A 228,241-nucleotide genomic window follows, 5' to 3' on the forward strand; every position below is an offset into this window, starting at 1 on the left:
ATTGGTTTTCGAATAATCAAACAGCAAGCCGTCGGCGCGGGCAGAAAACGCCTTGGCGCGATCGTCGTCAAACAGGGTAAAGATCGGCCGATTATCCACCATACGGTGGTGATCACGAAGCGCCTGCCAATTATTCATACCAACTCCCTTTGGAAAATATCATTCAGCCCAATGCACGGAAAGGTTAGGCCAGACCGCGCGGATCGGGGCATCGACCGGTGACAATTTCTCCGCCCGCTCCAACGCTGCCCGTTTTTCCGCCCCTGTTATCAGAAGGTGCGTGGAAAACGCTTCTTTCAGCGGTTTTGCCGTCAATGTGATGCGCGGCTCGTCCGCTGCCTGCGCCCGCATTGGCAACAGCAAGGGCGCCTTGTCTGAAAGCGCCTCTTCCAGCCTGTCGGCGCCCGGGAACAACGATGCCGTATGCATATCGTTGCCCATACCCAGCAAAAGTACCGAAATCGGCAGATGTGGCGCGAGCCCCTCGGATAGACCGCCAAGAGCCTCTTCCGGAGTCCCCTCATCCGAATAAAGCGGAACGTATTTCGCGCCTGCCGCCTTGCCCGTCAGCAACCGCTGCTTGATCAGGCGGGTATTGGAGCGCGCATTATCTTCGGGCACCCAGCGTTCATCGTTGAGGAAAACGGTTACATTCTCCCAATCAAGATCCACGCCGGACAGCGTATCAAAAATCGGGCCGGGCGTCGTACCCCCCGGAACGCAAAGCGTCGCCTTGCCCTCACGGCGCAGAAAATCCGCCAGTTCGCTGGCGATCTTGTTCGCCAGATTCAGAAACAGAAATTCCCGATCGGGATATTCGTTGAAGTTCATTCCTTGATCTCCCTCCACCGGCGACCGTCGCGATGCATCAGCATAAGCGCGTCATCCGGCCCCGAGGTTCCGGGTTGGTAAACATGCGGGCGCTCGCCCCGGGCTTCCCATCCTTCGATGACAGGATCGGCCCATGCCCAGGCTGCCTCGACCTCATCGCCCCGCATGAACAACGTCTGGTTCCCACGGATCACATCCATGATCAGCCGTTCATAGGCATCGGGAATATCCGTTCCCTCTTCACCAAGCGCCTGCGCGAACGACATGTCCAGCGGCACCTGCACCAGACGCATCCCGCCCGGCCCCGGTTCCTTGATCATCACCTTCAGGTTGATCCCCTCATTCGGCTGCAGGCGGATCACCAAAACGTTTTCACGGCTTCCATCCGGATCATCAAAGATGGAATGCGGCGGGCGGCGGAACGTGATCGCGATTTCGGATGTCCGCGCGCGCAGCCGTTTGCCGGTCCGCAGATAGAACGGCGTGCCCTTCCAGCGCCAGTTCGCAATCCCGACCTTCATCGCTATATAGCTTTCCGTGCGGCTGTTCGGATTTTCCGAATCCTCGATATATCCGGGCTTTCCGCCCTGCGATGCATATTGACCGCGCACGATGTCTTCGGGGCGTACCTTTTCCAGCGCCCGGATGACCTTCAGCTTTTCATCGCGAACCGCATCGGGATCGAAATGATAGGGCGGCTCCATTGCGATCAGACACAGCAATTGCATCATATGGTTCTGGACCATATCGCGCATGGCCCCCGAAGTATCATAATAGGCACCACGACCATCCACGCCGACCGTTTCCGCCACGGTGATCTGCACGTGATCGATATATTCGGTTTTCCAGAGCGGTTCGAACAGGATGTTGGCAAAACGGATCGCCATCAGGTTCTGAACGGTTTCCTTGCCCAGATAGTGGTCGATCCGGTAGATCTGCTGTTCCGGGAAGTGGCGTGCCAGAACCTCGTTCAGCGATCGCGCTGTTTTCAGATCCTTGCCGAAGGGCTTTTCGACCACGATCCGGCTATCGGCATTCGCGATGTTGAACTCGCACAGACGTTGCGCAAGATCGCCGAACAGCGATGGCGCGACCGAGAAGTAATGGGCATGGATGACGCCTTCACGCATCATCTCACCCAGCTCCACCCAGCCTGCTTCCCCTTTGGCATCCACGGCAACATAGCGGATATGGGTCAGAAAGGCGGCAAGCGTTGTAGCGTCCCGCTTTGAAGCGGGCAGGAATTCTTCGACCGATGCACGGACAAGATCGCGGAATCCGGCCTCATCCAGTTCGGAGCGCGCCGCGCCGATGATCTGGCTATCCTCGGGGATCTGGCCTGCAAGATATCTGCGGTACAGGCTCGGCAAAATCTTGCGTCGGGCCAGATCGCCGGTCCCGCCAAAAATGACAAGATCAAACGGATCAACGGGAATAGTCCGTGACACCATGCCAAAGTCTCCTGCAATCGCACCAAGTCCAGAGACAGAGTGTTAGCGTTACCGATCCTGCAAGTCTAGCGCGGCACCCGGAGAATTTCGATCCTCGCAGGTATTCAACCGTCCAGCTCGCTATCCCAATAGAGAAAGTCCATCCATGTCTGATGTAGCTCCCCTACCGGAAACGGCAAGCGGCGCGCGGAGGCATCAAGCTGATAACCCGTTGGGCGGAAAGGCTCTCTCATCAGACGCATATTCGCTTGGGCCGGCGTACGATTGGCCTTGCGCAGATTGTCGGCGCTACAGGAAGCCACGATGTTCGTCCACTCCGATCGCCCCCCTTTGCTGCGGGGAACCACGTGGTCGAATGTCAGATCTTTTGCCGGAAGACGTACGCCGCAATACTGGCAGCGAAATTCATCCCGCAAGAAAACGTGATACCGCGTAAACGCGACATTGCGGCGCTTGCGATAATTCTTGAGCGCGATGACGGCGGGAATTTCAAATTCCGATGTAGCCGAGCGAACCGTGACATCATCGTAGGTCTTGACCTGGATAACACGATCCTGATGCACCGCCACGAATGCATCCTGCCAATTCCATACGGACAGCGGCGCCCAGCTCAATGGTTGCATGTCCGCATTCAGCACAAGTGTACGAAGGTTTCCGATCGGCTGGTTCATCTAACCCCCTCCGAAAAACAACAAAAGCGCGTGAAGACCACGCGCTTTTCCAGAAATTCCATGTTTGACAATGCCCTACGCTGTAACGCAGGTTGCTTTCCAGCACTGTTTCGCTGCCTGGATATGGCTTTCATACGCAACACCTCCGGATAAAGCGACGGAGTAACGTCACCCCGTCACCTTCATCCACTATATATGGCGTCCGAACTCTGACAAGCCCCATGCTGCAAGGATCGAACGCCACAATACCTAGTGTCACCTCGTGACAGCCGTATGACTTCAGGTCAGCCGATCGCGAAGAAACGACAGTGCAACCGCCTGCCCATCCGGAGCGATGCCATGGGGGGTACCCTTCATCACATGCCCGAACGTCTCAAAGCCTGCCGCCACCAGTGCATTTCCGGCAACCGCCATCTCCTCGAACGGCACCACGGGATCTGCATCACCGTGGATCAGCAGAACGGGCGGGCGTGTGACCGTATCTGCCTCCAGCTGTTCAGGCGAAAGAAGCTTACCCGAAAAGCCGACAATCCCTGCCAGAACATCGCTTCGCCGGGGGCCGACATGAAGCGCCATCATCGTCCCTTGGGAAAAGCCCACCAGCGCCACCCGATCCGCGCTCACCCCCTCCTCGGTCATACGTGCATCCAGAAAGGCATCCAGTGCCACGGTTGCACGTGCCAATCCCCCCTGCATCTCCTCTTCGGAAGATCCGTCGATACGCGGGATGGGAAACCATTGCCGTCCGAATGCACTTGCCGCGCATGGCTCGGGCGCGTCCGGGGCGATAAATACCGTACCCGGAAGATGCTTTGCCAAAGGCGTTGCCAGATCCAGCAGGTCCGCCCCGTCTGCACCATATCCGTGCAGGAACACGACCATGCTTTGCGCGCTGCCACGGGCCGCCCCTTTCCGTCCGTACTTCAAGGCTCTGGTCATGTTTCCTCCAATTTCATGGATCAGGGGCGTCCGGTCATGGCACGCCACAACAGCCCGCCACGTTTGCGCGCTTCGGATATCTGCAATGTCCCGGCTTCGACACGTTCAGGGTATTGCTGCGCCTGCTGCAAGATGCCTTTTGCCTGCCACGCGGTCCATAGGGCGGGTGCAACCCTGCGGGAAACACCCCCGCCGTCACGCAACCGCATCAACCCGCGGGATGCAAGGTCCGTCATCTTTTCGGCGGGCAATGGCTGACGTCCACGAGCGCGCAATTCAGGCACGGCCCGCAGCAATGCCGCCAATCCGCCTGCCCAAGCCGTGGCCCGAACCCGAGGTTCGTCCTTGGCGTCCGCCCCCAAGGCCAGCGCCGACAGCCACATCAGGTGGCCCGACGTGCGATCCAGATAGGCATCGAACTCGGCAACCGAAGCGAATGGATCGCGGTAGATATCCCACCGCCGCGCCTCGGCCATATCCGCCAGCAACTCCTTGGGAAGGTTTTGCGCCGTGACCAGATCAGCCAACGGAGAGGCAACCTCATGGGCGCGGATATCGCCCTCGCCAATGTCCATCGCCACATCCTGCCACCATTGAAGGCGCATTTCCGCAATCATGGATTCGGCGCTTACCCAAGGGGCGCGGGAAACCTCGATGTTGAACGCATAAAGCGGCAGCAGACGGGCGCGTGCCCAGACCGGGGCCGCCATGACCGTGGCGAAACGGTCCACGTCGCCCCGAGCTACCAGTTCAGCGCAGGCATCCAGAGTCACTTCAGCGCCTGCAGTCGGGCAAGATCGAACGAGGGGGCCAGCGTCCATTCCACACCTGTCGGCGTATCCTTTACCACCACGCCGGCGGCGGCAAAACCGTCACGCAAGGCATCGGCACGGGCAAAATCCCGATTGGCACGCGCTGCACTGCGGGATTCCAACAGCTCGGCAATCAGTTCCGAAACATCGGCCGACGGTCCCGCCGTTTCCGCCCATGCGCCCATATCCGGCTCCAGCAGACCCATCAGCCGTGCCGATGCCGCCAGTGCCGCAGGATCGGACCCTGCCAACCGGTGCAGTTCGGCCAAGGCACCAGCCGTGTTCAGATTTTCTGCCAAGACGGCCACAAACCGTTCGTCCGGTACCGACGCTTCGACCCCGTCGATCAGGCCGCGCCACTTGCGCAAGGTCGCTTCCGCCTGTTCGGCCTTTGCAACAGTCCAGTCCATCGGTTTTCCGTAATGCGTTTGCAGCATCACAAAGCGGATCACCTCCCCCGGCACCCCCTGATCCAGCAGATCGCGTACGGTAAAGAAATTGCCCAAGGATTTGGACATTTTCCGCCCTTCGACCAGCAGCATTTCATTATGCAGCCAGTTCCTTGCAAAATCCGACTCCGGATGGGCACAGCAGCTTTGGGCAATCTCATTTTCATGGTGCGGGAATTGCAGATCGATCCCCCCCGCATGAATATCGAAGCTGGCACCAAGCAGATCATGCGCCATGGCCGAACATTCTATATGCCACCCCGGCCGCCCGCGCCCCCAGGGGCTGTCCCAACCCGGTTGATCGGGTGTGGAGGGTTTCCATAATACGAAATCCATTGGATCCCGCTTGAACGGCGCCACCTCTACCCGTGCCCCGGCGATCATGTCATCGACTGACCGGCCAGAGAATTTACCGTAGGCAGGATAGCTGCGCACGTCGAACAGGGCATGGCCCTCTGCCTCATAGGCGTGGCCTTTGGAAACCAGCACCTCGATCAGGCTGATCATCTGGGCGATGTAGTCGGTTGCCCGGGGCTCGGCTGTCGGACGCAGAGCACCGACCGCATCCATATCATCGTGATACCAACCGATGGTTTCGCGGGTGATATCGCCAATCGCCCGCCCCGTCTTGGCGGCACGCTCGTTTATGCGGTCATCCACATCGGTAAAATTGCGCACATAGGTTACGTGATCCACGCCATACACATGGCGCAGCAACCGGAACAGCGTGTCGAATACGATAACGGGTCGCGCGTTCCCCAGATGGGCGCGGTCATAGACGGTGGCACCACAGACATACATCCGGACGCTTGCAGCATCAATCGGGGTGAACCGTTCGCTCTGGCGGGTTTTGGTGTTGAACAGCGTGATCGGTGTCATGTGATGGCCTCCATTACGCATCGGTTATCAAAGGGCGTAAGGGATGAAAATATAAAAGGGCGCAGGTTTCCCTGCGCCCTCCCAATATCCGGATCTGTCAGCAGATCAGAATTTGTAGGCAGCTTTGAACTGGATCGTAGTCGGGTTGTAATCAACACCGGTGTCGTCGAAATCGTCAAAGCCGTAGGTCGAAACCTCACCACCCAGGATGACGTTCGGTGTGACAGCGTAGTCTACGCCCAGACCGACCACATAGCCGGAGTCGGAGTAGCTTTCGTTGTTCACGTCGATGTCAGCCGATGCGATACCAGCCGATGCGTATACCAGCGTACGGCCCAGGTCGTAGCCGACTTGACCACGGATGGAGCCGACTTGGTCCATCTTGATCGCGTCGTTCTCGCCAGCCATGTCAGCCGAGTTGTACTCGCCGACTACGCCCAGAACCGTGTTGCCCAGATCCCAACGGTATCCGGCATGCACACCACCGATAGCGCCGTCGCCGTCAACCGAACCACCGTCGCCGTAGCCGACTTGCGCACCGAGGTATGCGCCTTCCCAGTCGCCCGTTACCGGAGCGATGACAACAGGTGCCGGTGCCGCAACGATGGGCTCAGGCGCGGGAACAACCGGGCCACCAGCGAATGCGGCAGGCGCAGCAACAATAGCGGCAGCGCCAAGGGCGAGAACTGCAACACGTTTCATATTCAATCTCCATTCTTTCCAGCCGGCGGCATTGCCTCACAGCTCTGCATTGGAATTGGTTATTTTCTCGCCGATTGCCAGTGCCAGTTTTTTCACGAATTCTTGAATGTCCGTGTCAGACGGAATTTTTCTCTTCCAGCATAAGCCATTCTTCTTCGGCGGATTTTAGGGTTTCCTGCCGCTCTGCCAGCATGTCCGACGCCTTGCGGAACTTGACCGGTTCGGCGGTGAAAAGTGCCGGATCGGCCAGCAGGGTCTGCAGCTTGGAAATCTCTGCCTCCAGCTTGGAAATCAAGGTCGGAAGATCTTCCAGGCGCTTGCGCTCGGTAAAGGATAATCCCCCCGCCGATGCCTTTTCAGCCCCCTTGGTCTTGACGGGCGAAGGGGTGGAAACGGGGGTGGCGACAGGGGGGGTAATGTCTGTTTTCTGGCTTTGGTAATCGGTCCAGCCACCAGCATAGGCGGTAGCCTTTCCATCACGTTCCAACGCAATCGTGGTGGTCGCAACCCGATCGATGAAGTCCCGATCGTGGCTTACCAGCAACACCGTTCCATCATAATCGCCCAAAACATCCTGCATAAGGTCAAGAGTCTCGACATCCAGGTCATTCGTCGGTTCGTCCAGAACCAGCAAATTCGATTCGCGCGCCATGATTCTGGCCAGAAGCAGCCGCGCTTTTTCGCCACCGGACAATGACCGGACCGGCGCACGGACCTGTGAGTCGTCGAACAGGAAATCTTTCAGGTATCCTACGACATGGCGCGGGGTACCGCGGACCATGACCTGATCGGCCTGCCCCGATACCCCCAACAACGGATCTCCCGTCAGGTTTTCCCACAGGGTCGCATTGCCATCCAGCTGGGCGCGGGTCTGATCGAACACAGCCATCGACAGGTTCGACCCCAGCTGCACCGTGCCTTCATCCGGCGCCAATTCCCCCGTCAGCATTTTCAGCAGGGTGGTTTTCCCCGCGCCGTTCGGCCCGACAAAGGCCACCCGGTCGCCACGCTGGATGCGCAGATCGAAGGGCGTCAGGATCACCTTGTCACCAAACGCCTTGGCAATGCCCTTGGCCTCGATCACCCGCTTTCCCGACACGGGGCCGGATTCCAGCTCCATCGCAGCGGTGCCCTGACGGCGGATCTGGCTGGACCGTTCATCCTTCATTGCCGACAAGGCCCGCAAACGACCCTGGTTGCGCTTTCTGCGAGCAGATATGCCCTCGACGGCCCAACGCGCCTCGGCCTTGATCTTGCGATCCAGCTTGTGGCGGGCTTCGTCTTCCTCGGCCCAGACCGTCTCGCGCCAGTCCTCGAACCCGTCAAATCCGGATTCACGCCGACGGACCGCGCCGCGATCCACCCAAAGCGTTGCACGCGTCAGGGCCTTCAAAAAGGCCCGGTCGTGGCTGATCAGGACATATCCAGCGCGGGTGGATTTCAAACGATCCTCCAGCCATTGGATCGCTTCGATATCAAGGTGGTTGGTCGGCTCATCCAGCAGCATCAGTTCCGGTTCGGCTGCCAGCAGTTTGGCCAATGCCGCCCGCCGTTTTTCCCCGCCCGATGCAGCATCGACACGGGTTTCGGGAACGAATTTCAGCCCTTCCGCAACCATGTAGATGCGATATTCCTCTCCCTCCGGCAGGCCATCGACCGCATAATCGCCAAGGGTCTCATAGCCCGACAGATCGGGATCCTGCTCCATGTATCCCGTCGTCACGCCCGGCGCCAGAACACGCTCTCCGCGATCAGGCTCAATCAGGCCGGCCATGATCTTCATCAGGGTGGATTTCCCCGAACCATTCCGGCCAACCAGCGCGACACGATCGCCGGGCTGGACGATCAGGGACAGATCATCGAAAATCGGATCGCCCCCGAAGGTCAGCGAGATATCGTTCACTTGCAAAAGAGGGGCGCGCGCCATGTCTCAGACCTCCGGCTTCATGATTTCGATTTCCGATCCGTCACGAACGGCTGTGTAGAAGCACGAACGGCGGTTGGTGTGGCAGGCCGGTCCGGTCTGTTCTACCAGCGCCAGAAGGCAGTCGCGGTCGCAATCGACGCGCATCTCGACCAGCCGCTGGACATTACCCGAGCTTTCACCCTTGGCCCAGAATGACTGGCGCGATCGCGACCAATAGGTCATGCGCCCCGTCTCCATCGTGCGGGTCAGGGATTCCGCATTCATCCATGCCATCATCAGCACCTCACCGGAGCTGTGGTCCTGTGCGATTACAGGAATGAGGCCGTTTGCATCATAGGTCATCGTACTTGGATCGAAGCGCATATCTTTTCCTTGGCAGGGGTGCCGCCTATCTAGGGGGAACAGCCGCGAAAGGGAACGATGTCCGATCTTTATTCACCCGAACTTCTGACATTGGTCACAGCCATTCCACATCTGGGGCGGCTGGAGCATCCGATGGGCAGCGCAACCGTACGTTCCCCGGCCTGCGGTTCCGTCGTCAGCGTTGATGTCATCCTGCAGGACGGATCGGTCACAGCCTTCGCCCAGGAGGTGCGCGCCTGTCTGCTTGGGCAGGCCTCGGCCGCATTGCTGGGCAAGATTATCATGGGGCGCACCCTGTCCGAGATCGAGACCCTGACCGAGGACGTGGCCGGAATGCTCCGGGGCAATAGCCCGCCACCTGCCCCCTTTGATGGCTATTCGATATTGGAACCGGCACGTGCGGTATCTGCCCGCCACGCATCAGTACTGCTTCCCCTGCGCGCCACAGTTGCGGCCATGAAAAATGCCGCCACCCCGATGGGCAGCGGCCAGTAGGCGCGGCAGGCAGACCGCGCGGGCAGTTCAGTAAACGATGTTCAGCCCTGCAAAAAGCGAGCCGAAAATAACAGCAACCCCGAGCGCATCGGAAATCAGGGTGGCGCGTGAATGGGTCAGGACGGTGCGAGCTTGTTCAAACATCTGGGCAACTCCTTTTCGTGTTGCCATATTGTTCTCACATGTTCCGGAACACGTAAAGAACTTTTTAAGAACATTTAGCCAACTCTTAACAAACTCATTGCTTCATCGCGACGCAAAAGCCACAGCAGCATGCGCGCAGATTGCCCTCGGGGAGATGTCAGATTCGGATCGAGCGAGAGCAATGTCCGCGCATCCTTCTGCGCGGTTTCCATCAGCCCTACCTGACGTTCCAGATCTGCCACGCGAAACCGGGGCAGGCCCGATTGCGCCGTACCGATCAGATCCCCGGCCCCGCGAATAGCCATATCCTCTTCGGCAATCCGAAAGCCGTCCTCGCTCTCCCGTAGAATTTGCAGCCTGCGGCGAGCGGTTTGCGACAGCGGAGCCTGATACAGCAATAGGCATGTGGATTGTGCTGATCCCCGCCCGACCCTGCCGCGCAGCTGGTGCAATTGTGCCAGACCGAAATGCTCTGCCCGTTCGATCACCATGATGGAGGCATTGGGAACATTGACCCCGACCTCGATCACCGTTGTGGCAACCAGAACCCGGGTTTCCCCGCTGGCAAAGCGGGCCATGGCGGCATCTTTTTCCGCCGGGGGCATACGCGCATGCACAAGGCCGACGACATCCCCCATACGTGCCCGAAGGTGGGCAAAACGGGCCTCGGCCGAGGCATAATCCACGGCCTCGCTTTCCTCTACCAGCGGGCAGACCCAATAGGCCTGCCTGCCCTCCGCCACCCGTGCAGCCAACGTCTCGACCACCGTATCCAGCTTGGAGGTGGCCATCAGGGCAGTCGTGATCGGTTTGCGGCCCGGCGGCTTTTCATCAAGCACCGACACATCCATATCGCCGTAACTGGCCAGTGCCAGACTGCGCGGGATGGGCGTTGCTGTCATGACCAGCACATCGGCCACACCCTTTGCAGCCAGTTGCATGCGCTGCGCCACGCCGAACCTGTGCTGCTCGTCAATCACCGCCAGACGGAGATCGTGAAACACCACATCCCCTTGAAAAACAGCATGGGTGCCGATCAGGATATGGATTTCTCCGGCGGCCAGCGCAGCCATCTTGGCCGCCCGATCCGTGCCACGATCCCGGCCTGTCAGAACGGCAATACGCACACCCGCCGAGGCCGCAAGCGGGGCAAGGCTTTCCCCGTGTTGCCGCGCCAGAATTTCGGTCGGGGCCATCAACACACCCTGCCCGCCCGCCTCTACCGCGATCAGCAACGCGAGAAAGGCCACCAGCGTCTTGCCCGCGCCGACATCGCCTTGCAACAGCCGGTTCATCCGATGGGGGCTGGCCATATCGGCTGCAATTTCCGTCAGGGCACGGACCTGCGCGGTCGTGCGGGAATATGGCAGGTCGCGCAACACCGCATCCGACATCACGCCGGTGCCAAGGCTGCTGCGCCCCGCCACCTTGCGTTGCGCACCGCGGGCCAAGGCCAGTGTCATCTGATGCGCGAACAGTTCGTCATAGGCCAATCGCTGCCGCTGCGGCGCGGTCAGCGCGATATCTGCAGGCCTTGAGGGGCGATGCAGTGTCTGTAATGCGTCCTGCCAGTCGGGCCACCCTTCGCGGGATTTCAGTTCGGGATCGATCCATTCCGCCAAAGGTGGCATCAGCGCCATGGCGGCACGGATTGCCTTGGCCAACCCCTTCTGCGTCACGCCTGCCACCAGTGGATAGACCGGCTCACAGCGCGGGATCGTTCCTGCGTCTTCCGGGGGCAGAACATAATCCGGGTGAACCATCTGGACCTGCCCGTCAAAGGATTCGACCTTGCCGGAAAGAACCCGTTTCTCTCCGGGTGGCAAAAGCCGCATCAGGTAATCGCCGCGCGCATGAAACCACACCGCCTGAAAATCCACCTTGCCGTCATGAAGGTTGACACGGTAACGCCCGCCCTTTGCCCTCGGGGGCAGATGGCTGCCCACCGTGGCCTCTACGGTCACCACGGTAGGGGGAATGACGTCCTGCACCGATGGATGAGGGGTCCGGTCAATCGCGGAATGCGGCAGAAGCAGTAGCAGATCCGCCGGGCGGGCCACACCAAGCGCAGCCATGGATTCTGCGGTCTTCGGGCCCACACCTTCAAGCGTGGTCAGCTCCGCGAACAGCGGGAACAACGCCTCCGGGCGGCTCATGCGTCACCGATCAGTGCGATCCAGGCGTCTTCGTCAATCATTTCCACCCCGAGCGCCTCGGCCTGTTTGGCTTTTGATCCGGCACCGGGGCCGGCCACGACCAGATCCGTCTTGGCGGATACAGAGCCTACCACCTTGGCCCCCAGTGCCTCGGCCCGTGCCTTGGCTTCGGCACGGCTCATTTTCTCCAGCGTTCCGGTGAAGACCACGGATTTTCCGGCAACCGGACTGTCCTTCTGCACCGGCGCATGCACATCCTGTACCTGCAGATGGGCAACAAGTGCATCGATCGCCGCTCGTTCGGCTTTGTTCTGGAACGTGGACACTAGTGATTTTGCCATGACAGCACCCACGCCATCAATGGCGATCAGATCCTGCCATTCCGCACCTTCGTCCGGAATGGCCTTGGTCATCACCGCCTCGAAGGTATCCCATGTACCGTAGTGCCGCGCCAAAAGCTGTGCCGACGTTTCCCCCACATGACGGATGCCCAGTGCAAAGATCAGACGGTTCAGCGGGATCTGCCGCTTGGCCTCGATCCCCGCGAACAGCTTTTCGGCAGACTTCGCCCCCCAGCCTTCGCGGTTCTTCACCTGCCGCGGCCCTTGCCCATAGGTGGCCTGCAGATCAAAAATATCGGCGGGGTTCTTGATCCACCCGTCCCGGTAGAACGCTTCGACCTGCTTCGCCCCCAATCCGTCGATATCGAATGCGTTGCGGGAGACGAAATGCTTCAACCGCTCCACTGCCTGGGCAGGGCAAACCAGCCCCCCCGAGCAGCGTCGAACGGCATCCCCCTCCAACCGCAAGGCCTCCGAACCGCATTCAGGGCAATGTGTCGGAAAGACATAGGCAGCGCTGTCATCAGGTCGCTTTCCGATATCAACATCGGCGATCTTGGGGATCACATCGCCCGCGCGGTAGACCTGAACCCAGTCTCCCACACGGATATCCTTGCCATCGCGGATCGTTTCGCCCTTTGAATCGCGGCCCGCAATGTAATCCTCGTTATGCAAGGTGGCATTCTGCACAACCACGCCGCCCACGGTAACAGGCTGCAATCTGGCCACAGGCGAAAGAGCGCCCGTTCGGCCGACCTGAATGTCAATTTCCAACAGGCGCGTCCAGGCGAGTTCTGCCGGAAACTTATGCGCAATAGCCCATCGAGGCGTTGCCGAGCGGAACCCCAGCCGCCGCTGCATGGCCAGATCATCGACCTTGTAGACCACACCATCGATATCATAGCCGAGGGTGGCACGGCCCTGCTCGATTTCGGCATAATGCCCAAGCAGCGCCTGAATATCCTCAAACCGGCGGGTAAGCGGGTTGACCTGGAATCCCATTTCGCGGAATCGTTCCACTACGCCAAACTGGGTGTCGGCCAGCGGTTCGGACACCTCACCCCAGGCATAGGCAAAGAACCGCAACGGTCTGCTGGCGGTGATTGCCGGATCAAGCTGGCGAAGGCTGCCTGCGGCCGCATTTCGGGGGTTCGCAAAGGTTTTTCCGCCCCGCTCTGCCTGCCGCCGGTTCAGATCGGCGAAATCGGCGTGGGACATATAGACCTCGCCGCGCACCTCCAGCACCTGCGGCGCATTCGCGATCTGATGCGGTATGTCAGAGATCGTGCGTGCATTGGCCAGCACATTCTCACCCACCTCGCCGTCGCCCCGCGTGGCCGCCTGCATCAGCACCCCATCCTCATAACGCAACGAAAGCGAAAGGCCGTCGATCTTCGGCTCTGCGGTAAAGGCGATCCGGTCCGAATGCCCAAGATATTTGCCGACCCGCGCAGCAAATTCCACAATGCCCTCGGCATCAAAGGCGTTTTCGAGGCTCATCATGCGTTGGACATGGCGTATCTTGCCAAACGCATCGGATGGCGCGGCACCGACCCGGTCCGACGGACTGTCGGCCAGCTTCAGTTCCGGAAACGCCTGCTCGATCGCCAGATTCCGGGCCTTGAGCGCGTCATATTCGGCATCGGAAAGGTCCGGTGCATCTTCGCGATGATAGGCGACATTGGCCTTCTCAAGCTGTGCAGCCAAAGACGCAAGCTCCGCTTGCGCCTCTTCCATGGTCAGTTGCTCAACCGGTTTCACGGGCACCCTCCGAACAGATCGTGATCTGTGGTTTAGGAATCCGATGCCCGACAGTCCAGCCCCTTACGCGCCCACAGCCGCCTTCTGCCCGGTTTCAACCGGATCGCGCAGAACGTAGCCACGTCCCCAGACCGTTTCGATATGGTTCTGCCCGCCCGTCGCCTCGACCAGCTTCTTGCGGAGCTTGCAGATGAAAACATCGATGATCTTCAACTCGGGCTCATCCATGCCGCCGTAAAGATGGTTCAGGAACATCTCCTTGGTCAGCGTAGTGCCTTTGCGCAGGCTCAGGAGTTCAAGGATCTGATATTCCTTGCCGGTCACATTCACGGCCCGCCCATCGACATCGACGGTTTTTGCGTCCAGGTTCACGCAGACCGATCCCGTCTGGATGATGGATTGCGAATGGCCCTTGGAGCGGCGGATGATTGCATGGATACGCGCAATCAGCTCATCCCGCTGGAACGGCTTGGTCATGTAATCATCGGCACCAAAGCCGAAGCCCTTGATCTTGCTGTCCGTATCGTCGGAACCGGACAGGATCAGGATTGGCGTATTCACCCGCGCCTGACGCAATTGCCGCAGCACGTCATGCCCGCTCATATCCGGAAGATTGAGATCAAGCAGGATAAGGTCGTAATCATAGACCTTGGCCAAGTCGATTCCATCCTCGCCCATATCTGTGCAATAAACATTCAGATTGGCGTGGGTGAGCATCAACTCAATGCTACGCGATGTAGCGGGATCGTCTTCGACCAACAATATACGCATGAATGATTTCCGGGGCCCAGTTATATCTATACCTAACCATTGAGGTCAAATGGTTAACGGCATCTTACTATTGGGCGGATAAAATATGAACATCATGGATGTCGATATTTCTGTAACATGGTAACTTTCAGGCCGGCATCGCCGTGCAGTTCAACCGCTTTTTGCCAAAGGTCGAATTCTTCGGGCGAAAGCGCATATCGCTCCAATGCCTCATCCCGTTGCAACAAGCCGAACATAACTGCCTTTACTACAACGGATTTCCGGCTGACGACCCATCTTGTTGTTTCAGGCGGCGGCAGATTTGCCTGTGTCAGGATGGAGCCATCTGGTAAAATGACCTGACGCGGACCATTCGTTTTTTTCAGATACATGCTCTCACCCTTTATCTGGCTACAGATTTGGGGCCATAGGTTTAATCAAGAATGAAACCGGGGGGTTGAGAATACTTAGGATTTTTCCTATTTATACAGCCTTCCATACATACCGGTTTATGCCATGCTCGATCATCCGATGAACTCTCTGGGTTTCGCAAAACCCCCCTCCGCTACGCGTGTTGTCGTGGCGATGTCCGGCGGTGTTGACAGTTCGGTTGTTGCGGCGCAGCTCAAGGAAGAAGGATATGACGTCATCGGCGTTACCCTTCAGCTTTACGATCACGGGGCGGCACTGGCGAAAAAAGGGGCGTGCTGCGCCGGTCGTGATATCCATGATGCCCGCCGCGTGGCAGAGGCCATGGGCTTTCCGCACTATGTTCTGGATTATGAAAACACCTTCCGCGAAGCCGTGATCGACGAATTTGCCGACGCCTATCTGGCGGGTGCGACGCCTGTGCCCTGCATCCGCTGCAATGAACGGGTCAAGTTCAAGGATTTGTTGCAGACCGCCCGTGATCTTGATGCCGACTGCATGGCAACGGGCCATTACATCCAGCGGAAAATGGGGGCAGCCGGGGCCGAACTCCATTCAGCGACGGATGCGAACCGCGATCAAAGCTACTTCCTGTTTTCCACAACGGCGGAACAGCTGGATTACCTGCGCTTCCCATTGGGTCATCTGGCTTCAAAAGCGGAAACACGGGCGCTTGCGGCACGCTATGGTCTGTCGGTAGCCGATAAGCCCGACAGCCAGGATATCTGTTTCGTACCCAATGGCGATTATGCCGCTGTCATTGAAAAGCTGCGCCCGGGTGCTGCCGATCCCGGTGATATCGTCGATCGGGACGGCAATGTTCTGGGACAGCATCGCGGCGTGATCCATTATACGATCGGGCAACGTCGAGGTCTCGGAATCGGTGGCCTCGGGGATCCGCTCTATGTCATCAAACTGGAGCCTGAGACCCGCCGTGTCGTCGTCGGCCCCAAGGAAGCTCTTTCCACCCGCATGATCCCCGTTCGTGAAATCAACTGGCTTGGGGATGAGCCCTTTACCGCGCGCGCCGAGTGGCATGTGAATGTGCGGGTACGGTCAACCCGCGCCCCCCGCGCCGCAATTCTGCGGCCGATTTCGGATACAGAGGCCGAGGTCGAACTGCTGTCACCCGAAGATGGCGTATCCGCCGGTCAGGCATGTGTATTCTACGATCCCGAAGGCACCCGCATTTTTGGCGGTGGCTGGATCTGGCGCGGTCGTTAACCGATCGCCTCAAGCACGGAACGGGCGGCCCGCATTGCGGGCGGCTCCCCGCCCTCACCCAGCCGCCGCATGGTCAGATCCATGGCAGCACGTTGCTGGGCTGTATTGGCCCCATCCTTCAACAGGTTCAGAACAGCCGGCGCAATATTATCGGCCTGACATGCCGGACCAAGAAATTCCGGCACAACCCGCGTATCCGAAACCAGATTGACCAGCGTGACCGTGTCGATCAGGGCCATCCGCCGCATGATCGTCATCGAAACCGGGTTCATTTTGTAGGCGACGACCATAGGCACACGGTGCGCCGCCAGCTCCAATGACACGGTTCCCGAGGCTGCGATGGCAACGTCCGCAGCCCGAAATGCAATCCGCTTGGCCGAAGGATCTTCGATGATACGGGGCGGCAATGCCCAATCCGCCGTCAGCTCATGAACCAGCTTCGACACGCTTGGAACAGTCGGCAGCAGGACACCGGCCGCAGGATGCACCTCACGCACTCGCGCCAGAACATCTCCGATGATCGGCGCCAGCCGTGTAACCTCTCCACGGCGGGAACCGGGCAAGGCCAGGATCATCGGATTCAACCCCGAGTTCTGCCGGAATGCGCGTGCTTCCGCGTCCGGGGCCCGCGGTTCCGACACCACAGGATGGCCGACAAAATCGCAGGTCATTCCCGCAGCCGTCATATAGGGCGGTTCGAACGGCAGAAGGGCAAGCACATGGTCGATCACCTCGGCCATCTTGGCAGCCCGCCCCGGCCTCCATGCCCATACCGAAGGTGCTACATAATGGATGGTGCGCTGATCCGGCCGCGCCTGTTTGACCAACCTCGCAACCCGCAGATTGAAATCCGGGGAATCGATCGTCAGCAGTGCCGTAGGTTCCGTTGCAACAACGGCATCCGCACATTCGGCAATACGGCGTTTGAGCTTGAAGTATTTGGGCAGAACCTCGGCAATGCCCATCACCGACAGTTCCGACATCGGGAACATGCTAGTGAACCCTTGGGCCTCCATCAGCGGGCCACCGACACCGGCAAAGCGGATATCGGGGCGCAACTCCCGAAGGGCCACCATGAGCGCTGCCCCCAAACGATCGCCCGAGGGCTCTCCGGCGATCAGAAACAGCTTCATATGCCCCGCGCCCATAAGGTGATGCCACAGCGTTCCGCTTCGGCGACGACGTCATCGCGGTCCAACAGCAGAACGCCACCGGCCTCCCACGCGATACAGTCGATTTTTGCCGCCTCGGCACGACGAAGGGTGTCCAGCCCTAGGGTCGGCAGATCTATCCGTTTGTCCTGCTGCGGCTTGGGGGCCTTATAGAAGACGCCGCCCGTACCTGTCCGCGTAGCGCAAACCCAGTCCAGCATGGCATCCGTCCCGGGCAGCGCCTCCATCGCAAGGCAAAGCCCCCGCGATACAACGGCGCCCTGACCGACATCGACAGATCCCAGTGCCGCAACAATGGAGGCGGCACGCGTCGCATCCGCACGATGCTGTTCGGTCACGTCACCACAGATGATCCCCTCGACGGGAACCAGATCCGGTGCAATTTCCTGCGCCCCGATCACGTCGAAACCTGTCTCTTCGAACAATGCGATAACCGCGCGAAGCAGCCCATCATCCCCCCCCTGCATGGCCGCAAGAATTCGCGGCACCTGTGCAGCAGTTTCAGGATCAAACAACGACGGGTCAAGATCGGGGCGCTTTACAGCCCCCGCAAATATGATCCGGGAGACGTTACGTGATGAAAGATCGCGCAAAAGTGGCACCAGACGTTCCAGGCGGAACTCTATATCAGGCACCACATCTTCGGGAATGAAGCCGGACATGGAGGCGACCACCGCATCCGGCACGGCAGCGCGAAGCACGGCCGGAAGCCGGCCACGCCCCGCAATAATTGCTGTACCACTCATTTCGGCGTCAGGAACGACCGGTCGGTCGCCGCAAGAATGAAATCGGTCATTTCGGTCACATGCTTGCTTTCGGTTTCATCGTGCAGCCTGCGGGCGCGATCAAGGAACGTCCCCTCACCCTGTGCCAGCATCTGGTAGCCGGCGCGCAATGCGGTGATCTCCGAACGCTCCACTCCGCGGCGTTTCAACCCGACAAGGTTCAGACCGTCCAGTTCCCCACGCGGCCCCTGAACCAAACCGTGCGGCAGAACATCATTAGTCACCATAGTCACGGCGCCAATGATCGCACCATGTCCGATCCGCACCCATTGATGAATGCCCGAAAGCCCACCGATGATAACGTCGTCGCCGATCACGCAATGCCCGGCAACCGCGGCCTGGTTCGCCAGGATTACACGATGTCCCACATGGGCGTCATGGCCCACATGGCTACCCGTCATAAACAGACAGTCATCGCCTACCGTGGTGATGCCACCACCACCTTCGGTCCCGACATTCATGGTGGCACCTTCACGGATTCTATTCCGTTTCCCGATGCTTAGACGAGTTTTCTCACCCCGGAACTTAAGATCCTGCGGCACCTCGCCGATAACTGCAAAGGGAAAGACAACGGTTTCATCGCCGATATCGGTCCAGCCGGTAATGACAGCATGGCTTTTGACCACTACGCGGTCACCCAAGGTAACCTCGGGGCCGATGATGGCGAATGCGCCAATTTCGCAGCCTTCGCCAATCCTTGCACCGGGTTCAATGACGGCAGTCGGATGAATGGTCATCGCCTATCCCTTCGGAAAATCCATCATCGCTGTGAATTCGGCTTCGGCTGCCAACTCACCCTCGACTTCGGCGCGTGCAGAAAATTTCCAGACCTTGCCACCGCCACGTTTGGTTGTGACAGTCATGACCATCTGGTCCCCTGGGCCGACCTTGCGCCGGAACTTGCAGGATTCAACGCCCATGAAATAGACCAGCATATTCTTGTCGGCGAGGTCCATCGACACGCCCACCATGACGGCAGCCGTCTGGGCCATTGCCTCGATGATCTGTACACCCGGAAAAATGGGCATGTCGGGAAAGTGGCCGGTAAACTGCGGCTCGTTGAATGTAACATTCTTGATCCCCACGGCGGATTTCATCGGAACGATGTCCCGAACCTTATCAACCAGCAGGAATGGATAACGATGGGGAAGGATCCGCTTGATCAGCTGGATGTCTGCCACGGTCGGAATGGCGGTCTCGGTCATGGGTTCTCCTTCACTGCATCCACGCCTGACTACCAAGTCGTTAACGCAGCGGCAATAGATCAGGGCGTTGTAGGTGTATCGGCAATCTCGGCGTCAAAGATATCGGCCCCGTCACCAAGCTGTTCATCCAGCGCAGCAATTGCACGATCGGTAACGTCGATCAGATCAAAGGACAGGAAAACACTTCCCCGATCAAGAATTGCAAGCGCGCCTTCGGATTGCATCAGCTCGGCAAGTATCGGAATGGACGCCTGAAAAAACGCCTTACGGTCCTGATCCCGCTGCCGTGTGATCAGAACGGATTTGGCATCCTGACCGCGGCGGGCCTGTTCGACGCGTTTATCAAAGGCAGCAGCCTCCAGATGAAAAGCATCACTTGGCATCGTTCGGCGCTTGTCGGTCAGGGCACGCTCTTCCGCCGCAAGATCGGCTTCCAATACGCGGTTTTCTGCCACCAAGGCCTGCGAAGCATCTTCGAACCGACGCTCCGCAGTTTTTCCAGCCATGCTTTCTTCGAACATACGATCGGGCATGACCGTTAGGATGGCGCTTTCCAACCGCGATTGTTCGTCGGGCGCGTCTTGCGCAGTTGCCACAGAGGACAACATGATCAGTGCAAGAAACGCCGCCCGCAACATCGTCAGAACTGGGTGCTGACAGTCAGATCGAAGTTACGCTCTTCATCGTAATCTTCTTTCTTCAGCGCTTTGGTAAAGTTCAGGCGCAACGGACCGATCGGCGTTGTCCAGAAGATGGAGAAGCCGACAGCCGCCCGCAGGCTGAAATCGTCATCTACAAGATCCCCGTCGGTGCCGACATTGTCGTCCAGCCCCCAGATGGTACCGGCATCCATGAACAAACCACCGGTGATGCCGTATTCAGCAGGCAAACCAAGCGGGAATTCGGATTCCAGACGGGCAACGGCATAGTAGTTACCGCCAAGCGCATCTTCGTTGGTCGCCGACAGGTCGCGTGGACCGATGCCGTTCGAATCAAACCCACGGATCGAGTTTCCGAAATAGCGGTTGGAAACGGTTGAAACCTGATCGTTCAGCATCGTCAGCGCGCCGCCTTCGAATACCGCGCGAAGAGTCACATCCTCATTGCGGACCCGACGTTCGGCAACGGCCTGAACGCTTGTCTTGACGTAGTCTACATCCCCGCCAAGCCCGGCAAAATCCTGTCCGAAGCGCAGCAGGATGCCCCCGTTCGGATTGATGCCGTTCGTCCGGGTGTCATAGCTGTAGGAATATCCTACGGAGCTGGTGATCTGGTCCCCCAGATCTTCTTCACGTTGCAGGATCTCGGACGAGCCGTTGCCGTCAATTTCGCCGTCATCATCGTAAGATACGTCATCAACATCCGAAATACCGTCTTGCGAGAGGGTATAGCGAAGCTCCAGACGGCTGTAATCACCAACCGGAAAGGTCAACGACGGGCTGATCCCGATGCTTTTCGTATCAAAATCTTCGTCGTCATCGTCAGTTTCGGTATAGTTTGCCGAAAATGCGAAACGGACGTCACGCCCCAGGAAGGCAGGCTCGGCGAAGGTGAACGTGGAGTCCACGCTGTCGCTGCCGGTTCCGATATTGATGCCAAGGTATTGGCCGCGCCCAAGGAAGTTCGATTCCGAGAAGCCGATATTGAAGCCGACGCCCGAGCTTGCGCCATAGGCGACACCGAAGGACAGGGACCCGGTAGGCTCTTCTTCCACATCGACGTTGACGACGACCTGATCCGGGCTGCTGCCCTGCTGGCTTTCGACCTGCGCATCGCTGAAGAAACCAAGGGCGCGGATACGCTCTGCCGATTGACGGATCTCCCGCGTGTTCAGCGGATCGCCCTCGACGGTGCGGAACTGACGGCGAATAACACGATCCTGCGTGGTCGTATTGCCCTCGATATCAATCCGCTCAACGAACAGGCGCGGACCACGTACCAGTGTGAATGCCACGTCCAGCGTACCTGCCGCTTCGTTACGGGTAATACGCGGTTCAACCCTAACGAAGTTCAGGCCCTGTTTCACACCGACGTTTTCCATCCGCGTGGTAACGTTTTCAATCGCAGTCGGCGAATAGAAGCTGCCACGTTTGATGACCAGCTGCTTCTGGAATTCGGCAAGATCGATCCCGGGCACTTCGGAGGCCAGGGTGACGTTATTCATCCGGTAGCGCTGGCCTTCCTGAATGTTGAAGGTCAGGAAATAGGCATCACGCTCACGCGTCAATGCGGCCGAGGGCTCGGGGATCTGTACATCGGCAAAACCGCGCGACAGGTAGAAATCACGCAGCATCTGCCGGTCAACCTGAACACGCTCCGGAATGAACGTATCGGCTGAAATAAGGCGGCGCAGAATGCCGGCCTGACGTGTTTCCAGAACCTGACGCAAACGACGGTCCGAGAATGTCCGGTTTCCGGAGAACGCAATACGCTCCACCTCGGCAATCGCACCCTCGGTGACCGTGAATACGAGATCGACACGGTTCTGCGAACGGCGGATGATCTGCGGCGTCACCGTCGCAGCGTTACGGCCGGTTTGCGAATAGGCTTTAGTAATCGCGGCCGCATCGGCCTCGGCCTGCGCAGGATTGTACGCGCGGCGGGTCTGCGATTTCACCATGCCGGCCATAGCCTCGTCGGTGATGATCGAATTCCCCTCAAAGGCGATCTGGCTGACGATCGGATATTCTTCGACCTTGATGACCAGCGTGCTGCCTTGGGGGGTGATTTCGACGGTCTGGAACAGCCCCGAATTCACGATGCGCTGATAGGCGGCGTTCAACTCTCCGGCAGAAAGGCCCTGCCCGCGCGTGATACCGGCAAATGCCAGAACCGTAGGATCATCCACACGATCGTTGCCCTGAACGACAACATTCGAAAAGCTGTAACTTTGGGCAAGTGCGGGGATAACCGCCCCCCCCACTGCCGACACGCCCAGAAAGACTGACACGACAGTCGGACGAAGCCCAACTTTGCCTGCGCATGCCTTGATGCGTCCCATCCACTGCCCCGTTCTTTAAATCTTGGTTACGTCTTGACTAGCGACAAGCGTGGGTGATGTCAAAAGGCTGTGCGGCAGATTATGGGCAGAAAATATCGTTGGTCAAAGCAAATACCATAAGGCCAAGGATCAGAACCATTCCGCCGGTCATCATCACATTCATGACACGAGGGCTTGGCGGACGCCGAAGCACCGCCTCGATGGCGTAAAACACCAGATGTCCGCCATCCAGAACCGGAATCGGAAACAGGTTCATCAGCCCCACCGCCACTGACAAAACAGCGATGAACCCGATGAAGGATTGCGCCCCTGCCGAGGCGGCGGCCCCGGACGTTTCGGCAATCCCTAATGGTCCCTGGAGATTGCAGGTCGAAATGGCGCCCGTCAGCATGTGCCACATACCCGACAGGCTGGTGGTTATGATGTCACCGACCCGCGTTGCCGCGTATCCTGTCGCCTCCACGATCCCCGGGTGGCGCAGTTCCGGCGTGAATGCCAACCCGCCCGAAATGCCGATCAGCCACCGTGTTTCAAATCCACCGGACGCCAGGGGAATATCCTGCCGGCGCGGTTGCAGGGTCTGCTCAAAGCTCTGCCCGTCCCGCAGGATTGTCAGCCGAACCTCGGCCCCGTCCGTTTCGCCCACGGCATCCCGCAAGGCATTGAACGACTGCACCTGCCGGCCATTCACGGCCGTGATCATATCGCCCGGCTCCAGTCCCGCACTGGCCGCTGCAGATTGCGGCGCAATCCCGTCGGCTACTGGCGGAAACGGAAACGGCCCTGTCAGCGTGACCTGCTGGCCATCCCGCTTCACCACATAGTCGGTTGAGGCCGCAGGCGGCAGGTCAGCAGCAATTCTTGCGACTTCGGCCAGTGTCGCGACAGGCTGGCCGTTGATCGACAATATACGATCCCCCGCCAACAGAGGGTCAACGCCCTCGACCGCCTGCGGGGGCACCCCCACAACCGGATCATCAATGGCCACGCCCTGCACCATGCCCATGACGGCAAGGATCAGCATCGCCGAAATGAAATTGAACACAGGTCCCGCAGCCACCGTGGCCGTTCGCGCCCACAGCGGCGCACCAACCAGCGTGGCCCGACGCTCGGTATCGGACAGGTTCGCGACCGAAGCATCGGAGGTTGCCGATGCCGGATCCGCATCCCCCTTGAATTTCACGTATCCACCCAACGGCAGCGCGGCCAGCTGCCAGCGCGTTCCACGCTTGTCCGTGCGCGAATAGACAACCGGGCCAAAGCCGAGCGAGAACACATCCGCCCCGATGCCGCACCAGCGACCGACGATATAGTGGCCGTATTCATGGATGGTGACGATGATCGCCAATGCGGCAATGAACGCCACAAGCGTGTGGATCAAACCTCCGAATTGCGGCAGCAGGCCAAGCAGATCCACGTCATTTTTCCTTTACGATAGCCGTTGCAATGCGCCGCGCCTCGGAATCCGCCGCCATCACATCATCCAGCCGTGCTGCTGGCCGAGCATAGGCGGGCTCTGCCGACACGCGGACAAGAGTTTCCTCGACAATAGCCGCCATCTGCGGAAAGGCGATACGACCCGCGATGAAGTGATCCAGCGCGATTTCCTTGGCCGCATTAAACACGGCCCCATACAATCCGCGCTGCGACATTACATCACGCGCCAGACGCAAGGCCGGAAACTTAACGGCATCAGGGGATTGGAACGAAAGGTTCGCGATCTGCCCAAGGTCGAGCCGCGCCACGGGAACATGCCCGCGATCCGGCCAGTGCAGCGCATACCCGATGGCGTGCCGCATATCCGGCATTCCCATATGCGCCAGAACACCGCCGTCGGTGAAACCGACCAATGCATGAACGATCGACTGCGGATGGACAAGCGTATCGATCCTTGATGGGTCAATATCGAAAAATTCCCGTGTTTCAATCAGTTCAAGTGCTTTATTGAACATGGATGCACTGTCGATAGAGATGCGCTGTCCCATGCTCCAGCTGGGGTGCGCTACCGCTTCGGCAAGGGTGGCCTTGGCAATACGTTCCACACTCCAGTCCCGGAACGGCCCGCCCGAGGCTGTGATGATGACTTTTTCAACCGCCTTGATATCTTCGCCCGTCAGGGCCTGAAAAACGGCCGAATGCTCACTGTCAACAGGAAGGATGGTTGCGCCAGATTCCTGTGCGGTTGCCATCAGCAGCGCCCCGGCTGTTACCAGGCTTTCCTTGTTCGCCAAGGCCAATGTCCGCCCGTGACGCAATGCACGCAGTCCCGGTACCAATCCGGCCGCACCGATGATGGCCGACATGACCCAGTCAGCCGGACGATCCGCCGCTTCGGCAATCGCCGATGCCCCGGCCTGCACTTCGATTCCCGTGCCCTGCAATGCGTCCCGAAGCGAGGGAAGACAATCTTCATGTGCCGTCACGGCAACTTCGGCCTGCAACTCCACCGCCATTTCGGCAAGACGCGTGATATTGCGCCCCCCGGTCAGGGCAACCGTACGAAATGCCCGCGCGCCGCCCTGCTGCCGGATCAGATCGAACGTACTTTCACCGATAGAGCCGGTGGCTCCGAAAATAGAAATGCTGCGCATGGATTAAAGCCCGCTCGGGATTGGAAGGGGGAACAGCAGGCCAAGAAGCAAGATGGCCACAACGGCACCGATCAGGGCATCAAACCGGTCCAGAACACCACCGTGCCCCGGAATCAGCCCGGAGCTGTCCTTTACCTCGGCGCGGCGTTTGATCCAGCTTTCGGCAATATCCCCCAGCTGTCCCGCCAGCGAAATGACCGGAGACAGGATGATAAGCTGCCAAGGCGCATCCTGCAGGATGACAAAGGCCGTACCGACGACGACTGCACCGATCCAGCCGGCAACCGTACCGGACCAGGTCTTGTTCGGGCTGACCCGCGGCCAGAACTTCGGTCCACCGAAGGTTCGTCCTGCAAAATATCCTGTCACATCGGATACAACGACCAAAGAGATCAGCCAGACAATCACCGGTGTCCCGGCCAGGGCCCGTAGATCGATCAGCGTATACCCCGCCAGCATGATCGCCAGCGCGTAGACGAATGCGACCTTGCGATGCTTTACCAGGCCAAAGGCTGCGAATGATGGAAGGAAAAGAAGCGGTACCTGCAAGAACGGAGCTGCCATAAGGACCGCATAGAGTGATCCTGCCGCCAGTCCCCCAAGGGCAACCGGAACCCAATCGGCATCCGGCCGCTGCATCCGGCCAAGTTCCCACATCATCAGCCCCGTCAGGATCAGCACCAGCAAGGTGAAGGTAATACCGCCAAGCCATATCTCAACGGCGCCAATGGCCAGCATGATAAGCGCAGAGGCCATACGTTTGGGCAGATCGCCCCAACGCCCCTGCTTGCGGACCCGCTTCATGCTTGCTTCACGCCGCCGAAACGCCTGTCACGATTGCCAAAGCGTGCAACCAGTTGCGCCAATTCATCCGGGCTGAAATCCGGCCATAGCGTGGGTGTGAATTCATATTCGGCATAGGCCGACTGCCAGGGCAGGAAATTCGAGGTGCGAGTTTCACCCGAGGTGCGGATTACCAGATCCGGATCCGGCAGATCCCGGGTATCAAGGACGCTGGCAATCATCCGGTCGGTAATGCCTGCCGGATCCAGACGCCCCGCAGCAACCTCGGCCGCAAGCGTGCGAACCGCCCGTGTCACCTCATCACGGCCGCCATAATTGATGGCAACTGTCAGATTGAGACGGCTCAGATGTTTCGTACGCTCTTCAATACCTTGCATCAATTTCTGAAGACGGGAGCTGAGCATTGTCCGGTCCCCGATGAAGCGCATACGCACCCCTTCGGCAGCAAGGCGATCAGCCTCACGCTCGATATAACGGGCAAAAATGCCCATCAGACCCAGCACTTCTTCGGTGGACCGTTTCCAGTTCTCGGTAGAGAATGCATAGATCGTCAGATACTCGATTCCCAGATCAGGTGCGCAGCGCACGATCTGCTTGACCCGTTCGGCCCCCTTGCGGTGGCCGACAAGCCGGGGCCAGCTGCGGTTGGTCGCCCACCGGCCGTTGCCATCCATGATAATGGCGACATGCCGGGCACCGCCGGTGTCTTGCGTCCGAGCCATCTCGTTGCGCTCCCCAATCATGCAGGCGTTAAACCTGCATGATCTCCTGCTGCTTGCTTTCCAGCGCCTTGTCTACGGCGGCAATAGCGGCATCTGTCAGGGTCTGGACTTCTTCCGACCACATCTTCTGATCGTCTTCGGCCATACCGGCGGCCTTGGCCTTCTTGATCTGGTCCATTCCGTCGCGGCGTACGTTACGGATCGCAACACGCGCACTCTCGGAATATTGCGCCGCGACCTTGGTCAGCTCGCGACGACGCTCTTCGTTCAGTTCTGGGATCGGCAAGCGGATCAGCGGGCCATCGACAACGGGATTGATGCCGATCCCGGATTCACGGATGGCCTTCTCGACCTTACCGATCATGCCCTTGTCCCAGATATTGATGACGACCATCCGCGGCTCGGGTACGTTCACGGTGCCCAGCTGGTTGATCGGAGTCATCTGGCCATAGGCATCAACCTGAATGGGATCGAGGATCGCACCCGATGCACGTCCGGTCCGCAACGAGCTGAATTCCGCCCGCAATGCCGCAATCGCGCCGTCCATACGGCGTTCGATCGCATCAAGATCGATCTCTAACTCATCAGACATCGTTAATTCCTTCTAGCTTTAGCGCCATTTCGCGCTTCATATCAGGCACAGCCCCGGTGGTATAGCCTTAGCCGTGCACGCGGGTATATGTCCCTTCGCCGCGCAGAATGCCGCAGAAGCCGCCCGGCTCATCCAGAGAGAACACGATGATCGGCAGGTGATTGTCACGGGCCAGCGCGATGGCCGAGGCATCCATGACGCCCAGATGCTGCTGTAGCACCTCGTCATAGCTCACATTGTCATAGCGGCGCGCGTCGGCGTGCTTGCTCGGATCCTTGTCATAGACACCATCGACCTTCGTCCCTTTAAAGATCGCCTGACAGGCCATTTCATTCGCCCGCAATGTGGCAGCAGTATCGGTCGTGAAATACGGATTTCCCGTACCTGCCGCAAAGATCACGACCCGCTTCTTCTCGAGGTGGCGCACAGCGCGGCGGCGGATGTAGGGCTCACAGACCTGATCCATCGGAATGGCGCTGATCACGCGCGTGTGGATCGAAAGGGCCTCCAGCTCGGCCTGCATGGCCAGCGCGTTCATGACGGTTGCCAGCATTCCCATGTAATCGGCAGTCGTCCGCTCCATCCCCTGGGCAGAGCCCTGAAGGCCGCGAAAGATGTTGCCGCCCCCGATGACCATGCAGATCTCGACACCAAGATCATGTACGGATTTCACCTCACGTGCGATGCGGGCAACGGTTGGCGGGTTAAGGCCGAACCCCTGATCTCCCATCAACGCCTCGCCCGAGATCTTGAGCATGACGCGTTTATACGAAATCGGTGTGATGGTGAGGTCTGACATGAGGCGCTTTCTTGGGAACGGGTTTTCCTTGCGCCGAAAATGTCGGAAAATGACGGAGGTTTCAACCGGAGCCTTGAGGGGTGCAGCAAGGAATGACGCAAGAAATGGCCTTTGGCATAGATCCCGACCGCCCCGTGCTGATCGCCGGGCCTACTGCCAGCGGAAAATCGGAGCTGGCTGCGCGGATCGTTGCCGATGGCGGTGGGGTGATCGTCAATGCCGATGCGCTGCAGGTGTATGGAAACTGGCGCCTGCTGACGGCCCGTCCCTCGGTCGAAGATGAGGCGGCACTGCCCCATGCGCTCTATGGTCATGTCGGACGGGAGGATGACTATTCCGTTGGCCACTGGCTGCGAGAGGTGGCGGCCCTGCTGGACAAAGGTATCAGGCCCGTCATCGTTGGCGGAACCGGGCTTTATTTCAGCGCCCTGACCGAGGGGCTGGCAGAGATCCCCGCCACACCGGCCGACATCCGTACCGAAGGGAATGCACTGACGCTGGAAGAGTTGCTGGCAACCCTTGATGCGCCAACGGCGGCCAGGATCGATCGTCAGAACCGCGCCCGCGTCCAGCGCGCATGGGAAGTGCTGCGCGCCACAGGTGAGGGGCTGAGCCTGTGGCAGGCCCGAACGGGCCCGCCCGTTCTGCCGCTGGCACGGACCACGCCGCTGGTATTGCGCCCCGACCCTGCGTGGCTGGGGCACCGCATCGACACGCGCTTTGATCTGATGATGGAAAGCGGCGCCTTGGATGAGGCGCGTGCCGAACTGCCCCACTGGCAGCCGGACCGTCCATCATCACGCGCGATCGGCGCCCCCGAACTCATTGCGCATCTTGAAGGGCGACTTTCCCTGCCCGAGGCAATTGCGCAGGCCAAGACGGCGAGCCGCCAATATGCCAAACGCCAAAGAACATGGTTTCGCAGCCGCATGGCCGACTGGACCGAATACCCGCTGGGATGATGCGTACCAGTCGCCGCACTGTAATCACGGGATCACGGCAAACCTGAATTTTATGCTGCGGGAATAGGTTTCACCCGGATCCAGCCGCGGTGACGGAAAATCGGGGCGGTTGGGCGCGTCCGGATAATCCTGTGCCTCCAGACAGATCGCATCCCATGGGTGCAGGGGCGCGCCGTTACGCGCAATGAAACCATTCATCGTATTGGCCGTATAGACCTGAATCCCCGGCTGGTCGGTCAATACCTCCATTACCCGGCCGCTGGCTGGATCCCACAACCGGGCGGCCGGCTCGGCACCATCATCCAACGGGTAGTAATGGTCGAAACCGCCCTGTGCGCGTAGTTGCGGATGATCCTGTTCAAGCCGACCACCAATCCGCGCGGCCTGCGTTAGATCAAAGGGTGTTCCTGCCACCGGTTCGGGTGCCAGCGGGATTTGAGACGTGTCCGTCGGCAGATACCGTGTGGCGCGTACAGCCAGCATCTGATCCCGGACATCACCCCCCAAAGCAAAGAACCCGTGATGCGTCAGGTTCAAAACCGTCGGGGCATCAGTGGTTGCGCAATAAGACAGTTTGATCTGCGGTCCGGGCCCCAAGGTATATGTCAAAGCAACCTGCAATGTGCCAGGGAATCCGCCCGACCCCGCGCTATCCTGCAAATGAAATGTCACCGATGGATGCGGGCCTGCGTTGCATTCACCAATCTGCCAGACACGCTGGTCAAAACCGTGATAGCCGCCGTGAAGCGTTGCACCCCCCTCATTCCCATCCAGCCGGTGCGTCTGACCATCCAGGGCAAAGCGGGATCCGGCGATGCGGTTTGCATATCGCCCCACTGTGGCACCGAAAAAGCTCCGTTTGGCCAGATAGGGCTGCAGGCTATCATGCCCCAGAACAACCTCCTCCATTCGCCCTGCCCGATCCGGCACCTGCAGGGACTGGATCGCGGCCCCAAAGGTGATGATAGCAACCCGTATGCCGTCAGCGGCAAGGGTCACACGCTCGATCACCTGACCATCAGGCATATGGCCAAAAACATCACGCTGAAGGGTGTCCATAACCTATCCCAGCCGGAAAAACGGATCGAGGCGGCCATTCACGGCAATATCCAGCGTAAACGCATATCCCGCATCAGGATCGGACGCCCTGCCGCTGTCCGATACACCGTCATGGGCGCTTGTCACGAAAAGACGATCCGCATTGGGTCCATAGAAGGCCGGACAGGTCACCTGTCGTGCAGGCACCTCATAGCGTGCGATCTTCTGCCCTTCGGGAGACAGCACATCGACCGATCCGCCGCCCCAGCGGGCGGTATGTATCCGACCTTCGGCATCGCATATGGCACCGTCGATGCGTCCTGCATCCTGACGCGCATCATTCAGCATCTGTGGATCACCCACGGGCAGGCCCGTCGCCGGATCAAGCGCGACGCGCATCAATTTCTGGACATGGCTATCGATGAAATATCCCATTGCACCATCGGGTGAAAAGCAGATCGCATTGGGAATGCCGACATTGCTGTAAAGGCTGGTCAATGTTTCACCGGCAAGGTGGAAGAACCCGCCTACACCCGGTTCGTTATGCCTCCCGATCCGGCTGGTCCAGAGCGCACCCGACGGGTGCATACGGCTGTCGTTGGAGCGGGTGATGACATCGCGCCCGAAGGCCAGCGCATGGGTCAACCGCGCCCCGGGCCCTTTGCGCAGGTAAAACGCGTCCTCTGCTACGATCAGCTGCGTTTCCTTGTCGATCACGGCAAGCGCGCTTGCCATCACAGGCAGCACCTGCACCGAGATCGCATCCTCCCCCGGTACCCATTCATAGATACGGCGACCCTTGATATCGAACCACCACACGCGGTTGTTCAGCGGGTCATAGCCACACCCCTCCCCAAGCTCGCACGGTTCGCCCAGTTTCTGGCCCGCAAAGGGGTGGGTGATTTCCATATCGTTCGAAAGAGTGTTCATGGATCATGCTCCTGTCGCAAGTGTCCCGCGATCGCGTGTATGCGCCGGTGTGGCCCGCCATTCGGAAATGGTCGCAAGGCCATCGTTCAGCTTTGCAGCCAGAGTGCCCGTTGCCAGAACCGCATCCAATATGCGCGCATGGGCAGGAATTTTGCCGCCGGAAGGCCCGAACATACCTTTGGTGATCGGCGCGGTAATGGCAATTGCCGCATGGATGACCCGGCAAAAGGATTGAAAGACGCTGTTGTACGTTCCTGCGATGCCTGTGGCATCCGCATCCGCCCGATCAAGTGCCCCGTCCTTCATCATGGGAAATACCTTACGCATTGCACCTTTCCGCGCGGTATCGGCCGCCAATGCAGTAGCCCAAGGCTCTATGTCGATGCGCAGCCGCCCCGATTCCACCGCCACTGCAGGGTCCGGATGACACTCCCGCAGCCATGAAAGAACGTCGCGATCAGAGGAATTCCAATGATCAATCTGCCGCCCCAGATTTCGGGCCAGATCAAAGGTGATGCTGCTGCCTGTGTCGGGCTGGTTCACGATGAATTCCGGTATCTGTAGGTGATATGGTATGTCTGATGAAGAGATCAGTCAACTTGGCCCTAAGGGACTATGATCCCCCCAAAGCATGGGCCGGTAATTGGGCGGCGGTTTCTGGACAGACGGAATTCATCGGCTAAGATGATGGTTATGAAACGCATTCATCCCTACGTCCGTACCTATGCCGAAGACCACCGTTCGGGCTGTTTGTCCCGAAGGGAGTTTCTGTCGCGCGCTACGGCCCTTGGGGTAACTGCTCCGGTAGCCTATGGCCTGATTGGCCTGCCAAGCCCGGCAAAGGCGCAGGCATCGCCAATAACGGGCGGCACCCTGCGAATGCAGATGACGACGATGCCGCTCAGCGATCCGCGTATGGCCGATTGGCCCGAAATCGGAAACGTACTGCGCGGGTGGTTGGAACCGTTGGTCAGATATGAGGCTGACGGCAGCTTCTCCGGGGTTCTTCTGGACAGCTGGAGCCTTGATGACGACGCGCGCGGAATGACGCTGACCCTGCGACCGAACATCAGGTGGAGTAATGGCGATGCCCTGACGGCGGCACATCTTGTCGAGAACCTGCGGCGATGGGCAGACAGCTCCCTGCCCGCAAACGTGATGGCCGGAATAATGGGTGCCGTGCAAAAGGACGGCAGACTGGATGCCGAGGCAGTCGAGGTTGTCGATGATCTGACCGTCCGGCTGCGGCTGTCCTATCCTGATGCGACGCTGATTGCGCATTTCTCGGATTATCCGGCGCTGATCGTTCACCCCGACTACGATGGCGGTGATCCCGCCGTGACCCCTGTCGGAACCGGCCCCTACTATCTGGTGGAGAATCTGGTCGGCACCCGTCAGGTTCTGGAACGGAACACTGATCATGAGTGGTGGGGGGCAGAGATCTTCGGCGGGCCGTGGCTGGACCGCATCGAATACATAGACATCGGAACCGATCCCGCCCGCGCCGTCGACGCCGCCGAAAAAGGAGAGGTTGATGCAGTGGATCAGAGCATCGGCGATTATATCACGGTCTTTGATCATCTGGGTTGGCAAAGATCCGAGGTAAATAGTGCAGCCACCCTCGTCGTGCGGTTCCAGCAGGCCAGCGATGCCTTTGCGGATGTGCGCGTACGGCAGGCATTTCAGATGGCCGTGGACAATGCGGTAGTACTGGAAATTGCAGGCTACAATCGCGGCATAATCGGGGAAAACCACCACGTTTGCCCGATCCAGCCGGATTATACCGCAATCGACCCGCCGGTGGCCAATGCCGAAAAGGCGCTCGCGTTGCTGGCTGAGGCCGGGATCGACAGTCCTGATGTAACACTCGTGTCGCTGGATGACGCCTGGCAGGCGCTGTGCTGTGACGCGGTGGCCGCGCAACTGAACGATGCGGGCATTCCCGTCGCCCGCCGCACTGTACCGGGGCTGGAATATTGGGAAAACTGGCGCAGCTTTCCGTTCTCGGGAACGAACTGGAACATGCGGCCCCTAGGCGTGCAGATCCTGCAATTGGCCTATCACAGCAAAAGCGCCTGGAATGAAAGCGGTTTCGCAAATGCGGCGTTTGATGCCGGCGTGGAAAAAGCGATCGGCACCGTTCTGGCAGAAGACCGCGCCCGGATCATGGCGGATCTAGAAAAAATCCTGCGGGATGAAGGTGTCATCATCCAGCCCTATTGGCGGCAGCTGACCCGTCATGTCCATCCGCATGTGCATGGCGCCGGGATCAACCCGACGCTTGTGCACAGGCATCATGAATGGTGGATGGAGGCCAAAGCCCCCACCCCTTAATCACCGGTATTCTTGGCCTTGTGCTTACGCAGACGCGAGGGGGTGCGGAACTTGTTCGCATTCTTGAACGGGTTCTTGTCGCCCTGACCGCGCAAGGTCACACGGATCGGCGTTCCTGGCATGTCGAAATGATCGCGCAGGCCATTCACCAGATAACGTTTGTAGCTGTCGGGAACCATATCCTGATGGCTGCACATGACGATGAATCCCGGCGGGCGGGTCTTGACCTGCGTCATATAGCGCATCTTGATCCGGCGACCGCCCGGTGCGGGTGGCGGGTGCGCCTCGGTCATCGCGCCAAGCCATGTGTTCAGGCGGGCCGTCGGAACGCGGATATTCCAGATATCATGGGCACGGCGGATTGCGTCATGAAGACGATCCAGACCACGCCCTGTCTTGGCAGAAACCGTTACAAGCGGTGCGCCACGCAATTGCGGCAGCAGGCGTTCGAACATTTCCTTCAGCTCGGCAAGCTTGTCCTGCTTGTCGTCCTCAAGGTCCCATTTGTTGATTGCCACGACCACGGCACGGCCTTCGGTTTCTGCAAAATCGGCGATACGCAGATCCTGCTGCTCGAAAGGGATTTCCACATCCAGCAGAACCACCACGACCTCGGCAAATCGAACGGCACGCAGACCGTCGGCCACCGAAAGCTTTTCGACCTTGTCCGAAATCTTTGCCTTCTTGCGCATACCCGCCGTATCGAAAATACGGATAGGCGTATCATTCCATTCGGCACGAACAGAGATAGCATCCCGCGTGATCCCCGCCTCTGGCCCTGTCAGCAGCCGGTCATGTCCAAGGATCTTGTTGATCAGTGTGGATTTACCGGCATTCGGACGACCGATGACGGCAATCTGTAGCGGGTGGCGGTCCGTCGGCTTGTGCGCTTCGGGATCAGCCTCATCATCCGCTTCTTCCTCGGGAATATCGACATCCACCAGCGGGGCATCGGCTGCGGCACGTTCGGCAAAACCGTCTGCAATCGGGCGCAGGGTATGGTAGAGATCATCGATCCCTTCGCCATGTTCGGCCGACATGCGAATCGGCTCCCCCAGACCAAGGCTCCATGCCTCGATCGCACCGGCGTCCCCTGCCTTGCCTTCGGCCTTGTTCACGCCCAGAATCACATGGGCATTCTTGCGGCGAAGAATGTCGGCAAACATTTCATCCAGAGGCGTGACACCGACCCGTCCGTCAATGACGAACAGGCAGACATCTGCCATCTCTACGGCGCGTTCGGTCAGCCGACGCATACGGCCCTGAAGGCTGTCGTCGGTAGCATCCTCCAGACCGGCGGTATCGATCACGGTAAACCGCAGATCGATAAGCTTTGCATCACCCTCGCGCAAGTCGCGGGTAACGCCGGGTTGGTCATCGACCAGCGCCAAACGCTTGCCGACAAGGCGATTGAACAGGGTCGATTTACCCACATTGGGGCGTCCGACGATGGCAAGGGTGAAACTCATTCCGCAATCCTTCCGAAGAACGGGGGTTTACACCCTTGTGGCGTCAGCGGAAAGCGTGAATCTTTCCATCGGTGGAAACAACATAAATTGCGCCCCCTGAAACCGCCGGCTGGGCAGCCGCCCCTTCAGGAATTGCAACCGTCCCGAGCAGCGAACCATCGGTCGGCGAGAAGAAGCGTAGCAGACCATCCCCCGAGGCGACAACAATCCGGTTTCCGGTAATCACCGGTCCGTAATGCGCGACGATCTCGTTCTGTTTCTTCACCTTTTCCGCGGTATAGTAAGGCATATCCACAGACCAGATACGTTCACCGGTCCGCGCATCCAGACGGACCAGATGCGCCTCATCCGAAATCAGGAAGACGGAATTGCCGCCCACCGCCACCGGGCCATACGCCCCTTCCTGCGCTGTCCATTTGCGATCACCGGTATCGCGGTCCATGGCAACGGTGCGGCCTGCTTGGTTGCCCACATAGATGGTGCTGCCCGAAACTACCGGATCCGATGTGATGTCTGGCAGCATCGCATAGGCACGGCCCCGACGCTGGCCAGCAACCGCGCTGGACCAGTTACGCGCCCCGCTGATGCGGCTGACAGAAACGACATCGCCCGAGGAGAATGGGAAAATCACACTGCTGGACGTCACCGCCGGTGAGGCTGTTCCCAGCATTCCCGCAATCTCGGTCGTTCCCATGACTGTCCATTCGACCCGGCCATTGGAGGCATCCACAGACCAGCTGGTGCCGTCACGGCCAACGACGTAAATCTTGCCACCATCAAACGATGGCGCGCCAATGGCCGCCGCGCCAAGATCCTGACGCCACAGGATTGCTCCGCTTGCGGCATCCAGCGCGATCAGCTCACCATAACCCGTTGTGGCAAAGACGCGGCCGGACCCAAAGGCAAGACCGCCGCCGGAAATCTTGGAACGCTCACGTACAGGGCGCAGGGGCGTCGACCATAGTTTCTGACCTGCGGTGGACACTGCGGCAACGCGCCCTTCGGCATCCATCGCATAAACGCGCCCGTCGGCAACGATGGGTGCGGCGGCGATGCGCTGACGGCGGCTGTTCCCCTCACCGAATTCCACGCTCCACGCACGGACGGGTTGCGCTGAAAGAAGGCCGTTCCCCGCAAGGTGCTGGGCATTACCCCCCCGATGTGTCCATGCCGTGCTGGTTTGCGCCGGCAGCGAAATGGGCACCGAGCGGTTCGCGGCAACCGCGATACGATCGGTCGGATTCGGATTGCTTGCAGTAGGAACGCTTGCATCCAACGGAGAGCGCACGTCGAAACGTTGGCCCGGAAGCAGTTCCTCGTGCTGGCACCCCATGAGGGCCAGCGTTGCCAACGTTACCAGACCTGTCGCAGCCTTCATCCCTAGCCCCTTCGCTTATTCTGCCGAAATCGTACCGCCAAGCGCGGTGACGATCTGACCTGCCCGCTGCCGCAACCCCTGGGTCGCTTCACGATCTGTGGTCAGGGCCGTTAGTTTGGTGATTGCTGCCGGAATATCCCCGGCCTCGATATCAAGATAGGCCAGTTGTTCGCGGGCCAGCGCGCGATACGGTTGGCCCGGTTGTGAAATCGGTTCCAGCAGGGCGCGCCGATCATCGATGGAAAGATCGGTTCCGGCCACGACTGCCTTACGCAATACGGCCAGATCGTGGAACACTGCCGAAATCCCGTCCTGCGCGATTACACGGTCCAGGGCGGCCATTGTTGCGGCCTTATCCTCGCTCGGGTCGGATGCGGCCATAAGGTCCAGAACAGCGCGGCGATCACCCTCTGCGCTGGCGGCGTCCAGAACCGCGCGGCGCTCCTCGGGATTCGCGGCATCAAGCGATGCCAGAAGCGTATCGCCAAAGCTTTGCGCTTCGGTTTCCGAAGCCCGCTGCTGCCATTCGGTCCATGCAACGCCCCCGGCCACGACCAGAACCAGAAGCCCTGCAATCCAGCCATAGCGTTTCAATGCGCCGAACAGACGTTCACGCCGCAGTTCGTCGGCGACCTCATCGATGAAGGTGTCGGAGTTGCTCACTAAACCGGCTCCACTGCTTTGAATTTTGTCTTACACGGGTTCGACGCGGATTGCCAAGGGCGGTCAGCCCTCGATCTCCGCTTCCTCGGCGGACTGATGCGCCCACATACGGGCATATCGTCCGTTTAGCGCCAACAAATCTTCGTGTCGGCCCTCCTCGATCACGCGCCCCGCCTCAAGCACCAAGATGCGGTCGGCATCCGCGATCGTGGACAGCCGGTGGGCAATGGTCACGACCGTCCTGCCCTTCGACATAAGGCGCAAGCTGTCCTGGATGTCCCGCTCTGTCTGGGTGTCCAGCGCCGATGTCGCCTCGTCCAACAGCAAAAGTGGCGGATTTTTCAGGATCGTCCGTGCAATCCCCACACGCTGTTTCTCTCCGCCGGACAGTTTCAGCCCACGCTCCCCCACGGTTGTTTCATAGCCATCGGGCAGCGAGATGATGAAATCGTGAATGCGCGCGGCTTGGGCGGCGGCGAAGACCTCATCCTCGGTTGCATCAGGACGACCGTAGGCGATGTTGTAGCGGATGGTGTCGTTGAACAGGACCGTATCCTGCGGCACCACGCCGATCCGGTGATGCAGGCTTTCCATCGTGATATCGCGCAAATCCTGCCCATCAATCCGCACCGCGCCACCCGTTACATCATAAAAACGGAACAGAAGACGGCCGATTGTTGATTTACCGGCCCCGGACGGGCCGACAAGGGCGATCGTTTGTCCCGGCAGGGCCGTAAACGACAACCCCTGCAGGATAGGACGTTGCGCGTCGTAGCTGAAGGAGACATCATCGAACACGATTTCGCCGCCCGTAACCTTCAGATCGGGCGCATTCGGCCGGTCCGTGATTTCAGCAGACTGACCGAGGATTCCGAACATCTGCCCCATATCGACCAAGGCCTGCCGGATCTCGCGGTAAACCGTTCCCAGAAAACCCAAGGGCAGCGTGATCTGGATCATGTAGGCATTGACCATGACAAAATCGCCAACCGTCAATGTGCCGGCAGCCACCCCGCGTGCAGCCATGGCCATGACCGCGACAAGCCCTGTCGTGATGATGGCGGCCTGCCCCATGTTCAGGATCGCAAGGCTTTGCCCCGTCCGCACCGCAGCACTTTCGTAGCCCGCCATCGCTGCATCATATCGTGCAGCCTCTACCTTTTCCGCGCCGAAGTATTTGACCGTCTCGAAATTCAGAAGACTATCGACCGCCTTCTGGTTCGCGTCATTGTCGCGATCATTCATTTCCTGCCGGATACGGACGCGCACCTCGGTGACCTTCAGCGTAAAGGTCACATAGGCGGCAACGGTTGCCACCACCACCAGCATATAGAAGATGCCGAAAACCGCCCAGAAGATGATCGCGACCAGAGTCAGCTCCAGAATGAGCGGGCCAACGGAAAAGACTAGGAACCGCAGCAGGAACTCAACGCCTTTCACACCCCGCTCCATCACCCTTGAAAGGCTGCCGGTGCGCCGCATGATGTGGTAACGCAAGGAAAGGTGGTGGATATGCGAGAAGGTTTCCAACGCCAGCTTGCGCAGGGCACGCTGACCGACGCGTACGAAGATCAGATCCCGCACCTCACTGAACGCCAACCCGCCAAAACGGGCGACCCCATAGGCCACAACCAGCCCCACCGCCCCCAGCATCAGCGTGGAGGCAAGATCGGGTGCTTCCCCCCCGAGCGCATCAACCGCCGCCTTGTAGAAGATCGGCGTTGTAACCGCGATCACCTTGGCCAGGATCAGGAACACCATCGCAATCACGACACGCCGCTTGACCCAGCCCTCGCCTTGCGGCCAAAGGTAGGGGGCCACGCGTGCGATGGTTTGCCAGCCAGTGCTCGAAGTCTCGGGTGTCATAGGCTTCTCCTTCGGCACGGGTTTTAAGCGGGGGTGGTATGAATGACCAGACGCCCCGCACATGAAAGGACCTGACCATGACTGCCCCTATTTCCGTTTGCGTATTCTGCGGTGCCCGCAACGGTGGACGTCCATCCTATACCGACGCTGCGCGCGCCACCGGGCAGATGATTGCGGCAAACGGGTGGCGGCTGGTGTATGGCGCGGGGGATGTGGGGCTGATGGGCGAAGTCGCCCGCGGTGCCGAGGGGGGAGTATCGCTTGGCGTCATTCCCGAGCATCTGCTGCCCCGTGAAAAGGGCAAACGTGATCTGACGCAATTCATCATCACCGACAACATGCACGCCCGGAAAAAGGTGATGTACATGAATTCGGATGTCATCGTCGTTCTGCCGGGGGGCGCCGGATCGCTGGATGAATTCTTCGAGGTTCTGACGTGGCGTCAGATCGGTCTTCACTCCAAACCGATATTCCTGCTCAACATCGACGGCTACTGGAACCCGCTGATCGCGCTGCTGGACCATGTGGTTGCGGAAGAGTTTGCCGATCCGTCGGTTCTGGAGTTCGTAAGTGTTGTTCCTGATGTAGCATCATTGGAAACCGCGCTGGCAAACGGGTTGTGACGAGCCGCGGCAAGACACACCGCTGGGATCAGGAAATCTTTGCAATGTATTGTTCATAAGCAATATTAACAAAAAAGCCCGCCTGATTAGGGCGGGCTTTTTCACATCAGGTTGTGGCGATCACATACGTGCCGCAACAGCTTCCCAGTTCACAAGCTTGTCGAGGAAGTTCGCAAGGTATGCGGGACGTTTGTTGCGGAAATCGATGTAGTAGCTGTGCTCCCACACGTCGCAGCCCAGAAGTGCCGTTTCGTTGAAGCAAAGCGGGTTTACACCGTTTTCCGTTTTCGTGATCTTCAGCGTGCCCGAGGCATCCTTGACCAGCCAGGTCCAGCCGGAACCGAATTGCGCTGCCCCTGCGGCTGCAAATTCTTCCTTGAATTTCTCGACCGAACCAAAGCTGTCAACCAGCGCCTTTTCCAGTTCGGCAGGCATGGTTTTACCGGTCGGCCCCATGATCTCCCAGAACAGGTTGTGGTTCCAATGCTGCGAAGCATTGTTGAAGATACCCGACTGCGCCACGGCGCCAGCCTTGTAGGTCCCTTTGACGATATTCTCGAGGTCTTTGTCTTCCCACTCGGTTCCGGCAATCAACTTGTTGCCGTTATCGACATAGGCCTTGTGGTGAATGTCATGGTGAAACTCCAGCGTTTCCTTCGACATACCCAGATCCGCAAGCGCATCGTGGGCATAGGGAAGTTCGGGAAGGGTAAAAGCCATGATGGACACTCCTGTTTTCAGTTGACGTCAATAAGAGGCCGCAAACCCCGAACGTCAAGGGGTCTGCCTACCCTAACCTTCCGCAAAACCGTACATCTTCCCGTAAATCGAGTGGGTTACGGCAAGGCAAACAAAAACGCCGCCCCAGATGGGACGGCGTTATGTTCGTCAGGTTGACCGAAATCAGCCTTTGAGAGTTTTTGCAACTTCTGCTGCAAAATCTTCTTTTTCTTTCTCGATGCCTTCGCCAACAGCCATGCGGACAAAGCCGACAACTTCAACGCCTGCATCTTTTGCAGCCTGACCGACAGTCACATCGGGGTTCAGAACGAATTTCTGACCCAGCAGCGTTACTTCTTCGAAGTATTTTGCCATACGGCCAACAATCATCTTTTCGATGACCGCGTCCGGTTTACCCGATTCGCGTGCCTGCTCTGTCAGAACGTTCTTTTCACGCTCTACCAGAACCGGGTCCAGATCCGCTTCGGAAAGCGATGCCGGGTTGGTCGCAGCGATATGCATGGCGATCTGCTTGGCAATACCGTTGTCGGTGCCTTTGACAGCAACCAGAACGCCGATCTTGCCCATGCCATCGGCAGCAGCGGTGTGAACATAGGATGCAACGCTGTCACCTTCGATGGTGGCCATGCGACGCAGGGTCATGTTCTCACCGATAACGGCGATGGCTTCGTTCACGACGGTGTCGACTGTCTTGCCGTTCAACGACGCTGCTTTCAGCGCCTCGACGTCGGAAACGGTCAGCGCGGTATCAGTAATACCTGCAACCAGTTTCTGGAAGTCAGCGTTCTTCGCAACGAAGTCGGTTTCGGAATTCACCTCGACCGCAACGCCTTTTCCGCCGGAAACAGTAACGCCGACAAGACCTTCAGCCGCAACACGGCCGGATTTCTTTGCAGCCTTTGCCAGACCTTTGGTGCGCAGCCAGTCTACCGCTGCTTCCATGTCACCATCGGTTTCGATCAACGCTTTCTTTGCGTCCATCATGCCTGCGCCTGTCGTCTCGCGCAGTTCTTTCACCATCTGAGCGGTGATTGCCATAGCGGCTCTCCTCGGTATTCGTAAGAACATCCCGGCGGTTTTAGAACCGCCGGGTAACGATCGAATGACTGGCTTACGCCTCTTCGACTGCTTCTTCTTCCGGAGCGGCTTCCAGCTCACCCAGATCTATACCAGCAGCGCCCATCTGGGCCGACATGCCGTCCAGCGCCGCGCGGGCAACCAGATCACAGTACAGGCCGATTGCGCGTGCCGCGTCGTCGTTGCCCGGGATCACATAGTCGACGCCCTTGGGCGAGCAGTTGGTGTCCACGATCGCGACAACCGGAATACCCAGTTTCTGTGCTTCGAGGATGGCCAGATCTTCCTTGTTCACGTCGATGATGAACAGCAGGTCCGGAACGCCGCCCATGTCGCGGATACCGCCGAGCGATGCCTGCAGCTTGGACTGCTCACGCTCCATGTTCAGACGCTCTTTTTTCGTCAGACCCTCTGCGCCGTTCGCCATCAGCTCATCCAGCTGCTTCAGACGCTGGATGGAGTTGGAAACGGTTTTCCAGTTGGTCAGCGTGCCGCCCAGCCAACGGTGGTTCATGTAGTGCTGTGCGCAGCGCTCGGCAGCATCCGCGATCGGCTTCTGGGCCTGACGCTTGGTGCCGACGAACAGAACACGGCCGCCTTTGGCGACGGTGTCACGAACAACCTGAAGTGCCTTGTCCAGCATCGGGACAGTCTGCGTCAGGTCGATGATGTGGATACCGTTGCGGTCGCCGTAGATGAACTCACCCATCTTGGGGTTCCAGCGAGCGGTTTGGTGACCGTAGTGAACGCCAGCTTCAAGCAGCTGACGCATCGAGAAATCGGGGAGCGCCATGTCCATATCCTTTTCCGGTTTACGCCTCGGCAAAGCTTTGAGGGATCTCTCCCAACCGGCGGACTTTTCGGGATGTCTCCCCGATCGGCCCAAGCTTCGCCTGTGAAGTGCAGCGCCTATACCCTGCGTTCCGGATGTTCGCAACCCCTTGCGCGCCACGCGCACGTAGGGAACAAGCAGAATCATGACACCAGATATTCTTTGTATAGGTTCCGTCCTTTGGGACATTATCGGCCGTTCCCCCGCAGCGATGCGCGCGGGGTCGGATGTGCCGGGGCGCATTACCCGCATTCCGGGCGGCGTTGCGCTGAATATTGCGGCAACGCTGCGCCGGTTCGGGTTGACGCCCGCCCTGCTGACCGCCATCGGACGTGACCCGGAGGGGGACGAACTGGTCGCAGATTGTGCCCGCCTCGGAATGATCACCGATTACATATACCGCTCGGACGATCTGCCGACGGACAGGTACATGGCGGTCGAGGGGGCGAACGGGCTGATTGCCGCCATCGCCGATGCCCATTCGCTGGAGGCGGCGGGTGACAAGATCCTGCGCCCGCTGCATGCGGCCTTGCAGGGCTGGAACGGCCCCATCGCACTGGACGGGAACCTGACCGAGGCGCTTCTTGCAGAAATTGCGGCATCGCCCCTATTTGCAGAGGCGGACCTGCGCGTTGCCCCTGCCAGCCCCGGCAAGGCCGAACGTCTGCTTCCCCTTCTGACCCATCCGAATGCCACCCTCTATGTGAACCTGGAAGAGGCGGGAACGCTGTCCAAAACGTCCCCTGCCACGGCGGCTGAGGCTGTGGCCGACCTGCTGGCACGGGGCGCGCAGCATGTATTGGTGACGGATGGTGGCCGCGCCTGCGCCGAAGGCCGCGCGGGTTGCGACATCATCAGCGACACCCCTCCCGCCGTCATGGTGACACGTGTCACCGGCGCGGGGGACACCTTCATGGCTGCCCACCTGGTGGCTGAACGTGCGGGCGCCACCCGTCAAAACGCTCTGCGCGCCGCAATGCGCGCCGCCGCCGACCATGTATCCGGAGATATCGCATGACCCTACCCCTCACCGTTCTGCCCGAAGTTGCCGAGGCCTTGGCCAATGGCACGCCCGTTGTCGCGCTGGAAAGCACCATCATTACCCATGGGATGCCCTTTCCGCAAAACGTGGAAATGGCCAGATCGGTGGAGGACGTGATCCGGGAAGGCGGCGCTGTTCCGGCCACGATCGCGATCATGAACGGGCAGATCCATATCGGCCTTTCGTCGGAGGAGCTGGACCGTCTGGGGCAGACGCCTGACGCGATGAAACTGTCGCGCGCTGATCTGGCCGTAGGTCTGACATCAGGACGCACCGGGGCCACGACCGTTGCTGCGACCATGATCTGTGCCCGGCTTGCCGGTATCGACGTATTTGCCACCGGCGGTATCGGCGGTGTGCATCGCGGCGCGGAAACCACCTTCGATATCTCGGCCGACCTGCCAGAACTGGGGCAGACGGCGGTTACGGTTGTTGCCGCAGGTGCCAAGGCCATTCTTGACCTGCCCAAGACGCTGGAAGTGCTGGAGACGATGGGCGTGCCCGTCATTGCCTATGGTCAGGACGCATTCCCCGCCTTCTGGTCGCGTGATTCTGGCATGCGCGCCCCGTTGCGGATGGATACGCCTGCCGAGATTGCGGCAGCCCACCTGATGCGTGCCAAGCTGGGCGTGCCGGGCGGACAACTGGTGGCAAACCCGATTGCGGAAGAAGATGAAATTCCGGCGGCAGTCATCAATCCGGCCATCGAGGCGGCTTTGGCCGATGCGGAACGTCAGGGCATCGCCGCCAAGGAGGTTACGCCCTTCCTTCTGGACCACATCTTCCGGTCAACAGAAGGCAAATCACTGGCATCAAACATCCAGCTGGTTCTGAACAATGCCCGCCTTGCTACCAAGATCGCTACAGAAATCACGAATCAACGATGATCCGATTCGTCGCGCGGGGCACCGCGCGGCGTTCCCCCGCCGAGTGTGATGGCCATTCTCTGTAGGCCCTTGTCCCACTACGTTAAAATAGATACGCCCCCGCCTGCCGGCACAAAAAAAACGCCGGCACGATGGCCGGCGTCAAGTTATGAGGCAGGTTTCATACAGGCAAGAAACCTATCGAGCAGTAAGGCCTTTATATCCCTCGCCCCACGCTTGGCCAAGTTAAAAGTTTCAAATAGGTTTAAGAGCACCTATGGTTGTCAGATTGTGCCAGACAAAAGGACGTGCGGACGCGGGATGAATGGCAAACTCAGCAGTATTTTGAAGGTTACAGCGGGGGTTTTGCCCTTGTTGCTGCTTGGCACCGCAGCTGTGGCTGAAAAGTCACATGGTATTGCGATGTACGGGGAACCTGCCCTGCCCGCTGACTTTGACCATCTGCCCTATGCAAACCCTGATGCACCGCATGGCGGCACCTTTGTCATGGGGGAAACCGGCGGTTTCGACTCTTTGAACCCCTATATCCTGAAAGGCCGCGCGCCGTTCTATCTGGGGGCATGGACGGTCGAGACACTGATGACCCGTTCCATTGACGAGCCGTTCACTCTTTACGGTCTGCTCGCCGAGAGCATCAATACCGACCCCGAGCGGAGTTATGTCGAGTTTACCCTCCGCCCCGAGGCACGTTTTTCCGACGGCAGCCCCGTCACGGTCGATGATGTCCTGTGGTCCTTTGAGACGTTGGGTACCAAGGGCCAGCCTCGTTATGCCGGGGCATGGAGCAAGATAAAGGATGCCGAGCAGACCGGCCCCCATAGTGTCCGCTTCACCTTCACCGAACCTGATCGCGAAATGCCGCTGATCCTCGGCATGCGGCCCATTTTGAAAAAGGCGCAATGGGACACGCAGGATTTCACGCAATCCTCGCTTGTTCCTCCAATAGGTTCAGGGCCGTATGTGGTTGAGTCCATAACACCGGACCGTTCCATCACCTATGCCAAGAACCCGGATTGGTGGGGCAAGGATCTGCCCGTCAATCAGGGGTTCTACAATTTCGACACGCTTCGCACCGAATTCTACGGGGATTCCGGTGTCATGTTTGAGGCCTTCAAGGCAGGATCGCTTTCGACATGGCGCGAAACCAATCCAGCGCGCTGGCTTACGAACTTCAGCTTTCCGGCAGTTCAGGACGGACGTGTCACGCTGGAAGAGATAGAGCATAAACGCCCGTCAGGAATGCAGGGATTTGTTTTCAACACCCGCAAACCGATCTTCGATAACGCGCGCGTCCGTGAAGCGTTGATCCGTGCATTCGATTTCGACGTTATCAACCGCACGATGACAAACGGAACCGAACCGCGGATCAACAGCTATTTTTCCAATTCAGAACTGGGCATGAAAGTTGGCGAACCAGCCGGCGAGGGTGAGGCCCGATTGCTGGCCCCCTATCATGACACCCTCATGTCAGATGTGCTGGAGGGATATTCCCTGCCGGACGGGCCACGCCGCGCAGATCTGCATGTCGCGATGGACCTGCTGGCCGATGCGGGCTGGACCGTTGAAAACGGCGTTCTGACACAGCACGGCAAGCCGTTCGAGTTCGAGATATTGCTGTCACAGGGCACTGATCCCGGCGGCACCCTTTCAGCCGATCAGGTTTCTTCGGTCGCCGCGATCTACGTCCAGCAATTGCAGCGCCTGGGGATCAAGGCCCATGTCACATCCGTTGACAGCGCGCAGTACAAGCAGCGTGTGAACGAGTTCGATTTCGACATGACCGTGCTGACTCGCAGCTTTTCGCTGTCACCGGGAAATGAGCAGACATTGTACTGGGGCTCGATCGGTGCGAACCAGCCCGGATCGCGCAACTTGATGGGCATGACCTCTCCGGCTGCGGACGCGATGATCACGGCGATGGTCCGATCCGAAACGCCCGAAGAATTTCGGGACGCAACCCGTGCGTTGGACCGTGTGCTGATGTCCGGGCGCTTTGTCATACCGTTCTGGTATGCGAATGTATCGCGGATCGCCTATTCATCGGCATTTGCGCACCCCGATCATATCCCGCTTTACGGGGATTGGCCCGGCTTCCAGCCAGACGTGTGGTGGCAGAAGCCCTAGGGCGCGGAACCTGCCCCCTTGCCGCACGTTATTCTGCCAAACCAGAGGATGGAGGCAGAGATGCGCTGGAAAACTGTTAAAGACAATTGGGAAGCCTTTGCGGAATCTCTGTTGGATACATGGCCGGATCTGACCGAAGAGGATCTGATCGATATCGACGGCAGCCGGACGGAGCTGGAAGCTCGCTTGGTAACGGTCACCGGTGAGACACAGGATGACGTTGCCTCGCAGGTGTCGGAATGGCTCGAGGGTGCGGTCCCCGCAGATGTGCATATGGACGAGCAGCACGACAACGCCTCTATAAACGATAGCCGGCTCTACATGTCCCCGGGTGAAGATGCCTCGGATGATGATGCCAAATACGGCGATGACAGCACGGCTGAAAATCCGGTTAGCGGCGGCTGACATTAAAAAACGCGCCACGCTCTGGTCATTTCAGAATGTGGCGGGCATAGATAACGGGCTGGATGTACAGGCATCTGGCTTGTTTCCCTAAATTCAGGACACGCGATATGCCCGTGGCCAGCATCCCGCTTGATATATTCTCCGATCCCGTGTGCCCGTGGTGCTATATCGGCAAAACCAACCTTTATCGCGCGATGGAATCCCGCCCGGACCATCCGTTCCACATCGAATGGCATCCCTATCAGCTGCATCCGAACCTGCCCGCACATGGCATGAACCGTGCGGAATGGTTCGAGGCACGGTTTGGCGATCAGGAAAAGGCGGTTGAAATCGCGGCTGCGGCCCAGAAGGCTGCTGATGAGGCCGGCCTTGATGTGGATATGGGCGCGGCGCAGCGCATGCCGAACACGATCGAGGCCCATCGTCTGATCCATTGGGCTGGCTTGCAAGGTGTTCAGACCCCGGTCGTGGATGCCCTGTTCCGCGCCTATTTCCGTGATGGTCAGGACATCGGAGATCACGCAGTACTGATCCGGATTGCGGGTGCTGCCGGAATGGACCCCGATGCGGCTGCACGTCTGCTTGCCACCGACGCCGATCGGGATGATCTGATCGCCCGTGATCGTGATGCGCGATCCAAAGGTGTGCAGGCTGTACCTACCTTCCTGATTGACCGGCAATACGTTCTGGCCGGCGCGCAATCGGTGGAAATGTGGCAGAAAATTATCGATGACATAACAACCGAACTGGGGGAAGCCGAGTGAAGCCAACGAAACCGCTTGGATCGTTTGAGTTTGTGGCCCTGATGGCCACACTGATGTCGGCGGTTGCATTCAGCATTGATTCAATGCTGCCCGCCTTTCCGGTGATCATGCGACAAATGACGCCGGATGCCCCGAACCATGTGCAGTTGATTGTCACGCTGTTCATGCTGGGAATGGGCGCAGGTACCCTGTTCGTCGGCCCGCTGTCCGACACGTTGGGCCGCAAGACCGTGATGATCGGCTGTTCGGCAATCTACAGCATCGGGGCCTTGATGGCATGGCGCGCTGACAGTCTGGAACTGTTGTTGCTTGGCCGCTTCATTCAGGGGATCGGCGCTGCAGGGCCGCGGGTCGTGGCCATCGCCATGGTACGCGATCTGTATTCCGGGCGAGATATGGCGCGTGTCGTCAGCTTCATCATGATGTTCTTCACCATCGTTCCGGCCATTGCCCCGATGATCGGGAATGAGATGATCCAACTGTTCGGCTGGCGGGCGTTGTTCCTGATCTTCGTCACCTTCTCCACCATCTCGGCGACATGGCTGTTTTTCCGGCAACCCGAGACGCTGGCCGTCGAAAACCGGCGTGCGCTGCGCCCTGCGGTCCTTCTGGCCGGCATCAAGGAAATCGTGACGAACCGGATCGTAATGCTGACCATCATCGCCCAGGGGTTCGCCTTCGGTTGCATGTTCTCTACCATCTCCACGATCCAGCCGATCTTTGAGGTTCGCTTTAACGCGGCGGACACCTTCCCCTACTGGTTCTTTTCCGTGGCAATGACAGCGGGCGCTGCCAGCTTTCTGAATGCGCGCATTGTGGGGCGTGTCGGCATGCGGGCGGTCGTGGTATCAGTGGTATCGCTCCAGTTCACGATCTCGCTGATCATGGCCGTCACCAACGGTTTCAATATCATGCCCGAGGCCTTGGCCTTTCCGGCGCAGATCATCTGGACGATGTCGATCTTTGCGATGCTGGGCCTGTGCATGGGCAACCTCAATGCCTTGGCGTTGGAACCTCTGGGCCACCTGGCAGGCTTGGGGGCGTCGGTGGCCGGCTGTATTGCAACCGTGATGGCGGTTCTGCTGTCCCTGCCCATCGGTCAATCCTTCAACGGAACGAACATTCCCCTGACAATCGGAACCACGCTCTATACAGGTGCGGTTCTCCTGATCATGGCGACCCTTCCGAAGCGCAACTAGCGCTTCGGTTTCACCACTTTTTCAGCCAAGCCCCGCGCAATGGCAAAGGCCCCGCGAATGCGGTCGGCCTCGGATTTCCAATCGTCGGCAATGACGATCTTGTTGCCGACGACCTTGGCCTCATTCTGCGCCTTGACGAAATCTACCAAGCCGGCCGGATCGGCGAATTTGTCGTTATGGAACTGGATGGATGCTCCTTTCGGTCCGGCATCGAGACGCGAAATCCCCGCACGCTTGCACATCGCCTTGATCCGCACCACCAGCATCAGGGTATTCACCTCCCGTGGAAGCGGGCCGAACCGGTCAATCATCTCTGCGGCAAATCCTTCCATCTCTACCTTGGTCGCAAGGCCCGAAAGGCGCCGGTACAGCCCCAGCCGGATATCCAGATCCGGAATATAGTCCTCGGGGATAAGAACCGGCACGCCCAAATTGATCTGTGGCGCCCATTGGTCGTCAGCCTCGGTCAATCCGCCGATCTGGCCTGACCGGAGCTTCTGGATCGTCTCCTCCAGCATGTTCTGATACAGCTCGTACCCCACTTCCTTGATGTGGCCCGATTGTTCATCTCCCAGGAGGTTACCGGCCCCCCGCAGATCCAGATCATGCGACGCAAGGTTGAAACCAGCCCCCAGTGTATCAAGGCTGGCAAGCAGGCGAAGCCGGCGATTTGCCTGCGGTGTCAACGGGCTGCGTGGTTTGGTTGTCAGATAGCAATAGGCCCGCGTTTTCGACCGTCCCACGCGACCACGGATCTGGTACAGCTGGCTGAGGCCGAACATATCCGCGCGATGCACGATCATGGTGTTGGCAGTCGGGATATCCAAACCGGATTCCACGATCGTGGTGGCCAGCAGGACATCGAATTTGCCATCATAGAACGAATTCATCCGTTCATCGAGATCCCCTGCCGCAAGCTGTCCGTGCGCCACAAGGAAACTGACCTCGGGGACATGATCCCTGAGAAATGCCTCGATCTCTGGCAAGTCCGACACGCGGGGGACGACAAAGAAACTTTGGCCGCCGCGATACCGCTCTCGCAACAAGGCTTCCCGCAGGGTGACCGCATCGAATTCGCTGACATAGGTCCGGATGGCCAGACGGTCCACCGGAGGGGTGGCGATGATCGACAGATCCCGCACGCCCGTCAGCGACAATTGCAACGTTCGCGGAATGGGCGTGGCCGTCAGCGTCAACACATGCACCTCGGAGCGCATCTCCTTCAGCCGTTCCTTATGCGACACGCCGAAGTGCTGCTCTTCATCGATAATCATAAGTGCCAGGGATTTCAGCTTGATCCCTTTTGCCAGAAGCGCGTGGGTGCCGATGCAGATATCGACCGTTCCATCCGCCAGCCCCGCCCGCGTTGCTGCAGCCTCCTTTGCCGAAACAAAACGCGACAACTGTCGGACAACCATGGGGAATCCACGGAACCGTTCGGCAAAGCTACGAAAATGCTGCCGTGCCAACAAGGTGGTCGGGCAGATCATGGCCACCTGCATTCCGGTCAGCGCCGCAATGAAGGCCGCCCGCATGGCAACCTCGGTCTTGCCGAAGCCGACATCGCCAACGACCAGCCGGTCCATAGGCTTGCCGGATTCCAGATCGGCCACCACATCGGCAATCGCCGCCAATTGATCATCGGTTTCCTGATACGGGAAACGGGCGCAAAAGGCCTCCCACATCTGGTGCGGGGCTTCGAGGATAGGGGCGTGGCGCAGATGCCGCTCGGCTGCGATCCGCATCAGCCGCTCCGCGATCTCGCGGATACGCTCTTTGAGCTTTGCCTTTTTCGCCTGCCATGCCCCGCCGCCAAGGCGGTCCAGCAAACCATCCTCATGGCCATAGCGGCTCAGAAGCTCGATGTTTTCCACCGGCAGATACAGCTTGGTTTCTTCGGCATAGACAAGGTGCAGGTAATCATGCGGTGGCCCGGCACGGTTCGCCGGCGGCTGCGGCACACGCAGCGTTTCCAGCCCCATGTATCGCCCGACTCCATGCTCCACATGCACCACAAGATCCCCCGGAGACAGGGTTTCAAGATCACGGACAAAATTGTCGGCTTTCCGGCGTTTCTTGGGAGAGGAAACGAGCCGATCCCCCAGCACATCCTGTTCCGATATCACGGCAAGACCGGCGGCGGTAAAGCCTGCCTCCAGGGCCCAGACAATCAGAAACAAGCCGCCTTTGCCCGAGGGGATATCGCGAAAGTCCGACACGGGCGTGGCCGTCAGCCCCTGATCCTCCAGCAACCCGCCCAGACGTTCGCGCGCGCCCTCGGACCAACTGGCGATGATGACATGCGCGTCCTTGCGCAGTGCTTTCACATGGTCTGCCAGCGTATTGAACAAGCTTATGTTTTCCTGCTGGCGCTCGGGCGCGAAACTGCGCCCGATCCGCCCTCCGGCATCCAGAACACCCGGCCCCGGAGCCTGCGCCAAAGGTGACAGCTGAATGACCCTGTGCGTGGCAAGGGCATCAGCCCAACCTTTGTCATCCAGATACATGCTTTGCGGGGAAACGGGTTTATACACCGTATCGATACGGGTTTTGCCCGCCATCGCCTCACGTCGTGCGTCGTATTGATCGGCAATCCCTTCCCAGCGGGAAAGACGGGCAGCCGTAACCTGATCATCCAGCATGACCGAGGCCTTGGGCAGGTAATCGAACAGCGTCTCCAGACGATCATGGAAGAACGGCAGCCAATGCTCCATTCCCTGATGCTTGCGCCCCGCACTTACGGCTTCATAAAGCGGATCACTTGCCCCGCCGACACCGAATTCCACGCGATAGTTCTGCCGGAAGCGTGTGATCGCCGTTTCATCCAGCATCACCTCGGATACGGGGGCGAGATCCAGCGTTGTCAGCCTGTCGGTCGACCGTTGGGTTTCAGGATCAAAATACCGCAAACCGTCAAGAGTATCGCCAAACAGATCCAGCCGGACGGGGTTCGATTCCGGTGGATAGATGTCGATGATGCCGCCGCGGATCGCGAAATCTCCCGGTTCCGCCACGGTCGTAACGGGGGTATAGCCCATACGTGCCAGATAGTTCCGCAGACGCGCCTCATCGACGCGATCGCCAACTTGTGCGGAAAAGCTTGCGCCTGCTACCGTTTCCCTGCTGGGAATGCGCTGCATGGCGGAATGGAGCGTCGTCAGTAGAACGAAGGCCCCCGTAACGCCGCTGGACAGCGCCGCAAGCGTTGCCATCCGTCGCGCCGCAATATTCGGGTTGGGGGAAATCCTGTCATAAGGCAGACAATCCCAGGCAGGAAATTCCAGCATGGGAACGGATGGCGCAAGCACGGCCAAGGCCTCACGCATTGCGGCCAGTCGCTTGTCGTCCCGCGCGATATGGATCACGGGTGCGCCCCGCTCCAGTTCCCGCGCAAGAAGGCGCGCATCATAGCCTTCGGGGGCCCCGCCCAGAATTATGGTCTTGCTCACGCCCTCATACTCCCAAGGCCAGGCTCAGGTTGCGCCATGCACCCCAAAGTAATGCGATGAACAGGGTCACCCCCGCAATTCCCTGCACCGTGATGCGGTGCCAGATCAACCGCTGCACCAATTCGGCCGCATTGGGAGCCGTCTGTGCAAAACGGTTCGCCAAGGACAGCCGCAGCGCGGCGATCATCACCCATGGTACGGCAAAAAACAGCCCCGCCTGCGCCATCTCCAGCCCGGCGAGGGCCAGCGCCACCAGCATCGTCAGCCCGAAGGCGATCAAAGCCACGTGAACCAGCCGGCGCGTGGGCGTGACCCGCAGGATGCTGCGGACCGTCAGGCGGGCAAGAACCATCGTATCTTCTGCTGCCTCGGTATCACCGGCATGCGCGGCCAGAACACGGGAAAACGGCACCCCCATGACGTGCCGCACCGCCGCCAGCCAAAAGCCGATAAGGGCAAACCAATACCAGAGCACGGAAAAAGACCGGAAGCTGACCGGCGAAATTAGAAGTTCATACCACTGCACGTCGGCGTGTTCCCTGTCCGTTTGTGCTTTACCTACCCTTGAGACAGCGGCATTTCCATGCCAAGCACAGAAAAAATCGTCTATGACCTGCGTCCATACGCCGGCCTTCGCTAAGAAGAGGACAATATGTATCCCATCCAGGCCACCTATCCAGCCACCCGCTTTCGCCGCAACCGGCGCACCGATGCCCTGCGCCGTCTGACGCAGGAAAATGTCCTGACGGTCAATGACCTGATCTGGCCCGTTTTCATCAAGGATGGCACAGGCGATGAAACGCCGATCGCCTCGATGCCCGGTGTCGCCCGCCAGACGATCGACGGGCTGGTACGCCGCGCGGCCGAAGCCGCCGAGCTGGGCATTCCGGCCGTCTGCCTGTTTCCCTACACCGACCCCGCACAGCGGAGCGAGGAATGCGACGAGGCGTGGAACCCCGAAAACCTGACCAACCGCGCGATCCGTGCGATCAAGGCCGAAGTCCCGGATATGACGGTCATGACCGATGTTGCGCTGGATCCCTATACCAGCCACGGGCAGGACGGGCTGATGAAGGACGGCATGATCCTGAACGATGAAACCGTCGAAGCTTTGGTACGCATGGCCGTGACGCAGGCCGAGGCCGGTGCGGATGTACTGGGGCCATCGGATATGATGGACGGGCGGATCGGACGGATGCGCTCCGCGTTGGAGGCTGCGGGATTCCACTCCACCGCGATCATGTCCTATTCGGCAAAATATGCCTCGGTGTTCTACGGTCCGTTCCGCGATGCCGTGGGTGCGGCGGGCCGCCTGAAAGGGGACAAGAAGACCTACCAGATGAACGCCGGCAACTCCGACGAGGCCTTGCGCCTTGTGGCACGCGATCTGACCGAGGGGGCCGACAGCGTGATGATCAAGCCGGGGATGCCCTATCTCGATATCTGCCGCCGGGTCAAAGACGAATTCGGCGTGCCCACCTTTGCGTATCAGGTATCGGGTGAATATGCGATGCTTCAGGGCGCCATGCAGGCCGGCTGGCTGGATCCGGTGGCGGGCATGCTGGAAAGCCTTCTCGGCTTCAAGCGCGCCGGTTGCGACGGAATCCTGACCTATTTCGCGTTGGATGTAGCGCGCCACCTGAAGCGGTGACAGAATAAACCCGATGGGTTACACCTAGGGCAAAAGGATATGAGGCAGAATATGGTTAGTCGTCGGGTATTTATCGCAGGTTTGAGCGCAACGACCGGGCTTGCGGCCTGCTCCAACGGCGTCGGCAGCAATGGTGGCCCGACGATCGACGCACGCGTGAATGTGGCGCGTGACTACCTGTTCCAATCCTTTCCGGGAACACGTGATCTGGCAGCCCGCTCGGCCGGGGTATTGTACATGCCGTTGGTGACCGAGGCCGGTCTGGGTGTCGGCGCCTCCTACGGACGCGGTGCCCTGCGAATCAACGGGGCGACGGTGGATTACTATTCCTCTGCCAAAGGCTCTATCGGGTTTCAGATCGGCGCCCAGCAATACGCGCACGCCCTGTTTTTCATGACACCGACAGCATTGGCGGATTTCCGCAGCTCTCGGGGTTGGGTGGCAGGGGCCGATCTGCGCTATGCCACACCCGATCAGGGTGGCAGCATCGGCAAGGACACGACAGAGATCGATCCGGTTGTGGCCCTTGTGTACGGCCAGTCCGGACTGATCGCAGGTGCTACCATCGCCGGCACGAAATATACGCGCATCATTCCATAAACCTGCGGCCGCGCAGGCTTCACTTCTACGCCAGCGGATTGCCCTGATGCGGGGGATGGATTACCAAGCGGCTTCCTCCCCCAAGGCCGGACTTGCCGATGTTCCTCGTATTTCGCTGGCTTTTGCGCATCCTCATCGGATTATTCGTGGTGGGCGCATTAGTCGTTGGTGTGGGTTACTGGTTCCTTTCACGGTCCCTGCCCGATTATTCCGAAGATTTTTCGCTGCCGGGTCTGACCGCGCCGGTTGAGATCGTGCGCAACAGCAATGACGTGCCGCATATCTTCGGCAAGACCGACGCAGACGTTTTCCATGCCCTGGGGTTTGCCCATGCGCAGGACCGGCTATGGCAGATGACGTTGCTGCGCCGGACTGCGCAGGGCCGGTTGTCCGAATTGTTCGGCCAGCGCACGTTTGCCACCGATGCGATGATGCGGCGGCTGGATCTTTATGGTCTGGCACGCAGCTCGGTTGAGGCGCAGGACCCTGCCACGCGTGCAGCCCTGCAGGCCTATGCCGACGGGGTAAATGACTGGATCCGGCAGATCAACGAGGGGGCGCGAGGACGTGGCGCACCGCAGTTCTTTCTGTTTTCCAGTGATATTGCCGCATGGCAGCCCGCCGACAGTATCGCGATCCTGAAGCTGCTGGCCCTGCAAATGTCCGACAAGATGGCGAACGAGGTTCTTAGGGCCCGCATGTCGCTGATCCTGCCGCCAGAACGCCTTCGGGATATTCTGCCCGATGATCCAAATCAGGCGGTGGTGGCCCTGCCGCAATATTCGGAACTCGTGCCCGGTGTCTCGCCGGATTATCAGCCCATCCGTGTGGCAGGAGATCCGCTGGCGCCCTTCCCCGAGGTCGGGATGGCAGGGGCATCCAACGCATGGGCGGCAGCTCCGTCAAAATCGGCGGCAGGCGGCGCATTGTTGGCAAATGACCCGCACCTGCCGTTTTCTGCCCCTACGATCTGGTATCTGGCCCGGCTGGAGCTGGGCAGCGGCGGCGTGATCGGTGCAACCATACCAGGGATGCCGCTGATCCTGTCCGGACGTGCGCAGGCCTTCGGCTGGGGCCTGACCACGGCCTATGTCGATGATCAGGATCTGCACGTCGAAGAGGTGAATGCCGACAACCCCGAGGAATACCGCACCCCCGACGGATGGAAGCCATTCCGCACCGAAAGGTCCATCATCCGCATTAAGGATGCAGCCCCCATCACAGTCACCCTTCGCTGGACAGACAATGGCCCCGTATTGCCCCCCAGCCAGTATGATGTGGGCACGATCACCCCGCCCGGCCACGTGATGTCACTTAGCTGGACCGCATTGGATCCGGCCGATACCTCCATGTCCGCCGCCATGAACCTTATGCATGCGAATAGCATCGATGCCGCGATCGAAGCGGGAAAGGACTTTGTAGCCCCCGCACAGAACCTGATGCTGGCGGATGCGAACGGTATCGCGATGCAGACGGTCGGGGCCATACCGGCCCGCGATCCGGCCATGCAGGGTCAGGGTCGGCTGCCCACACCCGGCTGGGAGTCTCGCAACCGCTGGCACGGCATCGCGCCCTATGAACAGAACCCCGCCGAACGCGATCCACAAAGCGGCATTCTGGGCAATACGAACAACAAGACGGTGGATCGCCCGTTTCCGGAGCATGTCAGCTTCGACTGGGGTGATACCGAACGGATCCAGCGCTGGCTAACCCTGATGCAGGCGCGGGAGGTTCATACGCGCGACAGCTTTATCGAAACGCAGCTTGATACCGTCAGCACCACCATGCGGCAGATCCTACCCCTGATCGGGGCCGATCTGTGGTTCACCGGCGAAACCGCCCCCTCGGGAACACCCGAACGGCTGCGTCAGCGCGCCCTGACCATGACGGCCCAGTGGAACGGCGAAATGAACGAACATATGCCGGAACCCCTGATTGCAGAGGCATGGCTTTCTGCTTTGCAGGATCGGCTGATCCGCGATGATCTGGGACCGATGGCGGATCAGTTCGGCCATGTGGACGAGGTGTTCCTGAACCGCGTGTTCCGCAACGAGGATGGTGCCGCCGCGTGGTGCGATATCAAACAATCGGCTGCGGTGGAAACCTGCGCGGATATTGCACAGCTCTCGCTGGATGACGCGCTCGTCTGGCTGACGGAACGGTACGGGGATAACATCGACAGCTGGCGTTGGGGCGATGCCCATCAGGCAACCCATGATGACCCGGTGCTGGGCAACCTGCCAATCCTGCGGTATCTGGTGAATATCCGCCAGTCCACCTCGGGCGGGGATGATACGCTGAACCGGGGCGTTACCAAGGGATACGGCGTAGACCCGTTCCAGAACGTGCATGGTGCCGGATATCGCGGCGTGTATGATTTTGCGGACCCCGACAGTTCGGTATTCATCACCGCCACAGGGCAGTCAGGCCATCCGCTGTCACGTTTCTATGACGATTTCGGCGGGCTGTGGCGACGGGGAGAATATGTGCCGATGTCACTCGATGCCGATCTGGCACGGGCGGCGGCGGTGGGAATTACCCACCTCACCCCTTCCGGAGATACTCGGTAACCGTGCACTTCGGAGCCTCGGCGCGCAGCGGCAGGCTGTGGGCCGGGGTCCATTCCTCCGCGGCGAACTCTGGAAAGAATGTGTCGGCGTCGGGAATGGTCATACCGACGCTGGTCAGCAGCATCCGTTCGGCCAATGGCAATAAGGCTGCATATATTCCTGCCCCCCCCATACCATACAGCCGCAGATGCCCTGCGGCATATGCCAAATCGAGTGCGGCCTCCGGTGTGGGCGCGCATGAAACCTCTGCTATCGGGTGTGAGGTCACGACGATATTCAGACGCCGGGGCAGCGGTTTTTTCGGCAGGCTTTCCCAGGTTTTGCGCCCCATGATCACGGCCCCGCCCGCCGTTTCCCGCGCAAAGAATGCCAGATCCTCTGGCGCGTCCCACGGGATTGTATTGTCACGGCCGATTGCGCCGTTGTTCGCTATGCCGGCAATCAGGGTCAGCATCAGACGGCCACCTCAGCCTGGATCGGAGGGTGAGGGTCATAGCCTTCGACCGTGAAATCCTCGATACGATAGGCATCGATGCTCTCGGCTTTCCGGAGGCGCATCACAGGTAACGCGCGTGGTTCCCGGGCTGCCTGAAGCTTTGCCTGCTCCAGATGGTTCGAATAAAGATGCACGTCGCCTCCGGTCCAGACCAGCTCTCCGGGTTGCAAACCCGCCTGCTGCGCCAGCATCAGTTGCAGGGCCGCAGCCCCTGTGAAATTGAAAGGGGCCCCCAACAGCAGATCACACGAGCGCTGGTACAGCAGACAATTGAGCCGCCCACCGGACGTGACATGATACTGGTAGATCATATGGCAAGGCGGCAAAGCCATCTGCCCCACCTCTGCCACGTTCCACGCATGGAACAGCATCCGCCGGCTTGCAGGTGTATTGCGCAGCATGTCGATCAATGAGGCGATCTGGTCATGCTCCTGCCCGTCCGCCCCCAACCAGCGCCGCCATTGCTTGCCGTATACCGGCCCCAACTCTCCCCATCTGGCGGCGAAATCGGGGTCCGCCACGATCCGGTCCTCGAACGCTCTTTGCTCTATCTGATCGCCTGTTTCACGGCGATAGGTTGCAAGGGGCCAATCACTCCAGATACGGACATTGTTTTCCAGCAGGGCGCGGATGTTGGTATCTCCGGTCAGAAACCACAGCATCTCCTTGACCGCAGTTTTCCAATAGACACGCTTGGTCGTCAGGATCGGCACCGTCTCGTCCGACAGATTGAACCGCAACATGGCCCCGAACACGGAACGGGTTCCCACACCCGTCCGGTCGACCCGTTCATCCCCCGTGGCCAGCACGTGGTTCAGCAGGTCAAGGTACTGGTGTTCGGCAGTGCGCATCATACTCTCCGGCAATTTGGGACGTCATATCGGCTATGACGGACCTCTAAAAGCGCTTTAATCTGACCACAAAGTCTCTAGATTATGGCTAAGATAAAGGAGAACATGATGAAATATCTGCATACAATGGTCCGCGTAAAGGATCTGGACGCGACCATGGCCTTCTTTCGCCTTCTGGGGCTGGAAGAAACAAAGCGTATGGAGAACGAACAGGGCCGTTTCAGCCTGATTTTCATGGCACCTCCCGGCCAGCCCGAATGCCCGGTCGAATTGACCTACAACTGGGATGGCGATGATGCCCTGCCATCGGACAGCCGCCATTTTGGCCACCTGGCCTACGAATGTGACAATATCTATGACCTCTGCGCGCATCTGCAGGCGAATGGTGTCACCATCAACCGTCCGCCCCGCGATGGCCACATGGCATTCGTCCGCAGCCCCGACAACATCTCGATCGAACTGCTGCAAAAAGGGGATCGCCTTCCGCCGGCAGAACCTTGGCAGTCGATGGAAAACACCGGCAGCTGGTAAGACCTAACGGGCCCAGATCGTCAGCGTATCGGATCCTATCCGGCGCTGGCTTTCCAATCTGAAGTGTGGTGCATCCGCAAGGTGCACCACCCCCATTGCAGATAATGCCGGCGTCGCATCACCGCCGATCAGCACGCCCGCAGTGAAAGTTGCAAGATCATCAACCAGATCTTCACGCAACAGGGCCGCTGCAATGGTCCCGCCCCCTTCGCACAGCACACGGGTAATGCCACGGTCTGCCAAAGCGGCCAGTGCGCCCCGAAGCTGCACCGCTTCACCCAGATCGATCAAATGGGCGCCGGCCTCGATCCATGCTGTGCGCGCTGCCTGCGGTGCGTTGGACGAATGAACCAGCCATACCGGCCCCTTGCGGGCAGATCGGCCAAGGCGGCTGTCGGCGCTGTGACGAAGGGTACTGTCCACCACCACGCGCACCGGCTGGGGAACTGCACCGAACCCCCGGACGGTCAGATCGGGATTATCGGCCAGGGCGGTACCGGAACCGACAAGGACCGCATCATGTGACATCCGCATCGCATGCACGACTCGGCGAGACTCTGGCCCGGTAATCCAACGGCTTTCGCCCGATGCCGTGGCAATTCGCCCGTCAACCGATGTGGCAAGTTTTAGAGTCACCAGGGGCAGGCCCTGATTGATGCGCTTGAAGAAACCCGCGTTCAACCGGCTCGCCTCGGTCTGCATGATCCCTTCGGTAACCTCGATCCCTGCATTTCGCAGCATCATATGACCCCGACCGGCCACACGCGGGTCCGGGTCGGTTGCTGCCGTTACAACCCGCGCAACCCCCGAACGGATCAACGCTTCGGAACAAGGGGGGGTTTTCCCGTGATGGGCACAGGGTTCAAGAGAGACATAGACGGTTGCACCGGCAGCAAGATCACCGGCTTGGGTCAAGGCGCGTACCTCGGCATGGGGGCGCCCGCCGGGCTGGGTCCACCCACGACCGACGATCCGGCCATCCCGCAGGATCACAGCCCCGACCGCAGGATTGGGCCAGACGTTTCCCAACCCCCTACGTGCCAGGCGAAGGGCGTGGGCCATGTGGATGGCGTCAGTCACTCTTCGCGCAGCGGTGGTGGGCGCAATTCGGCCACGAATTTGTCAAAATCACCCGCAGCCTGAAAGTTTTTATACACGCTGGCAAAGCGCACGTAGCCCACGGTATCGATCCGTGCGAGGCTTTCCATGACGATTTCACCAATCACCTTCGAAGGAATATCGGTATCGCCAAGGCTCTCCAGTCGGCGGACAATACCCGAAATCATCTGATCGATCCGGTCCGGGTCCACAGGGCGTTTCTGCATCGCGATGCGGATCGAACGCTCCAGCTTGGAACGATCGAAATCCTCACGTTTACCGGATGATTTTATGACGACCAGGTCACGCAATTGCACACGTTCATAGGTCGTGAAACGCCCGCCACATCCCGGACAGAACCTGCGCCGCCTGATGGCGACATGATCTTCTGCCGGTCGGCTGTCCTTTACCTGCGTATCGACATTTCCGCAAAACGGACAGCGCATGACATTTCCTTATTCCAACAACTGCAGAACGGGCCTGCTTTGGCCAACAATCCTAGCGCGAGATCCTACTACTGGGCCAGAGAAAATCAGCAGGCCCGCATATAGCAGGCAATCAACGGCTGCTGAACGGTGGTTCGCAAAGAGATTCTGCAAAACCAGCCGAGAGATAGCCCTTGTCATTCAAGACAGCGACGCCGGTCTTCAGTGCGGCGCCTTCGGGCGACAGAGAGAATTGCATGCCCTCTGTCCGCCCCAAGGGTTGCGGCGAGATCCGGTAGATCAAAGTGGTCCGGCTGACGTTCAAATGGCCGATCGCGAAATCTCCGGCTGCGCACCAGTAATTGCTGGCGGCAGCGCCAGGCTGGTATTCGACCGTGAAACGCTGCGCGTTCCCTTCGACATCATAGCCCTGATAGGCCCGATAGGCGGATGCCGGGGCAGCCAACAGCAATGACAAGGCCCCAAGGGTAAGCGCGCGTTTCATCATTGGTCCAGAAAGCTCCGCAATTTGCGCGAACGGCTCGGATGTTTCAGCTTGCGAAGCGCCTTTGCCTCAATCTGACGGATCCGTTCACGGGTGACGCTGAATTGCTGCCCAACCTCTTCCAGCGTGTGATCCGTGTTCATGCCGATGCCGAAACGCATCCGCAGAACACGCTCTTCGCGGGGTGTCAGGCTGGCCAGAACGCGCGTTGTCGTTTCCTTCAGGTTTTCCTGAATGGCGCTATCCAATGGCAGGATTGCGTTCTTGTCCTCGATGAAATCACCAAGCTGGCTGTCTTCCTCGTCCCCGATCGGGGTTTCGAGAGAGATGGGCTCCTTGGCGATCTTCATCACCTTACGAACCTTATCCAGCGGCATCTGCAGTTTTTCAGCCAGTTCCTCCGGGGTCGGTTCACGACCGATTTCGTGCAGCATCTGGCGGCCGGTACGGACCAGCTTGTTGATCGTCTCGATCATATGCACCGGAATACGGATCGTCCGCGCCTGATCCGCGATGGAGCGCGTGATGGCCTGCCGGATCCACCATGTCGCATAGGTGGAGAACTTGTAGCCGCGACGATATTCGAACTTGTCCACGGCCTTCATCAGGCCGATGTTGCCTTCCTGGATAAGGTCAAGGAACTGCAGGCCACGGTTCGTGTATTTTTTCGCAATGGAGATCACGAGGCGGAGGTTCGCCTCGACCATTTCCTTCTTGGCCTGACGGGCTTCTTTCTCACCCTTCTGGACCTGCTGGACGATGCGACGGAATTCGGAAATATCCACGCCGACATATTGACCGACCTGCGCCATTTCCGCGCGCAGCTCTTCAACCTTCTCGCGGCTTTTCTCCATCAGGGTCTGCCAGCCACGGCCGGATTTTGCCGCCATGCGGTCCATCCAGGTCGGGTCCAGCTCGGCCCCCTGATATTCATCGATGAATTCGCGGCGGTTGATCCGTGCTGCATCCGCCAGCTTCACCATGCCCGAGTTGATGGACATGACCCGACGGTTGATGCCGTACAGCTGATCGATCAGCGCCTCGATCCGGTTGTTGTGCAGGTGCAGGCTGTTCACCAGCACGACCATTTCCGAGCGGACTTTCTGGTAAGATGCTTCACCGGCAAAGCCTTCACCGCCCATCGTGGCGATCATGCGGCTATCCTGCATCTGCGAAAGCTGCTCGTAGTTATTCGCGATAACCTCAAGCGTTTCCAGAACGCGCGGCTTCAGCGCAGCTTCCATTGCCGCAAGCGACATGGCCGAGGCATCGTCCTCATCCTCGTCGTCATCACGGCTGATGGGATTGCCGTCAGCATCCAGCTCGGGCTGGGAGCTGCCTTCGCGGCGGGGCTGCGCAGCACCGGACACATCGACATTCTCGAGGCCAGCGCCCTCCATCTCATCGTCGCCTTCACCCTCGCCATCCAGCGAACGGCCAAAGGTTGCTTCCAGATCGATCACATCGCGCAGGAGAATGTCTTCGGACAAAAGCTCGTCACGCCAGATCGTGATGGCCTGGAACGTCAACGGGCTTTCACACAGGCCCGCGATCATCGTGTTGCGACCGGCCTCGATCCGCTTGGCGATGGCGATCTCGCCCTCACGGCTCAACAGTTCCACCGACCCCATTTCACGCAGGTACATCCGGACGGGATCATCCGTACGGTCCAGCGTTTCGGTCGTGGCGCCAGCGACGGCAATCTCGCGGGATGTGGAAGCCGGAGCCTCGACAAGTCCGCCCACGCTTTCCTCGGATTCGCTTTCGTCGCGAACCTCGATGCCCATTTCGGACAGCATCGCCATCATATCCTCGATCTGGTCCGAAGATACCTGATCGGGCGGGATGACCTTGTTGAGTTGTTCGTAGGTAATGTAGCCCCGCTCGCGTGCTTCAGCGAGCATCCGTTTGACGGCTGCCTGGCTCAGGTCCAGCGAGGATTCATTTTCCTGATCCTCTGGTTTGCCGTCGTCGGTATTGTTGCCTGCCATGGTCACTCCTAGCGGGGGTTTGCCGGTCACGAGCGCGAATCGCCCGGCGTTCCTAACGAATCATTAGCGCGAATCACAGCGGGTGAAAGCGCTTCAGCCTTTTTTCTTTATCCAGACCTGATCTTCGATCAGACGCTGAAGGTGTTTAGACAATGCCGAACGGTCTTCGCCCAGGTCGCCCGCATCGTCAAGACTTGACCTGCCTGCATTGTTGCGGGCTTCGGCAGCCTGGGCCAGCCGCCAGGTCAGACCTTCGTCGGCCAGACCCTCCATATCTTCCATTGCATCCCGTATTTCCGTCTCCGCACCATAGGCCGCATCCAGCTTCGCAAACTCCTCGGCAAGGCACATACGGGCCGTATCACGGTCTTCGGGGTGCCTGATCGGCGGCGCTATGCGAACATGGGGCAGCGATAGAAGGCTTTCAAGAGAGGTGCGAACATTGTCCAGCGCATCATCCTGACCATGGGAAAAACGCAACAACGCCTCCTGAACGTCGCGTTGTTCGGGCCGCGGAACCACCATCCGCTCGATTGCTGATTCGAATGTCCGAATCAACGATGGATGCATGGCGAATCCCGCGAGGATCACCGAGGTTCGCAAATCCTGCGCCATGGCCTCCCCTTCGGCCATCGCCAGAAGCGACTGACGCGCGGCACTGGTCGGCACCGCAGGCGGCGCGATACGCTTTGCCCCGGGGACGAAAGGAGCCCGCTTGGGGCGCGCACCGAACAAGGCCCAACGCCGTTGCTTGATTTCCTCACCGTAGTGATGACGGATCGAAGGATCGGCAATCCTAGAAATCGCCTCTCGCAACGTCTTGTCCAGGGCCGCGCGCCGCTCGGGGCTATCGAATACCTTTCCCTCGGTTTCCCGCCGCCAAAGCAGGCCCACCATCGGCTCTGCTCCGTCCAGCACCTTCTGGAAGGATTGCGCACCCTGCCCCCGGATCAGATCGTCGGGATCCTGCCCTGCAGGCATGACGGCAAACCTCAGCGCCTTACCAGCCTCCAGAAGCGGCATCGCCAGATCGACGACCCGCAGCGCGGCGCGGATGCCCGCCGCGTCTCCGTCCAGCGCGATGACGGGTTCATTCGAAATACGCCACATGAGACGCAGCTGATCCTCGGTGATGGCCGTGCCAAGGGGGGCGACCGTTCCGCGGAACCCCGCCTCCGACAGCGCGATCGTATCCATGTACCCCTCGGCCACGATCAGCGGCAGGCCTTTGCCTGCGGCCTCGCGGGCGGGTCCGTGGTTGTAAAGGTTGCGCCCCTTGTCGAACAGGTCCGTTTCAGGGCCATTCAGGTATTTGGCCCGCGCATTCGGGTCCATCGCGCGACCACCAAGACTGATTGCCCGCCCCCGTGCATCGCGGATCGGAAAGATGATACGTCCACGAAATCGGTCATAGGGCGCGCCGCCGTCATCAGGCTTGGCGCACAGGCCGCTGGCCACCAGCAGATCCGGCGCAATGCCCTTGGCCGTCAACGCCTGAAACACACCTTGGCGCTGATCGGGTGCGTATCCGATTTCCCAACGGTCCTGCGCCTCGGGGGATAACCTTCGCCCTGCAAGATACTCTCGCGCGGCCTCGCCCGATCGGGATTTGAGCATCAGGCGATAGTAGCGGACCGCCTCTTCCATGACCTCGGCCAACTGCGCACGGCGGTCTGTCTTGGCAGCGGCCTGCGGGTCACGGGCGGGCATGGGCATACCGGCTTCGCGGGCAAGGATCTCCACCGCCTCCATGAAGCCGACATTCTCGGTTTCCTTTACAAAGGTCAGCGCATCCCCTTTGGCGTGGCAGCCAAAACAATAATAGAAGCCTTTGCGGTCATCCACGTGAAAGGATGCGGATTTTTCCTGATGAAAGGGGCAAGGCGCCCAGAAATCACCCTTCCCCTGATTGGATTTGCGCGCATCCCATGTGACCTTGCGCGCCACCACCTGTGAAAGTGAGACGCGGGTCCGGAGTTCGTCAAGGAAACCATGCGGCAGAGCCATAGGCCGTATATCGCGGTCTGAAGGGGCCGAGTAAAGCCCCGTCAGATCCGGGCTCAGATGCCTTTGGATTGATATGTTGCGGCAACCCGGCTGATAGAGACGATATAGGCCGCCATCCGCAGATCCTTGATATCCTCCCGGCCATGCCAAACCTCACGCATCGCCTGATAGGCCGTGCGCATGGTGTCATCCAGACCGGAACGGACCAGCTCCAGTTCGCCCGCCCCCTTCAGGTATTTATCCTTGAAGTTAGGGGACATGGTCCAGCCAAGCCCCTTGTCCGCCGACAGACGTTCCAGCTCGTTGACCAGCAGCTCGTGGCGCGCCTCTTCGGCACGGCGCTGCATGCGGCCGAACCGGATATGCGACAGGTTCTTGACCCATTCAAAATAGCTGACCGTCACCCCGCCGGCATTGGCATACATGTCGGGAATGATGACCGTCCCCTTTTTCCGCAGGATCTCATCGGCACCGAAAGTTACCGGGCCATTTGCCGCCTCGATGATCAGCGGGGCCTTGATGCGGTCGGCATTGCCCAGATTGATCACCCCTTCCATCGCCGCGGGGATCAGGATGTCGCAATCAACCTCCAGCAGCTTTGCGCCATCCTCGGTAAAGCTTGCCTTGGGATAGTCACGGATGGAACCGGTTCTGCGGATCCACTGATAGATATCTTCCACGTCCAGCTCTGGCCCCGCAAGGGCGCCATCCCGTTCGATGATGGCGGTGATCTTGCATCCATCTTCTTCCGACAGGAACTTTGCCGCGTGATAGCCCACGTTCCCAAGGCCCTGAATGATGATCCGCTTGCCATCCAGCGTGCCGCTCAGATTGGCCTTGGCAATATCCTCGGGGTGGCGGAAGAATTCCCGCAGCGCGTATTGCACACCGCGGCCCGTCGCCTCCACCCGCCCCATGATGCCGCCTGCATTCAGCGGTTTGCCGGTCACGCAGGCCTTGGCATTGATATCGGTCGTGTTCATGCGGGCGTATTGATCGGCAATCCACGCCATTTCCCGTTCCGAGGTTCCCATATCAGGGGCCGGAACATTCTGTGCCGGGTTGATCAGATCGCGCTTGATGAGCTCATAGGCGAAACGGCGGGTAATCAGCTCCAGCTCGCGTTCGTCATATTGGCGGGGGTCGATGCAAAGCCCCCCTTTGGAGCCGCCGAACGGGGTTTCAACAAGCGCGCATTTATAGGTCATGAGCGCGGCCAGCGCCTCTACCTCATCCTGATTGACGTTGATGGCATAACGGATGCCCCCTTTAACCGGCTCCATATGTTCCGAATGGACAGAACGGTATCCGGTGAATGTTTCGATCTTGCCCCGCAGGCGCACCCCGAACCGCACGGTATAGGTCGAATTGCAGACACGGATCTTCTGTTCCAGTCCGGGGCTCAGGTCCATGTACCGCACGGCACGGTTGAACATCAGATCGACTGACTCACGAAAGCTTGGTTCGCCGGCAACAACCATCTCAAACTCCTTTTCGGTGCATCATGATCTCCAGGCAGAATACGGGGCCCGCCTGCCGTGGCGATAACATCCTAGGCCAATGACATGGCTGCCCCTTTGGAAAAGTCCACAGTCTGCAGAAAGGGAAACTGCGCCTGCGATGCATGCCGGAACTCGTCGACTGTCAACGGACGGGAATGAATGCGGGTCGCCTTGGAGGTGCCGAAAACGGTTGAATCATGCCCGTGGAATTTCAGCTGGACCGACCCGATGACCGTAGGGTCCGTCACCGCGACAAAGCGGCGCGGCATTCCCATATGGCCGAATTCGAAAATTGAGCGACGACGGTTATTGGGCTTCAATGCACAGCCCGCGCTGTGGAACGGAAGATCCATTTCGTAATAGCGCAGCCCTTCATCCGGATAGCAGGTCAGGATCAATTGGCGCGGCAGAGAAAAAGCATAGGACCGGTATGCCGCCATTGCCCTCGACGCTGCCCGCAATCGCGCGACGTAATCGAGGCAGAGTGTATCATCGTCATCGATGCGGAACTGGACAATATCCAGACCCATCTCCGACATCACCGGCTGCAGGGCGCTGGCAACATCCCGTTCGGATGAAACCACCAGCCGGATTGCCGGAACAGTCTGGCAAAGCTGCTGCAACCTTTGCAGGCAGGATGACGGAAGTTCCGGCGATGTCAGGACCAACAGGGTAAAATCCGGATCGGTCTGCCCGGCAATGGAAGGCAACAACAGGTTTTCGAAACACCAGAGCCGGAAAGCCAACCGCCGGGGAGCATAGAGTTCGGCGGCGACATCGGCGCGCACCTGTGCCTCCTGCTCAGGCGGAAGGTTGCGGTAGGCAACCCAATCCCCACGCCCCAAAAAGGAAAAGCGGCAAATTCCGACTATCGTGTCTACGGTCATGACCCCTCCAGAAACCCGACCTCACGATAGGCACGCCGGGGCGCTTCTACAAAGCGTATAATCGACAATCCGGAACGAATGCGGGGAGATATCAGGCCAGACCAATACAGTCGGCGCACTCGACACGGTTTCCTGCATTCTGTACCGCATGAAAACAAATGAAGTTTCGGAACGCGAACGGGCTTGGGCCGATGTCTGGCCAATCGTGTGCGATGGGGCCGGGAGAACACGGATGATCGGGTATATGCGCAAAGTCTTTCCCCTGCTGGGAATGGCCATTCTGTCTGGATGCGGCTCGGGCGGGCACCATACGGAATTGGATTGCATGGAGCGCGCCATGTACTTTGAATCAAACCGCTCCAGCCGCGATGGAATGGTGGCAGTGGGCAGCGTTGTCATGAACCGTGTTGAATCGGCCAGCTATCCCAATTCGGTCTGTGGAGTCGTCGCCCAGAAAAACCAGTTCGCGCCAGGCATCATGTCCACCAAGATGGACGAACGGCAGTTGGCGCGCATCAAGGGCCCTGCCGTATCGGTGTTGAAGGGAGAACGCCATCCGTTGATCGGAAACGCAAAATTCTTCCACGCGGCAAGCTATCGCGCGAATTATGACAATATGCATTACGTTCTGGTTACGGGTGGAAACGCCTTTTACGAGCGGCGCAAAAGGGAACTGGTGACACAGCCGACACCACCCGCCCCGATCGAAGGGATTACGGGCAGCTGAATTGCCCTAATGTGATTTGCGCCAGTCCCAAGGCATGGTGAACTTGCTTCCCCAAATACCTGCCCGTGCGATCTTGGCGGCCGCTTCGTTGGCGGCATAGATGGTGCCACCATAGGCACGATAGGCCACCGCCCAGCCGTTTCGGACCATCCAGGCATTTATGTCCACGGTTCCGACCTTGCAGGTTGCCACGCTCCGGCCATAGCGGTCGGTATTACGCTTTTCGCAACTTACCGCGCGGGAGCCGATCAGCCGGGTCAGGGCCTGGGTCGCCTTTTGCCCGCATCGCCAGACACGAAAGCGGCTTCGGCATGTCTGCGCGCTTTCGGGCGCGTCAATGCCGAAAAGGCGGATACGCTCCCCTTTCAGGTTCAGCGTATCCCCATCAATGACCTTTGTACCCCCGACCCCCAGTTCGCGAAAAAGCGTTTGGGTGCTCCATACCTGAACTGCCATATCCAGCACCGTTTGCCGCCATTGCTGATTATTGTCTCCGAACACCCACCCCCCAAGCAGAAATGCTGCAACGAGCATCAGAATTTTGGGGCCCAAGGTGCTATTTTTCTTTTTTCTACGCGCCATTACGGGCGTTTGCCTTGAGTGATTCGGCAATGCAAGGGGCTGGCCAGTGTGATTCGGTATTAAATCGCGAATTTGATGTTCACGTTACGTCCATCGCCAGAAAAACATGCCCAGAAGGGGTATATCATGAACATACGAGATTATGGGTGTGAAGGAACAACGAGGCTGCGGCAGGGGCGCAATCTCCTTACCCCCCGTTGATCGGTAGCGATGTTTCTGCGGCAATCCCGACCCGCTGCCGGATCAGAACAGGCCAGATCCTCGCAGACCATCAATGATGAACTGGATCGATAGCGCCGCCAGCAGCATACCGAACAGCCGGGTCAAAACCATGGTACCGGTCCGCCCCAGCAATCGGGCCAGCCCGCCAGCCATTGCGAACAGAATGGCCGCAATACCCAACACGGTCAGCATCACCCCGTGGATCATCAACGTGTGCAGGGCCGTGCCGTTTTCATTGACCAGCAGGATCATCGAGGCCATTGCCCCCGGCCCCGCCAACAGCGGCGTGGCAAGCGGGAACACCGATGGATCATGCCCCGGCACATCATCGCTTGCCTTATCCTCGCGCCGCTCGGTCCGGCGTTCGAAAAGCATGTCGAGCGCTGTCAGGAACAGCAATACACCCCCGGCGATCCGGAATGCCGGAAGCGATATGCCGATACCCGCCAGAATGGCCTCTCCGGCCAGACCGAAAATCGTCAACAGAACCGCCGCAATGATGACCGCCGTCCAGCCGGTCCGCATCCGCTGCCGCGGCGTCATGTCATGCGTAAGGGCAATGAATATCGGGGCCAGACCGATCGGATCGATGACCACGAACAGGGTCACAAAGGCACTGATGATCGTGGTCATTTCCATCGGGGTACTTCGGTTTTTGAATAGAACGGCGCAGCGCCGCACAGTGTACGGCCTGCGCAAATCGCATCAGCACGGGGACGCCCCGTCAGGGCAAAAGCAGGCCGACGATTGCCGGATCTATCCCGCAGGATAGATAGCCGCGCCCTACCCCGGATCAGTGGGTCCAGGGGCCCTTGCGGTTGCTGGCAAAGTTCTCGCCATAACCGCCGGCGCGCACATTGGGCTTGCGGGTCTGGGGTTCCTGCACTTCGGCGTCGATATTGTTTTCCCTGGCATATGCCTCGGCAGCCTCACGGCTATCAAAACGCAGACGCACCTGACGTTGCGTATCGTCAGAAGAGGTCCAGCCCATCAGCGGGTCAATCTCTCGGGCAGACGCGGGGGCATAGTCCAGCACCCATTCCTTTGTCTTCGCCATTCCCGATTGCATTGCCGTCCGGGCGGGTTTGTAAATTCGCGCGCGCATCAGAAGTCCTCGACCGAAGTTGCCTGACGCATATGGCCGATTTCTTGGCCCGCTTGCAAGTCCGGCATCTTGAACCGGAACAAAGACCGATCAAATAAAGAGGCGTAAAGGATGCCCGATGCCCCATAACAATACGAATATGCCGATGTTCCGCCCCGATGTCCTGACCCGGCCAAAGCTGGAGGGCGGGCGCAAGTTCCGTATGGAAACCCCGTTCACTGCCGCGGGCGACCAGCCGACGGCAATTGCGGAATTGTCCGAGGGTATCCGCCACGGCGAAAGGGATCAGGTTCTGCTGGGGGCAACGGGAACCGGAAAAACCTTTACAATGGCAAAGATCATCGAGGAGACGCAGCGCCCCGCGATCATCCTTGCGCCGAACAAGACGCTGGCAGCCCAGCTATACGGCGAATTCAAGGGCTTCTTTCCTGACAACGCCGTCGAGTATTTCGTCAGCTACTACGACTATTACCAGCCAGAGGCCTATGTCGCGCGGTCGGATACCTACATCGAGAAGGAATCCCAGATCAACGAGCAGATCGACCGGATGCGGCACTCGGCCACCCGTGCGCTGCTGGAACGGGATGATGTGATCATCGTTGCATCGGTTTCCTGCATCTACGGTATCGGGTCTGTCGAGACGTATTCCGCCATGTCCCAAGATCTGGTGGTCGGTGAGCAATATGACCAGCGTGAGGTTATTGCCCAACTGGTCGCGCAGCAGTATCGCCGCAATGAAATGAGCTTTGCCCGCGGAAGCTTTCGCGTCCGGGGCGATTCCATCGAACTGTGGCCAGCCCACCTGGAAGACCGCGCATGGCGTTTCAGCTTTTTTGGCGAAGATCTGGAATCCATTGTGGAATTCGATCCGTTGACCGGTGCGAAATCCGATAGCTTCAAGCAAATCCGCATCTATGCAAACAGTCACTATGTGACCCCTCGACCCACCATGAACCAAGCCGTTCAGGGCATAAAGGCAGAGTTGAGGATGCGTCTGGATCAGCTTGTTTCCGAAGGAAAACTTCTGGAAGCGCAACGGCTGGAGCAGCGTTGTGCCTTCGACATCGAGATGCTGGAGGCAACCGGTGTCTGCAATGGCATCGAGAACTATTCCCGTTACCTGACGGGGCGCGCACCCGGTGAGCCGCCGCCCACGTTGTTCGAGTTCATTCCCGACAATGCGATTGTCTTTGCCGATGAATCCCACGTGTCGGTTCCGCAGATCGGCGGCATGTACAAGGGCGACTACCGTCGCAAATTCACCTTGGCCGAACATGGCTTCCGGCTTCCGTCCTGCATGGATAACCGCCCCCTCAAGTTCGAGGAATGGGATGCGATGCGGCCCCAATCGGTGTTCGTTTCGGCCACCCCCTCCAAATGGGAGATGGAACAGACGGGCGGTGTATTTTCCGAACAGGTGATCCGCCCCACTGGCCTTCTGGATCCGGTGATTGAAATACGGCCGGTCGATATGCAGGTAGACGACCTGCTGGATGAAATACGGCGGGTCAATGCGGCCGGCCTTCGGACATTGGTAACCGTGCTGACCAAGCGCATGGCCGAGGATCTGACCGAATATTTCCACGAACAGGGTATCCGCATCCGGTACATGCATTCGGATATCGATACCATCGAACGGATCGAGATTCTGCGCGATCTGCGGCTCGGTGCCTTTGACGTGCTGGTTGGCATCAACCTGCTGCGTGAGGGTCTGGATATTCCCGAATGCGGGCTGGTGGCAATTCTGGATGCGGACAAGGAAGGGTTCCTGCGGTCCGAGACATCGCTGATCCAGACGATTGGCCGGGCTGCACGGAATTCGGACGGACGGGTCATCATGTATGCCGACCGGATTACGGGAAGCATGGAACGGGCGATGCGCGAAACCGATCGCCGTCGGGAAAAGCAGAACGCCTATAACCTTGAGCATGGTATCACCCCCCAAACCGTCCGCAAAAATGTCGAGGATGTTCTGGCGGGGCTATGGAACGGTGATACGGATCAATCCCGCGTCACGGCCAAGGTCGACAAGGCGATGATCGGGTCGAACCTTGCAGCGCACCTTGATGCCATCCGCACACAGATGCGCAAAGCGGCGGAAAATCTGGAATTCGAGGAAGCGGCCCGCTTGCGGGATGAAGTGAAGCGATTGGAAGCTGTGGAACTGGCCGTGGCCGATGATCCACTGGCACGCCAATCAGCCGTGGAACAGGCGCAGGATGCAGCCGTTGCTTCGGCAGGCCGCTCTACGGCGGGGCGCGCGGGGCAACGTGGCGGGAACAAACGGCGCAGGTAGAATTATTTCGCAATTCCGGTCGGATATCGGGAACCTGTTTCCGGTGTCCCGAGTTTTCCAGATGTCACGAAACAACAGGACGCGAAAATCATGCGCAAACTGACCCTCCTACCGATCCTCGCTCTGGCTGCTCTGGCTGCTTGCAATACAGTTGACGGAGCAGGTCAGGATCTGTCGTCCGCAGGTGGTGCGATCAGCAACACCTCGCGTGAAGTCGCAAATCCGTAAGATATCATCAGCGTCGTAAAAAAGGCCGGTCATTGCGACCGGCCTTTTTTCGTTCAATGTGCAGTAGTTACGAAACGGGTATCCAGATAGGCGTCGATCGCTTCCGAGCCGCCCTCCGTGCCGTATCCGCTGTCCTTCAGACCGCCGAAAGGCGTCTCGGGCAAGGCCAGACCCAGGTGGTTGATCGTGAGCATGCCCGCCTCGACCCCGGATGTCAGACGTTCGACATTCTCGTGGCTGCGCGCATAGGCATAGGAGGCCAGACCGAACGGCAGGCGGTTCGCTTCGGTAATCCCCTCTTCCAGCGAGGCGATACGGTTTACGATGGCAACGGGACCGAAGGGTTCTTCATTCATGATCCGCGCGGAAACAGGCACATCGGCCAGAACCGTCGGCTCGAAGAAATAGCCCTTGTTGCCGATCCGGTGGCCGCCGGTTACCAGCTTTGCGCCTTTCTCGACGGCATCGCCAATCAGCTCTTCCATCGCAGGAATACGACGGTCATTGGCCAGCGGGCCCATTTCGACGCCATCGTCAAAACCGTTGCCGGTCTTGATCGCCTTCATGCCCTTGCTGAAAGCTTCCAGAAAACCGTCCGAAATTTTCTGATCCACAAGGAAGCGTGTCGGTGAAACGCACACCTGCCCGGCATTGCGGGTTTTATGCATTACCATTTGCTGGGCCGCTTTTTCCCAATCGGCATCATCGGCGATGATGACCGGAGCGTGGCCGCCCAGTTCCATCGTTGCCCGCTTCATGTGCGATCCGGCCATGGAGGCAAGCAGTTTTCCGACCGGCGTCGATCCGGTAAAGCTGATCTTGCGGATTACCGGGTGCTTGATCAGATATTCGGAAATGTCCGCCGGTACACCATAGACCAGTCCGATCACGCCCGCAGGCACGCCCGCATCGGCAAAGGCGCGGATCAGTTCGGCAGGTGATGCCGGGGTTTCCTCGGGGGCCTTCACGATGATCGAGCAGCCGGCAGCCAGCGCGGCCGACAGCTTGCGTACAACCTGGTTCACGGGGAAGTTCCACGGCGTAAAGGCTGCCACCGGGCCGACCGGATGGCGGATCGTCAGTTGCTGTACCCCTGCCGCGCGGGCGGGAATGACCTGACCATAGGTGCGGCGGGCCTCTTCGGCGAACCAGTCGATCACATCGGCAGCGCCCATGATCTCACCCTTGGACTGTGCCACGGGTTTGCCCTGTTCGCGTGTCATTGTGGCAGCGATGCTGTCCACACGCTCGCGCAGGATATCCGCAGCACGACGCATCAGCTTCGACCGCTCGAATGCGGACATAGCGCTCCAGGTGCGGAAGCCGCGGCTCGTTGCTTCCAGTGCATCATCAAGATCGGCTGTTTTTGCCCACGCAACATGGCCGATCGTTTCTTCGGTTGCGGGATCGACGACCGGGATCGTCGCACCATCGCGCGCGGCGCGCCATGTACCATCGATGAAAAGCTGGGTATCGGCGTAAGTCATATACAAACTCTCAAATGGGCGGCAATAAGCCGCACGGTATTGGACCCTTTCAAGGGTGGGGATTGCACGTCCGAAGATCAAGCCGCATTGACCCTTTCTTGCCGCACCCTAAACTTGGTCAATGAAAACAGGGCGGCATACGTGAACAATCTGACCATAACGGCCGATCACTGGCAGGACATGCTGAACCTGCGGCGGGGCGAAGGCGGCTATCACGGCCTGCACCCGGTGTTCAGCGAGCTGGCCCGCCGCGACCGGCCCTATGTGGTGGCACAGGTCGGCCAATCGCTGGATGGCCGCGTGGCCACGCCGGCCGGCGATGCGCGTGACATCTCGGGGCCTGACGGATTGATCCATCTGCACCGCCTGCGGGCATTGTGCGATGCGGTGATCGTAGGGGTCGGAACCGTCATTGCCGATAACCCGAGCCTGAGCGTAAGGAACGTCCCCGGCCCCGACCCTGTTCGGGTTGTCATCGACTGCAACGGTCGGATGCCGCGCAATGCCCAGATGCTGCATGACGGTGGGAGCGAGGTCCTGATCGTGACCGCCGAGGATGTGCCGCCCCCTACATTGGATGCGACCATTCTGCAGCTGCCCCGCATTCCTTCGGGTCTATGCCCTCGTGCCATTCTGAATACCCTGGCAGCCCGCGCCCTGACCACGGTACTGGTCGAAGGGGGCGCGCGGACCATCGGCCGGTTTCTGACAGGGGGGCACTTGGACAGGCTGCATGTGACGGTGGCGCCGCTGATCATAGGGTCAGGACCAAGCGGGATTGCCCTGCCCGATATCACCTATCTGGCACAGGCCACGCGCCCTGCGGTGCAGGTGCATAACCTAGGATCAGATATATTGTTCGATTGCGACCTGTCCTACTCGGCCAAGATCAGCACATCCATATGACCGACCCGGCATTCCGCTTCGGGGATCATCGCGATGCGGGCCTGCACCCATTTATCGATATCCGGAACCAGCCCCGTTTCTGCCACCGCTATGCCGATACCCCGCAGATATTCAGTCTGTAGCGCTTCATGATCGGCGGTCAGAACCCAGTCGCTAGGTCCTGAAACCACCCGGTAGCCCGGAACACTCTGGCTCAACACCTCGGCCGAGCGTGGGCCAAGCGCGGGGCCGAACCCCTTATCCCGCTGCTGGTGAAGGTTGAACGCGGCGGTAACAGCGGCATCCAGCGGATGGAAGACACTCCATTCCATGCGGCCATCGTAATTCAACGCGGCATATAAGGATGCACCGACCTGATCCAGCCGGGCGATAAGCCGTTGCACGTAATCTGCCGAACACAGATCGAACAAGGCCGAAGCTGTCACATGCCCTCCGGGTATCAGGGGCAATGATGCAAGATCGTTCAGATCACAGGGCAAAAGATTGGCATCGGGGTGGCGATGCCCGGCATGCTGCAACAGGGTGGCATCCATATCTGTCAACGTCCATTGCACATCCTGTGCCAGATATGACGACACGGCCCGCAGCGTGGAGCCCGTACCCGACCCCAGATCCAGAATGGACGTATCCGGGCCGACATCCGCCACAAAGGCCGCCAGAACGTCGGCATTCCGGGCTGCGGTATCTACGGGTTCACGCAGGGCCAACCACTCGGCAGTAAAGCTCATCTCGCCTCCAGAAATTCTGCAATGATTGCCGCAGTACCGCTCCATGATGGCAATTTCCGGCCTGCCGCATAGGCACCATCTGCCAGATTGCAACGCAGCGTCCTGTCGGTGAGCAACTGCCGCAATGCCATGGCAAAGGCCTGACCGTCATTCACCGACACCAGAATACCGGCGGTTGGGGGCACCACATCGGGTACGGCCCCCGCGTGGCAGGCCACGATGGGCAAACCCTGTGACAGAGCCTCGGCAAAAACCATGCCATAGCCTTCGTAGCGACTGGCCAGCGCAAAGATGTCGGCTTCAGCCATCGCCTTGCGCGTATCATCGACCTGCCCCACCAGCGTTATGCGGTCTGCCAGCCCCGATGCCCTGACTTGCTTCGTGATGTCCCGCGCGGTTTCCGGATCGAGATCAAGCGATCCGACAATGCTCGCCCGCCAATCCAGATCGGTCAGATGCGTCAGGGCATCGATCAGCACATCATGGCCTTTGCGCTGGATGATGGTGCCGATGGACAGGATATGCGGCACGTCACCCGCCCCGGTTGCCCGCGGGGCGGGCTCGGTTCCGGGCAAAGCCACGATGATATCGTCCGCTGCCAGATCGAAGGTTTGCCGCACATCACGGGCCGTGGATGGTGAGGTAACGACAACACCCCGTACCTGTGCCAATGCCGCCCCCTCGGAGGCCAGAAGCCGGGCTGCCACTGCTTCAGGCTGCCCCCCTTCCAGACCCAACGGGTGATGGACCAAGGCGAACAGGCGTAGGCGGGATGCCTCCCGCTGTGCCCAATCCGCCATCACGCCGAATGCAAGCCCGTCTACCAGAACCGTTGCGCCGTCCGGCAGTGCCGACAAGGCTGCTTCTGCCTCACGCAGCGTTTCCTGCGTGGGAAAGGGAAATCCCGCCCCCAGAGGCACGAGGTTTACCTGCCAGCCACGCGCCCGTAGCCCGGCAATGACCTGACGGTCATATCCATAGCCGCCGGTCCGCAGTTGCAGGTCTCCGGGATAGGCAAAATGCAGGATCATAGCGCGGCTTCGTACCATCCACGAGCCGCATGGCTTTCATGCAGGGTGACGCGGATACGGCAGATCCGGGCAGCCCCTTCGCCGAACCGGTCACGACCGTCCCGCAGCCCCTCGAAGATATGACGGGCCAGAAACTCGGTCGTCGTGATTTTTCCGCTTAGCGCGGAAACCTCATCAAGGTTCTGGTAATTCAGCGGTTTCAGCACATCAGCCAGCAGTGACGTCGCCGCACCGATATCGACAGCCAGACCATCGTCATCGATATCTTCGGTGAAAAATGCCGCATCGACCACGAATGTCGCGCCATGCATTCCCTGCGCGGGGCCAAAAACGGGGCGCGGCAGGCTATGCGCGATCATGATATGGTCGCGAACTTCAACAGCAAACATGGATCTACCTTCAGTAACGGATGCGGTGGCATAACGTAGCGGCATCATCAATGATGTCACCATAAACTTCGGCAAGATCGTCAAAGGCCGTCTCGCCCGATATCAATGCATCAAGGCGTGGATCGCAAAGCAGCTCCAGCGCCTTGCACAGCCGACGGCGATATGGCCAGCGCACACGGTGCGAAGGCGCCACGGCCCCTACCTGAGAGCTGATGATGGAAAGCCGCCGTGAATGGAACGCCCCTCCCAATGGAATGGTGGCGCGGCGGTCACCGTACCAGCTTGCCTCCACCACCCGCCCCTCGTTTCCCAGCGTCTCGATCGCGGCGGTCAGGGCTGCATCCGCACCCGAGGCATTGATGGCGATATCCGCATTTTCCAGCGGTGTGCCGATTTCCAGGCCCAATGCAGCCGCCACCTGCATGCGCCCACCCGAAATCTCTACCACCCGAAGATCGACACCCGGAATACGTGAAACCAGATGCGCCACCAACAGGCCCACCACCCCTGCCCCGAACACATTCACACGGTCCCCCGGGGCCACGCCCGCGTCCCACACGACATTCAGTGCCGTTTCCATATTGGCGGCCAGAACTGCCCGCTCGGGCGGCAATGCCTGCGGCAGGGTTGCAAGGGCCTCGGACGGCAGTTGGAATACATTCTGATGGGGGTGCAGGCAGAAGACCGACCGCCCCTCGTCCGTTGTGCCTACCATCGCATAGCCGTATTTGACCGGAAACGGCAGGTTTCCTGCTTGGTTCGGCCCCCGCATCCGTTCATATTCGGTTTCCGGTACCCGACCGTGGAACACCAGCCCCTCTGTTCCCCGGCTGATACCAGAGAACTGCGCATGGATGCGAACCAGATCATGCCGGGGTGCAACCCCCTCGGAACGAAGTTCGCAATGGCGTGGGGCTGTAATCCACAGCGCACGGGCGGGCATCATATCAGAGTCGGATGGCACGGCACGTCCTCTCGTTACATCTGTGAAACTCTAGCACCCCCGGAACCAAAAGCTACTCTCGGGCGTATAGGAATGTTGATATTCGGATATGGAGGATACCCGATGACCCTGCAGGAACGCACGCCGCAGACCGGCCAACCGGTGAATGCGGGTATCTTCTCGTCCCCCGGAATGTATTTCGAGCGTGCGGTATCGGAACTGCGGTTCGGTCGTCCGGTTATCCTGAAAGACGCGGATGACGTGATGGCCGTCATGGCGCTTGATGCGGCCTCTCCGCAACAGCTGGAACAGATGGCCACTGCCTCGGGTCATGACCACAGCCTGTTCCTGAGCGGGCAACGGGCCGCCCGGATGGGTGCCGCTTCTACCACAGGCGTCGTGATCCCCATGACGGGGCTGAATTTCGATACCGCGTCCCGCCTTGCCTATCATCCCGGAACGCGGCTGCCGACGGCATGGCGCTCCGCCCCCAAGATCATGGGATTGGGGGAACATTTGTGCGAAGCGGCAATGTTGCTGCCCGCCATGATCGTATCGCCCTACACCCCTGCATTCGCGGGCTGTGCCGAACTGGACGTTGCGCTGATGAATACGCTGGATGCCGAGCGGCGCGCCTATCGGATCATCGCCCGCACACCGGTGCCGTTGCGGGATATGGGGATGTGCGAATTCGTCGTTTTCCGCGGCGGCGTTGCCCATCGGGACCAGATCGCCATCATCGTGGGTACACCTGATTTCGACCGTATCGTTCCCGTGCGCCTGCATTCCTCCTGCATCACTGGGGATCTGAGCGGGTCCTTGAAATGTGACTGTGGTGACCAGCTTCAGAACAGCCTGCAATCGCTGCATGAGGCGGGCGGCGGTGTCCTTCTGTATCTGGATCAGGAGGGGCGCGGCACCGGAATCGGGTCGAAGATGCGGGCATACGGCTACCAGAATGCCGGTCTTGATACGATTGACGCCGACGCCGAGCTGGGCTTCAGTGCCGATCACCGCCGGTATGAGGCGGCATCTGCCATGTTGCAGGGCCTGGGGATCACGAAAATCAACCTCTATACCAACAATCCTGCCAAGGCAGAGGCATTGCGCCGTGACGGTCTGATCGTTGCACGGCGCACCCCCGTCTCCGGCCGCGTGACAGATGAGAACCGGAACTATCTGCAAACCAAGAACGCCCGCGCCGGACATATGATCGAGAACCTTTCTGACGGTTGAACAAACGATGGCCACCACTTCTGTTCCTGCATCCGGCTCCACCCCATGGCGGGGGGGCATCATGGCCACCGCAATTGCCGGGGCGGTATTGGGCCTTGGCATCTACGGGATATGGGCAGACTGGATGCCCATGATGATGGTGGCATTCGCGGTATATGTCCCGGCGACACTGATGATGTTCTCGGCCCTGCCACACCATGGCGCCCGGATATTCGGACCTGCAAATACCGTCACGGCCATTCGTCTGGCCGCCACCTCTTATGTGGCCGCAGCCATGTTCGTATCTGATGTGGAACTGCTGCGGCAGGGTGAGCTTCTGGGCAGAATAGACGATCCGCGGGTCTGGAGTGCGGTTCTCATAGCCTTGGCCGCGCTGGCCCTGGACGGGGTGGACGGATGGCTGGCGCGCCGTACCGGGCTTTCGTCCGATTTTGGGGCACGCTTCGACATGGAGGTGGATGCCGCGCTGATCCTGATGCTGGCCATCGCCGCATGGTCTCTGGGCAAGGTGGCACCATGGGTGATCATGATCGGGGCAGCCCGCTACATCTTCATCGTGGCCCAGGCATTCGTACCCGCATTGCGCGCGCCGCTGGCACCATCGTTCGCACGGAAAGCCATTTGTGTGGTGCAGGTTGCAACGCTTTGCGTGATCGTCATGCCGGTTGTACCAGACGGGCCTGCTACGGTGATGGCTGCCATTGCGGCGGCCCTTCTGGGGTGGTCATTCGGGCGGGATGTTCTGGCCCTGCTGAATGGCAGGACCAGCTAGACCTCAGGGCGTTACTCGGCGCGGTTCCCGCTTGGCAGACCGCAGGATCATGTATCCGATAATTCCGGATACGAAGGATCCCAGCAGAATACCAATCTTTACGCGATCCTGAACGCCGGGGTCGTCAAACGCCAGAAGGCCGATGAACAGGCTCATGGTAAAGCCGATCCCGCAAAGGATCGAAACACCCAGAACCTGCCGCCAGCTTGCCTGGGCGGGCAAATCCACGATACCCGTTTTGACAAGCACCACTACGGCCCCGAAGACGCCGATCAGCTTGCCAAAGAACAGGCCAGCCGCGACACCCAGTGTCAGCGGTGCCAACAGGACAGAAGCATCGACACCGGCAAACGAGACGCCTGCATTGGCAAAGCCGAAGATCGGAACGACAATGAACGCGACCGGCTTGTGCAGCATATGCTCCAATGCGTGAAGCGGGGATTCTGCAGGGGTCGCCTCCGGCTTGCCCGGCGTGCGGACGATCGGAATGGTCAATGCCAGCAGCACGCCCGCCAGTGTGGCATGTACGCCCGAGCGGTAGACAAGGATCCACAGCACGGCGCCCAGAATTGCATAAGGCACCAGAGAACGGACACCCTTGCGGTTCATCATCAGCAGCGCGCCGAATACGATTGCAGCCCCCAGCAGATCGATTACCGACAGATCCGATGTGTAGAAGATCGCGATGACGACCACGGCCCCCAGATCATCGATGATCGCGAGCGCGGCCAGAAATACCTTCAGCGATGCTGGAACACGCGGCCCCAACAGCGACAACACGCCAAGTGCAAAGGCGATATCGGTGGCCGATGGAATGGCCCACCCGCGCAGCGCGCTTGGATCGTGGATATTCAGCGCGACATAGATCAGCGCCGGCACGGCCATACCGCCGACGGCAGCAACCCCCGGCAGAATGCGGCGAGGCCAAGTCGAGAGCTGGCCATCCGTCATTTCCCGCTTGATCTCGAGACCGACCATCAAAAAGAAGACGGCCATCAGGGCATCGTTGATCCAGTGTTGAAGGCTCAGCGGGCCGATATAGGCGTGCAGGATATGCACATAGCTCTGACCGAGCGGTGAGTTGGCAACGATCAGGGCAAGCACAGCCGCCCCCATCAGAATTATCCCGCCTGAAGCCTCGCTATCCAGAAATTCGCGAAAACTGCGGTTACCATGGCGGGGTTGTGATGGCGTCATAAGGTATTATCCCTTCGTCAAAGGTTCTTGTCCGGTCTCCGTTGAACGGATAGCGACCGGGCGCACGCAGCACACGTCCGGGCCAGCCGACAATACCGCAGAACAGGCGGGCGTCCAGTCAATGCCGGACGGGGTGCCGTTTTGTCGCGGGGAATGCTTGCGACACCTACCCTTTTGGACTATTGCGAAAATTTGCGCCTGAACGCAATAAATTGGCGCGTAAACGGGGGTATCATGCGTTTAATTACATCACTGGCGGCATTCGTCGGCAGGACCTTTGCGGTCTGGGTTATTCTGTTCGCTGTGCTGGGCTTTTTGGCGCCGCAGACTTTCCGGCAGATCGGACCTTACATCGTTCCGCTGCTGGGCCTGATCATGTTCGGAATGGGTCTGACGATTTCCGCGGATGATTTCCGCGAGGTGGCCCGACGCCCATTCGATGTGGCCATCGGTGTGCTGTCGCAATTCGTGATCATGCCGCTGCTGGCGGTATTGCTGACCCTCATCATTCCCATGCCACCCGAAGTGGCTGCGGGGGTCATTCTGGTCGGCTGTTGCCCGGGCGGCACATCTTCCAATGTCATGACATATCTTTCCAAGGGTGATGTTGCCCTGTCGGTCGCTTGTACCAGCGTTACGACGCTGCTTGCGCCACTGGTGACCCCGTTCCTCGTCCTGCTGCTTGCCGAACAATATCTGCCGGTGAATGCGGGAGCCATGTTCCTGTCGATCGTAAAGGTCGTATTGCTACCCTTGGCCCTGGGCTTCCTCGCCCAGCGCCTTGTGCCGCGTCTGGTGGCTGTGGCGGTGCCCGCGCTGCCATTGGTCAGCGTTACCGGTATCGTTCTTATCGTGGCAGCCGTGGTTGCCCTGTCACAATCGGCAATCGCCACATCGGGTCTGATGATCTTCGGTGTCGTCGTCCTGCATAACGCGCTGGGCTATCTGGTTGGCTATACCGCTGCGCGCATTTCAGGCCTTTCATTGGCCCGACGCAAAGCGATCGCAATTGAAGTCGGCATGCAGAACTCTGGGTTGGGGGCCGCCTTGGCAACGGCCCATTTCTCTCCCCTCGCCGCTGTGCCCAGCGCGATATTCAGCGTATGGCACAACATCTCGGGTGCATTACTGGCCAATTATCTGGCACGGAAAACGGACTGATCCTAGCTTCCGAGCTGGGGCCCAGCGCGCCGCTGCCATGGCGTCGGCGCGTCGCATTTGGTGCAAAGCTGTTCCAAGGCGGACCGAAGTCCCTCTTCCAGCGTCGGGTGATAGATCGGTTGATCCAGAATATCACCGGCAGTCATTCCGGCGCTGATCGCCAGAGCCAGATATTGCGCCACATGCTCCGCATCCGGCATGCACAATGTCGCGGCGATCAGCTTTCCTGACTTGTCTGCGTGAAGGCGGGCAAAGCCGTGGGCGTTACCATCCACTTTCGCACGCCCCTGATCCGAATAATCTGCAAAGGCCGTCACATACTCCTCATCTTTCGGAAGCTGCCCTACCATCGCCACGCCGGGATGAACAAAGGCAACAACCAAAGGCACCTTGCGCGACGCTTTGCGGACGTTCGGATAGGTTGCCGCATTCTCTCCAGCAATAGTGCCTTCATCACTGGCTTCATGCAGCACGGCCCTGTCATGATTTGCATCCCCTATGACGAACACCGGCGCGTCACCGCATTGCAACGTTCGTGGATCGAACAGGGGTGTACCATGATCGTCCAGTTCCAGACCGCTTCGCTCCAGACACAGGCCGTCCAGTGCAGGCGGGCGACCGGCAGCCATCAGCACCTTTTCAAATTCCTGCTTGTTGCCTGCCCATTCGAATGTGATGCCCCCATCAGACAGAACAGGTGAAACATCGGCCCCTGTATGGATATCCATCTCTGACTGCAGGATCTCTGCCAGGCATCTGCTGTCATCTTCATCCAGTCCTGCAAGGGAATTGCCCTGATCAAACACTGAAACCTCTACCCCAAGGCGCGCAAAGGCCTGTGCAAGCTCCAGCCCTAGCGGCCCCGCTCCTACAACGGCAAGTGTTTTCGGCAGATCATCGATTTCGAAAACATCCTCGTTGCTCCACACGCGATCCTTCACACTCTCGAACGGTCCCGGAAGCATCGAAGACGCCCCGGTTGCGATAATGATCGTCTCTGCCTTTACCGTTCCACCTGTATCCAGCGCCAACAGCCCCGGCTCGGCAAAGGAAGCGCGTGCTTTGATGGCAACGCCGTCGGGCAAATCGTGGATGGTATCCTGCACTCCGGCAACGAAGCTATCCCTGTATTCACGCACACGGCGCATGACCGCAGGCCCGTCCACCTCCAAAGTGGCCCTGATACCGAACAGGTCAGCGTTTCGTGCGGTATGGGCAGCATTGGCGGCAGCGATCAGAAGCTTTGACGGCATACACCCCACTGCGGCACAGGTCGTCCCCCTGAATGCAGGATCTATCAGCAAGGTTTTTGCCCCGCGCGCCCTTGCCCGACGTTCGGCAGCAAGCCCTGCCGTTCCCGCACCAATGACTGCAACGTCGCATTCGATCTGAGGCATATTCATCTCCTTTCAAAGGCAACCATGGGCGTCGGTGGGCGGTTCCAATGGAACCATCACCATTTCGAGTGGTTTTCCTTACTGTACATGGAGGAACCGATGTCCGATCAAGATACCCCAAAGGCCGTTGCCGAAGTCGTTCATGAAGAGCGGCTGAAAGCGGCGAGTACGGAAGAAGAACGCCAGAAGATCCGTAAGCAAGGGATCGAACCCATGCTGTGCGAACCCAAGGACGACGGCAAGGAGTGGGACGGCTGACCGCACAGCCTCTCGCATCGATACGAGCCCTTAGGTGATTTTGGCATAACCATGTGACAGGAGGATACCTGTGCCATATCGTCGCCTCCCGTCCCCATCATACCTATGATTGTATAACTCCAACCTCTGCTGACCTTCATTGCCAGACGAAAGGCCTTTCATGGGCAACACCTCCCTGCGATCGGGCGATCGCTATGCACGCGAGCTCGAGCGGCACTTGGTATGGCTGGAAACATTCACGTCCACCGCTCTGGGTGTTCTGTCAGCAGCATCGGGGATCTATACGTACCTAGGGGTCCGAACCCTTCTGGACAGCACCGGAGCCTTTACCACGGTAGCGGCATTGGCCTACTCGATTGCCGTGTCTGTAGGGATCTTTGTATTCTGGTCCTACATGATGAAGCTGCTGCCGGCTGTGCGCAGTGCTGCTTCACGCGGGGGGTTGCTGCTGACCATGGCATTGGGCTGCGTCGCTATCGTTGCAATGTCTTCTTGGCTGAACGCTGCCGCCTTGGCCGGCTCTGCCGCAGTAGAGCAGCATATGGCCACCACGACGCAGGATTATCAGGCCGCGTTGGAGCGTGCCAATTCCAATGCCGTGGCAGGGCAATCCCTGTCGCGGGATGTGGCGCGTGTGCGCCAAAGCTTTACCGACCTTTCAGAGCAGGAGGAGGGTGGCAATCTTTCAGGCTTCGCAGGCCAGGGGGCCGTTTTTCGTGTGCTGACCCAAAAGGGAGCCGAATTGCAGGCACTGGAAGACCAGATCGCCGCAACGGCAGATCCGATTGCCGCAGCGTTTGCCCAAGGGAACGCCATCCTGAGCCGCATGCGCAGCCTTGGCGTTGAACCGGGGGCGATAGAGGGCCGTACCGTGCGTTTCTCCGAAGAGGCGGTGAATTTGTCCGGGTTGATTGCACAGCTGCGCCAGTTGAACCCTGCCCCGTTGGTGATGCGTGCCGCGCAGGACCTGTCGGATGCCGTTGTCCTGCCGGAACTGGACGGGATTACCGATGCAATCCGGACCGGTCAGTCCAGCACCATCCGGTCTGTCCTGTCACTGGTGGATCAACGTGCCCAGACTTTGGCGCAGGCAGCGGCCGAGGTTATCGCACTGCCCGCCCCGGATGAGGCTGTCTATACCCCCATATCTGCGGCAGATGCCGTCATTCTATATGCCGGCAACTTCGTACCTGCTTGGGCAGGGGCAATTGCCATTGATCTGTTGCCCGCCGTTCTGGTTTTTATCCTGATGGTCACACAGGCGGCCATTCGCAGCGGCCGAGGTGAAACGGTGAGCGATGACAGCATGACCGTGGGTGAACTACGGGCGGCCCTTGCAGCAGCCGATCTGTTACGCGAACCCTCCCCTGACCTGCGGGAGGATCCGCCCCCCGCATTGATCCGGCAGGCGGATTGACAGTGGCACGGCTTGCTTCGGCCCAAGGTGCGATCCGCGCCATACTGATAACCCAGATCGCCCTTGGCTTCGTCCTGATCGGTCTGGATCTGCGAAATACACCGGCGGGCGATGCACCCGGCATGTTCGCGCCGCCCGCGCAGGGGCCAAGCGTACGCCCCTATCGCCCGGACATGCGCCCCGGCTCTCCCGGCACACCTGCGATGCGGCCTATGCCCGACCGGCTGGCATTCGAAATAGAGGGCGAAAATCTAAACATCACGGGCCAGATCGCTGCAGGGGATGCGGATCGGTTTGCCGCATGGTTGCAGGAAAACAGGCCCGACATTACCGGGATCAGCCTGGACAGCTCTGGCGGTTCGGTCAGCGATGCCCTAGCCATCGGTCGTACCATCCGCGCCGCAGGATACACCACGCTTGTATCCGATGGGGCCGTCTGCATGTCCGCATGCCCCTACATCCTGGCGGCAGGCACCGAACGTCAGGTCACCGAGGGCGGGATCGTCGGAGTCCACCAGCATTATTTCGGGGAAAACACCATTCTGCCCGCGTTCATGGCGGTCAAGGATGTGCAGCGCGGTCAGGCCGCTGTGATTGATTATCTGACAGAGATGGGCGTCGATCTCAGGATCATGAGCTATGCCCTGCGCACCCCGCCGGAAGAAATCAATGTGCTTTCCCCCGACTTGATGGCCGAACTCAACCTGACCACGGTATAGACGGCATCCCTATGCCAGCCTGTGATATTCGACAACTCTGGCACGGCTGACCGAGAGCTCGGCAATATCGGCCTCAAGAAGCCGTAGACAGATACGCCGACCAAAGGCATTGAACAGCCAGCGACCGCCCCCCAGAGGTACAAGCGTAACCGGGGTTTGCATGGGGCCACTCCCCCAGAACAACTGCTCTCCTTTGATGCGGAATATGGCGCCTTCATGCATCCACAAACCGTCCAGCCGGCCCGACGCGGGTTCCGCCCGGGCCGGGTACAAACGGGCGGGAACATGCCCGACAGTACCCTCCAGCACCCCGTCCACAACACATAGCGAGACCTGCGATTGAGGCGCACGGGAATAGACCCCACCATTACCATCTCCATAAAGGCATTCCTCCGCATCGCGCAGGATTATGCTGTCAGGTCTGACCTCTGCCCAAAGGTTTCCGCTTTTGGTTACATAATGGCCCGGCGGTGCCCAATCCTGCGCTGGAATATCCTGACAGATATGGCCAACCAAAGATGCCATCGTCTTTTCGGCCATATCACCCGCTGCGGCATCATCACGGTTCGACAGGACCACAATGCCGATCCGGTGCTCGGGCCAGATGATGAAGGAAGAGCGATAGCCGGATTGGGCCCCGCCATGACCGGTCATCAGCCGCCCGCCCATATCAAAACTGCGCAGCCCCAGCCCGTAGCCTGTAGGCGTTCCATCCAAGAGGGGCACGGGTGCCTGGAGGGTCGCCAGGCTATCCCGCCCCATCAGGTCCATCAGCCATTTCACCAGATCGCGGGCGGAGCCGCTCAGGGATCCGGCAGCGGACAGGTGCATCCCCTGTCCCCCAATGATCCAGCCATCCGGTGCAGGCACATATCCCGTTGCCAGATAGGGCACCGGATCGCTCCACATTTCGGATGCATGCATTCCCGTCCCCAGACGGGCGGCCGTTTGTGCAACATGGTCGGCAAATACGGCCCCACGGGCCTTCAGCCCAGCCTCGACCAAGCGGTAACCTGCATTGGAATAAGCAACTTCGGTGCCTACAGGCGCGTTGAGCCTTGGAATCGCGCCGCTCCAGCGCAGCAATTCATCAGGCGTTGTGACTTCACCTGCACTGATGCCTGCCAGTGTCAGAAGATCTCGGGTATCCGGCAACCCGCCCTGCATCGACAGGGCCTGACGGATCGTGACAGCACCCGGCACAGGATGCATATCCGGCAAAAGCTGCTGCAGCGGGGTGTCCAGAGGCAGATCCTGCCCCAGCACGAAGTCCGCAAAGACATGTTTGGTGACCGAAGCCCACCGCGCCACCGTATCAACATTGAACGGGCCGTTCTGACCCAGATTGGCCACGCCCCGACCTTCGGAGAACCGGATTCCATTGCAGTCAAACCCCGCAATCACACCACCGGGATCATTCTGGCTCCACCCTTCGAGCAGCGTCCGGGCCTGCCTTGCAGCGGTGTTCCAATCCAGTTCCATCGGGGCATCCTTTCGATTGATGTACCGCTTATAGAACACCGTTCCACAAGCGAAAGGCATTGATCCGGAATGAAAACGGCCCGCCAGATATGGCGGGCCGCTTCAACAGGTCAGTAGTTCGCGGGCGGATCACTTGCCGGGAAGGATTCGTCGGATTCCTCGTCGACTTTCTTCCAGTCCTTGGGCGGATTTTTCATCTCTTCCGTACCGGCGGGGCGGACATCTTCGTGATCTGTGCGTTTATCGTTTTTGTCGTCAGCCATGTTGGCCTCCTCATAACGTCAGGTGACAGATCAACGCGGGAAATCGGCCCGAGTTCCCTTATCGTTTGCGCCGTGTTCCTCCCGGCACCCGGGAAAGAAAACCCGGTGGCCGGCGGTTGACCCAAGCAGCAAAAGCAGCAATGCGCAGGTGCATGCGCAGGGCAGCGATCGTGTTGAAATTGCGCGCCAGTTCGACCTCGGACAAGGCCGCATGTATCTCTTTATGGCAGATGTGGTGCAACAGCACGGTCGGCCCCTTCGCCCCGCCCTTCAGGCGCGGGATCAGGTGGTGCAGACTTTGCGGCACATCCGGCGGGATCGGTCGATCACACAACGGGCAGATCGGATCGGTTTCTGTCATCCCCAGAACATAGGATCGGCGCGGTATTTTCCCAATGATAACGAGGGGAGTAACGGCTTTTTTCATGAAAATGGCGGGGACAAATGCCCCCGCCATTCGATATTCAGACAGACTTATGTGGCAATCAGGCCAGATCGCCTGTCAGCAATGCTTCGGGCAGGTTCTGGAACGAAACCGGACGCAGGAAGCGGCGGATCGACAGGGTACCGACACTGGTCGCACCGAAGTTGGTGCTGGCAGGGTACGGACCGCCGTGAACCATGCTGTCCACAACCTCGACCCCGGTCGGGAAACCGTTCACGAGGATACGACCTGCCTTGCGCTCCAGCACAGGCATCAGCTTGCTGGCAGCTTCGGTATCACCGTCATCCATCAGGACAGTGATCGTCAGCTGGCCTTCAAGGCCCTTTGCCAGACGCACCATATCGTCGGTGCCCTTCACGCGGACGACCAGACCGAGCGGGCCGAACACTTCTTCAGCCAGTGTATGGTCTTCAAGGAACGCCGATGCCGAAACCTCATAAAGGTTCGGGCCTGCTTCGCGCCCCGAGGATTCCGATGTCATTACCGGACGCACGGAATTTCGGCTGTCAAAACGGGCCTTGCCGTCCTGATACGCCTTGGCGATGCCATCCGTCAGCATGACCTGATTGGCCGCAGCCTTCAGCGCCGTCGAGGCTGCCTCGACAAAGCCGTCACCTTCGGCACCTTCGGGCACAACAGCGATCCCCGGATTGGTACAGAACTGGCCTGCCCCCATCAGCAGCGACCCTGCCCAGCCTTCACCCATCGTGGTGCCGCGCGCGGTCAGCGCCTCGGGCAGAACGAACATCGGGTTGACGGACCCCAGTTCGCCAAAGAACGGAATAGGCTCGGGGCGTTGTGCGCACAGATCGAACAAAGCGCGACCACCGCCCAGACTGCCCGTAAAGCCGACGGCCTTGATCAGCGGGTGCTGGACCAATGCGGTACCGACATCGCGGCGTCCGCCCTGGATCAGGCTGAATACACCTTTGGGCATGCCGGTTTTTTCGATTGCGGCATGGATGGCTTCGGCGATGATCTCGCCCGTGCCGGGGTGTGCGGAGTGGCCCTTGACCACAACCGGGCAACCCGCCGCCAGTGCTGCCGCCGTATCACCACCTGCGGTGGAGAATGCGAGCGGGAAGTTCGACGCACCGAAGACCGCAACCGGGCCGATCGGACGCTGGATCACACGGATTTCAGGGCGTGCTGCCGGTTTGCGATCGGGCTGGGCCGCATCCGTGCGGCGGTCCAGATATTCACCCTTACGGATATGGTCGGCGAACAGGCGCAGCTGGCCGGTGGTACGGCCACGCTCGCCCTGCAGGCGACCCGTGGGCAGACCTGTTTCTTCTGTGCCGATCTGGGTGATCGCATCGGCGCGGGCCTCGATCTCGTCCGCGATAACCTCGAGAAACTCGGCGCGCTTTTCACGCGGCAGGTAGCCATAGGTCCAGAACGCTTCTTCGGCAGCCTCGGCGGCGCGGTTGACCAGATCGACCGTGCCTACCGAAAACTTATGCGCCTCGCCCGTGGCGGGTTCGGATGAAAAAGTGGAATCGGTGCCAACCCATTCACCAGCAATCAGGTGTTTGCCATGCGGGGTAAAAGTCATCGTCGTCTCCTTATCGTCCGTTTGTCTTCCGCCATTCGGCGAATAGCGAAAGGTTTGCTTCGTCTGTTGCGGGATACAGGCCGATGATGGTGTGGCCGGCATTCACACGCTCCAGCACGAAATCTTCGTAGGCTGTCATCTCGACTGCCTCGTCCGCGATTTCATCCGCGATTTCGGCAGGGATCACGATGACGCTGTCATCATCACCAACGACGATATCGCCCGGAAAGACAGCGACGTCGCCGCAGCCGATCGGCACGTTAATGTCGATGGCCTCATGCAAGGTCAGGTTTGTGGGGCTGGACGGGCGCGAGTGGTAGGACGCGAAATCCAGCTTCGCGATGTTCATCGCATCGCGCAGACCGCCATCGGTCACGACACCTTCGGCGCCACGCTTCATAAGACGGGTGATCAGAATGTCACCTGCCGATGCCGCGCGCGGGTCCTTGCGGCTATCCATGACCAGAACATGGCCTTCGGGGCAGGTTTCCATCGCCACACGCTGGGGGTGCTTCGGATCGCGGAAGATCGTCATCGGGTTGCGGTCTTCACGGGCGGGCATGTAGCGCAGGGTAAAGGCCGGACCGACCATGTTCTTGCCACGCGGGGTCAGCGGGCGCACATCCTGGATCGTCTGGGTGCGCAGGCCACGCTTGTACAGGGCCGAACACAGTGTTGCGACCGATACACCCATCAGTTTGTCACGGGTTTCAGATTTCATAACAGTACCTCAGTTAATGACCGGCTCGGCGACTTTTGCGCCGAAACCGGTGGTCAGGAAGTCGAAGTCGCAGCCCTTGTCGGCCTGTTCGATGTGCTTGGAGAACATGTAACCGTAGCCGCGTTCGTAATGCGGTTCGGGTGCAGTCCATGCGGCACGGCGGGCCTCCAGTTCCGCCGCATCCACAACCATGTTCAGGCTGCGTGCGGGGATATCTAGCTCCACCATATCGCCCGTTTTCAGCAGGGCAAGCGGCCCGCCGATAAACGCTTCGGGCGATACGTGCAGCACGCATGCGCCGAAAGAAGTGCCCGACATCCGCGCATCTGAAATACGCACCATATCGCGCAGGCCCTGTTTCAACAGGGCCTTGGGCATTGGAATCATTCCCCACTCCGGCATCCCCGGTCCACCCTGCGGCCCTGCATTGCGCAGAACCAGCACGGTATCGGGGGTCAGCGGATAATCGGGATCGTCGATGATTTTCTTGAGTTTGGGGTACCCGTCGGCCACCAATGCAGGGCCGCGGTGCCGATGAAAGGCAGGGTCACAGGCTGCAGGTTTGATCACCGCACCGTCCGGACACAGGTTCCCCTTCAGGACGGCCAGCGACCCCTCGTGATATACAGGATTGGTCAGCGGGCGGATGACATCGTCATTCCAGACCTTCACATCCGCCAGCCCGTCCACCAGAGGTTTGCCCGTTACAGTGATGGCGGTCGGGTCAAGTTTATCACCCAGCTGCTTCATCAATGCGCGCAGACCACCGGCGTAGTAGAAATCTTCCATCAGATAGGTGGTGCCGGACGGGCGTATATTGGCAATTACCGGGGTACTGCGGCCGATCCGGTCCAGATCATCCAGATGCAGATCGACCCCTGCCCGCCGTGCCATCGCAATGACGTGGATGATGGCATTGGTAGAGCAGCCCGTGGCCATGGCAACCGTCACCGCGTTCTGAACGGCGGCCGGGGTGATGATCCTGTCCGGCGTAAGATCCTCCCAGACCATGTCGACGATACGCCGCCCGCATTGCGTGCTCATCCGTTGGTGGCCTGCATCCGCAGCAGGAATGGATGAGGCGCCGGGCAGGGTCAGGCCCATCGCATCGGCAATGGCCGTCATCGTGCTGGCCGTGCCCATCGTCATGCAATGGCCATAGGATCGTGCGATACCGCCCTCGATCCCTGTCCACTCTTCCTTGCTGATGGTCCCTGCCCGGCGTTCATCCCAATATTTGAACCCGTCGGTACCGGATCCGAGGTATTTGCCCGCATAGTTTCCGCGCAGCATCGGACCGGCCGGCAGAAACACGAACGGCAGCCCCATGCTGATGGCCCCCATCGTCAGGCCCGGAGTGGTCTTGTCACAGCCGCCCATCAGGACCGCACCGTCAACCGGGTGGGAGCGGAGCAATTCCTCCACCTCCATCGCCAGCATGTTGCGGTAGAGCATCGTCGTCGGCTTTACGAAGTTTTCCGAGAGAGAAAGTGCGGGGATTTCCATTGGGAAACCACCTGACTGCAGGATGCCGCGCTTCACCCACTCCACGCGATCCTTGAAGTGCATGTGGCATGGCTGCGCATCAGACCATGTATTGAGGATGCCGATAATCGGACGACCTTCCCAATCGGCAGGATCATACCCCATCTGCATCGTGCGGGAACGATGCCCGAAAGACCGCTGATCATCGGGCAGCATCCACCGTGCCGAACGCAGCTCCTCATATTTTCTGGTCATGCGTCCTCCGCGCCAAGTCCATCCCTCCCCAGGATCGCCTTGTGACACACTAATATATTAGTGTTATGGACACTACAACTGAAAAACCGTATGCATATCCCATTGCCGTTGCTGCGGCGTTCCGCCCGAGATACCAGATGACGCTACCGGCCATGACATCCCTGACCCGACCTGACGCCGCTGCAGGAAGCACTGCGCAGCGTCTGTATGACAGTTTGCGCCACCGTATCGTCATGCTGGACCTGCCGCCCGGCACTGTTCTGTCGCGGGTGGAATTGACGGTCGAATATGCCGTCAGCCAGACACCCCTGCGGGAAGCCTTGCAGCGATTGGCTCAGGATGGGCTGGTCGCCATTCGCCCGCAATCCAGAACGGTGGTGACGCCGATCGACACCAATCAACTGCGTGAAGCGCATTTCCTGCGCGTTGCACTGGAATGCGAAGTGGCACGTGGATTGGCCGAGGCCCCACCCGAAGGATTGATTCCACGCCTCCGCTCCATCCTGCGGATGCAGCAGGCCGTGGCAGAGGATCCGAACCAGTACCGGCTATTCCAGGAACTGGACGAGATGTTCCACCAGACCCTGTTTGACACGATGGGCCAGCCGGAACTGTACCGGCTGATCAGGGAACGATCGGGACACATGGAACGTGTGCGGCAATTGAATCTGCCGGAAAAGGGCAAGACCGAGCATATTCTACGACTTCACAAGGAAATCGTGGATGCCATCGCATCATCGGATCCCGAGCTTGCCGTTGCCCAGACACGCGCGCATCTGGGCAACACCGTCAGGATGCTGGAGGGGCTCCGGGAAAGACACCCCCATTATTTTGCCTGAAAATCAGTCCGGGCTGTTTACCGGGGTCAGAAGAGGTTTGCCCGCAAAATAGGCTGCAAGGTTATCCACGGCCAGTTGATGCATGGCGTTACGGGTTTCCACCGTACCACTTGCATGATGGGGATAGAGCGTGACGTTCGGCAGGGATGTCAGCTCCGCCGCAGGCGCAGGCTCGTCCATGAAGACATCCAGACCCGCAGATGCGATGCGCCCCTCTTTGAGCGCGGCAATCAATGCCGGTTCATCCACTACGCTGCCCCGCGCAATATTGACGAAGCAGCCGTCGGGCCCCAGAGCCGCCAGCACCTCGGCAGATACCAGATGCCGCGTGCCTTCGCCCCCGGTGGTTGCCGCGATCAGGATATCGGCCCATTCAGCCAAAGCCACCGTGCTGCTGAAATATTGATAGGTGACATCCTTCGGATTGCGACCGGAATATCCCACCTCGAGATCGAAGGCCTCACAACGGCGGGCGATGGCGCCGCCAATATTTCCTAGGCCGACGATACCGACGCGCTTTCCTGCGGTGCAGGTGGTTAGCGGGAACATTCCCTTCCGCCCCCAGTCGCCGGAACGGACATAGGCATCCGCCTCGACCAGACGGCGGCGGGCGGCAAGCATCAGCAGGATCGCCGCATCGGCCACATCGGCATCAAGCGCCTTTGACGTATTCGTCAGATGCACACCGGCACGCGTAAGCGCATCCACATCCATCGCCTCATACCCAGCCGATGAACATGACACGATGCCCAATTCCGGCAGTTGTGCCAGAAGGGCCTCATCGATCTTGCAATGGCCGTTTCCGTAGATCGCACGAATTGATGGCCCCACCTTCTGGATCAACGCGTCCTTGTCTTCGGCCTGATCCACGCGGTGGATGGTATACTCACGCTGCAACTGCTCCATCTGGGGTGCAGGCGGGGCGTTGACGATCAAGATGTCGGGTTTCATGCGGTATCCTTGTGTCGGGCCGACAGACTACGGCCCCCGATTTCAGGAACGGAGTAGATGTACCGGCCGCATAGCGCGACGGGACAGCCCCCGAAGGTTCAAAATGATAGGACGCTGCGACTGACAGCTGCAAGCGCGGGCTGCCATTTCAGGTGCAGGTTACCGAAAGAATCGAAGGCCCCGGAAAACACGACTCAGCCGCACGCGATTCGCGACAAAAGATGGATTTCGGAGAGCCAAGCAGGCCGCTTCGGGCCATCAAGCACAAATTTCCGCAGGTCATATCGAAAATATCAGACCGGATTTTTTCGAGAAAAAGGAAAATTCCAGTGTCACCACCCACCGGCGAACGAGCGATAATCGGTTATTAACCATCTGTAACTTATACAAAATACATGCGCTCCACCATAAGGCAGCACTTATCCAAGAATAAAATTCTACAGATCCGCCCGTCAACGCAAAAACTTTTATATTGATAAACACGACAGACTTTGTCGTTATTAAGGTATTAAGACGTTACATCTTACATCGCAGTAGCACAGGAGGTTTACCGATGTTCGCTCAGGTTCTGAAACAAGTCGGCATGGCGTTTCGCGCATCCGCCCGCGCAACAGCACAAACGAACTCCAACACGTTCTTTGAGGTTCAGCTGATTGGCGCACCTGTGGCGCACCATGTTTATGGTGCCGTACCACTGACGATCACCACCACCCGCCCGCTGGAGGTTGCGGGAGAACTGATGCGAGACCGCGATCCGTCTGTGTGGGACGTGCTGATCCGCCCCGTACAGATGCGTGTCAATTAATCGTCGTGCCGCGGGATCTGGCGTGAGGGGGCCAGATAAGGGCGCGTTACATCCCGCAAGGTGGCGTCGATCGCCTCGACCCGCAACGAGATTATGCCATCCCCGGCAAAAATGATTTCCAGGGTGCCGGCACCATCGGTTTCCGGCACCCAACGCAACGAGAGGATCGACAGGATGATATCCTTGTCATCCTTGTTGATCCCTTGGCTGCGAACACCCAGCACCCCCCCGAACACCAGCAACGACCGTACACGTTCCGGCTTGCGCCCGCGTTCGGAAATCGCAGCATCCTCCCAGCGAAAGCGGTTGACCAGCAGCGCAAACTGCCGCTTTGCCACCCGGTATTTCATCTCCTCTATCGGCAGGATGGCGTCCTGCACCAAGGAGGAAATGACGCCAAGGTCATCGGCGTCCTCTGCCCCCAGATAGATCGGGCGGTCTTCACCATCTTCAAATCGTGCATCCGCCATGATCTATCCTTCTCTGCAAACTCTTGGTCTCAAGGTAAGGGGCGCGGGTTCAGGTGCAACCCTTACGCCTTGATACGTTCAATATGCGCGCCGCATGCCGACAGTTTTTCTTCTACCCGCTCGTATCCCCGATCAAGGTGATAGACGCGGTTGACGACCGTCTCGCCCTCGGCAGCCAGCGCGGCCAGAATCAAGGAAACCGAGGCCCGCAGGTCGGTTGCCATAACCGGAGCGCCGCGCAGCTTTTCCACACCGTGCACCGTCGCATGTCCGCCATGGACCTCGATCTTCGCACCCATACGGATCAATTCAGGGGCGTGCATGAACCGGTTCTCGAATATACGCTCCTCCAAAACGCTTGTACCTTCGGCGGTACACAGCAGAGCCATCATCTGCGCCTGAAGGTCCGTTGGAAAACCGGGGAAAGGCTCTGTCACGACATCGACAGCGCGAACGCGGCCATTTTTCCGGCTGACTTTAAGCCCGTTTTCCGTTTCGACCACCGAAACACCCGCGGCATCAAGGCGTTCACAGAATGCCTCGACCAACGAGATGCGTCCGCCCAGCAATTCCACTTCCCCACCGCAGATCGCGGGGGCCAGCATGTAGGTGCCCAACTCGATCCGGTCAGTGACGACAGGGTGCGTGGCGCCGTTCAGGCGATCAACACCCTGAATCGTAATCGTGGAGGTTCCCTCCCCCTCGATCTGCGCGCCCATGCGACGCAGACATTGGGCCAGATCGACGATTTCCGGCTCACGCGCCGCATTTTTCAGGACAGTCGTACCTTTGGCCAAGGTCGCAGCCATCAGGGCGTTTTCCGTCGCCCCAACCGACACGATCGGGAATTCGAACACGGCCCCTTTCAGCCCCCCAACCGCTTTGGCATGCACATAGCCGTCACGCAGCTCCAGATCGGCGCCCAGGGCCTCCAACGCGCGCAGATGCAGATCGACAGGACGAGCGCCGATGGCACAGCCGCCAGGAAGTGACACGATCGCATGGCCATCCCGTGCCAGCATCGGGCCCAGCACCAGAATGGAGGCCCGCATCTTCCGCACGATATCATAATCGGCGGTGTGATTCGAAATATCATGCGAGGAAAGCGCCAACACCTGTCCCTGCTGAAGAGGAACAACCTCTGCCCCGAGCGACCCCAGCAATTGCGTCATCGTGCGGATATCGGACAGGCGCGGCGCATTTGTCAGCGTCAGCGGCTCATCGGTCAGAAGTGTTGCCGGCATAAGCGTCAGGCAGGCATTCTTTGCGCCCGCAATCGGAATTTGGCCATTCAGCGGGCCATTGCCGCGTACGAGTATCGAATCCATCTGCCTTAACCTTCATTCTTTTCATTGTCGGACCGTGCGCGGGCCTGGGCCTTGCGTCGTGCCATATTCGCCTTCAACGCAGCCTTCAGCCGGTCCTCCTTCAGTTCGGAGGCCGTTTTCTGGCGTGGCATTGCATTTTTTTTCTGCTCGGATTTCCTGTCCATGAACGCTTGTGTAACTGGTTGTGAAAAAAGCGTCCAGTTGGGGCTTGCAAGGTGCAGCGAATATGTCTAATCAGCCGCCACAACGAAGGTTCATCCGACGTTAGATGCTGTGGTAGCTCAGTGGTAGAGCACACCCTTGGTAAGGGTGAGGTCGAGAGTTCAATCCTCTCTCACAGCACCATTATCCATACGAATGGTTTTGATATTGGTGCAGCATTTATTGCCATGCATATGTCTGGAATGCCTCGCTACAGCCCGGTATTCATGCCGCAATTTCAAAGTTGCCACGGATCCCATGATGCCTGATTCCACTGGGGCGATCGGCATCCCGATCACCTATGTGACCGGCAACATGCGATAACCTTCAGCCATCCCGCCCAAAAAAAATCGGGCGGAAAAGCTCCCGCCCGACACAACTTCCGGAATATGACCGTTATTCGCCGTGCGTCACATCCAGCGCGTAGAAGGTCACCTGATCGAAATCGTCCGGCCATGTGATGGAATTGTTCTGCGAATAGGCTCCGGCCTTGAAGTACATGAAGTCCTTGTCGGTCGAATACCCGCTTTCGAACATGTCGTAGGGTTCGGCTTTCACCACCGTTCCGTCATCGCGCGTGATGGAAACATTCAGAATCGGATGCAGCTCTCCATCCTTTTCTTCGGATGTCACCTTGATCTCGTAAGAGAACACTTCGTCCAGCGCGATGCCATCCGCAGGGTTGTCAATATCGCTTCCACGATCCCCGATGACGTTGACCAGATCATCGTCGCCCCCTACCGGCTCATGCGCGAAATAGATGGAGCCGTATTTATTGGTCGGAAGCTTGCGATAATAAAGCCGGATAGGCTCGTCATCCATCGCGTGGATCTGGCCGATGATGACACGCCCGATCTTGCCGGATTCTCCGGTACGGGTCACATGGTTCACCGCCAACGTGGCCGTCATGGTCCCGTCCACCCCGCCGGCAAGGGCCTGCGCCTCTTCGGGCGCCGTCGAGAACACCCAGTTGTTCTTGTTGGGCGTTCCGTCATCCACGCGCGTGGCAATGCTCTTGTCACCGCCGCGGATCATCTCGCGCAGTTCGCTGCGCGTATAATGCGATCCCGAGGTGGTCTTTCCATCCGGAGCGGTGCGGAAAACCATGCCACCCGTTGCCGGATCGGTATAGAAGAACCGGGGATCAGACCAACCCTGCAGCTCTTCTTCCTCAATCTCGTCCACTTTGCCGTCATTGTCCCGATCCGCCGGCAATGTCAGCTTCCAGTGGGTCAGATCGAAGTTCTCGCTTGGCGGAACGTCGGTACGCAGGCCATAGGCGCTGACGTCTGCTTCCTTGACCTCTCCGGAACCGTCGCCTGTGGCCGCAATCTCACCTGAGCCACAGCCGAACACCTGTGCCTCGTAAAGGCTGTTCCAGCCGCTCGCGCTATTGCCCATACCGGTCACCCGAACATAGCGGGCCTCGGTCGCGTCAAAGCTGTATTTCTCCACAGCCTCGGATTTTCCGGCACTTTCCGTGCGGTCCATCAAAGGCATCCAGTTTTCGCCGTCATTCGAAGCTTCCAGCGTAAAGCTGGATGTGCGCTCATTGCCCTTGTACCAGGCCAGACCAACCTCGCTTACGGTCTGGGGCTCTCCCAGATCCAGAACAAGCTGCTTCCCCTCCCCAAGGGATGACCAGCGCGAACTTGGGCCGAATTCGCCGTCGATCGCGAATTCAGGTGCGTAGATGTCATCGAAAGTGCCGTCATCGCTGGCCGATACAATGGCCAGCTGGGACACCCCGGTGCATGCGCCGGTTCCGGCTGCCAATGCATAGGTTGATGGTAATGCGACAAAAATAGTCGCCGTACCTGCCAAACAGAACGTGCGTAGCTTCAGACTCATAGGCTCCCCCCTAATAATCCGGAAATATGGGCGCGCGGACTTGATCCGCCCGCCTTCCGGTCTGAAACAGTTATAGCGGGGCGAAGTCTTGCCGAAGTATTTGGACAAGGCAACTGTGCCCTAACGGCACATTATACTCAAAACTGTCCATTGGCCGAATCCGGCCTCAGAGGCCTTGGAAGGCGGCGGTTTACGGCCTGCAGTCAATCTATGGAGGCAGCGCTCGGCCGCCCCCATAAATCTGCGAAGTTCACTCCGAATGGGCGGCCGTATATTCTTCCATCTTCTTCTGGAAATAAGCGGCATTCGCGCCGTAACTGCCCAACCCCATTGCTGCCTTCCGCATGACATCGACCTCATCGAATGCCGCTTCTGCGGGGCGCAGATATTTCACATCGTCACGCCAGAAATATTTGAAGCCGTCAAAATGCCCGTTGTCGGGGTACCAATACATCACGCCAAAGCCCGCCGGATCCTCGATCGGGGTATTATGAATGGTATTTCCGGGAATATAGAAATATTGGCCGGTTTCCATCCATTGATACTCTCCCTGTGCCAAGGTGCGCGCGCGCCCGGACACTGCGTAATAGCATTCTGGCTGGCCATGAAAATGCGGGGCATGATCCGACGGTTTGCCATTGGTGATCCCGATCGTGACGGGCCAATCGCTCAACTCCTTCCACAGATAGCCTACCGGGGCATTATCAAGGCTGCATTGCGCCGCCTCTGTGATGTTTCCGTCAGCGTCAAAGGTCAGGCAGCCCCGTCGATCCTCACCAATGCTATCATCCGCGGCAATGGAATTGAAATCGACATCCCCCGCCTCCCACGCAGAGATATAGGCAGCCACGGTATCATTCTGACATTGCTCCGGCATCGTATCCGATGGCGCGAACGGGCTGGTCACGAACGGAATCTGCGTGGCCTGCTGATACGGCTGCTGGGCCGTGATGAAATGGCCATGCTCATGGATATGGATTTCGGCCTGCGTATCCTGGGCCACGGCGGCACAGGCCAGAGTGGCACCAGTACAAAGGGTAGCTGTAAAAACCAAGCGTCTTTTCATTCGCGATTGTCCCTGCTGAGGTGAACTGGCGCCGCATATTCCCTTGCCGCTACCATTACCCCAAGGGAAACAAATTATTTCCTGAGGAAATACATAAATCAGGTATAGGATTGTGCCGTTACCACGGATGATTGTTTTTACGGCGCAGCAATAGATCTCCCTCCCTCCATACGGCTAGTATTTAGTCGTCTGAAATCTGCCGCAACATTGCAGCTATTGCTCGCCCCGAAACAGGCTGCCCTTCATCGCCGGAACACGAAGGCCGCCGCACTGCATTTCAAGCCCGTTCGCCGCTGCAGAATAACCCGGCTTCCAAATGAAAAGTCCGGAATCCTTGTTTTGATCCTGCCAAGGCATACATATCAAAATGTAAATTCAACATGAGGCGCATATATGACGAACTCCATCATGCGCTTCGGCCCTGCCCTATGCAGCATCTTCCCGAACGTCACGCCGTAATGCGCAAACCGCTGATCATTCTTGCCATCGGTCTGCCGCTTGCGTCCTGCGCGCCTAGTAGCATACTTTCAAAAACGAAGTCTGTGAGTATCGACGGGCAGGAACACACTGTCCGCTCAACGGCAGAGGGCTATGAGGCCACTGTAAAATCCGGCCTTTTCGCGCCGGATCTGACAGAATCCGAAATATATGTGGGAAATCTACGGGCCATCCGGGATGCTACCGGCTGCCCCGTAGCAACCGGCAGCGTTGTGAATGATGCAGGCAAAACCCGGGCCACCTTGGCCTGCCCCCAAGGCATGACCCCCCGAATTTAGCGTAACCCGCAACCGAAACTTGGTCTTTGCCCCGGGTCTGACCGTCCCGAACACAGGAGACAGTTGTGGACCAGAAACCAAAAACCACTTGGGAAACGACCTACGCAGCCGCGACGGCCATCATGGATGCCGAAACGCAGCTTCGTAACGAGAAGACCGAAAAGTTGCGCTCTCAACGCATCGCCGCCGAAGCGACCGGCGCGCATAGAAGCAAGAAACCCAAAGGCCGACCCAGCTGACACCCTATGTCAAAGCCGATGTCGCAAGGCGTGTTCAATGTGCCTTGCGCCAATCCCACGGCATGTCGAATGAACTGGCCCATATCCCTGCGCGGTCATTCCTTGCCGCATCTTCATTCGCGCCGTAGATCTCTCCGCCGTATTGACGATAGGCCACGGCCCAGCCATTCCGGACCATCCACGTATTGATGCTGACATCTCCGGCCTTGCACGTTGCAATCGACCGGCCGTACCTATCAGTATCGGTCTTCTCGCAAGTTACCTGCTGTGTGCCAATCATCTGAACCAGGGCACGCGTAGCCTCGGCGCCGCATTGCCACTCTCTGGCACCTGTCTTGCAGGTCTGCGCGCTTTCGGGGGCATCGATTCCATACAGGCGGATGCGCTCCCCGTTCAGATCCAGCGTATCGCCGTCAATGATGCGCGCACCACCGGCAATCATCTCTCCCGGCTCTGGCTGCTCGGTCAGGAGCCTTTCGGCCATATCGAAAAAGTTCTTCCGCATCTGCGGATCATCGCCACCGAATATCCAGCCGGCAAGAAGCAGGGCGGCGGCAATTGCCCAGATCTTCGGGCCGGGGATGCGGGTGGTTTTCTTGCGTTTAGCCATGGGCAGCGGTTTGGCGCGCTCGATGGCAAATAGCAAGCAACGAACATTCGCGGATTTTACGTAACACGCGAAAGCAACGTCCAAGAAAGCCCGGACTATTACCTCAATTACCACGAAAACTGCGAGGGGGGATATATGACGAAAACCATATAACCGAAAAACGGAAATTCTCGTCATATGGAAAGTGGTCGGGGCGATAGGATTCGAACCTACGACCTACGGTACCCAAAACCGTCGCGCTACCAGGCTGCGCTACGCCCCGAACTCGCGCTTCCTACATCGCCGCTTCGCCAAAGGAAAGATCTTATTCGCACGGCCATGCCGCATTTTTTTCCGGCACAGACGGGTGACGCATCACAGAACCGGGCGTGATGCCCAAGCGGGCCGCCAAACCACCGTTAATTTCAACGACACTCAGAATGTTATCGCCGCCCGGAATGGCCGTCTCGTCATGCGGAACTGCATTGGCATGAACGGTTTTCACAACGCCGGCCTGATCCATGAAAATCATGTCCAGCGGAATAAGCGTGTTCTTCATCCAGAAACTGGCAGCTTGGGGGTGTTCGTACACAAAAAGCATCCCCGACGACGATGGCAGCGATTCGCGGTTCATCAGCCCTCGCGCCCGTTCGGCGGCATCATCCGCCACCTCCACCGTGAACCGGACGGTTCCAGAGGGTGTCCGGAATTCCACCTGATCCGCTCGGCAGGCCGCATGGCCGAATGTCGGAATGAACGCCAGAAGTGTCAGACAAACTGCAAATCGCATAAAGATTCCTGTCCTGAATACGCACGCTGCGCCACCATATACCTGCGCGCAAAATATGCGATCAGCTTTTTGGATCAGATGTTTGCCCCGGCCTGTACAAGATCGGGGCAAGCAGGCGTGAGGCGGGCGAACCGCTCAGGGGTTCAACCTCTGGACAACCCAATCCGCGCCCACCCCGTCGCGCTGCCAGCGAAAGCGGTCGTGCAGCCGGAACGCTCCATCTGCCCAGAACTCGATCTGGCTGGGCGTGATACGAAAACCGCCCCAGAACGGCGGGCGCGCGGGGTTTGCCCCCTGCCGCGCGGTTACCTTTGCCACATCAGCCATCAATGCGGTCCGGCTTTCCAGCGGCCCGCTCTGGCGTGAGGCCCAGGCACCCAACCGGCTCTGAAGCGAGCGGGACGCATAATAGGCATCCGCCTGTGCCCCCTCTTCCCGCGCGACCGTTCCACGAACCCGAATCTGGCGACGCAGGGATTTCCAGTGCATCACAAAGGCCGCCTGCCCATTAGCCGCCAGCTGCTGCCCCTTGGCGCTGTCATAATTGGTATAGAAAACAAAGGCGTTATCTTCGATCTCTTTCAACAGGACCATGCGCACGTCCGGCAGCCCGTCGGCATCGGAGGTGGCCAGCGCAATGGCGTTCGGATCGTTCGGCTCCGTCACGACGGCCTCGGCCAGCCATTCCCGGGCAAGCGCGAAAGGATCGTCTCCGGCAAATATTCCCTTACGTCGTTCCATGCCGAATCCCTTGTATCCGTGGCCTTTTGGCCAGACCTAGGCGGCGTGGGCGAAAACGCAAGTGCTCTGACTTGTGGCGCATGAAACTATGGCTTAAACCCGCTTAATAAAGAATAATGTGACGAGGGAAGCCGGATGAACGGACTGCTGGCTGGCAAACGCGGCCTGATTATGGGCCTTGCGAACGATAAATCCATCGCTTGGGGTATTGCCAAAGCCTGTGCCGAACAGGGCGCCGAGCTGGCATTCTCCTACCAGGGCGAGGCGCTGAAGAAACGCGTCCAGCCTCTTCTGGCAACGATCGGCAGCGACATCATGGTCGAATGCGACGTCTCCAGCGAAGAGTCGATGGATACCCTGTTTGCGACCCTGGCCGAAAAATGGGGCAAGCTGGATTTTGTGGTCCATGCCATCGGCTTCTCGGACAAGAACGAACTTCGCGGGCGCTATGTGGATACATCGGCCGCCAACTTCCGCATGACGATGGATATTTCCGTCTACAGCTTCACCGCCATTTCGCGTCGCGCCTCCGCGATGATGAACAAGGGCGGCAGCCTGCTGACCCTGACCTATTACGGCGCGGAAAAGGTCATGCCGCATTACAACGTGATGGGCATTGCCAAATCCGCCCTGGAAACATCGGTCAAATATCTGGCCGAGGATCTGGGCAAGGATGATATCCGCGTCAACTCGATCTCGGCTGGTCCGATCAAGACGCTGGCCGCTTCGGGCATCGGTGACTTCCGCTATATCATGAAGTGGAACGAGTTGAATTCGCCCCTTCGCCGCAATGTCACGCAGGAAGAGGTCGGCAAATCCGCCCTCTACCTGCTGTCGGATCTGGCATCGGGCGTAACCGGGGAATGCCTGCACGTGGACGCAGGATATCATGTCGTCGGCATGAAGGCTGTTGACGCCCCCGATATCGAAACCGCCCGGAAAGAGTGATCTTCTTGGCCTGCCCCGAGATCAGATCATGACGCTTGCGGCATTTGTTGCCGTGGTGATGGTCCATCTCGCGGCGGCCATCAGCCCCGGGCCCGCAGTGCTGATGGCGGCGCGCACGGGGGCGCTTGAAGGCTGGCGCACAGGCGCGATCCTTGCCGTCGGGTTGGGGCTGGGCGCGGTTTTCTGGGCAGCCGCGGCCCTGTTCGGCCTGTCGGTTTTGTTCAATTCCGCACCGGCGCTGCTGAGTGTGTTCAAGATTCTGGGCGGGGCCTTCCTGCTCCATACAGCCTGGAAGATGTGGAAACATGCCAGCGATCCGCTGGTGCTGGATGCCCGCCCGCCGCGCGGGGCCTGGTCTGCGCTGCGTCTTGGGGTGGCGACCCAGCTGGCCAACCCCAAACCTGCCATTTTCTTCGGGGCCGTGTTTCTGGGGCTTGTGCCGCCGGAAACGCCGCCACCGGTTTTTGCGGCGCTTCTTCTGGCCGTTTTCGTGAATGAAGCCGTCTGGAATATCTTCGTGACACGCGTCTTTTCGCTTGATCACCCGCGCCGCATCTATATTCGCCTCAAATCCACGTTGGACCGTGTGTTCGGAGGGCTGTTCGCCCTGCTGGGCATACGTGTCATCCTAACCTAGGACAGTCATATGTCACCCTCCGATCGCTTGCCCCATGAAAAAGGTTTCCACATCAGCTGGGACCAGATGCACCGTGATTCCCGCGCATTGGCGTGGCGTCTGGACGGACACGGCCCCGACGGCGGTTCGTGGAAGGCCGTCGTCGGCATCACCCGTGGCGGCCTTGTCCCTGCGATGATCGTTGCCCGTGAGCTGGATCTGCGTGTCGTCGATACCATCGGCATCCGCAGCTATTCCAAGCAATCCCAAGGCGAGATCCAGGTCATCAAATCCCCACAGGCCGAACTGATGGGCGATGGCGAAGGCATCCTGATCGTGGATGATCTGGTCGACAGCGGCAAAACCCTGGAAGTCGTGCGCAAGATGTATCCCCGCGCCCATTTCGCGACCGTATACGCCAAGCCCTCCGGTCGCCCGCAGGTGGATACTTTCATCACCGAGGTCAGCCAGGACACGTGGATCTTCTTCCCCTGGGACATGGCCCTGCAATACGTTCAACCTTATCGCGGAACCGACTGATGGCCCATTGGAACCCTGCGCTTACCGCCACATCCGCGCCCCCGATCATGGAGGCGCGACGCTGGCTTGACGGCGTGGCGTTCCCGCCCGACCGGCCATTGCTGAATGTCAGCCAGGCGGCCCCGGTCGACCCGCCCCCCCTCGCCCTGCGAGAGGCACTGGCCGATGCCGCGCTGAACACCCCCGAGGCGCATCTGTACGGGCCGGTTCTGGGCAACGAAAACCTGCGGGCCGAACTTGCCGCACAATGGAGCGTTGCCTATGGCGCTCCGATCGCGCCCGGGAATGTGGCCATTACCCAAGGATGCAACCAGGCATTCACGGCCGCCATCGCCTCCCTCGCGCAATCGGGGGATGAGGTGATCCTGCCGACCCCATGGTATTTCAACCATGCGATGTGGCTCAACATGAATTCGATCCGCCCTGTGCCCTTGCCCACAGGCCCCGATCTGCTGCCGGACCCCGAACTGGCGCAAACCCTGATTACAGACCGCACCCGTGCCATAGTGCTGGTCAGCCCCAACAATCCGGGTGGCGTGGAATATCCGGCCACCCTGATCGAGCGCTTCCGTGACCTTGCCCGCAGCAAGGGCATCGCCCTCATCGTGGATGAAACCTACCGCGATTTCGATTCGCGTGATGGTGCCCCCCATCCGCTTTTCCAGGATCCGGACTGGGCGGATACCTTCATCCACCTCTATTCCTTCTCCAAGGTCTTCCGCCTGACAGGCCACCGCGTAGGGGCCATCGTCGCAGGCGCCGCCCGCATGGTGGAGATAGAGAAGTTCCTTGATTGCGTATCCATCAGCGCCTCGCAGATGGGACAAATCGGCGCGCTTTGGGGGCTCCGGAATCTGGGCGACTGGGTCGCGTCGGAACGGGCCGAAATCCTTGCCCGCCGTGCCGCCATGGTAGAAGGATTGCAGTCCCTGCCGGGTTGGAAAATGCTGGGCTGCGGGGCCTATTTTACCTATGTGCAACACCCTCAGGGCATGTCCTCCCCGGCATTCTGCCAGCATCTTGTCCAGACCGCAGGCATCCTGATGCTTCCCGGAACCATGTTCCATCCGCCCGGACAGGGGGACGGAACGGCCCGCATCGCCTTTGCGAATATCGACATGGCGGGGATCAACACCCTGTTCACACGATTGCACGCGCTTGCCCCATCTGCGCCAAAGCCGTAGGAAGGCGCGGAACATTCCATAAAGGGGCTGGGGTATGGCTAGGGACAAATCACGCGGCAGCAAGATCATGTCGGGCATTGTCTGGGTGCTGGTCGGCATGCTTGTCCTGGGCCTGGGCGGCTTCGGTGTCACGAACTTCGGCACCACCAGCACCTCCATCGCCTCGGTCGGGGATGAGGAGATCAGCTCCGATACCTACTTCAATGCACTGCAGCAAAGCATCCAGTCCATTTCGCAACAGGCCGGTCAGGCGATCACCATCGCCGAGGCCCAACAGTTCGGCCTTGATGCGCAAGTTCGCCAGCAATTGATCTCGGCCGCGGCCATGAAGTCCGAGGCTGATGATATCGGTCTGTCGGTGGGCAATGCTGCCGTGGCGGATGAATTGCGCCAGAATTCCAATTTCTTCGGCCCGACAGGCGCGTTCGATCGCAACACCTATGAACTGGTTCTGCGCCAGAACAACCTGACCCCCGCGGAATACGAGCGTGAATTGCGTGACGGCATTGCCCGGTCGCTGCTGGTCGGTGCGGTTTCCGGCGGGTTCGTGGCCCCTGCCGCCGTAACGGATACGCTGTACAACTATGTTGCCGAACGTCGTGCCGTCTCGGTCCTGCAGGTTACGCCCGACAGCCTTCAGACACCAATCGCTGAACCTGACGAAGACATGCTGCGCGCCTATTATGACGCGCATATCGATCAGTTCCAGACGCCGGAAACCCGCACGATCACCTATGCAGCCCTGCTGCCGGAGGCTGTCGCCCCCACCCTGCCGATTGCCGAGGATGATCTGCGCGAGATCTACCAGAGCCGGAGCAGCGAGTTCAACCAGCCGGAGCGTCGCCTTGTTGAACGCCTTGTCTTTCCCGACCCCGAAACGGCACAGGCCGCCAAGGACCGGATCGATGCCGGTGCCAGCTTTGAGGATATTGTAGCAGAGCGCGGGCTGGAAATTGCCGACACCGATCTTGGCGATGTGGCAAAGGCCGATTTGGGTGAGGCCGGCGATGCCGTCTTTGCCATGACGGAACCGGGCGTCACCGGTCCCTTCACCTCGAATTTCGGTCCAGCCCTGTTCCGGATGAATGGCGTCCTTTCGGCGCATGAGGTGCCGTTTGAGGATGTGCGTGACGATCTGGCACAGGAATACCAAGCGGATGCCGCCCGTCAGGCCATCGCCGACCGGCGCAGCGCCCTGGATGACCTGCTGGCCTCCGGCGCCACCATTGAGGATCTGGGCAAGGAGCCGCAGGTTCAGGTCGCCACATTCGATTACAGCGCGAATTCGGACAATCCGATGGTCGGCTTCCCCAGCTTTCGTGAGGCGGCCGAAGCGGCGCAGGTCGGTGATTTCCCCGAACTTCTGGACCTGAACGACGGAGGTATTGCGGCGCTGCGTCTGGATGCCATCACGCCCCCGGCCCCCATCCCCTTCGATCAGGCCCGTGATCAGGTTGCCGAAGCATGGCGTGCCGACGCACTGCAGACGGCCATGATCGACCGTGCCACCGAAATTGCGCAGCAGACCACCAATGGTGCGGCGCTCGACAGCTTCGGTGCCGTGCAGAGCACCGCCGAAATCGCCCGTGATGGCGTGATCAACAATGCGCCGGCGCAGGCTGTTTCCGTGGCCTTCGGGCAGGATGCGGGTGCTGCGCAGATGGTACAGGGGCCGAACTGGATCGGCGTCATACGCACCGATGCCATCCTGCCTGCCGCCACCGAGGGCGATGGCCCCGCAGCGCTTCGCAGCCAGCTTGCGGCACAGCTTGAAGGTGCCTTTGCCGACGACGCGCGCAACCTGTTCACGCAATCGGTCTCCAATCAGGCCGGTGTGCGGATCAGCCAATCGGCAATCGACGCCGTCCACTCGCAACTGCCCTGAGGGATCATGAATCTTCACCCTTCCTACGAGACATTCGAGAAACTTTGGGCAGAAGGACGCAATCAGGTCGTTTACGCGCGGCTGGCGGCTGATCTGGACACGCCGGTTTCGCTGATGATGAAACTGACGGAAACGCGGGCCGATACCTTCCTTTTGGAATCCGTTACCGGCGGTGAGGTGCGTGGCCGTTATTCCGTCATCGGAATGAAACCGGATCTGATCTGGCGGTGCGAGGGGGATCAGGTTGCGATCAACCGCGAGGCGCGGCTTGACCGTGACGCCTTCCGCCCCGATCCGGCCCCGCCCCTTGAAAGCCTGCGCGCCCTGATCGCCGAAAGCCGGATCGATATGCCGGCCGAACTGCCACCGATCGCCTCCGGGCTATACGGCTATCTGGGTTACGACATGATCCGGCTGGTAGAGCATCTGCCGAATATCAATCCGGACACCATAGGCGCCCCCGATGCGGTTCTGCTGCGCCCCTCGGTGGTGGCGGTTCTGGATGGGGTGAAGGGGGAGGTAACGGTAGTTGCCCCGGCCTGGGCCTCCTCGGGGCTTTCGGCGCGCGCGGCCTATGCCCAGGCTGCTGAACGTGTGTCGGACGCGCTGCGCGATCTGGATCGGACCCCGGCCACCCATGCATTGGGCAGCGTCCAGCCCGCCCCGGAGGTGACGTCGAACTTTACCCCCCAAGGGTTCCGTGATGCCGTCGATGCAGCCAAGAATTATATCCGCGCCGGAGACATCTTTCAGGTTGTGCCCTCCCAACGGTTCAGCCAGCCGTTCACCCTGCCGCCGTTTTCGCTGTACCGCAGTTTGCGTCGCACGAATCCCTCGCCTTTCATGTTCTTTTTCAACCATGGCAATTTCCAGATCATCGGGGCCAGCCCCGAAATTCTGGTCCGGTTGCGCGATGGCGAGGTGACCATCCGCCCGGTTGCAGGCACGCGCAAGCGTGGGGCGACACCTGCGGAGGATCAGGCGCTGGCAGATGATCTTCTGGCCGACCCCAAGGAGCTGGCCGAACATTTGATGTTGCTGGATCTGGGTCGCAACGATGTGGGCCGCGTTGCGAAAATAGGCACGGTTCGCCCGACCGAGCAGTTCATCATCGAACGCTACAGCCATGTCATGCACATCGTCTCCAACGTCGTGGGTGAACTGGCGGACGGCGAGGACGCGCTATCCGCCCTGCTGGCCGGGCTGCCTGCCGGAACCGTATCCGGCGCGCCCAAGGTACGCGCAATGGAAATCATCGATGAACTGGAGCCGAACAAACGCGGCGTCTATGGCGGCGGTGTCGGCTATTTTGCGGCCAACGGGGAAATGGACTTCTGCATCGCACTGCGCACGGCTGTCCTGAAGGATGAGGTTCTGCATATCCAGTCCGGTGCAGGCATCGTCTATGACAGTGATCCAGAAAGCGAATTTCAGGAAACGGTCAACAAGGCCATGGCCTTGCAGCGTGCCGCCGAAGATGCCGGCCTGTTTTCAGGACGCGGCAACTCTTAGTGCAATACCGCCGTAACCGGCGCTAATGCCACGCCCTGTGCCTGGGGCGTGGCAACCCATTGGCGAAGCGCCTCTACCGTTTCAGCCCGAGCCCGACCGATCACAACCGATTGCCCCCGCACTTTTGCGTCCAGCGCAGCACGGCCCAGTGCGGCCATGACACTGGCCCGATCCTCGCCCCTGCCATCCAGTTCGGCAAAAACGCTGGCGCTATGCACAGGCTCTTCTGCCGGATGGGCAGCCAGATCCGACGTCCTTCCCCACAACACGACGCCGCGCCCCTGACGGGCTACTGCAGCCGGCATCGCATCATCAAGCACACCGTGCCGCCCGATCGCCGCCACGGCCTTGGGCAAGGCCCTTTCCGCGAATGCCATGGTCGCCTCGTCGGAATGGTCCAGCAGCATCATCACCTCCTTATGGCCGCGAAGGTATTCATCCGCCACAGCCGTCACCCCCTCCACACGCACAGGCAAGGCGATAGTCAGAGGAAACGGCAAGGCGGCAATTGCCTCAGCATCTGCAGACCCCTGATCCAGCAGGATCACCGATAGAACCGGCAGATTTCGCGCATTCGCAAAAGGAACAGCAAATGCCTCCATCGGTTTGCGACCATGGTGGGCTGCTGGTGCCCCTGTTTCCGGCACAGCCTCCACTCCGGAAAGGGCAGGAACGGTTTCGGGTGCGGGTGGAACCAGCGCCACCGGCGGTGCGACCGGAATATCAGGCCCCGGTCCGGGCGGCAGCGGCAGGGATTGCGACAGAATGCTGATCCCCAGCAAACCGACCATTGCCCCGCAGACAAACCCCGAAAACACCCCTGAACCCATGATCCTGCCCGTCCCGCCTTGTGATTTGGCCAGCTACCCTTGACGCCCGCCTGCCGCAGGGTCCATCTATACCCCGACCCGCGCCGCGGTTCACCCCATTAACGACGGTGCTGACGCGCATGCTGCTGCTTATCGATAACTACGACAGTTTCACCTACAATCTGGTGCATTACCTTGGCGAATTGGGGGCCGACGTCGTCGTGCGCCGCAATGACGCGCTGGACGTGCAAGAGGCGATGGGAATGAACCCGTCCGCCATCGTCCTTTCTCCGGGGCCCTGCGATCCGGCGGCGGCCGGCATCTGCCTGGCGCTGACCGAGGCTGCCGCCGAAACGAGCACGCCCCTTCTGGGCGTCTGCCTTGGCCATCAGACCATCGGTCAGGCCTTTGGCGGCAAGGTTATCCGTTGCCACGAAATCGTCCATGGCAAGATGGGCGTGATGCACCATAACGACAAAGGCATGTTTGCGGGCCTGCCGAACCCGTTCTCTGCCACCCGCTACCATTCGCTGGTCGTGGAACGTGAAAGCCTGCCCGACTGTCTGGAAGTGACGGCATGGCTGGAAGACGGCACGATCATGGGGCTGCGCCACCGAGATCTGCCGATCGAGGGGGTGCAGTTCCATCCCGAAAGCATCGCTTCCGAGCATGGTCACCGGATGATGCGCACCTTCCTTGAGGGTGCAAAGGTCCCGCTGACGGCATGAGCGCTCTTAAACCGCTGATCGGCATCGCCGCAACCCGACCGCTAACCCGTGAAGAAGCCGACGCCGCCTTTGCCGATCTGTTCGAAGGACAGGCGTCCCCGGCGCAAATGGGCGGATTTCTCATGGCACTTCGCACACGGGGCGAAACGGTTGACGAATATGCCGCCGCCGCCGCTGCCATGCGCGCCAAATGTGTGCCGGTGCATGCCCCCGAAGGGGCGATGGACATTGTCGGAACCGGTGGTGACGGCAAGGGAACACTGAACATCTCCACCGCGACCGCCTTTGTCGTGGCCGGTGCCGGCGTACCGGTCGCAAAACATGGAAACCGAAATCTATCATCGAAATCAGGTGCTTCTGATGCGTTGTCCGCGCTTGGCATCAATGTGATGGTCAATGCCGACGTGGTGGAGGATTGCCTGTCCACCATCGGCATCGGCTTCATGATGGCACCGATGCACCACCCGGCAACGCGGCATGTAATGCCTGTGCGTGTCGAACTGGGCACGCGTACGTTGTTCAATATCCTGGGGCCGCTGACCAATCCGGCAGGCGTGAAACGCCAGTTGACCGGTGCCTATTCGCCGGACCTGATCCGCCCCATGGCCGAGGTCCTGCAGCAACTGGGGACAACCAATGCCTGGCTGGTCCATGGCGGTGACGGCACCGACGAACTCGCGATTTCTGCACCGTCCCGCGTTGCTGCCCTGTCGGGCGGTGTGATCCGTGAATTCGAGGTGGCCCCCGAAAGCGCAGGTCTTCCGAACCACCCGTTCGAAAGCATTCTCGGCGGCTCACCCCAAGAGAATGCCCGCGCGCTGACCGGCCTTCTACAAGGAGAGCCGGGTGCCTACCGGGATGCCGTCCTTCTGAACTCCGCGGCAGCCCTACTGGTGGCCGGGCGGGCATCAAGCCTGATTGAAGGCGTGGAAATTGCCCGCGAGAGCATTGATAGCGGTGCCGCCCGCACCAAATTGGCCTCATTGGCCGCACGTACGAACAAGGTCTCCGCATGACAATTCTGGACCGCATCAAAGCCTACAAGCTGGAACATATTGCCGCTTGTAAAGCCGCACGCCCCCTGGCGCAGATCGAACAAGCTGCAAAGGAAGCGCCGGCACCCCGCGGCTTTCAGAAGGCATTGGCCACGGCCCAGGGATACGGTCTGATTGCCGAAATCAAGAAGGCCAGCCCCTCCAAAGGGCTGATCCGTGCAGACTTCGATCCACCCTCTCTGGCCCGCGCCTATGAAGACGGTGGCGCAACCTGCCTGTCCGTTCTGACTGACGGTCCAAGCTTTCAGGGGGATGACGCATTCCTGACGGCTGCCCATGATGCGGTAAAGCTGCCCTGCCTGCGTAAGGACTTCCTTTACGATACCTATCAGGTTGCAGAAGCGCGCGCGCTGAAGGCGGATTGCATCCTTATCATCATGGCCTCGGTCTCGGACATGCAGGCAGCCGAGCTGGAAGACTCAGCCCGCCACTGGGGTATGGATGCCCTGATCGAGGTTCATAACGCGCCGGAGCTGGAGCGGGCACTGAAGCTGAAAAGCGGGATGATCGGGATAAATAACCGTAACCTCAATACGTTCGAGGTAACACTTGATGTTACGCGGGAACTGGCTAGTCATGTTCCTGCCGACCGGATGATCGTTTCTGAAAGCGGGCTTTACACCAATGCCGATCTGGCAGCGATGGCCGAACATGGCGCGCGGGCGTTCCTGATCGGCGAAAGCCTGATGCGGCAGGCTGATGTGACCACCGCCACCCGCAATCTTTTGCAGCGGCAGGCCGCCTGATGCTGACGCATTTTGATGGCAAGGGCGCGGCCCATATGGTCGATGTTTCGGAAAAACCCGAAACTGCACGTATTGCCACGGCAATCGGCCATGTCAGGATGAATGCGACCACGCTGGAGCATTTGCACAATGCCAAAAAGGGGGACGTTCTGGGCGTTGCCCGCCTTGCCGGTATCATGGGGGCCAAGAAAACGGCCGATCTGATTCCGCTTTGCCACCCGCTGCCGCTGACCAAGGTCGCGGTGGAGCTGGAGCAGGATGCGACGCTGCCCGGTGTGCGCATCAGCGCGACCGTCCGCACCTCCGGCCCGACCGGGGTGGAGATGGAGGCCCTGACAGCCGTCTCCACCGCCGCGCTGACCGTGTTCGATATGTTGAAGGCCGTTGACAAGTCCATGGAAATTGGTGGAATTCGCGTTACGCTCAAAGATGGCGGCGCATCAGGCCGGTTTGAGGCGCCATGATCGCGGTTGAAGACGCCCAGAAACGGGTTCTGTCGCTTGCAACGCCGATCGGGACCGAATTCGTACCGCTGGCAGACGCATCCGGACGGGTTCTGGCGCGGCCCGTATCGGCACGGCGGGCGCAGCCACCGTTCAATGCCTCGGCAATGGACGGCTATGCGACCTGTGGCGAGGCAGCCGTCGGAACCACCTTGACCCTTATTGGCGAATCCCGCGCTGGACACGGGTTCGATGGAACTCTTGGCCCGCATGAGGCTATCCGTATCTCAACCGGCGCCCCCGTCCCGGACAGCGCCACCCATGTGGTGATGCAGGAAAACACCCGGAGATCCGGTGACCGCATTACCATTACCGAACCCTCTCGGGGGACGAATATACGGCTGCGGGGTCAGGATTTCGCCGCAGGCCAATCTATCGGACCGCGGCGTCTGCGCCCTGCGGATCTGGCGCTTCTGGCAGCGATGGATGTCGCTGACGTTCCTGTCTTTTGCCGCCCCCGGGTCGCCTTGATCTCTACCGGGGATGAACTGGCGGTACCGGGCACGCCCATGCGGGATGACCAGATCCCCTCCAGCAATGCCTTTGCCCTCAAGGCCCTGATTGAAGAAGCCGGCGGCATCGCCCGTATCCTGCCCATCGCAACGGATAACGCCGAAGATATTCGCGCCGTGTTCGAACTGGCCGAAAATGCCGATATCGTGGTGACCATTGGTGGGGCATCGGTCGGCGATCATGACCTGATCGGGCCGATGGCTGCCGAACTGGGGCTGACGCTCGATTTCCACAAGATCGCCATGCGCCCCGGCAAGCCGCTGATGGCGGGCCGGATCGGCGCACGCCCCATGCTGGGCCTTCCAGGCAACCCGGTATCGGCGTTCGTCTGCGCCCAGTTGTTCCTGCTGCCTCTGATCCGCTCCATGACCGGGCTGCCACCAATTTCCAGCCCTCTCTATGCCCGCGTGGCCCAAACGGTGCCCGCCAACGGCGCCCGCACCCATTACATGCGCGCGCATCTGGCTGATGGAAAGCTGACGGCGTTTTCCGAACAGGATTCCTCCTTGATGCTGCGGCTGACAGAAGCGAATGCCCTGCTGATCCGCCCCATTGATGCGCCTGCCCTTGCCAAGGGGGATCTGGCCCCTTTCCTTCCGATCTGACCGACATGTAACCTTCACGCAATCCGGTTATGGACACGCTTATGGCTGAAATAACCTGTACGAATCTTTCGTTGCATTTCGGGCCCACTGCTGCGGTGGATGACATTTCGCTGTCAGTTCCCTCGGGGGCATTCTTTGCGCTTCTTGGGCCTTCGGGAAGCGGGAAAACCTCTCTTCTCCGGCTGCTGGCCGGACTGGAGCGCCCGACACACGGCAAGATCACCCTTGGCGAAAGGACGGTTGCCGCCAGCGGAACCTTTGTGGAGCCCGGTGCCAGAAATCTGGGAATGGTATTCCAATCCTATGCCCTGTGGCCGCATATGACCGTGGCCGCAAATGTGGCCTTCGGGTTGGAGATGCAGCAGATTGATAAGGCAGCCCGGACGGTTCGCGTGGCCGAGGCATTGAAAACCGTGGGCTTGGGCCATCTTGGTCATCGCAAGCCTCACGAGCTTTCCGGCGGGCAACGGCAGCGCGTGGCCCTTGCGCGGGCACTGGCAGTACGCCCCGCGCTTATCCTTCTGGATGAACCGCTTGCGAACCTTGATGCCCACCTGCGCCAGACCATGCTGGCCGAGTTTCGTCGCATCCATCGTGAAACCGGGGCTACATTCGTCTTCGTAACCCATGACCAGAACGAGGCAATGGCCGTTGCGACCCATGTAGGGGTCATGAACGACGGCAGGTTGGAACAGATTGCGGCCCCTGATACCCTGTTCGACCGCCCCGCGACGCCAATGGTTGCCCGCTTTATCGGACATGGGCGGACGCTGCCCGTCATCTGTAGGGCGGATGGCATGGTCGATCTGCCGCATGGCACGCTGCGGTTACAGGGCCATGCCGGTCCCGGCCCCGCATGGCTCTGCTTGCGACCACGCGATGTTGCCGTTGCGGAAAACGGCCCCATCCGGGGGCGCGTGGTTGACCGGCGGCTGGAGAACGGACTGTCCATGCTGTCCATCCTGCCCGAAGGTTTGGGCGATGTGGCGCTGGACGTCCCGCATCCCCAGGCCCTGCCCGTCGGAGCGATGGTCCATCTGCATGTACGATCAGGTTGGCTGCTGCCCCGTGAAGGGGCTGCCGTCTGGGACGATCACAGGATCGCTGCCTTGGCCTGATGCCTTGCCAGTATCCGGGTGCGGCAGGTTGCATCGATTGTCACCGGAATGTCGCAGCACTGTCGTACCACAACCCGAACGACCATCTGACAGGAATATGGATATGCTGCGCCCTATCACTCTCGGCCTTCTGGGTATGACCGCCACCGCAGGCTTTGCCCATGCGGATGCCACGGGAACGATTACCGTCTATACCTCGCAGCCCTCGGACCAGATGGCTGCCGTGGTCGAAGCGTTCAACGCCGACCACCCCGAGGTGACTGTCGAGATTTTCCGCTCGGGCACAACCGAACTGATGTCCAAGATGCAGGCCGAATTCGCAGCGGGCCAATCGCCTGCCGATGTGGTGCTGATTGCAGACGCGGTTGCCATGACGCAGCTGAAGAATGACGATCGCCTGTATGCCTTTGAGGATGCCGAAACCGATGGCATTCCCGCAGCATTGATCGACCCTGATCATACGTTCTTCGGGACCAAGCTGCTGACCACGGGAATCATTTACAATACCGACAAGGTCGCCACACCGCCCACCAGCTGGCACGATCTGGAAACACCCGAAATTGCGGCCGAGACAATCATGCCCTCCCCGCTCTATTCGGGGGCCGCGGCAATCCATGTGGCCACGATGGTCCAGCAAGAGGGCTTCGGCTGGCCGTATTACGAGACGCTGGCCGATGAGGGCGCTGTTGCCGGTCAGGGGAACGGAACCGTTCTGGAGGCGGTTGCACGTGGCGAGAAAGCCTATGGGATCATCGTCGATTACATGGCGCTGAACGCGAAAAAGGACGGCTCGCCGGTTGATTTCGTCTTTCCCGAAGAAGGCGTTTCCACCATCACCCAGCCCATCGCTATCCTGCAGGCCAGCGATAATATCGAAGCGGCGGAGCTGTTCGTGAACTGGCAGCTGGGACAGGCCGCACAGGAGCAGTCGGTGGCGCAGGGCTATTTCCCTGTACGTGCCGATATGTCCGCCCCCGAAGGATACCCGGAGCCGTCTACGCTGACCATTCTTCCGGCAGATCCGGCCGTGATGCTGGAAGAGGATCAGGCATTGAAGATGGAGTTCGCAGATCTCTTCGGCGGCTGACATTCGGCGCGTTCCGCGGTCGGGCGGAAAGATCGGTCAGCACATGCTGGCCGGTCTTTTGCTGGTTTATGTCGGTGTGCAGGCGCTCTGGCCGCTTGCGCGGTTGTTTGCAACGGGCTTTTCCGCGGATGATGATGGCCAGATTCTGGGGGTCATGCGCGATGTCCTGTCCAGCAGATCCACCCTGCGGGCATTGGAAAATACCATAGCGGCCTCGTCAGCCTCGGTCCTGATTTCGGTCCTGATGGGCGTGGTCCTCGCCGTTCTGATAGGATGTCTGGATCTGCGCAATCGCGCGGCGATGACGTTCATGGTTCTGTCCCCCCTGCTCATCCCCTCGCAGATCATGGCGCTGGCATGGATCCAGATGGCCGGCTATCTGCCGTTGGGCGGGGGAAATCCGATCTATTCGGGCAGCGGCATCGCCCTGCTGATGGGGATAGAGCATATGCCGCTGGTGTATATCGCTGCCCGTGCGGCGATCATGGCAATTCCTGCCGATCTGATCGAGGCCGCCCGCCTAAGCGGGGCAACACGCCCGAGGATCCTGCGACGGATCGTTTTCCCGCTGATCCTGCCCGCCATAGCGGCAGGCGGTGCCTTGTCCTTTGCGGCCGCCATCGGCAACTTCGGCGTTCCGGCATTGCTGGGAATTCCGGGCCGGTTTCCGATGCTGACGACCCTTATCTATCAACGGCTGAACGGGTTCGGACCATCGGTCATCGGGCAGGTCGCCGTGTTGGCCCTGTTGCTGGTGGCCCTTTCCGCAGTGGCCTTCGGCCTCCGGCAGCTGGCGATGCGCCGCGCGGTGCCGGTTCCGTCGGGCCAACCCTTTCCCCGCATGGCCATTGGTCAGGCCCGCCCGTGGATCGAGATTGCGATCTGGGCGGTTCTTTTCGTGACGATGATCCTGCCCTGTATGGCGCTATTGGCAACGGCCCTGTCCCCGGCGCTCGGGGTGGCATTGCGGCCGTCGAACGCCACGCTGGCCCCCATTCTGGAGACATTGGCAAATCCGGCAATCCAGCGGGCCATCATGAATTCGCTGGCCCTTGCCTCGGTAACTGCAATCCTGTCGGCCATCGTGGCAATTCTGTTTGCCTGGCTGACGGTAGTCGCCCGGAATCCCGTGGCGCGGCGGCTTGATCCCTTTGCCGACATCGCATTCATCGTGCCGGGTACGGTGCTGGCGCTGGCGATGATCCTTGTGTTCCTGCCGCCGCTACCGCTCCTGAACCAGTCCCTTTATGGTACGGCGGGCATTCTGCTGGTCGCCTATCTGGCCCGCTTTCTGCCGCTCGTGCTGCGCCCTGTAACGGCCGCCGCGACTGCCGATGATCCGTCACTGGATGAAGCGGCGCAGGTTTTCGGTGCCGGACTATGGGCGCGCATAGGCCGCATATTCACCCCACGCATGATGCCGGCTGCCATTGCAGGGGCCGTGCTGGTGGTGATGACGGCAATCAACGAACTGACGCTGTCGTCGCTGCTGTGGTCCAGCGGCAATGAGACCCTGGGCGTCATGATTTTCTCGATGCAGTATGAGGGGAATTCGACGGGCGCGGCCGCTCTGTCCGTCATCGCTTTGGGCCTGATGTTGGTTCTGGCACTGCTGGCTGACAGGATATGCCGCCGGACGCCGCACATCCTGCCATGGCGATAGCGCTCAATATCCCAATTGTGCCGCCCGTGCGCGAACCGCGGCGATACGGTCGGCATTGGCCGGATGGCTGCCAAGGAACTGATCACCCGGATCGGGCAGGCGCGAGAAAAAGCCGATCCCCTTGACGGGATCATATCCGGCCTTGATCGCGATTTCCGTCCCGAGGCTGTCAGCCTGCAACTCGTAGTTTTTCGAATAGACCCGACCCCCGATCCCTGCCCCGAACTGGCTGAGCGTACTTTCATCCAGTCCGCCAAGCTGCGCGGCAAGGCTGCCGGCAATCGCCCCCAACGTCGCGGTTTGCGCCTGCTGGTCAAGGTGGCCAAGGATGTGGTGCGCTGCCTCGTGCCCCATGACAAAGGCCAGCTCATCCGTGTTGCGTGCATCATTGATCAGCGCCGAGGTAAAGGTGATCTGCGGGCGACCCTGCGAATCCCTTGACTGGTAGGCATTTGCCACATCGCCCTGTGTCGTATCGATTGAGATCAAAAAGTCACAGTTGGCACCGCGTGTACGTTCCCGGCAAATCTGCTCCGCCACGGGTTCCACCCGCGCCTCGGCAGTGTAGAAGGCGCTGCGCGCAGCAGCCGGGCTCAGCTTCGGGCCCGGCTCTGCCACGACAGGTGCCGTTGTTGTGGCAGAGGGATATTGCGATGACTGGGGGAGCGGTTCGCATGCGGCCAACGCAAACAGGCCTGCCGCCATCATCACCTTCTGCATTCGCCCGCTCCCCCGCATCCTGCAAACAATTTGTATCGTCTAGATATTTCTGTGGCGTCGCTTGTCCAGCCGCAATAGCGTCGGATCATGTTTACAATCGAACACGAATTTGACGCGACAGTGATCACCCTGATCGACGAGGGGACCGCCCATCTTGAAGAGGATGTGGTGATCCAGGCGTTCGAGGATCAGGTGACGCTGGAACAGGGAAATCCCGAAACCGGAGAGGTCGCGCGCATCGTGCTTTCGATCGCCCAGATCCACGATCTGACTGCCGCGCTGAACCTGCCCGAAGGAAGTTATCGACGGACTGCGAAGTCCTGATTGAAGGGCGTTTGGGCCGGCTGTATGAGGTCTTATGAAATGGATTCTCGTCGCCCTTGCCCTGCTGGTTCCATCGGTCGTCATGGCCGATACGCAAAGCTGCACGACCTCGGTCGGGGGGCAGCGCATGGCCCTGTTCTATGAGGCGGATGATGATCAGGTTTCGGCCAACCGCAGCCGCCGGGAGGCGCTGCTGGGCGGCTGGGGCGACGTCGATTGCCCGGGTTATGTCACGCTGCGCTATCTGACGCCGGATCTGGATGATGAACAGCGCCAGCCCTTCTGCCTGCAGTGGGAAAAGGATACGGACACCTATTCCGGCTATTCCGAGGGTCCGCGCGATGCCTATCTGCGATGTCGCGCCCCGAAAAAGACGTTCTGTGAACGTGTGAACACCTCGACCCAGACGGCCCTTGCCGTGGCCGGTCTGGCGGAGGCACCGCCCGAGACCGAGGCCGCTGTCAGTGGTGTTCATGCCGTGACCAAACCCGGTGGGGCGGTCGTTCTGTCGGGGGCAAGCACGGCCGTGCAACAAACCATCGCCTCGGCCAGCACCAGCGCAGGCGCGGCACTGGCCACGCCGATCGGGCTTGCTGCAGCAGCGGTGTCGGTTGTGGCCGTCGGTGGGGCGGTCTATCTGTGCAGCGAGTGACCTGACCGCGCAGGTGCGACACCGCCTCCTGCGCACACCAAGGAGAGATGGATGCCCAGCCCGAACCCCGCCGCAACCGAATTCCTGAACAACCGTCGTTCACGACCTGCAAAGACATTGGGCGCCCCCTTTCCCGACCGCAACGTGCTGGAAAAGGTGCTGGAAACCGCCGCCCGTACGCCCGACCATGGAATGCTGGTGCCGTGGCGCTTTGTTGTGCTTGATCCTGCCAGCATGCCGCGGTTGGCCGGTCTGGCTGAAAGCCATGCACATGATGCTGGTGCCGATCCGAAAAAGGCGCGCAAACAGTTCGATTTGGGCAATCTGGTCGTGATGGTCGTCGCCAGCCCGAAACCATCCGAAAAGGTGCCGGAGCTTGAGCAGATCCTATCGGCCGGAAGCTTGTGCCTGTCACTGGTCAATGCCGCAGAGGCCGCAGGCTGGGGGGCAAACTGGCTGAGCGGTTGGCCGTCGCACAATCGCGGGTTCATGACTGACCTCGGCCTGAAGGATCACGAATTCATTGCAGGGTTGATCCATCTCGGCACCGAACGCATGGCCCCTGCCGAACGCCCGCGTCCCGACATGGCCGAAATCACCGACTGGGTTTCTGAATGATCTTCGGCGCTTTCTATCGTGCCCTGTCCCAGGTCTTTGACCGGAGGTTCCGCTCGGTTCTACTGCGCGGAATAGGCCTGACGGTGCTGCTGCTGGTGGCACTGACGGGTATTTTCCTGTGGGGGCTGGAAACGATCGTACCCGATACAGTGACCCTGCCATGGATCGGGCCTGTCGGGGGGCTGGACTGGCTGGCGGGCGCCGGTGGCATTGCCGTGATGCTGGTGGCCTCGGTCTTTCTCATGGTGCCCGTGGCCTCGGCCTTTACCGGCTTGTTCCTTGAAGAAATTGCCGAAGCGGTGGAGCATCGCCATTACCCCAGTTTGCCGGATGCCGCACCACTGCCGTGGCGCGAACAGCTTGCGGAATCAGCCAGTGCCTTTGCCTTGCTGATCGGGGCAAACATTCTGGCGCTGGCGGTATATGCCTTTGCCGGCCCGTTGGCCCCCGTCCTATTCGTGGCGCTGAACGGATACCTGCTGGGCAGAGAGTTCTTCACACTGGTGGCGATGCGTCGTGTCGGACGTGCGGCAGCAAAACGACTACACCGCAAGCATGTGGCGGTGATCTGGGTTGCCGGCGCCCTGATGGCCGCACCGCTTTCGGTGCCGCTGGTCAACCTTGTGATACCGGTTCTGGGCGTGGCTACCTTTACCCATATCTATCACCGGCTCGTCCGCTAAACGGTCGGGTCCGAAGCCACACGCACGGGCGCCGTCAGATCGCCAAGACGTTGTATCTGGCGGCCATCCTGATCGAAATTGGCCGGGGCAAACCATGTCAGGAAGGCTTGCTTCAATGCCGGCCACTCCTTGTCGATGGTGGCGAACCACGCAGTATCACGGTTCCGGCCCTTGTAGACACGGGCTTGCCGGAACACACCTTCATAGCTGAATCCCAGCCGTTGTGCCGCGCGCCGCGAGGGCACATTCAGCGAATCGCATTTCCATTCGTAGCGTCGATACCCGACAGTGAATGCCCATTCCATCATCAGGAACATCGCCTCGGTCGTGACCGGGGTCCGCTGGATGGATGGGGCGAAGATGATGTTGCCCACCTCGATCGATCCGACATCGGGCTCGATCCGCAGAAAGGATACCAGCCCGGCGGGACGATCCGTGCTGTGGTCAATGACGGTGTAATAGAACGGATCGGTGCTGTTACAAGCCTTGTCGATCCAGCCCCGAAACGCTTCTTCCTCCATCGGCCCCGTGGGCAGGTAGGTCCAGAGGTCCGGCCCGCCTTCGGCAAAGGCTGCAAACAAAGGGCCGGCATGATGGGGTTCCAGCTTTACCAGGGTCGCAAAGCGCCCCGGCATCTCTTCTCCCCATGGAATGGTGGGCGCGGTCCAGTCAGGTACATCAAACCCTACTTGCTGCATGATCCGCGCCCTTTGCCTTATGCGTCTTTGGGTATCACACGCAGGCGCAAATCACGCAGCTGCTCGTTTGTCGCTTCGGATGGTGCATTCATCAGCATATCCTCGGCGCGCTGGTTCATCGGGAACATGATGACCTCACGGATGTTCGGCTCGTCGGCCAGCAGCATCACGATCCGGTCGATCCCTGCCGCACACCCCCCGTGGGGCGGCGCGCCATAACGGAAGGCCTTGACCATGCCGCCAAAACGCTTCTCCACCTCGGAGTTGGGATAGCCTGCAATCTCGAACGCCTTGAACATGATCTCCGGCTTGTGGTTACGGATACCACCCGAGATCAGTTCGTAGCCGTTGCACGCCAGATCGTACTGATATGCATAGACTTTCAAGGGATCGCCCATCAGCGCATCCATTCCGCCCTGCGGCATGGAGAACGGGTTGTGGCTGAAGTCCAGCTTGCCCTCGTCATCCTTTTCGAACATCGGGAAATCGACGATCCACGCAAAGCGGAATGTATCTTTTTCCGTCAGACCCAGCTCTTCGCCGATCACGTTACGGGCGCGGCCAGCGACACCTTGGAATGCCTCGGGTTTGCCGCCAAGGAAAAAGGCGGCGTCGCCCTCACCCAGACCCAGCTGCTGACGGATAGCCTCAGTCCGCTTGGGGCCGATGTTTTTCGCCAGCGGGCCCGCAGGCTCCATCGAGCCATCCTCAGCCTTGCGCCAGAAGATATAGCCCATTCCCGGAAGCCCCTGTTCCTGGGCAAATTTGTTCATCCGGTCACAGAATTTGCGGCTGCCGCCCGTGGGGGCCGGAATCGCACGGATTTCCGTACCTTCCTGCTGCAACAGGTTGGCAAAGATGGCAAAGCCCGATCCGGCAAAATGCTCAGATACGGCCTGCATCTTGATCGGGTTCCTCAGGTCCGGCTTATCCGAGCCGTACCATGCGAGGGCGTCCTCATAGGCAATCAGAGGCCAATCCTTGGCCACCGTCTTGTCTGGGGCAAACTCTTCGAACAGCCCCTGGATCACAGGCTGGACGGTTGCGAACACGTCCTCCTGTTCCACGAACGACATCTCGATATCCAGCTGGTAGAAATCGGTGGGCGAACGGTCGGCGCGCGGATCTTCATCCCGGAAACAGGGGGCGATCTGGAAATACTTGTCGAATCCCGACACCATGATCAGCTGCTTGAACTGCTGCGGGGCCTGCGGCAGGGCATAGAATTTGCCCGGATGCAGACGGCTCGGCACCAGAAAGTCACGCGCACCCTCGGGAGAGGAGGCCGTAATGATCGGAGTCTGGAATTCGTTGAAACCCTGGTCCCACATCCGGTTGCGGATAGAGCGGACGACATTGGACCGCATCATCATGTTGCGGTGCAGCTTCTCGCGGCGCAGGTCCAGGAAACGATAGGTCAGGCGCGTTTCCTCGGGGTAATCCACCTCACCGAAAACGGGCATCGGCAGTTCGGCCGCTTCCCCCAGTACCGTCAGCTCACGCGCATATACTTCGATTGCACCGGTCGGCAGCTTGGGGTTCACAAGGCTTGCGTCACGCGCCAGAACATTGCCGTCGATACGGATCACCCATTCCGCACGCACCTTTTCCAGCGCGGCAAAGGCGGCGCTGTCGCTGTCACAGATCACCTGCGTGATGCCGTAATGGTCGCGAAGGTCGATGAACAGGACGCCGCCATGGTCGCGAACGCGGTGGACCCATCCAGACAGGCGTACGTCCTGCCCCACGTTCGAGGTGTTCAGGTCCGCACAGGTGTGGCTACGATAGGCGTGCATCACGCTCCCCTTTTCCGAGGCTTCATTTGATTGCCATGGATCAATACCGCCTTGAGGCCGGTGTCAAGCCAAAGAGGGTTGCGCGAGGGGCCCTGCTCACTATACACCCGCGACAATTTGCGTAAACCAGCCCCCCGAATCCAGCCGTTGCCGTTTGGCCTCGGGGGCAGCCACATGGGGCCGGACATGCCGAAAAGAACCGATATCAAATCCATCATGATCATCGGCGCGGGCCCAATTGTCATCGGGCAAGCCTGCGAATTCGATTATTCCGGCGCACAAGCCTGCAAGGCGCTGCGCGAGGAAGGCTACCGTGTCATCCTGGTGAACTCCAACCCCGCCACCATCATGACCGATCCGCAGCTGGCGGATGCCACCTACATCGAGCCGATTACCCCGGATGTCGTTGCCAAGATCATCGAGGCCGAACGCCCCGATGCCCTGCTGCCGACCATGGGCGGGCAGACCGGCCTGAACACCGCCTTGGCCCTGGCCGATATGGGCGTGCTGGAAAAGTTCAACGTGCAGCTGATCGGCGCGAACCGCAACGCGATCGAGATGGCCGAGGACCGCAAGCTGTTCCGTGAGGCGATGGACCGCTTGGGCATCGAGAACCCCAAGGCCACGATCATCGCCGCCCCGAAGCTGGCAAACGGCAAATACGATATCAACGCAGGCGTGGCCGAGGCGATAGCCGCAATCGAGTATGTCGGCCTTCCTGCAATCATCCGTCCCGCCTTTACGCTTGGCGGTACGGGCGGTGGCGTTGCCTATAACCGCGACGATTACGAGCGTATCGTACGCTCGGGGCTTGATGCGTCGCCTATGGCACAGGTCCTGATCGATGAGTCGCTTCTCGGATGGAAAGAATTCGAGATGGAGGTTGTCCGCGACCGCAAGGACAACGCCATCATCGTCTGCGCGATCGAGAACGTGGATCCGATGGGCGTCCACACGGGCGACAGTATCACCGTCGCCCCTGCCCTGACGCTGACGGATCGTGAATATCAGGAAATGCGGAACGGCTCCATCGCCGTGCTGCGCGAGATTGGCGTCGAGACCGGTGGATCGAACGTCCAATGGGCAATCAACCCTGCCGATGGCCGCATGGTCGTGATCGAGATGAACCCGCGGGTGTCGCGCTCTTCGGCGCTGGCGTCCAAGGCCACAGGCTTCCCCATCGCGAAAATTGCGGCCAAACTGGCGGTTGGCTACACGCTGGACGAGCTGGACAACGACATCACCAAGGTGACCCCCGCCTCCTTCGAGCCGAGCATTGATTACGTTGTCACCAAGATCCCGCGCTTTGCCTTTGAGAAATTCCCGGGGTCGAAGCCCGAACTGACCACCGCCATGAAATCGGTGGGTGAGGTCATGGCCATCGGCCGGACCTTCCACGAATCGATGCAGAAGGCGCTGGCGTCACTGGAAACCGGGCTCTCCGGCTTTGACGAAATTGCAATCGAAGGTGCGCCGGAAACATCCGCCATCATCAAGGCCATCAGCGCCCAGACCCCGGACCGTATCCGCCTGATCGCGCAAGCCATGCGCCACGGCCTGACGGATGATGCAATCCAGGCGGCGACCAGCTTCGACCCCTGGTTCCTTGCCCGTATCCGCGAAATCATCGACGAAGAGGCCAAGATCATCGAGAATGGTCTTCCGACCAGCGCCGATGGCCTGCGCCGCCTGAAGATGTACGGCTTTACCGATGCCCGTCTGGCCATGCTGACCAAGCAATCCGAAACGCACATCCGCACCACACGCCGCAATCTGGGTGTGACCGCGGTGTTCAAGCGCATCGATACCTGCGCCGCCGAGTTCGAGGCGCAGACCCCCTACATGTATTCGACCTATGAAACGCCCGTCATGGGCGATGTAGAGGATGAAGCCCGCCCGACCGATGCCAAGAAGGTCGTCATCCTTGGTGGTGGTCCGAACCGTATCGGCCAGGGAATCGAGTTTGATTATTGCTGCTGCCACGCCTGTTTCGCGCTGACCGAAGCCGGTTACGAAACGATCATGATCAACTGCAACCCCGAAACGGTTTCTACGGATTATGACACCTCGGATCGTCTGTACTTCGAACCGCTGACGCTGGAACACGTGCTCGAAATCCTGCGGGTAGAGCAGGAAAACGGCACCCTGCACGGGGTTATCGTGCAGTTCGGCGGGCAGACCCCGCTGAAACTGGCAAACGCATTGGAGGCGGAGGGCATTCCGATCCTTGGCACCACCCCGGATGCCATCGATCTGGCCGAGGATCGGGAGCGGTTCCAGAAACTGCTGAACGATCTGGATCTGAAGCAGCCGGTCAATGGAATTGCATCCTCGGACGAACAGGCTCTGGCCATTGCCGAACGCGTCGGTTTCCCGCTGGTGATCCGCCCCTCTTATGTTCTGGGCGGCCGGGCGATGGAAATCGTGCGCGATATGGATCAGCTGAAGCGCTACATCACCAGCGCGGTGGATGTGTCGGGCAAGAACCCTGTCCTGCTGGACAGCTACCTTTCCGGCGCCATCGAGGTGGACGTGGACTGCCTGTCGGACGGGACCAATGTGCATGTCGCAGGCATCATGGAGCATATCGAAGAGGCGGGCGTTCACTCCGGTGACAGCGCTTGCTGCCTGCCGCCCCACTCGCTGAGCGTCGAGGTGATCAAGGAACTGAAGCGCCAGTCGGTGGCCATGGCCCGTGCCTTGCACGTCGTTGGCCTGATGAACGTCCAGTACGCCATCAAGGATGGTGTGATCTATGTGCTGGAGGTGAATCCGCGCGCCAGCCGTACCGTGCCTTTCGTCGCCAAGGCCACGGATAGCGCAATCGCATCCATCGCGTCGCGGCTGATGGCCGGCGAACCGCTGTCGAACTTCCCGCTACGCGCGGCCTATCCTGCCGGTGTCGGTCCGGATACCGCACTGCCCCTGGCAGATTCGATGACGCTGGCCGATCCGATCACGCCATGGTTCTCGGTCAAGGAATCGGTGCTTCCCTTCGCCCGTTTCCCGGGCGTGGACACACTGCTCGGGCCGGAAATGCGCTCCACCGGAGAGGTCATGGGCTGGGATCGGACCTTCGCGCTGGCCTTCCTGAAGGCACAGATGGGTGCAGGCGTCCACCTGCCCGAGTCCGGGCGCGTCTTCCTGTCGGTTCGGGATGCGGACAAGACCGAGGCACTGGCCCAAGCCGCACGCGATCTGCTGACCCTCGGCTTCGAGATTGTCGCCACACGTGGTACAGCCGCATGGCTGACCGAGCAGGGTGTTCATTCGACGCTGGTGAACAAGGTTTATGAAGGCCGCCCGAATATCACGGATCGCCTGAAGAACGGGGATATCGCGTTGGTGATGAACACGACCGAAGGCACCCAGGCGGTGGCTGACAGCCGTGAAATCCGCTCGGTTGCGCTATATGAAAAGATCCCGTATTTCACGACCGCTGCCGGCTCCATCGCCGCCGTGGCCGCAATGTTGGCACGGGGCGAAGGAATTGGCGTCCGGACGCTTCAGGGCTGATAGGCCAGATCGGTTGCAAAGGTCTCCCGGATCTTTGCAAGCATCTCCGGGGAAAAGGCGGGCTTTGGAATCGCCTTTTCCTCATCCGTTTCCGGGCGGGCAGCCATGACGGCACGCCGGGATGATTTCAGGGGTGCGCCCGCCTTTACCTCATTGTGCAGGCGGCGTGCCATCTCGGCCTGATACCCGCCAAATGCGGCATTCACCTTACGCTCGGGCAGAACCAGCGTTCCGCGCGGCAGATCGGCCCAATCCTCCACATCGGCGACAAAACCTGCAGGATCGGCGATCAGGTTCTCGAACAGCATCGTCCGCACATGATCGACCCCGAATTGCGCGATCCATGGTGCGATAAGGCTATCGAAGCGCAGCTTTTCCGGGCCGGTTTCAAACAGCATCTCGGCAAACCGATCAAGCGAGATATCATAGCGCAACCACCGAAGCCCATCCATGTAGTGGCTGGAATAAAGGGTTTCCTGCTTGCGCAGGACAAACATGACCTCGGTATCATATCCTTCGGTCGCGGCACGCAGAACCTCGGCCGTCTGCCCCGAAAAGCGATAGAACCATGCCCGCCCGCTGGTACTGATATGGAACGACGCAGGATGGCCCAGAAAATTCTCGTCCGAGATGATCAGTGATTTCGTTCCCGCCTCGGCAGCACGACCGATCAGTTCACGGGTTTTCCGGATCAGCGGTTCGGCCTTGCGGGTTTTGAAATTGTTATTCAGGGCCACGAAGCCCCATCGCAGATCCCGAAACACCCCGCGTTCGGATTCAGAGCTTCGTGCATCGACCACGCCCTGTTCCGACAGTCGGGACTTGGCGGTGGCCAGCATCGACTGCAGCATTGTCGATGCTGTCTTGTGAAAGCCGAGGTGGAGATAGATTTTCATATGGCGATATCCAGGTTTTTTATGACCTTGGACGCTATCGTCCCCGACGGGCAAGAATTTTCGACATTGCTGCGGCAGATTATCCTTTCGTTTCCTGCGGTTTCATCCGTACGGCCTGATTGATGATCGCCATATGGGTAAAGGCCTGGGGGAAATTGCCCCTGTGCTCTCCACTGGAAACATCGATCTCTTCGGCGAACAGCCCGACGTCATTCCCCCGATCCAGCAGGCGCCGGAACAGGGATGCCGCGGGTTCATCCTCACCAGCAAGGGTCATCACACCGACCCTCCAAAAGGCACAGGCAGTAAATGTTCCCTCATCGCCCTCCAGACCGTCATCCATGCGGTACCGCCATGTCAGATCCCCTGCGCTGATCTCGCGTTCAATCGCCCGCAGGGTGGAAACAGTGCGCGGATTTCTGGCGTCCAATGCCTCGAACAAAACCGTCCGCAGCAAAGAGGCGTCCAGTTCATCGCTTTCGTAGGACTGCGTGTAGCTCTGAAGCTTCTCGGACCACGTCCGCTCTTCATATTCCGCGCGCAGCTTTATGGCCGCATCGCGCCATTCATCAATCTTGGCGGGGTCAAAACCATCCATATTCTCGGCAATTCGGACGGCATGGGTCAAAGCGACCCAGATCATCGCCTTGGCATATTGGAAATTCTCTTTGCGATCTCGGAATTCCCAGATCCCGTGATCTTTCTTGTCCCGGTTTGACAGCGCACGGTCGGCAAGGGTGGTAACCAGCTCGGGAAGCCTATTGCTGATCCTTGCATTGGGGCGGTAATCGACCGCCTTCAGGTAGCAGTTCAATGCCACCAGAAATTCACCGAACATATCGAATTGCGTCTGGTCTGAGGCCGCATTGCCAATCCTGACAGGCCCGACACCCCGCCAACCCGGCAGGTTTTCCAGTTCTGTTTCTGGCGGAATTTCCCCGTCGATCCCGTATAACAGTTTCAGATCTCGGCCATTCGTTCCATCGGCGTTCCGTAGAAACCGCAGATACTCCTCGGCCTCACGGTGAAGGCCCAGATTACAGAATGCAGTGATTGTGAAACCGGCATCCCGCACCCAGCTGTACCGGTAATCGAAATTGCGATTGCCCGGAATTGCCTCTGGCAGGCTGGTCGTAGCTGCAGCCACAATCCCCCCTGTCGGGGAATAGGTCAGCAGCTTCATGACCAAGGCCCCCCGCTCCACTTCGGCACGGTACGGCCCCTCATAGCTGATCTGCTTTGTCCAGCCTTCCCAGTAGGATTTGCATTTCTCAATGTCCGCGTCAGCGTCCTGAAGCGAGGTGATTGCCGCAACTTCGGGTACGCCTTCACACCCGATGGAAATGAAGGCTCGCTCTCCGGCCTTCAGGGCAAAATTCAATCTCACGATCTCACCCTCTATGCTCAGCGGACCAGATGCCCGGATACGCAGGTCCAGATCGGGCACATGGGCCATGACGCCGTCATCGGCTGCCTCTAACCGCACTTTGGCACGCCCATAATCGGGGGTGATATGAAGCCCTGCCTCACCATTGGCAGTGCCCTTGTTGCAAGTGATCAGGCGCAAGATGCGGCTTTGTACCGCCCCGTCCGGGCCCTCATCGCTATGGACCGGTGGCGGATGAACGGGCATCAGATCCGTGACGACCAGTTCCCCTTCGGGGCCGGACAGCCGGGTCTCCAGAATATTGGTGGCGGGAATGTACCGGCGTGAAGTTGCCTTCATCCTTTCTGCCTGCACCCACGCATGGCCACCGTTTTCAGCATCCAGCAGTTTGGTGAACAGTGCAGGGCTGTCGTGACGCGGCAGGCAAAGCCAGTCTATCGACGCCTCGTTGCAGATCAGGGCTGTAGAATGAGTGTCACCGATCAGGGCGTAATCTTCGATCAGCTTTGATTTGGTCTCTCTGTCTTCAGCCACAATCTTCTCCTTGTTTTGCAACCAAACACCCCCTGCGGAAATAAAGTTTCGTGCAGCTCTTCACATAACTGTAAGGTTGCTGCGCGTTGTCGCAGGGTGTTTATCCTGCTTGCAGGATCACGCGGACTGATGCACGAACAGCGCATGCGTGGTTTTCGCCCCCTGACTCTTGCCATTCTGATGGCCTTCACCCTTGCCATGGGGGTGATGGGGTCCGCGCATGCCACGCCAAGTGTTTCTGATCCGGCGCTTGAGGCTTATCTGCTGTCCGGCGGTTCCATGGATGATCTGTGCCCTGCCGGCCACCATGACGGAATGGCAATGCACGATTGCCCCGTCTGCCATCTGGCGGGCACTGTACTGCCCACGAGCACACCGCAGATTTCCTTTCACCCGGAACTTCTGGTCCTGACACTACGTGCGGCGGTTCCGCCAAATGTGGTGCGCAAGACGACCGATCCAGCCCATTTTGCCCGGGGTCCTCCGGAACAGGTCTGATCCACCTGCTTCTTACCCTCATTCAAAATGGACGATCACTCATGATCCGTATTATTGCCCTTGGCACCGCTATCTTGGCGGGCGCACCGGCCTTTGCCCATGTTTCCTTCGATCAATCCGAGGCCCCTGCCGGCGCCAGTACCGTTCTGAAACTGCGCGTGCCGCATGGCTGCGACGGCGCGGCCACCACCGGCCTGCATGTCGAGGTTCCGGAAGGTGTCAGCATGGTAAAACCTATGCCGAAACCCGGCTGGACTGTTGAAACCGAAATGGATGGCGATCGCGTATCTGCCATCACATGGTCCGGCGGCTCCCTTCCCGATGCCTATTATGACGAATTCGGTCTTCGCGCATCTGTGGAGGATCTTCCGGCCAGAACCCAACTTGCCTTTCAGACCACGCAGATGTGCGGTGATGCGACCGAGGAATGGACCGGCGATCATGCGCCACAGGTCAGCGTGACATCCAATGCACCACAGCATCACCACGGGCATGCCGATGCATCGGCCACATCGCCGATTACGGTGGAAGGCGCTTTTGCACGGGCCACACTGCCTGGGGCACCTGTTGGCGGCGGCTACCTGACGGTCAAGAATACCGGCAGTACAGATGACCGTCTGGTCAGCGCCAGTTCGGACATTGCGGAAAGCACATCGATCCACGAAATGATCATGTCCGGTGATACGATGCGGATGAGCCCGCTGCCGGACGGGATCGTTGTGCCCGCCGGAGGGGGGATTTCCTTGGCCCCGGCGACCAACCACCTTATGTTCGATGGCCTGAAGGGGCCACTGACCGAAGGCGATACCATAACCGTGACCCTGCAGTTCGAAAATGCAGGTGAGGTAGAGGTCTCCATGCCTGTCATGGCGATCAATGCCGACGGCGCCATGCACCATCACAACCACTGAAAAGGAGGTCTGCCATGAAGATGCTCAACCTATTCTTGCCGGTCGTCGGAGCGGTCGCGGCCATTCTCGTGGCAGCCGCCCTTTGGTTCGTTCTGGCCCCACGCATCTCAGAACGGGCCGACACGGGGCTCGGCCGTGGCGATTACGTGCTGCAATCCACCGATGGCACGACATTCACCCAAAGCTCGCTTGAGGGGAAACCGACGGCCGTTTTCTTCGGGTTCACCCATTGCCCCGACGTATGCCCCACGACCTTGGGCGATATGATGGGCTGGCAGGAGCGGCTGGGTGCGGATGCCGAAAAACTGCGTATCCTGTTCGTGACGGTGGACCCCGAGCGTGACAGCCTTGATATGCTGCGCGATTATGTAACCTGGTTGCCGAATGCACAGGCCCTGACCGGCACGCAGTCCGATGTGACCAAAGCCGAAAACGCGTTCCGGGTCTTTACCCGCAAAGTGGAGCTGGGCGACGGGGATTACACGATGGAGCATACCTCCAAGGTGATGCTGTTCAACACCGATGGCACTTTCAGCGAGGCGATTTCCTATCAGGAAGATCCTGACAGCGCGGTCGCCAAGATCCGCAAGGTTCTGTAGAAACCGGCAGGGAATACAGCCATCTGCATAATGAAAAACGGGGCCATCACGGCCCCGTTTTTTTAATTGTCCATTTTCAGCGCGCTGATGAAGGCTTCCTGTGGAATCTCCACCTTGCCGAACTGGCGCATCTTTTTCTTACCGGCCTTCTGCTTGTCCAGCAGCTTCCGCTTACGGCTGGCATCGCCGCCATAACATTTTGCGGTCACATCCTTGCGCATGGCCGAAAGGGTTTCACGCGCAATGACACGCCCGCCGATCGCGGCCTGGATCGGAATCTTGAACATGTGCCGCGGGATCAGGTCCTTCAGCTTTTCAACCATCGCACGGCCACGGCTCTCGGCCCGATCACGGTGGACCATGATCGACAGCGCATCCACAGGCTCGTCGTTCACGAGGATCGACATCTTCACAAGGAAGTCTTCCCGGTATTCGCTGATCTGGTAATCGAAGCTGGCGTAGCCCTTGGTCACCGATTTCAAGCGGTCATAGAAATCGAAGACGACCTCGGCCAGCGGCAGATCATAGACAACCATCGCCCGCGAACCGGCATAGGACAGATCCAGCTGGATGCCCCGACGGTCCTGGCACAGTTTCAGAATGTCACCGAGGTATTCGTCAGGCACCATGATGGTCGCCTTGATCCGCGGCTCTTCGATATGGTCCACATAGGTCAGGTCCGGCATATCGGCAGGATTGTGCAGTTCACGCACCTCTCCGTCCTTCATGAACAGCTTGAAGACCACCGATGGCGCGGTGGTGATCAGGTCCATATCGTATTCGCGCTCCAGACGATCGCGGATCACTTCGAGGTGCAGCAGGCCGAGGAAACCGCAACGGAACCCGAAGCCAAGCGCAGCCGAGGTTTCCATTTCGAAGCTGAAGGAAGCGTCGTTCAGTGCCAGCTTTTCGATCGCATCCCGCAAATCCTCGAAGTCGTTCGCATCGACCGGGAACAGTCCGCAGAAAACAACCGGCTGCGCGGGTTTGAAGCCCGGCAGGGGTTTATCCGTGCCCTTGCGTTCATGGGTGATGGTATCACCGACGCGCGTATCGCGCACCTGCTTGATCGAGGCCGTCAGAACGCCGATCTCACCCGGTCCCAGTTCGGGAATATCGATCATCGCCGGCTTCAGGACTGCCAGCTTGTCGATTCCGTAGATAGCGCCTGTCTGCATCATTTTGACGCGGTCGCCCTTGCGGACCACACCGTCCATCACGCGGATCATGACGACAACGCCCAGATAGGGATCGTACCACGAATCAACCAGCATTGCCTTGAGCGGTGCATCGCGGTCGCCGGTCGGGGCCGGCAGTCGGGTCACGATCGCCTCCAGCACATCGGGAATACCCAAGCCGGATTTGGCTGAAATCGGAATGGCATCCTGCGCATCGATGCCGATCACATCCTCGATCTGCGCCTTCACGCGATCGGGTTCGGCAGCGGGCAGATCGATCTTGTTCAGGACCGGCACGATCTCGTGTCCGGCATCAATGGCCTGATACACGTTGGCCAGCGTCTGCGCCTCAACCCCTTGGCTGGCATCAACAACCAGCAAGGAGCCCTCCACCGCGCGCATGGAACGGCTGACCTCATAGGCGAAGTCAACGTGCCCGGGGGTGTCGATCAGGTTCAGCACATAGGTGTGCCCGTCCTTGGCCGGATAATCGATGCGGACCGTGTTGGCCTTGATCGTGATTCCACGTTCACGCTCGATATCCATGCTATCAAGCATCTGGGCCTTCATGTCGCGTTCGGCGACAGTCCCCGTCAGCTGGATCAGCCGGTCGGCGAGCGTGGATTTACCGTGGTCGATATGCGCCACGATGGAGAAGTTGCGAATGCGATCAAGCTGGGTCATGCGCGCATATGACCACGAACGCATGGGGGGTCAATGCCCTTTGATCGTCAGCCGTCAACGTCACATCCGCGCGAGGCCGCCTGAAGGATCAGGATCCCGCTCTTTGCGCGCGTTGAAAATTTTATGCGATTGTGCATACTCGATCCACGGCAACCACAATGGCGGCATAAGACCGCCCGGATATCGAGGCAGACAGATGAAACCCACGACGCGTGCTGCGGCGCTCTTTGCGCTGACCCTTACCCTATTTCCCGCCACCAGTTTTGCAGGTCCGGTAGAACAGGCCTGCATGCGATCGGATCGCGGCTCTCCCAATGCGCGCACCTGCGCCTGCATCCAGGGGGCGGCAGATGCCACGCTCAGCAATGCGGACCAGCGCCGCGCGGCACGGCTTTTCGCCAACCCGGATGACGCACAGGCAATCCGCGTTTCCAAAGGGGCGGCAGATAACGCGTTCTGGGCACGCTACAAATCATTCGGCGCAACAGCCGTGGCCTATTGCGGCGGCTGATACAGATGGGCGGGTCATCCCGCCCCACCTTTTTCCACCCGGCCCCACAAATGCAAAAAGCCCCGCCGAATGGCGAGGCTTTTGCAACGGATCAGCGCAAAATCAGACAGCCGCTACTTGAGCTTTGGCGATGTCTTTTTTCACTTTCAGTGCTTTTTCCGACAATTCCGCATCCTTGGATTTCGCCAGGAACGCATCCAGACCACCGCGGTGATCAACAGTGCGCAGGGCCGCAGCCGAAACGCGGAACTTGAACGACTGACCCAATACGTCGGAGATCAGTGTGACATCGTTCAGGTTCGGCAGGAAACGACGACGTGCCTTGTTGTTGGCGTGGGATACCGTGTTGCCCGTCATAGGGCCTTTACCGCTCAGTTCGCAGACGCGCGACATGATGTTCTTCCTTCAAACATGATGGCACCGCCCAAATAGGCAGAGCGCCAATAAACCGTTGCGCGGTCCTTAGGCGCTTTACACGGCCCCGTCAAGCGCTTTGCAAGGGTCGTCCCGGATCAGGGCCACTATATATAGGGTCTGAACGTAAAAGGATTATGATATGCGCAAGATCCTCACCCTTTGCTTTGCGGCCGCGATCACGCTGGGTCCGCTTCCGGCCGTTCCGCAGACCGCGGGGCCGGCGCTCTATTCCCTCACGATACGGGGGGTCACGGCGGGATCACTGCGCGTCAGTGGCCAGATAGAAAGCGGTCGCTATGCCATCAGCGGCATGCTGCAAAGTGGTGGGCTGGTCGGTATATTGCGCAGCATCCGCTATGATGCCGCCACCCAGGGGCGGTTCGCCGCTGACAGGTTCACCCCCGAAAGCTATTCCGAGCGCTCCGACAACAATGGCCGCCAGCGTTCGGCCACGATGACCTACCGCGCAGGCGTCCCGCAGGTCAAAGCCTACACTCCACCCCGCGCAGCCAATGAAAACGACGTGGACCCCGCCACGCAGGGTGGTTCCGTCGATCCGCTGACAGCGCTTTATGCAACGCTGCGCGATGTGCCGGCGGGTGAGGAATGCAGCCGCTCCCTCCGCATCTTCGATGGGCGGCGCAGCACGGAACTGGCGCTGTCACGCCCCGTCAGGCGGGGCGATACCGTCACCTGCAACGGCGAATACCGCCGGGTGGACGGATATTCCCCGCAAGAGATGGCAGAGAAAACCACCTTTCCCTTTACCCTGCAGTATGAGGCCATTCCCGGCAACATGATGCGCGTCACGCAGGTCACGACCGACACCATCTATGGTGCCGCGCGCCTGACACGACGCTGAACGCTTGAGCGGGTGCAAAGCAGTTGCTATGCCATCGCCAAGAAGGAGATCGCGATGCCACAGACCCTTTCCACCCAAGACGCCGGATTTGAGGCCGCGTTCACCGCCCTGCTGGGGATGAAGCGTGAGGACAGCCCCGATGTGGATGCTGTCGTGGCGGATATCATCGCCGATGTCCGCAATCGTGGCGATGCCGCCGTGATCGAGCTGACCAGCCGCTTCGACCATCTGGACCTGACGCCGGAAACCATGGCGTTCACCCCCGAAGAGATCGAGGCCGAATGTGCCCGCGTCACCCTCGAGGACCGCGCCGCATTGGAACTGGCCGCGGAACGTATCCGGGCCTATCACGCGCGTCAGATGCCCGAGGATGCCCAATGGACCGATGCCTCGGGCGCGACCCTCGGTTGGCGTTGGACCCCCGTTTCGGCGGCGGGGCTATATGTGCCGGGCGGGTTGGCCTCCTACCCCTCCTCGGTGCTGATGAATGCGATCCCGGCCAAGGTGGCGGGTGTGGAGCGTCTGGTCGTGGCCTGCCCTACCCCCAATGGCGTAGTGAACCCGCTGGTCCTGTTGGCGGCGCGGATCTCGGGCGTGGACAGGGTGTACCGCATCGGTGGCGCGCAGGCCGTGGCGGCACTGGCCTATGGCACCGACACCATCCAGCCGGTCGACAAGATCACCGGCCCCGGTAATGCCTTTGTCGCCGCGGCCAAGCGGCGGGTATTCGGCAAGGTCGGCATCGACATGATTGCCGGCCCTTCGGAAATTCTGGTCATTGCCGATGGGGACAACGATCCGGACTGGATCGCGCTGGACCTGCTGAGCCAGGCCGAGCATGACGAAAGCGCCCAATCCATATTGATCACCACCGACCCCGCGTTCGGCGAGGCAGTTGCCCGCGCCGTCGAGGCGCGCCTGCTGACGCTGGAACGCAAGGCGATTGCCGCCGCAAGCTGGCAGGATTTTGGCGCCATCATCGTGGTGCGTGATCTTGAAGAGGCCGCCACCCTTTCGAACCGTATCGCCCCCGAGCATCTGGAGCTGTGCGTGGCCGACCCTGACGCGCTTGCGGCACGGATCACCCACGCCGGGGCTATCTTCATGGGGTCTTGGACGCCCGAAGCGATCGGGGATTACGTCGGCGGACCGAACCATGTGCTGCCCACAGCCCGCTCTGCCCGGTTTTCCTCGGGCCTGTCGGTGATGGATTTCATCAAGCGCACCACAATTGCCCGGATGACGCCCGAGGCGCTACGGGCGATCGGACCGTCAGCCGAACGTCTGGCAATTTCCGAAAGCCTTGAGGCCCATGGCCTGTCTGTCCGCGCGCGACTGGACCGCCTGAACGGACCCGGATCATGAACAATCTGGTTCGTGTAGAGGTTGAATGCGAAAGCGGCCTTGCCGATGAACGCCGCGCCGCCATCCGCGACCTGTGCGAGGAAAACAGCTTTGCGCTAGTCAACCCGGCTGCCCCTTCCGGACCGTACCAGCTGGCGCTGGCCATACGTGAAGGGCGGATCGTATTTGCCCTGCGGGTGGCCGAAAGCCCCGCTGCCGAATTCCACCTGTCGGTCGGGCCGTTCCGACAGGTGATCAAGGATTACTTCCAGATCTGCGCCGCCCATGCCGAAGGGGTCAAGAGCCTGCCCCCCGCCCGGATCGAGGCAATCGACATGGCGCGGCGCGGCATCCACAACGAAGGTGCGCGCATCCTGCAGGAACGGCTGACAAACAAGGCGCTGGTCGATCTGGATACGGCACGGCGCCTGTTCACGTTGATCTGCGCCATGCAGAAGGGATCGTCATGACCGGCCTTCCCCATTCGGTTCTGTTCTGCTGCGACCACAACGCCGTCCGCTCTCCGATGGCCGAAGGGCTGATGAAGCAGATGTACGGTACGCGCAGCTACGTCCAATCCGCGGGCGTCAAAAGCGATCTGGAAGTGGACGGCTTTTCCATCGCTGTGTGCCGCGAGATCGGGATAGAGCTGGAACGCCACCGCGCCCGTTCGTTCGAGGATATGCGCGAGATGGGAGAGGAACTGTCAGGGTTCGATCTGGTCGTGGCCCTTTCGCCCGCCAGCCACAAGCTGGCAAAGGATCTGACGCGCCATTACGATCTGGAGATCGATTACTGGCCAATTCTCGACCCCACCGCGCAGGGCGAATCACGCGAGGCACGGCTCGAATCATACCGTCAGGCCCGCGACCAGATCCGTGACCGGATGCTGGTACGCTTTGGACCACCCGCCTAACGTCGCTGGAAAACAACCGTTCCGATGACGCCGTTGCTTTGCCCGTCCGCCGGATGCTGCACACCGTCCATGACCGGTACTTCGGCCAGATCGAATGGGCTCATACCCTTCAGGCAGGCCAGATTCACACCGTATTGCGTCGGATCCGACCGGCGTTGGTGGTGGGTGTAGATACCGCAGCGCGAACAGAAATAATGCCGCGCCTGCCCGGTATTGAATTGATATAACGTCAACAATTCCTCACCCGACTGGAAATGGATACCATCGAGAGACGCCGATACCGCAACCGCCCCGCGCATCCGGCACAGCGAACAGTTGCAACGACGCGCCGTTCCAAGACCGTCGGTAAGGGCAACGGTGAACGTAACGCCCCCGCAATGGCATGAAGCATGGTGTATTTCCGTCATCCGAACGCCTTTCTTTGCAACACTCGGTGTTTACATGTTGGACAATGCTGCTTTTGCACTTGAAAAAAGTACCGCACAGGCGCATTTACCGCCCACGCCGCGCCGATTTGTGCGTGGCATGACCCTACTCGGAGACAACATGGCCAAGGAAGACATTCTCGAATTCCCCGGTGTCGTAAAGGAACTCCTGCCCAACGCGACATTCAAGGTCGAACTCGATAATGGCCATGAATTGATCGCAACTATGGCGGGCAAGATGCGGAAAAACCGCATCCGTGTTCTGGCTGGTGACAAGGTTCAGGTGGAAATGACCCCCTATGACCTGTCCAAGGGACGCATCAACTACCGCTTCAAATAACGGTGGGCCGCAAGGCCCCCGCAAAGGACCGATAATGCGCCTGATCCTCGGCTCGGCAAGTCCCCGGCGCAAGGAGCTGCTTGCGCAGCTTGGCGTCATTCCGGACGCCATCCTCCCCCCCGATATCGACGAGACACCGCACAAGGCGGAATTGCCCCGCCCGTATTGCGCGCGCATCGCCCGCGCCAAGGCCGAAGTTGTTCCGGCCGGTCCGGGTGATGTGATTCTCTGCGCCGATACGACCGTGGCCCTTGGTCGGCGTATCATGGGCAAACCTGCCGACAAGGCCGAGGCGGCGCAGTTCCTGCTGGCCTTGGGTGGTCGTCGTCATCAGGTCATCACCTCCGTCGTCGTACGGCGCGATGATCGCTACTGGTCGCGTGATGTGATCAGCGATGTGAAGATGAAGCGCCTGTCCGACATCGAACTGAATGCCTATCTTGATTCGAATGACTGGCAGGGCAAAGCGGGCGGCTACGGCATCCAGGGCGCGGCGAGTGCGTTTATTCCATGGATGCAGGGGTCGTTTACAGGCATCGTTGGCCTTCCCCTGGCCGAAACGGCAGCCCTGCTTGCAGCAGCCGGCTGGCCAATGTGGAGAGAACAATGACAGTGCGGCTTATTCATCTGGACCAGATCCGCGGCCGCGAAGCAGCCGCCCTAATCGTTGACGGCTTGCTGGAAGATCTGCTGATTGCCGCAGATAATGACCAGCCCCTGCCCGGTGCCATCTACCGGGTTGTGGTGGATCGCCAGATGAAGGGCCAGGGCGGCGTTTTCGTCCGGATGCCCAATGGTTCGGGATTCCTGCGGCAGGCAAGCGGCCTGCGCCCGGGCCAGACGATTCTGGTGCAGGTCACCGGTGCGGCCGAGGGGAGCAAAGCCACGCCCGTCACAACACGCCTGCTGTTCAAAAGCCGCCTCTGCATCGTCACCCCCGGTGCGCCGGGCATCAATATCTCGCGGCGCATCCGTGACGAGGGCCTGCGGGCCGAACTGACCATCATCGCCCAAGGCCTGATGGCCGGTATCGAAGAGGATACGGGTCTGATTCTCCGCTCGGCCTGCGAAGAAGCCGACGATGGTGCGATTGCCGATGATATTGCCGCAACCCGTGCCTTGGCCGAGGCTGTGGCTGCCGATATCAACGGCGGGCCGGAGCTGTTGCTCGATGCCCCCGCCCCGCATGAGGCGGCTTGGCGCGACTGGTCGGATCAGCCCGTTGACGAAGTTATAGAAAACGGTTTCGCCAGCCACGGCGTTCTGGAACAGATTGATGATTTCCTGCGCGCGCGCGTCGATTTCCCATCGGGTGGCCATATGATGATCGAGGCCACCAGTGCCCTGATTGCCGTCGATGTAAACACGGGCCCCGATACAACCCCTGCCGCAGGGCTGAAGGCGAATATCGCCGCAGCACGCGACTTGCCACGTCAGCTGCGCCTGCGTGGCCTTGGCGGACAGATCGTCGTGGATTTTGCCCCCATGGTCAAACGGGACCGTGCCACGCTGGATCAGGTTCTGCGCGCCGCGTTCCGTGGAGAGGCATCGGAAACGAGCCTTGTCGGCTGGACCGGTTTGGGTCTGTACGAACTTGTCCGCAAACGGGATCGGCTGCCACTGGCCGACGTGCTTGCATGAGCTGCCCGATCTGCTCCAAACCAAGCGACGACAAGTATCGTCCATTCTGCTCGAAACGGTGCGCCGATGTCGATTTGGCGCGCTGGTTCAACGAAAGTTATGCAGTGCCCGCGTCAGACGAGACACCGACGATCCCCGACGACGATCCAACGCAACATTAACGTCATTTTTTCAAAAATCCCTCTGGACACCCCCCACCCCCTCCCGTATCAGAGCGCCACGAAGCGGCAAACGCCGCACAGCGTGCCCGGATAGCTCAGTTGGTAGAGCAGCGGATTGAAAATCCGCGTGTCGGCGGTTCAAATCCGTCTCCGGGCACCACTAAAAAACCTTCTGATCAGTGTGCCGGTTTATATCACCATCTTGTCAGTCTGGCATATGGCCCTTCGCCATTCGGAACAAACAGCGTAGCTGCCACCTTGTTGTTATGACGTGAAATACATCAACAAGAATGAGCCTCTCATGACTAAAAAGCCGGTTTTGATATTCGACGTCAATGAGACATTGCTGGACCTCGATCACGTGGCCCCGCTGTTCGAGGATACGTTCGGAGATCCTGCTGTTCTGCGAGAGTGGTTCGCGCAGCTGATCCTGTATTCGCAGACCATGTCGCTTGCGGGTCAGCCAGCCGATTTTGCCAATCTGGCTGGCGGCGTTCTGCGAATGACCGGGGCAATCCGGAATGTCGCGATTACGGATGATCATGTCGCAGATCTGAAAGAAGCCATTGGCACCATGCCCGCGCATCCCGACGCGGCCTCGTCCTTGCAGATGTTGCGGGAAAAAGGGTTCCGTCTTGCCACGCTTACGAACTCCGCCCCCTCAGGCAAGCCGTCGGCGCTCGATCTGGCTGGCCTCGGTGATTTCTTCGAGCAAAAGCTGAGCGTCGCGCCGACAGGCCGATTCAAGCCACATCCAGCCACCTATCAGATGGCCTCGACCAAATTGCAGGTCCCGCTGGAACAGATGTGCTTGGTAGCCTGCCATGTCTGGGATACGATCGGCCTCCAGTCGCTCGGCGGTAAGGGGGCCCTTGTCACCCACGGGGTGAATGCGCCGATCCATGCTGACGGTGTCCCCCTGCCCGATCTTGTTGCACCGACACTGGGCGAACTGGTGCAAATGGTTGATCAGGCCTGGGGCGACCTGCAGGACTGACGCAGTTCAGGGATGATTCCCGCAAACGAACGCAGGGAATCATCCGGATACGGCCAAACAGGCATGCAGACAGCCGCGCAAAATTCTGCGTTACGGATCGGAATCATCAATTCTGGATGTTTTTCAATTGTCTATTTTTGCTTTCGCAAAAATGGTGCGGTCGAGAGGACTCGAACCTCCACGGGAGTTACCCCACAGCGACCTCAACGCTGCGCGTCTACCAATTCCGCCACGACCGCACTGTCTTGACTTGGTGTAGCGGGCTTCTAGCCGAGCCTGCAACCAAAGGAAAGAAGTATTTTGCACCTTTTCGACGATTGTATCCGAACGGCATTTCACCCATTTTCAGGGCAAGAAGTGAAAGGCCCCGTTCATGGAATGGTCCCATCTACCCGGCGAAGCCGATTATATCAAAACCCTGGCAGCAATGGAGGATCGGGTGGCGCGTATCGCCACCGGCACCGCTGATGAAGCCGTCTGGCTGCTGGAACACCCGCCGCTCTATACCTCCGGCACCTCGGCAAATCCTGCCGATCTGGTGGCCCCGGATCGGTTTCCTGTGCATGTGGCGGGGCGCGGGGGCCAATACACCTATCATGGGCCGGGCCAACGGGTTGCCTATGTGATGCTGAAACTTGATGCACGCGGTCGCGATGTCCGCAAATTTGTCTGCGCGCTGGAGGATTGGGTGATCGACACGCTGGCCGAATTCGGCGTCCGCGGCGAACGCCGCACCGGGCGGGTCGGTGTATGGGTTACACGACCGGACAAGGAACCGAACCTTGACGGAACTGTCCGGGAGGACAAGATTGCCGCCATCGGGGTCAAGCTCCGCCGCTGGGTCAGCTTTCACGGAATTTCCATCAACGTCGAACCGGATCTGTCGCATTTCGAGGGAATCGTTCCCTGCGGCATACGGGAACATGGCGTGACCAGTCTGGTGGACCTCGGGCTGCCTGTTACGATGTCGGATGTGGATGCAGCACTGGTTGCCACCTTTCCGCGGCATTTTCCGGCGTTGGACAGAACGCCCGCCACGTTATAATAAAGCACGACACTGCCAGACCGGAGATCAGCTTGACCCGCGCAGCCCCCCTGTTGTTTGCAACCGATCCACGGCGGCTCGGTATCCTGTTTATCGCCACCGCCATGATTGCAGGGCTGGTGACGCTTGGCGTCACGGCAGTCATGAGCCTTGGCACAGGGCCTGCCAGTCTGGGAACGGCACATGGCGTGCTGATCACACTGTTCGTCCTTATTCCCGTCCTGCTTGGCGGATTCGGCAATGCCCTGCTGCCTACCCGGATCGGGGCGAAGGGGCTTGCCTTTCCCCGCCTCTCGAACCTGACCTGGTGGCTTTATATTCTGGCGCTTGGCTGTGCGATGACTGCGCTTTTCAGCGGCACCGTCTGGCCATGGGGATTGATAGCGCTTGTCCTGATCGGCATTTCCCAGATCCTGGGCGCCATCATAGCGTTGACCACATTCATCAACATGCGCGCCATGCCTATGGCACAGGCGCCGGTTTTCGCCTGGGCCGTCGCATTGGCTTCGGCCGTCATTCTGGTATCGACTCCTGTCGTTGCCGCGGCGTCGCTTGTCTTGATGGCGGAAACCACAGCACCGGAAACGGAAACGCTGCGGCGGATCCTGTGGATCATCGGGCAGCCACAGATGGTCATCCTTGCCCTGCCCGCCCTTGGCCTGTTGGCCGAGATCGGAGCATCTGAAAAACACTGGCCCCGTCAGGCCATGGTCACGGTGTTGGGTCTGATGGCCCTGGTAGGCACAGTCCTCTGGATGGACCGTGCGATGAATGCACCTGCCCTGCCGGATGCTGATGCGATGTTCCGCCTGTCGGCAGCCATCATCACGCCTGCCGGAATCTGTATTGCGGGTCTATGGTTGGCCTTCTGGCGCAATGCCACCTTGGCGCCCGGAATACTGGGGGGCGGAATCGTTACTGCGACATTGATCGGCACCGCCCTTGCAATGAGTTCGAATATCGGGGCCGATCGTTTGCATGCCATGCTCGGCATCGCATCCATCTTTGCGGCCTATGCCGGTTTCCAGATGTGGTTCGGGATTTTCACCGGCCGTGCCATGGCCCCGCGGGCGGGCGCTGTTCAGGCCGCGCTGGCAGTGGCAGGGGGCATGTTGACCCTGTGGACCAACGCGCCTTTGGCGCTTCACGCAGGTCTGGTCATCTCGTTTATCGGATTTGCGGCGCTGATCGTGATTGCCATCCACGCCGCGATCCATGGCCCTGCCGTAACATCACAGGGCCATATTCTTCCGGATCAGCCCAGCCGTGCCTTGACCTGAGGGCCGACTGCCGCGAAATCCATCTGTCCGGTATATTTACCCTTCAGCTCTGCCATCACGCGGCCCATGTCCCGCAGGGATGTGGCGCCTGCCGCCTCGATTGCGGCATCGATGGCAGCATTCACTTCGTCAACGCTCAGTCGACGGGGAAGGAATGCCTCGATCACCTTGATCTCTGCCTTTTCCTTGGCAGCCAGATCGACACGTCCGCCTTCTTCGTACATCCGGCTGCTTTCCTGGCGCTGTTTTACCATGCGGCTCAGGATTGCCAGAATCTCGTCATCCCCCACAGCCTCCTGACCTTCGGCACGGACGGCGATGTCACGATCCTTGATGGCGGCATTGATCAGGCGCAGGGTAGACAGGCGATCTGCTTCCTTCGCGCGCATCGCGTCTTTCAGTGCGGATTGCAGTGTGTCGCGAATGGCCATCAAAAGCTCCCTTATAACAAACCAGCACATTACCCTTTGCATTCCGCCGGAGCAATCGACCTTGGCGGCACAAATGATTTACTGCCGCACCTTGACCCTGCACCCGCAAAAAGCATAGGTTCCGACCGTTTATCAAAAGGAGTCGCGCGATGGAGCCGCAATCGAAACCCACCGCCTGTCTGGCGTTGGCCGACGGCACGGTCTTCTACGGTCGCGGCTTTGGTGCCGTGGGCGAAACCGTAGCCGAGCTGGTGTTCAACACCGCGATGACCGGCTACCAGGAGATCATGACGGACCCGTCCTATGCCGGTCAGATCGTGACATTCACCTTCCCCCATATCGGCAACGTCGGCACCACCGCCGAAGATGACGAGACCGCCGACCCCGTGGCCGCAGGCATGGTCGTGAAATGGGATCCCACCGAACCGTCGAACTGGCGTGCCACCTCCGACCTGACGAAGTGGCTGGCGGCCAAGGGCCGCATCGGAATCGGCGGTCTGGACACACGTCGCCTGACGCGGGCCGTACGCCAGCAGGGTGCGCCCCATGCCGCCCTCGCCCATGATCCCGAAGGCAACTTCGATGTAGAGGCGCTGGTCGCAAAGGCCCGCCAATGGCGCGGTCTAGTCGGCCTTGATCTGGCACGTGACGTGACCTGTGCCCAATCCTATCGCTGGGATGAAATGCGTTGGGCATGGCCCGACGGCTTCAAAACGCGTGAAGGGGCCGGGCTGAAGGTTGTCGCGATCGATTACGGTGCAAAGCGCAACATCCTGCGCTGCCTTGCCTCGGCCGGTTGCGACGTGACGGTTCTGCCCGCCACGGCCACGGCGGAGGATGTGCTTGCGCTGAACCCCGAGGGTGTATTCCTGTCGAACGGCCCCGGAGATCCTGCGGCGACCGGCGAATATGCCGTGCCAATGATCCAGGGCGTATTGGCCAAGGACGTTCCGGTCTTCGGGATCTGTCTTGGACACCAGATGCTGGCACTGGCGCTTGGCGCACAGACGGTCAAAATGAACCACGGCCATCATGGTGCCAACCACCCCGTAAAGGATGTGGATACCGGCAAGGTGGAAATCACCTCCATGAACCACGGCTTCACGGTGGATAGCCAGAGCCTGCCCGCAGGCGTCAGCGAAACGCATGTCAGCCTGTTCGACGGTTCGAACTGCGGCATCAAGGTGGATGGAAAGCCCGTATTTTCCGTACAGTACCACCCGGAGGCCAGCCCCGGCCCGCAGGACAGCTATCACCTGTTCGAACGCTTTGCCGATGCAATGAAGTCGCGTCGTGCCTGAATGGCAGCGGAGGCACAACCTCATGGTTAACAGTCTCCGAATTAATGCCTGATTAACCTTATCGCGCGAACACTCCCGTATAATCCGGAGTGTCGCGCGATGAGCCTTCTGCCTGTTTCCTTTGCCAATACCCGAGCAGAGCGTCCTGCGTCGCATTCCCGACCGTCCTTTGCGTCACTATTGCAGGACAGTGGGGCCCTGGACCCTGCCGGTATCGCCACAGCGCGCATGTTTGCCGCAGAACGCGGGATCAGCCTGCCCCGTGCCGTCATGGATCTGCGCCTTGTACCGCAGATGGTTCTTGCACCGCTGCTGGTCCGCCATTTCGGAATGCGCAGGATTGATCCGACGCTGCAACCCCCCGACCCCCGTCTGATTGACAGGCTCGGCGCCGCATTCTGCACCCGCGAAGGGGTGCTGCCCTGGCGGGACACCGGTGGCATCACTGTCATTCTTGCCCCGCTGCCCGAGGTTTACGAACGGCTGCACGAGCAGCTGGACCGTTGCTTTGGCCCGGTGGTCTGTGCCTTGGCGGACCCGGAGGCGATCACGGCTGCCCTGCTGGATGCCCGGGGGGCAGCAATGGCCCAAGCGGCACAATCGGCAGTTCCTGACCGGTTCAGCTGCCGTGGCTGGAACAGTGCCGCCATGCAGGAGCCGGTGATGTTCGGCCTCGTAGCACTTTTGGGCGCGATTATCCTTTGGCCGGCAGCCATGCTTGGAATAGCGACGGTCTGGGGGATCATCTCGCTGATCCTGTGCATCGGGTTGAAGCTGGTCGCCGCAATCGCAGCCCATCGCCGTGACAAACCCCGCCCTCCCGAGGCTGCGCCGGCGCATTTGCCCGATGTCTCCATTATCGTGGCCCTTTATCGCGAGGCGGATATTGCGGAACGCCTTGTTACCCGCCTGTCCGCGCTGGATTATCCGCGGGACAAGCTGGAGATCCTTCTGGCAATCGAGGAACGGGATACGCTGACCCGTGACGCCCTGCATCGCGCCCGATTGCCCGAATGGATGCGCATTGCCGTGGTGCCGCACGGCAAACTGAAAACCAAGCCCCGCGCATTGAATCATGCCTTGGGAATGTGCCGCGGGTCCATCGTGGGAATTTTCGATGCCGAGGATGCGCCAGTGCCCGACCAGATCCGCCGTATTGCAGCGCGCTTTGCCGCGGCGGGGCCGGATCTGGCCTGCCTGCAGGGAATACTGGATTACTACAATCCCCGTACCAACTGGCTCGCACGGTGCTTCACCATCGAATATGCCACGTTGTTCAGGGTGATCCTGCCGGGCATCCAACGGCTGGGCATGGCCATCCCCCTTGGCGGCACCACGCTGTATGTCCGCCGCGAGGCGTTGGAACATGTCGGCGCATGGGACGCGCATAATGTGACCGAAGATGCCGATCTGGGAATCCGGCTGGTTCGCCACGGCTACCGGACAGAAGTGATCGATACCGTCACCTACGAAGAGGCGAACTGCTTGCCCGTGGCGTGGGTCAAACAACGTTCCCGTTGGCAAAAAGGCTATATGATGACGTGGATCGTTCACATGCGGAATCCGCGCATTCTGCGTGCCGAAATCGGCAATCGGGCGTTCTTCGGATTCCAGATCATGTTTTTCTGTGCCCTGTCACAGGCCATTCTGGCACCGGTCCTTTGGTCCTACTGGATGCTTGCACTCGGCTTTTCGCATCCTGTCACCTCCGGCCTTCCCGGATGGGCGGTCATCGTTCTGATCGCGATGTTCCTGCTGACAGAGGCCATCAATATCACCATAGGAATACTCGCCCTGCGCCGCACAGGCCATAAGATGAGCGCGCTATGGGTGCCGACGCTTCTGTTCTATTTTCCGCTGGCCACCTTCTCCGTCTACAAGGCGCTGTGGGAAATGGTACGCAAGCCGTTCTATTGGGACAAGACCACCCACGGCCATTTCGGTTAGCGCAGGGGCAATTCTCCGGCATCTACCAGCAGGCGCGTTTCGAAAGCACGGGAAATATGGCTGCGCAGCGCCTCGTCGGCGGCATCGCCATCGCGCGCCTCGATTGCCCGCACGATGGTGTCATGCTCGGCAATGGCCACTTCGTCCCGCCCCTTGGCCGCCAATGACGTACCCGCCATCAGGGCCATGGACCGTTGCAACAGGCCAAGCTGCTGCACCAGAAACCGGTTGTGCGAGGCCAGATGGATCTGCTTGTGAAACCTGCGGTTGGCACGGCTCAATACCTGCGGATCGGCCCCGATCAGATTCTTGTCGTCCTCGACCATGCGGCGGAGAACGGCAACTTCCTCATCCCGCGCATGGTGGGCTGCAAGGCGGGCGGCCAGCCCCTCCAGTTCCGAACGGACGGCGTAGAATTCCGCAAGCTGTGTGTGATCCAGCGAAGCGACAATCAGGCTACGTCCGTCCCGCACGACCATCGATTGCGTTTCCAACCGCTGCAACGCCTCGCGCACGGGGGTCCGTGAAACGCCTAGGCGTTCGGCCAGCTCGGATTCCACCAGCCGGTCACCCGGCTTGTAAACCCGTGTCTCGATCGCTTCGATGATGAGCGAGTAGGCGTCCTTCTGCATTCCGGCCCTTTCCTGCGGGCAAGGCCGCCCTGAAAGCTTAGCGTCATTCCCACCCCGGATACAACCGATTGCCGCCCGAAGGTCCGAAGGTTATCATGCCGTTATGATACCAGACAGTTTTCGCCATGTGCGCGCATGGGTGTTCGATCTTGATAACACCCTCTATCACCCCTCGGCCCGTCTTTTCGACCAGATCGAGGTGCGGATGACCGATTGGGTCATGCGGACCCTCTCCGTCACCCGCGATCATGCCGACCACCTGCGGGCCACCTACTGGCGCCTTCACGGAACGACGCTTGCAGGCCTGATGCGGGAACACGGGGTCGACCCCGTTCCCTATCTGGAAGATGTGCACGACATTTCCCTTACCCATCTGACCCCGGACGCAGAGCTTGCCCGGGGAATTGCAAATCTGCCGGGGCGGCGCTTTGTCTATACCAACGGATCGGCCCCCTATGCCGAACGGGTGCTTGCAGCGCGAGGGCTTTCGGGGTTGTTCGACGGCATCTACGGCGTGGAGAATGCCGATTTCCAACCCAAGCCGGATGAAACGGCCTATCGTACCGTATTTGCCAAAGCGGGCATCGATCCCGCCGAAGGCGCGATGTTCGAGGACGATCCCCGCAACCTTCTGGTGCCGCACGCCATGGGCATGCAAACCGTTCATGTGGCTGGTCTTGCGACACATGAATCCCATATCCATTATCATACCGACGATTTGAGCGGATTTCTGGCTCGTATTCTGGAATAAGCGCATGGACACAGACATCTTGATTTCGGGCGGCGGAATCGCCGGCATGATTGCGGCGGCGGCATTCGGATCCGCCGGATTCACGGTTGTCTGTGTGGACCCCGCCTCTGGAAAGGCGGCTGCGGATGAGCGTTCGACCGCCTTCCTGCAACCCGCGCGCGACGTTCTGCGGCGGGCGGGCCTGTGGGACACCCTGCTGCCGCATGCGGCCCCATTGCAAGTCATGCGGATCATCGATGCCGGTGGTCCCGAAGGCGAGGCGCGCCAGAACGCCTCATTCGATGCTTCCGAGATTTCTGATCAGCCCTTCGGCTGGAACTTTCCCAACCGGCTGCTGCGCGATGTCTTGCCACAACGACTGGCAGAGATGGCAAATGTCTCCTTCCTGCAGAACATCACCACCACCGCTCTGAACACACGCGAGACAGAGGCGCGGGTTACGCTGTCAGATGGCCAGCGTATCCGGGCAAAGCTGGTCATTGCCGCAGATGGCCGCGATTCACCCATGCGCCGCGCGGCAGGTATTGCCGTTCGTACAACCCGGTTCGGGCAGAAGGCGCTGAGTTTCAGCGTATCGCATACCATTCCGCATGATAACATCTCTACCGAACTGCACCGTAGCGGCGGGCCCTTTACGCTGGTGCCGCTTCCGGATCGCGATGGCACCCCCGCATCGGCCGTCGTCTGGATGGAGCGCGGCCCCGAGGCAGAGCGTTTGCGTGCCCTGCCCCGAGAAGCTTTTGAAGACGCCATCAACGAACGGTCCTGCGGTGTTCTGGGCCAGTTGCGCCTCATAACGGAGATCGGAATTTTTCCGATCATCGCCCAACGCGCCGAACGGATGGCCGGGCAGCGTATCGCCCTGATGGCCGAGGCCGCACATGTGCTGCCCCCGATCGGGGCACAGGGCCTGAATACATCCTTGGCCGATCTGGCAGCGCTGCTGGATCTGGCTATCGCCCGCCCTGAAGGATTGGGGGATGCGACAATGCTTACCGCCTATCATACCGCCCGGCACAACGATATCCGCCTACGCTCTTTGGGGATCGAGATGCTGAACCGTGCCTCCATGATGGCTCCGGCCCCCTTACGAGATTTGCGATCGGCCATGTTGGGGCTGCTGCATGGCGCGCCGCCCGTTCGCCGCGCACTGATGCGGGCAGGATTGGGCGCGCGCTAGATCGGGCCGGGCCGGTGCTCTTCGGTCAGCAGGACATTGGCTTCCACCTGCCCCACGGCTGGCAACGTCATGATCCGGCGGCGCAGGATGCGTTCGAAATCGGCGATATCGCGCGCCACGACCCGCAGCCTGTAATCGAACAGGCCCAGCACGTGTTGCACGATCTGCACCTCGGGGATGGCAGTGGCAGCGCGTTCGAAATCCTCAAGGCTGACACGCCCCTTGGTCGCCAGCTTGATCCCCAGAAATACCGTCACCCCATAACCAAGCGCGTCCCGATCCACGCTGATCCGGCGGCCGGCCAGGATCCCCGCCTCTTCCAGCCGGCGGATGCGCCGCCACGCTGCGGGCTGGGACAGCCCCACCCTGCGGCCAAGCGCCCCGGCCGATAATGTCGCATCGGCTGCCAATGACCGCAGGATGGCACGGTCGGTTTCATCCAGATCGATCATATCGGCAAAGCCTCGGCATTCTTGATGGTTGAAATCAGCATCAACGCCTCGATATCGGTGATATGCGGCAGCGTCAGGATACGGCTGCGATAGATTTCCTGATAATGGCGCATGTCCCGGGCAATCACGTTCAGCCGCACGTCCACACGGCCAAGGAATGTCTCGATGTTCAGCACTTCGGGCACCGAGCGGGCGGCAGCGATGAAGGCATCAAAGGCACGCGGCTCGGTCTTATCCAGGGTAAATCGCAGCGACACTTCCACCTCGTACCCAAGGGCGCGCCAATCGATGATCGCTTCCTGTGCGCGGATAATCCCCTGCTCGGTCATCCGCTCCAACCGCCGCCACGCCGTTGCAGCGGCAACCCCTGACCGTTCCGCTATGTCCGCCGTTCCTGCCGATGGGTCCGCCAGAAGCTGCCGAAGCAAACGGCGGTCAGTATCATCAAGCATGATTCATCCATAATTTTTCATAATACGCATCATATTCTTTTATGTTTGCGATATTATGGAATTTTGGCAAGACATTTTCATGCGTTATCTATATTCTGCTCAAGAAGAATGCAGAACCAAAGGAACGTTCCATGCGCGTTTATTATGACCGTGATTGCGATATCAACCTGATCAAGGACAAGAAGGTCGCAATTCTCGGATATGGCAGCCAAGGGCACGCCCACGCCCTGAACCTGCGTGACTCCGGCGCGAAGAACCTTGTTGTTGCCCTGCGCGAAGGCTCGCCTTCGGCAAAGAAGGCCGAATCCGAAGGTCTGACTGTCATGGGCATCGCCGAAGCTGCGGCCTGGTGTGACCTGATCATGTTCACCATGCCCGATGAATTGCAGGCCGATACCTACAAGAAATACGTTCACGACAATATCAAGGAAGGCGCTGCAATCGCATTCGCCCACGGTCTGAACGTACACTTCGGCCTGATCGAACCCAAAGCCGGCGTTGACGTGATCATGATGGCACCCAAGGGCCCGGGCCACACCGTGCGCGGCGAATACGTAAAAGGCGGCGGCGTACCCTGCCTCGTGGCTGTTGACCGTGACGCAACCGGCAAGGCCATGGAAATCGGCCTGTCCTATTGCTCTGCCATCGGTGGCGGCCGTTCGGGCATCATCGAAACCAACTTCCGTCAGGAATGTGAAACCGATCTGTTCGGTGAACAGGCTGTTCTTTGCGGCGGTCTGGTCGAACTGATCCGCATGGGCTTCGAAACGCTGGTCGAGGCAGGCTATGAGCCTGAAATGGCCTACTTCGAGTGCCTGCACGAAGTGAAGCTGATCGTCGACCTCATCTATGAGGGCGGTATCGCGAACATGAACTACTCGATCTCGAACACTGCCGAATACGGCGAGTACGTTTCGGGCCCGCGCATTCTTCCCTACGAAGAAACCAAGCGCCGCATGAAAGAAGTTCTGACGGACATCCAGAACGGTAAGTTCGTTCGTGACTTCATGCAGGAAAACGCTGTTGGCCAGCCGTCGTTCAAAGCGACACGCCGGATCAACGACGAACACCAGATCGAAAAAGTCGGTGAAAAGCTGCGCGGCATGATGCCCTGGATCTCCAAAGGCAAAATGGTCGACCGCGAGCGGAACTGATAAAGAAAGGGCGCCCCACCGGGCGCCCTTTTCATTTGCGGGCCGTGGCCCTGATCCGCGCAGGCTTGTTATGGGCCCGGAGCAGCACCACGACAGACAGCATCATGGCCAATATTACATAGGTTTCGATCTGCATGGCGCGGTCCTTTTGTAATTGCCTGTCCTCAACCGCCCCCGGCAGACGTTGGTTCCCCTACCCGGCCGCCTCCACTGCGGCGACGACATCATCCACCACCTGCGCCAGCAGGGCCGGATCCTCGGATTCAGCCATTACACGGATCAGGGGTTCGGTGCCCGATTTGCGGATCAACAAACGGCCAGACCCAACCAGCTTTGCCTCGGCCCCCGCAATTGCCGCTTGGACCCGCGTGTCCGACAACGGTTCCTGCCCGGCCCGATAGCGGACATTCTTCAGCATCTGCGGTACGGTTTCAAAGCTTTGCGTCAGATCGGACGCCGCCCGGCCCGACCGCGCCATTTCTGCCAGAAACTGCAGACCCGCCACCAGTCCATCGCCCGTGGTGGTATAATCGGTCATCACGATATGGCCTGACTGTTCGCCGCCAAGATTGAATCCGCCCGCGCGCATCCGCTCCACGACATATCGATCGCCTACGGGCGTCCGTTCCAGCCGCAGGCCCCGGCCTTCCAGAAACCGCTCCAGCCCGAGGTTCGACATGACCGTGGCCACCAAGGCACCTCCGGCCAACCGCCCTTCGTCGGCCCAACGGGCCGCCAACAGCGCCATGATCTGATCACCGTCGGCAACACGCCCGTTCTGATCCAGAATCATCATCCGGTCCGCATCCCCGTCCAGAGAAATGCCGACATCTGCACCATGCGCCACCACGGCCTCGGCCGCAGCATCAGGATTGGTCGAGCCGCAGCGCAGATTGATGTTCTTGCCGTTTGGCGAGGTGCCGACGGGAATGACATCGGCCCCCAACTCCCACAGCACCTCGGGGGCAGCACGATAGGCCGCACCGTTTGCACAGTCGATGACCACCTTCAGGCCGTCCAGCCGCAAACCCTGCGGGAAGGTCGTCTTGGCATATTCCTGATAGCGCCCGCGCCCGTCCTCGATCCGCCGGGCACGGCCGATATCGGCCGCATCCGCCAGTGGAATATCGGCCCCCAGCAACTCTTCTATCTCCGCCTCGGCCGCATCCGACAGTTTGAAACCGTCGGGGCCAAAGAACTTTATGCCATTGTCCTGATGCGGGTTATGGCTGGCAGAGATCATCACCCCCAGATCGGCCCGCATCGAGCGCGTCAGATATCCGACCGCCGGTGTGGGAACAGGCCCCAGAAGCAGCACATTCATCCCCATGGAAGTCAGGCCCGCCGTTAGCGCGTTTTCCAGCATATAACCAGAAAGCCGCGTATCCTTGCCAATCACCACACGCGGCAGAACGGATTTACGCTGGAAATACTTGCCTGCCGCCAACCCGAGGCGCAGCGCGATTTCGGCCGTCATCGGTGCCGTATTGGCGGTGCCGCGCACCCCGTCGGTGCCAAAAAGCTTGCGTGTCATTGCATCCCCCCGATCGTAGCTACTTGCCAAAGCCGCAGCGCCTGCCGCGTTTCGGCCACATCATGCACGCGCAGCACCTGAACGCCCTGCGCAACGCCGGCCAGGGCCAGCGCAACCGACCCCGGCATCCGTGCGGCAGGCACATCTGCCCCGCCGATCGTGCCGATGAACCGCTTTCTCGAAACGCCCAGCAATATCGGGCACCCTAAGCCGTGAAACAGCGCCAGCCCCCGGATCAGGGCCAGATTATGATCCTGCGTCTTGCCGAAACCGATGCCCGGATCAACAATGATCCGCCCCCGCGAAATGCCCGCAGCTTCGGCAACGGCAATACGTGCGGCCAGATGGTCATACACATCAAGCAGTACGTCGCCATAGCGCGGATCCCGCTGCATCGTTTCGGGCACACCCTGCGCATGCATCAGACAGACGGCAGCCCCCGTATCGGCAACTGCCGCCGCCATACCGGTATCATAGGTCATGGCAGAAACATCATTCACCAGATCGGCCCGCCCCGCCCGCGCCACCACTGCCTTGCGTGTATCCAGCGAGAGGGGGCCAATACCTTCGTCCCGCAGGGCCGCGATCAGCGGTGCAGTCCTGTCGATCTCTTCCGCGGCGGCCACATCGACAGCCCCGGGCCGCGTGCTTTCGCCGCCGATATCCAGAATGTCGGAAAACGGTGCGATGGCGCGCGCATGCTGCAACGGATCATGCGCACCGCCATCGGAAAAACTGTCGGGTGTGGCATTGACGATCCCCATGATCCGCGGGGCCGACCAATCCAGCCCGCAAATATCCGGGCGGGGTGCTGTCAGCCGCTTGCGCATATCATCAGGCAGGTCAGAGGCCGCAACGACAACAGGCGCGGCAGTCCGCGACAATACTTCCACACGGTCAAACCAGCACCAGCCACCTGCCAGCGGCAAGGCGTTCATCGGGCGGGCAGCATCCGTCATCGCAATAGGGCGGTAATATTCCATTACGGTGTTCTACAGATGCAGTGCGGCGTGACAAGTCAGCCCTGACGCACCGCAATGCGGCTTTCCGCCGACAATGTGTCGAATGCCGTGATCGTCCCGACGCCGAATTGCCCGGCCAGCCACAATAAAAGAGCCTCGGGCTTCATGCTGGCAGGCGGTTGGGCCGCATCCAGCACCATGCGTGACGGCGCCCAGACAACGGCCTGCCCCTGACGCACGGCCCAATCTATTTCGGTCCGTGATGCCCCGACCGCCACATCTTCGTGCGTATCAGCCAGTTTCCAGGCCGCCATGTCCATGGCCAGCAGATCAAGCCGGTCCTGAACACGCTGTGCCGAGGGGGCGGAGGCTGCAATCACATTCAACGCGCCGCGGACCGGCGACTTGCCCGACGCGCCCAACCAGACAAGGTGCGGCGTGGCAGCTGTCTGCATCTGCTGTGGGGAAATCGCATTACTGCCGGCCTGCCGGACGATCCGAACCCCCAGAACGAAAGGTCCGCGATCCAGCTTCTCGATCTCTATCTGGACCCGATGGGCCTGCCTATGCGCCAGAATGCGCGCAGCCACGCCTTCGGCCAATGTTTCCAGCAGGTTGACACGGGCCGAAGCCAGCTCGTCGGTGATCGCCTCCACAATCCGGTCGTACGACAGGATCCTGTCCACATTATCGCCCGCCGCCACGGCCAGAACCTCCACCTCAACGGCAAAACGCAGACGTTGCGACAGATGACGTTCTATTTCAAACGCGCCGATCTCTACATCGACCACGTGATCCCGAAGGAAGATGATATCACTGGCAATCATGGCACGACCCTTATCCGCGGCTTGGTGGAATTGCGCGGAACGGCACGCCGCGCAACATTTACTCGCGGTAGAACAGATGTTCACCAATTGTAACCGTATGCGGCAGTTTGCTGGCCCAATTCGGGTTCACAGCCGAGGTATGGAAGTGCGTTGCACCCAATGTCAGCGTGCGGGGACCGTCATCCAGCATGATTTCCGCAATCTTCTCCAGCTCATCATAGACGCGTGTGTTGTTGATTGTTTCAGGTTTCCCGTCGCAGGCAAAGGAAAACTGGCAACCGGAGCTGCTTGCGCCCTGCATCACCACATCACAGACTGAATCAGGGTAGCTGGTGGCATCAACCCGGTTCAGGATCACCTCGGCCACGGCAAACTGCCCCTTGATGGATTCGCCCCGCGCCTCAAAATAAAGCGCTTCTGCCAGGCAGGCCGCCTGCTCGTTATCCACCGGCGCCGGTTTTTGCGCGTCGATCCAGCTTGCCTCGTAACGGATCAGGGGCAACGCATCGCGCAGGGTCGGTGCCTTTGGCGCATGGCTGGCGGGGGGTGCAGTATAGGATGCAAGGTACAAACCCGCCTGTGGTGCCGTAGGAAAGATCCGCATACCGGGATCAGCCCAAGACATTCCCGACATTGCGAAATACCCTGCGAGACACCCCAGTCCCAAACCAATTTTCAGCATGACATCCGTTCCGCTTTTTCCAACGTCGTGCGGTCGGGACACCCTTTTCAGCCCTGATCCACACGAAAGCCGGCGTATCTAACGGATTTATATGGCGGAGTCCAGCACAGGCTCCTGACCCACGGCAGGGTCCGGCCTGCAGCGCCGCAATTCGCCTGTTCGCCAGTCACGTTCACCCACCGGCGTCTGCCTTTCGCGCAGGGCAAGATGGGCCGCAGCCAAACGTGCCATCGGCACGCGGAATGGCGAACAGGAAATGTAGTTGAACCCCGCCTTGCGGCAGAATGCGATGGATTCGGGATCCCCCCCATGCTCGCCGCAAAGCGCCAGCGTCAGATCCGGGCGTGTGGATCTGCCCCGTTCCGCCCCGATCAGCAACAGCTCTCCCACGCCCTCGGTATCCAGCACGTGAAAGGGGTCCTCGGGGAAAACCTGGCTTTGGATATACGCCCCCATGAAACGCCCGGAATCGTCGCGGGACAAACCATAGGTCATTTGTGTCAGATCATTGGTTCCGAACGATAAAAATGCCGCATTCGCCGTCAGTTCGGCCGCGCGCAGCGCCGCGCGCGGGGTTTCGACCATCACGCCCAAGCGATAATCGAAGGCCCCGCCCCGATGCGTCCGCACCGCCGAAGCGATCGCGTCCAGACGCGTCCGGACCAGTTCCACCTCCCGCCGTGCAGAAACCAGCGGGATCATGATTTCGGGCACGATCTCTATGCCCAAGGCGGCGCAGTCCAATGTTGCCTCGAAAATTGCGCGGGCCTGCATTTCATAGATTTCGGGCCAGGCGATCCCCAGGCGCACGCCACGCATCCCCAGCATCGGGTTGAACTCCGACAGCGCCTCGGCCCGGCGGATGATATCGGACAGCGGGCGATCCAATGCTTCGGCCAGCTCGCGCAATCCTTCACGGGTCTGGGGCAAAAATTCGTGAAGAGGCGGATCAAGCAGCCGGATACAGACGGGCCGCCCCGCCATGATCTGGAAAAGACGCACGAAATCGGCCCGCTGCATGGGCAACAGCCGTGCCAGTACCGCCGCCCGGTCGGGGGGGGTATCGGCAAAGATCATCTCCCGCATCACGGTCAGGCGGCCTTCGTCAAAGAACATATGTTCGGTCCGGCATAGGCCGATGCCTTCGGCATCGAACTTATGCGCGATCTCGGCATCCGACGGTGTATCGGCATTGGCCCGCACACCGATATCCCGCGCGGCATCGGCCCAATCCAGCAGCGTCCGGAACTCACCATCCAGCGAGGGGGCCTGCATCGGCAGGGCGCCAACCAGCGCCTCCCCCGACGAACCATCCAGTGTGATCAGATCCCCTTCGCGCAGCACCCGCCCCGAGGGAAGCGTCAGGGTTCCCTCACGCACGTCGATCCGCATATCTCCGGCTCCGACCACGCAGGGTACCCCCAATCCGCGGGCAATTACGGCCGCATGGCTGGTAACGCCGCCCCGCTCGGTCAGCACGCCAGCCGCGGAATGCATGCCACGCACGTCCTCGGGCGAGGTTTCGCGCCGCACCAGAATAGACGGCTCTCCGCGCGCCACGAAGGTCTGCGCGGCAAGAGAGCTTAGCGCAACACGACCCGCCGCGGCCCCCGGGGATGCCGGAATGCCGCGCAGAATGGGATCGCGCACTGCATTTGGATCGACCTGCGGGTGCAGTACCTCCGACAGGGCACGTGGTTCGATCCGCAGCAGCGCCTCCTGACGCGGGATGATGCCATCCTCGACCAAGGCCACGGCAATCCGTACGGCAGCCCGCGCCGTACGCTGCACCTTGACGGCATCCAGCACCGAAAGCGCGCCGTTCTCGACGGTAAATTCGATCTGCATCTCCTCTCGCAGGTGGCTGCGACAGCGCGCACCATGCCGCAACAGGTCGGCGAACACCTGCGGATTGGCATCCTCCAGCGCAGGACCTCGCGGATCGCGGGTCAGGAACAACGCCTTTTCCTCGCGCAGCGCCGTTCGTCCCTGCGCCTGATTCCGGTAGCGGCCGGTAATACGCGGCTCTCCGGTGGTGCCACTGACAAACTGGATCGCGCCGGTGCCCGACAGGCCCTGTCCGATGCCCTGCGCCATTTTTTGCACCAGAAGGCCCAGGCCCGCCCCCTCGGGCGCCCCCTTTGCCTGACGCAGCAGCCGGGCCGTGGTTCCCTCCCATGCCCGCGCCATGGAGCGCAGCACATCGGTCAACTGACGGGCGGGGTCTTCGGGAAACGGTTCGTCCGTCTCTTCACGATAGGCACGCAGCGCTTCGCCCAGATCCGTACCGTCAAACATGTCGGGATCAAGACGGGCCACATGGATGGCGTAGGATTGAACGAACCGCAGATACAGACGGTCCGCAGCCTCGGCCCCGTGGCTCTGGACCAGTTCGGCATGTCTGCGGCTGTTGATCCCGACATTCAGCACCGTGGCCGGCCCGCCCCATTCCGGGTTTTCGGCACTGGGCCGAACAGACACCAACGGGGCATCCCCGAATTGTGCCAGAACGATGCTGCTGTCGAAGGGCTGCCCCTGCGCAATCTGCCTGACGGTGGTGATGGGCAGCGCCACCGTCAGGGGAACCGGAATATCCAGCCGGATCAAGCGCTGCAGGCATTTTGCCCGCCAGCCGTGGGTGCTGGCAGAAATGGTTTCGGTCGGGGTGATCTGCGCGATGCTTGATACGGTCATGACACGCAGGATAACCATGCCCGCCGCCCGCGCAATGGGCGACGGGCACGGATCATTCGGCGATACGCGACAGATCGGCCACCCGCATGCAGGCTGCACGGATCCGGTGCAGCAGGTTCAGACGGTTCCGGCGCAACACCTGATTGTCCACGTTGACCTGAACGGCGGTAAAGAACGCATCCGTCGGGGCGCGAAGATCGGCCAGAGCCGCCATTGCCGCCCCGAAATCCTCGGCCTGCAACGCGGGATCAATACGGGCCTCGGCATCGTCCAGTGCCGCGAACAGGGCACGTTCCGTGTCATCCTCGGCGAATTTGGCATCTGCGCCAAAGGAATATTCGACGCCATCCTTTGCTTCGGCCTGCCCCACGATATTGTTCGCGCGACGGAAGCCCTGCAGCAGGTTCGTTCCATCCTCGGTCGTCAGGAATGCCTGCAATGCAGAAGCGCGTTTGACCAGCAGCACCAGATCGTCATTGCCGGGCATTGCCAGACAGGCATCGATCACATCGTGGCGGACCCCCTGATCGCGCAGGTATACCTTCAGCCGGTCATGGAAGAACGACACGAGGTTGTCGGAAACCTCTTCTGTCAAACCGGCGGGCAAAGCGGTCCGCAACGGCAGGCGCGCATCATTGGCCAGCATCAGGCGTGTCACGCCCAATGCGGCCCGGCGCAGGGCAAAGGGATCCTTCGAGCCGGTCGGCTTCTCGTCAATCGACCAGAACCCTGCCAGCGTATCCAGCTTGTCCGCCAGCGCCACGGCCACCGAAACCGGAGCCGAGGGCACATCATCGGACGGGCCAAGCGGCGAGTAATGTTCCTGCGACGCGGCCGCCACCGCCTCGGGCAAGCCGGCAGCCGTTGCATAATAACGGCCCATCAGCCCCTGAAGTTCGGGAAATTCGCCGACCATGGCCGATTGCAGATCCGCCTTGGCAATCCGGGCCGCTTGCGCCGCCTGATCAGGATCGGCCCCAAGGGCGGGCGCCAGATCACGGGCCAGAGCCGCAATGCGGGCAACACGGTCGGCCTGGCTGCCCAACTTGTTATGGAAGGTCACCTGCGACAGCCCTTCGGCCATCCCTTCCAGCCCCTTATCGGCAACCGCCCGCAGATCGTTGTCCCAGAAGAACTTTGCATCCGACAGGCGCGCCGACAGCACCTTCAGGTTGCCCTTCAGAATTGTTGCCCCGTCATCAGCGGTCGTGCGGTTGGCCACGGTCACGAATTGCTCGATCCGGCCGGTCGCCGCATTCTTCACCGAAAAGAACTTCTGGTGTTCCCGCATGGAGGTCTGCAGCACCTCGGGCGGCAAGCCGAGAAACGTATCTTCGATCGCGCCCATCAGCACCACCGGCCATTCGACCAGCCCGGCCACCTCGGTCAGCAAGGCGGCATCCGGCACCACCTCTAGCCCCACGGCAAAGGCGGCGGTGGTGGCGTCATGCCAGATGATCGCCTCGCGTTCTGCCGCGTCCAGCACGACATGTGCCCGCTTCAGCTTGGCGGCGTAATCGTCGAACCCGTGCACGGCAAAGCGTCCGGGGGCCATGAAACGGTGCCCTTCGGTGGTATTGCCCGACGTCAGGTGATCCACGGCCAGCGGCACCACTTCCGATCCAGCCTCTGTGGTCAACTGGCACAGGATCGAATGAAGGGGGCGGACCCAACGCAGGGCCCCCGTGCCCCAACGCATGGATTTCGGCCAGGGGAAGGTGCGGATTGCACGCTCCACGACCTCGGCAATGATTTCCGGCGCGGGGCGGCCCGGTTTGGTCAGCGTCGCGAACAACAACTGCCCTTTCTTGTCATCCCGGACAGTGATCGTCACACCACCTAGATGCACATGCGCCCCCGAAGGCTGTCCTGCCAGCGCCATAACGGGTGCCGCATCCTCGATCCCCAGACCGCGCAGAAAGCCGGCCAGCGCCTGCTGGGGGGCATCGGCCTTGGGGCCCTTGCGCTCTTCACGGGTGGTGGGCGATTCCGCGGTCAGATCCTCGATCGCCAGCACCAGCCGGCGCGGCGTGGAAAACGCCCCGGCCGAGGCATAGGTCAATCCAGCCTCCACCAGCCCATCCGTGACCAGCTTGCGCAGGTCCTCACGGGCGCGGGCCTGCATACGGGCAGGAATTTCTTCGGAGAAAAGTTCAAGCAACAGATCGGGCATATCTTTTTCCCCCTCAGTTCGCAGCGTCGGTGGTGACAAAGGCATCGGCACAGCGTTTGGCCAGCGCACGTACCCGCCCGATGTAGGCCTGCCGTTCCGTCACCGAGATGACGCCACGCGCATCCATCAGATTGAACAGATGGCTGGCCTTGATACATTGATCGTAGGCAGGCTGCGCCATGATGATACGGCGCCCGGCGCCATCGGTTTCAGGGGCATCCAGTGTGCGGTTGCACTCCGCCTCGGCATCCATGAAATGCTGCAGCAGCGTTGCCGTATCCGCCTGATCGAAATTCCAGCGGCTGTATTCCCGTTCCGTCTGCAGGAACACATCACCATAGGTCAGCGGGATCGGGCTGTCAGGATCGTTGAACGGCATGTCCATCACATGATCCACGCCCAGCACATACATGGCCAGACGCTCCAAGCCATAAGTCAGCTCGCCCGATACGGGTTTGCAGTCATGTCCGCCGACCTGCTGGAAATAGGTGAACTGGCTTACTTCCATCCCGTCGCACCACACCTCCCAGCCAAGGCCCCAGGCGCCCAGAGTCGGGCTTTCCCAGTCATCCTCGACAAAGCGGATGTCATGCAGATCCATATCCACACCGATGGCCTGCAGCGAGCCCAGATACAGGGATTGCAGATCGGGCGGCGACGGTTTCAGGATGACCTGATACTGGTAATAATGCTGCAAGCGGTTGGGGTTTTCCCCATACCGCCCGTCGGTTGGCCGGCGCGATGGCTGAACGTAGGCAGCAGCCCAAGGACGCGACCCCAAGGAGCGCAGCGTCGTGGCGGGGTGGAACGTTCCGGCCCCCACCTCCATGTCATAAGGTTGAAGGACTGCGCAGCCTTTACCGGCCCAATAGGTCATCAGACGCAGAATGATTTCCTGAAAGCTGCGCGGTGCGGCGGTTGCGGTCATTGGCGGCCCTTTCCCAAAGCAGCCTCTCCATAGGCCCGCATCGCGCAGGGGTCAATCGCCCTACCCGCGCCAGAACCGCGGCATGAACAGGACAAATACGCTGAGCAGTTCCAGCCGGCCCAGAAGCATGCCGAAAATCATGATCCATTTGGCAGCCAGCGGAAAGGCCGTAAGGGCCCCGGTCGAGGCGACGCCGCCGCCGAACACCGGCCCGACATTGGCAATCGAGGTCCATGCGGCCGTGACAGAGGCGCGGACGTCAAGCCCCGTCAGGGACAGCAGAACCACAAGCACCCCGAAGCTGAGCAGGAACATCGTGAACAGCAGAATAACCGAATCGATCACGTCACGGCCCACCACCTGCCCGTCATAGCGCACCGAGATTACGGCATTGGGGGAATGCAGACGCTTCATCTGCACCTTGATCGCCTCGATCAGGATCAGATAGCGGAATACCTTGATCGAACACCCCGTGGAGGAGGTGCAGCCCCCGATGAACCCGACGATGATCAGGATCAGGAAGGGAAAGGTGCCCCATTGGGACAGATCCACACTGGTGAATCCGGTCCCCGAAAATGCCGAAGCCACGTTGAAAACCGTTTCGCGGATCGAAACGGCTACGGGCGCATCCTCTACCCAGACATCATAGATGACGATGGCGATGATGGCATACAGGTTCCAGCGCAAATAGGCACGCACCTGCAGATCGCGCCAGATCGGCCGGTAATGGCCGTGCATGATCTGGACGTAGCGGATGAACGGCAGCGTGGCCAGCAGCATGAACACTGTTGCCGCATATTCCAGATTGCCGGAAAACGCCCCGAAAGAAGCGTCATGCGATGAAAACCCGCCCGTTGATACGGTGGATAACGCATGGATCAGCGCATCCTCTCCCGACATGCCAAGCGCGTTGAACACAAGCGCGCAAGCCACCGTCATCGCGACATAAATCTGGATCAGCGCCTTGGAGATATCCAAGGCACGCGGCATGACCTTGCCAAGGGTATCGAACCCTTCGGATTTGAAGAACTGCATCCCCCCGACCTTCATGACCGGCAGGAACAACATTGCCACGATCACGATCCCCAGACCGCCCAGCCAGTGCAGGATCACACGCCAGAGGTTGATACCGATGGGCAGATCGTCCAGCCCGATGAACATGGTGGCGCCGGTCGTGGTCATGCCGGAAACCGCCTCGAACATGGCATCGGTCATATTGGCATTCGTGGCGCCGATGATGAACGGCAGCGCCCCGAACAGCGGCAATGCCACCCAGACGCCCACCGTCAGCAGGAACACCTGTTGCAGGGTCAGGTTCTTGCGCGTGGCATTGGCACAGGCAAGGGACACCATAGCCCCGCTGATCGATGTGATCATCGACGACTGGACAAAGACCGGCCACTGGCCGTTCCCCTCCATCGCATCAAACAACGCAGGCACCAGCATCGTCACCCCCAGAAAGGTGACAAGCAGGCCGATCACATATCCAACAGGGCGCAGGTCAATCATTTGCAGGAGCGTTGGCTGCGCAGGCTGGCAGTGTCAAGATCAACCGACGTGGAACAGGGTGCCGAACAGTTTCGGATCAAGGCTTTCCTGCGCAAAGGTCTTGCCCTCGGTCAGCACCGAAACAGCATCATGCGAGTGCAGCGACTCCTGATGGCTGGCCACCACGCGGAAATCGCCGATCCGCGGATCATCCTGCAAGGCGGCGCAGAAGGACCGTGCGGCATCCTCCACGAAAATCGGGTTGGCGGCATTCAATTCGGCAAAGGCCTGTTCATCCTCGCGCTTGACCATCACCTGCGTTTCCGTCGGGACGGCGCTGCGCGCGATCTCGATCAGATCCTCGAACCACAGGCGGTCCGGCCCCATCATCTGCACCGACAACCGTGCAACCGATCGTTGGGAATGCGGGGTCGCCAGTTGCGACCGTGTCTGGCGGGCATGTTCCGACAGTTCCAGCGAACACGGGCAAGTGGAGGAATAGACGTAATCCAGGTGGATCATCTTTTTCCGCTCTCCGGCAACATCGACCAGCTCCAGCGCCACGTCGTAATACTGCCACCCTTCCAGCCCCGAACGGAGCGATCTGATTTTCACGGGAAAGGAGAACCGCATCTGGATGCGTGCGTCAAAGCTGTCCAGATCCCGTTTGTAATCATCCAGCGCATGTTCGATCACCTCGATCGAGAAATCACGCTCGGCATGAACATAGAATGACCGCATGATGCGGCTCATGTTGATGCCCTTCTTTTCCGCCTCAAGGCTGACCGTGCCCGTGACCGAGGTTTCAAGCACTACCTCGCCCCCGGTCTTCAGCCGGTAACGGATGGGCAAACGGAAATTGGAAATGCCCACATGCTGGATGATGGCCTTTGCCCCCACGATCAGGCTGGAGGGGCCATTCTGCAGGTCGGGCAGGCTTTCACGATAGGCGGCATCTGCCGAGAAGCCTACGGGATAGGCACGGCTCAGTTCCGGATAGGCCCGAAGGATGGCCGGAAGCTGCAGGGCCGCAAGGTCGCCCTCGGTGGCCTGGGCCGTGAACTGGCGCAGCACGGCAATGGCCTCTTCAGCTTCCTGACGTGTCGGTTTCATATCCGGGCGAATGTTCATGATGTTCCCCTTCAGGGTGGTTCGCGGGCAATATATAAACCGCCCGCGCATCATTCCCAAGTCAGATTGCGTCGAGCGCGTTGCGGATATCTGCGATCAGATCATCGGCATCTTCAAGCCCTATCGAAAGGCGGATCAGACCGGGGCTGATCCCCAGAATAGCCTTCTGTTCATCGGGCAAACGCTGGTGTGTCGTGGTCGCAGGGTGGGTAGCGATAGATTTAGCATCCCCGAGATTATTCGACATTTTAATTATTTTCAGTCCGTTCAGGAAGCGGAAAGCCGCCTCTTTGCCCGCGGCCAGTTCGAACGCGATCATCGTGCCGCCTTCGGACATCTGCGCCTTGGCAATGGCCTGTTGCGGATGGTCATCCATGAAGGGGTGGACAACCTTGCCCAGCCGCGCATCATCTTTCAGGGCCTGCGCCACCTTCCATGCACTGGCTGCCATCGCGGTACACCGCAGGTCCAGTGTCGCCATGCCGTTCAGCATGATCCAGGCGTTGAACGGGCTCATGGAGCCGCCGGTGTGCTTCATGTAAGGCTCAAGCGTTCCGCGGATGAAATCCTCGGTGCCCAGCACCACACCGCCCAGCGCACGCCCCTGCCCATCGATATGCTTGGTGGTGGAATAGATCACCACATCCGCACCGAGGCTGACCACATCCGAGAACATCGGTGTGGCAAAGACGTTGTCCACCATGACCAGCGCGCCTGCCGCATGGGCGATGTCTGCCACCGCCTTCACGTCGATCACTTCCAGCGTAGGGTTGGAAACGGTCTCGAAGAACACGGCCTTGGTGCCCGGCGTCACAGCCGCGCGCCATGCATCGATATCGGTGCCGTCAACCAGCACGACCTCTACGCCAAAGCGGCCAAGGATCCCTTCAAGGATATACAGGCAGGACCCGAACAGCGCACGGGCGGCAACGATCCTGTCCCCCGCCTTGCAGACAGACATCAGCGCGCCGTTTACTGCCGCCATTCCGGAGGCCGTTGCAAAGGCGTCTTCGGTCCCTTCGATTGCGGCAATGCGCTCTTCGAACATGCGGGTCGTCGGGTTGCCGTAGCGGGCATAGATGAACTCGTCACCCTCGATGCCGACAAAGCGCTTTTCGGCCTGTTCGGCCGTGTCATAGACAAAGCCTTGGGTCAGGAAAATCGCTTCGGCCATTTCGCCATACTGGCTACGGCGGCTTCCGGTGTGAACCAGCTTTGTGCGGGGCTTCCAATCCTTGGACATCGGTGTTCCTTTCGGGTTCTGCGCGCTGGCTTAGGCCTGCCATCCAGCCCCGTCAAGCCGCGTGGCCTGTGAATACTCCCCACAAGACGCATGCGTGACTGCCCGGACCGCGGCAGGCCACGACTGCCCTTAATGGCTGTCCCGCCCCACGGCCGATCCCCGGCAGCCACGCAGGAAATCGAAGTCCGCGCCGGTATCCGCCCCTTCGACATGCGCGTGGAAGATATGGGCGTACCCCCCCTCCGGCACAGGTGCGCGGGAACGGAAATCTGCCAGACGTTCCGCAAGCTCCGTATCGGAGATATCCAGATGCAGGCGACGGGCCTCGACATCCACCTCGATCATATCCCCGCTTCGCACCACGGCCAGCGGTCCGCCGACGGCAGCTTCGGGCGATGTGTGCAGGATGACCGTGCCATAGGCCGTGCCCGACATGCGGGCATCGGAAATGCGGACCATGTCGGTAATTCCCTTGCGCAGCACCTTGGGGGGCAGCCCCATGTTCCCCACCTCGGCCATGCCCGGATAGCCTTTGGGGCCACAGTTCTTCAGGACCATGACACAGGTTTCGTCTATATCCAGCGCCTCGTCATTGATCCGTGCCTTGTAGTCGTCAATATCCTCGAACACGACGGCCCGCCCCCTGTGCCGCAAAAGATGCGGGCTTGCGGCTGATGGTTTGATCACCGCCCCCTTCGGCGCAAGGTTCCCCTTGAGAACGGCAATCCCGCCATGCGAGGCCAAGGCCTGTTCCACCGGGCGGATAACGTCCTCATTGTGGTTCTGGACATCCTTCACCTGATCCCATGCGGTCTGGCCCGACACCGTCAGCGCATCCTTGTGCAGCAACCCCGCCTCTCCCAACCGCCTGATCACGACGGGCAGGCCACCGGCATAGAAGAATTCTTCCATCAGGTATTTCCCCGAGGGCATGAGATTGACAATCGTCGGCACCTCCCGGCCAAGCCTGTCCCAATCATCCAGCGTGATGTCGATGCCCACCCGACCGGCGATGGCCAGCAGGTGAATGACGGCATTCGTCGATCCCCCGATCGCGCCATTGGTACGGATGGCATTCTCAAAGGCCTGACGGGTCATGATGTCCGAGGGTTTCAGATCATCCTTGACCATCTGCACGATCCGCCGGCCCGAAACCTGCGCCATGGCGCGGCGGCGGCTGTCCACGGCAGGAATTGCCGCATTGCCGGACAGCGCCATGCCCAGCGCCTCGGCCATGCTGGCCATCGTACTGGCCGTTCCCATCGTATTGCACGATCCGGGGCTGCGGCTCATCGAGGCTTCGGCCTCCAGAAATTCCGCCTGGGTCATCTCACCCGCCTTTACCGCTTCGGAGAACTTCCACAAATGGGTTCCGGACCCGACCCGCTCTCCGCGGAAATAGCCGTTCAGCATCGGACCGCCCGTCACGACGATGGAAGGGATATCGCAACTGGCGGCCCCCATCATCAGGCTGGGCGTGGTCTTGTCACAGCCGACCAGCAGCACGCAGCCATCCATCGGCTGCCCGCGGATCACCTCCTCTACCGCCATGGCCGCCAGATTGCGGTACATCATTGCCGTGGGGCGAAAGCTGGATTCCGCAGCAGAAAAGACCGGAACCTCTACCGGAAAGCCCCCGGCTTCGTAGATACCGTGCTTCACCCGTTCGGCCAGATCACGCAGATGGGCGTTGCACGGCGTCAGTTCCGACCATGTGTTGAGGATACCGATCACCGGACGCCCATCGAATACATCCCCGGGGAACCCTTGGTTCTTCATCCAGCTGCGATGGTAGATGTGATCGCGTGATGTGCCGCCGAACCATTCCTGCGACCGCAGCTTACGTGGCCATTCCTTCGGAACGAATCCCGTCATTTGAAACTCCCGCCCTTTTTTACCGGAAGTCGCCACCAAACCCCGTACGTCCCTTGGGCATGACCTCATGATCATACCGGAAACGTCATATCACGGCGCAGGGTCGGCCTCCCGAAGCACGCCAACCCTCCCCGGCTGGCGGTTGCAGGAAACACCAAAGCTTGTGCCTGCTGCAAATTACATTGATGGTGATCCATATACCAAAACGGGTAACCCAAATGTTCGATGCAACGCTCAACCTGAAATTGACGCATTTCCGGCTGATTTCTGCGGTGGCCGAACATGGGCAGTTACAGCTTGCCGCCTCGACGCTGGCAATCACCCAGCCTGCTGCTTCCCGGATGCTGGGAGAAATAGAGCGGATTGTCGGCCTGCCGTTATTTGATCGCAATCCACGCGGCATGGTCCCGACCGAAATGGGGCGTATTCTGGTCCATCGTGCTCAGGCAATGACGGTGGGAATGCAGGATCTGACGCGCGAGGTGCAGGATCTGCGGCACGGGCGCGGCGGCAGCCTGCGTGTCGGCTCTGTGACCGGGCCCGCCGTGGGATGTCTGGTTCCCGCCCTGCGCAAGCTGAAGGCCAACGCCCCGGATGTGCAGGTGGCAATAGAGGTTGCTCCCTCGGCCCGTCTGGTTCAGGGGCTTCTGGGCGGCGAGTTCGATTTCATCATCAGCCGCCTTCCCCCCGACATGTCCCGCGCGGATTTTGCGATGCACGCAGCGGGGGTGGAAGTCGTCAAATTCCTTGCCCATCGTGACCACCCGCTCGCGGGTGCAAAAAAAGTACCGCTGACGGCGCTGGGCGGCTATGAGTGGATCATTCAGGATCAGGGCAGTCCCATCCGCCAGGCGGTGGAGGAGGAGTTGGCCCGTATCGGGGCTTTGCGTCCACCGGGCGTGGTTACCACCAGCTCCCTCATCCTGATGCTGGCACTTTTGGGCGGCTCCACCGCCGTTGCCCCTATGGCCGAAGAAGTCGCAACCTTAGTCGACACCACCACGGATAATGGCCGCTACACGGTCCTGAATGTGGAGGGGGCTATCGTCCTGCCGCATTATTACATCATCGAGGCGCAGGGGCGCATGCTGTCAGCGGTTGCGCAACGGCTCAGGACGCTTGTGATGGCGGAATTGGCAGAGACATATGCAATAGAATGATCGGGGCCGCCAATCCGGCGACCCCGCAAGGTTTCTCAGACCAGATCCTGCAGATCCGATGCCGAAAAATCTTCCAGCTTGTCCATCTGGCCCTGATGGACCCGCTGGACCCAGTCGGGGTTGGAGATCATCGCACGACCAACCGCGATCAGGTCGAATTCGTCCCGCTCCATCCGGCCCGTCAGATTGTCCAACGGGGTCGATTTGGAGCTTTCGCCCGCGAATGCCCCCATGAAATCGGAGCTTAGCCCGACCGAGCCCACACTGATCGTGGTGGCCCCCGTCAGTTTCTTTGCCCAACCGGCAAAGTTCAGGCCCTCGGCCCCGTCCAGCTCGGGGAATTCGGCTTCCCAGAAGCGGCGTTGCGAACAGTGCAGAACATCCGCACCCGCCTCGACCAGCGGCAACAGCCAGTCGGTCATCTCGTCCGGTGTATTGGCGAGGCGTGATGTGTAATCCTGCTGCTTCCATTGGCTGACACGCAGGATCAACGGGAAATCGGGACCAACGGCCTTGCGGATCTCGCGCATGACTTCGGCGGCAAAGCGCGAGCGGTCACGGATTGTCTCACCCCCATAGGCATCTTCGCGCAGGTTCGTCGCCGACCAGAAGAACTGGTCGATCAGATAGCCGTGCGCGCCATGCACTTCGACAGTATCGAACCCGAGGTTCTTGGCATCAGCCGCCGCGCGGGCAAAGGCGGCAACGGTATCAGCGATGTTTTCCTCGGTCATGGCCACACCGCGCGGATCCCCCGGGCCGACCAGCCCGGACGGGCTTTCGACCGGTGCATCCGGCTCCCAATCTCCACTGCGGGTGGAGCCTGTGTGCCAGATCTGCGGACCGATGCGGCCACCTGCCTCATGCACGGCCTTGGCCACGTCGGCCCAGCCATCCAGGGCCTGCGGGCCGTGGAAAAATGGAATACCCGGCAGGTTGCGCGATGCAGGGCGGTCGATCACGGTTCCTTCGGTCAGGATCAGCCCGACCTCTCCCACAGCGCGGCGGCGGTAATATTCGGCGTTGGCAGGACCGGGAACCCCGCCGGTCGCCATTCCACGTGTCATCGGCGCCATGACGATCCGGTTTTTCAGATCCAGACCCTTCAGGGAAAACGGCCGGAATAAAGCGTCAACGCTCATAACAATCTCCAATAATGTCGGGCATGCAGGTATATGTTGAATACCAAGTGTCAATAAGATACCTGCACATCACTAGGTTACCGGAGAGATACCCTGAACACCGCCTGCGCCTTTCATGTCGATTGCCCGTCCCGCGTTCTGTTCGACCAGATCGCCGACAAATGGTCGATGATGGTGCTGACAGTGCTGGATGGTGCCCCTGCCCGGTTCAACGAACTGAAACGGCAGCTTCAGGGTATCTCCCAGAAATCGCTTTCGATGACATTAAGGCGGCTGGAACGTAACGGTCTTGTGACCCGCAAAGTGCTGATGGGAACGCCGGTAGGGGTCGAATATACCCTCAGCCCCCTGGGTGCCACCTTGCTGGAACCGATGCGCGCGCTTTACCGCTGGACCTACGAGAAGATGGACGAGGTAGAGGCCGCCCGCGCCGCTTTTGATGCCATCGCCGCCTGAAGAAGTCTCCGCGGATCATGCTGACGGTCAGGCACCTTCTGCCCCGCGTCTGGCCATATCCCGGGCCGTATCGAGATCGGCCGGATGGTTGATGTTGAAAAAGGCATCATCCTGCGCGAACAGTACCGGCACTGCCCCGCATAGGGCTGCAAAGCCCGAGACGCGCCGCCCCCCCGCCTGCAGAAAGGCCCTTAGTGCAGCCTCCTGGTCCACCGGCCACAGCGCAAAGGTCGGATGCGGCCCGCGCGGGCTGGTTGCAAGCGCCGCCTGCCCCGCCGCAGCCAGACGCACTACCAGATCCTGCGGAAAAAATGGCGTATCAACGGCAGCGGTCACAAGGAAATCAGCGCCTTCGGCACGTGCATGAATCATTCCGGCCAGAACGCCCGCCAGCGGTCCTGCATAACCCCCCACCGCATCGGGTAGGACCGGCAGCCCACCATCTGCGAAACGGGCCGGATCGCCGTTGCCGCTGATCGCCATGCCCCGCACCTGCGGCCCCAGACGGGCCACTGCCCGCAACAGCAGCGTCGCATTCCCCAGCCGAAGCAGCGCCTTGTCCTGCCCGCCCATGCGCCGTGACTGGCCACCCGCAAGGATCAACCCATATACACTTTCTGGATCCGTCATCATCCCTCCGGTCGATGCCACATCAACATTCCGGCGGTTAAAACGGTTTCCTGCGGATCACGTCAATGCCGGGTGCCTGAATGTCCATTGCCTATATCACCTCTGCCCTTCGTGGCGAAAACGACCGTGTGCTGCGCGAAACGGCAACGCGGTTCATGGCAGAGGGCCTGCGCCTGTCCGGCGCGGTGGAAACCGATCGCACAACGGACGCGGGGCGCATTTGCGACATGCAGCTGCATGTGCTGCCCGATGGGCCGGTCATCCCCATTTCCCAGCCATTGGGGGCCGATGCCCGCGGATGCCGCCTTGATCCCGGTGCGCTGGAGTCGGCAGTTGCCGCCGTGGAGGCCACCCTGCACGCCGGAACCGATCTGCTGATCATCAACAAGTTCGGCAAGCATGAACTGGACGGGCGCGGCTTCTGCCAGACCATCGCCCAAGCGCTGGAGCTGGGGGTACCTGTCCTTCTGGGCCTGAATGCGGCAAACCTGGCACCCTTTCAGGCATGGGTCGGCGGAATGGCAAAGGCGCTGCCCCCCGATCCGGATGCCGTGAACATATGGTTCCGGGGCCTGCGAAACGCCCCCTGATTTGCGGGATTGCAAGACCGGATACATCCCGACATTCTGACCGGTGGCACAGATGCGTTATCGGGGGGATCCGGCATGAAACCGTTCAATAAAATTCTTGTTGCGAACAGGGGTGAGATTGCCATCCGCATCATGCGGGCCGCAAACGAGATGGGCAAGAAAACGGTTGCCGTCTATGCCGAGGAAGACAAGCTCAGCCTTCACCGCTTCAAATCCGATGAGGCCTATCTGATCGGGGAAGGCCTGTCGCCCGTGGGCGCGTATCTGAGCATCCCCGAAATCATCCGCGTGGCCACGATGGCGGGGGCGGATGCGATCCACCCCGGATACGGCCTCCTGTCCGAAAACCCGGATTTCGTGGACGCCTGTACGGCTGCCGGAATCACGTTCATCGGGCCCAAGGCCGCGACCATGCGCGCTCTGGGCGACAAGGCCAGCGCCCGCCATGTGGCGATCGAGGCGGGCGTTCCTGTCGTGCCGGCAACCGACGTGCTGGGTGACGATTGGGATGCCATCAAGAAAGAGGCGGCAGAGATCGGCTATCCCCTGATGCTCAAGGCATCATGGGGGGGCGGCGGGCGCGGGATGCGCCCGATCCACGGCCCCGAGGAACTGATCGAGAAGGTGCGGGAAGGACGGCGCGAGGCCGAGGCCGCTTTCGGCAATGGCGAAGGCTATCTGGAAAAGATGGTCCAGCGCGCCCGCCACGTCGAGGTGCAGATTCTGGGCGACAGCCAGGGTTCCATCTATCACCTGTACGAACGCGACTGCACCGTACAGCGCCGCAACCAGAAGGTGGTGGAACGGGCGCCCGCCCCCTATCTGACGGATGCCCAACGCGCCGAGGTGTGCGAGCTGGGCCGCCGCATCTGTGCCCATGTTGGCTATGAATGTGCCGGCACGGTTGAGTTCCTGATGGATATGGAAAGCGGCAGCTTCTATTTCATCGAGGTGAACCCCCGCGTGCAGGTGGAACATACCGTTACCGAAGAGGTGACGGGTATCGACATCGTACAGGCCCAGATCCGCATTGCCGAAGGGGCGACACTGGCCGAGGCCACAGGAGCCGCCTCTCAGGACGATATCCACCTGTCGGGCCACGCCGTGCAGTGCCGCGTCACCACCGAAGATCCGCAGAACAGCTTCATTCCAGATTACGGCCGGATCACCGCCTACCGCTCGGCCACCGGCATGGGCATCCGGCTGGACGGCGGCACGGTATATCCGGGCTCTATCGTCACCCGCCATTTCGACTCGCTTCTGGTCAAGGTCACCGCATGGGCACAGACGCCCGAGGCGGCAATTGCCCGCATGGACCGGGCACTGCGCGAATTCCGCATCCGCGGGGTTTCCACCAACATTGCCTTTGTCATCAACCTGCTGAAGCATCCGACGTTCCTGTCGAATACCTATACCACCCGCTTTATCGACACGACGCCTGCCCTGTTCGATTTCCCGCGCGCCAAGGACAGCGCCACGAACCTGCTGACCTATATCGCGGACATTACGGTGAACGGGCACCCCGAAACCGTTGGCCGTCCGAAGCCGCCTGCCCGCGCCCGCGCACCCCGCCCCCCCGAACCGATTAGCAAACCTGTGGCGGGCACCCGCAACCTGCTGGAAGAAAAAGGACCCAAGGCCGTTGCCGACTGGATGCTGGCCCAGCCTCGCCTGTTGATCACCGACACCACGATGCGCGACGGCCACCAATCGCTGTTGGCCACACGCATGCGTTCCATCGATATGGTGCGCGCGGCCCCCGCCTATGCCGCCAACATGGGCGGACTGTTCAGCGTTGAATGCTGGGGCGGCGCCACATTCGATGTGGCCTACCGTTTTCTGCAAGAGGATCCGTGGCAGCGCCTGCGCGACATCCGCGCCGGAATGCCCAACATCATGACGCAGATGCTGCTGCGCTCCTCCAACGGCGTGGGATATACCAATTACCCCGACAATGTCGTCCAGAGCTTCATCGCGCAGGCGGCCACATCGGGCGTGGATCTGTTCCGCGTCTTCGACAGCCTGAACTGGGTAGAGAACATGCGCGTCGCGATGGATGCCGTGGTCGAGGCAGGCAAGATCTGCGAAGGAACCCTATGCTACACCGGTGATCTGCTGGACCCCGATCGTGCCAAGTATGATCTGGCCTATTACGTGGGGCTGGCCAAGGAATTGCGGGATGCCGGTGCCCATGTGCTGGGCGTGAAGGATATGGCCGGCGTGCTGAAGCCTGCGGCGGCCCGCGTCCTGATCGGCGCGCTGAAGAACGAGGTCGGCCTGCCGGTCCATTTCCACACCCATGACACCAGTGGACTGGGCGGGGCCACGATCCTTGCCGCCGCCGAGGCGGGTGTGGATGTCGTCGATGCTGCGATGGATGCATTTGCAGGCGGAACATCCCAGCCCGCGCTCGGCTCCATTGTCGAGGCGCTGCGCCACACGGAACGGGATACCGGCCTGTCGGTAGAATCGATCCGCGCAATGTCCAACTATTGGGAAGGGGTCCGGCAGGGATACGCCGCCTTTGAATCCGGCCTGCAGGCGCCCGCGTCCGAGGTCTATCTGCACGAGATGCCGGGGGGGCAGTTCACCAACCTCAAGGCACAGGCCCGCTCCATGGGGTTGGAGGACCGCTGGCACGAGGTGGCTTTTGCCTATGCCGAAGCGAACCGCATGTTCGGTGATATCGTCAAGGTTACCCCCTCGTCCAAGGTGGTGGGGGATATGGCCCTGATGATGGTGGCACAGGGGCTGACCCGCGAGCAGGTGGAGGATCCGGCGGTGGAGGTCAGCTTCCCGGATTCCGTGGTCGACATGCTAAAGGGCAATCTGGGCCAGCCCCATGGCGGCTGGCCTGAACCGATCCTGAAAAAGGCGTTGAAGGGTGTAATCCCGGACGGCACCCGCCCCGGTGCACGAATGGCCCCCGTCGATCTGGAGGCAGAGCGTGCCGCTCTTGCGGCATCCATCGGCACCGAGGACGAACCCTTCGTTCCCACGGATGAGGACCTGCAGGCGCATCTGATGTACCCGAAGGTCTTTGCCGATTACGCGCGCCGCAACCGTACATACGGCCCTGTGCGTCTGCTGCCGACGCAGGTGTTCTTCTATGGGATGGAGGCCGGTGATGACGTGTCCGTCGAGATGGAAGCCGGCAAGACGCTGGAAATCAGCCTTCAGACGGTGGGAGAGATGACCGAGGACGGTCAGGTTCGCGTATTCTTCGAACTGAACGGCCAGCCACGGGTCATCAAGGTTCCGAACCGCGCCGCCAGCGGCACCAGCGCCGCGCGTCCAAAGGCGGATCCGGCGAATGCCAACCACATCGGCGCGCCCATGCCCGGTGCGATTGCAGCCCTCGGGGTTACTGTCGGGGCGACGGTCCAACCCGGTGATCTGCTGCTGACGATCGAGGCGATGAAGATGGAAACAGCCATCCACGCCGATCGCAAGGCGGTGGTAAAGGCAATCCATGTGACCCCCGGTGCCCAGATCGACGCCAAGGATTTGCTGATCGAACTGGAATGAGCAAGCTACGGGGCCGCAGAATACCACCTTCGGCCCCCACCCCCGCAGCGCCTCAGAAAACCTCGTGAAAATTGATGCGGTTGTGGAACCAAACCACCCCTGCCAACGCTATTACACCGAAGGCGGGCACCATCTACGACCGCCACAAAGTTATGTAAGGAGATTTCCATGCGTGAACGTTTTGCAAGCGGACTGAACGATAAGGCAGCCAAAACCTCGATCGAGGCGCTGAACGATAACCTGAGCCTGGTGATCGACCTGTCCATGTCGGTGAAACAGGCACATTGGAACATGCGCGGCAACAACTTCATCGGCGTCCACGAATTGCTGGACAAGGCGAATGCGAACCTGCGCGAAATTCTTGATACGATCGCCGAGCGCGCTGTGATTCTCGGCGGAACGCCGGTTGGAACCTCGCACTACGTGGCCGAGAACACCAAGCTGCCCGCCTATCCGACAGATATCGAGCTGGTGAAGGACCACGTCAAGGAGCTGACAGAACGCTACAAGATGGTCGCAGCCTCGTTGCGCGAAGCCATTGATGTCACCGAGGATGCAGGCGATGCCGATACGGCGGATCTGTTTACCGAAGCAAGCCGTATCGTTGACAAGGATGCCTGGTTCATCGGTTCGAACTCCGAAGGCAACTGATTTGAAAAAGGCCACCATTACGGTGGCCTTTTTTATTCAACCCAAGCGGTAATTCGGGCTTTCGCGGGTAATCGTCACATCATGTACGTGGCTCTCACTCAGCCCCGCATTGGTGATACGAACAAACTCGCAGTTGCTGCGCATGTCCGCGATGGTTCCGTTGCCCGTATATCCCATGGCTGCACGCAGTCCGCCGACCAGTTGGTGGATCACCGCAGCGGCAGTGCCCTTGTACGGCACCTGCCCCTCGATCCCTTCCGGTACCAGCTTGTCCGACGCCGCATCTTTCTGGAAATACCGGTCGGCCGAGCCGCGTGCCATGGCCCCGAGGCTGCCCATCCCGCGATATGATTTGTAGCTGCGGCCCTGATACAGGATCAGTTCACCCGGGCTTTCGTCCGTCCCTGCAATTGCCGAGCCGATCATCGCACAGGATGCACCCGCAGCGATCGCCTTGGCAAAATCACCGGAAAACTTGATACCACCGTCAGCGATGATCGGCGTATCGCCTGCAGCCTTGGCCGCATCCATGATTGCCGTCAGCTGCGGAACGCCCACACCGGCCACGATCCGCGTCGTACAGATCGAACCGGGGCCGATCCCGACCTTTACCGCATCGGCGCCTGCATCGATCAATGCGCGCGTAGCCGAAGCTGTTGCAACGTTCCCCGCCACGACCTGCACATCGCCTGCCGCCGCCTTGATCCGGGCAACCGCCTGCGCCACACCCGCCGAATGGCCATGGGCTGTGTCGATTACAACCATATCCACACCGGCATCGATCAGGGCCAGAGAGCGTTCGTACCCTGCATCGCCCACGGTGGTGGCTGCCGCAACGCGCAACCGCCCCAGACCATCCTTGCAGGCATTGGGGTTCAACACCGCCTTCTTGGTATCCTTCAATGTCAGCAGGCCGGTCAGCTTGCCTTCACCATCCGTAACCAGCAGCTTTTCGATCCGGCGGGCCTTCATCAGGTTGATCGCCGTTTCCCGGTCTGCCGGTTCCTGCAGGATTGCCAGATTGTCAGAGCTCATCATGACCGAAACAGGGGTCCGGTCATCGGAGGCAAAGCGCATGTCACGGTTGGTGACGATACCAACCACCCGGCCGGTTTCATCTACTACAGGAAAGCCGGTTACGCTGTAACGTTCCTGCAATGCCTTGGCATCGGCAAGCGTCTGGTCGGCCCGCAGCGTGATGGGGGCGTAGACGATGCCGCTCTCGAACCGCTTCACACGGCTGACCTCGGCCGCCTGCTCGGCCACATTGAGGTTGCGGTGGATCACCCCCATGCCGCCGGCCTGTGCCATCGCGATGGCCATACGCGCCTCGGTCACCGTATCCATCGCCGAAGACAGCAGCGGAATGTTCAGACGGATTGACTTGGTGACGAATGTGGACACATCGGCATCAGACGGCAGGACCGAGCTGGCCGCCGGAAGAAGAAGAACATCGTCGAAGGTAAACGCCTCGCGAATCTCCATGGGGTATCTCCTTGGGAGGGTTCGTTTGACGGTTCCCTGTTTCATGCCCCCAAGGAAAAAGCAAGTCCCCTTAGGCTTCTACCTTTGCCAGCTTTGCCAGACGCGCATCCCGCAGCCGGGCAAAATCATCACCCGCATGATAGGACGAACGCGTCAACGGCGTTGCCGATACCATCAGGAACCCTTTGCCATATGCCGCTTTCTCGTATGATGCGAATTCCTCGGGCGATACGAAACGGTCCACACGATGGTGCTTTGGCGTCGGCTGGAGGTATTGGCCGATGGTCAGGAAATCGATGTCCGCCGCCCGCATGTCGTCCATGACCTGCCGCACCTCTGCCCCGTTCTCTCCCAATCCGACCATGATGCCGGACTTGGTGAAGATGGTCGGGTCCATTTCCTTTACCCGCTGCAACAGGCGCAGAGAGTGGAAATAACGCGCGCCGGGACGGACCTCCAGATAGAGGCCCGGAACGGTTTCGAGGTTGTGGTTGAACACATCCGGCTTTGCCTCGACCACAGTCTCCAGCACCGAAGGGGCGCATTTGAGGAAGTCGGGGGTCAGGATCTCGATCGTGGTTCCGGGGGAACGATGGCGGATGGCGCGGATGGTCTGGGCAAAGTGGTCCGCCCCGCCATCGTCCAGATCGTCCCGGTCCACCGAGGTGATGACCACGTGGTTCAGGCCCAGCTTCGATACCGCATGGGCCACACGGCCCGGCTCGAAAGCGTCGAGCGTTTGCGGCTTGCCGGTTGCCACGTTGCAGAACGTGCACCCGCGGGTACAGATTTCCCCCATGATCATCATGGTGGCGTGGCCCTGGCTCCAGCACTCGCCCACGTTCGGGCAGCCAGCCTCTTCGCACACCGTTACAAGGCGGTTTTCCTTGATGATGTCGCGGGTGGCCTTGTATCCGGCCGATGTCGGTGCCTTGACCCGGATCCATGACGGCTTCTTCGGCTGGACGTTATCCACCCGATGCGCCTTTTCCGGATGGCGTTGATCTGGAATCTTGAGATCGCGCACGGATAGTCCCCTTTGCGGCAAGTCTGATTGCACATAGGCCGTCTGGCGGCTCTGTGCAACCACGGGCAATGCTTGTCCTTACCCTGGGCGTTGACTAATTCGCGCCGCGGAGAGAAGCGGATGATCCGACAGGATCAGTGCTTCCAGAGACCGAGATATGTAAACGGGTGTAAACCTTCCTCGTGCCAATTTTCAGGCGCGGGTGCGCGACAAGGCCATTGGCGGTCCGAATCCCGATTGCCGGGAAAGGAAAACGACCGGCGATTGCTTGGCAGGTAAGCGTTTGGTGCTGCTCGCCCTGTCTGGGGCATTTACCCCCACATGCTCCAAATATCAGCTTTCAGGTGTCAAAAAGGTTTTGCCGAAACGGGAACTGACGAGATCTACTGCCTGTCGGCCAACGACGTCTTTGTCATGAACCAATAGACCAAGGCGCAAGGGCTGGAAAACGTGAAGGCCATTCCTGATGGTCCTAATGAATTCGCATGGCTGATCGGAATACCGGTTCTGAAGAACAACCTCGGAGTCGGCTGACATTCGGGCCGCCATGCCGCCAGAAAGAAGCTGCCTGATCAGATCCGGGCGCGAGCCGTGGCGATGATTTCTTCCCCCACCGCACCCAGATTTTCCGCCAGCTCGGCAAACCACGGCTCCGCCCCTGTTGAGGCGCGTCCCACCAGCAGCACCTCCCGCGCGGGTTCGGGGGAGGCAAAGCGGGTCAGGCGCAATTCGGGATGCGCCGCGGTTTCACTTGCGATCGCGAGTTCCGGCAGAAACGTATAGCCCACGCCCTGCCCCACCAGCCCGGCCAGCGTCGAGAGCGAGGACGCCCCCAGATCCATCCGCAGGCGGCGCCGTTCCAGCCCGCAAACCTCCAGCGCTTGGTCCGCAAGGCAATGTCCCTCTTCCAGCAACAACAGCTGGTCCGGGTCCAATGTGGCCGGGCGCAACCCCTCCACATCCCCCATCCGGCCAAGACGGGCATCGTTTGTGGCCAGCAGGAAATGGTCACTGAACAACGGTCGGGTCACGGTGCCTGCGGCAGATACGCTGCTGGCGATCACGATTGCATCCAGGCGCCCCTCTTCCATCTCGGCCAGAATCGTCTCGGTTGCGGCCTCCCGGACAGCCAGATCCATCGTCAACCGTGGGAGGAGTTTCGGAAGCAGATAGGGGGCAATCGTCGGAATGACCCCGAGGTGGACGCGGCCCGCAGTGGATTTGCGCCGGGCCATCCCCTCGATTTCGGCCACATCGGCCAGTACACGGCGCGCCTGCTGCGCCACCTCCCGCCCCGCTGGCGTCAGGCGGATGTCGCGGCCCCGCTCCATAAGGGTCAGCCCGAGGGTGATTTCCATATCCCGAATCTGCATGGACAGCGCGGGCTGGCTGACATGCACACGTGCAGCGGCACGACCGAAGTGGCGCTCTTCGGATAGGGCAACGAAATAAGAAAGCTGTTTGAGTGTAAGCGGCATCCGATAAGAATAACTGATCATACTGGAAAGTAAATTAGATTTCCCTTTATTCGTTTCTCCGTAGATGATGCACTCAACTTGCCACCTACGGAGGAAGCAGATGACCGATCCGAATAAACCGCGCCTGACGACAACGGCCGGCGCGCCCGTTCCAACCAACAACACCACCTATACCGCCGGTGAGCGTGGCCCAGCACTGCTGCAAGATTATCAGCTGATCGAGAAACTGGCCCACCAGAACCGTGAGCGTATCCCGGAGCGTGTCGTGCACGCCAAGGGCTGGGGTGCATTCGGCACCTTCACCGTGACCCACGACATCTCGCACCTGAGCTGCGCCAAGGTATTCGACACCGTCGGCAAGAAAACCGAAGTGCTGACACGCTTCTCCACCGTTGCGGGTGAACAGGGCGCAGCCGACGCCGAGCGTGACGTGCGCGGATTCTCGGTGAAATTCTACACCGAAGAAGGCAACTGGGATATCGTTGGCAACAACACCCCGATCTTCTTTATCCGTGACGGCTACAAGTTCCCCGACTTCATCCGCACGCAAAAGCGTCACCCGAAGACGAACCTGCGTTCGCCCGAAGCGATGTTCGACTTCTGGGCAGGCCACCCGGAATCGGTACACCAGGTCACGATCCTGATGTCCGACCGCGGTATCCCGGTCAACCCGATGCACATGCACGGCTACGGTAGCCACACGTTCAGCATGTGGAATGCCGATGGCGTTCGTCACTGGGTGAAATTCCACTGGCGCTGCCAGCAGGACGTCAAGAACTACACCAACGCGCAGGCACAGAAGCTGATCGGTGAAACCCGTGAAAGCTATCAGGAAGACCTGTACAATGCCGTGGACGAAGGCCGTTTCCCGAAATGGAAACTGTGCATTCAGGCAATGCCGGAAGAAGACGCCCTGACGGTTCCCTACAACCCGTTCGACCTGACCAAAGTCTGGCCACACGCCGATTACCCGCTGATCGAAGTGGGTGAGATGGAGCTGAACCGGAACCCCGAGAACTATTTTGTCTTCGTGGAAAACGCGGCTTACAGCCCGTCGAACGTCGTACCGGGTATCGGCTTCTCGCCGGACAAGATGCTGCAGGCACGGATCTTCTCCTATGCCGATGCACACCGTTACCGTCTGGGCACGCACTACGAAGCGCTCCCTGCGAACGCGCCCAAGAATGCGCCGGTAAACCACTACCACAAAGACGGCCCGATGCGTTTCTTCACGAACGATTTCGGGAACCCGGACGCATATTACGAACCGAACCAGTACAACGGCCCCGTTGCCGACGAGACGGTGCAAGAGCCGCCGATGAAAATCTCGGGCGATGCGACGCGCTACGTACAGGAAGATGCGGATGCGGATTACGTTCAACCGCGCGCCCTGTTCAACCTGCTGCCGCAGGATGAAAAGCAGCGTCTGTTCGCGAACTTTGCCGCGGCGATGGGCCCATGCTCGGAATCCGTGACCGAGCGCTGGCTGGCCGTTCTGAAGCGCGTACATCCCGACTATGAAGCGGGTGTTCGTAACGCGCTGAAGGTTGACAGCGATGTGAACGCCATTCCGGTTACGGATGAAACCAAGGTCGAAGCCGACCAGTAAGACAGCAAAAAAAGGGGGGCGGAATAACCGCCCCCCTTTCCCTTATCCGATCATCGGGCCGCGCCCGTGATGTTCGGCATAGTGCCTGCGCAGCCGCTCCAGCCCGATCCGCAGCACCACCTTTCCCGATCGTGCAGCCCAGCCCATGCGGCGCTCGCACACCTCCAGTCCCTCCAGATAGCAGCAGACCCGAAGCACCACGTCCCCCAGGCCGGGGCCAAGGTCACGCAAGGCGGTTACAACCCTGTCACGCGCCGCCGCGGGGCCTCGATCCGTACCGCCGAAGGGTGTGCTACGAACCCCGCCATCCAGAAACCGCTCCCAGTTCTGCGTCATTCCGGGCACCATCTGGGCTAGCTCGAAATCCTCGCGCAGGCGTTCGGCCGCGATCACCAGCTCCGGGGGGAGAAACGGCTTGCCATCCTTGTCCCGACGCCGCCCCATCGCCGCTACAGGCGTTTCAACCGTGCCGTATCGCGGGGTCCGATCCGCAGCGGTGGCACCTGCCCAACCGAATCCGGCAGCCGCCTCTGCCATACCTCCGGACTGGCGGATATAGGCACGGCCGGCAGCCGTGATGACATAGGTGCTGATACGGCCAGCCGTGCGGCAGCTGATCCATTCCCGCAGCGCGAATGCTTCGGCAATCACACCATCCACCACCGCAAGCCGCGCCGTCTCTCCTGCGGCCAATTCGCGCAATACCACTGCTTTTTCCATGGCAGGTGCATAGGCCAGCACGGTGTTGGGTTCAGCCATCCGCCGCAGGATACGCTGCGCCTCCATTTCCACCTTCGGATCAGGGGCGATAGTCGTGGAAATGCTGGTCATCACATCATCTTTCGTGGAAAGCGCCGCTTCAAGGCGCGTCAGGGCAGCATTGATCAGGGGATCATCGCGACGGTTTTCGTATCGGCGGACCTGCCGCATTACCGTGGAAGGGTGCACACCTTCCCGCCGCGCCAATGCGCGCAACGACAGGCCTGCATCGACATGATCAAGATACAGCCGCAACCCATCGGGCAAGGTCCGGGGGAACACTGGAATACATCCCATGATCGACAATCCTTTGCCGCACATGGCGGACACCTTTATGACACATTTGTAATCACGCAGGTATGGTTACTTGTTTGTTAAAATTTCGACATTTCGTAAAATTTGCCTAGATTTTATTAATTATGGCCCTAAGGAGCGTTCGGCGGGACGCAGATGTGCGCAACAGCCCCAGTGGATGTGCAAGATGCAATTGCCACATTGGAGACACAATTATGACTGATTTCCGCGCCGCCCTTGCCGAACTCCGGCGCCCCCGCCTGCTAATCCGTACCGCGCGGCTCGGGATCAACGACTATCGGCGCGAACGGGATCTTCGTCGGTTGACCGACACGCCCAATCCCGAATCGGCCCTGCCCCGGCTGCTGGCACAAGAAGAAAATCTGGAGCAGACGCGGTTGGCCGGTGACGCAAGCTATTCCGTAACCCGCCATATCGAGGTGCTAATTGCGCTGATGGCCGAAGTCCGCCTGCTGCCACGGCTTGTTCTTGTCACGTAGCCCCTTGCGCAAAAGGGGGATTGTGCATAATGGGCGGACATGACCCAGCATGACCGCCTACTCATCATCGACTTCGGTTCGCAGGTAACGCAATTGATCGCGCGTCGCCTGCGGGAATTGAACGTCTATTGCGAAATCCACCCGTTCCAGAAGGTAACGGATGCATTTTTGGCGGAATATGCGCCAAAGGCAGTCATTCTATCCGGCGGACCGGCTTCGGTTTTTGCCGAAGGTGCGCCGATGCCGCCGCAAGGCGTGTTCGATCTGGGCGTTCCGGTGCTTGGCATCTGCTATGGCCAACAGGTGATGATGCATTGCCTGGGCGGCAAGGTGGAACGCGGGCACAACACCGCCGAATTCGGTCGGGCCTTCGTCACCCCGTCCGAGCAGCGGATCGAACTGCTCGAGGGCTGGTTCACGGCTGCCGACGGGCGCGAACAGGTGTGGATGAGCCACGGGGACCACGTTTCGGCGATTGCTCCCGGGTTTGCGGTCTACGGAACCTCGCCGAATGCGCCATTCGCGATCACGGCCGATCTGGAACGCAAATTTTTTGCCGTGCAGTTCCACCCCGAGGTGCACCACACCCCGCGTGGCGCGAAACTGTACGAGAATTTCGTCCGCCTGGCCGGATTCACCGGCGACTGGACGATGGAAGCCTATCGCGATGAGGCTATCCGCAAGATCCGCGAACAGGTAGGGGACCAGAAGGTCATCTGCGGCCTGTCCGGCGGGGTAGATTCTTCTGTCGCGGCCGTGCTGATCCATGAGGCGATCGGTGACCAGCTGACCTGCGTGTTCGTGGACCACGGTCTGCTGCGTCAGGGTGAGGCTGAACAGGTTGTGACCATGTTCCGCGATCATTACCACATGCCCCTGATCCACGCGGATGAGGCCGAACTGTTCCTTGGTGCACTTGACGGCGTTTCCGATCCGGAAACCAAGCGCAAGATCATCGGCAAACTTTTCATCGACGTGTTCCAGAAGCACGCGGCAGAAGTGGGCGGCGCGACCTTCCTTGCGCAGGGCACCCTTTATCCCGACGTGATCGAATCCGTCTCGTTCAGCGGCGGCCCTTCGGTCACCATCAAATCGCACCACAATGTCGGCGGCTTGCCCGAGAAAATGGGTCTGAAGCTGGTCGAACCGCTTCGTGAACTGTTCAAGGACGAGGTTCGCGCCCTTGGCCGCGAGCTGGGCCTTCCCGAAAGCTTCATCGGGCGGCACCCCTTCCCCGGTCCGGGGCTGGCCATCCGCTGCCCGGGCGAAATCACCCGTGAAAAGCTGGAAATCCTGCGCAAAGCCGATGCGGTCTATATCGACCAGATCCGCCGCCATGGTCTTTATGATGAAATCTGGCAGGCGTTTGTCGCGATCCTTCCCGTGCGGACTGTCGGGGTGATGGGTGACGGGCGGACATATGATTTCGCATGTGCCCTGCGGGCTGTAACCTCGGTTGATGGGATGACTGCGGATTATTATCCCTTCTCGCATGATTTCCTGGGTGAAACGGCAACACGCATCATCAATGAGGTGCAGGGGATCAACCGCGTTACCTATGACATCACGTCGAAACCGCCCGGCACGATCGAGTGGGAATAGAACGGCAGGCCTCGGCCTGCCCATGATGCAAGAAAGCGGAACGGGGTATGCGATGATCGCATACCCCGTTTTTCCATTTGGCCCAACCGACAAGACGGATGTTTTCCCCCTGCCATTCCTGCGCTACACAAAGGGGCAACAGCGCCAGCCGGAGGTCCCATGACAGCAGATTTTGCATCCATCCATCGCCATGGTTTTGTGCGTGTGGCTACCTGCACCCCTGCGGTCCGTCCTGCCGACGTCACTTTCAACCGCGATGCGGTGCTGGAGCAGATGGAAAAGGCGGACGCCGCGCGTGTCGATCTTCTGATTTGCCCCGAACTTTGCATTTCTGCCTATGCGATCGATGACCTCTTGCTTCAATCCGCCCTGCTGGATGCGGTGGAGGATGCGCTGGCGGATCTGGCGAAGGCCACGGTCGGGCTCAGCCCCGTGGTGCTAGTCGGCGCACCGCTGCGGCGGGATGGGAGGCTCTATAATTGCGCGGTGGTTCTGTCCAAGGGCATGGTTCTGGGTGTCGTTCCCAAGTCATATCTGCCGAACTACCGTGAATATTACGAGAAGCGCTGGTTCGCCTCTGGCCGGAATAGTACCGGTGAAATCACGATTGCAGGCGACGCGGTACCATTCGGGGCCGACCTCATATTCGAAGCCGAAGATTTGCCGGGGTTTTTGCTCCATGCCGAAATCTGCGAGGATTTCTGGGCCCCCACGCCGCCCTCCACAGCGGCAGCGTTGGCGGGGGCGGTCATTCTTGCCAATCTTTCGGCCTCTAATATCGTGATCGGCAAATCGGATGATCGCCACGTCCTCTGTCGCGCACAATCCATGCGCGCCGTTGCCGCTTATGCCTATTCTGCGGCGGGGTCCGGCGAAAGCACCACCGATCTTGCATGGGATGGTCAGGGGGCCATCTATGAACTGGGCGATCTGCTGGCCGAATCCAAACGCTTTGCCATGGAGCCTGACCTGTGCATTGCCGATGTGGATACGGGTCGCATCCTCTCCGAACGGATGCGTACCGGTACATTCAATGATGCGGGCCAGCCCAATTTCCGCCGGATAAGGTTCCGCCACAGCCCTGACAGCAACGATATCGGTTTCCATCGCAAGCTGCGCCGTTTTCCCTACATCCCCGACCGCGCCGAAAACATCGATCAGGATTGCTACGAGGCGTTCAATATCCAGATCGACGGCCTGCGGCGACGGTTCGAGGCAACGGGTGGCGGCCGTATGGTTATCGGCATCTCGGGGGGGCTGGATTCCACTCATGCCCTGATTGTTGCAGCCAAGGTTTGCGACCGGCTGGGCCTGCCCCGCTCTACCATTCTGGGCTATACGATGCCCGGCTTCGCCACGGGTGAAGAGACGAAGGGGAATGCGTGGGCGCTGATGCGGGCCTTGGGCATCGAGGCAGCAGAGATCGATATCCGGCCAGCGGCCACACAGATGCTGGCGGACATGGGCCACCCATTTGCCGATGGCAAACCGCAATACGACATCACGTTTGAAAATGTGCAGGCTGGTCTGCGGACGGATTACCTGTTCCGTCTGGCCAATCATCACCGCGGTTTCGTCGTTGGAACAGGGGATCTTTCCGAACTGGCGCTCGGGTGGTGCACCTATGGCGTGGGCGACCAGATGAGCCATTATGGCGTTAACTCCGGTGTCCCGAAAACGCTCATCCAATATCTCATCCGGTGGGCAATCTCCTCTAACCAGTTCGATGAGGCCACCGATGCGATCCTGAGCGCGATCTTAGAAACAGAAATTTCGCCCGAACTTGTTCCCGGCGCAGAACTGCAGGGAACCGAAGCTACCATTGGCCCGTACGAATTACACGATTTCTTCCTGTTCCACATTTTGCGCTACGGGTTTTCCCCGTCCAAAGTGGCGTTTCTGGCACAGCGCGCGTGGGGCGATATCGAAAAAGGCAATTGGCCCGCGGAGTTCCCGCAGGCCAAGAAGAATGAGTATGATCTTGCCACGATCAAGAAATGGCTTCGGGGGTTCGTCAATCGGTTCTTTGCCACCAGCCAATTCAAACGCTCTGCCATGCCAAACGGTCCGAAGGTGTCGGCCGGCGGTTCATTGAGCCCGCGCGGAGATTGGCGGGCACCGTCCGATTCCGTAGCGACCGTCTGGCTGAACGATCTGGAAAACGTTCCGGATTAAAAGATCAGTTTCAGAAGCAGGATCACTACGACCAGACCGATCAGAAAGATAACGCCTACAGTGCCGCCGATGAACTTGAGCATGATATTCTCCTTTCCATCATAACGCGCCGGTGATGAACCCGTTCCCCAATTAAAAAACGCCCCGCAGTGCGGGGCGTTTTCCTATTCGATCATCGGCAGCAGTTCTGAGATTGACTGCTTGGCATCACCATAGAACATCCGCGTATTTTCCTTGAAGAAAAGCGGGTTCTCAATCCCCGAATATCCAGTCCCTTGCCCGCGCTTGGACACGAAAACCTGCTTCGCCTCCCATACGCGCAGAACCGGCATTCCGGCGATGGGGCTGTTCGGATCTTCCTGCGCTGCGGGATTTACAATGTCGTTGGAGCCGATAACGATGACCACATCGGTGCTGGCGAAATCATCATTGATCTCGTCCATTTCCAGCACGATGTCATAAGGCACCTTCGCCTCGGCCAGCAGCACGTTCATATGCCCCGGCAGGCGGCCGGCAACGGGATGGATCCCGAAGCGGACAGTCTTGCCCTTTGCCCGAAGCTTCCGCGTCAGTTCGCTGACGGATTGCTGGGCCTGTGCCACCGCCATGCCATAGCCGGGCACGATGATGATGCTGTCGGCATCATTCAGGGCATTCGCGACCCCGGTGGAATCGATGGCAACCTGCTCCCCCTCGATTTCCATCGCGGGTCCGGTCGTACCGCCAAAACCCCCAAGGATCACGCTGACAAAGCTGCGGTTCATTGCCTTGCACATGATATAGGACAGGATCGCCCCCGAGGAACCGACCAGCGCCCCCGTCACGATCAGCAGATCATTCGACAGCGAGAAACCGATCGCAGATGCCGCCCAGCCCGAATAGCTGTTCAGCATGGAAACGACGACAGGCATATCCGCCCCGCCGATCCCCATGATCAGATGATATCCGATGAACAGCGCGCAAACGGTCATCAGCAGCAGTGCCCATGCGCCCGCCCCGTTCAGATAGGCGATCAGCAACACCAGCGACAGGATTGCGGCACCTGCATTCAGCACATGGCCGCCCGGAAGTTTCTTTGCCTTGCCGTCAATACGGCCCGACAGCTTGGCGAAGGCCACGATGGAGCCGGTAAAGGTTACCGCGCCGACAAATACGCCGACAAATGTCTCGACCTTCAGGATTGCCAGTTCGACCGGGGTCTTGAAGCCGATCAGCGCCTCGAACCCGACCAGATCGAACGGGTCCACCCCTGCCACACGGGTCATGACGATATGCGTGTTGAACCCGATGAAGACCGCCGCCAGACCGACAAAACTGTGCAGTGCAGCCACCAGCTGCGGCATGGCTGTCATCTCGACCGTCCGTGCCAGATACCAGCCGATGGCCGCCCCGATCAGGATCGCCAGAAGGACCAGCGGCATATACCCCATTCCGGGGCCGAACAGCGTGGCCAGAACCGCCAGCGCCATGCCGGCAATTCCGTACCACACCGCCCGCTTTGCGCTTTCCTGCCCCGACAATCCGCCAAGGCACAGGATGAACAGGATGGCCGCCGCGATATAGGCTGCCAAGATCAATGAGATGTCCATTCCCGCCCCCTTACGATTTCTGGAACATGCCAAGCATGCGCCGCGTGACTAGGAAGCCGCCAACAATGTTGATGGATGCGATGAGGATGGCGATGAACGACAGCAGGACCAGCAGGAAGCCGCCCGATCCGATCTGGACCAATGATCCCAGAATGATGATTCCCGATACGGCATTCGTCACGGCCATCAGCGGGGTATGCAGCGAATGGCTGACCCCCCAGATAACCTGGAACCCTATGAAGCAGGCCAGCGCGAATACCACGAAATGCGACATGAAGCTGGGCGGTGCCACGGTGCCGACCAGCAGCAGCACCAGCGTTCCCACGACCAGCAGGCCTACCTGCATCTTGGTCTGTGCCTTGAATGCGGCCACCTCGGCGGCCTTCTTTTCCTCGGCGGTCGGCAACTTGGTCTTTTCCCGCAGTTTCTGTGCCGCGATCGCCTTTACCCTGGGCGGCGGTGGCGGGTAGGTGATTTCCCCCGCATGGGCCACCGTGCTGCCACGGATGACATCGTCTTCCATGTTCTGGTCGATCACACCGTCTTTCTTCGGTGTCAGATCGGTCAGCATATGGCGGATGTTGTTGGAATAGAGTGTCGAGGACTGGGACGCCATGCGGCTTGGGAAATCCGTGTACCCCACAACCGTTACGCCATTTTCCGTCACGATCTTCTCGTCCGGCACCGTCAGATCGCAGTTGCCGCCACGTTCGGCGGCAAGATCCACGATTACCGAGCCGGGCTTCATTGCCGCCACCATCTCTGCCGTCCACAATTTGGGGGCCGGCCGCCCGGGGATCAGGGCCGTGGTGATGACGATGTCGATGTCCGGTGCCAGTTCCTGAAATTTCTTCAGCTGTGCCTCGCGGAACTCGGGCGAGGAAGGGGCCGCGTAGCCCCCTGTCGCCGCGCCATCCTGCGTCGCTTCATCGAAGTCGAGAAAGACGAACTCTGCCCCCATCGATTCAATCTGTTCCGACACCTCGGGCCGAACGTCAAAGGCAAGCGTGATCGCCCCAAGGCTGGTGGATGTACCGATGGCCGCCAGACCCGCCACCCCTGCGCCGATCACCAGCACTTTGGCCGGTGGCACCTTGCCCGCCGCGGTGACCTGACCTGTAAAGAAACGGCCAAAATTGCTGCCGGCTTCGATCACCGCGCGATATCCGGCAATATTGGCCATGGATGATAGCGCATCCATTTTCTGCGCGCGGCTGATACGGGGCACCATATCCATCGCGATGACGGTCGCCCCCTTGGCGCGAACAGCCTCCAGCGCCTCGGCATTCTGGGCGGGCCAGAAGAAGGAAATCAGGGTCTGCCCCTCCCGAAGCAGATCGATTTCCGCGGCCTCGGGCCCACGGACCTTGATGATGATATCGGACGCTGCATAAAGCGCTGCGGCATCGGGCACGACAGTTATGCCGGCCTTGGCATAGGCCTCGTCGGCGAAACCGGCTTCCTCTCCCGCCCCGGCTTCGATCAGGCATTCATGGCCCAGTTTTACGATCTGTGCTGCGCTTTCGGGCGTCATCGCGACGCGCGCCTCACCCGGATATCTTTCTTTCGCTGCTCCAACCTTCAAGCGACGGTCCCCCTTCTCGTCTTGCATTCCCAGTGCTGCGCCAAGGTAAGCACACAGCTTTGTGTTCATGCAAGGCTACGGGGGCAAATCAGGATACTAGTCGCCCATCAGTCGAAGGCGGGTTCCCCAAGGGCCATCGAGAGTTTCGGTACGCCCGTCGGTCCGCAACTCTATTTCCGCCAGGCCCGTCACGGTACGGTCGCGCGGCACACTTCCCCGACTGTTCCAGATATTTGCCGCAAAATGGTGATGGTAATCCCCCCATGCGAAAAAGGACGCACCGGGATAGCGGCTGGTCACATGGGCGCCCAGTTCAGCCATGAATTCTTCGGCCGGCTGCAACGCGCCGACCTGCAGATGCAGATGGCCGATGATCGTGCCGACAGGGGCATCCGTCCAGCGTTCGCGGGCCGCACGGGCCAGATCCTCCAGATCCAGACCATAGCTGCCCATGCGGACCAGGCCGTTTTTCCAGACCCAGTCCGCCCGGGGCCGATCGGCATAAACCTCGATACCGTTTCCTTCCGGATCGCGCAGATAGATCGATTCCGATACATCATGATCGCAAGAGGCGACAAGCTGCAGGCGCCTCCGCGTGGCCTCGAGCAACCATCCAGCCAGATCCGCACGGGAGGGAAGAAGGAATGCCAGATGGAACAGCCCCGTTTCGGTCTGGGCCGGGCGGCGCGCCAAGGGATCGGCCCGCAGCCTCAGCAGCGGATCTTCGGCAACACCCAGCACGGTTTCCGCCCTGTCCTGCCGCAATACCACCAGCCCCATCGCACCCACATAGAAGGCCGTCATCATGGGCAGATTGTTCACGGTCAGCGTCACGAGGCCGATACGGCGTTCAGGGGGCATCACGGAATCCTGCATCTGTCATGAACGGGCGCACAATATGAAAAGACCGCCCCAAAGGAGCGGCCTTTGTCGTGTCAAAGAAAGGTGGCTTAGCCGACCAGTTCAAGACCCGAGAAGAAGAACGAGATTTCTTCTTTTGCAGTTTCCGGAGCATCCGACCCGTGAACCGAGTTTTCGCCGACGGACAGGGCGAAATCCTTGCGGATAGTGCCGGCATCGGCGTTTGCCGGGTTGGTTGCGCCCATGACTTCGCGGTTCTTCGCAATCGCGCCTTCACCTTCCAGAACCTGCACGACAACAGGCTCCGACGCCATGAATTCTACCAGTTCGCCATAGAACGGACGGTCCTTGTGAACTTCGTAGAATTTACCGGCTTGTGCGGTCGACAGGTGAAGACGCTTCTGGGCGACGATACGCAGACCTGCTTCTTCGAACTTGGCGTTAATCTTGCCGGTCAGGTTGCGGCGGGTTGCGTCGGGTTTGATGATCGACAGGGTGCGTTCGATGGCCATGGGAGACTCTCTTCATAAGCTGGTCGGGCGCATTGCCCGAAGGTTTCGGGCGTTGTGCTAACACGGTCCGCGACGGTTGGGAAGCGGGGGCGAAAGCCGGACAGGATTAACCGCATGGCAGGCGAAGGGGGGGCACATCAATGGCCGTGTGCATCGCCGCACAGGGAACATCCATTGGCCTGCCCCGACCAGTCTATCTCTACGGTGGAATGGGCAATGCCAAAGCCATGGGCCAGCCGGTGCTTTATCCGCCCCACGGTTGCACCCGGATCGGCCCCCGCCTGCAATGACAGATGCAGCGTGGCGCTATTCTGCCCCGAGGTGATTGCCCAGATATGCAGATGGCGGATATTGGCCACCCCTTCCTCGTCCATCAGGCAATTTCGGGCCTGATCCGGGTCGATTCCCTCTGGCACCCCCTCCATCAGAATATTCATGGAGCTTTGCAGAAGGCCCCAGGCGCTGCGCAGAATCATCGCGGCCAGCAATACCGAAAGGATCGGGTCCGCAGCCAGCCAGCCCGTTGCCCAGATGATCGCGGCCGCCAATAGCGCTGCGACAGACCCCAGAAAATCGCTTGCGACATGCAGCATCGCCCCGCGGATATTCACATGGCCGGTATCCCCCCGGTGCAGCAGCCAGAACACGAACGCATTCACCAACAGGCCCAGAAACGCCACCGTCGCCATTGATCCCGCATAGACGGGCGCCGGATCGATCAAGCGCATCACCGCTTCATACGCGATCCAGATGACCAGCAGAAACAGAACGACCGCATTGACGAACCCGGCCAGCACCTCGAACCGCCGGTTTCCGAAGCTGCGGTGCTGCGAAGCCGCACGTCGCCCGAAGCGGAAGCCCGCCCATGCCAGCATCAGCGCCAACGCATCGGTCAGCATATGCCCCGCATCCGCCACCAGCGCGAGAGATCCGGACAAAAGCCCCCCAACCAGTTCCACCAGCATGAATCCTGCGGTGACCAGCGCGGCCGTCAGAACAACGCGTTCGTTCGCATGGCCCACCTCGGGCGCGTGGGCATGATTATGGGTATGATCGTGGTCATGGTCGTGCGGCATGGATCCCTCCGTATGCCTGATTACATATGAGCCGGACGGCCGGAGTTAAGCGCAAACCTGCATCCGGCTCATGTTTTTCATGAGCAGCATCCATTTCCCCTTTTGATCGGGGTGGCCTATAACGGCGCTTCGTCTCAGGAGATGCCGATGCCCAGCCCGATCCGTTCCGAAGTTTTTGCCCGTTTGGAAGCCGCCGCCCGCGAGCGTATCCTGATCCTTGACGGGGCTATGGGCACGCAGATCCAGGATCTGGGTTTCGGAGAAGAACATTTCACCGGCCATGGCGGCTGCGGTTGCCATCACCATTCCGAACATCCCCAGCAGGGCAACAACGATCTGCTGATCCTGACCCAGCCCGAGGCGATTGAGGAAATCCACTATCGCTATGCGAAGGCCGGCGCAGATATCGTTGAAACAAATACGTTTTCTTCCACCACCATCGCGCAGGCCGACTATGGCATGGAAGCGGCTGTTCATGATCTGAACGTAGAGGGTGCGCGGATCGTGCGCCGCGCTCTGGATCGCGCCACCGCCGAAGACGGACGGCCGCGGTTCGTGGCAGGCGCACTTGGACCGACCAACCGGACCGCCTCCATAAGCCCTGATGTGAACAACCCCGGTTACCGCGCTGTTTCCTTTGATGATTTGCGGATCGCCTATGCCCAGCAGATCCATGGTTTGATGGAGGGTGGCGCCGACATCATCCTGATCGAGACGATCTTTGACACGCTGAACGCCAAGGCCGCTATTTTCGCCTGCGAAGAGGTGTTTATCGAACGGAATCTGCGCCTTCCGGTCATGATTTCGGGTACGATCACAGATCTGTCGGGCCGGACACTTTCGGGCCAGACGCCGACTGCGTTCTGGAACTCGGTCCGCCACGCAAATCCGTTCACCATCGGGCTGAACTGTGCGCTAGGCGCTGCGGCAATGCGCGAGCATCTGGCCGAAATTTCGGGCGTGGCGGATACGTTCACCTGTGCCTATCCGAACGCTGGCCTGCCCAATGAAATGGGCCAGTACGACGAATCGCCGGAATCGATGGCCGCACAAATCGAAGATTTTGCCCGTGACGGACTGCTGAACGTCGTTGGCGGCTGCTGTGGCTCTACCCCGGATCATATTCGTGCCATTGCCGAGGTCGTGGCGAAATACCCCCCGCGCGCCATTCCGGAACTGGAACCGCTGATGCGCCTGTCGGGGCTGGAACCGTTCGCGCTGACCAAAGACATTCCCTTCGTCAACGTCGGAGAGAGAACGAACGTCACCGGTTCTGCCCGTTTCCGCAAGCTGATCACCAACGGGGATTATGCAACCGCGCTGGAAGTGGCGCGGGATCAGGTGGAGAATGGCGCCCAGATCATCGACATCAACATGGACGAAGGCCTGATTGATTCCAAACAGGCCATGATCGAATACCTGAACCTGATTGCCGCCGAGCCGGACATCGCCCGCGTTCCCGTCATGATCGACAGCTCGAAGTGGGAGGTGATCGAGGCCGGTCTGAAGTGTGTCCAGGGTAAACCGATCGTCAACTCTATCAGCATGAAAGAGGGGGAAGAGCAGTTCCTGCATCAGGCTCGCCTGTGCCGCGCCTATGGTGCTGCTGTCGTGGTGATGGCGTTCGACGAAGTGGGTCAGGCCGATACCGAAGACCGCAAGGTGGAGATCTGCACCCGCGCCTACAAACTGCTGACCGAGGAAGTCGGCTTTCCGCCCGAAGACATCATTTTCGACCCCAACGTCTTCGCCGTGGCGACCGGCATCGAAGAGCATGACAATTACGGCGTGGATTTCATCAATGCCACGCGGCGGATCATCGAAACCCTGCCCCATGTGCATGTTTCGGGCGGTGTTTCGAACCTGTCGTTCTCTTTCCGCGGGAACGAGCCCGTGCGCGAGGCGATGCATGCGGTCTTCCTGTATCATGCGATTCAGGTCGGCATGGACATGGGCATCGTGAATGCCGGGCAGCTGGCGGTATATTCGGAAATCGACGCGGATCTTCGCGAAGCCTGTGAGGATGTGGTCCAGAACCGCCGCACGGATTCGACGGAACGGATGCTGGAGATTGCCGAACGCTATCGCGGGACCGGGGCCAAGGAGGCCAAGGAGCGGGATCTGCGCTGGCGTGAATGGCCCGTCGAAAAGCGGCTGGAGCATGCGCTGGTCAACGGCATTACCGAATTCATCGATGCCGATACCGAAGAAGCGCGGCAGTCCGCAGCCCGCCCGCTGCATGTGATCGAAGGGCCGTTGATGGCCGGCATGAACGTGGTGGGCGATCTGTTCGGATCGGGCAAGATGTTCCTGCCGCAGGTGGTCAAATCCGCGCGGGTGATGAAACAGGCCGTGGCGGTTCTGCTTCCCTACATGGAAGAGGAAAAGCGCCTCAATGGCGGAGAGGGTCGCCAATCCGCGGGCAAGATCCTGATGGCAACGGTGAAGGGCGATGTGCATGACATCGGCAAGAACATCGTTGGCGTCGTTCTGGCCTGCAACAATTACGAGATCGTCGATCTGGGCGTGATGGTTCCGGCCACCAAGATTCTGGAAACGGCCAAGGCCGAGGGATGCGATATCATCGGGCTGTCGGGCCTTATCACCCCCTCGCTGGACGAAATGGTGCATGTTGCCAATGAAATGGAGCGGGCCGGCTTCGACATTCCCCTGCTGATCGGCGGTGCGACCACCAGCCGCGTGCATACGGCCGTAAAGATCCATCCCCGCTATGAACGCGGTCAGGCGATCTATGTCACCGACGCCAGCCGCGCGGTGGGCGTGGTGGGGGCACTTCTGTCCGAATCGCAAAAACCGGAATACATCGCCGCGATCCGTGAGGAATATGCAAAGGTTGCCGAAAACCATGCGCGGGCGGAACGCGAGAAGAAACGTCTGCCCCTTTCATCGGCCCGTGCAAACGCGTTGAAGGTGGACTGGACGGGGTACGAGGTTGCGAAGCCCTCGTTTCTTGGCCTGCGCCATTGGGAAGACTGGGATCTGGCAGAGCTTGCCCGCTATATCGACTGGACCCCGTTCTTCCAGACATGGGAGTTGAAAGGCGTCTATCCGAAAATTCTGGATGACCCGAAACAGGGTGAGGCTGCGCGCGCGCTGTTTGCCGATGCCAAGGCCATGCTGGACCGTATCATTGCCGAAAAATGGTTCCGCCCTGCCGCTGTGGTCGGCTTCTGGCCCGCGAACGCTGTGGGCGATGACATCCGCCTGTGGAAGGACGATACCCGCCAAGAGGAACTGGACACCCTGCACACCCTGCGTCAGCAGGTTTCAAAGCGTGACGGACGGCCCAATGTGGCCATGTCCGACTTTGTAGCCCCCGAGGGCGTGGTGGATTACGTGGGCGGCTTCGTCGTCACCTCTGGCGCCGAAGAGGTCGCGATTGCCAAGAACTACGAGGATGCGGGCGACGATTATTCCGCGATTCTGGTGAAGGCGCTGGCCGACCGCTTTGCCGAGGCCTTTGCCGAGCGGATGCATGAATATGTCCGCAAGGAACTGTGGGGATATGCCCCGGACGAAACCTATGAACCGCATGAATTGATCGGAGAGCCCTATCGCGGGCTGCGGCCTGCCCCGGGCTATCCGGCGCAGCCCGACCATACGGAAAAGACAACGCTGTTCCGCCTGCTGGAGGCCGAAGCCCGTACGGGCGTGCATCTGACCGAGTCGCTTGCGATGTGGCCCGGATCGTCCGTTTCGGGAATATATCTCGGTTCCCCGGACAGCTATTACTTCGGTGTGGCAAAAGTGGAACGGGACCAGGTCGAGGATTACGCCGCGCGCAAAAAAATGAGCGTGGAAGAAACCGAACGCTGGCTGGCGCCAATTCTCAATTATATTCCGGCACCTGTCAGCGAACCTGCAGAATAACCCTGAGCTTATCCACAGAAGCGCCCCCCGGAAATATCCCCCGGCCCCTCGGAAGTTTTTCCGGGGGGCTTTACAAGCGGCCCGATCTCCCGAAAAACACGGCCTTGCCTGGGCACTAGATGGTTGATCTCTGCAAAACACAGCGCTACATATAGAGGCGAAGCAGCCATACATACGCTACTTGTGGGGTTGACGCCGGAAAACTGCCGAAAAACAACGGCCAAGACCCTCCTGAACCGACTGCTGTTTGCCATAAGGCAGATGTGGGGGTTTCCGGGGTGAAAATGACAACGGGCCTTGCCCGGTGACCGGTCAGATATGGCCGATGCCGGAGGGGTTCAGACGAATTGGGATAAACGCGATGACCGTGACCGTATACAGCAAACCCGCCTGCGTGCAGTGCACAGCAACCTACCGTGCGCTGGACAGCAAGGGCATTTCCTACAGCGTCATTGATCTGTCCGAAGATGCGGATGCGCTGGCCCGCGTGACCGAGCTTGGTTATCGTCAGGTGCCTGTCGTCGTGGCCGGATCCGACCATTGGGCGGGCTTTCGCCCTGACAAGATCGGCGCTCTGGCGTGACGCATGTCAGGGCTGATATACTTTAGCTCTGCCACCAATAATACGCAGCGATTTGTGGAACGGCTAGGTTTGCCAGCCACACGGATCGTAAAGAACACGGTCGCGACGGTCCCTTATGTGCTGATCGTGCCCAGTTATTCCGATGGTGAAGGGCGCGGCGCAGTTGCCAAGCCTGTGATCCATTTCCTGAACGACCCGTCTAATCGGGCCCTGATCCGTGGCGTCATAGGCACGGGTAACCTCAATTTCGGAATATATTTCGCCCAAGCAGGCAAGATCATTGCCGCAAAATGTCAGGTCCCGTTGCTCTACAAGTTCGAGCTTTCGGGGACCGATGTTGACGTGGCCCGTGTGCGACAAGGATTGGATAAGTTTTGGACACAGCAACGCTCGATCGCCCCGTAGAACAGCCGTCGCTCGACTATCATGCGTTGAACGCGATGCTGAACCTCTATGATGCTGAGGGAAACATCCGTTTTGACGCAGACCGCAAGGCTGCCAAGGAATACTTCCTTCAGCACGTGAACCAGAACACAGTGTTCTTCCATTCGCTGGAGGAGAAGCTGGGGTATCTGGTCCGCGAGGGCTATTACGAGATCGAGGTGCTGGACCAGTATTCCCGCCCTTTCATTCGCGGTATCTGGGATGCGGCCTATGCCCACAAGTTCCGTTTTCCGACGTTCCTGGGCGCGTTCAAATACTACACCAGCTACACACTGAAGACGAAGGACGGCAAACGCTATCTGGAGCGTTATGAGGACCGCGTCTGCATGCTGGCCCTGACGCTGGCCAATGGTGACGAAGATCTGGCCATGCGGATGATGCATGAGGTCATGGATGGCCGCTTCCAGCCCGCTACCCCCACCTTCCTGAACGCGGGCAAGAAACAGCGCGGAGAATTGATCTCCTGCTTCCTGCTGCGGCTGGAAGACAACATGGAATCCATCGGCCGGTCGATCAACTCGGCGCTGCAACTGTCCAAGCGTGGCGGTGGCGTTGCCCTGATGCTGACCAACCTGCGCGAGGCCGGTGCGCCGATCAAGGGGATCGAGAACCAGTCCTCGGGCGTGATTCCGGTGATGAAACTCCTGGAAGACAGCTTCAGCTATGCCAACCAGCTGGGGGCGCGTCAGGGCGCCGGCGCGGTCTATCTGAACTGCCACCACCCCGACATCCTGAAATTCCTTGATACCAAGCGCGAGAATGCGGACGAGAAGATCCGCATCAAGACCCTGTCCCTGGGTGTGGTGATTCCGGACATCACCTTTGAGCTGGCGAAAAAGAACGAGGATATGTACCTCTTCTCGCCGCATGACATCCAGAAGGTCTATGGCGTTCCCTTCTCCGAAATCTCGGTCACCGAGAAGTACCGCGAGATGGTGGACAACCCGCGCATCAAGAAAAAGAAGATCAAGGCACGCGACTTTTTCCAGATCATTGCCGAGATCCAGTTCGAGAGCGGCTATCCCTATATCATGTACGAGGATACCGTGAACCGCGCCAACCCGGTTGCGGGCCGGATCACAATGTCGAACCTCTGCTCCGAGATCCTGCAGGTGAATGAGGCATCGGAATTCAACGATGACCTGTCCTACAAACATCTGGGCACGGATATTTCGTGCAATCTCGGTTCGCTGAACATTGCCAAGACGATGGATGGCCCGGATCTGGGCGCCACGGTTGAAATTGCCGTGCGTGCGCTGACGGCCGTTTCCGTCATGTCGGCAATCAACTCGGTGCCTTCGATCCGCCGCGGGAATGACGAATCCCATGCCATCGGTCTGGGTCAGATGAACCTGCACGGGTTCCTGGCGCGGGAGCGTATCCAATACGGCAGCCCCGAAGGCATCGATTTCACGCGCGTCTATTTTGCGGCAATCGCCTATCACGCGATCCGCGCCTCCAACATGCTGGCGGTTGAACGCAACGAGAGCTTCAAGGGCTTCGAGAACTCCAAATACGCGAGTGGTGAGTTCTTTGACAAATATACCGAACAGGACTGGCTGCCTGAGACCGACGGCGTAACCGCATTGTTCGAAAAATTTGGTATCGATCTGCCAACCCGTGAGGATTGGGCAGAATTGAAGACCAAGGTCATGGCAACCGGTTTGTACAACCGGAACCTGCAGGCCGTACCGCCGACCGGATCGATCAGCTACATCAACAACTCGACATCCTCGATCCACCCGATCGTATCAAAGATCGAGATCCGCAAGGAAGGCAAGATCGGCCGCGTCTATTATCCCGCGCCGTTCATGTCGAACGATAATCTTGAATACTATCAGGATGCCTATGAAATCGGGCCGGACAAGATCATCGATACCTATGCGGCCGCGACCGAGCATGTGGATCAGGGCCTGTCGCTGACGCTGTTCTTCAAGGATACGGCAACGACACGCGACATCAACCGTGCCCAGATCTACGCGTGGAAAAAGGGCATCAAGACGATTTATTACATCCGTCTGCGCCAATTGGCGCTGGAAGGAACCGAGGTTCAGGGCTGCGTAAGCTGCTCTTTGTAATTAAAAATCATCTTTATCAATACATCTGGCAACATAACGTTGCCAGATATCTAATGCGATCAAGTCATTGAAATGACTATGATTTATCCGATTGAAACATTGATATTATTGCTTGCTGAAGTATATAATTTCGCGATAAACGCGGTTAAACTTATGTAAGCGAGATCACGATGAACGTTCAAGCAACCGTCCGCCGTCCGGTCACACGCGCCATCAACTGGAACCGGATTCAGGATGAAACCGATCTGACGGTCTGGAACCGTTTGACGTCAAATTTCTGGCTGCCGGAAAAAGTGCCGTTGTCGAACGATATTCCCAGCTGGCAGACGCTGACGGCGCATGAACGGCAGCTGACGATCCGCGTGTTCACCGGGCTGACCATGCTGGACACGGTTCAGGCCTCGGTTGGGGCTGTGGCGATGATGCCCGATGTCCAGAGCCAGCATGAAGAAGCGGTTCTGACGAACATCGCCTTCATGGAATCGGTTCATGCGCGCAGCTATTCCTCCATCTTTTCCACGCTGTGCAGCACGCAGGAAATCGACGAGGCCTTTCGCTGGTCCGAAGAGAACGTGCACCTGCAGAAAAAGGCCAATCTGATCCTGAACGAATATCAGGCCAATGACCCGCTGCGCCGGAAGGTGGCAAGCGTATTCCTTGAGTCCTTCATGTTCTATTCGGGCTTCTATTTGCCGATGCACTGGTCCAGCCGCGCCAAGCTGACCAATACGGCAGACCTGATCCGCCTGATCATCCGCGATGAAGCCGTTCATGGGTATTATGTCGGCTACAAGCTGCAACGGGCGCTAGAGAAGGTTTCGGAAACCGAGCGTCAGGCCGTGAAAGATTTTGCCTTCTCGTTGATGTTCGAACTCTATGAAGTGGAAGAAGCCTATACCGAAGAGCTGTATGACGGCGTCGGGCTGACCGAGGATGTGAAGAAGTTTCTTCATTACAATGCCAACAAGGCGCTGATGAATCTGGGGTATGAGCCCTTGTTCCCGGCGACTGCGACCGATGTTAACCCTGCCATTCTGGCCGCACTTTCGCCGAACTCGGACGAGAACCACGACTTCTTTTCCGGATCCGGCTCATCCTATGTCATCGGCAAGGCCGTGGCGACCGAGGATGAAGACTGGGATTTTTGATATGGAAAGGGCCGCATGAAGCGGCCCTTTTTTATTTTGCGACCAGATCCGCAGCACGGGCGTTGCGATCGCCCATCGGCTTCGGTTTACCGGTGGTGCTGTCATGATTGGTCTGCATCTCTGCCTCGGAATTGATCTCGGCACCGACCAACACAATGACTGACGACAGCCAGAGCCACATCAACAGGCCCATCAGGGCGCCGAGTGATCCGTAGGTTTCGTTGAAATTGGCGAAGTTGCCCGCGTAAAGCGAGAACGCCATCGAAAACAGGATCAACGCAATGGATGCAAAAATCGCGCCGGGGCTGATCCAGCGCCAGCGGGCCGCATCGCGGCTGGGGCCGAAACGGTACAGACAGGCCAAGGATACCAACATCACAATGAATATGACGGGCCAGCGGATCAGCAAGGCGGCCACGAAATCATTTCCGGTCCGGATCGAGAGGAATGACAGGACAGCAGGTAGAACGGCAACTGCCCCGATCATGACAAGGATCAGCGCCACCCCGCCGAACATCATGACAAGCGACACAAGATTCAGGAAAATGAAGGAACGTTTTTCCCGTTCGTTATAGGCAACGTTCAACGCCTCGATCATCGCCTTCACGCCACCATTCGCAGACCAGATGGCCACAAGCAGCGAAAAAATGGAGGCAAAGGTCATCGTCGTGGAATTGGTGGATGCAATGCGGACCACCTGGTCATTCACCACGCCAAGCGCATCGGGTGGAAGCATTTCCCCCAGCAGGCTCAGATGCTCGGCAACCGTCTCACGGTTTGCGAACAGGCCATAGATCGACACGAATGCGGTTATGGCCGGCACGAACGCCAGCAGAAGAAAGAATGTCACCCCTGCGGCCACTGCCAGCACCCGATCCTCGAACACCGCCTTGAACGAGCGTTGGAGGATCTGCATCCAGCCGCGACGGGGAATTTGTATGGGCGACTGCGCGTTGCGCCCAACAGGCGGTTGTGTTTCAGGCACCGGATCCTGCGCCAGGTCTCGATCCATTCGTCTCTCCTCGGATTGGGCAGAGGATGCTGCTGTAACTGCGGGACGAAGCAGTGACAGAAGTGCGGTGCCCAACAAAAGGGCCGCCCAAGAACGCAATCCTCTTTTGTACATGCCGCCCCCTATTTCACGATACCATGATCAACACCTTATGCCGCATCCCGTTCCCGCAAAACGAAAAAACCGCACCCCCCGTGGGGGGATGCGGCATTTGAACCACAATGATCGCAGGATCAGTTGTCGTCGTCGTCCTGGGCTGCGCCCATTTCGTCGAACAGTTCGGAGATCTCGAACTCGGCTGCAGCTTCTTCTTCTGCGGCCAGTTCCTGGATCGATTTGCCCGATGCCTGAAGCTCTGCTTCTTCTTTCGAACGTGCAACGTTGATCGTTACTTTGACCGAAACCTCGGGGTGCAGAACGATCGTTACCGGGTGCAGGCCCAGATCCTTGATCGGACGATCAAGAACAACCAGATTGCGATCAACGGTAAAGCCGGCTTCGGTTGCAGCTTCGGCAACGTCACGTGTCGTGACCGAACCGTAAAGTGCGCCCGAATCCGAAGCCGAACGGATCACGATGAACTGCTGTCCATCGAGCTTCTGTCCGACAACTTCCGCTTCTTTGCGGGTTTCGAGGTTTTCGGTTTCCAGCTGTGCCTTGCGTGCTTCGAACGACTTGATGTTCATGTCGTTGGCGCGCAGTGCCTTGCCTTGCGGCAGCAGGAAGTTCCGTGCGTAGCCGTCCTTGACGGATACGACTTCGCCCATTTGGCCCAGTTTGGCCACGCGTTGGAGCAGGATAACTTTCATCGGTCTACCCTCACTTCACTGCGTAGGGCAGCAGCGCCAGAAAGCGTGCGCGCTTGATCGCGATGGCCAGCTTGCGCTGGTTCTTGGCCGAAACGGCCGTGATACGCGACGGAACGATCTTGCCACGCTCGGAGATGTAGCGCTGCAGGGTGCGTGTGTCTTTGTAGTCGATCGCAGGAGCGTTGTCGCCCCCGAACGGATCAACCTTGCGACGACGGAAAAACGGTTTGTTCGCCATGGGTCAGTTCCTTTCAGATCAACGACGGAAGCCGCCGCGGTCACCACCGCGATCGCGGTCGCCCCGGCTCTCACGCTCGTCACGCTTTTGCATCTGGACGGACGGGCCATCCTCGTGGGCATCGACCTTGATGGTCAGAATGCGCATGACATCGTCATGCAAGCGCATCAGGCGCTCCATTTCCTGAACGGCGGCCGACGGCGCGTCCGTTTTCAGGAAGGCATAGTGCCCCTTGCGGTTCTTGTTGATCTTGTAGGCCATCGTCTTGACGCCCCAATACTCGCTCTCGACGACTTTGCCGCCGTTGTCTGCAAGTACCGTGGTGAAATGTTCGACCAGACCTTCGGCCTGCGCGCTGGAAAGATCCTGACGCGAAATAAAGACATGCTCGTAAAGCGGCATGTTCACTCCTGTTCAAGCGCATTTCATAGGACGGGTTTGCGCCTTTCCACGCCCGTCCACGAGAGGCTGCGCCGGTTTCGTGATTGCGGAAAGGATGGGGCCTTATACAGAACATGCCGCGTAACGCAACGGGAAAACCTTGCCCTTCACGGTTCTGGCACGTATGAAAACCGCGTCCAAGGATGCGAAAGGCCTGCCGATGATCCCCCGTTATTCCCGCCCCGACATGGTTGCCATCTGGTCACCCGAGACGAAGTTCCGCATCTGGTACGAGATCGAGGCACATGCCTGCGATGCGCAGGCCGATCTGGGCGTCATCCCGCGCGCCAATGCCGAGGCCGTATGGCGCGCCAAGGATGTGGAGTTCGACGTGGCCCGCATCGACGAGATCGAAGCCGTCACCAAACATGACGTCATCGCCTTTCTGACCCATCTGGCCGAACATGTCGGCTCCGAGGATGCGCGCTTCATCCATCAGGGCATGACCAGTTCCGATGTGCTGGACACGACGCTCAATGTCCAGCTGGTGCGCGCCTCCGATCTTTTGCTGGCCGGCATGGACCGTGTACTTGCGGCGCTGAAGGCCCGCGCGATGGAACACAAGGACACGGTCCGTATCGGCCGCAGCCATGGCATTCACGCCGAGCCTACGACGATGGGCCTGACCTTCGCGCGTTTCTATGCCGAAATGGCACGTGGCAAAAAGCGGCTGGAAGCTGCCCGTGAGGAAATCCGCACCGGCGCCATTTCCGGCGCTGTCGGCACGTTCGCAAATATCGACCCCGCTGTCGAAGAGCATGTCTGCGAGAAGATGGGCCTGTTGCCCGAGACGATCAGCACACAGGTCATTCCACGTGATCGCCATGCAATGTTCTTTGCCACCCTGGGCGTCATCGCCAGCAGCATGGAAAACATCGCCACCGAGGTGCGCCACATGCAGCGGACCGAGGTTCTGGAAGCCGAGGAGTTCTTCTCTCCGGGGCAGAAGGGTTCGTCCGCGATGCCCCACAAACGCAACCCGGTCCTGACCGAGAACCTGACCGGCCTCGCCCGTCTGGTCCGGATGTCGGTGATCCCGGCGCTGGAAAACGTGACCCTGTGGCACGAGCGGGACATCAGCCATTCCTCGGTTGAACGGGCGATTGGCCCCGATACCACCATCACGCTGGATTTCGCCCTGCACCGTCTGGCCGGGATGATCGAGAAACTGGTCATCTACCCCGAGAACATGCTGGCGAACATGAACAAGTTCCGCGGTCTGGTCATGAGCCAGCGCGTGCTATTGGCGTTGACGCAGGCCGGTGTGTCGCGTGAGGACAGCTACCGTCTGGTCCAGCGGAATGCCATGAAGGTTTGGGAAAAGGGTGCGGACTTCAAAACCGAACTGCTGGCCGACGCCGAGGTGACTGCGGCACTCTCCCCTGCCGAGGTCGAGGAGAAATTCGATCTGGGCTATCACACCAAGCATGTGGACACGATTTTCAAACGTGTTTTCGGCTAACCCCGCATTAACCCGCCACTGACATTCTTCCCCTCAACAAAGGGGGTAGAATGTCTCAGGCACTGGCACAGATCCAGCCGGCGCAACGTGTTGTTCGTGTTGCGCCAGCCCCCCTTTCCCGTCCGCAGAAAGCTGCCGTCATCGTGCGGTTGCTGTTGTCTGAGGGAAGCCCGATCCCCATTGATGCCCTGCCCGAGGATATGCAGGCCGATCTGACCGCCGAAATGGGCAGTCTGCGGCTTATCGATCGTAAAACGCTGCAGGCGGTTGTCGCCGAATTCCTGTCGGAACTTGAAAGTGTTGGACTTGCCTTTCCGGGTGGGATGGAAGGCGCACTAAAGGTGATGGACGGACATATATCGGCCGAGGCGGCCAATATCCTGCGCCGCGCGGGGGCCGGACCTGCCGATCCATGGCAACGTCTGGCAGCAGTGAACATCGAAAAACTGGCGCAGGCCCTTCAGGCTGAGGCGGCAGAGGTCGCTGCGGTCGTGATTTCCAAATTGCCGGTATCCCGTTCGGCCGAGGTTCTGGGAAAGATGCCGGGCGAACGGGCACGCCGCATCGCTTTTGCCATGTCACATACGGGGCAGGCTGATCCGGCCATCGTCCGGCGGATCGGGATGACGCTGTCGCATCAACTGGAGGCCGAACCGCCAAAGGCGTTCGACAGCCCGGCAGGCGAACGGGTAGGCGCCATCTTGAACGTATCGGGCAGCCAGATGCGAGATGCGGTACTGGAAGGTCTGGATGCCGAAGATGCCGCCTTTTCCGCCGAGGTGCGAAAGGCAATCTTCACTTTCGCACATATCCCGCACAGGGTGTCGCCTGCCGATGTTCCGAAAATTATACGTATTGTGGAGCCTGCCTCCCTGATAACCGCGCTGTTGTCCGACGGCGATACGGCAGATTTCCTTCTATCGAATCTGTCCCAACGCATGGCCCAGACATTACGGGATGAAATGGCAGAACGCGGCCCCGCAAATGCAAAGGAAACGGATCAGGCACATACCAAGGTCATCGAGGCGATACGGCAACTGGAAGATAGCGGCGAATTAAAGTTGACCCGCCCAAGCGATGCCTGAGCGGGTCGTCCTTTACACCAGAACGGAACGGAATGGCCCCGGTCCGAACCTGTCGGACAATTGCGCCACGGCGACGCGGCAGGTTCCGGAAATCTGGTCTGCAGCACGCATTGCCGCGGTATAGGTCCATGAGGGCGTGGTCACCGTCGTTTCGCGCCGCACTGTGGTGCCATCCATCACACGCACCACATAGGCCTCGCGATCCTCTCCCAGCGGTACCTCATAGGACTGCCAGCTATCGCCATCCACACGACTGCGCCGAATCCAGTCCAGCTGGACAGTGCTCGAACCACTGGCCTTCAGATGCACCGGCGCGAAAGGCCGCAGCCCGACACCCGCAAATGCCTCGGCCTGGTGTACCACCGCCTGATCGTCATAACCCCGCGTGGCGGGCCCAATCCGATAATGCCGCACAAGATTCCGGGCGCTCAGCGCCAGATCGATCTGACCGACAGCCCCGTTCAGCAGGACGACATAGCTGCCAACAGGCCATCCTTCTTCGGGAATGATGGCGTCGGTACCGCCCTGCCCCCGAAGACGCATCCGCAGATCGTACAGGCCGTCACCCACCAGCTGCGCCTCGGCGAACTGGAACACTTCCCACCCGTCAGGTGTCCCGTCGCCAATGGCCATGGCATTGGCACCATTGAAGACCTGCGTCTCTGACGCCGAGGCGAGATTGCCGCCAAATACCTTGACCCGAAGCGCGGCCCCCCGGTCCCATATGCCCACCGGGCCGGGCAGAAGCGGCGTTTCACAGACCCCGATCACCGCGCTTTGTTCCACCAGCCGATTCAACGCATACCCTGCATCCTCGGCCGCACTCCAGACAGCAACAGGACCAGGCCATGGCGTTGCGGTAACCGCCAGATGCGGCGCATGCGGCACCTCATCCCCCTTGAGCAACGGCAGATCCAGAAACAGGGGAAATGTCGGCACGGCAGCAACGAATGCACGCGGAACGGCACGCTCCTCCACGGCATCCGAGGGGACATAGACCGCCGGATCTACCCGTACCGCCTCGATCAGCACGACATCGCCGCGTTCAGCCTTGTCGATCCGCCAGTGCAGACCTGCCAAAGTCACCACATCCCCCGCGCCCACATCCACGGACAGCGGAAGGGCAAAGCGGGCCGTATCCCGCGCCAGACGTGATTCAGCCAACCAGCGCTCGGCAATTCCCCGCGCCTCTACAGTCGTCAGCACCATATCGATGTCGGTCTGCGAGATGGATCGGGTTGCCTCGTCAGGAAAAATCGCATCGGCCTGACAGGCTTCATAGTCGGCCTCCGCCCCGATATAGTTCACCCGGATATGCCCTGCCGTTTCCGCTTCCGGCAAGCGTACGGTTTCCATCGCCCCGTCCAGATCCGCGCTCAGCGCCAAGCGATCAGCGTCCAGCGCAAGGCGGCTCAACCCGTCGCGCATGCGGAATTTCAATATCCCGTCGCGCTCTATCGCCTCAAACCCATAGGCCAGCATCAGGTTTTGCAAGGCCGCCCGCGCTGTGCCTGTCTGTGACCGCGTATATCCGCGAACCAGACCATACAGACCGTCCACATCCACCTGTGTCAGCCCCGAGCGTTCGCAGATCTCGCGTACCACCGAAGAAAGCGGCTGCGCCGAGGCACGCCCGTTCAGCCAGTGACCGCGGGAATAGTTATCGCCGTCGCTCCATAAATCGGTCAGATTCGGGAAATACGGAAAGGGCCGTGAGTCCCACGCCCAGACATGTGCCCGCGTCATGTCGATCATGGAGCCGCCATAAAGCTCCGATTTCGGGTTCTGCGTACCGTCGCTCCAGTAGGCCCGCATCGCCCGCAGATATTGCATTTGCATCAGGTCATCACGCCGCCCGTTCGAGGCACGCGGCAGTACGGATTCCGATGATTTCGGATCAAGAAACTTGTTCGGCTCATTCGTACCACGGTCAATCGCGGCACAGCCATATTCCGTGAACCTTATCGGTTTCGACTGGGGTTCCCATGCCGTAGGCGCTGCCAGGCGAACGCCGGAACGCCGTTCGTGATGCGGATTGCTCCACCAGTTCCGGATGTCCTTGTAACGAAACACCCATGGTTCGTCATGGGCCCCATCGGTAATCGGGCGCCGGTTTTGCGCTGCAATCCCCTCGGCGCCATCATAATACCAATCATACCCCTCACCGCCGGCCACATTCGCCTTCAGATATTCAAGGTTGTAGATGGACCCCCAGCCTGCATCCGCATGATCGCTGCCATCCCGCCAATCCGACAGCGGCATGTAATTGTCGATACCGACGAAATCGATCGCCGGATGGGCCCACAGCGGATCCAGGTGGAAATATACGTCCCCATCGGCATGATAACCAAAATATTCCGACCAATCCGCCGCATAGCTGATCTTCGCATCCGGCAGGATCTGACGCACCTCTGCGGCCAGTTGGCAAAGAGCTTCCACCGCCGGAAAGCTGTCATCCTCCCCGCGGATCTGTGTCAGCCCCCGCATCTCGGACCCGATACAAAAGGCATCCACCCCTCCGGCCAGGGCACAAAGATGCGCATAATGCAGGATGAACCGGCGGTACCGCCATTCAGCCGGCCCGTTGTAATTGACGCCGCTGAAATCGCTGGCCGCAGCCTTGCCGAAAAACGCATCAACCTCGACCCGTGCCGCAGCGCTGCGATCCGTGGTGCCCGCCTGACCGGGGGCCAGATCGGTCGTTATCCGTCCGCGCCATGGCAGCACAGCCTGTCCGTCCTCACCGCCCCATGGGTCGGGCAGCGTATTACCCTGCATCTGTTCCATCAGAATGAACGGATAGAACATGACCTCCCGCCCGGAGGCACGGGTTGCCCGAATGCCCTGCACCACGGACAGATCCGACGGCGTTCCTCCGTAAACCGGGCGCCCCGCGGTTGACGGAACGGTATGCGCCACATGCCGCGTTACCCCCGCCACCGTCCAGGGCATGTTGTCCCCATCAATCGCTGTCTGCTCGACCTTCGGCTGCACGTCGCAATGACCGCAGCGCAGATCGTTGCCGAACCATGAAACAACCATCGACACCGATCGGGCCTGTGGAAGTTCGGTCCCCAGCTGATCCAGAGAGGTTTCCAGATCCGATTTCCCCGAAGGGGAGTTTACATTCGCAGTACCATAAACGCCCAAGCCGTATTTCTGGCGCACCTGTGTCGTGGCCAGCGCATACTCCCCCGTTCCGGGGATCATCGCAACCGCATGAACGGCATCCTGCAATGTCAGGCCGGTCGAAGGGCGCATCACCTCGAACGTAAATTGCGGAATACGGTTGCCATAGGCGGATAGCTCCAGATCCTCCAGCACGACATAGGCTATCCCGCGATAGGCAGGGGCCATTCCCTGCCCCTCCACCGCCTCGATCTTGGGGTCCGGCTGCTGCGTGGCGCTTCCCGTATACAGCCGCAGGTTCAGATCGTCCGTCGATACCTCGATCCCGTCGGCCCACACACGACCGATGCTCGCAATCTCGCCTTCGCACAGCGCAACCGCAAGGCTGACCGAATAACTGTATTCCGTAACCTTCGGCTTCGAACCCTTTCCTCCACCCGAAGTTTCCGTATTTTCGAAAAATCGCGTTGCCCAGATCACCTGTCCGGCAATCCGCGTACGTCCATACACCTGCGGAATGGCGGTACCTTCACTTGCACCCATGATCCGGTAGCGTTCCAGCTTTCCGGTCTCGACCGTTTCCGATCCCCCTCCCAGCAGCCGCTGGTCGATGACCTGCCCCAACGTCGCACCGGCAGCCCGCCCCAGCACAGCACCGGACAGCCCCAGAAACGTGCCACCCAAACCGCCGCCGATGGCAGCACCGGCCGAGGCCAGAAGAAGCGTCGCCATATCAGATCCTTTCAGGGAAAGCGTAACGTGCCGCAATGCGGCTTTGCCACGGGGCGGACAGCGGACTTTCCGTCACACCGTGCCCCGTATATGCGTGAATAAATCTACCGGGACCGCTGACGATCCCCAGGTGCTTTGCCACACCGCTGCTGCGCATGCGGAACAGCAGGACGTCGCCCGAACCCGGCTCGCCCCCGGATTGCCGCAGCAGCCAACGATCCGCCGCCCGCATCAGAACTTCATCCCCCGAGGGCTCGGACCAATCGGCCGTGTAGGCAGGCACCGTCTCCGGTTCCTGCCCCAGCACTTCGCGCCAAACGCCGCGCAGCAGGCCCAAACAATCCGTTCCGGCCCCGCGTACATCAGCCTGATGGACATAGGGCGTGCCGATCCATCGGCGCGCCGCCATTACAAACTCCTCACCGCTCATGCAAACAGGCTCCCGCCGTTGTTCACCCCACGCGATGTCGGATAGGAAGACAGCCAGTCCTCTCCGGGAATATGCGGAAATCCCTGATAGTTCTCGATGTTCAGAAATTTCAGACGACAGGTATCGACGCGCCGGTCACACCCCGCTTCCAGCCGGACCATATCACCACTCAGAATATCGGGCCCCAAGGGTTCCCATAGTTCGACCGTGCGGCCATTCGCCGATAAACGGTCGTTCTTGATGATACCGATCATCCCCGCCGCCGTGCCGGACAGTACCCTCAGGCGGCCCCGCTCGAACCACCGATCATCGAACCCGTTCAACGGGTCAAAAGTGAATATGCGACGATCCTGCATTTGCTGCACCATCACCTCGGCGGAATATCCCGGCAGCGTCAGATCGAACCCACAGGCGGCATCCCCCAGCACAGCCGCACAGTTGCGCTGGAACACACGCCCCTGCGGCTGGTTCAGAACCTCGGCCAATCCGCGCAGTTCCGCCTGAAATGCCCCCCCTGACCGCGAGATAGAGCCGATCGTCCCGCTGAAACGCAGCACCCGTTCCGAAGGAGTCGCCCAGTTTACCTGCCAGCACCGCACCCCGGCCCCATCAAAACGGCCCGCAATGATATCGGCCTCGTTTATACCCGCATCGGTCAGGGCCCCCACCGCCTCGGTGTTATCCACCGACAAGCCGGTCGATTGCTGCAATGCGCGGGCGGTCAGGCCGGAATTGGCATGAAACACAATCCCCATGAACTTCAGATCCACATCGTGGTCGGTGAACCCCAGAACCACACCATCCGTGCGGGTCAATGCCCAGGCGTGGCAGGTCGTCGTCACTCCTCCGGCCAAATGTTCCGCAAGGCTCATATCCGCACCTCCACCACCGGCACATCCGGCACATCACCGGCCTGGAACGAGGATACAGAAGTCTGGATCTGGTCCGTATCGAACCGCACCGGTACATCGAATTCAAACCCTGACCGGATCTCGGCGTTCTTCGAGGGCGCCGTGGCAAAAGTGATCATCCCCGTCGATGTATCAACAAAGAACTCAATGTCCGCCACCTTGGGATCGCCGCCAACTGCAACCAGCACGGTACCTGCCACAGGCTTGGCGATCGGCCGCAAATACGTCTCGTTTCCCGAACGATACAACTTGGTCAGTGCGAATGTGCGGGTTACCCCGTCACCACGCCCCACGAATTGGTCCGCAGGCGATACGGTGGCGGACGGCAGGCAAGATTTGTAATCCGACCAGTCCTTCCAGCGAAAGGCGTGCAGTCGCCCTCGCCGCGCCTCGAAAAAGGCGATCAGCGCGTCCACATCATTCAGGGATCGCAACCCCACGCCCGCGTCATAGCTGCGGCGCGAATGCGCCCAGGGGCTGTTCCGCTCCTCGTAACCATTGGCCAGTGTAACGATATCGGTCTTCAGCTCCGGGCCACCTACCGAACCGAACGACAGGTTGGCGGGAAATCTGATGTCGTGAAATGCCATCTCATTTATTCCTTTGGCCACGTGACAAAGCGCGACTGACCTGTGCCGCAATCTGGCTCTGGCTGCGCTGGAAACCCTGCACGTCGGGGCTGGACACGTTCATCACGATGTTCACCGCCCTGCCGCCGCCTGCGGATTGCACACCCAGACGTCCGTCGGCTCCGCGCGTCAGCGGCATGATCGCCTCCGGTCCGGCTTCCCCCATCAGCCCGGTCGCACCCCGCATCGGAAACGTAACGGGAGAGGATACGACCCCCCCTTTGGCAAACGGCATCACCCGCCCCTGGGTAAAGGCGCCCCCCTTGGCAAAGGGCATCGCCCCGCCCATCAAGGCCCCCAATCCGCTGGTGACCAGGGAACCCAAGGCATTCTCGACCGGCTTCATCGCTGTCTTGTAGATTGCCTGTGTCACGGATTCGCCCAATGACCGCATGGAATCCGACAGGCGCGTGCCGTCAAAGATCACGCCGTCAAATGCCCGCCGCACACCGCCACCAATGTTGGTGGACAGCTTTTCGGCCTCACGCCCCGTAAAGGTCATGGTATCGCGCATCCGGCCCAGCTCGCTTTCGAATGCGCCCACCATGGTGGTCACGGACCCAAGGGTAGTCTCCAATGCAGAGACCTGATCATCCAGATCCTCAACTTCCGACAAGGCTTTCTCCTTTGATATCGGGGAAGGCGCGCGCCAGCTCTTCCAGCCGCGCACGATTCAGAGGGGTGCCCGCGGCTTCGGCCCCCAGCATCACCCGCAATTCCACAGGTGTCAGGCGCCAGAAATCCTCTGGCCGAAGACGCAAATGGAACAGCCCTGCCCGCAACAGGCCCGGCCAATCGATCATACGGCCTCCGGCACGGAAAAGGCCCGTGCCAGAAGCTGCGCCGCCACACGCGCCGCCTCCATCGGCCCGCCCGCAATATCGACGCTGCGCAGATCATCCGCACTGCCCGACCAGCCCCCACCCCGCAGCCCCGCCACAATCAGCGCCAGAACATCACGGGTGGTAAACCGGCTTTCCTCGAACCGCTGGATCAGCGCCATCAGGCTGTCCGCCTTCATTGCCGCTTCCAGTTCCGCCAAGGACCCGAGGGTCAGCCTGGCCACATGCCGCTGGCCATCCAAGGTCAGCGCCACTTCTCCGGCCCAGGGGTTCATGCCAGCGCCGTAAAGCTCAGGGGCCCCGCCGAGGCCATCGTCAGCTCGTATGTCGCCTCTCCGTTATATGACCCTGCATATTCGATTGCGGTGATCATGAAGGCTCCCTGGACGACGCCAAAATCCGGGATGATCACCTGAAATTGCGGCACCTCGTTCTCGAAGAAGATCTGTCGGGCCCGCTCGTCCGTGCCGGCATCCCGAAATACGCCGGACCCGGAAATCGAGGCCGATTTCACCCCCGCGCCGCCCAGCAGTTCGCGCCACCCTCCCTGGCTCTCAAGGCTGGTCACATCCACCGTCTCGGCGTTAAAGCTGATCCGCGTGGCTCTCAGCCCCGCAATCGTCTCGAACTGCCCGTCATTTGTCATGTCCAGCTTGATCAGCAGGTCTTTTCCGTTCTGAACAGCCATCGCTTAACCCTTACTTTCCTGAATATCCTCGACCCGCACGTAAAAGCTCAGGTCGATCCGCCGTGTCCGCCCTGCCGATAACCGCTGTGCAACCGCCCGCTGGAACCACAGCCCCACCACCCGCCCGCGCGCCAATGGCATCGGCACGTCCAGCGCGTCGCAAATCTGCGATGCCACTCCCTTGGCTGCCTGGAACCCTTCGGAATCCGAAATCACGCTGATCACCAACCGATGCTCGGCCCCGCGCCCCGTCTTGTCCGAGCGGTCGCGCACATCCTCCGGCCCGACCAGTACCCATGTGCCCGCAGTCCCGTCCGGAACCGAATCCAGCACCGGAACGGTCAGCGCCGCCGACAGACGGGCAAATATCGCAGCCTGCAGGGCCGCCGCCGCGCCATAACTCATATGTCCTCCTGACAATGACAGGTCAGATACCGCTCTCCGGCATCCACCACCGCAATGATGCGCAGGATGCGGTCCCCGTCACGAAACCGCTGTCCGGCTACAGGCCGCGATGGGGCCCCCGGGGCGGCGGCACGTACCGTCACCTTCAAAGAAATGACCGGGGTCACCGCCTCCACACCGCTTACCTCACGGGGCGATCCCGGCCGCACATCGGCCCATAACACACCCAAGGATGACCAGTCGCGTCGTACGCCACCCGCACCATCCGGCGCAGATACCGACCGTTCCAGAACCAATCTGCGCGTCAGCCGCATGGCGCACCTCCCAGCAGACGCACCGTGCGCCACCGTTCGATCAGCACCGCCACCTGCACCGGCAAGGCCGAAGGGCGCAGCCCGGCTTCATGGCGCACTTCGTAATATTCCGACGCCAGCAACAGAACGGCGTGCTGCAAATCTGCCGGAACCGCCGTCCAATCCCCAAAGCCTGCCTCAAAGACAATCTCCGCAGCAGCCCCCTCACCCAGCACCGGCAAACCGTTCCGTCCCACGATCCGTGGGCGATGCATGTCCTCAACCAGCCAATATCGGTCCGTCGAAACAGCCAGCCCCCCTACCTTCATCGACACGATCGCCGTGACGGGTGCCGTCGGCAGGGCCTGACTCATCCCGCCGCGCCAGCGGTCCAGCACGAAACGGTACCGACGCGTCAACAGCGTCTTGCCGATCCGCCCCTCGATGGTCGCCAGCGCTGCACGCAAATAGCTTTCCAGCAAACCGTCCTGCAAACCGTCATCGGAAAATCCGCTGCCCATCCGCAAACGGGTGCGCAACTCCGAAACCGGCAAGGACGCTGCCGGAACCTTCGTCTCCTCGATCAGGTTCATCGCCACTCCTTGAAAACCGTTGGGAAAAACGCCGCCACCTGCTGCCCGCGCGGGGGGAAAACAGCTGGATCACAGGCGGCGGCGCATCATCCGCGCCTCTTACGAGGTGGCGAATTTCAGCAGCTTGATCGCTGCATAATCGGTCACGTCACCGCCAACGCGTTTGGTCGCGTAAAATAGTACATGCGGCTTGGCCGAAAAGGGGTCGCGCAGCAGACGCAGATCCGGGCGTTCAGCAATCGTGTACCCAGCGCTGAAATCGCCAAAGGCCATCGCATAGGCATTGGCGGCAATATCGGGCATATCCTCGCAGATCAGCACCGGATACCCCATCAGCACCGCAGGCTGCCCTGCCGCCAGGCCGTCCGACCACAGGAAGCGGCCATCCGCGTCCTTCATCTTGCGCACGGCACCCGCCGTCTTGGAGTTCATCACAAAGCTTGCGTTCGCCCGGTATTGCGCCTGCAACGAATACACGAGGTTCACGATGCAATCGGCAGGGTTGGTCGAAGCGAAATCGGATGCGGCACCCGACGTCACATACCCCAGGCTGCCCCACGCCCAGCTTGCGTTCGCAACCTTCGTCGTCGTCAAGAAGCCCTTCGGCTTGTCCACACCGTCCCCGTTCACAAAGGCCGAGGATTCGGCACGCATGAATCGCGTCGCGATCTTGCCGGCCAGCCAGTTCTCGATATCGAAGGCGCTGTCATCCAGCAGACGCTGGCTCGCCTTCGGCATGGCCGACAGTTCGTGCAGGCGGATGGAAATGCGTTCGATCGTCGGCGTCGCACTCTCGGTCAAGGTGGCGGTCTCGCTGGCCCAGCCCGAACCGACCTCGCTGCGGTCGATCAGCACATCATACGATGTGGCATCCACGTTCACCACATTCGCAATCGCGCGGACCGATGCCGTGGACACCAGCATCGAACGGATCGCATCCGCCGTCTGCGGCGCCACCAGATAGCCGCCATCCGCCGAAACCGCGGTGCTCATCGCCTTGCCTTCCAGCGGCAAACCACGCAGACCATCATCATCACCCGAACGCAAATAGGCGTTGAAGGCCTTCTGATGGGGCACCTCCACCTCGGCAGCAGTCGAAAGCGCGGGGCGGCCATAGGTCATTGTCTTGCGATCCAGCATGGTAAAACGGTCTTCCTGTTTTTTCAGTGTTTTCGAAATGTCGGCCTGAAAGTCCTTGAACTCTTTCACGAACCCCCCCATCGCAGCGGCCACATCAGCCACCGGATCATCCGGCATGCCTTCTCCGGTCCGCGACTTTGTCTCGGTCATTCCATCCTCCGGTCGTTGAAAATATTAGCGGGCGGCAATCGCGGCAGTCATGCCGCGGATCATCTCGGCAATGTGCCGCATGCCACCCAGTTCTTCATTCTTGGTCTGCACCCGCGCCTCGACCTGCATCGGAAACGTCACCAGCGACACCTCCCACAGATCCAGTTCCGCAAGTTGCCGTCCCTTGGCATCCCGTTCGGCACGCACGGTGCGATACCCGATCGAAAGTCCGTCGATCGCTCCCGCATCCAGCAGGGCGATCGCCTCGCGCCCCCTTGCCACATCGGGCAGAATGCGTCCTTTCACGAACAACCCCGCAGCATCCTCACGAACCTCGTCCCATACACCGATCGGTTCGCTCGCATCATGCTGCCACAGCATCTTCACCCGGCGGTCGCCCAGCGCGGCCAGGCTCGCGCCATAGGCGCCGGGGCGTACAACATCACCGCCCTGATCCCGTTGCCCGAACAGCGAGGCATATCCCTCGATCGCCCCGCCCCGCACCTCAAGCGTGCCGGTCGCGTGGAACTTGCGCTCCGGCGCTCCATAAACTCCGCCCATCCCTACCTCATTGCCGTATTGATCAATGCCTCGACACCCTGCGTCAGCAAAAATGCCGCAGCCCCGTACACCCCCAGCCAGATGCGCCGTTCCAGCCGGTCCAATGTGCTCTCGATCTGGCCAAGCCGGTACTCCAGCCCGTTCCAGCGTTCTTCATGCACACGCTCGTTCGCCTCGATCCTCGCAGTGGCCGCATCGAAACTGTCATAGAGGAAGCGAGAACCCGTCTCGCCGCCCCTCATGCGTCGGGCACGCGCGGCAGCCCCAGCAGCACCCGCTTTTCGGCGTCAGTCAGAAAATCCGCAGCTCCCACACGGGCCCACTGCTGGTCGCGCTCCGCAGCCAGCGCGGGCACCTGATCCAGATCCGGTCGCAGGTCCACCACCTCCCCCGCAAAGGATGAAAGCCAATGTCCGACCGCCGCCGTCACCTTCGTCGCCAACGGCAGAACCGTCAGACGATAGAATGCCCGGTTCGCCTCTTGGTAGTTGGCATAGGTCGCATCCCCCGGAATGCCCAGAATCATTGGCGGCACCCCAAATGCGATCGCGATTTCCCGCGCTGCGGCCTCCTTTGTCTTCTGGAATTCCATATCCGAAGGCGAAAACCCCATCGGCTTCCAGTCCAGCCCGCCCTCCAGCAGCATCGGCCGGCCGGCATTGCGCGCACCCTGGTGGTTCGCCTCGATCTCGGTCACCAACCGATCATATTGATCTGGTGAAAGCTGCCCTTGGCCATCCACTCCCTTGTAGACGATCGCCCCCGAAGGCCGCGCGGCATTATCCAGCAGCGCTTTTGACCAGCGAGAGGCCGCCCCATGCACATCCAGCGCAACCGCCGCCGCCTGCATCGGTGACAACCCGTAATGGTCATCCTGCGGGTGAAAGCTCTTGATATGGCAGATCGGCTGAAAATCCCCGGTCATGTCAAACCGCAAACTCCGCCCGCCGACCGTATAGTCATAGGCGACAGGCCAACCATCCGCTCCGGGAACAAGGCTCATCCGGTCCGACCGCAGCACATGCAGTTCCGCCGGCAGCCGTCCTCCCGGCACCGCCTCCAGATAGGCGTTTCCGGAAAGCAGCAATTGCGCGTAAACCGCCTCGAACCATTCGGCCCGCCCCTGCGCCCCATTCGGCCGCCGCACCAGATCCAGCACAGGATGCGTATCATAACGCCGCTCCGCATCCTGCAGCACCACCGGCATCGCCGCAGCCGCTTCCGCAATCAGCCGCACGGCGCGAAACCCGACCGGATTTCCCAAAAACCCCGCGCGGGTCAGGCTGACCGTATCCCGCGGGCTCCACGCCACACGCCCCGAACTCTGATACGAGATCACCGGCCCCGTGGCCGAGGCTTTCACCTCCGGCGGCTGGCCCCGCTTCAGAAAATCGAACATCCGCACCTCCCATCCGGCTCCCGCTTCCCTACAGGGCGCATTCACCGTCGTTGTCGCAACCGGACCGCTCGTCCGTTGAAATGCACATTACGCAACAACGGTTAATGCTGCTTAACCTCTCCGCACGGTGCCTCTCACAACCCCCTAACCTGCGGTCGCGCCCAAACCGAAGACGGCTCGATCATCAATTCCCACAGCCCCCAGACCAGTGCATCCACACGATCCGGCGATCCCTTACCTTCGTAACCACCCATGGTCATGCGGCACATCTGGTCCTCCAGCTTTGCAAGCCCCCGCAGGTGCCGCACACGTCCCTGTTCATAAAGCGCGGCAATGGGCTCCGCTCTCGCAACCTTCCCCTTGCTTGCCCGAACAGCCCGAAACGGCACCAGAGGATCAATTCCCCGAATGACCGTCTCCACCAGATCCCCCCCCTGGTTTACCTCCGCAACCAGCCGGTCGGCCCCGTGCCGCGCCATCGCCGCCAAGGCGGCCCGCGCCCATTGGTCCGGGCTTGCGGCCTTCACGCTCGCATCTTCCAGCACCACCGCGCGCCATGTATGGGGCGGCCCGTCCGTCACGGCTCCGACTACGACAATGCCGCATTCATCCGACCCGGCATGTCCGGTCACGGGCGGGTCAACCGCCACCACGATCCGGTTCAGCGCGGGCGCGGCATCCATACGCCCCGCTTCCAATGCAGGCGTCGTCCACATCGCACCCTCGACATCCTCCAGCAGAACGCCATCCAGTTCCTGCGCCCCCAACCGGGTTCCCTCGTACCGAGCACGAACCTCCGCTAGAAAGCTGGCCGCAAGATAGGCACGGTTCGCCTCGGTCGGCGCATGGGTCACCACCGTCGACGGATTCTTCAGAATGGTCTTCAGCACTCCCACGTTGCGCGGCGTGGTGGTAATGACCTGCCGCGGGTTCTCGCCCAGACGCAGCGCGAATTGAAGCATGTCCCAGGTTTCCTCGGCCTTCTTCCACTTGGCCAGCTCATCCACCCAGGCGGCATCGAATTGCGGCCCGCGCAGGCTCTCGGGCTCATGCGCCGAGAATACCTGTGCAATCGCACCGTTCGGCCACACCAGCCGCCGCCGTCCCGCCTCCCATTCAGGCCTCCTGTCCGGAGGAGAGCAGGCAAGTATCCCGCTCTCCCCGAAAACCATCACTTCCCTCACCTGGTCGATCGTCTCCCCAACCAAGGCCACACGGCGCGACCGGCCATTGTCCAAGGGTCGCGCCCCTTCAACTTCGGCCCGAACCCACTCCGAACCGGCGCGGGTCTTGCCCGCCCCCCGCCCGCCCATGATGACCCAGCTTTTCCACACCCCATCGGGCGGCAGCTGATGCGGCAATGCCCAGAATTCGAACAGCCAAGGCAACGCCAACAGCGCATTCGTCCCCAGACCATCCAGAAACGCATCGACATCAGCCTGCGTCGCGGAGGCGAGCCAACCTGCGCCCGATCTCATCTCGCGCAAGCTCAAGGTCGACTGCATAGTCGTTGACGACGCCGGCAACCTGTTTCCGAAGTTTTTCAACCCGTGTCCTTTCGTCCATCACCATCTGAAAAGCGGCGCGAAGGTCTTTCACCGCCCGCACCGCCCCCGTCACATCCGCCAGATCACCCGCACTCACCCGACGCGTCGCCAGCGCCAGTTCCTCGGCCACCTCGCGATAAAGCCTCTCCGTCTCCGCAAGCAGATCCACCTGCGCAGCTTCCTTGAACGAGAGTTCCATTTTCATTTCTGCCTGTCCCGCCTTCTCGTGCCCCGCACAAGCGAATGCAAAAACGGCCCGAAGGGCAGCGCCCCGGGCCGTTCGTACATTCTTCCAGCATGCATGAATCCCTATCAGGGACCGCGCGCAAAGTCAAGCAAATACAATATGTTAACCGATCGCATGCTTTACGATCCGTTCATCATTCGCGCGTTTGCACTCCGCCCTCGGGCAGCTCGCCCTTGGCACGCTCGATCTCGCGCCACTTCGCAACATTGGCGTTATGCTCGTCCAGCGTCCGTGCAAACGCATGCCCGCCCGATCCATCCGCCACGAAGAACAGATAATCGGAATCCGCCGGATGCAACGTCGCCTCAATGCTCAACCGCCCCGGATTGGCAATCGGCGTCGGCGGCAAACCGTCGATGACATATGTATTGTAGGGCGTCCGCGCCCGAAGCTCCGATGCCCGCAGGCCACGACCCAATGTGCCCTCACCCTTGGTCACGCCATAGATCACCGTCGGATCCGTCTGCAGACGCATGCCCTGACGCAGCCGGTTCACAAAGACACTCGCCACCATCGGCCGCTCGTCCGCAATCCCCGTTTCCTTCTCCACGATAGAGGCCATGACAAGGGCTTCTGCCATCGTTTCATAGGGCAGACCTTCCTCACGTCCGGCCCACATATCATTCAAAATCCGCTGTTGGCGCGCTGCCATCAGCAGCAGCAACTCCGAGCGGTTGTCCCCCTTGGAAACCTCGTAGCTGTCGGGCGCCAGCGTTCCTTCATCCGGCACTTCGGCCACATCGCCGTTCAGGAAATCGGCCCGCTTCAGGCTGTCCACAACCTGCCAGCTCGTCACACCTTCCGCCAGTGTCACCCGCAGGCGCAGGTCGTCATCCGCCTCGGCTTCCGCCAGCGCTTCGGGCATCTCGCCCGCCTGCGGATCATACTTCACGATTTCCTCGAACCGTCCCGTTGCCGGGTTCAGATCACGCAGCACCATCTGCGATGAGGCTACGCCGATCTGATAGTTGATCTCGCGCCCGCAGGTCGATTGCCCGCCCGCCGTCACGATATCCAGAATCTGCGGCATGGAGGCAGAGGTCGGGATCAGATAGCTTCCGAACTTTTCCTGCCCGCCCTTGCCAGAGTAATTCGCCCCGATCCGGTAAACGGTACCGCTGCTGATCGCTCCCTGCTTCTCCAGCGTGGCTGCGATCGTTCTCGTGTTCTCGCCGCGTTCGATCCGCAAACAGATCGGCTGCGCCAACGGCCCGGGTTCATAGAAAGTCTGTCGCCCCCAAGCGATCAGGCCCGCTGCCAGAACCAGCAGCACGATGAACATCGTCAACGTGTTGGAGGCGATTGATTTCCACATCAGTCAGTCACCCGCCCCAGAACCAGGCTGGCATTCGTCCCGCCGAACCCGAAAGAGTTCGACAGAACGTAATCGATCTTCCGCTTCACCGCCGCATTCGGCGCCAGGTCCAGCTTGGTCTCGACAGCCGGCGTATCAAGGTTGATCGTCGGCGGGGCAATCTGGTCCCGGATGGCCAACACACAGAAAATCGCCTCGGTCGATCCCGCTGCCCCCAACAGATGCCCGATGGAGGATTTGGTCGAGCTCATGGTCGCATTCGCCGCAGCGTCGCCCAACAGCCGCTCCACAGCCCCCAGCTCGATGGTATCCGCCATCGTCGAGGTGCCGTGCGCGTTGATGTAATCAATCTGCGAGGGGCTGATGTTTGCCCGGGCCAAGGCCGCCTGCATCGCACGGAACCCGCCATTGCCATCCTCGGAGGGCGCCGTGATGTGATAGGCATCCCCCGACATCCCGTACCCCAGAACCTCGGCATAGATCTTGGCGCCACGGGCCTTTGCGTGTTCGTATTCCTCCAGAACCACGATACCCGCACCTTCACCCATCACGAACCCGTCGCGATCAGCGTCATAGGGGCGGCTCGCCTTCTTGGGATCATCTCCGCGCTTGGTTGACAGTGCCTTGCAGGCATTGAACCCCGCGATCCCGATTTCCGAGATCGGGCTCTCCGCCCCACCGGCGACCATCACATCGGCATCACCGAATGCAATCAGCCGTGCCGCATCGCCAATCGCATGCGCCCCAGTGGAACAGGCCGTCACCACCGAATGGTTCGGCCCCTTGAACCCGAAACGGATCGAGACCTGACCGGAAACAAGGTTGATCAGCGCACTTGGAATAAAGAACGGCGAAACCCGCTTCGGCCCCTTTTCCTTGATCAGCACAGCCGTATCGGCGATCGCCGAAAGTCCGCCGATCCCGGACCCGATCATGACCCCAGTCCGCTCGCGGCTGGCCTCGTCCTCGGGTTCCCATCCGGCATCCCGGACGGCCTGCACCGCAGCAGCCATTCCGTACAGGATGAACTCATCAACCTTGCGCTGGTCTTTCGGCTCCATCCACTCATCGGGATTGAACGTTCCGTTGGTGCCATCACCCCGCGGAACCTCGCAGGCATATTTCGTGGCCACATTCGATGTATCGAACCGCGTGATCGGCCCCGCGCCGGATTCACCAGCCAACAGGCGTTTCCAAGTTTCCTCGACACCCGATGCCAACGGTGTGACCAGCCCCAAACCCGTAACGACGACACGACGCATATGCGACTTCCTCCAACAAATCTTTATGCCTGATACACGCGCCGCCGCACTGCTGCAACACGACGCCCGCGTATCAAGGGCAAACCACCGCAAGAACCCTTGCACATTGGCCACTTCCCGCTACGTTTCAACCGATGAACCGCCCCACCCGCCCCTCCGAACGTCGCTGGCAGTTGCGTGACGCAACGGCATCCGCCCATATGATCCTCGACACGGGTATCGGTCTCTTCACCACACGTGCCGCCTATGCGGAATATCTGTTGGGCATCCACCGCTTCCGTGCGCAGGTCGAGCCTTCGGTCAGCGGCTTTCGCATGGCCGACTGGCAGCCCCTCTGCCTGCTGCAGGACATGGCGCAGGATCTGGCGGATCTGTCGCTTGTCCCCCGCACCACCACACCGGACCGCCCCGCCCATGACAGTGCGGCGCTCGGCATCCTCTATGTGCTCGAAGGGTCGGCCCTCGGCGGGCAGCTCCTGCGCAAGCAGGCGGCCAGGCTTGGCCTTGATGAAACCTTCGGCGCACGGCACCTGCGGCACGGCCCTGCGCATTGGCAGGCCTTCCTGTCCGTATTGGACGCGGCTACCCCCTATGATCCGGACATGGCCATCGCTGCGGCAAGGGCAACATTCGAACGCGCAACCTCCGCCTTCCAACTCAAAACCGCCTGATCATCATGCCCGACACAAATCTCTCGAACTGTGATCGTGAACCGATCCACATTCCCGGCGCAATCCAGACGCATGGCGTCCTGTTCGCCTTTGATGAACAGATGCAGATGCTGCAACAGCATTCCGCCAACTGCAGCAGCCTCCTCGGCATCCCCCTCTCCGAAACTGCCGACGGCATCTTCGGAGAGGCGCTGACCGATCAGCTCCGTAACGCCCTTGTCACGGACCAGCCCAAGAACCGCCCGACACTGTTCTTCGCAGAGCGGCTTCCATCGGGGGCGGTGGTCGACATAGCCATCCACCAGAATGGCGGCACCACGATCGCCGAACTGGAACCGGCGCCCGAAACCACGGAATCTCCGCTGCGGCTGACACGCAGCATGACCGACGCCATCAGTGATTGCACATCCGTCCGCGATATCGTCGCGCAGGTCACCCGCACCATCCGCGGCAAACTCGGCTATGATCGTGTGATGGTCTATGAATTCGCCACGAACGGCTCCGGCAAGGTGATCGCCGAAGATCGCAGCGAAGGTCTGGAAAGCTTTCTCGGCCAGCACTTTCCGGCCACCGACATTCCGGTACAGGCACGTCGGCTTTACCGCGCAAATACGATCCGGCTGATCACGGATGCCTCGAACGCCCGCAGCGCCCTGGTGCCCGAAACCCACCACGGCCTTCCGCTGGACCTGTCACACGCGCATCTGCGCGCCGTTTCCCCCATCCATTGCGAATACCTGCGCAACATGGGCGTTGCCGCATCCATGTCTATCTCCATTCTGGTGGATGGAGAGCTGTGGGGGCTGATCGCCTGCCATCACTACAGTCCGCGCACCCTGTCGATGTATCAGCGCGTCGCGGCCGAGATGTTCGGAGAATTCCTGTCCCTGCACATCGGCGCCCTGATCCACAAGGCCGCACTCGACTCCGCCTCCGAAGCCCGCCGCCGGCTTGAAAATCTGGCAGGTCTCGGCGCCGGAACGGATGTCGCAGGGATGCTGCGCTCCGGCATGAATGACCTCTGCGCGCTCATTCCCTGCGACGGAGTGGCCCTTGTGCTGGAGGATGAGCTTCTGGTGCAGGGTGCCGTACCTCCGAATGCCGCCATCCGCAATCTGGCCGCTGACATCCCGCCCGATCCGCATGACCTGATCTGGAAAACCGACAGCCTTGTAACCCATACAGCCGATGCAGAAAATTACGCCGAACGTGCCGCAGGCGTTCTGGCCGTTCAGGTGTCACAGCAACCGCAGGATTGGGTGATGTTCTTCCGGCGGGAGCAGGTGCAGAAGCTCGAATGGGCGGGCAACCCGGAAAAGTCCTACACAAGCGGCCCGATGGGTGATCGCCTTACTCCCCGCAAAAGCTTCGCCCTGTGGAAAGAGGACGTTCACCGCCATTCCGACCCATGGACGAAGGCCGACATGGAAACTGTCCGCATGCTGCGCACCTCTCTAGTGGAGCCAATTTTGCGGCAGACCGAGGCGATGGCCGAAGAGCGTGCACGGGCAGATCTTCGCCAGCGTGTCCTGAATGATGAATTGAACCACCGCGTCAAAAACATCCTCGCCGTCATCAAATCGGTTATCGGCCACCCGGTCGAAGAGGGCCGGACGCTGGAATCCTACGTCCAATCGCTCAAGGGACGGATACAGGCCCTGTCCCTGGCCCACGATCAGGTAATGCGAGGCGATGGTGGCGGTTCTCTCGGCGCATTGCTGGCAGCCGAGCTGGCCCCCTACGGCGATGCCGCCGAAATTTGGATCGAGGGGCAGGATGCCCTTCTGGACAGTCGTGGCTTTTCGGTCATGGCACAGGTCCTGCACGAATTGGCCACCAATGCCGCCAAATATGGTGCCCTGTCCGCCCCCGATGGTGCCTTGCAGGTCACATGGTACAGAACCAGTGAAGGGGATTGCCACCTGACATGGATCGAAACCGGTGGACCTGCCGTCATAGCTCCCGACCATACCGGGTTCGGCTCCTTGCTGCTGAAACGCTCGCTGCCCTTTGATCTCGGCGGCAGCAGCCACATCGAATATCTGCCTACCGGCGTCAAAGCCGAATTCACCCTTCCAGCCCGCCACGTCCGTTTCAAGGAAATCCAAATGTCCGCAACCACATCCGCCACATCCGGCACAGACAGCCCGACCCTGCCGGAACAGGCCCATGTCATGCTGCTCGAAGATCAGTTGCTGATTGCAATGGATGTAGAGGCTATGCTCGAAGAATCCGGGTTCCAGCGCATTTCGCTGGCCCGCAACGTCGCGCAGGCAATGGATCTGATCAAGGGTGAGGGAATCGAACTCGCGATGCTCGACGTCAATCTGGGTCAGGAAACATCGATTCCCGTCGCCGAGGAATTGCGCGCACGCGGCATCCCCTTTGTTTTCGCAACTGGCTACGACGAAGGGTCGGCCCTGCCCGAAGGGATGCGGGATGTCACCATCGTGCGCAAACCGTATGACATCGACAATCTCGTACAGGCCCTGACGTCGGCCTTTCACCGAACATAAAAAAGAGCGCCCGCAAGGGCGCTCCTTTCAAATCGGTCTTCAAAGCGATCAAACAGCTTCGGAGATGAATTTTACTGCGTCACCAAAGGTTTGGATCGTTTCAGCAGCGTCGTCCGGGATCTCGATGCCGAACTCTTCCTCAAAAGCCATCACCAGCTCGACGGTATCGAGGCTGTCGGCACCCAGATCGTCGATGAACGAAGCATTCTCGGTCACTTTTTCTTCTTCGACGCCAAGATGCTCGACGACGATCTTTTTCACACGATCAGCGATGTCGCTCATGTTATGTCCTTATTCGTTGCGGGAGCGGTCCCGTCCCAATTGTCTTTGCCCGAAGGCGGTTATCCCGACAGTGCGACGGGGTGCCCCGGTGGCGTTGCCGCCCCCGTGGTCTCGAGCGCGCTATAGCAAGGGATATGTGCCAAGGCAAACGCTTTCAAGCCCTTTCAAATCATCGCCATTCCGCCGTTCACATGTAGCGTCGCGCCGGTCACATATCCGGCCTCAACGCTAGCAAGGTACAACACGGCTGCGGAGATATCTTCGGGGGTCCCCATCCGGCCTGACGGGATCTGAGCGGAAATCCGCCCTTTCTGGTCTTCGGTCAGCTTGTCGGTCATCGGCGTGGCGATGAAACCGGGCGCCACACAGTTCACCGTGATGCCACGGCTTGCCACTTCCGACGCCAAACTCTTGGACATCGCGACCATTCCGGCCTTTGCAGCGGAATAGTTGACCTGCCCCGGATTGCCCGTCGCTCCGACGATGGAGGAGATGTTGATGATCCGGCCCCACCGCGCCTTCATCATTCCGCGCAACACACCACGGCACAAACGGAAGGTCGACGTCAGGTTCACATCGATCACCTGCTGCCAGTCGTCATCGCTCATCCGCATGGCCAGATTGTCGCGTGTCATCCCGGCATTGTTGACCAGAATATCCAGCGAGCCCATCGCCTCAGCTGCTGCCTTCGGCAGTGCCTCTACCGCCGCCGCATCGGACAGGTTGCAGGTGATGACGTGAACACGGTCCCCCAGCTCTGCCGCAAGCTCCTGTAGCGGCGCCTCACGGGTTCCCGAAAGCGCGACCGTCGCCCCGGCCCTGTGCAGCCCCCGCGCGATATCCGCACCGATGCCACCCGAAGCGCCGGTTACCAGCGCGTTCTTTCCATTCAAGTCAAACATTTGCATTCCTTTGTTCACGCACCAAGCGAAGCTTTGGCCGCCACTACATCCTCGGGCGTTCCGATAGCACGGACATCTGCGCCCTTGATGATCCGCTTGATCATACCCGAAAGTGCCTTACCCGAGCCGATTTCCCAGAACTCGGTGACACCGGCCGCTTCCATGAACTGCACCGACTCGCGCCAGCGCACAGATCCCGTGACCTGCGCGATCAGCAACGCCCGCAGGCGGTCAGGCTCGGTCACGGCCTCGGCCCGCACGTTTACCACGACGGGCATGGACGGCGCTTCGACCACGACCGCGGCCAGTGCCTCGGCCATTGCCGCTGCGGCAGGCTGCATCAGATCGCAGTGGAACGGCGCCGAAACCGGCAGCAACAAGGCCCGCTTGGCCCCGCGCGCCTTGGCAATCTCTACCGCACGATTCACGGCAGCGGTATGCCCCGACACCACGACCTGTGCCGGATCATTGTCGTTTGCCGCCTGACACACCTCACCATCAGCAGCTTCGACAGCGATCTCGGCAACCGTATCGAAATCCAGCCCGAGGATGGCAGCCATCGCCCCCAGACCGACCGGCACCGCCTCTTGCATCGCAGCCCCACGGGCCCGCAACAGGCGGGCCGTATCCGACAATGTCAGCGATCCGGCCGCGCAAAGCGCCGAATATTCCCCCAACGAATGCCCCGCAACAAAGGCAGCGGCATCCATAGTGATGCCTTCAGCCTCCATTGCCCGCAACGCCGCGATAGAGGTCGCCATCAGCGCCGGCTGCGCATTCGTGGTCAACGTCAGTGTTTCGATATCGCCGTTCCAGATCAGGTCCGACAGATTTTCCTGCAAGGCGTCATCCACCTCGTCAAATACAGCTTTCGCCTCCGGATAGGCCTCGGCAAGGGCACGGCCCATTCCGATGGTCTGGGCACCTTGGCCGGGAAAAACGAATGCACGCATGATGCTGGCTCCTTCAAGGGTTTGATCCGGAATATCCCGCGCCCCCGTCCAGCGCAACCGACGGCACTATTCCGAACGCGAACGCGCATGAAAAAAGGGCCACGAAAGCGGCCCTGAACGAACAAAGCCGCCCCAGGGGGCGGCTTCGACTGCATATCAGCAGCTGTAGTACATCTGGTATTCGATCGGGTGCGGCGTATGCTCATAGGCATAGACCTCTTCCCATTTCAGCGCCAGATAGCCCTCGATCTGGCTGCGGGTGAACACGTCACCGGCCAGCAGGAACTCGTGGTCTTTTTCCAGTTCCTCAAGTGCTTCGCGCAGCGAACCACAAACGGTCGGGATAGCGGCCAGTTCTTCGGGCGGCAGATCGTACAGATCCTTGTCCGAAGCCGCACCCGGATCGATCTTGTTCTTGATACCGTCAAGACCGGCCATCAACAGCGCCGAGAAGCACAGGTAAGGGTTCGCCGACGGATCGGGGAAGCGGGCCTCGACGCGTTTTGCCTTGGGCGATTCGGTCCACGGAATACGAACACAGCCCGAGCGGTTGCGTGCCGAATACGCGCGCAGAACCGGCGCTTCGAAACCGGGGATCAACCGTTTGTAGCTGTTGGTCGACGGGTTCGTGATCGCGTTCAGCGCCTTGGCATGCTTCAGGATGCCGCCGATGAACCAAAGGGCCTCATCCGACAGATCCGCATATTTGTCACCGGCGAACAGCGGCTTGCCGTCCTTCCAGATCGACATGTTCACGTGCATCCCGGTGCCGTTGTCGCCCTTGATCGGCTTCGGCATGAACGTCGCGGTCTTGCCATAGGCATGCGCAACGTTGTGGATGACATATTTGTACTTCTGGATGTTGTCTGCCTGCTCGGTCAGCTTACCGAAAATCAGACCCAGTTCGTGCTGTGCCGAGGCCACTTCGTGGTGGTGCTTGTCCACCTTCATGCCCATGCGCTTCATCGTCGACAGCATTTCGCCACGCAGATCGTGCGAATCGTCAACGGGGTTCACAGGGAAATAACCGCCCTTGACGCCCGCACGGTGGCCGGAGTTGCCGCCTTCATACGTCGTGTCCGTGTTCCACGATGCGTCGATCGCATCGACCTGGAACGAGACCTTGTTCATCGAGACCGAGTAACGGACATCGTCAAAGATGAAGAATTCCGCTTCGGGGCCGCAATAGAATGCGTCGCCGATGCCGCTGGACTTCA

General features: G+C 60.1%; 219 protein-coding genes and 4 tRNA genes (2 of these 223 cut by a window edge). 87 read left to right on the forward strand and 136 right to left on the reverse strand.

What is annotated here, in order from left to right:
* The 10 genes from pgi to hisI all read right to left on the reverse strand — a co-directional run.
* Positions 1-138 carry the 5' end (the start) of a glucose-6-phosphate isomerase gene (gene pgi, locus TR36_RS05010; RefSeq protein WP_062762576.1) on the reverse strand. 1,452 nt of this gene lie to the left of the window's left edge, so only the first 138 of its 1,590 coding nucleotides appear in the window; the start codon lies at positions 136-138; its stop codon lies off the left edge, out of view.
* A gap of 21 nt (positions 139-159) precedes the next feature.
* The gene (gene pgl, locus TR36_RS05015) at positions 160-831 is read right to left on the reverse strand and encodes a 6-phosphogluconolactonase (RefSeq protein WP_045389626.1); all 672 of its coding nucleotides are present in this window, start codon (positions 829-831) and stop codon (positions 160-162) included.
* Positions 828-2,282, reverse strand: a complete 1,455-nt coding sequence (gene zwf / locus TR36_RS05020) for a glucose-6-phosphate dehydrogenase (protein WP_045389623.1) — start codon at positions 2,280-2,282, stop codon at positions 828-830. The genes pgl and zwf overlap by 4 nt, the downstream gene beginning before the upstream one ends.
* Positions 2,283-2,386: 104 nt before the next feature.
* A complete protein-coding gene (locus tag TR36_RS05025) occupies positions 2,387-2,953 on the reverse strand; it encodes an HNH endonuclease (RefSeq protein WP_045389620.1) in 567 nt (188 codons plus the stop codon).
* Between the two features lie 279 nt (positions 2,954-3,232).
* The gene (locus tag TR36_RS05030; protein ID WP_045389617.1) at positions 3,233-3,892 is read right to left on the reverse strand and encodes an alpha/beta hydrolase; all 660 of its coding nucleotides are present in this window, start codon (positions 3,890-3,892) and stop codon (positions 3,233-3,235) included.
* A gap of 20 nt (positions 3,893-3,912) precedes the next feature.
* Positions 3,913-4,665 (reverse strand): squalene/phytoene synthase family protein, encoded by a 753-nt coding sequence (locus TR36_RS05035; RefSeq protein ID WP_062762578.1) that lies wholly within the window; start codon positions 4,663-4,665, stop codon positions 3,913-3,915.
* The gene (gene cysS / locus TR36_RS05040) at positions 4,662-6,032 is read right to left on the reverse strand and encodes a cysteine--tRNA ligase (RefSeq protein ID WP_062762580.1); all 1,371 of its coding nucleotides are present in this window, start codon (positions 6,030-6,032) and stop codon (positions 4,662-4,664) included. The genes TR36_RS05035 and cysS overlap by 4 nt, the downstream gene beginning before the upstream one ends.
* A gap of 105 nt (positions 6,033-6,137) precedes the next feature.
* Positions 6,138-6,734 carry an outer membrane protein gene (locus TR36_RS05045; protein WP_045389611.1) on the reverse strand — a complete coding sequence of 199 codons (597 nt, stop codon included), beginning with the start codon at positions 6,732-6,734 and terminating at the stop codon, positions 6,138-6,140.
* Positions 6,735-6,849: 115 nt separating this feature from the next.
* A complete protein-coding gene (locus tag TR36_RS05050) occupies positions 6,850-8,661 on the reverse strand; it encodes an ABC-F family ATP-binding cassette domain-containing protein (protein WP_062762582.1) in 1,812 nt (603 codons plus the stop codon).
* A gap of 3 nt (positions 8,662-8,664) precedes the next feature.
* Positions 8,665-9,024: a phosphoribosyl-AMP cyclohydrolase gene (gene hisI / locus TR36_RS05055; RefSeq protein ID WP_045389605.1), complete on the reverse strand. Its 360-nt coding sequence runs from the start codon at positions 9,022-9,024 to the stop codon at positions 8,665-8,667.
* A 57-nt stretch (positions 9,025-9,081) separates the two neighbouring features.
* On the opposite strand from hisI, the gene TR36_RS05060 reads away from it, so the two are divergent.
* The gene (locus TR36_RS05060) at positions 9,082-9,519 is read left to right on the forward strand and encodes an iron-sulfur cluster assembly scaffold protein (protein ID WP_045389602.1); all 438 of its coding nucleotides are present in this window, start codon (positions 9,082-9,084) and stop codon (positions 9,517-9,519) included.
* A 218-nt stretch (positions 9,520-9,737) separates the two neighbouring features.
* On the opposite strand, the gene recG is transcribed toward TR36_RS05060, so the two are convergent.
* The 4 genes from recG to TR36_RS05080 form a co-directional block, all read right to left on the reverse strand.
* Positions 9,738-11,819 carry an ATP-dependent DNA helicase RecG gene (recG, locus tag TR36_RS05065; protein ID WP_062762584.1) on the reverse strand — a complete coding sequence of 694 codons (2,082 nt, stop codon included), beginning with the start codon at positions 11,817-11,819 and terminating at the stop codon, positions 9,738-9,740.
* On the reverse strand, positions 11,816-13,897 hold the full coding sequence (gene ligA, locus TR36_RS05070) for an NAD-dependent DNA ligase LigA (protein ID WP_045390027.1): 2,082 nt from the start codon (positions 13,895-13,897) through the stop codon (positions 11,816-11,818). Before ligA ends, recG begins: the two co-directional genes overlap by 4 nt.
* Positions 13,898-13,984: 87 nt before the next feature.
* On the reverse strand, positions 13,985-14,692 hold the full coding sequence (ctrA, locus tag TR36_RS05075; protein ID WP_045389596.1) for a response regulator transcription factor CtrA: 708 nt from the start codon (positions 14,690-14,692) through the stop codon (positions 13,985-13,987).
* Between the two features lie 92 nt (positions 14,693-14,784).
* Positions 14,785-15,063 (reverse strand): DUF1153 domain-containing protein, encoded by a 279-nt coding sequence (locus tag TR36_RS05080; RefSeq protein WP_045389593.1) that lies wholly within the window; start codon positions 15,061-15,063, stop codon positions 14,785-14,787.
* A gap of 124 nt (positions 15,064-15,187) precedes the next feature.
* On the opposite strand from TR36_RS05080, the gene mnmA reads away from it, so the two are divergent.
* Positions 15,188-16,324 (forward strand): tRNA 2-thiouridine(34) synthase MnmA, encoded by a 1,137-nt coding sequence (mnmA, locus tag TR36_RS05085; protein WP_045389590.1) that lies wholly within the window; start codon positions 15,188-15,190, stop codon positions 16,322-16,324.
* Here mnmA and lpxB read toward each other — a convergent pair.
* The 12 genes from lpxB to pyrH form a co-directional block, all read right to left on the reverse strand.
* Positions 16,321-17,457 (reverse strand): lipid-A-disaccharide synthase, encoded by a 1,137-nt coding sequence (gene lpxB / locus TR36_RS05090; protein ID WP_045390024.1) that lies wholly within the window; start codon positions 17,455-17,457, stop codon positions 16,321-16,323. The genes mnmA and lpxB overlap by 4 nt on opposite strands.
* Entirely contained in the window at positions 17,454-18,242 is a 789-nt protein-coding gene (locus tag TR36_RS05095; protein WP_062762586.1) for an LpxI family protein, read from the reverse strand. The genes lpxB and TR36_RS05095 overlap by 4 nt, the downstream gene beginning before the upstream one ends.
* Positions 18,239-19,018, reverse strand: coding sequence for an acyl-ACP--UDP-N-acetylglucosamine O-acyltransferase (gene lpxA, locus TR36_RS05100; RefSeq protein ID WP_045389584.1), 780 nt, complete (start codon positions 19,016-19,018; stop codon positions 18,239-18,241). Before lpxA ends, TR36_RS05095 begins: the two co-directional genes overlap by 4 nt.
* Before the next feature lie 3 nt (positions 19,019-19,021).
* A complete protein-coding gene (gene fabZ / locus TR36_RS05105; RefSeq protein WP_045389581.1) occupies positions 19,022-19,486 on the reverse strand; it encodes a 3-hydroxyacyl-ACP dehydratase FabZ in 465 nt (154 codons plus the stop codon).
* A 59-nt stretch (positions 19,487-19,545) separates the two neighbouring features.
* Positions 19,546-20,082, reverse strand: a complete 537-nt coding sequence (locus tag TR36_RS05110; protein ID WP_192841316.1) for an OmpH family outer membrane protein — start codon at positions 20,080-20,082, stop codon at positions 19,546-19,548.
* A gap of 44 nt (positions 20,083-20,126) precedes the next feature.
* Positions 20,127-22,487, reverse strand: coding sequence for an outer membrane protein assembly factor BamA (gene bamA, locus TR36_RS05115; protein WP_045389575.1), 2,361 nt, complete (start codon positions 22,485-22,487; stop codon positions 20,127-20,129).
* 79 nt (positions 22,488-22,566) lie between these two features.
* Positions 22,567-23,904, reverse strand: a complete 1,338-nt coding sequence (gene rseP, locus TR36_RS05120; protein WP_045389572.1) for an RIP metalloprotease RseP — start codon at positions 23,902-23,904, stop codon at positions 22,567-22,569.
* A gap of 1 nt (position 23,905) precedes the next feature.
* Positions 23,906-25,078: a 1-deoxy-D-xylulose-5-phosphate reductoisomerase gene (gene dxr, locus TR36_RS05125; RefSeq protein WP_062762588.1), complete on the reverse strand. Its 1,173-nt coding sequence runs from the start codon at positions 25,076-25,078 to the stop codon at positions 23,906-23,908.
* A gap of 3 nt (positions 25,079-25,081) precedes the next feature.
* Positions 25,082-25,882 (reverse strand): phosphatidate cytidylyltransferase, encoded by an 801-nt coding sequence (locus TR36_RS05130; protein WP_045389566.1) that lies wholly within the window; start codon positions 25,880-25,882, stop codon positions 25,082-25,084.
* A complete protein-coding gene (gene uppS, locus TR36_RS05135; RefSeq protein WP_153010497.1) occupies positions 25,879-26,604 on the reverse strand; it encodes a polyprenyl diphosphate synthase in 726 nt (241 codons plus the stop codon). The genes TR36_RS05130 and uppS overlap by 4 nt, the downstream gene beginning before the upstream one ends.
* 28 nt (positions 26,605-26,632) lie before the next feature.
* Positions 26,633-27,196 carry a ribosome recycling factor gene (gene frr, locus TR36_RS05140; protein WP_045389560.1) on the reverse strand — a complete coding sequence of 188 codons (564 nt, stop codon included), beginning with the start codon at positions 27,194-27,196 and terminating at the stop codon, positions 26,633-26,635.
* 67 nt (positions 27,197-27,263) lie between these two features.
* Positions 27,264-27,995: a UMP kinase gene (gene pyrH, locus TR36_RS05145; RefSeq protein ID WP_045389557.1), complete on the reverse strand. Its 732-nt coding sequence runs from the start codon at positions 27,993-27,995 to the stop codon at positions 27,264-27,266.
* A 92-nt stretch (positions 27,996-28,087) separates the two neighbouring features.
* Between pyrH and miaA the strand changes: the two genes are divergently transcribed.
* Positions 28,088-28,957: a tRNA (adenosine(37)-N6)-dimethylallyltransferase MiaA gene (miaA, locus tag TR36_RS05150; protein ID WP_082714860.1), complete on the forward strand. Its 870-nt coding sequence runs from the start codon at positions 28,088-28,090 to the stop codon at positions 28,955-28,957.
* A gap of 24 nt (positions 28,958-28,981) precedes the next feature.
* On the opposite strand, the gene TR36_RS05155 is transcribed toward miaA, so the two are convergent.
* Genes TR36_RS05155 through TR36_RS05165 form a run of 3 tightly spaced genes read right to left on the reverse strand, consistent with a single transcriptional unit; the run spans position 28,982 to position 31,468 of the window.
* A complete protein-coding gene (locus TR36_RS05155) occupies positions 28,982-30,016 on the reverse strand; it encodes an aldose epimerase family protein (protein ID WP_045389551.1) in 1,035 nt (344 codons plus the stop codon).
* A 3-nt stretch (positions 30,017-30,019) separates the two neighbouring features.
* Complete coding sequence (locus TR36_RS05160) at positions 30,020-30,925, reverse strand: SMP-30/gluconolactonase/LRE family protein (protein ID WP_082714861.1); 906 nt, start codon at positions 30,923-30,925, stop codon at positions 30,020-30,022.
* A gap of 3 nt (positions 30,926-30,928) precedes the next feature.
* Positions 30,929-31,468 carry a hypothetical protein gene (locus tag TR36_RS05165; RefSeq protein WP_153010498.1) on the reverse strand — a complete coding sequence of 180 codons (540 nt, stop codon included), beginning with the start codon at positions 31,466-31,468 and terminating at the stop codon, positions 30,929-30,931.
* 150 nt (positions 31,469-31,618) lie between these two features.
* Between TR36_RS05165 and TR36_RS05170 the strand changes: the two genes are divergently transcribed.
* Positions 31,619-33,259, forward strand: a complete 1,641-nt coding sequence (locus TR36_RS05170) for an ABC transporter substrate-binding protein (RefSeq protein ID WP_237763519.1) — start codon at positions 31,619-31,621, stop codon at positions 33,257-33,259.
* Here TR36_RS05170 and der read toward each other — a convergent pair.
* The 4 genes from der to TR36_RS05190 all read right to left on the reverse strand — a co-directional run bounded on the left by der (position 33,256) and on the right by TR36_RS05190 (position 38,635).
* Entirely contained in the window at positions 33,256-34,728 is a 1,473-nt protein-coding gene (der, locus tag TR36_RS05175; RefSeq protein WP_045389545.1) for a ribosome biogenesis GTPase Der, read from the reverse strand. The genes TR36_RS05170 and der overlap by 4 nt on opposite strands.
* 43 nt (positions 34,729-34,771) lie before the next feature.
* Positions 34,772-36,106 carry a PQQ-binding-like beta-propeller repeat protein gene (locus TR36_RS05180; RefSeq protein WP_045389542.1) on the reverse strand — a complete coding sequence of 445 codons (1,335 nt, stop codon included), beginning with the start codon at positions 36,104-36,106 and terminating at the stop codon, positions 34,772-34,774.
* 15 nt (positions 36,107-36,121) lie between these two features.
* Entirely contained in the window at positions 36,122-36,769 is a 648-nt protein-coding gene (locus TR36_RS05185; protein WP_045389539.1) for a hypothetical protein, read from the reverse strand.
* A gap of 63 nt (positions 36,770-36,832) precedes the next feature.
* Positions 36,833-38,635 carry an ABC transporter ATP-binding protein/permease gene (locus TR36_RS05190; RefSeq protein ID WP_045389536.1) on the reverse strand — a complete coding sequence of 601 codons (1,803 nt, stop codon included), beginning with the start codon at positions 38,633-38,635 and terminating at the stop codon, positions 36,833-36,835.
* Between the two features lie 77 nt (positions 38,636-38,712).
* Here TR36_RS05190 and TR36_RS05195 point away from each other — a divergent pair, with 77 nt between their 5' ends.
* Positions 38,713-39,258: a TIGR00730 family Rossman fold protein gene (locus TR36_RS05195; protein ID WP_045389533.1), complete on the forward strand. Its 546-nt coding sequence runs from the start codon at positions 38,713-38,715 to the stop codon at positions 39,256-39,258.
* 120 nt (positions 39,259-39,378) lie between these two features.
* Here TR36_RS05195 and TR36_RS05200 read toward each other — a convergent pair whose 3' ends face one another.
* The 3 genes from TR36_RS05200 to rpsB all read right to left on the reverse strand — a co-directional run bounded on the left by TR36_RS05200 (position 39,379) and on the right by rpsB (position 41,875).
* Entirely contained in the window at positions 39,379-39,978 is a 600-nt protein-coding gene (locus TR36_RS05200) for a superoxide dismutase (protein WP_045389530.1), read from the reverse strand.
* A gap of 183 nt (positions 39,979-40,161) precedes the next feature.
* Positions 40,162-41,037, reverse strand: a complete 876-nt coding sequence (gene tsf / locus TR36_RS05205; protein WP_045389527.1) for a translation elongation factor Ts — start codon at positions 41,035-41,037, stop codon at positions 40,162-40,164.
* A gap of 73 nt (positions 41,038-41,110) precedes the next feature.
* A complete protein-coding gene (rpsB, locus tag TR36_RS05210) occupies positions 41,111-41,875 on the reverse strand; it encodes a 30S ribosomal protein S2 (protein ID WP_082714862.1) in 765 nt (254 codons plus the stop codon).
* A gap of 178 nt (positions 41,876-42,053) precedes the next feature.
* Here rpsB and TR36_RS05215 point away from each other — a divergent pair, with 178 nt between their 5' ends.
* From TR36_RS05215 to TR36_RS05240, 6 genes are all read left to right on the forward strand, one after another.
* The gene (locus TR36_RS05215; protein ID WP_045389521.1) at positions 42,054-42,926 is read left to right on the forward strand and encodes a PfkB family carbohydrate kinase; all 873 of its coding nucleotides are present in this window, start codon (positions 42,054-42,056) and stop codon (positions 42,924-42,926) included.
* Positions 42,923-43,837, forward strand: coding sequence for a pseudouridine-5'-phosphate glycosidase (locus TR36_RS05220; protein ID WP_045389518.1), 915 nt, complete (start codon positions 42,923-42,925; stop codon positions 43,835-43,837). The genes TR36_RS05215 and TR36_RS05220 overlap by 4 nt, the downstream gene beginning before the upstream one ends.
* 300 nt (positions 43,838-44,137) lie before the next feature.
* The gene (locus tag TR36_RS05225; RefSeq protein ID WP_045389516.1) at positions 44,138-45,961 is read left to right on the forward strand and encodes an extracellular solute-binding protein; all 1,824 of its coding nucleotides are present in this window, start codon (positions 44,138-44,140) and stop codon (positions 45,959-45,961) included.
* Between the two features lie 60 nt (positions 45,962-46,021).
* On the forward strand, positions 46,022-46,366 hold the full coding sequence (locus TR36_RS05230; protein WP_045389514.1) for a hypothetical protein: 345 nt from the start codon (positions 46,022-46,024) through the stop codon (positions 46,364-46,366).
* A 107-nt stretch (positions 46,367-46,473) separates the two neighbouring features.
* Positions 46,474-47,130, forward strand: coding sequence for a DsbA family protein (locus TR36_RS05235; protein ID WP_045389511.1), 657 nt, complete (start codon positions 46,474-46,476; stop codon positions 47,128-47,130).
* Positions 47,127-48,329 (forward strand): multidrug effflux MFS transporter, encoded by a 1,203-nt coding sequence (locus TR36_RS05240; RefSeq protein ID WP_045389508.1) that lies wholly within the window; start codon positions 47,127-47,129, stop codon positions 48,327-48,329. The genes TR36_RS05235 and TR36_RS05240 overlap by 4 nt, the downstream gene beginning before the upstream one ends.
* On the opposite strand, the gene mfd is transcribed toward TR36_RS05240, so the two are convergent.
* Both mfd and TR36_RS05250 read right to left on the reverse strand, forming a co-directional pair.
* Positions 48,326-51,778, reverse strand: a complete 3,453-nt coding sequence (gene mfd, locus TR36_RS05245; protein WP_062762594.1) for a transcription-repair coupling factor — start codon at positions 51,776-51,778, stop codon at positions 48,326-48,328. The two genes, TR36_RS05240 and mfd, sit on opposite strands and share 4 nt — an antisense overlap.
* 4 nt (positions 51,779-51,782) lie before the next feature.
* Positions 51,783-52,253 carry a hypothetical protein gene (locus tag TR36_RS05250; protein ID WP_153010499.1) on the reverse strand — a complete coding sequence of 157 codons (471 nt, stop codon included), beginning with the start codon at positions 52,251-52,253 and terminating at the stop codon, positions 51,783-51,785.
* A 177-nt stretch (positions 52,254-52,430) separates the two neighbouring features.
* Between TR36_RS05250 and hemB the strand changes: the two genes are divergently transcribed.
* The 3 genes from hemB to TR36_RS05265 all read left to right on the forward strand — a co-directional run bounded on the left by hemB (position 52,431) and on the right by TR36_RS05265 (position 56,599).
* A complete protein-coding gene (hemB, locus tag TR36_RS05255; RefSeq protein WP_045389499.1) occupies positions 52,431-53,429 on the forward strand; it encodes a porphobilinogen synthase in 999 nt (332 codons plus the stop codon).
* Between the two features lie 39 nt (positions 53,430-53,468).
* Positions 53,469-54,029, forward strand: a complete 561-nt coding sequence (locus TR36_RS05260; protein ID WP_082714863.1) for a YSC84-related protein — start codon at positions 53,469-53,471, stop codon at positions 54,027-54,029.
* A gap of 98 nt (positions 54,030-54,127) precedes the next feature.
* Complete coding sequence (locus TR36_RS05265; RefSeq protein ID WP_045389493.1) at positions 54,128-56,599, forward strand: penicillin acylase family protein; 2,472 nt, start codon at positions 54,128-54,130, stop codon at positions 56,597-56,599.
* Here TR36_RS05265 and TR36_RS05270 read toward each other — a convergent pair.
* Both TR36_RS05270 and TR36_RS05275 read right to left on the reverse strand, forming a co-directional pair.
* Positions 56,574-57,053: a dihydrofolate reductase gene (locus tag TR36_RS05270; RefSeq protein WP_045389490.1), complete on the reverse strand. Its 480-nt coding sequence runs from the start codon at positions 57,051-57,053 to the stop codon at positions 56,574-56,576. The genes TR36_RS05265 and TR36_RS05270 overlap by 26 nt on opposite strands.
* A complete protein-coding gene (locus tag TR36_RS05275) occupies positions 57,053-57,946 on the reverse strand; it encodes a thymidylate synthase (RefSeq protein WP_045389487.1) in 894 nt (297 codons plus the stop codon). The genes TR36_RS05270 and TR36_RS05275 overlap by 1 nt, the downstream gene beginning before the upstream one ends.
* 105 nt (positions 57,947-58,051) lie before the next feature.
* Here TR36_RS05275 and TR36_RS05280 point away from each other — a divergent pair, with 105 nt between their 5' ends.
* Entirely contained in the window at positions 58,052-58,477 is a 426-nt protein-coding gene (locus TR36_RS05280) for a VOC family protein (RefSeq protein WP_045389484.1), read from the forward strand.
* A 3-nt stretch (positions 58,478-58,480) separates the two neighbouring features.
* On the opposite strand, the gene ribD is transcribed toward TR36_RS05280, so the two are convergent.
* From ribD to TR36_RS05315, 7 genes are all read right to left on the reverse strand, one after another.
* On the reverse strand, positions 58,481-59,539 hold the full coding sequence (gene ribD, locus TR36_RS05285) for a bifunctional diaminohydroxyphosphoribosylaminopyrimidine deaminase/5-amino-6-(5-phosphoribosylamino)uracil reductase RibD (protein WP_045389480.1): 1,059 nt from the start codon (positions 59,537-59,539) through the stop codon (positions 58,481-58,483).
* Between the two features lie 14 nt (positions 59,540-59,553).
* On the reverse strand, positions 59,554-60,021 hold the full coding sequence (gene nrdR / locus TR36_RS05290; RefSeq protein ID WP_045389476.1) for a transcriptional regulator NrdR: 468 nt from the start codon (positions 60,019-60,021) through the stop codon (positions 59,554-59,556).
* Positions 60,022-60,133: 112 nt separating this feature from the next.
* Positions 60,134-60,505, reverse strand: a complete 372-nt coding sequence (locus TR36_RS05295) for a hypothetical protein (RefSeq protein ID WP_153010500.1) — start codon at positions 60,503-60,505, stop codon at positions 60,134-60,136.
* Complete coding sequence (gene rpoD / locus TR36_RS05300; RefSeq protein WP_045389471.1) at positions 60,505-62,496, reverse strand: RNA polymerase sigma factor RpoD; 1,992 nt, start codon at positions 62,494-62,496, stop codon at positions 60,505-60,507. Before rpoD ends, TR36_RS05295 begins: the two co-directional genes overlap by 1 nt.
* A gap of 93 nt (positions 62,497-62,589) precedes the next feature.
* Positions 62,590-64,503: a DNA primase gene (gene dnaG, locus TR36_RS05305; protein WP_062762596.1), complete on the reverse strand. Its 1,914-nt coding sequence runs from the start codon at positions 64,501-64,503 to the stop codon at positions 62,590-62,592.
* 53 nt (positions 64,504-64,556) lie between these two features.
* Entirely contained in the window at positions 64,557-65,984 is a 1,428-nt protein-coding gene (locus tag TR36_RS05310) for a Glu/Leu/Phe/Val dehydrogenase (RefSeq protein WP_062762598.1), read from the reverse strand.
* A gap of 71 nt (positions 65,985-66,055) precedes the next feature.
* Positions 66,056-66,892 carry a glycosyltransferase gene (locus TR36_RS05315; RefSeq protein ID WP_062762600.1) on the reverse strand — a complete coding sequence of 279 codons (837 nt, stop codon included), beginning with the start codon at positions 66,890-66,892 and terminating at the stop codon, positions 66,056-66,058.
* Positions 66,893-67,136: 244 nt separating this feature from the next.
* Here TR36_RS05315 and TR36_RS05320 point away from each other — a divergent pair, with 244 nt between their 5' ends.
* Complete coding sequence (locus TR36_RS05320; RefSeq protein ID WP_153010501.1) at positions 67,137-67,619, forward strand: cell wall hydrolase; 483 nt, start codon at positions 67,137-67,139, stop codon at positions 67,617-67,619.
* Positions 67,620-67,625: 6 nt separating this feature from the next.
* Here TR36_RS05320 and TR36_RS05325 read toward each other — a convergent pair whose 3' ends face one another.
* The 3 genes from TR36_RS05325 to TR36_RS05335 form a co-directional block, all read right to left on the reverse strand.
* Positions 67,626-68,075: a thermonuclease family protein gene (locus TR36_RS05325; RefSeq protein WP_062762753.1), complete on the reverse strand. Its 450-nt coding sequence runs from the start codon at positions 68,073-68,075 to the stop codon at positions 67,626-67,628.
* A 369-nt stretch (positions 68,076-68,444) separates the two neighbouring features.
* Positions 68,445-69,062, reverse strand: coding sequence for a MarC family protein (locus tag TR36_RS05330; RefSeq protein ID WP_045389462.1), 618 nt, complete (start codon positions 69,060-69,062; stop codon positions 68,445-68,447).
* Positions 69,063-69,216: 154 nt separating this feature from the next.
* Positions 69,217-69,528: an ETC complex I subunit gene (locus TR36_RS05335; protein ID WP_045389459.1), complete on the reverse strand. Its 312-nt coding sequence runs from the start codon at positions 69,526-69,528 to the stop codon at positions 69,217-69,219.
* A 118-nt stretch (positions 69,529-69,646) separates the two neighbouring features.
* Here TR36_RS05335 and uvrB point away from each other — a divergent pair, with 118 nt between their 5' ends.
* Entirely contained in the window at positions 69,647-71,824 is a 2,178-nt protein-coding gene (gene uvrB, locus TR36_RS05340) for an excinuclease ABC subunit UvrB (protein ID WP_062762602.1), read from the forward strand.
* Between the two features lie 90 nt (positions 71,825-71,914).
* A complete protein-coding gene (locus tag TR36_RS14870; RefSeq protein ID WP_082714864.1) occupies positions 71,915-72,052 on the forward strand; it encodes an entericidin A/B family lipoprotein in 138 nt (45 codons plus the stop codon).
* 53 nt (positions 72,053-72,105) lie between these two features.
* Here TR36_RS14870 and TR36_RS05345 read toward each other — a convergent pair whose 3' ends face one another.
* Positions 72,106-73,539: an NAD-dependent succinate-semialdehyde dehydrogenase gene (locus TR36_RS05345; RefSeq protein ID WP_045390008.1), complete on the reverse strand. Its 1,434-nt coding sequence runs from the start codon at positions 73,537-73,539 to the stop codon at positions 72,106-72,108.
* A 141-nt stretch (positions 73,540-73,680) separates the two neighbouring features.
* Between TR36_RS05345 and TR36_RS05350 the strand changes: the two genes are divergently transcribed.
* A complete protein-coding gene (locus TR36_RS05350; RefSeq protein ID WP_045389453.1) occupies positions 73,681-74,445 on the forward strand; it encodes a RibD family protein in 765 nt (254 codons plus the stop codon).
* Here TR36_RS05350 and TR36_RS05355 read toward each other — a convergent pair.
* Genes TR36_RS05355 through TR36_RS05370 form a run of 4 tightly spaced genes read right to left on the reverse strand, consistent with a single transcriptional unit; the run spans position 74,415 to position 77,557 of the window.
* Positions 74,415-75,173: a hypothetical protein gene (locus tag TR36_RS05355; protein ID WP_045389450.1), complete on the reverse strand. Its 759-nt coding sequence runs from the start codon at positions 75,171-75,173 to the stop codon at positions 74,415-74,417. The two genes, TR36_RS05350 and TR36_RS05355, sit on opposite strands and share 31 nt — an antisense overlap.
* Positions 75,170-76,204 (reverse strand): glycosyltransferase family 4 protein, encoded by a 1,035-nt coding sequence (locus TR36_RS05360; RefSeq protein ID WP_202814368.1) that lies wholly within the window; start codon positions 76,202-76,204, stop codon positions 75,170-75,172. The genes TR36_RS05355 and TR36_RS05360 overlap by 4 nt, the downstream gene beginning before the upstream one ends.
* Positions 76,201-76,593 (reverse strand): 6-carboxytetrahydropterin synthase, encoded by a 393-nt coding sequence (locus TR36_RS05365; protein WP_045389445.1) that lies wholly within the window; start codon positions 76,591-76,593, stop codon positions 76,201-76,203. Before TR36_RS05365 ends, TR36_RS05360 begins: the two co-directional genes overlap by 4 nt.
* A 10-nt stretch (positions 76,594-76,603) precedes the next feature.
* Entirely contained in the window at positions 76,604-77,557 is a 954-nt protein-coding gene (locus TR36_RS05370) for a zinc-binding alcohol dehydrogenase (protein ID WP_237763520.1), read from the reverse strand.
* A gap of 102 nt (positions 77,558-77,659) precedes the next feature.
* Here TR36_RS05370 and ribA point away from each other — a divergent pair, with 102 nt between their 5' ends.
* Positions 77,660-78,772, forward strand: coding sequence for a GTP cyclohydrolase II RibA (gene ribA / locus TR36_RS05375; RefSeq protein ID WP_045389440.1), 1,113 nt, complete (start codon positions 77,660-77,662; stop codon positions 78,770-78,772).
* Positions 78,773-78,779: 7 nt separating this feature from the next.
* Complete coding sequence (locus TR36_RS05380) at positions 78,780-79,544, forward strand: CDP-alcohol phosphatidyltransferase family protein (protein ID WP_153010502.1); 765 nt, start codon at positions 78,780-78,782, stop codon at positions 79,542-79,544.
* Between the two features lie 3 nt (positions 79,545-79,547).
* On the opposite strand, the gene nhaA is transcribed toward TR36_RS05380, so the two are convergent.
* Positions 79,548-80,741, reverse strand: coding sequence for a Na+/H+ antiporter NhaA (nhaA, locus tag TR36_RS05385; protein WP_045389437.1), 1,194 nt, complete (start codon positions 80,739-80,741; stop codon positions 79,548-79,550).
* Between the two features lie 234 nt (positions 80,742-80,975).
* Here nhaA and TR36_RS05390 point away from each other — a divergent pair, with 234 nt between their 5' ends.
* On the forward strand, positions 80,976-81,902 hold the full coding sequence (locus tag TR36_RS05390; protein WP_062762756.1) for a bile acid:sodium symporter family protein: 927 nt from the start codon (positions 80,976-80,978) through the stop codon (positions 81,900-81,902).
* A gap of 2 nt (positions 81,903-81,904) precedes the next feature.
* Here the strand turns inward: TR36_RS05390 and TR36_RS05395 are convergent, their stop codons facing one another.
* Positions 81,905-83,299, reverse strand: a complete 1,395-nt coding sequence (locus TR36_RS05395) for a dihydrolipoyl dehydrogenase (RefSeq protein WP_192841317.1) — start codon at positions 83,297-83,299, stop codon at positions 81,905-81,907.
* Between the two features lie 99 nt (positions 83,300-83,398).
* On the opposite strand from TR36_RS05395, the gene TR36_RS15715 reads away from it, so the two are divergent.
* From TR36_RS15715 to TR36_RS05410, 3 genes are all read left to right on the forward strand, one after another.
* Positions 83,399-83,557: a hypothetical protein gene (locus tag TR36_RS15715; RefSeq protein WP_192841318.1), complete on the forward strand. Its 159-nt coding sequence runs from the start codon at positions 83,399-83,401 to the stop codon at positions 83,555-83,557.
* 160 nt (positions 83,558-83,717) lie between these two features.
* A complete protein-coding gene (locus TR36_RS05405; protein ID WP_062762608.1) occupies positions 83,718-84,974 on the forward strand; it encodes a hypothetical protein in 1,257 nt (418 codons plus the stop codon).
* A 2-nt stretch (positions 84,975-84,976) separates the two neighbouring features.
* Positions 84,977-85,693, forward strand: coding sequence for a hypothetical protein (locus TR36_RS05410; RefSeq protein WP_045389425.1), 717 nt, complete (start codon positions 84,977-84,979; stop codon positions 85,691-85,693).
* Between the two features lie 9 nt (positions 85,694-85,702).
* Here the strand turns inward: TR36_RS05410 and TR36_RS05415 are convergent, their stop codons facing one another.
* From TR36_RS05415 to araD (TR36_RS05435), 6 genes are all read right to left on the reverse strand, one after another.
* On the reverse strand, positions 85,703-87,175 hold the full coding sequence (locus TR36_RS05415; RefSeq protein ID WP_045389422.1) for a serine hydrolase: 1,473 nt from the start codon (positions 87,173-87,175) through the stop codon (positions 85,703-85,705).
* A 110-nt stretch (positions 87,176-87,285) separates the two neighbouring features.
* Positions 87,286-87,438, reverse strand: a complete 153-nt coding sequence (locus TR36_RS15720) for a hypothetical protein (protein WP_192841319.1) — start codon at positions 87,436-87,438, stop codon at positions 87,286-87,288.
* A 58-nt stretch (positions 87,439-87,496) separates the two neighbouring features.
* Entirely contained in the window at positions 87,497-87,799 is a 303-nt protein-coding gene (locus tag TR36_RS05420; RefSeq protein ID WP_062762759.1) for a hypothetical protein, read from the reverse strand.
* A 124-nt stretch (positions 87,800-87,923) separates the two neighbouring features.
* Complete coding sequence (locus TR36_RS05425) at positions 87,924-89,438, reverse strand: aldehyde dehydrogenase (NADP(+)) (protein ID WP_045389419.1); 1,515 nt, start codon at positions 89,436-89,438, stop codon at positions 87,924-87,926.
* A gap of 10 nt (positions 89,439-89,448) precedes the next feature.
* A complete protein-coding gene (locus tag TR36_RS05430) occupies positions 89,449-90,159 on the reverse strand; it encodes a ribonuclease activity regulator RraA (protein ID WP_062762610.1) in 711 nt (236 codons plus the stop codon).
* A gap of 9 nt (positions 90,160-90,168) precedes the next feature.
* Entirely contained in the window at positions 90,169-91,899 is a 1,731-nt protein-coding gene (gene araD / locus TR36_RS05435; protein WP_062762612.1) for an L-arabinonate dehydratase, read from the reverse strand.
* A gap of 137 nt (positions 91,900-92,036) precedes the next feature.
* Here araD (TR36_RS05435) and TR36_RS05440 point away from each other — a divergent pair, with 137 nt between their 5' ends.
* On the forward strand, positions 92,037-92,738 hold the full coding sequence (locus TR36_RS05440) for a GntR family transcriptional regulator (RefSeq protein ID WP_045389994.1): 702 nt from the start codon (positions 92,037-92,039) through the stop codon (positions 92,736-92,738).
* 3 nt (positions 92,739-92,741) lie between these two features.
* Here the strand turns inward: TR36_RS05440 and TR36_RS05445 are convergent, their stop codons facing one another.
* Positions 92,742-93,689, reverse strand: a complete 948-nt coding sequence (locus TR36_RS05445; protein WP_045389410.1) for a 2-hydroxyacid dehydrogenase — start codon at positions 93,687-93,689, stop codon at positions 92,742-92,744.
* A 553-nt stretch (positions 93,690-94,242) separates the two neighbouring features.
* Between TR36_RS05445 and TR36_RS05450 the strand changes: the two genes are divergently transcribed.
* Positions 94,243-94,494, forward strand: a complete 252-nt coding sequence (locus TR36_RS05450; RefSeq protein WP_045389407.1) for a hypothetical protein — start codon at positions 94,243-94,245, stop codon at positions 94,492-94,494.
* Here the strand turns inward: TR36_RS05450 and TR36_RS05455 are convergent.
* From TR36_RS05455 to TR36_RS16335, 3 genes are all read right to left on the reverse strand, one after another.
* A complete protein-coding gene (locus TR36_RS05455) occupies positions 94,491-94,964 on the reverse strand; it encodes a DUF2948 family protein (protein WP_062762614.1) in 474 nt (157 codons plus the stop codon). The two genes, TR36_RS05450 and TR36_RS05455, sit on opposite strands and share 4 nt — an antisense overlap.
* 62 nt (positions 94,965-95,026) lie before the next feature.
* Positions 95,027-96,292, reverse strand: a complete 1,266-nt coding sequence (gene murA, locus TR36_RS05460) for a UDP-N-acetylglucosamine 1-carboxyvinyltransferase (RefSeq protein WP_062762616.1) — start codon at positions 96,290-96,292, stop codon at positions 95,027-95,029.
* Positions 96,293-96,297: 5 nt separating this feature from the next.
* Positions 96,298-96,423 carry a hypothetical protein gene (locus TR36_RS16335; RefSeq protein ID WP_255357349.1) on the reverse strand — a complete coding sequence of 42 codons (126 nt, stop codon included), beginning with the start codon at positions 96,421-96,423 and terminating at the stop codon, positions 96,298-96,300.
* 139 nt (positions 96,424-96,562) lie between these two features.
* On the opposite strand from TR36_RS16335, the gene TR36_RS05465 reads away from it, so the two are divergent.
* Positions 96,563-96,637, forward strand: a tRNA-Thr gene (locus TR36_RS05465).
* Between the two features lie 252 nt (positions 96,638-96,889).
* Here TR36_RS05465 and TR36_RS05470 read toward each other — a convergent pair.
* Entirely contained in the window at positions 96,890-98,344 is a 1,455-nt protein-coding gene (locus tag TR36_RS05470) for a polysaccharide lyase family 7 protein (protein WP_052362551.1), read from the reverse strand.
* Positions 98,345-98,594: 250 nt separating this feature from the next.
* Positions 98,595-99,410 (reverse strand): cupin domain-containing protein, encoded by an 816-nt coding sequence (locus TR36_RS05475; RefSeq protein ID WP_062762618.1) that lies wholly within the window; start codon positions 99,408-99,410, stop codon positions 98,595-98,597.
* Positions 99,411-100,251: 841 nt separating this feature from the next.
* Between TR36_RS05475 and TR36_RS15725 the strand changes: the two genes are divergently transcribed.
* On the forward strand, positions 100,252-100,425 hold the full coding sequence (locus tag TR36_RS15725; protein WP_192841320.1) for a hypothetical protein: 174 nt from the start codon (positions 100,252-100,254) through the stop codon (positions 100,423-100,425).
* A 34-nt stretch (positions 100,426-100,459) separates the two neighbouring features.
* Here the strand turns inward: TR36_RS15725 and TR36_RS14875 are convergent, their stop codons facing one another.
* From TR36_RS14875 to pdxH, 4 genes are all read right to left on the reverse strand, one after another.
* On the reverse strand, positions 100,460-101,035 hold the full coding sequence (locus TR36_RS14875) for a thermonuclease family protein (protein ID WP_192841321.1): 576 nt from the start codon (positions 101,033-101,035) through the stop codon (positions 100,460-100,462).
* A 185-nt stretch (positions 101,036-101,220) separates the two neighbouring features.
* Positions 101,221-101,297: transfer RNA gene (locus tag TR36_RS05490), tRNA-Pro, on the reverse strand.
* 42 nt (positions 101,298-101,339) lie between these two features.
* Entirely contained in the window at positions 101,340-101,804 is a 465-nt protein-coding gene (locus TR36_RS05495; protein ID WP_045389396.1) for a DUF192 domain-containing protein, read from the reverse strand.
* Between the two features lie 135 nt (positions 101,805-101,939).
* A complete protein-coding gene (gene pdxH, locus TR36_RS05500) occupies positions 101,940-102,545 on the reverse strand; it encodes a pyridoxamine 5'-phosphate oxidase (protein ID WP_045389393.1) in 606 nt (201 codons plus the stop codon).
* Between the two features lie 135 nt (positions 102,546-102,680).
* Here pdxH and fabI point away from each other — a divergent pair, with 135 nt between their 5' ends.
* From fabI to trpE, 6 genes are read left to right on the forward strand one after another with little or no spacing between them, the layout of a single operon-like run.
* Positions 102,681-103,493 (forward strand): enoyl-ACP reductase FabI, encoded by an 813-nt coding sequence (gene fabI / locus TR36_RS05505; RefSeq protein WP_062762620.1) that lies wholly within the window; start codon positions 102,681-102,683, stop codon positions 103,491-103,493.
* A gap of 28 nt (positions 103,494-103,521) precedes the next feature.
* Positions 103,522-104,130 carry a LysE family translocator gene (locus TR36_RS05510; RefSeq protein ID WP_045389389.1) on the forward strand — a complete coding sequence of 203 codons (609 nt, stop codon included), beginning with the start codon at positions 103,522-103,524 and terminating at the stop codon, positions 104,128-104,130.
* 9 nt (positions 104,131-104,139) lie between these two features.
* Positions 104,140-104,649, forward strand: a complete 510-nt coding sequence (gene gpt / locus TR36_RS05515) for a xanthine phosphoribosyltransferase (protein ID WP_045389388.1) — start codon at positions 104,140-104,142, stop codon at positions 104,647-104,649.
* Positions 104,646-105,833 (forward strand): aminotransferase, encoded by a 1,188-nt coding sequence (locus TR36_RS05520; protein ID WP_370553359.1) that lies wholly within the window; start codon positions 104,646-104,648, stop codon positions 105,831-105,833. Before gpt ends, TR36_RS05520 begins: the two co-directional genes overlap by 4 nt.
* Before the next feature lie 34 nt (positions 105,834-105,867).
* Positions 105,868-107,718: a peptidylprolyl isomerase gene (locus TR36_RS05525; RefSeq protein WP_062762624.1), complete on the forward strand. Its 1,851-nt coding sequence runs from the start codon at positions 105,868-105,870 to the stop codon at positions 107,716-107,718.
* Positions 107,719-107,724: 6 nt separating this feature from the next.
* Positions 107,725-109,230 carry an anthranilate synthase component I gene (gene trpE, locus TR36_RS05530; protein WP_045389383.1) on the forward strand — a complete coding sequence of 502 codons (1,506 nt, stop codon included), beginning with the start codon at positions 107,725-107,727 and terminating at the stop codon, positions 109,228-109,230.
* On the opposite strand, the gene TR36_RS05535 is transcribed toward trpE, so the two are convergent.
* Positions 109,227-110,060 carry a divergent polysaccharide deacetylase family protein gene (locus TR36_RS05535; RefSeq protein WP_045389381.1) on the reverse strand — a complete coding sequence of 278 codons (834 nt, stop codon included), beginning with the start codon at positions 110,058-110,060 and terminating at the stop codon, positions 109,227-109,229. The genes trpE and TR36_RS05535 overlap by 4 nt on opposite strands.
* Before the next feature lie 119 nt (positions 110,061-110,179).
* Between TR36_RS05535 and TR36_RS05540 the strand changes: the two genes are divergently transcribed.
* The 8 genes from TR36_RS05540 (at position 110,180) to TR36_RS05575 (ending at position 118,057) form a co-directional block, all read left to right on the forward strand.
* Positions 110,180-110,767: an aminodeoxychorismate/anthranilate synthase component II gene (locus TR36_RS05540; RefSeq protein WP_045389378.1), complete on the forward strand. Its 588-nt coding sequence runs from the start codon at positions 110,180-110,182 to the stop codon at positions 110,765-110,767.
* Positions 110,764-111,783: an anthranilate phosphoribosyltransferase gene (gene trpD / locus TR36_RS05545; protein ID WP_045389375.1), complete on the forward strand. Its 1,020-nt coding sequence runs from the start codon at positions 110,764-110,766 to the stop codon at positions 111,781-111,783. Before TR36_RS05540 ends, trpD begins: the two co-directional genes overlap by 4 nt.
* Positions 111,780-112,568 carry an indole-3-glycerol phosphate synthase TrpC gene (gene trpC / locus TR36_RS05550; protein ID WP_045389372.1) on the forward strand — a complete coding sequence of 263 codons (789 nt, stop codon included), beginning with the start codon at positions 111,780-111,782 and terminating at the stop codon, positions 112,566-112,568. The genes trpD and trpC overlap by 4 nt, the downstream gene beginning before the upstream one ends.
* On the forward strand, positions 112,565-113,032 hold the full coding sequence (gene moaC, locus TR36_RS05555) for a cyclic pyranopterin monophosphate synthase MoaC (protein WP_045389369.1): 468 nt from the start codon (positions 112,565-112,567) through the stop codon (positions 113,030-113,032). Before trpC ends, moaC begins: the two co-directional genes overlap by 4 nt.
* Positions 113,029-114,189, forward strand: a complete 1,161-nt coding sequence (gene glp / locus TR36_RS05560) for a gephyrin-like molybdotransferase Glp (RefSeq protein ID WP_045389366.1) — start codon at positions 113,029-113,031, stop codon at positions 114,187-114,189. The genes moaC and glp overlap by 4 nt, the downstream gene beginning before the upstream one ends.
* Before the next feature lie 41 nt (positions 114,190-114,230).
* A complete protein-coding gene (locus TR36_RS05565; RefSeq protein WP_045389363.1) occupies positions 114,231-115,307 on the forward strand; it encodes an ABC transporter ATP-binding protein in 1,077 nt (358 codons plus the stop codon).
* 103 nt (positions 115,308-115,410) lie between these two features.
* A complete protein-coding gene (locus tag TR36_RS05570; RefSeq protein WP_045389983.1) occupies positions 115,411-116,394 on the forward strand; it encodes an ABC transporter substrate-binding protein in 984 nt (327 codons plus the stop codon).
* A gap of 43 nt (positions 116,395-116,437) precedes the next feature.
* Positions 116,438-118,057: an iron ABC transporter permease gene (locus TR36_RS05575; RefSeq protein WP_045389359.1), complete on the forward strand. Its 1,620-nt coding sequence runs from the start codon at positions 116,438-116,440 to the stop codon at positions 118,055-118,057.
* 3 nt (positions 118,058-118,060) lie between these two features.
* On the opposite strand, the gene TR36_RS05580 is transcribed toward TR36_RS05575, so the two are convergent.
* On the reverse strand, positions 118,061-118,777 hold the full coding sequence (locus TR36_RS05580; RefSeq protein ID WP_045389356.1) for a M48 family metalloprotease: 717 nt from the start codon (positions 118,775-118,777) through the stop codon (positions 118,061-118,063).
* A gap of 87 nt (positions 118,778-118,864) precedes the next feature.
* Between TR36_RS05580 and TR36_RS05585 the strand changes: the two genes are divergently transcribed.
* Genes TR36_RS05585 through TR36_RS05600 form a run of 4 tightly spaced genes read left to right on the forward strand, consistent with a single transcriptional unit; the run spans position 118,865 to position 121,054 of the window.
* The gene (locus TR36_RS05585) at positions 118,865-119,101 is read left to right on the forward strand and encodes a hypothetical protein (RefSeq protein ID WP_045389353.1); all 237 of its coding nucleotides are present in this window, start codon (positions 118,865-118,867) and stop codon (positions 119,099-119,101) included.
* 34 nt (positions 119,102-119,135) lie between these two features.
* Positions 119,136-119,753 carry a hypothetical protein gene (locus TR36_RS05590; protein WP_045389350.1) on the forward strand — a complete coding sequence of 206 codons (618 nt, stop codon included), beginning with the start codon at positions 119,136-119,138 and terminating at the stop codon, positions 119,751-119,753.
* 51 nt (positions 119,754-119,804) lie between these two features.
* Entirely contained in the window at positions 119,805-120,371 is a 567-nt protein-coding gene (locus tag TR36_RS05595) for a nitroreductase (RefSeq protein ID WP_062762626.1), read from the forward strand.
* The gene (locus TR36_RS05600) at positions 120,371-121,054 is read left to right on the forward strand and encodes an EI24 domain-containing protein (RefSeq protein ID WP_153010516.1); all 684 of its coding nucleotides are present in this window, start codon (positions 120,371-120,373) and stop codon (positions 121,052-121,054) included. Before TR36_RS05595 ends, TR36_RS05600 begins: the two co-directional genes overlap by 1 nt.
* On the opposite strand, the gene TR36_RS05605 is transcribed toward TR36_RS05600, so the two are convergent.
* Positions 121,051-121,752, reverse strand: a complete 702-nt coding sequence (locus tag TR36_RS05605; protein ID WP_045389341.1) for a GNAT family N-acetyltransferase — start codon at positions 121,750-121,752, stop codon at positions 121,051-121,053. The two genes, TR36_RS05600 and TR36_RS05605, sit on opposite strands and share 4 nt — an antisense overlap.
* Before the next feature lie 17 nt (positions 121,753-121,769).
* Positions 121,770-123,548: an aspartate--tRNA ligase gene (aspS, locus tag TR36_RS05610; RefSeq protein ID WP_045389339.1), complete on the reverse strand. Its 1,779-nt coding sequence runs from the start codon at positions 123,546-123,548 to the stop codon at positions 121,770-121,772.
* Between the two features lie 186 nt (positions 123,549-123,734).
* On the opposite strand from aspS, the gene carB reads away from it, so the two are divergent.
* The gene (carB, locus tag TR36_RS05615; protein ID WP_045389337.1) at positions 123,735-127,064 is read left to right on the forward strand and encodes a carbamoyl-phosphate synthase large subunit; all 3,330 of its coding nucleotides are present in this window, start codon (positions 123,735-123,737) and stop codon (positions 127,062-127,064) included.
* Here the strand turns inward: carB and TR36_RS05620 are convergent.
* Both TR36_RS05620 and TR36_RS05625 read right to left on the reverse strand, forming a co-directional pair.
* The gene (locus tag TR36_RS05620; protein WP_153010503.1) at positions 127,055-127,960 is read right to left on the reverse strand and encodes a hypothetical protein; all 906 of its coding nucleotides are present in this window, start codon (positions 127,958-127,960) and stop codon (positions 127,055-127,057) included. The two genes, carB and TR36_RS05620, sit on opposite strands and share 10 nt — an antisense overlap.
* A 79-nt stretch (positions 127,961-128,039) precedes the next feature.
* Positions 128,040-129,881, reverse strand: a complete 1,842-nt coding sequence (locus TR36_RS05625) for a glycoside hydrolase family 15 protein (RefSeq protein WP_045389981.1) — start codon at positions 129,879-129,881, stop codon at positions 128,040-128,042.
* 129 nt (positions 129,882-130,010) lie between these two features.
* Here TR36_RS05625 and TR36_RS05630 point away from each other — a divergent pair, with 129 nt between their 5' ends.
* The 3 genes from TR36_RS05630 to TR36_RS05640 are packed head-to-tail and all read left to right on the forward strand — an operon-like array spanning position 130,011 to position 131,889.
* On the forward strand, positions 130,011-130,379 hold the full coding sequence (locus tag TR36_RS05630) for a hypothetical protein (protein ID WP_045389331.1): 369 nt from the start codon (positions 130,011-130,013) through the stop codon (positions 130,377-130,379).
* A 41-nt stretch (positions 130,380-130,420) separates the two neighbouring features.
* Positions 130,421-131,290 carry a copper chaperone PCu(A)C gene (locus TR36_RS05635; RefSeq protein WP_045389328.1) on the forward strand — a complete coding sequence of 290 codons (870 nt, stop codon included), beginning with the start codon at positions 130,421-130,423 and terminating at the stop codon, positions 131,288-131,290.
* Positions 131,291-131,304: 14 nt separating this feature from the next.
* Positions 131,305-131,889 (forward strand): SCO family protein, encoded by a 585-nt coding sequence (locus TR36_RS05640; protein ID WP_045389326.1) that lies wholly within the window; start codon positions 131,305-131,307, stop codon positions 131,887-131,889.
* Positions 131,890-131,951: 62 nt separating this feature from the next.
* Here TR36_RS05640 and lepA read toward each other — a convergent pair whose 3' ends face one another.
* Positions 131,952-133,751, reverse strand: a complete 1,800-nt coding sequence (gene lepA, locus TR36_RS05645; RefSeq protein ID WP_045389978.1) for a translation elongation factor 4 — start codon at positions 133,749-133,751, stop codon at positions 131,952-131,954.
* Positions 133,752-133,947: 196 nt separating this feature from the next.
* Between lepA and TR36_RS05650 the strand changes: the two genes are divergently transcribed.
* A complete protein-coding gene (locus tag TR36_RS05650) occupies positions 133,948-134,262 on the forward strand; it encodes a hypothetical protein (protein WP_045389322.1) in 315 nt (104 codons plus the stop codon).
* Between the two features lie 102 nt (positions 134,263-134,364).
* Here the strand turns inward: TR36_RS05650 and rpmB are convergent, their stop codons facing one another.
* Positions 134,365-134,655, reverse strand: a complete 291-nt coding sequence (rpmB, locus tag TR36_RS05655; protein WP_045389320.1) for a 50S ribosomal protein L28 — start codon at positions 134,653-134,655, stop codon at positions 134,365-134,367.
* 163 nt (positions 134,656-134,818) lie between these two features.
* Between rpmB and TR36_RS05660 the strand changes: the two genes are divergently transcribed.
* Genes TR36_RS05660 through TR36_RS05675 form a run of 4 tightly spaced genes read left to right on the forward strand, consistent with a single transcriptional unit; the run spans position 134,819 to position 137,801 of the window.
* Complete coding sequence (locus TR36_RS05660; RefSeq protein ID WP_045389318.1) at positions 134,819-135,541, forward strand: DUF3108 domain-containing protein; 723 nt, start codon at positions 134,819-134,821, stop codon at positions 135,539-135,541.
* Between the two features lie 54 nt (positions 135,542-135,595).
* Positions 135,596-136,906, forward strand: coding sequence for a histidinol dehydrogenase (gene hisD, locus TR36_RS05665; RefSeq protein WP_045389316.1), 1,311 nt, complete (start codon positions 135,596-135,598; stop codon positions 136,904-136,906).
* Entirely contained in the window at positions 136,903-137,355 is a 453-nt protein-coding gene (locus TR36_RS05670) for a UPF0262 family protein (protein ID WP_062762628.1), read from the forward strand. Before hisD ends, TR36_RS05670 begins: the two co-directional genes overlap by 4 nt.
* Positions 137,352-137,801, forward strand: coding sequence for a low molecular weight phosphatase family protein (locus TR36_RS05675; RefSeq protein ID WP_045389312.1), 450 nt, complete (start codon positions 137,352-137,354; stop codon positions 137,799-137,801). The genes TR36_RS05670 and TR36_RS05675 overlap by 4 nt, the downstream gene beginning before the upstream one ends.
* Here TR36_RS05675 and TR36_RS05680 read toward each other — a convergent pair.
* Complete coding sequence (locus TR36_RS05680; protein ID WP_045389310.1) at positions 137,798-138,208, reverse strand: GFA family protein; 411 nt, start codon at positions 138,206-138,208, stop codon at positions 137,798-137,800. The genes TR36_RS05675 and TR36_RS05680 overlap by 4 nt on opposite strands.
* 139 nt (positions 138,209-138,347) lie before the next feature.
* On the opposite strand from TR36_RS05680, the gene infA reads away from it, so the two are divergent.
* From infA to TR36_RS05705, 6 genes are all read left to right on the forward strand, one after another.
* A complete protein-coding gene (gene infA / locus TR36_RS05685) occupies positions 138,348-138,566 on the forward strand; it encodes a translation initiation factor IF-1 (protein ID WP_045389309.1) in 219 nt (72 codons plus the stop codon).
* 34 nt (positions 138,567-138,600) lie between these two features.
* Positions 138,601-139,176 carry a nucleoside triphosphate pyrophosphatase gene (locus tag TR36_RS05690; RefSeq protein ID WP_045389307.1) on the forward strand — a complete coding sequence of 192 codons (576 nt, stop codon included), beginning with the start codon at positions 138,601-138,603 and terminating at the stop codon, positions 139,174-139,176.
* Positions 139,173-140,207, forward strand: coding sequence for a ribonuclease E/G (locus tag TR36_RS05695; RefSeq protein ID WP_062762631.1), 1,035 nt, complete (start codon positions 139,173-139,175; stop codon positions 140,205-140,207). Before TR36_RS05690 ends, TR36_RS05695 begins: the two co-directional genes overlap by 4 nt.
* Entirely contained in the window at positions 140,204-140,368 is a 165-nt protein-coding gene (locus TR36_RS14880) for a DNA gyrase inhibitor YacG (RefSeq protein WP_082714867.1), read from the forward strand. The genes TR36_RS05695 and TR36_RS14880 overlap by 4 nt, the downstream gene beginning before the upstream one ends.
* An 84-nt stretch (positions 140,369-140,452) precedes the next feature.
* Positions 140,453-140,528, forward strand: a tRNA-Phe gene (locus TR36_RS05700).
* A 141-nt stretch (positions 140,529-140,669) separates the two neighbouring features.
* Positions 140,670-141,365: a haloacid dehalogenase type II gene (locus TR36_RS05705; protein WP_045389305.1), complete on the forward strand. Its 696-nt coding sequence runs from the start codon at positions 140,670-140,672 to the stop codon at positions 141,363-141,365.
* A 152-nt stretch (positions 141,366-141,517) separates the two neighbouring features.
* Here the strand turns inward: TR36_RS05705 and TR36_RS05710 are convergent.
* Positions 141,518-141,604: transfer RNA gene (locus TR36_RS05710), tRNA-Leu, on the reverse strand.
* Between the two features lie 134 nt (positions 141,605-141,738).
* Between TR36_RS05710 and lipB the strand changes: the two genes are divergently transcribed.
* Together lipB and TR36_RS05720 are read left to right on the forward strand one after the other, a co-directional pair.
* A complete protein-coding gene (gene lipB / locus TR36_RS05715; protein ID WP_045389303.1) occupies positions 141,739-142,410 on the forward strand; it encodes a lipoyl(octanoyl) transferase LipB in 672 nt (223 codons plus the stop codon).
* A 32-nt stretch (positions 142,411-142,442) separates the two neighbouring features.
* A complete protein-coding gene (locus TR36_RS05720; protein ID WP_045389301.1) occupies positions 142,443-143,690 on the forward strand; it encodes a cbb3-type cytochrome c oxidase subunit I in 1,248 nt (415 codons plus the stop codon).
* Here the strand turns inward: TR36_RS05720 and TR36_RS05725 are convergent.
* Positions 143,666-144,121, reverse strand: a complete 456-nt coding sequence (locus TR36_RS05725; protein ID WP_045389299.1) for a GatB/YqeY domain-containing protein — start codon at positions 144,119-144,121, stop codon at positions 143,666-143,668. The two genes, TR36_RS05720 and TR36_RS05725, sit on opposite strands and share 25 nt — an antisense overlap.
* Positions 144,122-144,270: 149 nt before the next feature.
* Here TR36_RS05725 and carA point away from each other — a divergent pair, with 149 nt between their 5' ends.
* Together carA and TR36_RS05735 are read left to right on the forward strand one after the other, a co-directional pair.
* Positions 144,271-145,422: a glutamine-hydrolyzing carbamoyl-phosphate synthase small subunit gene (gene carA / locus TR36_RS05730; protein WP_045389297.1), complete on the forward strand. Its 1,152-nt coding sequence runs from the start codon at positions 144,271-144,273 to the stop codon at positions 145,420-145,422.
* A 99-nt stretch (positions 145,423-145,521) separates the two neighbouring features.
* Entirely contained in the window at positions 145,522-147,369 is a 1,848-nt protein-coding gene (locus TR36_RS05735; protein ID WP_062762633.1) for a glycosyltransferase, read from the forward strand.
* Here the strand turns inward: TR36_RS05735 and TR36_RS05740 are convergent.
* Entirely contained in the window at positions 147,366-148,001 is a 636-nt protein-coding gene (locus TR36_RS05740) for a GntR family transcriptional regulator (RefSeq protein WP_045389295.1), read from the reverse strand. The genes TR36_RS05735 and TR36_RS05740 overlap by 4 nt on opposite strands.
* A gap of 103 nt (positions 148,002-148,104) precedes the next feature.
* On the opposite strand from TR36_RS05740, the gene TR36_RS05745 reads away from it, so the two are divergent.
* Together TR36_RS05745 and TR36_RS05750 are read left to right on the forward strand one after the other, a co-directional pair.
* Entirely contained in the window at positions 148,105-148,752 is a 648-nt protein-coding gene (locus TR36_RS05745) for a pyrimidine 5'-nucleotidase (RefSeq protein WP_045389292.1), read from the forward strand.
* Positions 148,753-148,756: 4 nt separating this feature from the next.
* Positions 148,757-149,932: a UbiH/UbiF family hydroxylase gene (locus TR36_RS05750; protein WP_045389290.1), complete on the forward strand. Its 1,176-nt coding sequence runs from the start codon at positions 148,757-148,759 to the stop codon at positions 149,930-149,932.
* Here the strand turns inward: TR36_RS05750 and TR36_RS05755 are convergent.
* The gene (locus TR36_RS05755) at positions 149,929-150,384 is read right to left on the reverse strand and encodes an Lrp/AsnC family transcriptional regulator (RefSeq protein WP_045389288.1); all 456 of its coding nucleotides are present in this window, start codon (positions 150,382-150,384) and stop codon (positions 149,929-149,931) included. The two genes, TR36_RS05750 and TR36_RS05755, sit on opposite strands and share 4 nt — an antisense overlap.
* Positions 150,381-150,836, reverse strand: a complete 456-nt coding sequence (locus TR36_RS05760; protein WP_045389286.1) for an Lrp/AsnC family transcriptional regulator — start codon at positions 150,834-150,836, stop codon at positions 150,381-150,383. The genes TR36_RS05755 and TR36_RS05760 overlap by 4 nt, the downstream gene beginning before the upstream one ends.
* A 131-nt stretch (positions 150,837-150,967) precedes the next feature.
* On the opposite strand from TR36_RS05760, the gene ilvC reads away from it, so the two are divergent.
* Positions 150,968-151,990 carry a ketol-acid reductoisomerase gene (ilvC, locus tag TR36_RS05765; protein WP_045389284.1) on the forward strand — a complete coding sequence of 341 codons (1,023 nt, stop codon included), beginning with the start codon at positions 150,968-150,970 and terminating at the stop codon, positions 151,988-151,990.
* A gap of 193 nt (positions 151,991-152,183) precedes the next feature.
* Here the strand turns inward: ilvC and glmM are convergent, their stop codons facing one another.
* The 11 genes from glmM to araD (TR36_RS05820) form a co-directional block, all read right to left on the reverse strand.
* Positions 152,184-153,524, reverse strand: a complete 1,341-nt coding sequence (glmM, locus tag TR36_RS05770) for a phosphoglucosamine mutase (protein ID WP_045389281.1) — start codon at positions 153,522-153,524, stop codon at positions 152,184-152,186.
* Positions 153,521-154,507 carry a dihydropteroate synthase gene (folP, locus tag TR36_RS05775; protein ID WP_045389278.1) on the reverse strand — a complete coding sequence of 329 codons (987 nt, stop codon included), beginning with the start codon at positions 154,505-154,507 and terminating at the stop codon, positions 153,521-153,523. Before folP ends, glmM begins: the two co-directional genes overlap by 4 nt.
* Before the next feature lie 35 nt (positions 154,508-154,542).
* Positions 154,543-155,313 (reverse strand): dihydroneopterin aldolase, encoded by a 771-nt coding sequence (locus TR36_RS05780; RefSeq protein ID WP_045389275.1) that lies wholly within the window; start codon positions 155,311-155,313, stop codon positions 154,543-154,545.
* A 58-nt stretch (positions 155,314-155,371) separates the two neighbouring features.
* On the reverse strand, positions 155,372-155,917 hold the full coding sequence (locus tag TR36_RS05785) for a cell wall hydrolase (RefSeq protein WP_237763521.1): 546 nt from the start codon (positions 155,915-155,917) through the stop codon (positions 155,372-155,374).
* A gap of 165 nt (positions 155,918-156,082) precedes the next feature.
* Positions 156,083-158,707 carry a putative PEP-binding protein gene (locus TR36_RS05790; protein WP_237763522.1) on the reverse strand — a complete coding sequence of 875 codons (2,625 nt, stop codon included), beginning with the start codon at positions 158,705-158,707 and terminating at the stop codon, positions 156,083-156,085.
* 34 nt (positions 158,708-158,741) lie between these two features.
* On the reverse strand, positions 158,742-160,862 hold the full coding sequence (gene glyS / locus TR36_RS05795; RefSeq protein ID WP_045389272.1) for a glycine--tRNA ligase subunit beta: 2,121 nt from the start codon (positions 160,860-160,862) through the stop codon (positions 158,742-158,744).
* A gap of 13 nt (positions 160,863-160,875) precedes the next feature.
* The gene (locus tag TR36_RS05800) at positions 160,876-161,790 is read right to left on the reverse strand and encodes a glycine--tRNA ligase subunit alpha (RefSeq protein ID WP_062762638.1); all 915 of its coding nucleotides are present in this window, start codon (positions 161,788-161,790) and stop codon (positions 160,876-160,878) included.
* Positions 161,791-161,850: 60 nt separating this feature from the next.
* Complete coding sequence (locus tag TR36_RS05805; protein WP_062762640.1) at positions 161,851-163,299, reverse strand: TrkH family potassium uptake protein; 1,449 nt, start codon at positions 163,297-163,299, stop codon at positions 161,851-161,853.
* A gap of 39 nt (positions 163,300-163,338) precedes the next feature.
* Positions 163,339-164,409 carry a GTP cyclohydrolase FolE2 gene (folE2, locus tag TR36_RS05810; RefSeq protein ID WP_045389970.1) on the reverse strand — a complete coding sequence of 357 codons (1,071 nt, stop codon included), beginning with the start codon at positions 164,407-164,409 and terminating at the stop codon, positions 163,339-163,341.
* A 61-nt stretch (positions 164,410-164,470) separates the two neighbouring features.
* On the reverse strand, positions 164,471-165,652 hold the full coding sequence (metZ, locus tag TR36_RS05815) for an O-succinylhomoserine sulfhydrylase (RefSeq protein WP_045389265.1): 1,182 nt from the start codon (positions 165,650-165,652) through the stop codon (positions 164,471-164,473).
* Positions 165,653-165,781: 129 nt separating this feature from the next.
* The gene (gene araD / locus TR36_RS05820; protein WP_062762644.1) at positions 165,782-167,527 is read right to left on the reverse strand and encodes an L-arabinonate dehydratase; all 1,746 of its coding nucleotides are present in this window, start codon (positions 167,525-167,527) and stop codon (positions 165,782-165,784) included.
* Between the two features lie 218 nt (positions 167,528-167,745).
* Here araD (TR36_RS05820) and TR36_RS05825 point away from each other — a divergent pair, with 218 nt between their 5' ends.
* Positions 167,746-168,687: a LysR family transcriptional regulator gene (locus TR36_RS05825; RefSeq protein WP_045389262.1), complete on the forward strand. Its 942-nt coding sequence runs from the start codon at positions 167,746-167,748 to the stop codon at positions 168,685-168,687.
* A 35-nt stretch (positions 168,688-168,722) separates the two neighbouring features.
* Here TR36_RS05825 and TR36_RS05830 read toward each other — a convergent pair whose 3' ends face one another.
* Positions 168,723-169,829 carry an NADH:flavin oxidoreductase gene (locus tag TR36_RS05830; RefSeq protein ID WP_062762648.1) on the reverse strand — a complete coding sequence of 369 codons (1,107 nt, stop codon included), beginning with the start codon at positions 169,827-169,829 and terminating at the stop codon, positions 168,723-168,725.
* 150 nt (positions 169,830-169,979) lie between these two features.
* Between TR36_RS05830 and TR36_RS05835 the strand changes: the two genes are divergently transcribed.
* Positions 169,980-170,285: a helix-turn-helix domain-containing protein gene (locus TR36_RS05835; protein WP_255357352.1), complete on the forward strand. Its 306-nt coding sequence runs from the start codon at positions 169,980-169,982 to the stop codon at positions 170,283-170,285.
* A 27-nt stretch (positions 170,286-170,312) separates the two neighbouring features.
* Here TR36_RS05835 and mobA read toward each other — a convergent pair whose 3' ends face one another.
* Entirely contained in the window at positions 170,313-170,915 is a 603-nt protein-coding gene (gene mobA / locus TR36_RS05840) for a molybdenum cofactor guanylyltransferase MobA (protein ID WP_045389256.1), read from the reverse strand.
* 80 nt (positions 170,916-170,995) lie between these two features.
* On the opposite strand from mobA, the gene TR36_RS05845 reads away from it, so the two are divergent.
* The 3 genes from TR36_RS05845 to dps all read left to right on the forward strand — a co-directional run bounded on the left by TR36_RS05845 (position 170,996) and on the right by dps (position 175,684).
* The gene (locus TR36_RS05845) at positions 170,996-171,505 is read left to right on the forward strand and encodes a DUF2478 domain-containing protein (protein ID WP_045389253.1); all 510 of its coding nucleotides are present in this window, start codon (positions 170,996-170,998) and stop codon (positions 171,503-171,505) included.
* A 75-nt stretch (positions 171,506-171,580) separates the two neighbouring features.
* Positions 171,581-175,033: a pyruvate carboxylase gene (locus TR36_RS05850; protein WP_062762651.1), complete on the forward strand. Its 3,453-nt coding sequence runs from the start codon at positions 171,581-171,583 to the stop codon at positions 175,031-175,033.
* A 168-nt stretch (positions 175,034-175,201) separates the two neighbouring features.
* Positions 175,202-175,684, forward strand: coding sequence for a DNA starvation/stationary phase protection protein Dps (gene dps, locus TR36_RS05855; protein ID WP_045389251.1), 483 nt, complete (start codon positions 175,202-175,204; stop codon positions 175,682-175,684).
* Between the two features lie 36 nt (positions 175,685-175,720).
* On the opposite strand, the gene guaB is transcribed toward dps, so the two are convergent.
* The 3 genes from guaB to TR36_RS05870 all read right to left on the reverse strand — a co-directional run bounded on the left by guaB (position 175,721) and on the right by TR36_RS05870 (position 179,674).
* A complete protein-coding gene (gene guaB / locus TR36_RS05860; protein ID WP_045389249.1) occupies positions 175,721-177,169 on the reverse strand; it encodes an IMP dehydrogenase in 1,449 nt (482 codons plus the stop codon).
* A gap of 70 nt (positions 177,170-177,239) precedes the next feature.
* Positions 177,240-178,196, reverse strand: a complete 957-nt coding sequence (lipA, locus tag TR36_RS05865) for a lipoyl synthase (RefSeq protein ID WP_045389246.1) — start codon at positions 178,194-178,196, stop codon at positions 177,240-177,242.
* Between the two features lie 572 nt (positions 178,197-178,768).
* Positions 178,769-179,674, reverse strand: coding sequence for a hydrogen peroxide-inducible genes activator (locus TR36_RS05870; RefSeq protein WP_045389967.1), 906 nt, complete (start codon positions 179,672-179,674; stop codon positions 178,769-178,771).
* Positions 179,675-179,774: 100 nt separating this feature from the next.
* On the opposite strand from TR36_RS05870, the gene TR36_RS05875 reads away from it, so the two are divergent.
* Positions 179,775-181,283: a catalase gene (locus tag TR36_RS05875; protein ID WP_045389243.1), complete on the forward strand. Its 1,509-nt coding sequence runs from the start codon at positions 179,775-179,777 to the stop codon at positions 181,281-181,283.
* A 42-nt stretch (positions 181,284-181,325) separates the two neighbouring features.
* Here the strand turns inward: TR36_RS05875 and TR36_RS05880 are convergent, their stop codons facing one another.
* Entirely contained in the window at positions 181,326-182,339 is a 1,014-nt protein-coding gene (locus tag TR36_RS05880) for a DUF6456 domain-containing protein (protein WP_045389965.1), read from the reverse strand.
* Positions 182,340-182,551: 212 nt separating this feature from the next.
* Between TR36_RS05880 and TR36_RS05885 the strand changes: the two genes are divergently transcribed.
* The 3 genes from TR36_RS05885 to TR36_RS05895 all read left to right on the forward strand — a co-directional run bounded on the left by TR36_RS05885 (position 182,552) and on the right by TR36_RS05895 (position 186,613).
* Positions 182,552-182,836 carry a DUF6477 family protein gene (locus TR36_RS05885; RefSeq protein ID WP_045389240.1) on the forward strand — a complete coding sequence of 95 codons (285 nt, stop codon included), beginning with the start codon at positions 182,552-182,554 and terminating at the stop codon, positions 182,834-182,836.
* A gap of 39 nt (positions 182,837-182,875) precedes the next feature.
* Positions 182,876-184,438, forward strand: coding sequence for a glutamine-hydrolyzing GMP synthase (guaA, locus tag TR36_RS05890; RefSeq protein WP_062762654.1), 1,563 nt, complete (start codon positions 182,876-182,878; stop codon positions 184,436-184,438).
* Positions 184,439-184,597: 159 nt separating this feature from the next.
* Positions 184,598-186,613: an NAD(+) synthase gene (locus tag TR36_RS05895; protein WP_045389234.1), complete on the forward strand. Its 2,016-nt coding sequence runs from the start codon at positions 184,598-184,600 to the stop codon at positions 186,611-186,613.
* Positions 186,614-186,777: 164 nt separating this feature from the next.
* On the opposite strand, the gene TR36_RS05900 is transcribed toward TR36_RS05895, so the two are convergent.
* The 5 genes from TR36_RS05900 to TR36_RS05920 all read right to left on the reverse strand — a co-directional run bounded on the left by TR36_RS05900 (position 186,778) and on the right by TR36_RS05920 (position 192,236).
* Positions 186,778-188,202, reverse strand: coding sequence for an NAD(P)(+) transhydrogenase (Re/Si-specific) subunit beta (locus TR36_RS05900; RefSeq protein ID WP_062762657.1), 1,425 nt, complete (start codon positions 188,200-188,202; stop codon positions 186,778-186,780).
* Positions 188,203-188,212: 10 nt separating this feature from the next.
* Positions 188,213-189,787, reverse strand: coding sequence for a Re/Si-specific NAD(P)(+) transhydrogenase subunit alpha (locus TR36_RS05905; RefSeq protein WP_045389231.1), 1,575 nt, complete (start codon positions 189,785-189,787; stop codon positions 188,213-188,215).
* Between the two features lie 96 nt (positions 189,788-189,883).
* Complete coding sequence (locus TR36_RS05910) at positions 189,884-190,648, reverse strand: VOC family protein (RefSeq protein ID WP_052362540.1); 765 nt, start codon at positions 190,646-190,648, stop codon at positions 189,884-189,886.
* Between the two features lie 89 nt (positions 190,649-190,737).
* A complete protein-coding gene (ndk, locus tag TR36_RS05915) occupies positions 190,738-191,160 on the reverse strand; it encodes a nucleoside-diphosphate kinase (protein WP_045389222.1) in 423 nt (140 codons plus the stop codon).
* 137 nt (positions 191,161-191,297) lie between these two features.
* On the reverse strand, positions 191,298-192,236 hold the full coding sequence (locus TR36_RS05920) for a cation diffusion facilitator family transporter (protein WP_045389219.1): 939 nt from the start codon (positions 192,234-192,236) through the stop codon (positions 191,298-191,300).
* 147 nt (positions 192,237-192,383) lie between these two features.
* On the opposite strand from TR36_RS05920, the gene metH reads away from it, so the two are divergent.
* From metH to nrdF, 5 genes are all read left to right on the forward strand, one after another.
* On the forward strand, positions 192,384-196,127 hold the full coding sequence (metH, locus tag TR36_RS05925) for a methionine synthase (protein WP_202814369.1): 3,744 nt from the start codon (positions 192,384-192,386) through the stop codon (positions 196,125-196,127).
* A 361-nt stretch (positions 196,128-196,488) separates the two neighbouring features.
* Positions 196,489-196,710, forward strand: coding sequence for a glutaredoxin-like protein NrdH (gene nrdH / locus TR36_RS05930; protein ID WP_045389213.1), 222 nt, complete (start codon positions 196,489-196,491; stop codon positions 196,708-196,710).
* Positions 196,711-196,713: 3 nt separating this feature from the next.
* Complete coding sequence (gene nrdI, locus TR36_RS05935; RefSeq protein ID WP_045389210.1) at positions 196,714-197,115, forward strand: class Ib ribonucleoside-diphosphate reductase assembly flavoprotein NrdI; 402 nt, start codon at positions 196,714-196,716, stop codon at positions 197,113-197,115.
* Positions 197,085-199,232, forward strand: coding sequence for a class 1b ribonucleoside-diphosphate reductase subunit alpha (nrdE, locus tag TR36_RS05940; protein WP_062762660.1), 2,148 nt, complete (start codon positions 197,085-197,087; stop codon positions 199,230-199,232). The genes nrdI and nrdE overlap by 31 nt, the downstream gene beginning before the upstream one ends.
* Before the next feature lie 170 nt (positions 199,233-199,402).
* The gene (gene nrdF, locus TR36_RS05945) at positions 199,403-200,380 is read left to right on the forward strand and encodes a class 1b ribonucleoside-diphosphate reductase subunit beta (protein ID WP_045389207.1); all 978 of its coding nucleotides are present in this window, start codon (positions 199,403-199,405) and stop codon (positions 200,378-200,380) included.
* A 31-nt stretch (positions 200,381-200,411) separates the two neighbouring features.
* Here nrdF and TR36_RS05950 read toward each other — a convergent pair whose 3' ends face one another.
* From TR36_RS05950 to rpsF, 4 genes are all read right to left on the reverse strand, one after another.
* A complete protein-coding gene (locus tag TR36_RS05950; RefSeq protein ID WP_052362539.1) occupies positions 200,412-201,392 on the reverse strand; it encodes a YihY/virulence factor BrkB family protein in 981 nt (326 codons plus the stop codon).
* Between the two features lie 233 nt (positions 201,393-201,625).
* On the reverse strand, positions 201,626-202,201 hold the full coding sequence (rplI, locus tag TR36_RS05955) for a 50S ribosomal protein L9 (RefSeq protein WP_062762663.1): 576 nt from the start codon (positions 202,199-202,201) through the stop codon (positions 201,626-201,628).
* A 10-nt stretch (positions 202,202-202,211) separates the two neighbouring features.
* Positions 202,212-202,439, reverse strand: a complete 228-nt coding sequence (rpsR, locus tag TR36_RS05960; RefSeq protein WP_045389202.1) for a 30S ribosomal protein S18 — start codon at positions 202,437-202,439, stop codon at positions 202,212-202,214.
* Between the two features lie 18 nt (positions 202,440-202,457).
* Positions 202,458-202,841, reverse strand: coding sequence for a 30S ribosomal protein S6 (rpsF, locus tag TR36_RS05965; protein ID WP_045389199.1), 384 nt, complete (start codon positions 202,839-202,841; stop codon positions 202,458-202,460).
* A 199-nt stretch (positions 202,842-203,040) separates the two neighbouring features.
* Here rpsF and purB point away from each other — a divergent pair, with 199 nt between their 5' ends.
* Positions 203,041-204,342: an adenylosuccinate lyase gene (purB, locus tag TR36_RS05970; RefSeq protein WP_045389963.1), complete on the forward strand. Its 1,302-nt coding sequence runs from the start codon at positions 203,041-203,043 to the stop codon at positions 204,340-204,342.
* Between the two features lie 50 nt (positions 204,343-204,392).
* Complete coding sequence (locus tag TR36_RS05975) at positions 204,393-205,427, forward strand: FliG C-terminal domain-containing protein (RefSeq protein WP_045389196.1); 1,035 nt, start codon at positions 204,393-204,395, stop codon at positions 205,425-205,427.
* A 12-nt stretch (positions 205,428-205,439) separates the two neighbouring features.
* On the opposite strand, the gene TR36_RS05980 is transcribed toward TR36_RS05975, so the two are convergent.
* The 19 genes from TR36_RS05980 to fabF all read right to left on the reverse strand — a co-directional run bounded on the left by TR36_RS05980 (position 205,440) and on the right by fabF (position 221,700).
* Positions 205,440-209,288, reverse strand: coding sequence for a glycoside hydrolase/phage tail family protein (locus TR36_RS05980; RefSeq protein WP_062762667.1), 3,849 nt, complete (start codon positions 209,286-209,288; stop codon positions 205,440-205,442).
* 1 nt (position 209,289) lies between these two features.
* The gene (locus TR36_RS05985; RefSeq protein WP_045389189.1) at positions 209,290-209,718 is read right to left on the reverse strand and encodes an NlpC/P60 family protein; all 429 of its coding nucleotides are present in this window, start codon (positions 209,716-209,718) and stop codon (positions 209,290-209,292) included.
* A complete protein-coding gene (locus tag TR36_RS05990) occupies positions 209,715-210,590 on the reverse strand; it encodes a DUF2163 domain-containing protein (protein WP_045389185.1) in 876 nt (291 codons plus the stop codon). The genes TR36_RS05985 and TR36_RS05990 overlap by 4 nt, the downstream gene beginning before the upstream one ends.
* Complete coding sequence (locus TR36_RS05995) at positions 210,587-211,219, reverse strand: DUF2460 domain-containing protein (protein WP_045389183.1); 633 nt, start codon at positions 211,217-211,219, stop codon at positions 210,587-210,589. Before TR36_RS05995 ends, TR36_RS05990 begins: the two co-directional genes overlap by 4 nt.
* Before the next feature lies 1 nt (position 211,220).
* Positions 211,221-211,874: a phage tail tape measure protein gene (locus TR36_RS06000; RefSeq protein ID WP_062762670.1), complete on the reverse strand. Its 654-nt coding sequence runs from the start codon at positions 211,872-211,874 to the stop codon at positions 211,221-211,223.
* Positions 211,861-212,061 (reverse strand): rcc01693 family protein, encoded by a 201-nt coding sequence (locus TR36_RS06005; RefSeq protein WP_045389177.1) that lies wholly within the window; start codon positions 212,059-212,061, stop codon positions 211,861-211,863. Before TR36_RS06005 ends, TR36_RS06000 begins: the two co-directional genes overlap by 14 nt.
* On the reverse strand, positions 212,058-212,375 hold the full coding sequence (locus tag TR36_RS06010; RefSeq protein ID WP_045389174.1) for a gene transfer agent family protein: 318 nt from the start codon (positions 212,373-212,375) through the stop codon (positions 212,058-212,060). The genes TR36_RS06005 and TR36_RS06010 overlap by 4 nt, the downstream gene beginning before the upstream one ends.
* Complete coding sequence (locus TR36_RS06015) at positions 212,372-212,788, reverse strand: phage major tail protein, TP901-1 family (RefSeq protein WP_045389171.1); 417 nt, start codon at positions 212,786-212,788, stop codon at positions 212,372-212,374. Before TR36_RS06015 ends, TR36_RS06010 begins: the two co-directional genes overlap by 4 nt.
* A gap of 3 nt (positions 212,789-212,791) precedes the next feature.
* The gene (locus TR36_RS06020; RefSeq protein WP_045389168.1) at positions 212,792-213,193 is read right to left on the reverse strand and encodes a DUF3168 domain-containing protein; all 402 of its coding nucleotides are present in this window, start codon (positions 213,191-213,193) and stop codon (positions 212,792-212,794) included.
* Positions 213,190-213,507: a head-tail adaptor protein gene (locus TR36_RS06025; protein WP_045389165.1), complete on the reverse strand. Its 318-nt coding sequence runs from the start codon at positions 213,505-213,507 to the stop codon at positions 213,190-213,192. The genes TR36_RS06020 and TR36_RS06025 overlap by 4 nt, the downstream gene beginning before the upstream one ends.
* Positions 213,498-214,079, reverse strand: coding sequence for a hypothetical protein (locus tag TR36_RS06030; RefSeq protein WP_045389162.1), 582 nt, complete (start codon positions 214,077-214,079; stop codon positions 213,498-213,500). The genes TR36_RS06025 and TR36_RS06030 overlap by 10 nt, the downstream gene beginning before the upstream one ends.
* Positions 214,080-214,178: 99 nt before the next feature.
* Positions 214,179-215,369 (reverse strand): phage major capsid protein, encoded by a 1,191-nt coding sequence (locus TR36_RS06035; RefSeq protein ID WP_045389159.1) that lies wholly within the window; start codon positions 215,367-215,369, stop codon positions 214,179-214,181.
* A gap of 24 nt (positions 215,370-215,393) precedes the next feature.
* The gene (locus TR36_RS06040; RefSeq protein ID WP_045389156.1) at positions 215,394-215,930 is read right to left on the reverse strand and encodes an HK97 family phage prohead protease; all 537 of its coding nucleotides are present in this window, start codon (positions 215,928-215,930) and stop codon (positions 215,394-215,396) included.
* A gap of 2 nt (positions 215,931-215,932) precedes the next feature.
* The gene (locus TR36_RS06045) at positions 215,933-216,172 is read right to left on the reverse strand and encodes a hypothetical protein (RefSeq protein ID WP_045389153.1); all 240 of its coding nucleotides are present in this window, start codon (positions 216,170-216,172) and stop codon (positions 215,933-215,935) included.
* Positions 216,169-217,329, reverse strand: coding sequence for a phage portal protein (locus TR36_RS06050; protein WP_045389150.1), 1,161 nt, complete (start codon positions 217,327-217,329; stop codon positions 216,169-216,171). Before TR36_RS06050 ends, TR36_RS06045 begins: the two co-directional genes overlap by 4 nt.
* A gap of 134 nt (positions 217,330-217,463) precedes the next feature.
* Positions 217,464-218,807, reverse strand: a complete 1,344-nt coding sequence (locus TR36_RS06055; RefSeq protein WP_062762673.1) for a DNA-packaging protein — start codon at positions 218,805-218,807, stop codon at positions 217,464-217,466.
* Positions 218,764-219,081 carry a hypothetical protein gene (locus TR36_RS06060; protein WP_237763523.1) on the reverse strand — a complete coding sequence of 106 codons (318 nt, stop codon included), beginning with the start codon at positions 219,079-219,081 and terminating at the stop codon, positions 218,764-218,766. The genes TR36_RS06055 and TR36_RS06060 overlap by 44 nt, the downstream gene beginning before the upstream one ends.
* Positions 219,082-219,256: 175 nt before the next feature.
* Positions 219,257-220,438, reverse strand: coding sequence for an endolytic transglycosylase MltG (gene mltG, locus TR36_RS06065; RefSeq protein WP_045389144.1), 1,182 nt, complete (start codon positions 220,436-220,438; stop codon positions 219,257-219,259).
* Positions 220,438-221,700, reverse strand: coding sequence for a beta-ketoacyl-ACP synthase II (fabF, locus tag TR36_RS06070; RefSeq protein WP_045389141.1), 1,263 nt, complete (start codon positions 221,698-221,700; stop codon positions 220,438-220,440). Before fabF ends, mltG begins: the two co-directional genes overlap by 1 nt.
* A gap of 134 nt (positions 221,701-221,834) precedes the next feature.
* Between fabF and TR36_RS06075 the strand changes: the two genes are divergently transcribed.
* Together TR36_RS06075 and TR36_RS06080 are read left to right on the forward strand one after the other, a co-directional pair.
* Complete coding sequence (locus TR36_RS06075; RefSeq protein ID WP_153010504.1) at positions 221,835-222,371, forward strand: biliverdin-producing heme oxygenase; 537 nt, start codon at positions 221,835-221,837, stop codon at positions 222,369-222,371.
* Between the two features lie 5 nt (positions 222,372-222,376).
* The gene (locus TR36_RS06080; RefSeq protein ID WP_045389138.1) at positions 222,377-224,887 is read left to right on the forward strand and encodes an HWE histidine kinase domain-containing protein; all 2,511 of its coding nucleotides are present in this window, start codon (positions 222,377-222,379) and stop codon (positions 224,885-224,887) included.
* A gap of 48 nt (positions 224,888-224,935) precedes the next feature.
* Here TR36_RS06080 and TR36_RS06085 read toward each other — a convergent pair whose 3' ends face one another.
* The 4 genes from TR36_RS06085 to glnA form a co-directional block, all read right to left on the reverse strand.
* On the reverse strand, positions 224,936-225,169 hold the full coding sequence (locus tag TR36_RS06085; protein ID WP_045389136.1) for an acyl carrier protein: 234 nt from the start codon (positions 225,167-225,169) through the stop codon (positions 224,936-224,938).
* Positions 225,170-225,333: 164 nt separating this feature from the next.
* Positions 225,334-226,071 (reverse strand): 3-oxoacyl-ACP reductase FabG, encoded by a 738-nt coding sequence (gene fabG, locus TR36_RS06090; protein ID WP_062762676.1) that lies wholly within the window; start codon positions 226,069-226,071, stop codon positions 225,334-225,336.
* Positions 226,072-226,085: 14 nt separating this feature from the next.
* Entirely contained in the window at positions 226,086-227,027 is a 942-nt protein-coding gene (gene fabD / locus TR36_RS06095) for an ACP S-malonyltransferase (RefSeq protein WP_153010520.1), read from the reverse strand.
* Between the two features lie 153 nt (positions 227,028-227,180).
* Positions 227,181-228,241 carry the 3' portion of a type I glutamate--ammonia ligase gene (glnA, locus tag TR36_RS06100; protein WP_045389132.1) on the reverse strand. Its footprint extends 346 nt past the window's final position, so 1,061 of the gene's 1,407 nt are visible here — the last part of the coding sequence; its start codon lies off the right edge, out of view — the gene reads right to left on this strand; its stop codon occupies positions 227,181-227,183.

Origin of the sequence: Falsirhodobacter sp. alg1 (assembly GCF_000739715.2) — a bacterium.
Classification (GTDB): Bacteria; Pseudomonadota; Alphaproteobacteria; order Rhodobacterales; family Rhodobacteraceae; genus Falsirhodobacter.

What these genes read in the sequence shown, in the direction of transcription:
- TR36_RS14880 (WP_082714867.1), top strand. Translation starts at nt 140,204, where the DNA reads ATGAGCTGCCCGATCTGCTCCAAACCAAGCGACGACAAGTATCGTCCA.
- nrdF (WP_045389207.1), top strand. Translation starts at nt 199,403, where the DNA reads ATGAACGTTCAAGCAACCGTCCGCCGTCCGGTCACACGCGCCATCAAC.
- TR36_RS05635 (WP_045389328.1), top strand. Translation starts at nt 130,421, where the DNA reads ATGATCCGTATTATTGCCCTTGGCACCGCTATCTTGGCGGGCGCACCG.
- TR36_RS05220 (WP_045389518.1), top strand. Translation starts at nt 42,923, where the DNA reads ATGACCCTACCCCTCACCGTTCTGCCCGAAGTTGCCGAGGCCTTGGCC.
- TR36_RS05050 (WP_062762582.1), bottom strand. Translation starts at nt 8,661, where the DNA reads ATGGCGCGCGCCCCTCTTTTGCAAGTGAACGATATCTCGCTGACCTTC.
- metZ (WP_045389265.1), bottom strand. Translation starts at nt 165,652, where the DNA reads ATGTCCAAGGATTGGAAGCCCCGCACAAAGCTGGTTCACACCGGAAGC.
- TR36_RS05980 (WP_062762667.1), bottom strand. Translation starts at nt 209,288, where the DNA reads ATGGCGACGCTTCTTCTGGCCTCGGCCGGTGCTGCCATCGGCGGCGGT.
- TR36_RS05580 (WP_045389356.1), bottom strand. Translation starts at nt 118,777, where the DNA reads ATGCAGAAGGTGATGATGGCGGCAGGCCTGTTTGCGTTGGCCGCATGC.
- lepA (WP_045389978.1), bottom strand. Translation starts at nt 133,751, where the DNA reads ATGACCCAGCTTGATCGCATTCGCAACTTCTCCATCGTGGCGCATATC.
- TR36_RS05160 (WP_082714861.1), bottom strand. Translation starts at nt 30,925, where the DNA reads ATGAACACTCTTTCGAACGATATGGAAATCACCCACCCCTTTGCGGGC.
- TR36_RS05540 (WP_045389378.1), top strand. Translation starts at nt 110,180, where the DNA reads ATGCTGCTGCTTATCGATAACTACGACAGTTTCACCTACAATCTGGTG.
- TR36_RS05590 (WP_045389350.1), top strand. Translation starts at nt 119,136, where the DNA reads ATGAAATGGATTCTCGTCGCCCTTGCCCTGCTGGTTCCATCGGTCGTC.
- dnaG (WP_062762596.1), bottom strand. Translation starts at nt 64,503, where the DNA reads ATGGCTCTGCCGCATGGTTTCCTTGACGAACTCCGGACCCGCGTCTCA.
- TR36_RS05455 (WP_062762614.1), bottom strand. Translation starts at nt 94,964, where the DNA reads ATGGCGGATGCACGATTTGAAGATGGTGAAGACCGCCCGATCTATCTG.
- TR36_RS05750 (WP_045389290.1), top strand. Translation starts at nt 148,757, where the DNA reads ATGGACACAGACATCTTGATTTCGGGCGGCGGAATCGCCGGCATGATT.
- ndk (WP_045389222.1), bottom strand. Translation starts at nt 191,160, where the DNA reads ATGGCCATCGAACGCACCCTGTCGATCATCAAACCCGACGCAACCCGC.
- dps (WP_045389251.1), top strand. Translation starts at nt 175,202, where the DNA reads ATGCGTGAACGTTTTGCAAGCGGACTGAACGATAAGGCAGCCAAAACC.
- TR36_RS05895 (WP_045389234.1), top strand. Translation starts at nt 184,598, where the DNA reads ATGACAGCAGATTTTGCATCCATCCATCGCCATGGTTTTGTGCGTGTG.
- lpxB (WP_045390024.1), bottom strand. Translation starts at nt 17,457, where the DNA reads ATGAAGCTGTTTCTGATCGCCGGAGAGCCCTCGGGCGATCGTTTGGGG.
- TR36_RS05430 (WP_062762610.1), bottom strand. Translation starts at nt 90,159, where the DNA reads ATGAAATCTGAAACCCGTGACAAACTGATGGGTGTATCGGTCGCAACA.
- TR36_RS05420 (WP_062762759.1), bottom strand. Translation starts at nt 87,799, where the DNA reads ATGACAGAAACCGATCCGATCTGCCCGTTGTGTGATCGACCGATCCCG.
- metH (WP_202814369.1), top strand. Translation starts at nt 192,384, where the DNA reads ATGCCCAGCCCGATCCGTTCCGAAGTTTTTGCCCGTTTGGAAGCCGCC.
- TR36_RS05535 (WP_045389381.1), bottom strand. Translation starts at nt 110,060, where the DNA reads ATGGGTTCAGGGGTGTTTTCGGGGTTTGTCTGCGGGGCAATGGTCGGT.
- araD (WP_062762644.1), bottom strand. Translation starts at nt 167,527, where the DNA reads ATGACGGGATTCGTTCCGAAGGAATGGCCACGTAAGCTGCGGTCGCAG.
- guaB (WP_045389249.1), bottom strand. Translation starts at nt 177,169, where the DNA reads ATGGAGATTCGCGAGGCGTTTACCTTCGACGATGTTCTTCTTCTTCCG.
- TR36_RS05595 (WP_062762626.1), top strand. Translation starts at nt 119,805, where the DNA reads ATGCCCAGCCCGAACCCCGCCGCAACCGAATTCCTGAACAACCGTCGT.
- TR36_RS05850 (WP_062762651.1), top strand. Translation starts at nt 171,581, where the DNA reads ATGAAACCGTTCAATAAAATTCTTGTTGCGAACAGGGGTGAGATTGCC.
- TR36_RS05190 (WP_045389536.1), bottom strand. Translation starts at nt 38,635, where the DNA reads ATGACACCCGAGACTTCGAGCACTGGCTGGCAAACCATCGCACGCGTG.
- rpsR (WP_045389202.1), bottom strand. Translation starts at nt 202,439, where the DNA reads ATGGCGAACAAACCGTTTTTCCGTCGTCGCAAGGTTGATCCGTTCGGG.
- TR36_RS06025 (WP_045389165.1), bottom strand. Translation starts at nt 213,507, where the DNA reads ATGCGGCTGACGCGCAGATTGGTTCTGGAACGGTCGGTATCTGCGCCG.
- TR36_RS06040 (WP_045389156.1), bottom strand. Translation starts at nt 215,930, where the DNA reads ATGGGCGGAGTTTATGGAGCGCCGGAGCGCAAGTTCCACGCGACCGGC.
- TR36_RS05225 (WP_045389516.1), top strand. Translation starts at nt 44,138, where the DNA reads ATGAATGGCAAACTCAGCAGTATTTTGAAGGTTACAGCGGGGGTTTTG.
- TR36_RS05660 (WP_045389318.1), top strand. Translation starts at nt 134,819, where the DNA reads ATGCGCAAGATCCTCACCCTTTGCTTTGCGGCCGCGATCACGCTGGGT.
- uppS (WP_153010497.1), bottom strand. Translation starts at nt 26,604, where the DNA reads ATGGCTCGGACGCAAGACACCGGCGGTGCCCGGCATGTCGCCATTATC.
- hemB (WP_045389499.1), top strand. Translation starts at nt 52,431, where the DNA reads ATGTATCCCATCCAGGCCACCTATCCAGCCACCCGCTTTCGCCGCAAC.
- TR36_RS05825 (WP_045389262.1), top strand. Translation starts at nt 167,746, where the DNA reads ATGTTCGATGCAACGCTCAACCTGAAATTGACGCATTTCCGGCTGATT.
- TR36_RS05200 (WP_045389530.1), bottom strand. Translation starts at nt 39,978, where the DNA reads ATGGCTTTTACCCTTCCCGAACTTCCCTATGCCCACGATGCGCTTGCG.
- ligA (WP_045390027.1), bottom strand. Translation starts at nt 13,897, where the DNA reads ATGGAAGAGGCGCAAGCGGAGCTTGCGTCTTTGGCTGCACAGCTTGAG.
- ilvC (WP_045389284.1), top strand. Translation starts at nt 150,968, where the DNA reads ATGCGCGTTTATTATGACCGTGATTGCGATATCAACCTGATCAAGGAC.
- folE2 (WP_045389970.1), bottom strand. Translation starts at nt 164,409, where the DNA reads ATGAACATTCGCCCGGATATGAAACCGACACGTCAGGAAGCTGAAGAG.
- hisI (WP_045389605.1), bottom strand. Translation starts at nt 9,024, where the DNA reads ATGCGCTTCGATCCAAGTACGATGACCTATGATGCAAACGGCCTCATT.
- TR36_RS05605 (WP_045389341.1), bottom strand. Translation starts at nt 121,752, where the DNA reads ATGCAGCAAGTAGGGTTTGATGTACCTGACTGGACCGCGCCCACCATT.
- recG (WP_062762584.1), bottom strand. Translation starts at nt 11,819, where the DNA reads ATGAGCCGCCCGGAGGCGTTGTTCCCGCTGTTCGCGGAGCTGACCACG.
- TR36_RS05870 (WP_045389967.1), bottom strand. Translation starts at nt 179,674, where the DNA reads ATGCCGCTTACACTCAAACAGCTTTCTTATTTCGTTGCCCTATCCGAA.
- TR36_RS05360 (WP_202814368.1), bottom strand. Translation starts at nt 76,204, where the DNA reads ATGATCCTGCATTTTGCCTATCCCGGAGACCTGCAACTGCGGACCGGC.
- TR36_RS06045 (WP_045389153.1), bottom strand. Translation starts at nt 216,172, where the DNA reads ATGAGGGGCGGCGAGACGGGTTCTCGCTTCCTCTATGACAGTTTCGAT.
- fabZ (WP_045389581.1), bottom strand. Translation starts at nt 19,486, where the DNA reads ATGACCGAGACCGCCATTCCGACCGTGGCAGACATCCAGCTGATCAAG.
- TR36_RS05170 (WP_237763519.1), top strand. Translation starts at nt 31,619, where the DNA reads ATGAAACGCATTCATCCCTACGTCCGTACCTATGCCGAAGACCACCGT.
- TR36_RS05885 (WP_045389240.1), top strand. Translation starts at nt 182,552, where the DNA reads ATGACTGATTTCCGCGCCGCCCTTGCCGAACTCCGGCGCCCCCGCCTG.
- TR36_RS06060 (WP_237763523.1), bottom strand. Translation starts at nt 219,081, where the DNA reads ATGAAAATGGAACTCTCGTTCAAGGAAGCTGCGCAGGTGGATCTGCTT.
- TR36_RS05130 (WP_045389566.1), bottom strand. Translation starts at nt 25,882, where the DNA reads ATGAAGCGGGTCCGCAAGCAGGGGCGTTGGGGCGATCTGCCCAAACGT.
- TR36_RS05265 (WP_045389493.1), top strand. Translation starts at nt 54,128, where the DNA reads ATGTTCCTCGTATTTCGCTGGCTTTTGCGCATCCTCATCGGATTATTC.
- nrdI (WP_045389210.1), top strand. Translation starts at nt 196,714, where the DNA reads ATGTCAGGGCTGATATACTTTAGCTCTGCCACCAATAATACGCAGCGA.
- carA (WP_045389297.1), top strand. Translation starts at nt 144,271, where the DNA reads ATGGAGCCGCAATCGAAACCCACCGCCTGTCTGGCGTTGGCCGACGGC.
- pyrH (WP_045389557.1), bottom strand. Translation starts at nt 27,995, where the DNA reads ATGTCAGACCTCACCATCACACCGATTTCGTATAAACGCGTCATGCTC.
- TR36_RS05990 (WP_045389185.1), bottom strand. Translation starts at nt 210,590, where the DNA reads ATGAGCCTTGCGGAACATTTGGCCGGAGGAGTGACGACGACCTGCCAC.
- hisD (WP_045389316.1), top strand. Translation starts at nt 135,596, where the DNA reads ATGCCACAGACCCTTTCCACCCAAGACGCCGGATTTGAGGCCGCGTTC.
- TR36_RS05950 (WP_052362539.1), bottom strand. Translation starts at nt 201,392, where the DNA reads ATGGATCGAGACCTGGCGCAGGATCCGGTGCCTGAAACACAACCGCCT.
- TR36_RS05095 (WP_062762586.1), bottom strand. Translation starts at nt 18,242, where the DNA reads ATGAGTGGTACAGCAATTATTGCGGGGCGTGGCCGGCTTCCGGCCGTG.
- TR36_RS05445 (WP_045389410.1), bottom strand. Translation starts at nt 93,689, where the DNA reads ATGAAACCCGACATCTTGATCGTCAACGCCCCGCCTGCACCCCAGATG.
- TR36_RS06080 (WP_045389138.1), top strand. Translation starts at nt 222,377, where the DNA reads ATGCCCGACACAAATCTCTCGAACTGTGATCGTGAACCGATCCACATT.
- TR36_RS05380 (WP_153010502.1), top strand. Translation starts at nt 78,780, where the DNA reads ATGGCCACCACTTCTGTTCCTGCATCCGGCTCCACCCCATGGCGGGGG.
- guaA (WP_062762654.1), top strand. Translation starts at nt 182,876, where the DNA reads ATGACCCAGCATGACCGCCTACTCATCATCGACTTCGGTTCGCAGGTA.
- TR36_RS05830 (WP_062762648.1), bottom strand. Translation starts at nt 169,829, where the DNA reads ATGAGCGTTGACGCTTTATTCCGGCCGTTTTCCCTGAAGGGTCTGGAT.
- TR36_RS05295 (WP_153010500.1), bottom strand. Translation starts at nt 60,505, where the DNA reads ATGAAACGCGCGCTTACCCTTGGGGCCTTGTCATTGCTGTTGGCTGCC.
- TR36_RS05315 (WP_062762600.1), bottom strand. Translation starts at nt 66,892, where the DNA reads ATGACCGTAGACACGATAGTCGGAATTTGCCGCTTTTCCTTTTTGGGG.
- TR36_RS05805 (WP_062762640.1), bottom strand. Translation starts at nt 163,299, where the DNA reads ATGATTGACCTGCGCCCTGTTGGATATGTGATCGGCCTGCTTGTCACC.
- TR36_RS05565 (WP_045389363.1), top strand. Translation starts at nt 114,231, where the DNA reads ATGGCTGAAATAACCTGTACGAATCTTTCGTTGCATTTCGGGCCCACT.
- dxr (WP_062762588.1), bottom strand. Translation starts at nt 25,078, where the DNA reads ATGCGCAGCATTTCTATTTTCGGAGCCACCGGCTCTATCGGTGAAAGT.
- rpsB (WP_082714862.1), bottom strand. Translation starts at nt 41,875, where the DNA reads ATGGACATGGCGCTCCCCGATTTCTCGATGCGTCAGCTGCTTGAAGCT.
- TR36_RS05880 (WP_045389965.1), bottom strand. Translation starts at nt 182,339, where the DNA reads ATGGGATGTATTCCAGTGTTCCCCCGGACCTTGCCCGATGGGTTGCGG.
- TR36_RS05785 (WP_237763521.1), bottom strand. Translation starts at nt 155,917, where the DNA reads ATGCGGATCTTTCCTACGGCACCACAGGCGGGTTTGTACCTTGCATCC.
- TR36_RS06005 (WP_045389177.1), bottom strand. Translation starts at nt 212,061, where the DNA reads ATGATCGATTGGCCGGGCCTGTTGCGGGCAGGGCTGTTCCATTTGCGT.
- TR36_RS05230 (WP_045389514.1), top strand. Translation starts at nt 46,022, where the DNA reads ATGCGCTGGAAAACTGTTAAAGACAATTGGGAAGCCTTTGCGGAATCT.
- TR36_RS15720 (WP_192841319.1), bottom strand. Translation starts at nt 87,438, where the DNA reads ATGGCTGACGACAAAAACGATAAACGCACAGATCACGAAGATGTCCGC.
- TR36_RS05575 (WP_045389359.1), top strand. Translation starts at nt 116,438, where the DNA reads ATGCTGGCCGGTCTTTTGCTGGTTTATGTCGGTGTGCAGGCGCTCTGG.
- TR36_RS05425 (WP_045389419.1), bottom strand. Translation starts at nt 89,438, where the DNA reads ATGACTTTTACCCCGCATGGCAAACACCTGATTGCTGGTGAATGGGTT.
- TR36_RS05060 (WP_045389602.1), top strand. Translation starts at nt 9,082, where the DNA reads ATGTCCGATCTTTATTCACCCGAACTTCTGACATTGGTCACAGCCATT.
- TR36_RS05570 (WP_045389983.1), top strand. Translation starts at nt 115,411, where the DNA reads ATGCTGCGCCCTATCACTCTCGGCCTTCTGGGTATGACCGCCACCGCA.
- TR36_RS05525 (WP_062762624.1), top strand. Translation starts at nt 105,868, where the DNA reads ATGGCTAGGGACAAATCACGCGGCAGCAAGATCATGTCGGGCATTGTC.
- rplI (WP_062762663.1), bottom strand. Translation starts at nt 202,201, where the DNA reads ATGAAAGTTATCCTGCTCCAACGCGTGGCCAAACTGGGCCAAATGGGC.
- TR36_RS05725 (WP_045389299.1), bottom strand. Translation starts at nt 144,121, where the DNA reads ATGGCCATTCGCGACACACTGCAATCCGCACTGAAAGACGCGATGCGC.
- TR36_RS05495 (WP_045389396.1), bottom strand. Translation starts at nt 101,804, where the DNA reads ATGCGATTTGCAGTTTGTCTGACACTTCTGGCGTTCATTCCGACATTC.
- TR36_RS05630 (WP_045389331.1), top strand. Translation starts at nt 130,011, where the DNA reads ATGCACGAACAGCGCATGCGTGGTTTTCGCCCCCTGACTCTTGCCATT.
- TR36_RS05975 (WP_045389196.1), top strand. Translation starts at nt 204,393, where the DNA reads ATGTCTCAGGCACTGGCACAGATCCAGCCGGCGCAACGTGTTGTTCGT.
- TR36_RS05080 (WP_045389593.1), bottom strand. Translation starts at nt 15,063, where the DNA reads ATGTATCTGAAAAAAACGAATGGTCCGCGTCAGGTCATTTTACCAGAT.
- aspS (WP_045389339.1), bottom strand. Translation starts at nt 123,548, where the DNA reads ATGCACGCCTATCGTAGCCACACCTGTGCGGACCTGAACACCTCGAAC.
- TR36_RS05475 (WP_062762618.1), bottom strand. Translation starts at nt 99,410, where the DNA reads ATGAAAAGACGCTTGGTTTTTACAGCTACCCTTTGTACTGGTGCCACT.
- mnmA (WP_045389590.1), top strand. Translation starts at nt 15,188, where the DNA reads ATGCTCGATCATCCGATGAACTCTCTGGGTTTCGCAAAACCCCCCTCC.
- folP (WP_045389278.1), bottom strand. Translation starts at nt 154,507, where the DNA reads ATGGAATATTACCGCCCTATTGCGATGACGGATGCTGCCCGCCCGATG.
- TR36_RS06050 (WP_045389150.1), bottom strand. Translation starts at nt 217,329, where the DNA reads ATGTTCGATTTTCTGAAGCGGGGCCAGCCGCCGGAGGTGAAAGCCTCG.
- nrdH (WP_045389213.1), top strand. Translation starts at nt 196,489, where the DNA reads ATGACCGTGACCGTATACAGCAAACCCGCCTGCGTGCAGTGCACAGCA.
- lpxA (WP_045389584.1), bottom strand. Translation starts at nt 19,018, where the DNA reads ATGACCATTCATCCGACTGCCGTCATTGAACCCGGTGCAAGGATTGGC.
- rpsF (WP_045389199.1), bottom strand. Translation starts at nt 202,841, where the DNA reads ATGCCGCTTTACGAGCATGTCTTTATTTCGCGTCAGGATCTTTCCAGC.
- TR36_RS05755 (WP_045389288.1), bottom strand. Translation starts at nt 150,384, where the DNA reads ATGATCGATCTGGATGAAACCGACCGTGCCATCCTGCGGTCATTGGCA.
- TR36_RS05260 (WP_082714863.1), top strand. Translation starts at nt 53,469, where the DNA reads ATGAGGCAGAATATGGTTAGTCGTCGGGTATTTATCGCAGGTTTGAGC.
- glmM (WP_045389281.1), bottom strand. Translation starts at nt 153,524, where the DNA reads ATGACACGCAAGCTTTTTGGCACCGACGGGGTGCGCGGCACCGCCAAT.
- nrdR (WP_045389476.1), bottom strand. Translation starts at nt 60,021, where the DNA reads ATGCGCTGTCCGTTTTGCGGAAATGTCGATACGCAGGTAAAGGACAGC.
- TR36_RS05180 (WP_045389542.1), bottom strand. Translation starts at nt 36,106, where the DNA reads ATGAAGGCTGCGACAGGTCTGGTAACGTTGGCAACGCTGGCCCTCATG.
- mltG (WP_045389144.1), bottom strand. Translation starts at nt 220,438, where the DNA reads ATGTGGAAATCAATCGCCTCCAACACGTTGACGATGTTCATCGTGCTG.
- TR36_RS05705 (WP_045389305.1), top strand. Translation starts at nt 140,670, where the DNA reads ATGACTAAAAAGCCGGTTTTGATATTCGACGTCAATGAGACATTGCTG.
- TR36_RS06010 (WP_045389174.1), bottom strand. Translation starts at nt 212,375, where the DNA reads ATGAACCCCTGGGCCGGAGAAGTGGCGCTGACCTTGGATGGCCAGCGG.
- TR36_RS05695 (WP_062762631.1), top strand. Translation starts at nt 139,173, where the DNA reads ATGACAGTGCGGCTTATTCATCTGGACCAGATCCGCGGCCGCGAAGCA.
- TR36_RS05365 (WP_045389445.1), bottom strand. Translation starts at nt 76,593, where the DNA reads ATGTTTGCTGTTGAAGTTCGCGACCATATCATGATCGCGCATAGCCTG.
- TR36_RS05640 (WP_045389326.1), top strand. Translation starts at nt 131,305, where the DNA reads ATGAAGATGCTCAACCTATTCTTGCCGGTCGTCGGAGCGGTCGCGGCC.
- TR36_RS05790 (WP_237763522.1), bottom strand. Translation starts at nt 158,707, where the DNA reads ATGGTTATCCTGCGTGTCATGACCGTATCAAGCATCGCGCAGATCACC.
- TR36_RS05800 (WP_062762638.1), bottom strand. Translation starts at nt 161,790, where the DNA reads ATGACCGCAACCGCCGCACCGCGCAGCTTTCAGGAAATCATTCTGCGT.
- mobA (WP_045389256.1), bottom strand. Translation starts at nt 170,915, where the DNA reads ATGACGGATCCAGAAAGTGTATATGGGTTGATCCTTGCGGGTGGCCAG.
- TR36_RS05395 (WP_192841317.1), bottom strand. Translation starts at nt 83,299, where the DNA reads ATGCCTCAGATCGAATGCGACGTTGCAGTCATTGGTGCGGGAACGGCA.
- TR36_RS05780 (WP_045389275.1), bottom strand. Translation starts at nt 155,313, where the DNA reads ATGATTGCCAGTGATATCATCTTCCTTCGGGATCACGTGGTCGATGTA.
- TR36_RS05995 (WP_045389183.1), bottom strand. Translation starts at nt 211,219, where the DNA reads ATGGCATTTCACGACATCAGATTTCCCGCCAACCTGTCGTTCGGTTCG.
- trpE (WP_045389383.1), top strand. Translation starts at nt 107,725, where the DNA reads ATGAATCTTCACCCTTCCTACGAGACATTCGAGAAACTTTGGGCAGAA.
- TR36_RS05585 (WP_045389353.1), top strand. Translation starts at nt 118,865, where the DNA reads ATGTTTACAATCGAACACGAATTTGACGCGACAGTGATCACCCTGATC.
- TR36_RS16335 (WP_255357349.1), bottom strand. Translation starts at nt 96,423, where the DNA reads ATGCCACGCCAGAAAACGGCCTCCGAACTGAAGGAGGACCGGCTGAAG.
- TR36_RS05195 (WP_045389533.1), top strand. Translation starts at nt 38,713, where the DNA reads ATGACTGCCCCTATTTCCGTTTGCGTATTCTGCGGTGCCCGCAACGGT.
- TR36_RS15715 (WP_192841318.1), top strand. Translation starts at nt 83,399, where the DNA reads ATGTCCGATCAAGATACCCCAAAGGCCGTTGCCGAAGTCGTTCATGAA.
- TR36_RS06020 (WP_045389168.1), bottom strand. Translation starts at nt 213,193, where the DNA reads ATGAGTTATGGCGCGGCGGCGGCCCTGCAGGCTGCGATATTTGCCCGT.
- TR36_RS05900 (WP_062762657.1), bottom strand. Translation starts at nt 188,202, where the DNA reads ATGGACATCTCATTGATCTTGGCAGCCTATATCGCGGCGGCCATCCTG.
- zwf (WP_045389623.1), bottom strand. Translation starts at nt 2,282, where the DNA reads ATGGTGTCACGGACTATTCCCGTTGATCCGTTTGATCTTGTCATTTTT.
- TR36_RS06085 (WP_045389136.1), bottom strand. Translation starts at nt 225,169, where the DNA reads ATGAGCGACATCGCTGATCGTGTGAAAAAGATCGTCGTCGAGCATCTT.
- glp (WP_045389366.1), top strand. Translation starts at nt 113,029, where the DNA reads ATGATCGCGGTTGAAGACGCCCAGAAACGGGTTCTGTCGCTTGCAACG.
- TR36_RS05345 (WP_045390008.1), bottom strand. Translation starts at nt 73,539, where the DNA reads ATGACTTACGCCGATACCCAGCTTTTCATCGATGGTACATGGCGCGCC.
- TR36_RS05650 (WP_045389322.1), top strand. Translation starts at nt 133,948, where the DNA reads ATGAAACCCACGACGCGTGCTGCGGCGCTCTTTGCGCTGACCCTTACC.
- fabI (WP_062762620.1), top strand. Translation starts at nt 102,681, where the DNA reads ATGAACGGACTGCTGGCTGGCAAACGCGGCCTGATTATGGGCCTTGCG.
- trpC (WP_045389372.1), top strand. Translation starts at nt 111,780, where the DNA reads ATGACAATTCTGGACCGCATCAAAGCCTACAAGCTGGAACATATTGCC.
- TR36_RS05310 (WP_062762598.1), bottom strand. Translation starts at nt 65,984, where the DNA reads ATGGTTGTTGCCGGCGAACCAAGCTTTCGTGAGTCAGTCGATCTGATG.
- TR36_RS05470 (WP_052362551.1), bottom strand. Translation starts at nt 98,344, where the DNA reads ATGAGTCTGAAGCTACGCACGTTCTGTTTGGCAGGTACGGCGACTATT.
- TR36_RS05235 (WP_045389511.1), top strand. Translation starts at nt 46,474, where the DNA reads ATGCCCGTGGCCAGCATCCCGCTTGATATATTCTCCGATCCCGTGTGC.
- purB (WP_045389963.1), top strand. Translation starts at nt 203,041, where the DNA reads ATGATCCCCCGTTATTCCCGCCCCGACATGGTTGCCATCTGGTCACCC.
- TR36_RS05270 (WP_045389490.1), bottom strand. Translation starts at nt 57,053, where the DNA reads ATGCTGACCCTGATTGCCGGCATAGCGAACAACGGCGCAATCGGCCGT.
- carB (WP_045389337.1), top strand. Translation starts at nt 123,735, where the DNA reads ATGCCGAAAAGAACCGATATCAAATCCATCATGATCATCGGCGCGGGC.
- pgl (WP_045389626.1), bottom strand. Translation starts at nt 831, where the DNA reads ATGAACTTCAACGAATATCCCGATCGGGAATTTCTGTTTCTGAATCTG.
- cysS (WP_062762580.1), bottom strand. Translation starts at nt 6,032, where the DNA reads ATGACACCGATCACGCTGTTCAACACCAAAACCCGCCAGAGCGAACGG.
- TR36_RS05330 (WP_045389462.1), bottom strand. Translation starts at nt 69,062, where the DNA reads ATGGAAATGACCACGATCATCAGTGCCTTTGTGACCCTGTTCGTGGTC.
- TR36_RS05920 (WP_045389219.1), bottom strand. Translation starts at nt 192,236, where the DNA reads ATGCCGCACGACCATGACCACGATCATACCCATAATCATGCCCACGCG.
- TR36_RS05415 (WP_045389422.1), bottom strand. Translation starts at nt 87,175, where the DNA reads ATGGAACTGGATTGGAACACCGCTGCAAGGCAGGCCCGGACGCTGCTC.
- TR36_RS05740 (WP_045389295.1), bottom strand. Translation starts at nt 148,001, where the DNA reads ATGCAGAAGGACGCCTACTCGCTCATCATCGAAGCGATCGAGACACGG.
- uvrB (WP_062762602.1), top strand. Translation starts at nt 69,647, where the DNA reads ATGCCCCATAACAATACGAATATGCCGATGTTCCGCCCCGATGTCCTG.
- TR36_RS05275 (WP_045389487.1), bottom strand. Translation starts at nt 57,946, where the DNA reads ATGCGCACTGCCGAACACCAGTACCTTGACCTGCTGAACCACGTGCTG.
- TR36_RS05405 (WP_062762608.1), top strand. Translation starts at nt 83,718, where the DNA reads ATGGGCAACACCTCCCTGCGATCGGGCGATCGCTATGCACGCGAGCTC.
- infA (WP_045389309.1), top strand. Translation starts at nt 138,348, where the DNA reads ATGGCCAAGGAAGACATTCTCGAATTCCCCGGTGTCGTAAAGGAACTC.
- TR36_RS05390 (WP_062762756.1), top strand. Translation starts at nt 80,976, where the DNA reads ATGCGTTTAATTACATCACTGGCGGCATTCGTCGGCAGGACCTTTGCG.
- TR36_RS06075 (WP_153010504.1), top strand. Translation starts at nt 221,835, where the DNA reads ATGAACCGCCCCACCCGCCCCTCCGAACGTCGCTGGCAGTTGCGTGAC.
- araD (WP_062762612.1), bottom strand. Translation starts at nt 91,899, where the DNA reads ATGACCAGAAAATATGAGGAGCTGCGTTCGGCACGGTGGATGCTGCCC.
- rpmB (WP_045389320.1), bottom strand. Translation starts at nt 134,655, where the DNA reads ATGTCGCGCGTCTGCGAACTGAGCGGTAAAGGCCCTATGACGGGCAAC.
- nhaA (WP_045389437.1), bottom strand. Translation starts at nt 80,741, where the DNA reads ATGACGCCATCACAACCCCGCCATGGTAACCGCAGTTTTCGCGAATTT.
- TR36_RS05510 (WP_045389389.1), top strand. Translation starts at nt 103,522, where the DNA reads ATGACGCTTGCGGCATTTGTTGCCGTGGTGATGGTCCATCTCGCGGCG.
- miaA (WP_082714860.1), top strand. Translation starts at nt 28,088, where the DNA reads ATGACGCAAGAAATGGCCTTTGGCATAGATCCCGACCGCCCCGTGCTG.
- TR36_RS05215 (WP_045389521.1), top strand. Translation starts at nt 42,054, where the DNA reads ATGACACCAGATATTCTTTGTATAGGTTCCGTCCTTTGGGACATTATC.
- TR36_RS05680 (WP_045389310.1), bottom strand. Translation starts at nt 138,208, where the DNA reads ATGACGGAAATACACCATGCTTCATGCCATTGCGGGGGCGTTACGTTC.
- TR36_RS05280 (WP_045389484.1), top strand. Translation starts at nt 58,052, where the DNA reads ATGATGAAATATCTGCATACAATGGTCCGCGTAAAGGATCTGGACGCG.
- TR36_RS06030 (WP_045389162.1), bottom strand. Translation starts at nt 214,079, where the DNA reads ATGAACCTGATCGAGGAGACGAAGGTTCCGGCAGCGTCCTTGCCGGTT.
- fabG (WP_062762676.1), bottom strand. Translation starts at nt 226,071, where the DNA reads ATGTTTGACTTGAATGGAAAGAACGCGCTGGTAACCGGCGCTTCGGGT.
- tsf (WP_045389527.1), bottom strand. Translation starts at nt 41,037, where the DNA reads ATGGCAATCACCGCTCAGATGGTGAAAGAACTGCGCGAGACGACAGGC.
- TR36_RS14875 (WP_192841321.1), bottom strand. Translation starts at nt 101,035, where the DNA reads ATGGCTAAACGCAAGAAAACCACCCGCATCCCCGGCCCGAAGATCTGG.
- fabF (WP_045389141.1), bottom strand. Translation starts at nt 221,700, where the DNA reads ATGCGTCGTGTCGTCGTTACGGGTTTGGGGCTGGTCACACCGTTGGCA.
- frr (WP_045389560.1), bottom strand. Translation starts at nt 27,196, where the DNA reads ATGTCTGATGAGTTAGAGATCGATCTTGATGCGATCGAACGCCGTATG.
- TR36_RS05675 (WP_045389312.1), top strand. Translation starts at nt 137,352, where the DNA reads ATGACCGGCCTTCCCCATTCGGTTCTGTTCTGCTGCGACCACAACGCC.
- TR36_RS05620 (WP_153010503.1), bottom strand. Translation starts at nt 127,960, where the DNA reads ATGAAAATCTATCTCCACCTCGGCTTTCACAAGACAGCATCGACAATG.
- TR36_RS05875 (WP_045389243.1), top strand. Translation starts at nt 179,775, where the DNA reads ATGACCGATCCGAATAAACCGCGCCTGACGACAACGGCCGGCGCGCCC.
- TR36_RS06055 (WP_062762673.1), bottom strand. Translation starts at nt 218,807, where the DNA reads ATGAGATCGGGCGCAGGTTGGCTCGCCTCCGCGACGCAGGCTGATGTC.
- bamA (WP_045389575.1), bottom strand. Translation starts at nt 22,487, where the DNA reads ATGGGACGCATCAAGGCATGCGCAGGCAAAGTTGGGCTTCGTCCGACT.
- ribD (WP_045389480.1), bottom strand. Translation starts at nt 59,539, where the DNA reads ATGGCCCACGCCCTTCGCCTGGCACGTAGGGGGTTGGGAAACGTCTGG.
- pdxH (WP_045389393.1), bottom strand. Translation starts at nt 102,545, where the DNA reads ATGGAACGACGTAAGGGAATATTTGCCGGAGACGATCCTTTCGCGCTT.
- lipB (WP_045389303.1), top strand. Translation starts at nt 141,739, where the DNA reads ATGGAATGGTCCCATCTACCCGGCGAAGCCGATTATATCAAAACCCTG.
- TR36_RS05985 (WP_045389189.1), bottom strand. Translation starts at nt 209,718, where the DNA reads ATGAGCGGTGAGGAGTTTGTAATGGCGGCGCGCCGATGGATCGGCACG.
- TR36_RS05845 (WP_045389253.1), top strand. Translation starts at nt 170,996, where the DNA reads ATGTCCATTGCCTATATCACCTCTGCCCTTCGTGGCGAAAACGACCGT.
- TR36_RS05045 (WP_045389611.1), bottom strand. Translation starts at nt 6,734, where the DNA reads ATGAAACGTGTTGCAGTTCTCGCCCTTGGCGCTGCCGCTATTGTTGCT.
- TR36_RS06015 (WP_045389171.1), bottom strand. Translation starts at nt 212,788, where the DNA reads ATGGCTGTTCAGAACGGAAAAGACCTGCTGATCAAGCTGGACATGACA.
- ribA (WP_045389440.1), top strand. Translation starts at nt 77,660, where the DNA reads ATGACCCTGCAGGAACGCACGCCGCAGACCGGCCAACCGGTGAATGCG.
- TR36_RS05735 (WP_062762633.1), top strand. Translation starts at nt 145,522, where the DNA reads ATGAGCCTTCTGCCTGTTTCCTTTGCCAATACCCGAGCAGAGCGTCCT.
- TR36_RS05440 (WP_045389994.1), top strand. Translation starts at nt 92,037, where the DNA reads ATGACGCTACCGGCCATGACATCCCTGACCCGACCTGACGCCGCTGCA.
- TR36_RS05910 (WP_052362540.1), bottom strand. Translation starts at nt 190,648, where the DNA reads ATGCCCCCTGAACGCCGTATCGGCCTCGTGACGCTGACCGTGAACAAT.
- TR36_RS05690 (WP_045389307.1), top strand. Translation starts at nt 138,601, where the DNA reads ATGCGCCTGATCCTCGGCTCGGCAAGTCCCCGGCGCAAGGAGCTGCTT.
- TR36_RS05325 (WP_062762753.1), bottom strand. Translation starts at nt 68,075, where the DNA reads ATGGCAGTTCAGGTATGGAGCACCCAAACGCTTTTTCGCGAACTGGGG.
- gpt (WP_045389388.1), top strand. Translation starts at nt 104,140, where the DNA reads ATGTCACCCTCCGATCGCTTGCCCCATGAAAAAGGTTTCCACATCAGC.
- TR36_RS14870 (WP_082714864.1), top strand. Translation starts at nt 71,915, where the DNA reads ATGCGCAAACTGACCCTCCTACCGATCCTCGCTCTGGCTGCTCTGGCT.
- murA (WP_062762616.1), bottom strand. Translation starts at nt 96,292, where the DNA reads ATGGATTCGATACTCGTACGCGGCAATGGCCCGCTGAATGGCCAAATT.
- TR36_RS05025 (WP_045389620.1), bottom strand. Translation starts at nt 2,953, where the DNA reads ATGAACCAGCCGATCGGAAACCTTCGTACACTTGTGCTGAATGCGGAC.
- TR36_RS05450 (WP_045389407.1), top strand. Translation starts at nt 94,243, where the DNA reads ATGTTCGCTCAGGTTCTGAAACAAGTCGGCATGGCGTTTCGCGCATCC.
- TR36_RS05760 (WP_045389286.1), bottom strand. Translation starts at nt 150,836, where the DNA reads ATGCTTGATGATACTGACCGCCGTTTGCTTCGGCAGCTTCTGGCGGAC.
- glyS (WP_045389272.1), bottom strand. Translation starts at nt 160,862, where the DNA reads ATGCCCGATCTGTTGCTTGAACTTTTCTCCGAAGAAATTCCTGCCCGT.
- TR36_RS05030 (WP_045389617.1), bottom strand. Translation starts at nt 3,892, where the DNA reads ATGACCAGAGCCTTGAAGTACGGACGGAAAGGGGCGGCCCGTGGCAGC.
- trpD (WP_045389375.1), top strand. Translation starts at nt 110,764, where the DNA reads ATGAGCGCTCTTAAACCGCTGATCGGCATCGCCGCAACCCGACCGCTA.
- TR36_RS05155 (WP_045389551.1), bottom strand. Translation starts at nt 30,016, where the DNA reads ATGGACACCCTTCAGCGTGATGTTTTTGGCCATATGCCTGATGGTCAG.
- TR36_RS05335 (WP_045389459.1), bottom strand. Translation starts at nt 69,528, where the DNA reads ATGCGCGCGCGAATTTACAAACCCGCCCGGACGGCAATGCAATCGGGA.
- TR36_RS05745 (WP_045389292.1), top strand. Translation starts at nt 148,105, where the DNA reads ATGATACCAGACAGTTTTCGCCATGTGCGCGCATGGGTGTTCGATCTT.
- der (WP_045389545.1), bottom strand. Translation starts at nt 34,728, where the DNA reads ATGAGTTTCACCCTTGCCATCGTCGGACGCCCCAATGTGGGTAAATCG.
- ctrA (WP_045389596.1), bottom strand. Translation starts at nt 14,692, where the DNA reads ATGCGTATATTGTTGGTCGAAGACGATCCCGCTACATCGCGTAGCATT.
- TR36_RS06035 (WP_045389159.1), bottom strand. Translation starts at nt 215,369, where the DNA reads ATGACCGAGACAAAGTCGCGGACCGGAGAAGGCATGCCGGATGATCCG.
- rpoD (WP_045389471.1), bottom strand. Translation starts at nt 62,496, where the DNA reads ATGGCAGGCAACAATACCGACGACGGCAAACCAGAGGATCAGGAAAAT.
- TR36_RS05320 (WP_153010501.1), top strand. Translation starts at nt 67,137, where the DNA reads ATGCGCAAAGTCTTTCCCCTGCTGGGAATGGCCATTCTGTCTGGATGC.
- TR36_RS05670 (WP_062762628.1), top strand. Translation starts at nt 136,903, where the DNA reads ATGAACAATCTGGTTCGTGTAGAGGTTGAATGCGAAAGCGGCCTTGCC.
- TR36_RS05355 (WP_045389450.1), bottom strand. Translation starts at nt 75,173, where the DNA reads ATGAGCTTTACTGCCGAGTGGTTGGCCCTGCGTGAACCCGTAGATACC.